This window comes from Chitinophaga fulva (assembly GCF_012927205.1).
In the GTDB taxonomy this organism is placed as follows: domain Bacteria; phylum Bacteroidota; class Bacteroidia; order Chitinophagales; family Chitinophagaceae; genus Chitinophaga; species Chitinophaga fulva.
Window position 1 is genome coordinate 1,845,484 of the sequence record NZ_JABBGC010000001.1, and the last position, 230,686, is coordinate 2,076,169.

General features: G+C 48.0%; 181 protein-coding genes and 1 pseudogene (2 of these 182 running past the window's edge). 112 read left to right on the forward strand and 70 right to left on the reverse strand.

What is annotated here, in order from left to right:
• The 4 genes from sov to HHL17_RS07765 form a co-directional block, all read left to right on the forward strand.
• Nucleotides 1-2,595, forward strand: the 3' portion of a protein-coding gene (sov, locus tag HHL17_RS07750) for a T9SS outer membrane translocon Sov/SprA (protein WP_240975106.1). It extends 4,581 nt beyond the left edge of the window; 2,595 of the gene's 7,176 nt are visible here — the last part of the coding sequence; the start codon falls outside the window, past its left edge; it ends in the stop codon at nt 2,593-2,595.
• Nucleotides 2,596-2,754: 159 nt separating this feature from the next.
• Nucleotides 2,755-3,123 (forward strand): hypothetical protein, encoded by a 369-nt coding sequence (locus HHL17_RS07755; protein ID WP_169224171.1) that lies wholly within the window; start codon nt 2,755-2,757, stop codon nt 3,121-3,123.
• Nucleotides 3,124-3,335: 212 nt separating this feature from the next.
• Nucleotides 3,336-5,621, forward strand: coding sequence for a TonB-dependent receptor (locus tag HHL17_RS07760; protein ID WP_169224172.1), 2,286 nt, complete (start codon nt 3,336-3,338; stop codon nt 5,619-5,621).
• Nucleotides 5,622-5,632: 11 nt separating this feature from the next.
• The gene (locus tag HHL17_RS07765) at nt 5,633-6,841 is read left to right on the forward strand and encodes a sialidase family protein (RefSeq protein WP_169224173.1); all 1,209 of its coding nucleotides are present in this window, start codon (nt 5,633-5,635) and stop codon (nt 6,839-6,841) included.
• A 77-nt stretch (nt 6,842-6,918) separates the two neighbouring features.
• Here the strand turns inward: HHL17_RS07765 and HHL17_RS07770 are convergent, their stop codons facing one another.
• From HHL17_RS07770 to lnt, 6 genes are all read right to left on the reverse strand, one after another.
• Entirely contained in the window at nt 6,919-7,074 is a 156-nt protein-coding gene (locus HHL17_RS07770) for a hypothetical protein (protein WP_169224174.1), read from the reverse strand.
• Between the two features lie 159 nt (nt 7,075-7,233).
• Nucleotides 7,234-7,989 (reverse strand): SDR family NAD(P)-dependent oxidoreductase, encoded by a 756-nt coding sequence (locus tag HHL17_RS07775; RefSeq protein WP_169224175.1) that lies wholly within the window; start codon nt 7,987-7,989, stop codon nt 7,234-7,236.
• A 98-nt stretch (nt 7,990-8,087) separates the two neighbouring features.
• Entirely contained in the window at nt 8,088-10,016 is a 1,929-nt protein-coding gene (locus HHL17_RS07780) for a PKD domain-containing protein (protein WP_169224176.1), read from the reverse strand.
• 154 nt (nt 10,017-10,170) lie between these two features.
• Nucleotides 10,171-12,822, reverse strand: a complete 2,652-nt coding sequence (locus HHL17_RS07785; protein ID WP_169224177.1) for a PKD domain-containing protein — start codon at nt 12,820-12,822, stop codon at nt 10,171-10,173.
• 36 nt (nt 12,823-12,858) lie between these two features.
• Nucleotides 12,859-13,650 carry an alpha/beta fold hydrolase gene (locus tag HHL17_RS07790; RefSeq protein WP_169224178.1) on the reverse strand — a complete coding sequence of 264 codons (792 nt, stop codon included), beginning with the start codon at nt 13,648-13,650 and terminating at the stop codon, nt 12,859-12,861.
• Nucleotides 13,631-15,244 (reverse strand): apolipoprotein N-acyltransferase, encoded by a 1,614-nt coding sequence (gene lnt / locus HHL17_RS07795; RefSeq protein ID WP_169224179.1) that lies wholly within the window; start codon nt 15,242-15,244, stop codon nt 13,631-13,633. The genes HHL17_RS07790 and lnt overlap by 20 nt, the downstream gene beginning before the upstream one ends.
• Nucleotides 15,245-15,992: 748 nt before the next feature.
• Here lnt and HHL17_RS07800 point away from each other — a divergent pair.
• Both HHL17_RS07800 and HHL17_RS07805 read left to right on the forward strand, forming a co-directional pair.
• Nucleotides 15,993-19,046, forward strand: a complete 3,054-nt coding sequence (locus HHL17_RS07800; RefSeq protein ID WP_169224180.1) for a SusC/RagA family TonB-linked outer membrane protein — start codon at nt 15,993-15,995, stop codon at nt 19,044-19,046.
• A 23-nt stretch (nt 19,047-19,069) separates the two neighbouring features.
• Complete coding sequence (locus tag HHL17_RS07805; protein WP_169224181.1) at nt 19,070-20,470, forward strand: SusD/RagB family nutrient-binding outer membrane lipoprotein; 1,401 nt, start codon at nt 19,070-19,072, stop codon at nt 20,468-20,470.
• Between the two features lie 69 nt (nt 20,471-20,539).
• On the opposite strand, the gene guaB is transcribed toward HHL17_RS07805, so the two are convergent.
• Both guaB and dprA read right to left on the reverse strand, forming a co-directional pair.
• Entirely contained in the window at nt 20,540-22,012 is a 1,473-nt protein-coding gene (guaB, locus tag HHL17_RS07810) for an IMP dehydrogenase (RefSeq protein ID WP_169224182.1), read from the reverse strand.
• A gap of 131 nt (nt 22,013-22,143) precedes the next feature.
• The gene (gene dprA, locus HHL17_RS07815; RefSeq protein ID WP_169224183.1) at nt 22,144-23,244 is read right to left on the reverse strand and encodes a DNA-processing protein DprA; all 1,101 of its coding nucleotides are present in this window, start codon (nt 23,242-23,244) and stop codon (nt 22,144-22,146) included.
• A gap of 90 nt (nt 23,245-23,334) precedes the next feature.
• Between dprA and HHL17_RS07820 the strand changes: the two genes are divergently transcribed.
• Nucleotides 23,335-24,147: a 5'-nucleotidase, lipoprotein e(P4) family gene (locus HHL17_RS07820; RefSeq protein ID WP_169224184.1), complete on the forward strand. Its 813-nt coding sequence runs from the start codon at nt 23,335-23,337 to the stop codon at nt 24,145-24,147.
• Nucleotides 24,148-24,302: 155 nt separating this feature from the next.
• Here the strand turns inward: HHL17_RS07820 and HHL17_RS07825 are convergent, their stop codons facing one another.
• The 4 genes from HHL17_RS07825 to pckA form a co-directional block, all read right to left on the reverse strand.
• On the reverse strand, nt 24,303-26,192 hold the full coding sequence (locus HHL17_RS07825; RefSeq protein ID WP_169224185.1) for an OmpA family protein: 1,890 nt from the start codon (nt 26,190-26,192) through the stop codon (nt 24,303-24,305).
• Nucleotides 26,193-26,291: 99 nt separating this feature from the next.
• A complete protein-coding gene (locus tag HHL17_RS07830) occupies nt 26,292-26,918 on the reverse strand; it encodes a 7-carboxy-7-deazaguanine synthase QueE (RefSeq protein WP_169224186.1) in 627 nt (208 codons plus the stop codon).
• Nucleotides 26,919-26,954: 36 nt separating this feature from the next.
• On the reverse strand, nt 26,955-27,842 hold the full coding sequence (gene folD / locus HHL17_RS07835; RefSeq protein WP_169224187.1) for a bifunctional methylenetetrahydrofolate dehydrogenase/methenyltetrahydrofolate cyclohydrolase FolD: 888 nt from the start codon (nt 27,840-27,842) through the stop codon (nt 26,955-26,957).
• Between the two features lie 289 nt (nt 27,843-28,131).
• Nucleotides 28,132-29,733 (reverse strand): phosphoenolpyruvate carboxykinase (ATP), encoded by a 1,602-nt coding sequence (gene pckA, locus HHL17_RS07840; RefSeq protein WP_169224188.1) that lies wholly within the window; start codon nt 29,731-29,733, stop codon nt 28,132-28,134.
• A 330-nt stretch (nt 29,734-30,063) separates the two neighbouring features.
• On the opposite strand from pckA, the gene HHL17_RS07845 reads away from it, so the two are divergent.
• The 5 genes from HHL17_RS07845 (at nt 30,064) to HHL17_RS07865 (ending at nt 35,446) form a co-directional block, all read left to right on the forward strand.
• On the forward strand, nt 30,064-31,353 hold the full coding sequence (locus HHL17_RS07845) for an aminopeptidase P N-terminal domain-containing protein (RefSeq protein WP_169224189.1): 1,290 nt from the start codon (nt 30,064-30,066) through the stop codon (nt 31,351-31,353).
• Nucleotides 31,354-31,479: 126 nt separating this feature from the next.
• Nucleotides 31,480-32,247, forward strand: a complete 768-nt coding sequence (pssA, locus tag HHL17_RS07850; RefSeq protein WP_169224190.1) for a CDP-diacylglycerol--serine O-phosphatidyltransferase — start codon at nt 31,480-31,482, stop codon at nt 32,245-32,247.
• 143 nt (nt 32,248-32,390) lie between these two features.
• Nucleotides 32,391-32,636 carry a phosphoribosylformylglycinamidine synthase subunit PurS gene (gene purS / locus HHL17_RS07855; protein WP_078668804.1) on the forward strand — a complete coding sequence of 82 codons (246 nt, stop codon included), beginning with the start codon at nt 32,391-32,393 and terminating at the stop codon, nt 32,634-32,636.
• Nucleotides 32,637-32,731: 95 nt separating this feature from the next.
• Nucleotides 32,732-33,400, forward strand: a complete 669-nt coding sequence (gene rsmI, locus HHL17_RS07860) for a 16S rRNA (cytidine(1402)-2'-O)-methyltransferase (RefSeq protein ID WP_169224191.1) — start codon at nt 32,732-32,734, stop codon at nt 33,398-33,400.
• Nucleotides 33,401-33,559: 159 nt separating this feature from the next.
• Nucleotides 33,560-35,446, forward strand: a complete 1,887-nt coding sequence (locus HHL17_RS07865) for a M1 family metallopeptidase (protein ID WP_169224192.1) — start codon at nt 33,560-33,562, stop codon at nt 35,444-35,446.
• A 55-nt stretch (nt 35,447-35,501) separates the two neighbouring features.
• Here HHL17_RS07865 and HHL17_RS07870 read toward each other — a convergent pair whose 3' ends face one another.
• The 7 genes from HHL17_RS07870 to HHL17_RS07900 form a co-directional block, all read right to left on the reverse strand.
• Nucleotides 35,502-36,521 (reverse strand): patatin-like phospholipase family protein, encoded by a 1,020-nt coding sequence (locus tag HHL17_RS07870; protein ID WP_169224193.1) that lies wholly within the window; start codon nt 36,519-36,521, stop codon nt 35,502-35,504.
• A gap of 166 nt (nt 36,522-36,687) precedes the next feature.
• Nucleotides 36,688-37,254, reverse strand: coding sequence for a DinB family protein (locus HHL17_RS07875; RefSeq protein WP_169224194.1), 567 nt, complete (start codon nt 37,252-37,254; stop codon nt 36,688-36,690).
• A 195-nt stretch (nt 37,255-37,449) separates the two neighbouring features.
• Nucleotides 37,450-37,659, reverse strand: coding sequence for a hypothetical protein (locus HHL17_RS07880; RefSeq protein ID WP_169224195.1), 210 nt, complete (start codon nt 37,657-37,659; stop codon nt 37,450-37,452).
• Between the two features lie 21 nt (nt 37,660-37,680).
• Nucleotides 37,681-38,073, reverse strand: coding sequence for a hypothetical protein (locus HHL17_RS07885; RefSeq protein WP_206155935.1), 393 nt, complete (start codon nt 38,071-38,073; stop codon nt 37,681-37,683).
• 16 nt (nt 38,074-38,089) lie between these two features.
• Nucleotides 38,090-38,647, reverse strand: a complete 558-nt coding sequence (locus tag HHL17_RS07890; RefSeq protein ID WP_169224196.1) for an RNA polymerase sigma factor — start codon at nt 38,645-38,647, stop codon at nt 38,090-38,092.
• 124 nt (nt 38,648-38,771) lie between these two features.
• Complete coding sequence (rsmG, locus tag HHL17_RS07895) at nt 38,772-39,401, reverse strand: 16S rRNA (guanine(527)-N(7))-methyltransferase RsmG (RefSeq protein WP_169224197.1); 630 nt, start codon at nt 39,399-39,401, stop codon at nt 38,772-38,774.
• An 84-nt stretch (nt 39,402-39,485) separates the two neighbouring features.
• Nucleotides 39,486-40,622: a glycosyltransferase gene (locus tag HHL17_RS07900; protein ID WP_169224198.1), complete on the reverse strand. Its 1,137-nt coding sequence runs from the start codon at nt 40,620-40,622 to the stop codon at nt 39,486-39,488.
• 276 nt (nt 40,623-40,898) lie between these two features.
• On the opposite strand from HHL17_RS07900, the gene tgt reads away from it, so the two are divergent.
• From tgt to HHL17_RS07970, 14 genes are all read left to right on the forward strand, one after another.
• Nucleotides 40,899-42,029, forward strand: a complete 1,131-nt coding sequence (tgt, locus tag HHL17_RS07905; protein ID WP_169224199.1) for a tRNA guanosine(34) transglycosylase Tgt — start codon at nt 40,899-40,901, stop codon at nt 42,027-42,029.
• A gap of 38 nt (nt 42,030-42,067) precedes the next feature.
• Nucleotides 42,068-43,147: an LptF/LptG family permease gene (locus tag HHL17_RS07910; RefSeq protein ID WP_169224200.1), complete on the forward strand. Its 1,080-nt coding sequence runs from the start codon at nt 42,068-42,070 to the stop codon at nt 43,145-43,147.
• 576 nt (nt 43,148-43,723) lie between these two features.
• The gene (locus tag HHL17_RS07915; protein ID WP_169224201.1) at nt 43,724-45,049 is read left to right on the forward strand and encodes a citrate (Si)-synthase, eukaryotic; all 1,326 of its coding nucleotides are present in this window, start codon (nt 43,724-43,726) and stop codon (nt 45,047-45,049) included.
• A gap of 142 nt (nt 45,050-45,191) precedes the next feature.
• Nucleotides 45,192-47,270: an ATP-dependent DNA helicase RecG gene (recG, locus tag HHL17_RS07920; protein ID WP_317166567.1), complete on the forward strand. Its 2,079-nt coding sequence runs from the start codon at nt 45,192-45,194 to the stop codon at nt 47,268-47,270.
• Between the two features lie 164 nt (nt 47,271-47,434).
• Complete coding sequence (locus tag HHL17_RS07925; RefSeq protein ID WP_169224202.1) at nt 47,435-51,097, forward strand: gliding motility-associated C-terminal domain-containing protein; 3,663 nt, start codon at nt 47,435-47,437, stop codon at nt 51,095-51,097.
• Nucleotides 51,098-51,103: 6 nt separating this feature from the next.
• Nucleotides 51,104-52,129 carry a PorP/SprF family type IX secretion system membrane protein gene (locus HHL17_RS07930; protein ID WP_169224203.1) on the forward strand — a complete coding sequence of 342 codons (1,026 nt, stop codon included), beginning with the start codon at nt 51,104-51,106 and terminating at the stop codon, nt 52,127-52,129.
• Nucleotides 52,130-52,206: 77 nt separating this feature from the next.
• Nucleotides 52,207-52,788 carry a hypothetical protein gene (locus HHL17_RS07935; protein WP_169224204.1) on the forward strand — a complete coding sequence of 194 codons (582 nt, stop codon included), beginning with the start codon at nt 52,207-52,209 and terminating at the stop codon, nt 52,786-52,788.
• Nucleotides 52,789-52,936: 148 nt separating this feature from the next.
• Nucleotides 52,937-53,614 (forward strand): phosphonatase-like hydrolase, encoded by a 678-nt coding sequence (locus HHL17_RS07940; RefSeq protein ID WP_169224205.1) that lies wholly within the window; start codon nt 52,937-52,939, stop codon nt 53,612-53,614.
• A gap of 20 nt (nt 53,615-53,634) precedes the next feature.
• Entirely contained in the window at nt 53,635-54,765 is a 1,131-nt protein-coding gene (locus HHL17_RS07945; protein ID WP_206155936.1) for a TIGR03364 family FAD-dependent oxidoreductase, read from the forward strand.
• A 447-nt stretch (nt 54,766-55,212) separates the two neighbouring features.
• A complete protein-coding gene (locus HHL17_RS07950) occupies nt 55,213-55,911 on the forward strand; it encodes an LOG family protein (protein WP_169224206.1) in 699 nt (232 codons plus the stop codon).
• Between the two features lie 128 nt (nt 55,912-56,039).
• Complete coding sequence (locus tag HHL17_RS07955) at nt 56,040-56,678, forward strand: O-methyltransferase (RefSeq protein ID WP_169224207.1); 639 nt, start codon at nt 56,040-56,042, stop codon at nt 56,676-56,678.
• 38 nt (nt 56,679-56,716) lie between these two features.
• Nucleotides 56,717-58,210 (forward strand): glucosaminidase domain-containing protein, encoded by a 1,494-nt coding sequence (locus HHL17_RS07960; protein ID WP_169224208.1) that lies wholly within the window; start codon nt 56,717-56,719, stop codon nt 58,208-58,210.
• A 52-nt stretch (nt 58,211-58,262) separates the two neighbouring features.
• A complete protein-coding gene (hpt, locus tag HHL17_RS07965) occupies nt 58,263-58,808 on the forward strand; it encodes a hypoxanthine phosphoribosyltransferase (RefSeq protein ID WP_169224209.1) in 546 nt (181 codons plus the stop codon).
• Between the two features lie 119 nt (nt 58,809-58,927).
• Nucleotides 58,928-60,673, forward strand: coding sequence for a YfbK domain-containing protein (locus HHL17_RS07970; protein WP_169224210.1), 1,746 nt, complete (start codon nt 58,928-58,930; stop codon nt 60,671-60,673).
• Nucleotides 60,674-60,676: 3 nt separating this feature from the next.
• Here the strand turns inward: HHL17_RS07970 and HHL17_RS07975 are convergent, their stop codons facing one another.
• The 3 genes from HHL17_RS07975 to HHL17_RS07985 form a co-directional block, all read right to left on the reverse strand.
• The gene (locus HHL17_RS07975; protein ID WP_240975107.1) at nt 60,677-61,618 is read right to left on the reverse strand and encodes a class I SAM-dependent methyltransferase; all 942 of its coding nucleotides are present in this window, start codon (nt 61,616-61,618) and stop codon (nt 60,677-60,679) included.
• Nucleotides 61,619-61,739: 121 nt separating this feature from the next.
• Nucleotides 61,740-62,906, reverse strand: coding sequence for a molecular chaperone DnaJ (dnaJ, locus tag HHL17_RS07980; RefSeq protein WP_169224211.1), 1,167 nt, complete (start codon nt 62,904-62,906; stop codon nt 61,740-61,742).
• 108 nt (nt 62,907-63,014) lie between these two features.
• Complete coding sequence (locus tag HHL17_RS07985) at nt 63,015-63,608, reverse strand: nucleotide exchange factor GrpE (RefSeq protein ID WP_240975108.1); 594 nt, start codon at nt 63,606-63,608, stop codon at nt 63,015-63,017.
• A gap of 109 nt (nt 63,609-63,717) precedes the next feature.
• On the opposite strand from HHL17_RS07985, the gene HHL17_RS07990 reads away from it, so the two are divergent.
• Nucleotides 63,718-64,890: a class I SAM-dependent rRNA methyltransferase gene (locus HHL17_RS07990; RefSeq protein ID WP_169224212.1), complete on the forward strand. Its 1,173-nt coding sequence runs from the start codon at nt 63,718-63,720 to the stop codon at nt 64,888-64,890.
• An 87-nt stretch (nt 64,891-64,977) separates the two neighbouring features.
• On the opposite strand, the gene HHL17_RS07995 is transcribed toward HHL17_RS07990, so the two are convergent.
• The 4 genes from HHL17_RS07995 to HHL17_RS08010 form a co-directional block, all read right to left on the reverse strand.
• Nucleotides 64,978-65,220 (reverse strand): T9SS type A sorting domain-containing protein, encoded by a 243-nt coding sequence (locus HHL17_RS07995; RefSeq protein ID WP_169224213.1) that lies wholly within the window; start codon nt 65,218-65,220, stop codon nt 64,978-64,980.
• 295 nt (nt 65,221-65,515) lie between these two features.
• Nucleotides 65,516-66,547 (reverse strand): PorP/SprF family type IX secretion system membrane protein, encoded by a 1,032-nt coding sequence (locus HHL17_RS08000; protein ID WP_169224214.1) that lies wholly within the window; start codon nt 66,545-66,547, stop codon nt 65,516-65,518.
• 15 nt (nt 66,548-66,562) lie between these two features.
• Nucleotides 66,563-69,406, reverse strand: a complete 2,844-nt coding sequence (locus tag HHL17_RS08005) for a PKD domain-containing protein (RefSeq protein WP_169224215.1) — start codon at nt 69,404-69,406, stop codon at nt 66,563-66,565.
• A gap of 126 nt (nt 69,407-69,532) precedes the next feature.
• The gene (locus tag HHL17_RS08010) at nt 69,533-74,368 is read right to left on the reverse strand and encodes a PKD domain-containing protein (RefSeq protein ID WP_169224216.1); all 4,836 of its coding nucleotides are present in this window, start codon (nt 74,366-74,368) and stop codon (nt 69,533-69,535) included.
• A gap of 47 nt (nt 74,369-74,415) precedes the next feature.
• On the opposite strand from HHL17_RS08010, the gene HHL17_RS08015 reads away from it, so the two are divergent.
• Together HHL17_RS08015 and HHL17_RS08020 are read left to right on the forward strand one after the other, a co-directional pair.
• Complete coding sequence (locus HHL17_RS08015; protein WP_240975110.1) at nt 74,416-75,033, forward strand: methyltransferase domain-containing protein; 618 nt, start codon at nt 74,416-74,418, stop codon at nt 75,031-75,033.
• 6 nt (nt 75,034-75,039) lie between these two features.
• Complete coding sequence (locus HHL17_RS08020; RefSeq protein ID WP_169224217.1) at nt 75,040-75,726, forward strand: rhodanese-like domain-containing protein; 687 nt, start codon at nt 75,040-75,042, stop codon at nt 75,724-75,726.
• A gap of 136 nt (nt 75,727-75,862) precedes the next feature.
• Here the strand turns inward: HHL17_RS08020 and HHL17_RS08025 are convergent, their stop codons facing one another.
• Nucleotides 75,863-77,374, reverse strand: a complete 1,512-nt coding sequence (locus HHL17_RS08025; protein ID WP_169224218.1) for a carboxypeptidase M32 — start codon at nt 77,372-77,374, stop codon at nt 75,863-75,865.
• Nucleotides 77,375-77,417: 43 nt separating this feature from the next.
• On the opposite strand from HHL17_RS08025, the gene HHL17_RS08030 reads away from it, so the two are divergent.
• From HHL17_RS08030 to HHL17_RS08050, 5 genes are all read left to right on the forward strand, one after another.
• On the forward strand, nt 77,418-78,512 hold the full coding sequence (locus HHL17_RS08030) for a Nif3-like dinuclear metal center hexameric protein (RefSeq protein WP_169224219.1): 1,095 nt from the start codon (nt 77,418-77,420) through the stop codon (nt 78,510-78,512).
• 3 nt (nt 78,513-78,515) lie between these two features.
• Nucleotides 78,516-79,268, forward strand: coding sequence for a zinc ribbon domain-containing protein (locus HHL17_RS08035; RefSeq protein ID WP_169224220.1), 753 nt, complete (start codon nt 78,516-78,518; stop codon nt 79,266-79,268).
• 283 nt (nt 79,269-79,551) lie between these two features.
• Nucleotides 79,552-81,039, forward strand: coding sequence for a tetratricopeptide repeat protein (locus tag HHL17_RS08040; protein ID WP_169224221.1), 1,488 nt, complete (start codon nt 79,552-79,554; stop codon nt 81,037-81,039).
• A 39-nt stretch (nt 81,040-81,078) separates the two neighbouring features.
• Complete coding sequence (gene recN, locus HHL17_RS08045) at nt 81,079-82,725, forward strand: DNA repair protein RecN (RefSeq protein WP_169224222.1); 1,647 nt, start codon at nt 81,079-81,081, stop codon at nt 82,723-82,725.
• Nucleotides 82,726-82,840: 115 nt separating this feature from the next.
• Entirely contained in the window at nt 82,841-83,653 is an 813-nt protein-coding gene (locus tag HHL17_RS08050) for an enoyl-ACP reductase FabI (protein WP_169224223.1), read from the forward strand.
• 168 nt (nt 83,654-83,821) lie between these two features.
• Here the strand turns inward: HHL17_RS08050 and HHL17_RS08055 are convergent, their stop codons facing one another.
• Entirely contained in the window at nt 83,822-84,043 is a 222-nt protein-coding gene (locus HHL17_RS08055; protein WP_012794455.1) for a DUF2795 domain-containing protein, read from the reverse strand.
• 100 nt (nt 84,044-84,143) lie between these two features.
• Here HHL17_RS08055 and HHL17_RS08060 point away from each other — a divergent pair, with 100 nt between their 5' ends.
• The gene (locus tag HHL17_RS08060; RefSeq protein ID WP_169224224.1) at nt 84,144-84,794 is read left to right on the forward strand and encodes an ABC transporter ATP-binding protein; all 651 of its coding nucleotides are present in this window, start codon (nt 84,144-84,146) and stop codon (nt 84,792-84,794) included.
• 111 nt (nt 84,795-84,905) lie between these two features.
• Here the strand turns inward: HHL17_RS08060 and HHL17_RS08065 are convergent, their stop codons facing one another.
• The 3 genes from HHL17_RS08065 to HHL17_RS08075 are packed head-to-tail and all read right to left on the reverse strand — an operon-like array spanning nt 84,906 to nt 88,959.
• Complete coding sequence (locus HHL17_RS08065; protein WP_169224225.1) at nt 84,906-85,808, reverse strand: histone deacetylase family protein; 903 nt, start codon at nt 85,806-85,808, stop codon at nt 84,906-84,908.
• 14 nt (nt 85,809-85,822) lie between these two features.
• Nucleotides 85,823-86,488 (reverse strand): ligase-associated DNA damage response endonuclease PdeM, encoded by a 666-nt coding sequence (gene pdeM, locus HHL17_RS08070; RefSeq protein ID WP_169224226.1) that lies wholly within the window; start codon nt 86,486-86,488, stop codon nt 85,823-85,825.
• A gap of 20 nt (nt 86,489-86,508) precedes the next feature.
• The gene (locus HHL17_RS08075; RefSeq protein ID WP_169224227.1) at nt 86,509-88,959 is read right to left on the reverse strand and encodes a ligase-associated DNA damage response DEXH box helicase; all 2,451 of its coding nucleotides are present in this window, start codon (nt 88,957-88,959) and stop codon (nt 86,509-86,511) included.
• Nucleotides 88,960-89,010: 51 nt separating this feature from the next.
• On the opposite strand from HHL17_RS08075, the gene HHL17_RS08080 reads away from it, so the two are divergent.
• Nucleotides 89,011-90,333, forward strand: coding sequence for an NCS2 family permease (locus HHL17_RS08080; protein ID WP_169224228.1), 1,323 nt, complete (start codon nt 89,011-89,013; stop codon nt 90,331-90,333).
• Here HHL17_RS08080 and HHL17_RS08085 read toward each other — a convergent pair whose 3' ends face one another.
• A complete protein-coding gene (locus tag HHL17_RS08085) occupies nt 90,334-91,365 on the reverse strand; it encodes a S66 peptidase family protein (protein WP_169224229.1) in 1,032 nt (343 codons plus the stop codon).
• A gap of 85 nt (nt 91,366-91,450) precedes the next feature.
• Nucleotides 91,451-92,041: a porin family protein gene (locus HHL17_RS08090; RefSeq protein WP_169224230.1), complete on the reverse strand. Its 591-nt coding sequence runs from the start codon at nt 92,039-92,041 to the stop codon at nt 91,451-91,453.
• Nucleotides 92,042-92,238: 197 nt separating this feature from the next.
• Between HHL17_RS08090 and HHL17_RS08095 the strand changes: the two genes are divergently transcribed.
• Complete coding sequence (locus tag HHL17_RS08095) at nt 92,239-92,823, forward strand: hypothetical protein (RefSeq protein WP_169224231.1); 585 nt, start codon at nt 92,239-92,241, stop codon at nt 92,821-92,823.
• Here HHL17_RS08095 and HHL17_RS08100 read toward each other — a convergent pair.
• A complete protein-coding gene (locus HHL17_RS08100) occupies nt 92,820-93,425 on the reverse strand; it encodes a hypothetical protein (protein WP_169224232.1) in 606 nt (201 codons plus the stop codon). The genes HHL17_RS08095 and HHL17_RS08100 overlap by 4 nt on opposite strands.
• A gap of 42 nt (nt 93,426-93,467) precedes the next feature.
• Nucleotides 93,468-93,959 (reverse strand): Lrp/AsnC family transcriptional regulator, encoded by a 492-nt coding sequence (locus HHL17_RS08105; protein WP_169224233.1) that lies wholly within the window; start codon nt 93,957-93,959, stop codon nt 93,468-93,470.
• 120 nt (nt 93,960-94,079) lie between these two features.
• On the opposite strand from HHL17_RS08105, the gene HHL17_RS08110 reads away from it, so the two are divergent.
• On the forward strand, nt 94,080-95,471 hold the full coding sequence (locus tag HHL17_RS08110; protein ID WP_169224234.1) for an MFS transporter: 1,392 nt from the start codon (nt 94,080-94,082) through the stop codon (nt 95,469-95,471).
• A 6-nt stretch (nt 95,472-95,477) separates the two neighbouring features.
• Here HHL17_RS08110 and HHL17_RS08115 read toward each other — a convergent pair whose 3' ends face one another.
• The 4 genes from HHL17_RS08115 to guaA all read right to left on the reverse strand — a co-directional run bounded on the left by HHL17_RS08115 (nt 95,478) and on the right by guaA (nt 101,151).
• A complete protein-coding gene (locus HHL17_RS08115; RefSeq protein ID WP_169224235.1) occupies nt 95,478-97,079 on the reverse strand; it encodes an ATP-dependent DNA ligase in 1,602 nt (533 codons plus the stop codon).
• A gap of 4 nt (nt 97,080-97,083) precedes the next feature.
• Nucleotides 97,084-98,091 carry a ligase-associated DNA damage response exonuclease gene (locus HHL17_RS08120; protein WP_169224236.1) on the reverse strand — a complete coding sequence of 336 codons (1,008 nt, stop codon included), beginning with the start codon at nt 98,089-98,091 and terminating at the stop codon, nt 97,084-97,086.
• A gap of 87 nt (nt 98,092-98,178) precedes the next feature.
• Nucleotides 98,179-99,489, reverse strand: coding sequence for an ABC transporter substrate-binding protein (locus HHL17_RS08125; RefSeq protein WP_169224237.1), 1,311 nt, complete (start codon nt 99,487-99,489; stop codon nt 98,179-98,181).
• A 123-nt stretch (nt 99,490-99,612) separates the two neighbouring features.
• The gene (guaA, locus tag HHL17_RS08130) at nt 99,613-101,151 is read right to left on the reverse strand and encodes a glutamine-hydrolyzing GMP synthase (RefSeq protein ID WP_169224238.1); all 1,539 of its coding nucleotides are present in this window, start codon (nt 101,149-101,151) and stop codon (nt 99,613-99,615) included.
• 94 nt (nt 101,152-101,245) lie between these two features.
• Here guaA and HHL17_RS08135 point away from each other — a divergent pair, with 94 nt between their 5' ends.
• From HHL17_RS08135 to HHL17_RS08180, 10 genes are all read left to right on the forward strand, one after another.
• On the forward strand, nt 101,246-101,974 hold the full coding sequence (locus tag HHL17_RS08135; protein WP_169224239.1) for a head GIN domain-containing protein: 729 nt from the start codon (nt 101,246-101,248) through the stop codon (nt 101,972-101,974).
• Nucleotides 101,975-102,257: 283 nt separating this feature from the next.
• On the forward strand, nt 102,258-103,178 hold the full coding sequence (locus tag HHL17_RS08140; protein WP_169224240.1) for a dialkylrecorsinol condensing enzyme: 921 nt from the start codon (nt 102,258-102,260) through the stop codon (nt 103,176-103,178).
• Between the two features lie 182 nt (nt 103,179-103,360).
• Nucleotides 103,361-104,497 (forward strand): beta-ketoacyl-ACP synthase III, encoded by a 1,137-nt coding sequence (locus tag HHL17_RS08145; protein ID WP_169224241.1) that lies wholly within the window; start codon nt 103,361-103,363, stop codon nt 104,495-104,497.
• A 24-nt stretch (nt 104,498-104,521) separates the two neighbouring features.
• On the forward strand, nt 104,522-104,920 hold the full coding sequence (locus HHL17_RS08150) for a hypothetical protein (RefSeq protein ID WP_169224242.1): 399 nt from the start codon (nt 104,522-104,524) through the stop codon (nt 104,918-104,920).
• 102 nt (nt 104,921-105,022) lie between these two features.
• Complete coding sequence (locus HHL17_RS08155; RefSeq protein WP_169224243.1) at nt 105,023-106,021, forward strand: BtrH N-terminal domain-containing protein; 999 nt, start codon at nt 105,023-105,025, stop codon at nt 106,019-106,021.
• 187 nt (nt 106,022-106,208) lie between these two features.
• A complete protein-coding gene (locus HHL17_RS08160; protein ID WP_169224244.1) occupies nt 106,209-106,955 on the forward strand; it encodes an ABC transporter ATP-binding protein in 747 nt (248 codons plus the stop codon).
• Between the two features lie 17 nt (nt 106,956-106,972).
• Nucleotides 106,973-108,265 (forward strand): ABC transporter permease, encoded by a 1,293-nt coding sequence (locus HHL17_RS08165; protein ID WP_169224245.1) that lies wholly within the window; start codon nt 106,973-106,975, stop codon nt 108,263-108,265.
• A 92-nt stretch (nt 108,266-108,357) separates the two neighbouring features.
• Nucleotides 108,358-108,615: a phosphopantetheine-binding protein gene (locus HHL17_RS08170; protein WP_168810432.1), complete on the forward strand. Its 258-nt coding sequence runs from the start codon at nt 108,358-108,360 to the stop codon at nt 108,613-108,615.
• A gap of 13 nt (nt 108,616-108,628) precedes the next feature.
• Entirely contained in the window at nt 108,629-109,843 is a 1,215-nt protein-coding gene (locus tag HHL17_RS08175; RefSeq protein WP_169224246.1) for a beta-ketoacyl-[acyl-carrier-protein] synthase family protein, read from the forward strand.
• Nucleotides 109,844-109,859: 16 nt separating this feature from the next.
• Nucleotides 109,860-110,876, forward strand: coding sequence for a beta-ketoacyl synthase chain length factor (locus HHL17_RS08180; RefSeq protein ID WP_169224247.1), 1,017 nt, complete (start codon nt 109,860-109,862; stop codon nt 110,874-110,876).
• On the opposite strand, the gene HHL17_RS08185 is transcribed toward HHL17_RS08180, so the two are convergent.
• The 3 genes from HHL17_RS08185 to rpsT form a co-directional block, all read right to left on the reverse strand.
• Complete coding sequence (locus HHL17_RS08185) at nt 110,873-112,018, reverse strand: PDDEXK nuclease domain-containing protein (RefSeq protein ID WP_169224248.1); 1,146 nt, start codon at nt 112,016-112,018, stop codon at nt 110,873-110,875. The genes HHL17_RS08180 and HHL17_RS08185 overlap by 4 nt on opposite strands.
• 372 nt (nt 112,019-112,390) lie before the next feature.
• Nucleotides 112,391-114,121 carry a M14 family metallopeptidase gene (locus HHL17_RS08190; RefSeq protein WP_169224249.1) on the reverse strand — a complete coding sequence of 577 codons (1,731 nt, stop codon included), beginning with the start codon at nt 114,119-114,121 and terminating at the stop codon, nt 112,391-112,393.
• Between the two features lie 88 nt (nt 114,122-114,209).
• Entirely contained in the window at nt 114,210-114,464 is a 255-nt protein-coding gene (rpsT, locus tag HHL17_RS08195; protein ID WP_169224250.1) for a 30S ribosomal protein S20, read from the reverse strand.
• Between the two features lie 253 nt (nt 114,465-114,717).
• On the opposite strand from rpsT, the gene HHL17_RS08200 reads away from it, so the two are divergent.
• The 5 genes from HHL17_RS08200 to HHL17_RS08220 all read left to right on the forward strand — a co-directional run bounded on the left by HHL17_RS08200 (nt 114,718) and on the right by HHL17_RS08220 (nt 123,637).
• Entirely contained in the window at nt 114,718-117,474 is a 2,757-nt protein-coding gene (locus HHL17_RS08200; protein WP_169224251.1) for a 2-oxoglutarate dehydrogenase E1 component, read from the forward strand.
• A 102-nt stretch (nt 117,475-117,576) separates the two neighbouring features.
• Nucleotides 117,577-119,139, forward strand: a complete 1,563-nt coding sequence (odhB, locus tag HHL17_RS08205; RefSeq protein ID WP_169224252.1) for a 2-oxoglutarate dehydrogenase complex dihydrolipoyllysine-residue succinyltransferase — start codon at nt 117,577-117,579, stop codon at nt 119,137-119,139.
• 70 nt (nt 119,140-119,209) lie between these two features.
• Nucleotides 119,210-120,367 carry an RsmB/NOP family class I SAM-dependent RNA methyltransferase gene (locus HHL17_RS08210; RefSeq protein ID WP_169224253.1) on the forward strand — a complete coding sequence of 386 codons (1,158 nt, stop codon included), beginning with the start codon at nt 119,210-119,212 and terminating at the stop codon, nt 120,365-120,367.
• Nucleotides 120,368-120,457: 90 nt separating this feature from the next.
• A complete protein-coding gene (locus HHL17_RS08215; protein ID WP_169224254.1) occupies nt 120,458-121,633 on the forward strand; it encodes an ATP-binding protein in 1,176 nt (391 codons plus the stop codon).
• Between the two features lie 3 nt (nt 121,634-121,636).
• Nucleotides 121,637-123,637: an ATP-binding protein gene (locus HHL17_RS08220; protein ID WP_169224255.1), complete on the forward strand. Its 2,001-nt coding sequence runs from the start codon at nt 121,637-121,639 to the stop codon at nt 123,635-123,637.
• Here the strand turns inward: HHL17_RS08220 and HHL17_RS08225 are convergent.
• The gene (locus HHL17_RS08225; protein ID WP_169224256.1) at nt 123,623-124,165 is read right to left on the reverse strand and encodes a GNAT family N-acetyltransferase; all 543 of its coding nucleotides are present in this window, start codon (nt 124,163-124,165) and stop codon (nt 123,623-123,625) included. The two genes, HHL17_RS08220 and HHL17_RS08225, sit on opposite strands and share 15 nt — an antisense overlap.
• Nucleotides 124,166-124,244: 79 nt before the next feature.
• The gene (gene mnmA / locus HHL17_RS08230) at nt 124,245-125,357 is read right to left on the reverse strand and encodes a tRNA 2-thiouridine(34) synthase MnmA (protein ID WP_169224257.1); all 1,113 of its coding nucleotides are present in this window, start codon (nt 125,355-125,357) and stop codon (nt 124,245-124,247) included.
• Nucleotides 125,358-125,557: 200 nt separating this feature from the next.
• On the opposite strand from mnmA, the gene HHL17_RS08235 reads away from it, so the two are divergent.
• From HHL17_RS08235 to HHL17_RS08255, 5 genes are read left to right on the forward strand one after another with little or no spacing between them, the layout of a single operon-like run.
• Complete coding sequence (locus HHL17_RS08235) at nt 125,558-127,048, forward strand: tagaturonate reductase (RefSeq protein WP_169224258.1); 1,491 nt, start codon at nt 125,558-125,560, stop codon at nt 127,046-127,048.
• 10 nt (nt 127,049-127,058) lie between these two features.
• On the forward strand, nt 127,059-128,453 hold the full coding sequence (gene uxaC / locus HHL17_RS08240; protein ID WP_169224259.1) for a glucuronate isomerase: 1,395 nt from the start codon (nt 127,059-127,061) through the stop codon (nt 128,451-128,453).
• Nucleotides 128,454-129,452, forward strand: coding sequence for a sugar kinase (locus HHL17_RS08245; RefSeq protein ID WP_169224260.1), 999 nt, complete (start codon nt 128,454-128,456; stop codon nt 129,450-129,452).
• A gap of 2 nt (nt 129,453-129,454) precedes the next feature.
• On the forward strand, nt 129,455-130,117 hold the full coding sequence (locus tag HHL17_RS08250) for a beta/alpha barrel domain-containing protein (RefSeq protein WP_169224261.1): 663 nt from the start codon (nt 129,455-129,457) through the stop codon (nt 130,115-130,117).
• A gap of 36 nt (nt 130,118-130,153) precedes the next feature.
• Complete coding sequence (locus tag HHL17_RS08255; protein ID WP_169224262.1) at nt 130,154-131,440, forward strand: MFS transporter; 1,287 nt, start codon at nt 130,154-130,156, stop codon at nt 131,438-131,440.
• Nucleotides 131,441-131,654: 214 nt separating this feature from the next.
• Here HHL17_RS08255 and HHL17_RS08260 read toward each other — a convergent pair whose 3' ends face one another.
• Nucleotides 131,655-133,301, reverse strand: a complete 1,647-nt coding sequence (locus HHL17_RS08260) for a UxaA family hydrolase (RefSeq protein WP_169224263.1) — start codon at nt 133,299-133,301, stop codon at nt 131,655-131,657.
• Between the two features lie 294 nt (nt 133,302-133,595).
• Here HHL17_RS08260 and HHL17_RS08265 point away from each other — a divergent pair, with 294 nt between their 5' ends.
• The 8 genes from HHL17_RS08265 to HHL17_RS08300 all read left to right on the forward strand — a co-directional run bounded on the left by HHL17_RS08265 (nt 133,596) and on the right by HHL17_RS08300 (nt 143,506).
• Nucleotides 133,596-135,548, forward strand: coding sequence for a heparinase II/III domain-containing protein (locus tag HHL17_RS08265; protein ID WP_169224264.1), 1,953 nt, complete (start codon nt 133,596-133,598; stop codon nt 135,546-135,548).
• Nucleotides 135,549-135,784: 236 nt separating this feature from the next.
• The gene (locus tag HHL17_RS08270) at nt 135,785-136,033 is read left to right on the forward strand and encodes a hypothetical protein (RefSeq protein ID WP_169224265.1); all 249 of its coding nucleotides are present in this window, start codon (nt 135,785-135,787) and stop codon (nt 136,031-136,033) included.
• 57 nt (nt 136,034-136,090) lie between these two features.
• Complete coding sequence (kduI, locus tag HHL17_RS08275; protein ID WP_169224266.1) at nt 136,091-136,933, forward strand: 5-dehydro-4-deoxy-D-glucuronate isomerase; 843 nt, start codon at nt 136,091-136,093, stop codon at nt 136,931-136,933.
• A gap of 21 nt (nt 136,934-136,954) precedes the next feature.
• Nucleotides 136,955-139,174 carry a DUF4861 family protein gene (locus tag HHL17_RS08280; protein ID WP_169224267.1) on the forward strand — a complete coding sequence of 740 codons (2,220 nt, stop codon included), beginning with the start codon at nt 136,955-136,957 and terminating at the stop codon, nt 139,172-139,174.
• A gap of 9 nt (nt 139,175-139,183) precedes the next feature.
• Nucleotides 139,184-139,945, forward strand: a complete 762-nt coding sequence (locus HHL17_RS08285) for an SDR family oxidoreductase (RefSeq protein WP_169224268.1) — start codon at nt 139,184-139,186, stop codon at nt 139,943-139,945.
• Between the two features lie 27 nt (nt 139,946-139,972).
• Nucleotides 139,973-141,025: a LacI family DNA-binding transcriptional regulator gene (locus HHL17_RS08290; RefSeq protein ID WP_169224269.1), complete on the forward strand. Its 1,053-nt coding sequence runs from the start codon at nt 139,973-139,975 to the stop codon at nt 141,023-141,025.
• A 22-nt stretch (nt 141,026-141,047) separates the two neighbouring features.
• Nucleotides 141,048-142,241, forward strand: a complete 1,194-nt coding sequence (locus HHL17_RS08295; protein WP_169224270.1) for a glycoside hydrolase family 88 protein — start codon at nt 141,048-141,050, stop codon at nt 142,239-142,241.
• An 8-nt stretch (nt 142,242-142,249) separates the two neighbouring features.
• Entirely contained in the window at nt 142,250-143,506 is a 1,257-nt protein-coding gene (locus tag HHL17_RS08300) for a DUF2264 domain-containing protein (protein WP_169224271.1), read from the forward strand.
• 92 nt (nt 143,507-143,598) lie between these two features.
• Here the strand turns inward: HHL17_RS08300 and HHL17_RS08305 are convergent, their stop codons facing one another.
• Nucleotides 143,599-144,114 carry a GNAT family N-acetyltransferase gene (locus HHL17_RS08305; protein ID WP_169224272.1) on the reverse strand — a complete coding sequence of 172 codons (516 nt, stop codon included), beginning with the start codon at nt 144,112-144,114 and terminating at the stop codon, nt 143,599-143,601.
• A gap of 9 nt (nt 144,115-144,123) precedes the next feature.
• Nucleotides 144,124-148,080: a Pls/PosA family non-ribosomal peptide synthetase gene (locus HHL17_RS08310; RefSeq protein WP_206155939.1), complete on the reverse strand. Its 3,957-nt coding sequence runs from the start codon at nt 148,078-148,080 to the stop codon at nt 144,124-144,126.
• 975 nt (nt 148,081-149,055) lie between these two features.
• Here HHL17_RS08310 and HHL17_RS08315 point away from each other — a divergent pair.
• A complete protein-coding gene (locus HHL17_RS08315; RefSeq protein WP_169224273.1) occupies nt 149,056-152,184 on the forward strand; it encodes a SusC/RagA family TonB-linked outer membrane protein in 3,129 nt (1,042 codons plus the stop codon).
• An 8-nt stretch (nt 152,185-152,192) separates the two neighbouring features.
• The gene (locus tag HHL17_RS08320; protein WP_169224274.1) at nt 152,193-153,659 is read left to right on the forward strand and encodes a RagB/SusD family nutrient uptake outer membrane protein; all 1,467 of its coding nucleotides are present in this window, start codon (nt 152,193-152,195) and stop codon (nt 153,657-153,659) included.
• A 150-nt stretch (nt 153,660-153,809) separates the two neighbouring features.
• Here the strand turns inward: HHL17_RS08320 and HHL17_RS08325 are convergent, their stop codons facing one another.
• Nucleotides 153,810-154,649 carry a methylated-DNA--[protein]-cysteine S-methyltransferase gene (locus HHL17_RS08325; RefSeq protein ID WP_169224275.1) on the reverse strand — a complete coding sequence of 280 codons (840 nt, stop codon included), beginning with the start codon at nt 154,647-154,649 and terminating at the stop codon, nt 153,810-153,812.
• Between the two features lie 242 nt (nt 154,650-154,891).
• Between HHL17_RS08325 and HHL17_RS08330 the strand changes: the two genes are divergently transcribed.
• Together HHL17_RS08330 and HHL17_RS08335 are read left to right on the forward strand one after the other, a co-directional pair.
• Nucleotides 154,892-155,293: a c-type cytochrome gene (locus HHL17_RS08330; RefSeq protein WP_169224276.1), complete on the forward strand. Its 402-nt coding sequence runs from the start codon at nt 154,892-154,894 to the stop codon at nt 155,291-155,293.
• 284 nt (nt 155,294-155,577) lie between these two features.
• Complete coding sequence (locus HHL17_RS08335) at nt 155,578-156,846, forward strand: DEAD/DEAH box helicase (protein WP_169224277.1); 1,269 nt, start codon at nt 155,578-155,580, stop codon at nt 156,844-156,846.
• Between the two features lie 170 nt (nt 156,847-157,016).
• On the opposite strand, the gene HHL17_RS08340 is transcribed toward HHL17_RS08335, so the two are convergent.
• Together HHL17_RS08340 and HHL17_RS08345 are read right to left on the reverse strand one after the other, a co-directional pair.
• Complete coding sequence (locus HHL17_RS08340) at nt 157,017-158,351, reverse strand: DUF2252 domain-containing protein (RefSeq protein WP_169224278.1); 1,335 nt, start codon at nt 158,349-158,351, stop codon at nt 157,017-157,019.
• Nucleotides 158,352-158,441: 90 nt separating this feature from the next.
• Nucleotides 158,442-158,651 carry a KTSC domain-containing protein gene (locus tag HHL17_RS08345; RefSeq protein ID WP_169224279.1) on the reverse strand — a complete coding sequence of 70 codons (210 nt, stop codon included), beginning with the start codon at nt 158,649-158,651 and terminating at the stop codon, nt 158,442-158,444.
• 154 nt (nt 158,652-158,805) lie between these two features.
• On the opposite strand from HHL17_RS08345, the gene HHL17_RS08350 reads away from it, so the two are divergent.
• From HHL17_RS08350 to HHL17_RS08380, 7 genes are all read left to right on the forward strand, one after another.
• Entirely contained in the window at nt 158,806-159,813 is a 1,008-nt protein-coding gene (locus HHL17_RS08350) for a GlxA family transcriptional regulator (RefSeq protein WP_169224280.1), read from the forward strand.
• Nucleotides 159,814-159,986: 173 nt separating this feature from the next.
• A complete protein-coding gene (locus tag HHL17_RS08355) occupies nt 159,987-161,855 on the forward strand; it encodes a tetratricopeptide repeat-containing sensor histidine kinase (RefSeq protein ID WP_169224281.1) in 1,869 nt (622 codons plus the stop codon).
• Between the two features lie 12 nt (nt 161,856-161,867).
• Nucleotides 161,868-162,605 (forward strand): LytR/AlgR family response regulator transcription factor, encoded by a 738-nt coding sequence (locus HHL17_RS08360; RefSeq protein ID WP_169224282.1) that lies wholly within the window; start codon nt 161,868-161,870, stop codon nt 162,603-162,605.
• Nucleotides 162,606-162,737: 132 nt separating this feature from the next.
• Nucleotides 162,738-163,319 carry a hypothetical protein gene (locus tag HHL17_RS08365; protein WP_169224283.1) on the forward strand — a complete coding sequence of 194 codons (582 nt, stop codon included), beginning with the start codon at nt 162,738-162,740 and terminating at the stop codon, nt 163,317-163,319.
• A complete protein-coding gene (locus HHL17_RS08370; RefSeq protein ID WP_169224284.1) occupies nt 163,316-164,338 on the forward strand; it encodes a hypothetical protein in 1,023 nt (340 codons plus the stop codon). Before HHL17_RS08365 ends, HHL17_RS08370 begins: the two co-directional genes overlap by 4 nt.
• Nucleotides 164,338-165,045 (forward strand): hypothetical protein, encoded by a 708-nt coding sequence (locus HHL17_RS08375; protein ID WP_169224285.1) that lies wholly within the window; start codon nt 164,338-164,340, stop codon nt 165,043-165,045. Before HHL17_RS08370 ends, HHL17_RS08375 begins: the two co-directional genes overlap by 1 nt.
• Nucleotides 165,045-165,578: a hypothetical protein gene (locus tag HHL17_RS08380; RefSeq protein WP_169224286.1), complete on the forward strand. Its 534-nt coding sequence runs from the start codon at nt 165,045-165,047 to the stop codon at nt 165,576-165,578. Before HHL17_RS08375 ends, HHL17_RS08380 begins: the two co-directional genes overlap by 1 nt.
• A 680-nt stretch (nt 165,579-166,258) precedes the next feature.
• On the opposite strand, the pseudogene HHL17_RS08385 reads toward HHL17_RS08380, so the two are convergent.
• Both HHL17_RS08385 and HHL17_RS08390 read right to left on the reverse strand, forming a co-directional pair.
• Nucleotides 166,259-166,450 (reverse strand): annotated as a pseudogene (locus HHL17_RS08385).
• 60 nt (nt 166,451-166,510) lie between these two features.
• Entirely contained in the window at nt 166,511-168,034 is a 1,524-nt protein-coding gene (locus HHL17_RS08390; protein ID WP_169224287.1) for a TROVE domain-containing protein, read from the reverse strand.
• 107 nt (nt 168,035-168,141) lie between these two features.
• Here HHL17_RS08390 and HHL17_RS08395 point away from each other — a divergent pair, with 107 nt between their 5' ends.
• Nucleotides 168,142-169,164 (forward strand): helix-turn-helix transcriptional regulator, encoded by a 1,023-nt coding sequence (locus HHL17_RS08395; RefSeq protein WP_169224288.1) that lies wholly within the window; start codon nt 168,142-168,144, stop codon nt 169,162-169,164.
• A 58-nt stretch (nt 169,165-169,222) separates the two neighbouring features.
• Here the strand turns inward: HHL17_RS08395 and HHL17_RS08400 are convergent, their stop codons facing one another.
• Genes HHL17_RS08400 through HHL17_RS08420 form a run of 5 tightly spaced genes read right to left on the reverse strand, consistent with a single transcriptional unit; the run spans nt 169,223 to nt 176,995 of the window.
• Nucleotides 169,223-170,263: a family 16 glycosylhydrolase gene (locus HHL17_RS08400; RefSeq protein ID WP_169224289.1), complete on the reverse strand. Its 1,041-nt coding sequence runs from the start codon at nt 170,261-170,263 to the stop codon at nt 169,223-169,225.
• A 3-nt stretch (nt 170,264-170,266) separates the two neighbouring features.
• Nucleotides 170,267-171,148, reverse strand: coding sequence for a PKD domain-containing protein (locus tag HHL17_RS08405; RefSeq protein WP_169224290.1), 882 nt, complete (start codon nt 171,146-171,148; stop codon nt 170,267-170,269).
• Between the two features lie 13 nt (nt 171,149-171,161).
• The gene (locus tag HHL17_RS08410; RefSeq protein WP_169224291.1) at nt 171,162-172,250 is read right to left on the reverse strand and encodes a PKD domain-containing protein; all 1,089 of its coding nucleotides are present in this window, start codon (nt 172,248-172,250) and stop codon (nt 171,162-171,164) included.
• A gap of 18 nt (nt 172,251-172,268) precedes the next feature.
• Complete coding sequence (locus tag HHL17_RS08415; protein ID WP_169224292.1) at nt 172,269-173,768, reverse strand: RagB/SusD family nutrient uptake outer membrane protein; 1,500 nt, start codon at nt 173,766-173,768, stop codon at nt 172,269-172,271.
• An 11-nt stretch (nt 173,769-173,779) separates the two neighbouring features.
• Nucleotides 173,780-176,995: a SusC/RagA family TonB-linked outer membrane protein gene (locus HHL17_RS08420; RefSeq protein WP_169224293.1), complete on the reverse strand. Its 3,216-nt coding sequence runs from the start codon at nt 176,993-176,995 to the stop codon at nt 173,780-173,782.
• 284 nt (nt 176,996-177,279) lie between these two features.
• Here HHL17_RS08420 and HHL17_RS08425 point away from each other — a divergent pair, with 284 nt between their 5' ends.
• The 4 genes from HHL17_RS08425 (at nt 177,280) to HHL17_RS08440 (ending at nt 186,863) form a co-directional block, all read left to right on the forward strand.
• Entirely contained in the window at nt 177,280-180,147 is a 2,868-nt protein-coding gene (locus HHL17_RS08425) for a triple tyrosine motif-containing protein (RefSeq protein WP_169224294.1), read from the forward strand.
• Nucleotides 180,148-180,495: 348 nt separating this feature from the next.
• On the forward strand, nt 180,496-181,686 hold the full coding sequence (locus tag HHL17_RS08430) for an ROK family transcriptional regulator (protein ID WP_169224295.1): 1,191 nt from the start codon (nt 180,496-180,498) through the stop codon (nt 181,684-181,686).
• 122 nt (nt 181,687-181,808) lie between these two features.
• Nucleotides 181,809-184,925 (forward strand): SusC/RagA family TonB-linked outer membrane protein, encoded by a 3,117-nt coding sequence (locus HHL17_RS08435; RefSeq protein WP_169224296.1) that lies wholly within the window; start codon nt 181,809-181,811, stop codon nt 184,923-184,925.
• An 18-nt stretch (nt 184,926-184,943) separates the two neighbouring features.
• A complete protein-coding gene (locus HHL17_RS08440) occupies nt 184,944-186,863 on the forward strand; it encodes a SusD/RagB family nutrient-binding outer membrane lipoprotein (protein WP_169224297.1) in 1,920 nt (639 codons plus the stop codon).
• Between the two features lie 62 nt (nt 186,864-186,925).
• Here the strand turns inward: HHL17_RS08440 and HHL17_RS08445 are convergent, their stop codons facing one another.
• A complete protein-coding gene (locus HHL17_RS08445) occupies nt 186,926-187,861 on the reverse strand; it encodes a LysR family transcriptional regulator (protein WP_169224298.1) in 936 nt (311 codons plus the stop codon).
• Between the two features lie 297 nt (nt 187,862-188,158).
• Between HHL17_RS08445 and HHL17_RS08455 the strand changes: the two genes are divergently transcribed.
• Both HHL17_RS08455 and HHL17_RS08460 read left to right on the forward strand, forming a co-directional pair.
• Nucleotides 188,159-188,560 carry a hypothetical protein gene (locus HHL17_RS08455; protein WP_169224299.1) on the forward strand — a complete coding sequence of 134 codons (402 nt, stop codon included), beginning with the start codon at nt 188,159-188,161 and terminating at the stop codon, nt 188,558-188,560.
• Nucleotides 188,561-188,651: 91 nt separating this feature from the next.
• Entirely contained in the window at nt 188,652-190,160 is a 1,509-nt protein-coding gene (locus HHL17_RS08460) for a rhomboid family intramembrane serine protease (protein WP_169224300.1), read from the forward strand.
• Nucleotides 190,161-190,196: 36 nt separating this feature from the next.
• On the opposite strand, the gene HHL17_RS08465 is transcribed toward HHL17_RS08460, so the two are convergent.
• Entirely contained in the window at nt 190,197-190,961 is a 765-nt protein-coding gene (locus HHL17_RS08465; protein WP_169224301.1) for a hypothetical protein, read from the reverse strand.
• A gap of 235 nt (nt 190,962-191,196) precedes the next feature.
• On the opposite strand from HHL17_RS08465, the gene HHL17_RS08470 reads away from it, so the two are divergent.
• The 3 genes from HHL17_RS08470 to HHL17_RS08480 all read left to right on the forward strand — a co-directional run bounded on the left by HHL17_RS08470 (nt 191,197) and on the right by HHL17_RS08480 (nt 194,891).
• Nucleotides 191,197-193,650, forward strand: a complete 2,454-nt coding sequence (locus HHL17_RS08470; protein WP_169224302.1) for a DUF5686 and carboxypeptidase-like regulatory domain-containing protein — start codon at nt 191,197-191,199, stop codon at nt 193,648-193,650.
• Between the two features lie 353 nt (nt 193,651-194,003).
• Nucleotides 194,004-194,201 (forward strand): hypothetical protein, encoded by a 198-nt coding sequence (locus HHL17_RS08475; RefSeq protein WP_169224303.1) that lies wholly within the window; start codon nt 194,004-194,006, stop codon nt 194,199-194,201.
• Between the two features lie 9 nt (nt 194,202-194,210).
• Complete coding sequence (locus tag HHL17_RS08480) at nt 194,211-194,891, forward strand: hypothetical protein (RefSeq protein WP_169224304.1); 681 nt, start codon at nt 194,211-194,213, stop codon at nt 194,889-194,891.
• Between the two features lie 5 nt (nt 194,892-194,896).
• Here the strand turns inward: HHL17_RS08480 and HHL17_RS08485 are convergent, their stop codons facing one another.
• From HHL17_RS08485 to HHL17_RS08495, 3 genes are read right to left on the reverse strand one after another with little or no spacing between them, the layout of a single operon-like run.
• Nucleotides 194,897-195,343: a DUF1569 domain-containing protein gene (locus HHL17_RS08485; RefSeq protein ID WP_169224305.1), complete on the reverse strand. Its 447-nt coding sequence runs from the start codon at nt 195,341-195,343 to the stop codon at nt 194,897-194,899.
• Nucleotides 195,344-195,345: 2 nt separating this feature from the next.
• Complete coding sequence (locus HHL17_RS08490) at nt 195,346-195,753, reverse strand: VOC family protein (protein WP_169224306.1); 408 nt, start codon at nt 195,751-195,753, stop codon at nt 195,346-195,348.
• 56 nt (nt 195,754-195,809) lie between these two features.
• A complete protein-coding gene (locus HHL17_RS08495) occupies nt 195,810-196,247 on the reverse strand; it encodes a helix-turn-helix domain-containing protein (RefSeq protein WP_169224307.1) in 438 nt (145 codons plus the stop codon).
• Between the two features lie 174 nt (nt 196,248-196,421).
• Between HHL17_RS08495 and HHL17_RS08500 the strand changes: the two genes are divergently transcribed.
• Nucleotides 196,422-196,658, forward strand: a complete 237-nt coding sequence (locus HHL17_RS08500; protein ID WP_169224308.1) for a GlsB/YeaQ/YmgE family stress response membrane protein — start codon at nt 196,422-196,424, stop codon at nt 196,656-196,658.
• A gap of 73 nt (nt 196,659-196,731) precedes the next feature.
• On the opposite strand, the gene HHL17_RS08505 is transcribed toward HHL17_RS08500, so the two are convergent.
• From HHL17_RS08505 to HHL17_RS08525, 5 genes are all read right to left on the reverse strand, one after another.
• Complete coding sequence (locus HHL17_RS08505) at nt 196,732-197,145, reverse strand: DsrE family protein (protein ID WP_169224309.1); 414 nt, start codon at nt 197,143-197,145, stop codon at nt 196,732-196,734.
• 27 nt (nt 197,146-197,172) lie between these two features.
• The gene (locus tag HHL17_RS08510) at nt 197,173-198,108 is read right to left on the reverse strand and encodes a c-type cytochrome (RefSeq protein ID WP_206155941.1); all 936 of its coding nucleotides are present in this window, start codon (nt 198,106-198,108) and stop codon (nt 197,173-197,175) included.
• On the reverse strand, nt 198,105-198,788 hold the full coding sequence (locus tag HHL17_RS08515; protein WP_169224310.1) for a hypothetical protein: 684 nt from the start codon (nt 198,786-198,788) through the stop codon (nt 198,105-198,107). The genes HHL17_RS08510 and HHL17_RS08515 overlap by 4 nt, the downstream gene beginning before the upstream one ends.
• Before the next feature lie 100 nt (nt 198,789-198,888).
• Entirely contained in the window at nt 198,889-199,707 is an 819-nt protein-coding gene (locus HHL17_RS08520) for a helix-turn-helix domain-containing protein (RefSeq protein WP_169224311.1), read from the reverse strand.
• Nucleotides 199,708-199,893: 186 nt separating this feature from the next.
• Entirely contained in the window at nt 199,894-200,760 is an 867-nt protein-coding gene (locus HHL17_RS08525; protein WP_169224312.1) for an archaemetzincin, read from the reverse strand.
• Nucleotides 200,761-200,965: 205 nt separating this feature from the next.
• On the opposite strand from HHL17_RS08525, the gene HHL17_RS08530 reads away from it, so the two are divergent.
• Nucleotides 200,966-201,946 (forward strand): gliding motility protein GldB-related protein, encoded by a 981-nt coding sequence (locus HHL17_RS08530; RefSeq protein WP_169224313.1) that lies wholly within the window; start codon nt 200,966-200,968, stop codon nt 201,944-201,946.
• 116 nt (nt 201,947-202,062) lie between these two features.
• The gene (locus HHL17_RS08535) at nt 202,063-203,007 is read left to right on the forward strand and encodes an FkbM family methyltransferase (protein WP_169224314.1); all 945 of its coding nucleotides are present in this window, start codon (nt 202,063-202,065) and stop codon (nt 203,005-203,007) included.
• Between the two features lie 181 nt (nt 203,008-203,188).
• Here the strand turns inward: HHL17_RS08535 and HHL17_RS08540 are convergent, their stop codons facing one another.
• Entirely contained in the window at nt 203,189-203,881 is a 693-nt protein-coding gene (locus tag HHL17_RS08540; protein ID WP_169224315.1) for a hypothetical protein, read from the reverse strand.
• Between the two features lie 68 nt (nt 203,882-203,949).
• Nucleotides 203,950-204,561 (reverse strand): Crp/Fnr family transcriptional regulator, encoded by a 612-nt coding sequence (locus HHL17_RS08545; protein WP_169224316.1) that lies wholly within the window; start codon nt 204,559-204,561, stop codon nt 203,950-203,952.
• A 208-nt stretch (nt 204,562-204,769) separates the two neighbouring features.
• Here HHL17_RS08545 and HHL17_RS08550 point away from each other — a divergent pair, with 208 nt between their 5' ends.
• From HHL17_RS08550 to HHL17_RS08585, 8 genes are all read left to right on the forward strand, one after another.
• Entirely contained in the window at nt 204,770-205,639 is an 870-nt protein-coding gene (locus HHL17_RS08550) for an MBL fold metallo-hydrolase (RefSeq protein WP_169224317.1), read from the forward strand.
• A 175-nt stretch (nt 205,640-205,814) separates the two neighbouring features.
• Nucleotides 205,815-207,029 (forward strand): erythromycin esterase family protein, encoded by a 1,215-nt coding sequence (locus HHL17_RS08555; protein WP_169224318.1) that lies wholly within the window; start codon nt 205,815-205,817, stop codon nt 207,027-207,029.
• 80 nt (nt 207,030-207,109) lie between these two features.
• On the forward strand, nt 207,110-207,715 hold the full coding sequence (locus HHL17_RS08560) for a Crp/Fnr family transcriptional regulator (protein WP_169224319.1): 606 nt from the start codon (nt 207,110-207,112) through the stop codon (nt 207,713-207,715).
• A 172-nt stretch (nt 207,716-207,887) separates the two neighbouring features.
• Nucleotides 207,888-208,283, forward strand: a complete 396-nt coding sequence (locus HHL17_RS08565) for a YybH family protein (protein ID WP_169224320.1) — start codon at nt 207,888-207,890, stop codon at nt 208,281-208,283.
• Between the two features lie 267 nt (nt 208,284-208,550).
• Nucleotides 208,551-210,926 carry a mechanosensitive ion channel family protein gene (locus HHL17_RS08570; RefSeq protein WP_169224321.1) on the forward strand — a complete coding sequence of 792 codons (2,376 nt, stop codon included), beginning with the start codon at nt 208,551-208,553 and terminating at the stop codon, nt 210,924-210,926.
• 303 nt (nt 210,927-211,229) lie between these two features.
• Nucleotides 211,230-212,333: a DUF2911 domain-containing protein gene (locus HHL17_RS08575; protein WP_169224322.1), complete on the forward strand. Its 1,104-nt coding sequence runs from the start codon at nt 211,230-211,232 to the stop codon at nt 212,331-212,333.
• 315 nt (nt 212,334-212,648) lie between these two features.
• Complete coding sequence (locus HHL17_RS08580) at nt 212,649-213,416, forward strand: gliding motility protein GldB-related protein (protein WP_169224323.1); 768 nt, start codon at nt 212,649-212,651, stop codon at nt 213,414-213,416.
• A gap of 137 nt (nt 213,417-213,553) precedes the next feature.
• Nucleotides 213,554-214,033, forward strand: coding sequence for a hypothetical protein (locus HHL17_RS08585; RefSeq protein WP_169224324.1), 480 nt, complete (start codon nt 213,554-213,556; stop codon nt 214,031-214,033).
• Nucleotides 214,034-214,406: 373 nt separating this feature from the next.
• Here the strand turns inward: HHL17_RS08585 and HHL17_RS08590 are convergent, their stop codons facing one another.
• The gene (locus HHL17_RS08590) at nt 214,407-215,174 is read right to left on the reverse strand and encodes a hypothetical protein (protein WP_169224325.1); all 768 of its coding nucleotides are present in this window, start codon (nt 215,172-215,174) and stop codon (nt 214,407-214,409) included.
• A gap of 660 nt (nt 215,175-215,834) precedes the next feature.
• Between HHL17_RS08590 and HHL17_RS08595 the strand changes: the two genes are divergently transcribed.
• The 14 genes from HHL17_RS08595 to HHL17_RS08660 all read left to right on the forward strand — a co-directional run.
• A complete protein-coding gene (locus HHL17_RS08595; protein ID WP_169224326.1) occupies nt 215,835-216,566 on the forward strand; it encodes a WecB/TagA/CpsF family glycosyltransferase in 732 nt (243 codons plus the stop codon).
• Between the two features lie 35 nt (nt 216,567-216,601).
• Nucleotides 216,602-217,357, forward strand: coding sequence for a polysaccharide biosynthesis/export family protein (locus HHL17_RS08600; RefSeq protein WP_169224327.1), 756 nt, complete (start codon nt 216,602-216,604; stop codon nt 217,355-217,357).
• A gap of 4 nt (nt 217,358-217,361) precedes the next feature.
• Complete coding sequence (locus HHL17_RS08605; protein ID WP_169224328.1) at nt 217,362-219,689, forward strand: GumC family protein; 2,328 nt, start codon at nt 217,362-217,364, stop codon at nt 219,687-219,689.
• 10 nt (nt 219,690-219,699) lie between these two features.
• Nucleotides 219,700-220,512, forward strand: a complete 813-nt coding sequence (locus HHL17_RS08610) for a hypothetical protein (RefSeq protein WP_169224329.1) — start codon at nt 219,700-219,702, stop codon at nt 220,510-220,512.
• 135 nt (nt 220,513-220,647) lie between these two features.
• Nucleotides 220,648-222,201 (forward strand): lipopolysaccharide biosynthesis protein, encoded by a 1,554-nt coding sequence (locus HHL17_RS08615; RefSeq protein ID WP_169224330.1) that lies wholly within the window; start codon nt 220,648-220,650, stop codon nt 222,199-222,201.
• Nucleotides 222,189-223,055, forward strand: coding sequence for a polysaccharide pyruvyl transferase family protein (locus tag HHL17_RS08620; RefSeq protein WP_169224331.1), 867 nt, complete (start codon nt 222,189-222,191; stop codon nt 223,053-223,055). Before HHL17_RS08615 ends, HHL17_RS08620 begins: the two co-directional genes overlap by 13 nt.
• Nucleotides 223,052-223,960: an FkbM family methyltransferase gene (locus tag HHL17_RS08625; protein WP_169224332.1), complete on the forward strand. Its 909-nt coding sequence runs from the start codon at nt 223,052-223,054 to the stop codon at nt 223,958-223,960. Before HHL17_RS08620 ends, HHL17_RS08625 begins: the two co-directional genes overlap by 4 nt.
• Nucleotides 223,961-223,974: 14 nt before the next feature.
• The gene (locus HHL17_RS08630; protein WP_169224333.1) at nt 223,975-225,249 is read left to right on the forward strand and encodes a glycosyltransferase family 4 protein; all 1,275 of its coding nucleotides are present in this window, start codon (nt 223,975-223,977) and stop codon (nt 225,247-225,249) included.
• Nucleotides 225,246-226,202, forward strand: a complete 957-nt coding sequence (locus tag HHL17_RS08635) for an acyltransferase family protein (protein ID WP_169224334.1) — start codon at nt 225,246-225,248, stop codon at nt 226,200-226,202. The genes HHL17_RS08630 and HHL17_RS08635 overlap by 4 nt, the downstream gene beginning before the upstream one ends.
• A 23-nt stretch (nt 226,203-226,225) precedes the next feature.
• Nucleotides 226,226-227,350 carry a glycosyltransferase family 4 protein gene (locus tag HHL17_RS08640; RefSeq protein WP_169224335.1) on the forward strand — a complete coding sequence of 375 codons (1,125 nt, stop codon included), beginning with the start codon at nt 226,226-226,228 and terminating at the stop codon, nt 227,348-227,350.
• Complete coding sequence (locus tag HHL17_RS08645) at nt 227,350-228,438, forward strand: glycosyltransferase family 4 protein (protein WP_169224336.1); 1,089 nt, start codon at nt 227,350-227,352, stop codon at nt 228,436-228,438. Before HHL17_RS08640 ends, HHL17_RS08645 begins: the two co-directional genes overlap by 1 nt.
• Nucleotides 228,431-229,615 carry an O-antigen ligase family protein gene (locus HHL17_RS08650; protein WP_169224337.1) on the forward strand — a complete coding sequence of 395 codons (1,185 nt, stop codon included), beginning with the start codon at nt 228,431-228,433 and terminating at the stop codon, nt 229,613-229,615. The genes HHL17_RS08645 and HHL17_RS08650 overlap by 8 nt, the downstream gene beginning before the upstream one ends.
• Complete coding sequence (locus HHL17_RS08655; RefSeq protein ID WP_169224338.1) at nt 229,612-230,535, forward strand: glycosyltransferase family A protein; 924 nt, start codon at nt 229,612-229,614, stop codon at nt 230,533-230,535. The genes HHL17_RS08650 and HHL17_RS08655 overlap by 4 nt, the downstream gene beginning before the upstream one ends.
• Nucleotides 230,532-230,686, forward strand: the 5' portion of a protein-coding gene (locus tag HHL17_RS08660; RefSeq protein ID WP_169224339.1) for a glycosyltransferase family 4 protein. It continues 1,027 nt past the right edge of the window; the window shows 155 of its 1,182 coding nt (coding positions 1-155); the start codon lies at nt 230,532-230,534; the stop codon falls past the right edge of the window. Before HHL17_RS08655 ends, HHL17_RS08660 begins: the two co-directional genes overlap by 4 nt.

Genomic DNA, 230,686 nt, shown 5'->3' on the forward strand with positions numbered 1-230,686 from the left:
ATCGACCAGCGGGTGAATGAACGTTTCCGTGATAACTTCCTGCAATACGATGCCGCGGCCAACCTCGATCTGGGTAAACTGCTGCCGAAGAGAGCAGGCATGTCTATCCCGGTATATGCCGGTTATTCACAATCGGTCAGCAATCCTGAGTATGACCCTTATGACCTTGATATTAAGCTGAAAGATAAACTCTCGCTGGCGAGGTCCAGATGGGAGCGGGACTCCATCCGTAAGAATGCGCAGGACTTCACCTCTATCACCAGCCTGAACTTTACCAACGTCCGGAAACTCAATATGCGACAAGGCAAGCGTCACCTGTGGGATATTGAGAACTTTGATGTCAGTTACTCGTTCTCGCAGATCAATCGCCATAACCCGCTTATTCAGAGTGACCTGCTGACCAAACACCGTGGTGGTATCGGGTACAATTTCGCTGGTCAGCCGAGATACCTGGAGCCGTTTAAGAAGCTGATCAAGACTAAAACGCACTGGCTGGACCTCATACGGGACTTCAATGTTAACTATGTGCCGTCTATCATCAGTTTCCGTGCAGACATTATCCGTCAGTTCGGGGCTTCCCGTATCCGCAACGTAGGCGGTGATGTGAAATACCAGTTGCCCGAGACGTATGATAAGTACTTCACTTTTGACCGTTATTATACCCTGAAATGGGACCTGACCCGCAGCCTCAATATAGAATTCAATGCGGTGAGCAATTCCCGTGTAGATGAACCTGCAGGCAGAATCAATACCGGGGCGAAGAAAGACACCATATGGCGTAACTTCTTCAAAGGTGGCCGTTCCGTGAACTATATGCATAATGCTAACTTCACGTATACGCTGCCTACTGCCAAGTTCCCGGCCCTTAGCTGGACCAACGTGGCCATCGGTTACAGTACGGAATACCGCTGGACAGGCGCTTCCCGACTGGCGCTTTACCTGGGTAACGCCATCGAGAATAGCATGCAGAAAACGATGACTGCTGAGTTTAAGTTTGTGGAACTGTACAATAAGTCCAAATTCCTCCGGCAGGTCAATGCACGCAAGCCTGTTTCCAACAATAACAATCAACAGAACAAAAACAACAATCAACAGAAAGATCAGCAGAACAATAACCAGTCGTCCTCCGACGAAATTAATCCGTGGGTGAAGGGTGTACTGAAAGCGCTGATGGCACTGAAAAGAGTTGGTTTCAATTATAACGAGAACGCTGGTACGCGTTTGCCTGGTTACCTGGACAGCACCAAAGTGCTGGGCATGAACTGGCAGTCGATGGCGCCGGGTATCGGTTTTGTACTGGGTAAACAGCCTGATAAAAAATGGCTGGATGATTTTGCGAAGAAAGGACTGATCACACGTGATCCGTCGTTGAACATACAGTTCCAGCAACAGTATACCCAACGCTGGGATTTACAGGCGCAATTGGAGCCGTTCAACGACCTGCGTATTGATCTGAGCATGACCAAGTCGTTTACCAAAACACATACAGAGCTGTATAAAAACCTGGTGGACACTAACGGCGTTGATCAGGGCTTCCAGCACCTGAGCCCGTATGACGCCGGTGGTTTTGAGATTTCCTACATCGCTATTCAAACGATGTTTGGTAAAATCAATACAGCAAATGGTGTGTCAGAAACGTTCCGCAACTTTGAAGCTTACCGGAATATTATTTCCAAGCGACTGGGTGCGGCCAACCCGTACAACAAAGATCCGGGTGTTCCGTCTGGTGATCCTAAAGATCCTGCTTACGCTTACGGTTATACCAGGTATGCACAGGACGTGCTGATTCCTGCGTTCCTCGCGGCATATACCGGTAAGTCACCGGACAAGATAGGGTTGCTGGAAGGACCGGGTAATACCGTGAAGAGCAATCCGTTCAGAAACTATGTACCAAGGCCTAACTGGCGTATTACGTATAATGGTCTGTCTAAGCTGGAACCTTTCCGCAGCTTCCTGACCAACTTTACGCTGACACACGGGTATATCGGCACGCTGTCGATGAACTCCTATAATACCTCCATGTATTATGAAGACCCGAGATTGGCAGGTTACCCGGCGTTCAGGGATACAATATCCGGCAACTACTATCCGTATTTCCTGGTACCTAACCTGACGCTGACAGAGCAGTTCTCTCCATTGCTGGGCGTGGACCTTACTTTCACCAACAGCCTCAATGCGCGGGTGGAATTCCGGAAGAGCCGTTCACTCAGCCTCAGCCTCATCGATTACCAGTTGACCGAATTGCGTTCCAGCGAAATAGTGATCGGCGCTGGGTATCGTATAAGAGGATTACAACTGCCTTTTGCAGTGGGTAAAAATGGTGGCAAGCGTCTTCAGAACGATCTTAACTTCCGGCTGGACCTGAGCTTCCGGGATGATAAGACAGCCAATAACCGTCTGGATGCCGACCTGGTGATTCCTACCAGCGGTCAGAAGGTGGTAGGCATTGCCCCGTCTATCGATTATGTGGTGAATAACCGCCTGAACCTGCGTTTCTTCTATGACCGCAGACAAACGATCCCTGTTATTTCCACCGCCTATCCGATTACGAATACCAGGGGGGGTATTACCTTCCGGTTCGTATTATCGCAATAGTTAATTAACAGATACGGCTATTATAGTATATCCCCGGGGTTTAGTCCCGGGGATTTTTTTTGCCCTTCGGGCGATACTTAACAAAAAGACTGATGATGCTTAACAATCGCCCTGATAAAAATCATGATCTCTTTAACATTTCTTTTATAAGTTTGTGTCGTGAAATATTTCCTCATCATATGCATTTCTTTGGGCCTCTTGCTGCAGACTTTCAGCAAAAGCCTCATTGTGCTGCAGTTCAGGGCGCAACAATCCTTTATTGCACAGGTGCTTTGCGAAAACCGCAATAAGCCCGAAATGCATTGTAACGGTAAATGTTATTTGAAAAAGAAACTGGATCGCGATGCCAGTCAGGACAAAAACAGCAACAGTAACAAAGAACGTTACGAAGTGATGTTTGTCAATGCCCTGCCTGAGCGGCTCACAGCGCCGTCTGCAGCACCTGTGGCGCACATCGTATTCTACGCCGATCCTTTCGTTGAAACCCCCATCCACACTATTTTCCATCCGCCGCAATCCCTGAGCTGATATTTGTTCGGAATGCCTTTTTTAGTTAGATAACCTAACAGCTGGATACCTATACTGGGCTGTCTACAGGCATGTTCCATCCTTCCCAGGGCTAAAGCCCCGGGTCAAGATATCAGCAGGCTTTTTAGCCGCCGATCCGTCTATATACATGATTATATTCCTGACAAACCAAGGTGTGCGCCTGCAAGGGCATACATCCAACTGACGACATAATGAAACAAATTTATTTACTGCTCATTGCCTGTTTGGCGATGCGGGCAGGCCATGCCCAGGAGCTGGCCGGACGCGTAGCAGATGCAAGGACACGGGAAGCCTTGCCTGGCGTAAGTGTGAACCTGATAGCAGCCGGAAAAGGCTGCACGAGTAATGCACAGGGACGATACACATTGCCTGTAACAGCGGGCCCTGATTCTCTGAAGATATCTTATGTGGGGTACATCACCCGGAAAATAGCCGCGTCAGCGGCAGCTCAAATGCCGGTCATCTACCTGGAAGCCAGTTCTACCAACCTGAATGAGGTGATCGTTTCCTCTTCCAGGGAAAAACAACGGCGAACAGAAGCGCCCATAGCCATCAGCACCATTTCCCCGCAAACACTACAGGAAACCAAAGCCACTACGCTCGATAAAGTGCTCAATAAAGTAAGCGGCGTATATATGGTAGACCTGGGAAATGAACAACATACCATGGCCATCCGGCAGCCTATTGGTTATAAAAGCCTTTTTCTATATCTCGAAGACGGCATTCCCATCCGCACCGTGGGCGATTTTAACCACAACGCCCTGATAGAAGTGAATATGGCGGCCCTGCGCAATATTGAAGTGATCCGCGGTCCTGCTTCTTCCCTGTATGGTAGCGAAGCGGTAGGCGGCGCGGTGAATTTTATCACGGCAGCGCCTACACTGGTACCTACTGCTAAAGTTCAGCTGGAAGCCAGCAACTGGGGGTATAAACGAACAGATTTCAGCGTGTCCGATACCAAAGGCAAAGCAGGTTTTTATGTAGGTGGTTATTACGCCGATCAGCGGAACGGCTATATGGACCACAGCGATTTTCATAAACTCGCCGTAACCGCCCGTACAGACGTACAGTTGAACGAACACAATAAATGGACCACCACTGCCACGCTGGTCAATTATAAAACAGATCAGACCGGCGGCCTTGACAGCGCCCATTTCTACGTCAAAGACTATACGAATTTCCAGACATTCAGCTACCGTGAAGTAAAAGCATTGCGTATCCGCAGCACGCTGGAACATGAATGGAATACCAGCAATCATACCAGTGTTACCGCCTTCTTCCGGCATAGCACCATCGGGCAAAATCCTTTTTATGCGATAAAAGATATCCGAAATACCCTCAAGGCAAGAGGAGAAATCAACAGTGATGCTTTCTACAGCTATGGCGTGATAGCACAGCATAAAAAAGATTTCAACTGGAAACAGGCGTCTCTGATAGCCGGTGTCAGCGCGGACTACAGTCCCGCTACCTATCATGCTAATTACATTGATATTACCAAAAATGCCGCTGGTTACTATACGGGTTATCAGGCTTCAGACTCCCTGCTGACCAATTACCGGGTGGGATTGCTGAATACCGCCGTGTACACCCAGTTCGCCTTTGCACCTGTGGAAAACATGCGGGTAGTGGCCGCGTTGCGTTATGACAGGATGGATTATGATTTTAATAACTACCTGCCACCATCTGCATTCACCGGGGCTCCCAGCGAAAGAAATAATTTTAATGCGCTCACTCCCAAGTTGGGGCTGACTTATAATCTGCAACACAATCGTGGTTTGTATGCGAACTATAGCAGAGGTTTTGCACCGCCCAATATTTCAGAACTATACAGAGGGGTGAAGGTGCCGGTCCTGAAATCAGCTACCTATGATAACTATGAGGCAGGTGGGTGGTTTGCTTTCGCTCATCAGAAAGGTTATGTGGATGTAAGTATCTACCAGATGAAAGGTACGAATGAAATTATCAGTGTACGCGATGCGGATGGCTCCTACGCCAACCAGAACGCCGGCGCCACCACACACCGGGGCATAGAGTGGAATGCGCGATATACGCCGGTGAAGTCTTTGTTCTTACGTACCAGCGGTACCTATGCGCGGCATATTTTCGATGCCTATACGGAGAATGGAAAAACATACGATCATAATGACATGAATGGCGCGCCTAAATGGATCACCAACACCGAGATCACCTGGAAACCTGTTTTCTTAAAAGGTTTCCGTATTGGTGGTGAATGGCAGCATATCAGCGGGTATTATATGGATGCCGCCAATACAGCGTGGTACAATGGGTACGATTTGTTTAACATCCGTACCGGATACCAGTGGAAAGGATTTGAATGCTGGTTGAATTGTATGAATGTTGGTGACCAGTTATATGCTACTACGGCGGAGAAATCTGCCTATGGGAAGAGTTATCGTATAGGGCCAAGGCAAACATTCAATGTTGGCGTGGCTTACACATTTGTTGGTAAGAAATAAAAAAACAGTTCGTGAAAAGAAGCATACTATATATAGCCATAGTGATGATGGGACTGGCTTCGTGCCGGCCAAAAGAGACAGCGCCGGTGGGTGCGGTGGTATTGTCGCAGGCAGGTAAAGATGCATCCTGTCCATACATTACCAAAGATGCAAAAGGGCGTACCGTGATCAGCTGGGTGGAAAAAGACAGTACGGCCGATACAGGTGTGATGTGTTATGCCGTTTCTAACGATAATGGATATACGTTTTCATCACCGGTGAAGATAACATCCACGGCCGGTGTATATCCGCATGCGGAAAACCTGCCGAAGCTGTTGTTTCAGCCTGATGGCGGTATCATCGCGTTGTTTGGCGTAGAACAGCATGATCCGCGGAATAAGTACGCCGGTAAAGTGATGTATGCGGCATCGGTTGACAGTGGCCGTACCTGGGGAGCGCCGGTGCCACTGGTGACAGATACGGCTGGTTATGATCAGCGTTATTTTGACATGGCCTTGTTGCCGGACGGAGAGGCTGCCGCTATCTGGCTGGACAACCGTAAGGATACCAAAGCGGAGGGCTCCACCCTGTACTGGGCGGTAACCAAAGGGAAGAACGGTTTCCAGGCAGCGAAGCCTATCGCGAATACGGTGTGCCAGTGTTGCCGTACCCGTTTGTATGTAGCCGGCAATGGCGATATCCATGTGGCCTACCGGGATATTATCAACGATTCTATCCGGGATATGGTGCACCAGGTGTCTGTAGACGGTGGCCGGTCTTTCAGTGAGCCGGTACGTATCAGCGCGGACAACTGGGTGGTGAACGGATGCCCGCATACAGGGCCTGCCCTCACCGCCAATAAAAACGGGCTGCATTTTGCCTGGTTTACCATGGGCAGTGGGCAGGGCGTTTTTTATGCTGCATCGAAAGATAACGGTAAAACCTATACGCAGAAGGAATCACTCAGCAAAGCGCCAATGGCCAAACACCCGCAGATAGTGACCATTCCGGACGACCGGGTGGTGATTGTTTGGGACGAGCCGGTGAAGTGGCAGGGTGATTTCCGTAGCAGGGTAGGGATAGCGATAAAATCGCCCGAAGGGCAAACCATTACCAGTCGCACATTGACAGCGGACAGTGTGTATGCCACCTATCCGGTGGCTGGTGCGGTAGACAGCAAAACCGTACTGGTGGCTTATACCCGTAAGGGCGAAGTCGTATATGAGAGAGTATCCATCTAAATATCAAAATACCAAAATACCCAAATGAAACAGGGCCAGACATTTGTCCGGCCCTGTTTCATTTGATAATTTCTTACTCAGCTATAGCTCCAGCTATAACCCTCACTCCAGTCTTTGCGGGATGCCCAGCGGCCATAAGAGCCTCTACGGGTCTTTCCGAAATAAAGGCGCCACTGTTCTTTCCATCTAGGATAATACAGGCGCAATACGTACATAGTTAAGAACGTAAGCATAGGGATATGGTTTTCAGTAAGAGGATAGTCTTATCGTCTCGGATTTAGTCTGATGATGATGGCATTGGTATAAATTTTTTACACATAGGGTATGTAAAAAATATATAAATGATTTCAAATATAGAAAAACGGACTTAACTATGTACTCACATAAACGTGTTAATTTTTATCAATATAATAGGCGTTAGCCTGTTGCAACGGTGTTAGTACCAGGTCATTGATACACACATGCGGAGGCAGGGACGTGCAGTAATACACTACATCAGCCACATCTTTGGCGCTCAACGGAATAAAGCCTTTATAGAATTCTTTGGCCTTGTTTTCATCACCTTTGAAACGAACAATGGAAAACTCTGTTTCCGCAGCACCCGGGTGGACGGCCGTCACTTTGATCCGGTAAGGCAGCAGGTCTATCCGCATGCCCTGTGTGATAGCGTCTACGGCAGCTTTGGAGGCGCAATACACATTGCCTTTGGCGTATACATTTTTAGCGGCGGTAGAACCGATATTGATGATGTGGCCGTGAGTACGGGCGCGCATCCATGGAATCACCACACGTGACACGTACAGCAAACCTTTTATATTAGTGTCTATCATCGCGTTCCAGTCATCCAGGTCTCCTTCATCGATGGTACTGAGACCGGCAGCCAGTCCGGCATTGTTGACCAGTATGTCCACCGCTTTCCATTCTTCAGGAATACCATGCAGCGTTTCCTGTACGGCCTTTTCATCACGTACATCGAAATTCAACGCCAGTACATTGGCGCCATATTCCTGTGATAACTGTATCTGTAAAGCGTCGAGCCTTTCTTTGCGCCGGCCGGTGATGATCACATCATATCCTTTTGAGGCAAATGTTTCTGCGCATGCCTGGCCAAAACCAGCGGTAGCACCTGTGATAAGAACGATTCCCATAATAACTGATTAATGGCGATCACCATGGGTGAATGCCTGTTGAAACAATACTGTAAAATTAGCGTGATATTGCCTAAAAACGATACTTTTTCCGGTGGTCAACGGATGAGCGTGACAGTGCCCTTTTTAAATATTTCCCGGCCATTAAAATCAGTGCCTTGTAATATCCAGAGGTAGGTGTCCACCGGGGCGGGCATTCCTTTGTAGGTACCGTCCCATCCGCTTCTGAAGTCGGTAGACGAATAGATTTCCTGTCCCCAGCGGTTAAATATCCGGAAGAATTTATAATTGACAATGCCCACGGGAATAAAGCGGAAGCGGTCGTTGATACCGTCGCCATTGGGGGTGAAGGCGTTGGGGATGTACATCTCCGGGCCGGTATAATATTTTACGCTGATGGTATCATATCCGGTACAGCCCTGCTGATTGGACACCCGCAGTACATAAGTGATGTCTTTGTTATAGTTCAGCAACGGGTGTGCAATACCGGGATCGCTCAGGCCATCGGAAGGCTGCCAGGAATAAATATTGCCGCCGCTGCCCTGCATGACCATGGTCTGCCCTTTGGCCAAAATGGTATCATTGCCGGCAAAAGGAAATACTTCGTATATGCGTATGCTTTGGGTAACCGTTTTATCGCATTGTTTATCGGTATGCAACGTGAGGGAAACGGTGTAGAGGTTGCCTTTATCGAACCGGTGCGCTATGTCACGCGTGTTGCCCATGACCAGCACACTGTCTGCTACGCCGAATTCCCACGTGCGGCTGATAATGTTGCCCCAGCGATAAGAGGAAGTGTCGGTGAAGCTGATAGGGTCTCCTTTGCAAACCCCGCTGCTGGTAAAGCCTGCCTGTAACCCGGGATAATTGCGCACGATTCCGGTAATACTGTCACTACAGGAAAGGTGAGGGTTGACTACCAGTTTTACTTTATAAACACCGGTATCCGGATACTGGTGAAAGAAAATGGTTTTGTCTGCTGTAGTAGTATCAGTACCATCCCCGAAGGTCCAGTAATAGGAAGATGTATAACCCGCTATACTGTAATTGGGGAACGCTACCTGTAGTTCAGGTGATTCCGTACAGTTGTTGAGTACCGATGGGAAACCGGCCACAATCTTGGTGGTACAGTCAAACACAGTGAGCAGGATATCTTTGCTATGGGTGCCCAATAGTCTTTTAGTCACCCTGTCAAACTCGTTCACACATACCGTGACCACGAATTTACCTGCCCTGTCGGGCGTGCAGGTGATCATGCCCTGATTATCGATCGAGATGGCCGGATTACCGCCCATCGGGTTGGAGCCGGAATACGGTGGGATATACCGTACCGTGGAATTGTAGGGCGGAGGGGTGGTGGAATTGGTTTCATTGTTGACTGTGCCATCTGTCAACGCGCTGCAAAGATGATAGGTCAGACTGTCGCCATCTTCATCAAAAGCAGCATAGTTTATTTTGAACGGCATCTTATTACAAATCACAATGGCGGAGTCTTTGTTGAAATAAGCGCTGTTGTTGTAGGGCCTGGATTCTGTGCCGGGTATGATGGTATAGTAGGTAGAGCCTTCATGCTCGGAATCATATATGTTGGTCAGCTTTTCACCCCGGCAGCAACGTTGTGATGCTACATAGTATCCTCCGGGTATAGGCGCCAGGTCTATAGTGGCAGTATAAAAGGCTACTTCAAGATGCTGTGCCTGCGGAGCGAGACAGGGATTTTTGAGGGTATCTATCAGGGGGACTACCTTGCTGATATAGAGGTATACGGAAGACAGCACCCGGGTGCCGCTGGCGGTGTATACATTGGCCGCCACCGGATTTTCGAACCGGTCAATACAACCCTGCCGGTCGCCGCAGGTAAAGTCTGCGTCACGGTATAGTTTAAGGGTGATGAGATAATGGTAGCGGGAATTATCTCCATTCATACCTATCGTCTTGTAATAAATTTCGCCACCAATGATGTGGTAGGCGGCTGTGTGGAGATGAAACAAACAGCAGCCAAGTACCAATAACAGGGTGCTCTTCATGTTTGGGGGTTACTACTATCTGAATTTAACAAAAAAAAAGCAGACCCGGTTCAATCGGATAGGGGTTTATTTCCCGGTACCACAGAGGGTTTGAGGTGAGTTGATTACATGCAATTAAATATCGGAATACCTAATGACTTACCTGTCAGCAGATTTATCTGACAAGGGTGACGGTGCCTTTCCGGAGTACGGTTTTATTGTTGACGTCCTTGCCTTGTACCACCCATACATAGGTGCCGATAGGTGCAGGCTGGCCATTTACCCTGCCATCCCATCCCTTCATGTAAGCGGTGTTGTCGTACATCAGTTTTCCCCAGCGGTCAAACACGCGGAAGAAGTCCATTTGTACCATGCCCACCGGTATCGGCCGGAATACATCGTTCAGCCCATCTCCATTGGGCGAAAAGGCGTTAGGGATATAGATTTCCGGACCTGCAATGAAACGAATGAAGATATCGTCAGTGCCGGAGCAACCTTCTTTGCTGTAGGCTGTAACGGTATAGGTAACATCACGGTTGATCAGCGTCACCGGATTGGGGATGTTAGGATTGTTCAAACCGGTGACCGGCGTCCAGGTATACCGCAAACCACCAGTGGCCAGCAGCTGGAACGGCACATTGAGCATAACGATGGTGTCGTTGCCTGCAAAGGCATGTACCTGGGGTACGACCTGTACCAGTACACTGGCAGTCACTTTTTTAGGGCATCCCAGTGTATCCGTGACAGTTACCGTAAAACGGGTGGTGTCTACAGGGTAGGCAAAGGTATTAGGAAGGGTGGGATCTTTCACATAAAAGGAAGGGGTCCATCTGTAGGAGGAGCCACCTTCGGCCCGCAGGAGAACAGGCATGCCGAAACAGATCGTTGTGTCCGGGTAGGCAACTGCCTTGGGCGGGTCTACTACCTTCAGGCTAACGGTATCGGCTGTATAACATTTTCCGAGACTGGCCAGGACGCTGTAAGTCTGCCGGGGAGGGGCCGGTGTAACAAATGCATCGATCAGGTTACTGACCACCTGGTTGTTGCCCAGGTTGGTCCACTGATAGGCATAGGCGCCGTCTGTTTCTACGGAGAGATGGACTTCATCGCCGGTGCAAACGGTACTGTCGCCTGGTACTGTCTGAATCAGTAGTGAGTCCCTTACATCAATCGCGATCCTTTTTTCGTTGGTGCATCCCTGTTGGTCGGTGAACTTAACGGTGTAGGCTGTGTCTATCCTGGGAAACACGATCGGATTGGGCGTATTGGGATTCAATATTTTATAGTTGTCCGGTGTCCATTGGTAGGTGCCCGGCATATCGGAGGCGGCCCACATATGGAGGCTGTCCCTGTAGCACAGCAGGGTGTCTGCAGTAGCGCTGAAGGGCGGACGGTCATATACGGTAAACGGATGGAGGATGTTTTTTTCACAGCCCACAGTAGAGCGTACAAACAGTTGCACATTATAGGTGCCTGGTTGTTTATACTGGAAGCGGGGAGCGGGAGTATTGGTCGTATCATCGGCATTGCCGGTGCCGAAATCCCATTTGTAGTAGGACACTATGCCGCGGTCTACCCGCGTTACATCCGGTGTAAATACAGAAGGTTTTTCGGTACACAGTCCGGCCACCCTGAAATCAGGATCGAATTTCGGATAGGCGTATACGGTAGCCATGGCGCTGTCGCCGCAGTTACTGTCTTTGTCCACCCATAGCTTTACGGAATAAGTTCCTTCTTTGGCGTAGGTATGGGGAAGGGGATCGGGGGAGGTGACCGTCAGCAGGGGCGTACCGTCGCCGAAGTCCCAGGTGTAGGGTTTGCCTAAGGTACTGTTGTTGATGAAGGTGATCGTAAGGCTGCTGCAGTCGGCATATTTTTCCGGCATGGCGGCAGTCACCTGCTTGATACAGGTGGTCACAGTGATATGAAAATCTTTGCGGAGGGTACCTATTTTTTTTCCGTTACGGTATTCATTCACACAGACAGTCACCACATATTTTCCGGCGGCGGGTGCGGTACCGGAGATGATGCCGGTTTTGCGGTTAATAACAACCTTAGGTCCGAGGGGAGACCCTCCACTGAAAGGAGAAATGTACTGCACAAAATCATAGGGAGGATTCTTTGCCATGGGAGGGATTCCGTTTTGTGGTGTCAGGTCACCGCCCTTGTAGGCGTCACAGAATTCATATTCCAGCTGGTCACCGTCGATGTCGGATGCAGAAAAATCGTATTCAAACTTTTTGTCGGCGCACACCAGGATCGCTTCTTCTTTGTTAAAAGCCGGGCTGGAGTTTTTCACCGTGTTGCTCACCGGGTCCACAGCGCCGGTTTTGGTGCCCGGGATTTCTGCAAAATAGGTGGCGCCGGTGCCGCGGTCGTTAGATCCCTGAATGGGTTCAGCCACGATATTCATCATAAAGGGATCGCGGCAACAGCTCTGAAAGGCTATCGTGTATCCGTCTTCGTTACTGGGCAGGGTGATAGTTGTCTCATAGGTACCTACCTGGAAGCAGATTCTGGGCGGGTTGACAATACAAGGATCTATCTGGGTGGCGGTTTTAACTTCGAAGTTGGTGCGGTCAATCGGGTATTGGGCAACGTAGCCGTTATTTTTTTTATCGAAAGAAGCCAGGATAACGCTTCTGGGCATTTCTGCAATCCGCTCCCCGGTTTCACAGATGCGGTATAGCTTCAGTGTTACCTGGTAGGTGTTCATTCCGCTTTCGGACCGTAGTAATTTGTAGAAAATCTGGCCGCCGATAATATGGCTGGCATACACGGGGAGAGTGCATACAAAGCATATCAGGAGAAGAGTTATTTTCTTCAAAGCAGGGCGATTTTGGTTGTGGTGATAAAAGTCTTGTCAAAGTTGACAGAACTCCACAAACTGCTGCAGGATCAGGTTGGCAGTTTCATATATTTCCCACATTCCCATATGTCCCACTTCATCGAAAATATGAATGCTGCTTACCCTGGGGAGGGTTATCTGCGGCAATATGATGTCTGTCGGTATGGCTGCATCATCTTTTCCGATGATGAACAGCACAGGTATCGTTGTGTTTTTGAGTATGCCGGTGCGGTCCGGGCGCTGCATCATAGCTTCATAATAGGCTATCATAGCTGCGTCGGTGCACTGCATGCCCATTTGTACATAGGCGTCTGTACGGTCAGGCTGCGCAGTTTTGAATACGGGACTGAACATGTTTGGCAGGGTTTGTCTGACAAAAGTTTCAGCGCCATATTGTTGTATCATCCGGATGGATTTCCGGCGGGCTTCTTTTTTCTCCTCGGTGTCCGCGGTGGCTGTAGAGTGGAATAGTCCCAGTCCCTGCACCAGCTGCGGGTATTTTTCAGTGAGCGCGAGGGCTACATAGCCGCCCATAGAATGACCGATGATCGTTGCTTTATCCACATTTTCGGCTAACAGGATGGTATACACGTAATCTGCCATGGACTCGATGGTCAGTGGTGTTGTCAAAGGGACGTTTCCTGCACCCGGAAGGTCCGGGGTGATAACGCGGAAGCGGTCTTTGAGATAAGCCTGCTGGATGTCCCACAGACCGGCATTTTCTGCAAAACCGTGAATGAGTACTACCACCGGGCCGGTGCCCTGATCATCGTATTGGCTGTTTCCGTTATCCGTTGTTTTCCGCATGTCTTAAGCCGGGAATAAATCGTGAAATAAAAGCATGTACCAGCAACAAGATACAAAATATTACTGCTCCTTTGGACAGAAGATCGCCATTTCTGACGTAGAACGTTTGTTCCCGCCTGGGAGTTACAGCTGCCTTAAAAACGGCTTCCTCCCAGTAGGGTTGCGGTTGATACAGGTTGCCCGCAGGGTCTATCACGGCAGAGATGCCGGTATTGGCGCTTCTCACTACCCATTTGCGGGTTTCGATCGCACGTATACGGGCATACTGCAGATGTTGCCGGTGCCCTTCGGTGCGGCCCCACCAGCCGTCGTTGGTGATGACCATCAGCAGGTCGGCACCGGATTTCGTACCGTCTGCCACGTAGTCGCTGAAAACAGACTCGTAACAAATGGTGGGAAATATATTGATGCTGTCTGCTGGGTTGGTCAGCAGGGTAGCGCCAGGCGTACGGCCATAGCCACCGGTAATGCCGCCAAAATCGAGGGCCAGCGTTTGCATGAAGGAGAGGTACCGTACATAGGGAATCAGCTCTACGCCGGGCACCAGTTCATATTTATGGTAAACCTGGATGTTTTGTGAGGTGTCAATTTGCAGGGCAGTATTGAACGGCTCCCATGCAGTGCCGTCTTCCATCCGGCGGGCGGTGGCGGGTACTTCCTCCGTCCCACTGTACTGTTTCATGGTAACAGCGCCGGTGATCACTTTGGCTTTAGGATACCGCAACAGCATGCGGCGGATGGCCTGTACCTCCGGTTGGTAGTTCAACTGGTGCTCCCAGGCGCCCTGGGGAAACAGGGCTGTTTCCGGCCATACAATATATCGGGTAGTGCTGTCTGCTTTGGATTCTGAAAGACGGATGAACTTTTCCAGTTGCTGCATCACAGAGCTGGGCGTAAACTTTTCATCATAGGGATCGATGTTGGGCTGCACCACGACCACACTGATTTTCCGCGCCGGATCGTCCGGCGTGGGGTGGATGAATGTGGAGCAGAGCAGGGGCAGCAGGATGACAGCTGCCGGTTTCCATATTTCCTGGCGGAGCAGTTGGCCCCAGCTGAGGTCGTATATCCGTGCCCGTTTCCACACCTGGTAAAGCGTGATGTTGGCCAGCAGTACCCAGAGGGTGCCGCCGCTGGCGCCGGTGAACTGGTACCATTGTATCCATCCCGGCCTCATGGCGAATGCGTTGCCCAGCACGAGCCAGGGCCAGCTCAGTTCCCATGTCTGATGTATCAGTTCAAACGTGAGCCAATATACGATCAGGGCAAAATAAGACACTGTTTCCGGGAGGCGCCGGCGGCTGTTCTTGTAAGCCAGCCAGGGAATGCTCATCAGCAGCGCGTTAAAGCTGTTGGCGAATACACCGCTGGCGGGTACAGTGGTGTTGCCTACCCACCAGGTAGTCGCCACATTCCATATCAAAAAAGAGAAAAATATCCATCCAAAATATTTCCCCCTGTGCTGTACTTTTTCTGTCAGGTACAATAATGGTGTGAAACCGATGAAAACCAGTGGGGTCAGGGACATAGTGGGCCAGGCCAGCCATAATAACAGGCCGCTGAAAATGCTGCAGAGGAAAACGGATAATTTCATGATTGGATATAAATCAAACAGGGGCGAAGATAAGGAAAGCACCCGCGCTATTTTAAGTAGATTTTAATGATTTAATTCAATATTAAAACGGACATTTATTATAGTCACATGATAAAAAAACAGGAAATCTCTTGATAAGTAGAGAATATGAATTATGAAAAATCATATATGTCTGCTCTTGAAAAGTTTAACAATTTTTTCATAATTTAGACCATTCGATGATACATATCGGACTGATCGCATAAAAAGTATGTAACTGTCCACAACGCGTTATAAAGTCAACTGGAGAGCCGTAGAAAGGAACGATGAAAATGCTGGGCTGCTGGACGCAGCCGTCAACCGAAGCATAGGAACTTGTTAGAAATTAATTAAAGGAAGACGTGGGCTGGGCGTCAGTATTATCCAGCCAGGTTACGTTACCTTACTCGTGAAGCGATGATATGGGCCCGGTCCTCCCGGACAAGGCAACACATATTGTGCTTAAAAGGTTTTTGCATCATCTAAATCAAAAAAACAACATCTAAATCTAAAACAGCGACCAATTATCTGAACACTTAAGCCAAGCGCTTAACTAGTCACCATTTCCCGGATCATCACTGTCACACAACTGGCACTACGTCCCGGATCAGGATTTTATTGTCTACTAAAACCTTTTAGTGCGTATAACTATAATGGCTATACGAACTAAGAGATGGCTATGCCATTGCTATCAGGTATCAGAAATCATCTTTCAAAATCTAAATTGCTCATGAAGAAAGGGTTATTCCTTTGGTTGTTCGTGACCATCTGTATGCTGCAGGCATACGCGCAAACACGGACCATTACCGGTAAAGTAACCGACTCAAAGGACGGTTCTCCCTTGCCTGGTGTAAACGTACTCATTAAAGGCACCTCTAAAGGCACCATTTCCGGACCGGACGGAAACTTCAAACTGGAAGCACCTGCGGGAGCATCCCTCATTTTCTCATTTGTGGGATATGCCAACCAGACAGTGGCAACAGACGCCAGCGGCAACCCGCTCGTCGTTACCCTGAAAGGCAGCAACCAGGCACTCAATGAATTAGTGGTAACGGCACTGGGCATCAAACGCGACAAACGTACTCTCACCTACGCTACACAGGAAGTAAAAGGCGCCTCCATCGTGGAAGCTAAACAAAACAACCTGGTGAATGCATTGTCCGGTAAAGTGGCTGGTGTTCAAATCACCAACTCCAGCGGCATGCCCGGCAGCTCCGCCAGGATCGTGATCCGCGGTAACAGCTCCCTCACCGGTGAAAACCAGGCCCTCGTGGTAATCGACGGTATCCCCATGGATAACGGCGAAGCTGGTAACCCGGACGGAGCCCTCAGCGGCGGCGGTACTTCTAACCGTGCTGCTGATATCGATCCTAACATCATCGAAAGCATCAACGTGCTGAAAGGCTCTGCGGCTACTGCCCTCTATGGCTCCGCAGCGGCTAAAGGCGCTATCATCATCACCACCAAAAACGGCATGGGCGCTGGCGCCGGCAAACCTACGGTTTCCGTAAGCTCCAGCTATTCTTTCGAGAATCCCATCCTGCCCAGCTTCCAGGACAAATACGCACAGGGCTCCGGTGGTAAATATGTAAATGGTAATGCGGGTCAACTCGGCTCTGCTTCCTGGGGTCCACTCATCGATACCCTGAAAGTAGGCGGCGTGCCTGTTCAAAAAAGAGATAACATCAAGGACTTCTTCCGTACCGGTCATACTACAGATAACAACGTGTCTGTAAGCGGTTTCTCTGATAAGTCCAACTACCTGGTGTCCTACTCTTTCGTGAAAACAGATGGTACCATGCCTAACACCGATTATTCAAGGCATGCACTGTTTGCCAAATACGGTATAGAGCTGGCTAAAAACCTGCGCCTCACTACCCAGTTCAACTACATTCACTCTGATAACGACCGTCTCCTGGAAGGTAACGGCCTGGCGAATCCGCTGTGGACTGTTTATGCTGCACCGATCTCCTGGAATCCGTTCCCTACCACTAAAGCTGACGGTTCCCAACAGGTTTACCGCGCTGCCCGTAACAACCCTTACTGGCTCGTGGATAATACCGGTTTGACTGATAAAGTAAACCGTATCATCCCGGTGATCAACCTGTCTTACTCTCCACTCCCCTGGTTGACCATCACCGAAAGATTCGGCGCCGATATGTATGTTAACAATACCGACTATCATGAAAATGTTGGTATCATCGGTTCCAAATCTGTTGACGGCAGATTATACAAACGCGATATCCAATACCAACAGTTCAACCATGACCTGATTGTTCAGGCACATAAGACCTTCGGTACGGACTGGACCACAGATGTGATCATAGGTAATAACATCCTCTCCAACTATAACAACAACAACTATGTGGAAGGTGTAGCACTGTCTGTTCCTGGCCTGTATACTGTTGCCAATACCAGCAATGTAAGCTCTACCTACAACCTGTATAAAAGCAGAAAAGTGGGCTTCTACGCACAGGCAAACGTAGAATGGAGAAAGATGCTGACCCTGGCACTGACTGGTCGTTATGACGGTTCATCAGTACTGTCTCAGAACAAACAGTTCTATCCTTATGGATCTGTGAGCGGTGGCTTTATCTTCACCGAAGCACTGGGGATGTCTAACAACAAAATTATGAACTTCGGTAAACTGAGAGTGTCCTATTCTGCCGTAGGTAACGACAACGTAGGCCCTTACTACTTAACCACTCCTTACATAAAAGCTTCCGTAGGCAACATCAACTTCCCGTTCCAGGGACAGAACGGTTACCTGCAAAGCACCACTTATGCTTATCCGCTTAAAAACGAAAGCGTAAAAGAATTTGAAGTAGGTCTCGAAACCAAATTCTTCCATAACAGAGCCGGACTGGAAGTAAGCTACTTCGACAGAAAAAGCGCTGACCTGTTGACTACCAGCACCCCGATTTCCGGTGCTACCGGTTATCCTTCTGCCAGCATGAACTCCGGCGATATGCGTAACAAAGGTGTGGAAGTAGTACTGAATGTGACACCGGTGAAAACTAAAAACCTGACATGGGAAATCGGTGTTAACTATACCAAAATTGATAACAAGGTTACCAGACTGGCACCCGGTCTCAACAGCATTTTCCTCGCAGGTTTCACTACTCCTGGTATCTATGCCTTTGCCGACCAGGCTTATGGCGTGATCATGGGTACACACTTCAAGCGTAATGATGCCGGCCAGATGCTGCTGAGCGATGATGGTTACCCACAGGTAGCTGACGATATCGCTGCTATCGGCCACGTAACACCGAAATGGCTGGGCGGTCTTACCAGCACCCTCACCTGGAAAGCGTTTACTTTCTCCTTTGTGCTTGATCACAAACATGGTGGCGACATCCTCAACCTGGACAACCACTACCTGCTGTTCTACGGAACGCCTAAGGTTACCGAAAACCGCGGTACCAATGTTGTATTCCCTGGTCTGATTGAAAGCACCCAAAAACAGAATACACTGTCCGTTCCTTTAACACAGGCTTATTATGCCAATATCTATTCCGCTGCGGATGAAAGCTCCATCGAAGATGGTTCTTTCCTGAAATTAAGACAGGTATCACTGGGTTACAACTTTGGCCATATGCTGAAAGGAACACCTTTTAAATCACTGGCAGTGAATGTTACCGGTACCAACTTTATCCTGCATAAAAACTATACCGGTTCAGATCCTGAAGTGAGCCTCAACGGAAGCGGCAACGGACAAGGTTTTGCCAACTTCATGGCACCTTCCAACCGTACCGTGATCATCGGTTTAAAAGCAACCTTTTAGTAGTATTTAAAAGCATAACAATCATGAGAAGATTACATATAGCCACCATATTTTTAAGCACCGTGCTGTTGGGTAGCGGCTGTAAAAAGTTCCTGGATGTCAACAAGGACCCTAATAACCCGATGGAAGTATCAGAAAAACTGATCCTTCCACCAGTGGAAGTGACAGTGTCCACACAGGTAGTAGGCGGTTTCAATGGCGTAAACGGCGCTTATTGGATGCAGCAGTTGTCCCAAAACCAGCCATCACCTGGTCAGGAAACCTACCGTATTTTTCCGGTAGATGTGGACAATACCTGGACCTTCTACATTTATCCCAACATTCTCAACAACCTCCGGTTGATGATGGACCAGGCCAGAGCTGCCGGTCATAACGAATACATGGCGATCGGTAAAACGCTGTTTGCCTTCAACCTGGCTATTGCCACAGACATATGGGGCAATGTGCCTTATACCGATGCGATGAAGCTGCCGGCTATTTCCCGCCCGAAATATGACAGCCAGGAATCGATCTACCAGGTGTTGCAATCTACGCTTGACAGCGCCATCTATTATGCCAGCCAGCCGAAAAGCGCTATTGCTCCCGGTGGAGATGACTATATCTATCAGGGTAATATGGCCAAATGGAAAAAACTGGCTTACATGCTGAAAGCACGTTTTTATCTGCGCCTGACCAAAGCGCCGGGCCATACCGCTGCTGCACAGGCAGACCTCGCCCTCGCAGCGCTGGCCAATGCTTTTGCTGATAACAGTGACAACGCTATGGTGACTTACACCGGTGCTGCACAGGCAGAAAGCCCCTGGTTTAAGAACACAGAACCAGGCGCCGGCGGTGTTGTGATGAACAAAACCTTCATCGATTTCCTGAAAAGCAATAATGACCCTCGTCTGCCGATCATCGCTACCACAGATGCGGACGGCGGTTATACCGGCCGTACCCCTGGTGCGACTACCGTTCCTGATCCCACTGTGCTGTCACAGGTGAACAGCTTCTATGCATCCGCAGATGCGCCGCTGTACCTCGCTACTTACACTGAAGCGATGTTCATCAAGGCGGAAGCCACTTTCCTCAAATCAGGCGCCGCTGCTGCCACACCGGTATACCAGGCAGCTATCAAAGCGCATATGGATATGCTGAAAGTAGGTGCAGCAGATGCACAGACTTATATCAACAGCCGCCCTGCGCTCACAGCTGCCAATGCTATACAGCAGATCATCTATGAAAAATATGTGGCGGGCTTCCTCTCCATCGAAACTTTCAACGACTGGAGACGTACTGGTTATCCGCAGTTGTCGCTGCCGGAAAATCCATTCGTGAACTACATCCCGAGAAGATGGCCTTATCCTTCCAATGAGATCCTGGCTAACCCGCAGCCAGACCAGAAGGTGACTACCGCTGACCGTGTATGGTGGGACGCGAAATAACGTTATCGCATAAACGAAAAAGACCGAAGCGATTTGCTTCGGTCTTTTTCGTTTATATACGATAATGAATTATCGGCTGTAGTTCGGAGCTTCCTTGGTGATCACCACATCGTGCGGGTGGTTTTCTTTTACGGTAGCAGCAGTGATTTTCACGAACTGTGCACCTTGCAGGGTTTTCACATCTTTGGAACCAGTGAGGCCCATACCTGCACGCAGACCGCCAACGAATTGCTGGATTACTTCAGACAGGTAGCCTTTGTAAGGTACACGGCCAACGATGCCTTCCGGAACCAGTTTCTTGATATCGTCTTCATCCTGGAAGTAACGGTCTTTGCTACCTTCCTGCATGGCTTCGATAGAACCCATACCACGGTAGGATTTGAATTTACGGCCTTCGTAGATGATCGTTTCTCCGGGGCTTTCTTCCACACCGGCGAAGATAGAACCAGCCATGATACAAGATGCACCGGCGGTGAGTGCTTTTACCATGTCACCGGTATAACGGATACCGCCATCGGCAATTACCGGGATACCCAGCTTTTTCAATGCTTCAGATGCTTCCAGGATAGCGGACAGCTGAGGAAAACCAGCGCCGGTTACGATACGGGTGGTACAGATAGAACCGGGTCCCACACCTACCTTCACTGCGTCAGCGCCTGCCTGTGCCAGTGCCAGCGCACCTTCTGCGGTAGCAACGTTACCGGCAATCACCTGCAGTTTAGGGAAAGCTTTCTTTAATTTTTTGAGTGTGTTGATCACAGCGATAGAGTGACCATGGGAGCTGTCCAGACAAACGACGTCAACACCTACGTTGATGAGGGCCTGAGCGCGGTCCAGTACATCGGGGGTAATACCCAGTGCAGCACCTACCAGCAGACGGCCAAATTCATCTTTTACGGCATTGGGATAGCTGGTCAGCTGCAGAATGTCGCGATAAGTGATCAGGCCAACCAGTTTACCTTGTTTGTTAACAACCGGCAGTTTTTCAATTTTATATTGCTGAAGGATTTTTTCCGCCTTTTTCAGATCGGTGCCTTCTGGTGCTGTGATGAGTTTCTCACTGGTCATCACTTCTGCAACAAGGCGCTTTTTGTTTCTTTCGAAACGCAGGTCCCTGTTGGTCAGAATACCAACCAGTTTGTTATTGTCATCGATAATGGGAATACCACCAATGCCGTTTTCCTTCATGAGTTTCAGCGCCTGGCCAATAGTGGCATCGGCTTTCAGGGTAACGGGGTCCATAATCAGACCGCTTTCGCTACGTTTTACCCTTCTTACCATCTCCGCTTGTCTTTCTATGCTCATGTTTTTGTGGAGAATACCTATACCCCCTTCTCTCGCCAGTGCGATAGCCAGATTGGCTTCTGTCACAGTGTCCATAGCCGCTGATACCATCGGAATGTTCAGACGTAGGTTCTTGGTGAGTTGCGTAGAGATGTTTACTTCTTTAGGCAGAACTTCGCTGTAGGCCGGCACGAGGAGCACGTCGTCAAAAGTAAGGCCGTCAGCTACAAATTTGGGTTTAGATTTTCCCGCAGGCATGATGCAACTATTAATCAGTTAAAAAATAATTGCACGCAAATGTAGCTCTATTTTGCCAATAAATAAAATATTCACCTCCAACGGCACTCCGATTGACTGTTAATATTACGTTATTAACACTTGCCGGATACTTATGCAATGAGCTCGTAACGCTGTCCCGGTAAGCTTTTGAGCACACTTTGCATTTCAAGTTTGAACAACGCCTCCGCCACCTGGCTACCGGTGAGGCCGGTCAACAGGTACAACTCCTCTACGTGCCGTGGCGACTTCTCCCGGAATAATAACATCAGTTTTTGTTCATTGTCTGATAATTGTAAAAACAATTCCCGCTGCACCACCGGCGGTTTCGACTGCTCTTCCCATCCCATCATCTGTAATACATCTGCCGCCCCGGTGATTAACATGGCTTTATTATTTTTTATAAGATGATTGCAGCCTGCTGCCTGTGGATCATCTGCCCGTCCCGGGATACAGAACACATCCCGGTGGTAACCGCTTGCCAGATCTGCCGTGATCAGCGATCCACCCTGCAGGCCGCTCTCTATCACAATAGTGGCATCACAGATGCCGGCCACGATACGGTTGCGCTTAGGGAAGTTCTGCCTGTCGGGCAGATGACCACTCATAAAATCAGTCAACAGCCCGCCCTGCGTCATCATCGCCACGGCCGTGCCCTTATGGGCCGCAGGATAAATACGGTCCAGTCCATGCGCCAGCACGCCAATGGTGGGCGTGCCCGCCTGCAAAGCGGTTTCGTGGGCCAGTATATCAATACCATAAGCCAGTCCGCTGACAACCGTCACCTGCGCGGCAGCCAGCTCTTCCGTGAGCTGCCGGCAAATACGCCTGCCATAGGCCGATGGCCTTCTGGTGCCTACTACACTCACCATACGGGCTGTATTCAGCGAAGCAGCGCCTTTAAAATACAATAGAACGGGACTGTCGTAACAGTGATGCAGCCGTTGGGGATATTCCGGGTCTGTACAGAACAAAGCCCGGATACTATATCGCTCCATAAAAAGTATTTCTTTCTCTGCTTCGCTGAAATCACGGAAACTGCGGATGGCATTGGCCCTGATACTGCCTACTGTTTCGATGCATTCCAGTTCGCGCCGCCGCGCACGGAAAATATCACTGGCACTGCCAAACGTTTCCAGCAGTTTACGGACAATCACATCGCCAATTAAAGGAATACGGGTTAAGGCTATCTGGTATAGCAACTCCTGGGGCATAACAAACAATTTCCTTTTAAATTACGATTTTCCTGTCAGCGCACATGTTGCCGGAACCATTTATTTTTGCAGTCAACAACAGTAATTTTTATGATGAAAAGGTTATGGACAGGTGCACTGCTGCTGGGAATGCTGGCCTGTAAGACAACAACGCCGGTAGCCGTGCAAACACCCGCCGCCCCGGCTACGCAACTCACGCCTTACGGCCCCGCATGGGCTGCCTTATGGCAACAACAGTCCGGCGAATACAAAGCCCTCTGCCTGCAAGCCTATCAGCTGGCGGCCTTACGGCTCGATCAGTACCTGGCACAACCCCATCATCTGCCACTGGCGGTAGTTACAGACATCGATGAAACCGTGCTCGATAACAGCCCCTATTCGGTACATCAGGCGCTTAACGGCAAAAGTTATGATGAGAAAAGCTGGGTGGAATGGACTGCCAAAGCAATAGCTGATACGGTACCCGGCGCTCCTGCTTTCTTTAAATACGCTGCCTCCAAAGGTGTGAAAGTGTTTTACATCACCAACAGGATAGAAGCGGAAAGAGCAGCTACGCTGAAAAACCTGCAACGCTACGGGTTTCCTGATGCAGATGATCAGCACCTGCTGCTGAAAACAGCCGGCTCCGGTAAAGAACCTCGCCGCCAGCAAGTGTTGCAGCAATATGAAATAGTACTGCTCTTCGGTGATAACCTCAGCGACTTTGCGGCCACTTTCGATAAAAAACCTGCTGCGGAAAGAAATGCTACCGCCCTGCAATCCGCTGCCAGCTTCGGTAACCGGTATATCGTGCTGCCTAACCCCATGTATGGCGATTGGGAAGGGGCGCTGTACAATTATCAATATAAACTCACGCCACAACAGAAAGACAGTGCGATGAAAGCACAACTGCGGAATTATTAAATATTTAGGGATTTTTTGATTTACGATTTTTTGATTTCGTGAATCAAAACAGCGGACGAAAAGGTGAAGACCGAAGCGAATCATTAACTCGCTTCGGTCTTCGTCTTTTATTAATCTGTGAAATCAAAAAATCGTAAATCAAAAAATCCCTAAATCTATTCTACGCTTACGATGCGGAATACCGTTCTCCGGTTGGTGGCGCGCCCTTCCTCTGTATCATTCGTGGCAATCGGCTGCGTTTCCCCGTATCCTTTGGAGGTAAGCCGGTTCACGGTGATACCTTTGTCTGTCAGGTATTTCACGACTGCCTTAGCACGATTGGTAGACAGTACCAGGTTGTCTTTATCGGAACCTACATTGTCGGTATGACCGGCAATTTCGATTTTAATCGCCGGGTTGTCCTGCATCAGTCTCACGAGCTTATCCAGTTCTGTGACCGACGCTGGTTCAAGGCTGTACTGGTTGCTCTGGAAGAAGATATTATGCAGGATAATGCTGGCGTTGACGGCCAGTGGCTGTAACGGAATGTTTTTCTCAAATGGTACGCCTGGGTGATGATCTTTCAGGGAGAAGTTATCGGAATAGAACAAATACCCTTTCTTATTCACATGGAAAGCATAGTCCTTTCCTACCGGCAACGGCGCCAGGAAGTCGCCGTTATCGTTTGTTTTAACAGCGGCGATCGGGTAACCTCCCTGCAGGTCTATCACGTCAATATTGGCGGTAAGCCTTTTATGGGTGGTGGTGTCGTATACATAGCCTTTTACGTAGAGGGTTTGCAGGGGGCGGGCTTCGGGATAAAGTTCGAAGCGGTAGATATCCAGTGCGCCGCGCGTGTCGGAACGGTCAGAGGCAAAATAGGCGGTTTTGCCATTGGCTTCTACCACCAGCGATGCATCTTCATCGATGGTATTGATAGGATAGCCCAGGTTGGTGGCAGGGCCCCAGCTGCCATCGGGCTGGCGGCGGGAGTAGAAAATATCCAGGCCACCATAGCCGGGATGCCCGTTGGAAGCGAAGTACAGCGTTTGTCCATCAGCGTGGATGAAAGGAGTCGTTTCTCTGCCACGGGTGTTGATATTAGGGCCGAGCCTCTCCGGAACGCTCCAGCGGCCGTTTTCCTGCCGGTGGCTCATAAAGATGTCCGCGCCGGCATCGGTTGTTTCACGGGCAAAATAAAGCGTTTGTTTATCAGCAGACAGGCAGGGCTGCGATTCCCAGTCCCGTGTATTGATCGGTGCTCCGATGTTCTGTGGAGGTGTCCAGCCGTTGAGCGTTTTCTCTGAATAGTAGATGTCGCAGCTGCCTTTGCCTTCAGGGAATTCGCAGCCGGTAAATACGAGTAACGTACCGTCCTGCGAGATGTTTTGGGCGCCTTCATTGAAGGAGGTGTTTACCGGTTCGCCCATATTTTGCGCAGGCTGCCAGCCGCTGCTATCGCGGCGGGAGATGAAGAAGTCTTCATTACGGCCATTTACGCGGCGTGTATAAATAAGTGTCTGCGCGTCGATGGTGAGTGACGGAAAGTATTCCGGGTCTTTACTGTTGATATGATCTCCCAGGTTTTCAGGATGGAAAGGCACCTGTTGATGTTGGCTGACAGCAAACTCATAATTGTCTCTGAGTCTTTCAGCGTTTTTATTCAATATTTTGCTGGTGGCAAGATATTGACTGATGACATTTAAAGCCCCCTGGAAGTCACCGGTGCCGGCGAGTGAGCGGGAGTAAGCTACCGTAACGGGTTTTAGCCCGCTGCTGTCCAGTTGTTTAAGTTTGATGAAACTTTCTTTGGCGGCAGGGTAGTTTTTCAGGTCCATGTAGCAGAGGCCCATCTGGCCATAGGCATCGGTAAAGCCGGGCGCCACTTTGATAGCGTTTTGCAGCAGGTCGATGGCTTCTTTGCTTTTGTACATGCGGACAGCATCTACTGCCTCATCAAAAAAGGCTTTGGCTTTCTTAGGGGCTGTTTCGTAAGTGACTGTCTGGGCTTGTATCTGCAGGCAACAGCACCACAAACAGGCGGATAATAACAGCGTACGTTTCATAAGTGTATCTGGGTTGTGTGACGAAGATAGAAGATTAAACGAAGAAGCCACTGCTTTCATTGCAGTGGCTTCTTCGTTTTTATTTTATCCTTGTCCTGTTTAGGGTACGTTGATGTATTTATGTACCTGTAAAGACAGGCCCCATTCGGGATGGTCTTTGATGTAGTCAATGATCAGCGGCGTCATTTCTGCGCTACGGTCCCATTCCGGCGCGAGGTACAGCTTACATTGCTTGCTGACCAGCGCGGCATATTTTTCTGCCCAGGCGAAGTCGGATTTGTTGAAGATGACCACTTTCAGTTCACTGGCCACTTTACAAACTTCTGGCAGCGGCGCCTTGAATTTTTTGGGTGACAGGGTAATCCAGTCCCAGTTACCGCTGAGCGGTGAGGAGCCGGATGTTTCCATATGGGTACGGAACCCTTTTTTATGCAGGGCTTTGGTGAGGGCGTCCAGGTTGTGCATCAGTGGTTCGCCACCTGTGATAACGGCGAGGCGGCCCGGGTGGGCAGCAGCCTCTTCCACGATGTCTGTGATCTCGCGTTGTGGGTGTTTTAAGGCATCCCAGCTCTCTTTTACGTCGCACCAATGGCAACCTACGTCACAACCGCCCAGCCTGATAAAATAGGCTGCCTTGCCCTGATAGTAGCCTTCTCCCTGGAGGGTGTAGAAGCTCTCCATCACCGGCAGGGTGCTGGTCTTGATATTTGTTGTTATTACTGACATGATTTACGGCACAAAGTTCGGGTTTTACCGCAACTTTTAGTTCATACTTCCTTTCAGGCCGATGTTGGCGTGATAGGTATTTTTCAGCAGTGCTGCGATGGTCATCGGACCTACCCCGCCCGGTACTGGCGTAATGAAGCTGCATTTAGGCGCTACTTCATCAAATTTAACGTCTCCTTTGAGGCGGAAACCGCTCTTTTTGGAGGCGTCAGCCACCCGGTTGATCCCTACGTCCACTATGACAGCGCCTTCTTTCACCATGTCGGCAGTCACAAAGTCCGGTTTACCGATGGCAGCGATGATGATATCGGCCTGACGGCATATTTCTGCCAGGTTTTGTGTGCGGGAGTGAGTAAGGGTAACGGTGCAGTTGCCCGGGTTGGTGTTACGGCTCAGCAGGATGCTGATGGGTGTGCCGACGATATGGCTGCGGCCTATTACCACAGCGTGTTTGCCGGCAGTAGGAATATTATAATGTTCCAGCATCAGCATGATGCCATAAGGAGTAGCAGGTATAAAGGCTGGTAAACCGCTAACCATTTTACCCACGTTCATGGGGTGGAAGCCGTCTACGTCTTTGCTGGGATCGATGGTGTTGATCACCAGTTCTTCGTTGATGTGTTTGGGTAAAGGCAGCTGCACCAGGATACCGTCCACATCTGCGTTTTCATTGAGCAAAATGATCTGGTCAAGCAGGTGTTTTTCGGAGATCTGTTCGTCGAAACGGAGCAGGGTGGAGTTGTAGCCACATTCTGCACATGATTTTACCTTGGATGCTACGTAAGTTTCGCTGGCGGGATTGTTGCCAACCAGTATAGCTGCGAGATGCGGTACTTTTTTACCAGCAGCCTTTAATTCAGCCACCTGAGCGGCTAATTGGGCTTTAATAGCCTCAGAAACGAGTTTACCGTCTAAAATTTGCATGTGCAAAGGTAATGAAAATGAGGAATTACGAAGATTGAATTCTCCATTAACAACAAACGGGGAAGGAAGGGGTTTGGGAAATACAGGTTAAAAGAAAACGGAAGTACAGGTTGAACGAATATTTCGCAGGCATCCGGCAAAACAAGCGGTGAGGGATAGCCACTTGTTTTGCCCGGGCATTGCGCCCGTCAGAATGCGCGATAGTGGAAATTATAAGGCAAAACTTGCATATAAATCTCCCTGCCACCCGTGGGTAGCAGGGGAAGATTTTTGATCACATAAGGGAGCATCAGATTTTTGGTGCAGCAGCGAGGATTTCTGCGTCTGCAACGGCAGCATATTTTTCAAAATTGCGGATGAACTGGGCGGCCAGGTCTTTCGCTTTTTCGTCATAAGCTGCTTTATCATTCCAGGTATTGCGCGGGTCCAGGATTTCAGCCGGAACACCAGGGCAGTTATCAGGCATGGCCACGCCGAATACCGGATGAGGGTGGAAGGTAGCGTTGTCCAGCTCGCCTTTCAGGGCGGCAGAGATCATCGCACGGGTATAAGACAGCTTGATACGGCTGCCGATGCCATAAGCACCGCCGGTCCAGCCGGTATTGATCAGCCATACGTTCACCTGGTGACGGCGCATTTTCTCACCGAGCATCTGGGCGTACTGCGCCGGGTGCAACGGAATGAAAGGTGCACCAAAGCAGGCGCTGAAGGTAGATTTAGGCTCTGTGATACCTGCTTCTGTGCCAGCTACTTTAGCGGTATAGCCGGAAATGAACTGGTACATTGCCTGACCAGGCGTCAGCCGGGAAACAGGCGGTAATACGCCGTATGCATCGCAGGTCAGGAAGAAGATGTTTTTAGGAATACCTCCGATGGAAGGTTCCAGGGCATTGTCGATATAAGACAGTGGGTAAGATACCCGTGTGTTTTCCGTAATGGTACAATCAGTGTAGTTAACAGTACTGGTGCCAGGGAAGAAATGAATGTTCTCCAGCAGGGCACCTGGGCGTACGGCCCGGAATATCTGTGGCTCTTTTTCTTCGGTGAGGTCGATGCACTTGGCATAACAACCACCTTCAAAATTAAACACGCCAGTGGATGTCCAGCCATGTTCGTCGTCACCGATCAGCTTACGGGAAGGGTCTGCACTGAGGGTGGTTTTACCGGTACCGCTCAAACCGAAGAAAATGGCGGTATCGCCTTCGTCTCCCTGGTTGGCGGAGCAGTGCATGCTCAATACCTGCTTGTCATGCGGCAGCACGTAATTGAGGATCGTGAAGATACCCTTTTTGATTTCGCCGGTATAAGCGCTGCCACCGATGATGATGGTTTTACGGGAGAAGCTCACCATGCTGAAGTTACCCTGACGGGTGCCGTCGATGGCAGGATCTGCCAGGAAACCCGGCGCCTGGATAACTGTCCAGTCGGTGTGCATGTAATCCAGTTCTTCTTCTGTGGGCCGCAGGAACATATTGTAGGCAAACAGGCTGGACCAGGGCAGTTCAGTCACTACCTTGATGTTAACCCGGTAATCCTGGTCTGCGCAGGCATAGCAGTCACGTACCCATACGTCTTTGCCGGTAAAATAGGCCGTGATTTTTTGGTACAGGCGGTCAAACACGTCTGCGGAAACGGGGATGTTAAAGTCGTTCCAGTTAACAGTGTCTGCTGTCAGTTCGTCTTTTACAATAAATTTGTCTTTGGGTGATCTGCCGGTAAATTGGCCAGTGTTGACGGCCAGCGCTCCTGTGTCGGCCAGTACTCCTTGTTTTCTGGCTAATGTCTGTTCAACCAGTTTTTCTGGAGACAGTTGGTAATATACATTCGACACATTCTCTATGCCCAGTTCCCGTAAGTCAGCAACAGGGTTCCTTACGCTACTCATTTGCATAAAAAGCAAGATTGTTTTGGTGTAACAGCAAAGCTAGGCATTTTTTGATATCGTCAAATTTTACCGGTGTTACACCACTAAAATTTAGATAAAGTACGTGGTACTTGGGGTTATTGTTGATAGATTTTTAATTTGGCTGCATTTCCTTGCAGTATTTCAAACGCTGGATGTGTGAATATAACATTAAGTATTTGCAAGGGAGTATCAGTATTTAACCGGCTCTCTCCGCTTTTTAACCAGTTTACATGAATTTAAATTTATCACACAGCGGATTCATGAAATCACAAAATTTTGGCCTAGGTTTGGAGCCTCATTTGAAATACAGACGATATGAAGAATCTGCCCTTGGACTCGCAGCTGTTTGTGAAAAACCGCGCGCGTTTTGTGGCCAAAATGCAGCCACAGTCAATAGCTATTATCAACTCCAATGATGAATTGCCGACCAACGGTGATGCGTTGCATAAGTTTAAACAAAATTCTGATCTGTACTGGCTTACCGGTATTGATCAGGAGGATACCATGGTGGTGTTGTTCCCGGACAACCCCGATCCGAAATACCGCGAAGTGCTGGTACTGGTGCGTCCTAATGAACTGAAGGAAAAATGGGACGGCCACCGCCTGCGCAAAGAAGAAGCTTTTGCTATCTCCGGTATCGCTACGGTAGTTTGGCTCGACAGCCTCGATGCCTTGCTGCAGCAGTGGATCAACGATGCTTCCAACATCTATCTGAATTCCAACGAAAATAATCGCAAAGCCAGCCTGGTGCCGGTAAGGGATTACCGCTACGCCCAGGAAATGAAGCTCCGTTACCCGCTGCACAACTACCTGCGGGCGGCTGTTATCTTCAAGGAACTGCGTGCGGTGAAAACAGCGGAAGAAGTAAAAGTGATGCAGGAAGCAGTAGACATTACGGAAAAAGCATTCCGCCGCATACTGAAATTTATCAAGCCCGGTGTATGGGAACACGAAATTCATGCTGAAATTGTACATGAATTCCTGCGCAACCGCTCCGCTGGCGAAGCTTACGGCTCTATCATCGCTTCTGGCGACCGTGCCCGCACCCTGCACTACGTGTCCAACAACCAGGAATGTAAAGACGGTGAACTGATCCTCATGGACTTCGGCGCGGAATACGGCGGCTACAATGCCGACCTTACCCGTACGGTACCGGTAAATGGCAAATTCACGGACCGTCAGCGTCAGGTGTACAATGCCTGTCTGCATCTGCATAACTACGCTAAAAGCATTCTCCGCCCGGGTATCACCATCGCTAAATACCACGAAATGGTAGGAGAGGAAGCTGGTAAGGAGTTTGTAAAACTGGGCCTGCTCACAGAAGCAGATATCAAAAACCAGGACCCCGAATCTCCGGCTTACCGCAAATACCTGTATCATGGCATCTCCCACCACCTGGGGGTAGACGTGCATGATCTGGGCCCGTCTATGCACAATCCTATTCCGGAAGGCGCGGTGATGACCGTTGAACCGGGTATCTACATCGAAGAAGAGAAAATGGGCATCCGCATTGAAAACAACATATGGCTTACTGCCAGCGGCAATGTGGACCTTTTCAAAAATATTCCTATCACTGCTGAGGAGATCGAAGCACTGATGAAATAAAAAAAAGCAGGCAATTACGAATTACAAATTAAGAATTACCGGTTCAGAAGATACTCCATGCGGGAAATACTTCTAAATTCGTATCTCTTAATTTGTAATTCGTAATTGTATTTTAAAGCCATTTGAATGCGACAACTTCCTAACATTATTACCCTATGCAACCTTTTTTGCGGTGCACTGGCCATTATTTGTGTGCTGCATGCACCGGAGTTCCGGGTGGAATTTAACGGCAATGATTATACGGTGACCAACCCGGAGCCGGTATATTGGGCTTCTGCGTTGGTGGTATTGGCGGCAGTCTTCGATTTCTTTGATGGTCTGGTGGCCCGTTTGCTGAAGGTACAGTCGCCCATGGGCAAAGAACTGGATTCGCTGGCAGATGTGGTGACTTTTGGGGTAGTGCCCGGCATGATGTTATACCGGCTGCTGCGAAGCGCCTATTACCAGATGCCCGATGCTTTTGAAGTATCCATGGTCAACCTTGCACCGGCCTTGCTGGTACCGTGTTTTGCGGCATACCGCCTGGCCAAGTTCAATCTCGATACCCGTCAGTCTGAAAACTTCATAGGCGTGCCTACACCGGCTGTAGGCCTGCTGGTAGCCTCTTTCCCGATGATCGTGCTGTACAATCCCTATAATCTGGCTCACTGGTTTCAGAATATCTGGGTACTGTATGGTATCATCGTAGCGCTCAGCTACCTGATGGTGGCGGAGATTCCTATGTTAAGCCTGAAAATAAAGGAGAAATCCCTGAAAGCCAACTGGACAAGGCTGTTGCTGGTGGTGCTGGTACTTGTCAGCATCCCCTTCCTGAACTACGCCACGGTTCCGTTTATATTCATTTGTTATGTGTTGCTCTCGCTGGCGGTGCCACCGAAAGTAACGCCTGTATAGAATTACGAATTACAAATTACGAATGCAGGGCTTGCTGGTAAAGCGTTTACTAAGTAATCTTTCATTGAGCGGACCCTCCATTCGTAATACGTAATTCGTAATTCGTAAATTTTTTTAGTAGGTTTGCGCCAAATTTTAGCACAATGACTTTTACTGCACATATCAATGTGATGCCACTGAAAGAATTATTGGACCCGCAAGGTAAAGCGGTGATGAGTGGTCTCAAAAACCTTGGCATGGGCCAGGTACAAGATGTACGGATTGGCAAACACATTACCCTGCAAATTGAAGCCGCCAGCAAGGAAGAAGCACATCAGATCGCTGAAAGTGCCTGCCAGAAACTGTTGGCTAACCAGGTAATGGAATACTTCGAAGTACAGATACAATAAAATAATTACGACATGCGAATTACGAATTACGAATTACCCGAAGCTAAGTCGGTAGTCCCTAATTCGTAATTCGTAGTCCGTAATTCGTAATTGACATGAAATTATACCTCATTCCATCTCCTATCGGCAACCTCGCCGATATTACCTACCGGGCTGTTAAAGTACTGGAAGAGGCAGAACTGGTGCTGGCCGAGGATACCCGTACCTCCGGCGTGCTCCTCAAACATTACCAGATCAACAAACCGGTAACTCCTTACCATCAACATAACGAACACAAAATTGTGCAGCACCTGCTGCAACAGCTGCAATCCGGCAAAACCATGGCCCTGCTCACCGATGCAGGCACGCCTGGTGTTTCTGACCCCGGATTCCTGCTGGTCCGCGAATGCATCCGTGCTGGCGTGCCCGTAGAATGCCTGCCCGGCGCTACGGCATTTGTTCCTGCACTGGTCAACAGCGGCATTCCTATGAACCGCTTTACTTTTGAAGGCTTCCTGCCACTCAAAAAAGGCCGCCATACCCTGTTTACCCAACTGGCCACGGAAGAACGTACCTTCGTTTTTTACGAATCGCCTATGCGACTGGTGAAAACACTGGCCGACCTGATCCAGTACCTCGGTCCCGACCGCCCCTGCTGCGTTAGCCGCGAACTCACCAAAATGTTCGAGGAAAACAAACGTGGCACCCTGCAGGAAGTCCATGACTACTTCCTCGAAAAAGGGGTAAAAGGCGAAATCGTAGTAGTTGTGCAGGGCGCTGACTGATCCCATTTTCCCATTTTTTTATTTTTTCATTTCCCCGAAATCCCCAAATCAGGAAATCCCCAAATTCAATCCCCCAATATCTAAATGATCAAATAATCAAATAATCGGGGGATAGCTATCATGAATTGTTTATTTTAGCCCGGAATAAAAATAAACTGAATGAAGCACGGGGTATTAGGAAGCTGTCTGGCCCTTACCATGATGACGGGCAGCTGGTTACAACTAAATGCACAGTCAGACCGCTGGCAACAAAGGGTAAAGTATACGATGGACGTGGCGATGGACGCACCCGCCAACAAACTGACCGGTACACAACATCTGGAGTATTTCAACAACTCCCCTGACACACTGAAGAAAGTCTTCTATCACCTGTACTGGAACGCTTTTCAGCCAGGAAGCATGATGGACGTGCGCAGCCGCGACCTGGGAAAAATCGTGCTCGGTAAAGACAAAAACGGCAATCCCCGCCAGGACTGGGATGCACGCGTACGGGACCGCATTTCCAAATTGAAACCGGATGAAATCGGCTACCAGAAAATCATCTCCCTGAAAAGAGACGGTAAAACACAAGCATTCAAAGTAGTGGAAACTATCCTGGAAGTGCCGCTGGACAAGCCTATCCTGCCACATTCAAAAGCCGTGTTCGACATGGAGTTTGAAGCACAGGTGCCTGTGCAGATCCGCAGAAGTGGCCGCCATAACGCAGAAGGCGTGGACTTCTCCATGGCCCAATGGTATCCTAAAATGTGTGAGTACGACTACGAAGGATGGCACCCCACTCCCTACATTGCCCGTGAATTCTACGGCATATGGGGCGATTATGATGTGAAAATATCCATCGATAAAAAATATGTGCTGGCTGGTACCGGTTATCTTCAGAATCCTAACCAGATCGGCTATGGCTATGAAACACCAGGCACCAAAGTAAACCGTCCTGCTGGTAATACACTGACCTGGCATTTTGTAGCGCCTAACGTACACGATTTCGTATGGGCCGCAGATCCGGACTACAAGCACATTACACAGAAAGTAGACGGTTTTACGGCGCATTTCTTCTACATCGAAAATGAAAGCACCCGCGAATCATGGCCGGAGCTGGCTAAAATGATCCCGGGAGCTTACAAGTATATCAAAGCACATTACGGGGCCTATCCTTATCAGCAGTACTCCTTTATACAGGGCGGCGATGGCGGTATGGAATACCCGATGGCTACGTTGATAATGGGCAACCGGAATATCTCTGCGCTCTATAATCTGGCGCTGCATGAATGGATGCACACCTGGTACCAGGGAATGCTGGCGACCAATGAAAGCCTCTATCCATGGATGGACGAAGGGTTTACCACTTTCGGTGAAGATGCTACCTACCATAATACGGTTGATTCTTTGAAAGAGAAAAACCCGCATGAAGGTTCTTACAATGGTTATTTCGCCCTGGTAAAAAGTCCTTTTGAAGAACCGGCTTCTACCCACGCTGATCACTTTAATACCAACTATGGCTACAGCCTTACCGCCTATTCAAAAGGCGCTGTATTCCTGGAACAGCTGGGCTATGTGATCGGTAAAGACAACCGCGACGCCGGCCTGTTGCGCTATTACAACGAATGGCGTTTCAAACATCCGAATGCTAATGACTTTATCCGTGTGATGGAGAAGCAGAGCGGTATTCAGCTGGACTGGTACAAACAATACTTTATCAATTCCACCAAACATATTGATTATGGTATTGACAGCGTATACAGCAAAGGCAGCAAAACCGTTGTGCGCCTGCGTCGCATCGGTCTGTTCCCCATGCCGGTAGATTTTATGGTGACCGATAAAAAGGGCAACCAGGTGATGCACTATATTCCGATGTCGCTCATGTTTGGAGAGAAACCAAATGAACAACCAGCGATAAAACGTATAGTCGATCCCGTTTGGTACTGGACCAACACTACCTATGAGGTGGAACTGGACCTGCCATTGTCTGAAATCAAAGAGCTGGAAATTGATCCCAGCCAGCGTTTGGCGGATATCGACAGAAGTAATAACAAAGCAGTATCCTAAAATAACTGTAGGTTATAAAAAGAGAAGACCGAAGCATTGCTTCGGTCTTCTCTTTTTATAAGGGCTGAATTTTTAGCTGTTTAAATGTTTCAGCGGTTTTTGTTTCTCCATCGGCTATCATGGTTTTAATAGCGCGGTTGATAAATTCCAGTCCGCCCATGCCGGCAGCCAGCGGCGTGTCGGGCCTTATCACATGCAGGTTTAATATCTTTTTCCCTTTGAACGGCGCTGCTTCCGGCAGGTCAAAGCACTGGTTGATCGTATCCGGCGATACGCCGGCAGCCTGTAACTGGCGCTGTATCGCTTCCAGGTACCGGAGCGATTGATTATATACCATCGGTACGGCGATATCTTTTTCAGACATATTGATAGTGGCCCAGTCCATGGTGCGTTCCAATACATCGACCAGGTTTTTAAACTGAATATTATATTCTTCCTGTGTTACCGGCGTATGCAGTACAAGGTATATGTCTGTTGCGCCCCTGTCTATGGCAAGTTTTACCGGAGCGTACAAGGGGCCGCCACCATCTGTGAGTTGTTGCAGGGGCTGGTCAGGCTCCGTAATATCTACGGGCGGCATAAACGCTGGTTGCGTAAAAGAAGCCACCATAGCGTCGCGCAGCGTATACATATCGTTGAGCTTTTTTACCGTGTAACCGTTACTGTTGGATTCGCGGTTGGAGAAATAGATGTTGCCGCCGGTTTGGAGGCTTCTGGTGGCAATAAATAGTTCACGCGGGGAGGCCATCAGTTGCTGGTAGCGGTCTTCCGTAACGATGGCATTGATCTTATGCAGTAACGGAATAATGTTATACAGCGAAAGGTGGTTATTGGCCAGTCGCTGGATAGCGTGGTTGGTAGACAGGAAGTCCGGTGTGACATTGGCGGTAAAGATCTTTTCTGCCAGTTCATTATCTCCGATGGCTGTTAGCAAAGCGATCAGCGAGCCGGTACTGGTACCACAAACGATATCGAATTGAATGTCCGGATGATGTTGCTGGATATATCTGACCACTCCTATGGCGAAGGCGCAACGGGCACCGCCTCCTCCTAATACTAATGCTGTTTTCGTCATGATAGATTTTTCAAAGAATGATGTACAGTATATACTGCTAAACTGGCATGGGGTTATGCGTATGACAATCGGTGGTCATCTCCCAAATTACAAAATCCGGGCAAGAAAAAATCAGGACAGCGGCGCGGTCCTGATCAGGCGTAAAAATAAGTTGGGTATATACTGATTAAAAGATGAGTTGTTGTAGTTGATTTTCCCAGTTATGACGTTCTAACTCATGGAATTTCAACTGTTCAAGGTGGTGTTCTGTATGATAAGCCGTGAAGTACAACATTTCCCGCATAGTGATTTTACCAAGCAGGGGATGAGGGAGGCGATACTTATCTAGCTCCTTTTCGGACCATCTGCCGAGGTTTTCCAGCAGTCTGTTCTTTTGTTTAAGGAAGGCTTCTATGAGTACGGGGCGTTGGGCGCCGTAAACAATACCGGGTTGGTAGGTGATGGTGGATTTGCCGCCATTGGCCAGCAGTTGACGATAATCTTCCACCAGTTCCTGGTAGGAGCGTGAGGGCTGGCGGCTGGTGCCGAAGTAGTGCAGCAGTATTTTCGGATATCCCATGGCGGTAGCTACCGGCCTGGACGATTTAATGAGATGTTGGAGTTGTTGTCCTGCAGACCATTTGCCATAAGGCGTAGCGGTGAAACGATGATCCGGCAATGTTTGCACGAAATCAACGAAATTATCGAAGCTGCTATTTATCTGAGAATGGATCTCATGCTGGTTCAGGTACATAGGAAATGATTTAGAGGGTGCATAAAACACAAAACCGGACGCTTCCAAACTGATACCCGGGCCACTTTGCATTCTTCCTGAAGTTACACCGGTTTTGTGACCTGTCCAATAAAATGATAGATATAAAATGTGCTAATATTTACTTTTCAGGTGCCAAACTCGATAAATTGATCATTTCTCCCTGTAAAAGTTTATTTATTCCAGTACTTCGCACAGAAAACCCTGTTGCTGTACAAAATCAATGATGATATTTTCAGCTACCCGGAGGTCACCAATTCTGAGTACCCGGTCGCAGTCATCAAGGTCCACGTGGCAGCTGGCTACCTCAAAGCTGGAGGTAATAGCTTGTATCATGGCTTGTTTTTCCTGCATACTCCTGATATTGGTTTTGAAGATGCCTATCATAGCGGAATAGATTTAGTTGGGTTATACTTGTTTGTCCTCTTTTTCTCCGCGGTCTTTCTGCTGGTCAAATTCTTCCTCGCGCCAGTCAAACCGGCGGGGATCACAGTACTGGCGGAAGCGTTGCTTCATTTTTTCCCGTTGTTCGGGTGTCATGTTGGCCAGTTTTTCCTTCCATTCTTTGCGTTGGCGCCATCCGCCCCATCTGCCGCCGCCGCCCCAGCCGCCTTTGTGGCCATGCCAGCCAAAGAGCAGTTTGCCGAGTACGAGCAGGCCGAGGGCTTGCCAGTAGGAAATAACCGGACCATGGAAAAGCTCTGGTATCAGGTTGTTCCATAATACTTGTGTGAGTAGGATGACAAGGGCAAAAAAGATGATGCCTAAGAAAATCAATCCTATTTTTTTGATGGGTCGCATATCTTGAATAATTTGTTTAGTTATTAAATAGTTCCTGATAAAGTTCTGCCAGCCGTTCCCGCAGATACAGTACTGCGTAGCGTTTCCTGGACAACAGCGTATTGACGCCGATGCCTGTTTCTTCGCTCATTTCTTTAAATGATTTGCCTTCCAGTTCGTGTTGCAGGAAGACCTGTTTTTGTTCGGCAGGTAATTCATCGATCGCCTGTGTAATAGCTTCCGATATGATCTTCCGTGTTAGCGGGGTGTCGGCCTGTAAGTTTTCATCAGCAAGGATTTCCGGTAGAAAAAGGACTTCTTCCCCTTCTATTTCGCGCGTAAAGTCGGTGAAAGGTGTTTCTTTTTTCTTGCGGAACCAGTCGGTGATACGGTTGCGCGTTACAGCAAAGAGCCAGCCCGTGATGGAGTCTATCTGGCTGCCGAGGCGCAGGTATTCGGTGAACTGGTACAGTACGTCCTGCAATATGTCCTCTGCATCCGACGCGTTATTAACACGCTGACGGATGAAGTGCAGTAAACGCTTGCGTTCCTGCTTTACCGTAGCCTGTATGCGTTCGTTTTGCTCTTGGGCCATTATGCTGTTTGTGAGGAGCAACTGTTTCATCGTAATAAGGAAGACGAAACAGTAAAAACGATATTTTATTTTTCGTAAAAAAAATATCAGGGGCAACAAAAACGGCATTCATGGCGGTTATTCCTCAGCTTTTAACCATCACAATGTATTTCTCCTTAAAGCTTTCTTCCGGAAAAATATCATAAATATCTATTAACCGCGGTTTTACGCCGCTTTCAGAGATTTCCTGTGCCAGATCGCCGCCTTTTAGGCATATCAGTCCTTTTTCAAACTGCTTGCCGGGCACAGTTGATTTTTTCAGCAGGGGCTTGCTCCACCGCCAGAGGTCGGCCAGCGGGGCTACTGCCCTGGATACAACGATATCGAATTTACGGTTTTTAATTTCTTCCACGCGGCTATGTGCGCTGGTCACGTTTTTCAGGCCGAGGGCTTCCGCAACGCCCTGTACTACCTTGATTTTTTTACCGATGGAATCTACCAGGTGAAACTGTACTTCCGGGAAAAAGATGGCCAGCGGAATGCCAGGGAAACCACCGCCGGTGCCCAGGTCCAGTATCTGGGTGCCCGGCTGGAAATCTGCGATGGCCGCTATGCTCAGGGAATGCAGCACATGCCGCTCATACAGGGAATCAATGTCCTTCCGGGAAATCACATTGATCTTCTCGTTCCATTCCTCATACAATCCTTTCAGAGCTTCCAACTGTTGTGTCTGAGCAGGCGTAAAATCGCTGAAATACTTTAAAATAATCTCCATGGCGCAAAAGTAAAGAATTGACCCTTATAAAACGACGAATGGCGGAGTATCTCCGCCATTCTGTTATCATTTCAGGTAGATGACCTACCATTTGTTCTTCGAGCGAAACATCAGCGCCGGTGTGAAGATGATATAATATAATACCATGAAGATGTCCATCAGCCAGCTGAACTTGAAAAGATCGCTTTCATCAAGCCTGCGCATGGCGGAGTAGGTAATAACAGACTGAACCAGCACTTTGGTGGCGAAGATGCCCAGCACGTACCACAAGATTGGCGGCGGGAAAAACAACGCGAAAATAAGGGCCGGATAAAACAGGAAATGGGTCAGGGAAAACAGGCCCAGCACAAACTTATGCCCAAAGCGGTAGTGTTTGCCGGTGGACATATGCCTTGTTTTTTGCCTGAACCAGCTTTTCCAGCTCAGTTTCGGCTCTGAATAGGTAAATGCCTGCTTGTCGATGACCACTCCTACATTTTTGCGGTTGGCGGCGGAATTGACAAACAGATCGTCATCACCGCTGGCCAGGTGCTGGTGGCTGGTGAATCCCTTATGCCGGAAGAACAGCTCCCTTTTATAAGCCAGGTTACGGCCCACGCCCATATAAGGCATGCCGCTCATGGCAAAAGACAGGTGCTGCAGGGCGCTGAAAAAGGTTTCGTAACGGATCACTTTATTCAGGAAGCCCGGTTTTTTATGATAAGCGCCGTAGCCCAGCACTATTTCCTTTTCATCGTCAAACCCCTGGCTCATTAAAGTCAGCCAGTAGGTGCTGCCCGGCTTACAGTCGGCGTCCGTCAGCAGTACATTATCGTACTGGGCGCCTTTCAGGCCTATCGACAGCGGATATTTTTTCCCGGGAATGAATTTGGCGGCTTGTTTGATTTCAATATGCCGGTAGTGTGGATAACCCGGCTCTATGGAGCGGAGATAATATTTGGTATCATCTTCAGAGTTATCATTGACCACAATCACCTCATATTCCGGTTTATGGTGCACATGATAACGCTGCTGTAATACGCCCGGCAGATTTTTCTGCAGGTTAAGTTCTTCATCCTTGGCGCAGATGATCACTGAAAAAGGGCCGCCAGGCGCTTGGTCCAGGTCAAACTTACGACGATAAAAAGCTACCCGGGAAAAGACAAACAGATAATATATCGTTTGAATTCCTGCTATGGCAGCGAAAAAGTATAAGGCAATTTCACCCAGATTGTCAAGCATAATGCTGGCAAAAATATAATATTTTTATTATCTGTAAAATAATAAAAAACCCCTGGAATTTTAAAATTTTAAAATTTGGTTATTTAATTATTGGATTTACGGATTTTGGAATTTTTTGATTTTTGAATTTGAATACCCCGGAGATCATGGTATATCGTTGTACGCGGGTTTAAATTTCTACATCAAAAAATTCCAAAATCCGTAAATCCAATAACAAAATAACCCAATAACAAAATGCCCAAATAATCCGATCTTTGCACGCTGAAATTAAGAGCCGTGAATTTTGAACTGATAACTACAGATAAAGGCAGTAATGCCAGGGCAGGTAAGATTACCACGGCCCACGGTACCATAGAAACGCCGATTTTTATGCCGGTAGGCACGGTGGGCAGCGTGAAAGCCGTCACCCAGGACCAGGTGCGTGACGATGTACAGGCACAGATCATCCTGGGCAATACTTACCATCTTTACCTGCGCCCGGGCCTGGAAGTGTTGTCACTGGCCGGTGGCCTGCACAAATTCAACGGCTGGGACCGCCCCATCCTGACCGACAGTGGCGGATATCAGGTATTTTCCCTTGCTGCCAACCGCAAAATCAAGGAAGAAGGGGTCGTGTTTCAATCCCATATCGATGGTTCCAAACACCTGTTTACCCCCGAAAACGTGATGGATATCCAGCGGACGATCGGCGCCGATATTATCATGGCGTTCGATGAATGCCCGCCATATCCGTCTGAATACCGCTATGCGCGCAAATCCATGGAGCTGACGCACCGTTGGCTGGACCGCTGCATACAACGGCTGAAAGACACACAGCCCGCCTATGGCCATGAACAGACCCTGTTCCCCATTGTGCAGGGCAGCACCTATAAAGATCTCCGTAAGGCATCCGCGGAGTATATCGCCTCCCGTGGCGCCGCAGGCAATGCCATCGGCGGTTTGAGCGTAGGCGAACCGGAAAATGAGATGTACGAAATGTGCGGACTGGTAACCGAAATCCTGCCGGAAGACAAGCCCCGTTACCTGATGGGCGTAGGTACCCCCTGGAATATCCTGGAGAATATCGCCCTCGGCGTGGATATGTTCGACTGCGTAATGCCTACCCGTAACGGTCGTAATGGCATGCTCTTTACCTGGAACGGTGTCATGAACATCCGCAATAAGAAATGGGCGACCGATTTTAATCCCATAGACGCCAACAGCGAATGTTTCGCCACCCGTGACTACTCCCGTGCCTACCTGCGCCACCTGTTCGTGGCAGGCGAAATCTTAGGCATGACATTGGCGAGTATCCACAACCTCGCTTTTTATCTGGAGCTGGTAAAAGAAGCCCGTCGCCAGATACTGGCCGGTACTTTCGCTACGTGGAAAACAGGAATGGTACAGCAACTGAAAACGCGACTGTAAAAGTTCAGACTATAAAATAAACTAATATCTTTGGGCTCATGACTAAAATAGACTGGTACATTTTACGCAAGCTCATTGGAACTTTTATTTATTCCCTGATGATATTGCTGGTCATTTCCGTAGTGATCGATATCACAGAGAAGATAGATGATTTCATTAAGTATCATATATCCCTGCACGATGTGATCGTGGACTATTACTTTGGTTTTATCCCGCATATCGCTGCATTGCTGTTTCCCCTGTTTATATTCATTTCGGTTATTTTCTTTACCTCCAAAATGGCCTACCGGTCGGAGATCATTGCCATCCTGAGCGCCGGCGTGAGTTTCCGCCGCTTCCTGCGCCCTTACTGGGTAGGTGCGTTCCTGTTTGGCGGTATCCTCTGGCTGGCCAATTACTGGGTGGTGCCCAATGCCAACCGTATCCGTACCACCTTTGAAAATACCCGGATACATACGCCGGACAATGAGCAGTCGCAATACGACCGTACCAGCCGTATCGACAGCTTTACCTACGTGACTTTCGGTACTTACGACCCCAACTATAAAAGCGGCAGCAACTTTACCATGGAAAAAGTGGATAAACAGCTGATGACTGTTAAGCTGCGTGCCGACCGTATCACCTGGGATTCCACCAAAAAAGTATGGAGACTGGATTATGTGTCTGTGCGGCATATGGATGGATTGAAGGAAAAATGGTACAGTCGCCAGGATTCGATGCTAAAAATAGCCCTGAACCCGAAAGACCTGCTGGAGGTGAAGAACCTGCAGGAGGCCATGACCACGCCTGATCTGCGTAAATATATCAAGCGGGAAGCCATCCGTGGTTCCGAAGGGCTGAATACCTATTGGGTAGAGTATTACCGGAGAACGGCCGCAGCTGCTGCGGTGGTGATCCTGACTCTCATCGGGGGCATTATTGCGGCTAAAAAGGTAAGGGGCGGCAGTGGGTTGCACCTGGCGGTAGGTATTGTGATCAGCGCCAGCTATATCATCCTCATGCAGTTCACAACCGTATTCAGTACCAAAGCTGATTTAAACCCGCTGGTGGCCGTGTGGATACCCAATGTGCTCTTCGGTGGATTGGCACTTTACCTGTACCGTCGCGCACCGAAATGATGCAATTCCTGATTCCAATCCCCATTCCCAGGGCTGAAGCCCTGGGCTACGATATGTGTCAGGCTATTTATTTTTCATAGATCATAAGTATTGGCCTGTTACTTTATGCTCTATAGCGGGGTTTCTCTCAGGAGGGACCCTTTTTAATTGGCGCATACCCGGCTTCTGCCGTGATGAGTGAAAACTGCTTCATTTTATCATGAGCGCAAAAAAAACCGGCTTTATTTCCTCGCTGCTTTATAACCGCTTCCAATTCTGTTTCTATAAACAAAAATTGTCCAATCTGATATACAAAAATGAAATTTTGAGGCCCATGCTTTCAATATTTTCAATTCGTTCTGAAAAAATTTACATTTCTTTAACGTCGATGCTGTGTGGTTTATTTTTTATTTGTAAGTGATTGATTTTTATATGTGTTGTGTTGTCGGGTGCCTGCCTGTCATTCCTGTCCTGTAGGTGTGATTTGCTTATTAAATTGACATTAAATACTGCTAAATGGTGGTAACTTCGTTAACAAATCATTACTTTTGACAATTGATCGATTTTGTTTCATTTTATATAAACAATAGCAGTAAAATGGGGTACATAAAAGAAAAGTTCAAGGTTAAAGCAGATGATCTTAACGTTGAAGTAAAGGACCTGGTAAAGAACCACGGCACAAAGAAAATTGAAGACGTAACATTGGCGCAGGTTTACCAGGGTATGCGCGGTATTACCGGCATTGTAACGGAGACTTCCCTGCTGGATGCGAATGAAGGTATCCGTTTTCGCGGATATTCCATTCCAGAGTTGAGGGAACATTTACCCAAAGCGCCAGGTGGTGCTGAACCGTTGCCGGAAGGGCTGTTTTACCTGATGTTGATTGGTGAGCTGCCGAGTGAAGCAGACGTTCAGTATTTATCCAGCATGTGGGGACGTCGTTCTCATGTACCCAACCACGTATTTGATGCTATTGAGGCATTGCCTATCACTACTCACCCGATGACGATGTTTACTGTAGGTATCATGGCGCTGCAAACAGAATCTGCGTTTGCAAAAGCCTATGCTGAAGGTATCAATAAAAAAGACTACTGGAGCTACATGTATGAAGACACGATGAACCTCATCGCCCGTCTTCCCCGTATCGCTGCTTACATTTACCGCCGCAAATACAAAGGTGGCCAGCATATCCAGCCTAACGGCATGCTGGACTGGGCAGGTAACTTCGCACACATGCTGGGTTACTCCGACGAAGGCTTCAAAGAACTGATGCGCCTTTACATGGTGATCCACGCTGACCACGAAGGTGGTAACGTGAGCGCACACACGACACACCTGGTAGGTTCCGCCCTCAGCGACGCTTACCTGTCTTTCGCTGCCGGTATGAACGGTCTGGCTGGTCCGCTGCACGGTCTGGCTAACCAGGAAGTGATCAAATGGATCCTCGCTATGCGTGAAGAACTGGGTGGTGGCATGCCTACCAAAGAACAGATCGAAGCGTATGTACGCAAAACCCTGTCTGAAGGTAAAGTAGTGCCAGGCTACGGTCACGCTGTACTGCGTAAAACCGATCCCCGCTTCACCGCTCAGATGGAATTTGCTAAAAAACACCTGCCTAACGATGAACTGGTGAAAATTGTGTGGACCGTATACGAAACCGTACCGCCGATTTTACAGGACCTGGGCAAAGTGAAAAACCCATGGCCTAACGTAGATGCACACTCCGGCGCATTGCTGGTACATTACGGCATGGTAGAATACGAATTCTACACCGTACTGTTTGGCGTGTCCCGCGCACTGGGCGTACTGGCTTCCCTCTGCTGGGACAGAGGTCTGGGCCTCTCCCTCGAAAGACCTAAATCCGTTACTACTGAATGGATGAAACAGTTCGTAGAAGGGAAAGTAACTGCTGACGCGGAATAATTCACGATCTGACTAAAAATAGAAGATTAGCGAAGATGAAAGCTGTAGCAGCTTTTATCTTCGCTAATCTTTTTAAATTATCTTCGTGGCTCATTAAAACCGGTTTATTATTTCAACTTTCACACCCATATTATCCAATCCAATAGAATATCTCAAAGGCGTAGGTCCGCAGAAAGGAGAGCTGCTGCGCAAAGAGGTCGGCGTACATACTTTCGGCGATCTGTTGCAGTATTTCCCTTTCCGGTACGTGGACCGTACCAAGATAGATAAGATCGCTTCCCTGAGCGGCTATGAGGATTTTGTGCAGATACGCGGACGTATCCTGCGCATGGAAGTGGTGGGAGAGAACAGAGGCAAACGACTGGTGGCCACCTTCAAAGATGAAACCGGTGTCATTGACCTGGTGTGGTTCCAGGGATGGCAGTGGATGCAGAAATCCCTGCGCGAAAATGTGGCTTACCTGGTATATGGCCGTATCTCCGTATTCAACGGCGTATCACAGCTGGCGCACCCGGAAATGGACTTGCTGACGGAAGAGATCGCGTCAGGAAAACAATACCTGGAACCGGTGTATTCCACCACTGAAAAACTAAAAGCCCGCGGACTAACGGCAAAGGCTATTGGAAAACTGACAAAGGCTCTGCTCGAACAGATGTCTCCCGCAGAAGTGAGAGAAAATATTCCGGTGGAAGTGTTACAGCAATACCGGCTGATGCCCCGCTCCAGAGCGTATTTCAAGATACACCTGCCGGGTAACGAAGATGAAGCGCATCAGGCCCAGCGCCGCCTGAAATTTGAAGAGCTGTTCATCGCGCAGATCAGAATATGCCGCCTCAAAATTAAACGGCAAAAGTTGTCGCATGGCTACGTGTTTGGCGCCGTTGGAGAATCTTTCAATGAATTTTACAACAATCATCTGCCTTTTGATCTTACCGGCGCACAGAAACGTGTACTGAAGGAAATCCGCATGGACACGGTGCATGGCCGTCAGATGAACCGCCTGTTGCAGGGAGATGTAGGCAGCGGCAAAACCATGGTGGCATTGCTGACCATGCTACTGGCGAAAGACAACGGTTTTCAGTCCTGCCTTATGGCGCCTACGGAAATCCTGGCGCAGCAACACTATAAAGGGCTGGCAGAACTGCTGCAACATATGCCCGTGAAAATTGCACTGCTGACAGGCAGCATCAAAGGCAAAGCCCGCAAACAAATACTGGCCGGTGTGGCCGATGGCAGCATCCACTTCCTGGTGGGCACCCATGCTCTGCTGGAAAAAGAAGTGGTGTTCCAAAATCTCGGCATGGCCATCGTAGACGAACAGCACCGCTTTGGTGTGGCCCAACGGGCACGGCTATGGGAAAAAAATACCATTCCGCCGCATATCCTCGTTATGACGGCAACGCCTATACCGCGTACGCTGGCAATGACCATCTACGGCGATCTTGATGTGTCCGTGATCGATGAAATGCCGCCCGGCAGAAAGCCCATTACCACCGTTCATCGCACGGAATTCCAGCGCCCGCAGGTGATGAACTTCATCAAAGATGAACTTAAAAAAGGCCGGCAGGCTTATATCGTATACCCGCTTATTGAAGACAGCGAGAAACTGGATTACGAAAATCTCATGAAAGGTTATGAGGAAGTGAAAGCATTCTTCCCTGAACCGCAGTTTTACATCAGTATGGTGCATGGCCGCCAGCCGGCGGAAATGCGGGAAACCAATATGCAACGTTTCGTTTCCGGCGACACCCACATCATGGTGGCCACCACGGTGATCGAAGTAGGCGTTAACGTGCCCAATGCATCTGTAATGGTGATTGAAAGCACAGAACGTTTCGGCCTTTCACAGCTGCACCAGCTCCGGGGCCGCGTGGGACGCGGCGCGGAACAGTCTTTCTGCATTCTGATGACAGGCAGTAAGCTGGGACAGGTATCCAAAGAACGCATCAATGTGATGGTACAAACCAACAATGGTTTTATCATCTCTGAAAAAGACATGGAACTGCGTGGGCCGGGTGATATAGAAGGTACCCGCCAAAGTGGGATACTGGATTTCAAACTGGCGGATATCGTGCAGGACAGGGCTGTGCTGGAAGCTGCCCGCGCCAGCGCCGAAAAAATATTATCCGAAGATCCTGATCTCGTCCTCCCTGAAAATCAAGGCTTAAAAGAATATTTAGCGCTTCAGCGCGGGAAATCTCAATGGAGTAAAATTTCCTGACGTTTTTAACGTTTATTAATTTATACCGTCTGAATATATGATATAATCCCTAAAACATATCGTCAGGACAGCGGTATTATATCTCGTGCCCGTAACAATTTAATGGGCTTCTGCGTTTATAGATGTATATTGGTTTTTTTAGCATTAAAATAAATCTTATCCCGTTGAAATTTACCCTCCCGAGCGGCCTTATTGGAATGATGATCCTCCTGTTGTTTACTGGTTTTATCGCCCGGGGACAACAGTCAACCAATTTCACCCCATTGAACTTTATCGAGAATAAAGGCCAGTGGGACCCTCAGGTCCTGTATAAATCAGACGTGGGCACCGCCGATATATGGCTGAGAAAAACAGGCTTCACTTTCATGTTGTACAACAAGGATGACATGCATGACCTGTATGAATATATGCACGGACATGGTGAAGCGGCTGATTCCGGTGCCGTGGTAGTGCCGAAAAATAGTGCTGTTGGCAAATCTGCGGCCGATGCCAGAAGCGGAGAACCATCACCGGGAAGACCGCGCCGGTTGCCGGACGTAAGAGGACATGCTTATCAGGTTAACTTCATTGGCGCCAACGAAAATCCCGAAATCATCCCGGAAAAGGCACAGGAATCACTTAGCAATTATTTCATCGGCAATGACAGATCTAAATGGGCTTCCAATGTGAAATCCTATCAGGGACTGTTGTATAAATCATTGTACCCGGGTATCGATGCACATGTGTACTCCGATGCCTCCCAACTGAAATATGATATCATCGTGGCAGCGGGCGCCAATCCTGATAAAGTACAGTTATCATACGAAGGCGCCAGCGGTATGGAAATCAAAAAAGGACAACTGCTGGTGCATACCACAGTGGGCGATGTTATTGAGCAACTGCCATATGCTTACCAGTATATCAATAACCAACGTGTACCGGTAAAAGTATCCTACCGCCTGAATGGCAATAAGGTGGGATTTAAGATTTCCGGTGAATATGATCCTGCTTATCCGCTGGTGATAGATCCGGTATATGTATTCTCCACTGTTTCCGGTTCCCGTGCAGATAACTGGGGTTTTACCGCTACTTATGATGATGCAGGCAACTTCTACGGCGGCGGTATCGTATTTGGTGCTGGCTACCCTACTACCAACGGTGCCTATAAGACTGCATTCAATGGTGGAACTTTTGATATTGGTATCTCCAAATTCAACCCCAATGGTACGAGGCTGATTTATGCCACTTATATTGGCGGTGACGGGCAGGAACAGCCACACAGCTTATTTGTGGACAAACAGGGCAACCTGGTGATTTCCGGCAGAACGACTTCTGCCAACTATCCCTATGATAAAGTGGAAGGAACCAATCGTGGCGGATGGGATATTGTGGTCACCAAACTCAATGCCACTGGTAGCGGTCTGATCGGATCGTTGATCATTGCAGGTAGTTCAGATGATGGCGTTAATATGCGGGAAAACCGCGCTGGCGGTGATTGGGTACTGCTGCGTAACTACGGTGATGATGCACGCAGTGAAGTGGTGATCGATGATGCTGGTTACATCTATGTGGCCGGTTGTACCCGTTCCAATGATTTCCCCGTGACAGCAGGCGTTTTCCAGGGCACCTTCGGTGGATCACAGGATGGAGTGGTCATGAAGATCAATCCACTGTGCCAGGCATTGGTATGGTGCAGCTATCTCGGTGGCTCAGCAGAAGATGCAGCGTACGTGATCGCGCTCAATAAACTCAATACCTTGTATGTGGCGGGCGGTACGGCCAGCAGTAATTTTACGGTCACTCCCGGCGCTATTTATCCAGCTTATCGCGGTGGGGTATGCGATGGCTTTATTACCCATATCACCAACGACGGTACAAAAATATTACAGAGCACTTACCTCGGCTCCGATGATCCTTCGGCTGACCAGGTGTACGGTATACAACTGGACAAGAACGGGTTTGTATATGCGATGGGCACTACAGAAGGGACATGGCCCATCAAACTGCTTAATCCCGGTGACTACAATGATAACTCGCTGCAGTATATCGTGAAGTTGCAGTCAGATCTGAGTGGGTTTGTCTATTCCACCACCTTCGGCAAGCGGCGTCAGCTGGCCTCTACACCGTCTATTTCTCCTACCGCTTTTCTGGTGGACCGTTGCGAAAACGTGTATGTGTCCGGCTGGGGCGGAGGTATCAATAACTCATTGCATTACCCGAACTCCGGTACTTTTGGTCTGCCGGCGAAAAATGCTATTCAGAGCTCTACAGATGGTATGGACTTCTACTTCTTTGTACTGCAGCGTGATGCTGCCGCTCAGCTCTTTGGCAGCTGGTTTGGTGGCAACGGTCTGTATGAACATGTGGATGGTGGTACCAGCCGTTTTGATCGCAACGGTGTGATCTATCAGGGTATCTGTGCCTGGTGCAATGTAAGCCAGAACGGCAGCAAGCCCCGTTATCCCACTACTCCGGGCGCATATTCCAGCACACCTCCGCCGGCATGTAACTACGGCGCCTTAAAAATTGCCTTTAACCTCGATGGGGTGAAAGCAGGTATCAAAACGCTGAACCGCAGATCAAATTTCTGTGTGCCCAGTGAGATCACCTTTGTAGACACTACCCGCCTGTCGGCTGAAAGATGGGAATGGCATTTCCCTGATGGAAGCGTGGTAAACGGAAAAGATACGATTAAACATACGTTCAACCAGGCAGGTACTTTTACCATTATGCTGGTAAAAGTTGACCGCGCCAGCTGCAACGGTTCAGATACCGCCTATATCGATGTGAAACTGGGTAATAATGAAGCCAAGTTTGATTTTGATGCACAAAGGCAACCGCCCTGTGCAGACCTGGCTTATGTCTTCACCAGCAATGCTACGCCTGCAGGCGCATTCCGCGATAGTTCTTTCATCTTCGATCTGGGCGATGGCTCTAAACCGGAGTATGTGGGGCCGTCCAAGTTCCCCTATACGCATAAATTCGCTGCACCGGGTGTTTACAATGTAAGCCTCACACTGGTAGACAGTAACTTCTGTAACGCGCCCGAAACCATTACGAAGCCATTGCGTGTGGCCGTTAACGTTACTGCGCAGTTTAATATGCCGGATACGATTTGTGTGGGCACAGAACTACAGCTGGATAATACCTCACTGGGCGGTGACAGCTTTGTGTGGACATTTGAAGATAATGGTGACAAATCCACTGAACCTTACCCGCTACACAAATTCAATGTGCCGGGATTGTGGAAGGTGAAGCTACTGGCGCTGGATGAAAATACCTGTAACAAGAAGGACAGTGTTACCAAGCAGGTACTGGTGGCAGCACCACCGATTGCTGATTTCGATTTTAATCCTACCAAGGCTACCGAGAATACACCCGTTACATTCACTAACCAAACACAGGGACAGGAGCCGCTGCATTTCCTGTGGAACTTCGGCGACGGCGATACGACTTCTGTTCGTAACCCGCAGCACCAGTACCTTAAAACCGGTACCTACAACGTGTGCCTCACCGCGGCTAACCAGGAAGGATGTACGCATACTGTCTGCAAACAGGTGAGTGCTATTGTGGTGCCGTTGTTTGATGTGCCGTCGGCATTTTCTCCCAACAACGATGGCATGAACGACGTATTCTATGTGAAGTCTTTTGGAGCAACTAAGTTTAACCTCAAGATATTTAATCGCTGGGGACAATTGATTTTTGAAAGTTCTGACCCCAGAATAGGCTGGGATGGCAGGTTTAAGGGAGCAGTGCAACCAGTGGACGCATATGCTTACGTGGTAAGCCTCGAGTTTACTGACGGTACCAAGGCCAATAAGACAGGAAATGTAACCTTGTTAAGATGATGAGTCATGAAGAAGCTGATTGTTAACATCACCGCAGGGTGGGTGATTGTAATGTTGCTCACAGTAAGCGTGTCCGCACAGGACCTGCACTTTTCGCAGTATTACAATTCACCGTTAACCACCAACCCTGCCAATACCGGTTTTATCCCCGACGGAAATTTCCGCGTGGGGGCCAATTACCGCGACCAATGGAGCAGTATCCCGGTGCCTTACCGGACCATGTCGGTATATGGTGATTTCCAGCTGTTGAGCGACCGGCTCATTTATGGATGGTTGGGCGTAGGCGGTGTTATTCTTCGTGATGTGGCGGGTAGCGGAAACTTGTCTTCCACCAAAGGCTATGCCTCCATAGCCTATCATCAGTTGCTGGGCGAAAGCAGCCTGCTGTCAATGGGCTTCCAGGCCGGATCTGCCGGTAAACGTGTGGATATTACCAAACTGACTTTCGGTGATCAGTGGAATGGAAAATTCTTCGATTCCCAGATACCCACGGCAGAACCTTTTACCCAGTCCAGTGTGAATTATTTCGATATGAACGTAGGGATGAATTATGCCTATTTCCCGACAGAGAACCTGTACATCAATACAGGTTTCGCTGTGCAACATATCAACACGCCGCGGGAAACCTTTTATGACGGCGATAATAAAGTGCCCCGCCGTTATACCGGTTTTCTGAATGCGAGCATTAAAACAAGTGATGTGCTGATCATTAATCCCAGCGCTTATTACTCCCGGCAGGCCAGCACCAGCGAGTTTGTGATAGGGCTGAGTGCTGCCTACAATCTTTCCGGCGATGGCACCAAGCAGGTGTCCGGTGGTATTTACTATCGCGCCAAAGATGCCGCTATGTTTATGGTAGGTTATCAGTTAAGTAATATTAAACTCCAGTTCAGTTATGATGTCACCACTTCTAACCTGGCTGTGTCCAACAGCAGGAGAGGAGCTTATGAAATCGGCCTGGTTTACAGTGGATTATATTCTAACCGTAGTTTTACAAATGCAAAAAGGTCTACGATCTGTCCATCTTTCTAAAGAGAAACAGTAAATGGTTATTTTTGCCGGGAAACAAGCTTTTACCCCTTACATTAGTTAAACATAACAAACCAGGTATGAAACGTTTATTGATAGGTATCTGTCTTCTTATCTCCGCCCAGCTGGCGCATGCACAGTATTATAAAACAGACACCAGTGCGCCGCGCGGTTTCGACCGTTCCCGGTTGATACTGGGAGGTTCGCTGGGCATGGTTTTCGGCGATTATACCAATGTGGAGGTTTCCCCGCTGGTGGGCTACCGCTTCAATGATTACATTGCTGCCGGTATCAACGTAAATGCGCAGTACGGACAGTTCAAAAGCTATAATGGTTACGGCGATGTTGCCCAGCGTGATAAGTATACCATCTTTGGCGGTGGTATCTGGGGCCGCGTATATCCTATCCCGATGCTGTTTGTGCATATCCAGCCGGAGTATAACTATATTTCCCAGAAATCAACCGTGTATTATACAAATCCTAAAAGTGATTTCAGCACGAGCTACAGTGTGCCCAGCCTGTTGGTAGGCGCAGGGTATACCCAAAGCGTAGGTGGCCGGGTAGGTATCGGTATCTCTATCATGTATGATGTGATCCAGGATAACCGTTCGCCTTACCGCAATAACCTGATCTACCGCGTAGGCGCTGGTTTAGGCTTCTGATCCCCGGAAAATATTTATATGACCCGTCTGGCCTTAGCCGGACGGGTTTTTTTATTCCTTCTCATGTTACCTCCTTGTTAAGTTTGTTTATAAATGCTAAACTTATTTTTACAAATTTTATACCTTTGTTCCATAAATTTTTAAAGAGATGGATATTAAATTAGCTGTTTTTGATATTGCGGGCACCACGCTGCACGACGAGGCCAATGTGGCTAAAGTATTGCAACAGGCCATACAACTGGTTGGCGTGCATGTATCCCTGGAAGAGGTCAACGAAGTGATGGGGTACGCCAAACCTTACGCGATCCGTTACTTGCTGCAACAGAAGAATGATGCGCGGTATGCAGACAAGAATTTTGTTGACGAGCTGCACACGCAGTTTGTGGAAAACATGAAAGCGCACTACGCCACAGATACTTCTGTAAGGGAGAAGCAGGGCGTATCCGCAGTATTCGCGGCATTGCGGCAGAAAGGAATTAAAATAGCGCTGGACACAGGTTTTGACCGCGACATCACCAACGTGATCCTGCAAAGGACCGGCTGGCAGGAGCAGGGATTGATAGACGCAGTCGCCACCAGTGATGAGGTGCCTCATGGACGTCCTTATCCTTATATGATCTATCGTATCATGGAAACACTGGAGGTACGCAGCATTGAAGAGGTGATGAAAGTGGGCGACACTATTTCCGATCTGGAAGAAGGTACCAATGCCGGCTGCCGTTATGTGGTAGGGGTTACCACCGGCGCCTATAGCAAAGAAGAGCTGGAGAAAGGCCCGCATACCCACCTGGTAGCTTCTCTCGATGAACTGTTATCTATATTATAAACTCTTGCTCAATAGCGATCATGCAACAACAACAAGCGGATGTAGCGGTAGTAGGCGCCGGCATCGTAGGACTGGCCATGGCGTATAAACTGGCGTCCAAAGGGAAAAAAGTAGTTTTATTTGAAAGAAACAGCAGGGCTATCAGTGCCTCCATCCGCAATTTCGGACTGGTATGGCCTGTCGGTCAGCGTGCAGGTAAAATGTACCAGCGTGCCATGCATAGCCGCAGCGTATGGAAAGAGCTGGCAGCAGCTACCGGGCTGCAATGTCAGGAAACAGGCTCTCTGCACCTGGTATATGAAAAAGATGAACTGGCCGTACTGGAAGAATTTGCAGCGGCAGCACCTGCCAATGGATTTGACTGTCAGCTGATAGCACCGGAAAATATCGGTCAATATACCCGGGCCATCAAAACGAAAGGCTTGCAAGGTGCACTTTGGAGCCCCACAGAAATGACAGTGAACCCGCGGCAGGCCAGTGCCACAATTGCACGACACCTCGAAGCGAAAATGAATGTGACCGTTCGGTTTAATACAGCCGTTAACGGTATCAGCATGCCATATATCGAAACCAAAGATGAAAAGTGGAAAGTAGACCAGGTATATGTGTGCAGCGGAGCAGATTTTGAAACACTGTATCCTGCAGCGTATGCCACGGCGCCTCTTACCAAATGCAAACTGCAGATGATGCGTACCATCCCGCAGCCGGGCAATTGGCAGCTGGGCCCCGCATTGTGTGCCGGTCTTACCCTGGCCCATTACGCCTCTTTCAACGATTGTGCTGCACTGGTACCGCTGAAACAACGATTTGCGCAGGAAATGCCGGAATATGTAAAATGGGGCATCCACCTGCTGATTTCCCAGAACGGCGCCGGTGAACTGACCATCGGTGACTCGCATGAATATGGTCCGGACTTCGAACCATTTGATAAAGCATTTATCAATGACCTCATTCTGAAATACATGCACACTTTCCTGGAGGCACCTACCTACACTATCCAGGAACAATGGCATGGCATTTACCCGAAACTGACCAACGGCGCCACTGAGCTGGTTCTGTCTCCGGAAAAGGACGTCACTATCGTGAATGCCCTCAGCGGCGCCGGTATGACGCTGTCATTCGGCCTGGCAGAAGAGCTGACGACCATTTAGATATTTGGTTATTTTGGTATTTAGATATTTAAAAAGGGAAAACCATTTCGTATAGGCGGAATGTTTTCCCTTTTTAAATATCTAACACAACCTAAACCAAATATCTAAATATCAAAATAACAAAATCATAAAATGATTAGGATTTTGTACGAATTATTAATAAATTAAATGCAGATCAAACGTTATGAAAACAATGGCCGCTACGATGGCCTTATATTGTGCTGAAACATATTCACCATATTGTATCACCCAACTTTAGCAACGTTTCTGCAGCCAGGTTTTAACAACATGGCTGCATGTTCATAACGTGTTAAATGTAAAGCGGGTTTCTTTTAAGTTACCTGCTTTTATACTTTATATGCCAAAAAGCCAATAATTCTATAAATTACAGGGTGTCCCTGCCCGTAAGTAAGGGTCAGCATTTCTTTACAAAAAAACAGATTCGGCATGAATGGTACTTTAAAAAACCTTAAGGAAAGAGACTGGACAGAAACAAGAGCGCATTCCAGCTGGCAGATATTCAAGATCATGGCGGAATTCGTGGAAGGCTTTGAATCACTTGCCAAAATAGGCCCCTGTATATCTATATTCGGATCAGCCCGTACCAAACCGGGTAACCGTTATTATGAACTGGCGCAGGAAATCTCCCGCAGGCTGGCGGAGGAAGGGTTTGGTATCATTACCGGCGGTGGTCCCGGTGTGATGGAAGCTGCCAATAAGGGCGCGCAGGCTGCACATGGTAAATCCGTAGGCGCCAATATCACCCTGCCACATGAGCAGAACCCCAACGACTTTATTGACCCCGACAAAAGACTCAACTTCGACTATTTCTTTGTCCGCAAAGTAATGTTCACCAAATATTCCCAGGGATTTGTGATGATGCCTGGCGGATTTGGCACCATGGATGAATTTTTTGAAGTGGCTACCCTTATCCAGACCAAGAAGATGGAGGAAACCCCGATGGTACTCGTAGGCCGTGAATACTGGAGCGGTCTGCTGGAATGGATACGTACCGTGATGATGGAAAAGGAAAGCAATATTAATCCGCAGGACCTGGGCCTGTTGAAGCTTTTCGATACCGCCGACGAAGTGGTGGAGTATTTCCGTGTGTTTTACACCACCAATAAACTCAGACCTAACTTTTAAGACGGCCGCGCCCGTCAGGCGCGGATATACCTGCCCGTTAGCCGGAAGAATAAATTCCGGCCGGGCAACGTTATGTTGATGGGTGTCGCCGCAACTGCTTTTTTCATAGCTTTGCAGAAATTTTATATATGGAGCTCCTACCGGCAGTTGAGGCATATGCTGAGAAATACACCAGCCCGGAAAATCCGCTGTTGTACAAGTTGAACCGTGAAACGCATCTGAAAGTGGAATTGCCGCATATGTTAAGTGGCCATGTACAGGGGAAATTCCTCGAGATGGTCAGCCGTATGTTGCGGCCCCGCCGGATACTGGAACTGGGCACGTATACAGGATACTCCGCCATCTGCCTGGCCGCAGGCCTGCCTGATGACGGCATATTACATACCATCGATATCAACGAAGAACTGGAAACCCTTTGCCATCAATATTTTGAGGCATCCGGGTATGCTGATAAAATAAAAATGCATATCGGAAAAGCAGCCGAAGTGATGACATCACTGGATGAGGTGTTTGACTTAGTGTTTATTGATGCTGATAAAGCCGGTTATGTACATTATTATGACCTGGTTTGGGAAAAACTGCGCCCCGGCGGATTTATTCTGGCTGATAATGTATTGTACCACGGACAGGTATTACAGCCGGAAAATGAGCAGGGAAGCCAGGCTAAAGCCATGGTCAGATTTTGTGAGAAAGTGCTGGCAGATGACCGCGCAGAACAGGTGTTGCTCACCATCCGCGACGGTATCCTCCTGATCAGGAAGAAATAAACCGGCACCTACACCATGCCCATTAAATTCGATTATACATGCAAGTAAGAAAATTTTTGTTGGTAGTCAGTTTTCTTATTGGCTGCATGCCTCTGCTGAAGGCACAAAAGATGACCACCCAGCAATACATTGCTACTTACAAGAGTATTGCCGTGGAGGAAATGCGCCGCACAGGCGTGCCCGCAGCCATCAAACTGGCGCAGGGCATCGTGGAAACCCAATCCGGCAACGGGACCCTCTGTCTGCAATCCAATAACCACTTCGGTATCAAATGTAAAAACACCTGGACCGGCAAAACCATCCGCTATGATGACGACGCCGCCCAGGAATGTTTCCGCGTATATGATAATGCCCGGGACTCTTACCGGGACCACTCCGATTTCCTGCGCAGCAATCCCCGGTACGCTTTCCTGTTCCAGTTTGACGGAGATGACTATAAATCCTGGGCATTCGGACTGAAACAGGCCGGATACGCCACCAATAAAACCTATCCACAGCAGCTGATCAAGGTGATCGAAGATTACAACCTGCAGCAATACACGCTGATAGCGATGGGCAAAGCCGCTCCTGAACAGGATTACACCGAAGAGAAACCTCCTGTGTATGCGGGCAATAACAACCGTCCCGACAACCGCCCGGCTCCTTCCAGGCCTCAGCAGGGTGGCGGCAAACCAATGGCCGGCAACTATCCGAAAGGCGTATTTGAAATCAACGGTCGCCGCGTGGTCTTTGTAAAAGCCGGTACTTCCCTGATTCAACTGGCCAGCAAACATGATATCCGCCTGAGCAAGCTGGTTCGCTTTAATGACCTGGATAATGACAATCCTCTCCGGAAAGACATGTTTATCTTCCTGCAGAAGAAAGGTAAAAGAGGTAGTAAGGAATTCCATAACGTCAGCAATGGTGAAACCATGCATGACATTGCACAGGCAGAAGGAATCCGTTTGAGATGGTTGCGCCGCCGCAATAAAATGCATGAAGGTGAAGAACCTGCTGCCGGCCAGCGCCTGGCCCTCGAAGGTTTTGCGTCCGGTACGCCTGCACTGGCAAAAAATACCCGCATCGTGAGAGAGGAAGACCAGGAGCCGCCGGAAGATTTTTCTCCCCGTAAAGAAATTGAAAAAGTAAAGGAAGAAGTAGCCAAAACCACTGGTGGTACTACTTCCGCACCGGAATCACAGCCGGCGCGCCCGCAACAGGGCGGCGTTCCTGCCGGTATGGTGGATGATCTGAAGAAAGTAGGGGATGTAGGCAACAACAATGGTACTGCCAAAAACACGACACCGCCGCCGGCTACTCAACCTCCGGTGTATAAGCCCGCTCCCGCTCCGGTACCAGCTACACAGCCTCCGGTATACAAACCAGCCCCGGCATCAGCCGGTACGGGCGCCAGGTACCACGAAGTACAGCCCAAAGAAACACTGTATGGTATCTCTAAAATGTACAACAAATCTGTAACCCAGTTGCAGGAATGGAATAATTTGCAGGGCTTCGATATCAAAATTGGACAGCGCCTGTTAGTGAATAAATAAGCAGTAATCCTTTTCGGCTTATTATTGTTAAATATGGAAATGAAGTAGTATTATGTCGGTTATTCAGGTGCATGACAAGAAATTCCAACCCTACATCGGTGCAACAGAGCTGCAGCAGCGTATTAAGGAAATAGCTGCAGACATGAGCAGGGACCTTAAGGATGAACGCCCGTTGTTTATCGCTATCCTCAATGGTTCTTTTATGTTTGCCGGTGATGTGTTCAAATATCTCAACATTCCGGCTGAGATATCCTTTATCAAACTGGCTTCCTACAAGGGTACCAAATCTACCGGTAATGTGGTGCAGGCCATCGGTCTGGACGAAGACCTCTTCGGCCGTACGGTGGTGATCCTCGAAGATATTGTGGATACCGGTAAAACACTGAGCCAGTTCCTGCCGCAACTGGAACATCAGCAACCTAAGAAACTGCTGGTAGCTTCCTTGCTGACCAAGCCGGAAGCAATGGTACATCCTATTAAAATCGACTATCTGGGCTTTTCCGTGCCTAATAAATTCCTGCTGGGTTATGGCCTCGATTATGATGGTTTGGGCCGCAATCTGCCGGAAATCTATCAGCTGGTAGAAGGTGAGGAATAGCATTTCAGCAAAACAAAAGATGCTATGAAGAGTGTGAAAGCGAAGATCAGCGTGGTCTTCGCTTTTTTTACACACCTTCAGAAGCTTGGTTCCTTTACCGGAAATGATTATCTTAACATATGCGAAAATTCCTATTACTCCTGTTGTTATGGGCTGGCAGTGTACACGCACAAACAATCTGGGTATCGGGAGCAGTAGAGGACAGTATCACTCATCGTCCTGTAGCCGGAGTAACCGTTAGCATTGTTGATGATACCACCAGGGTACTCACGAATGCTTTCGGGCTTTTTAGAATAACGATTCCCTCAACTGTTGCTCAACTGCTGTTTACCCGGGAAGGTTATCGCCCGTTACAGATGAAGGTGAATGCCACCGATCGTCTGTTGATAACACTGGCGCCTATACGTAAAGCCCTTGATGCTATTGCCCTGGCGAAAGCCAGTGCCCGCACAAGGCAGAACAGCAACCCCAACTACGGCAATGTAGGCATGGGCATACATGCTTTTTACAATGAAACATACGGCACTACTTATGAAAACAAGTTCACCCGCGCACAGACGCAGCCGGTATCGGTGTTTGCGGTGGATGTGGACAGGGCTGCCTATAGCAATATCCGGCGTTTCCTGCGACTGAAAGAACCGGTGCCGGTAGATGCTGTCCGGATAGAAGAAATGGTGAACTATTTCCACTACAATTATCCACTGCCGCCGGAAGGTAAGACCATGGCGGTATACAGTCATTATACCACCTGTCCGTGGGAACCCGGGCACCGGCTGTTGCAGATAGCGTTGAGGGCGAAAGCCTTGCAGACAGACAGTCTGCCGCCCAGTAATCTCGTTTTCCTCATCGATGTTTCCGGCTCGATGGGCGTGCCTAACAAACTGCCCCTGTTGCAGGCAGCCTTCCGTATTCTGGTCAATAACCTACGGCCGGTAGACAAGGTGGCGATTGTGGCCTATGCCGGTACTCCCGGTATCAAACTGCCTGCCACGGCCGGCGACCAGAAAGAGAAAATCCTCAATGCTATCGACAATCTCAGCGCCGGCGGGGCTACCGCGGGGGAAGCTGCCATTAAAATGGCGTATCAGATAGCGGTTGAACAGTTTATCCCGGATGGGAATAACCGCGTGATCCTGGCTACTGATGGGGATTTCAACGTAGGGCTTACCAGTGATGCCGAAATGGAGGAGCTGATCATGGAGAAGAAGGAAAGCGGCGTGTTACTGACCTGCCTCGGGTTTGGCATGAAAAACTACAAGGACTCGAAGCTGCAGTCCCTTTCCAGCAAGGGAAACGGCAATTTCGCCTATATCGATGACCTGGAGGAGGCCAGTAAGGTCTTTGCACGGGAATTCGGCAGTACGCTTTTTACAGTGGCCCGGGATGTGCAAACGGAAGTGACCTTTAACCCTGCTATGGTAAAATCGTATAGGCTTATCGGTTATGAGAACAAAGTGTATGAAACAAATACGGACGCTTCATCGAAACACAATGGTGGCATCGTAGGAAGCGGGCATTGCGCCGTGGCGATGTATGAAATTGTGCCACGTGATAGTATGATGGCGGCCGATAGCCTGTTGGCCAATATCAGCATCTCTTACCGTCATCCGTTGGACACGGTGCTGTGTACACTGGAAACCGGCGTGAAGGCCAACGCAACAGCTTTTGACGCTGCCCCGGATGATTGTCGGTTTGCTGCTGCTGTGGCATTATTGGGCATGATACTCCGCAATTCCGCTTACCGTGGTTGCGGTGATACCGAAATGGTCTCAGAGATCGCCCGCAGGGCCCTGGGTAAAGACAAAGAAGGGTACCGGCAGGAATTCCTGAAGATGGTAAAGCAGGTCCGTAAGATGAAGCGTTAGGGCTTATTTGATAAGCCGGTAGCACTTACGCACCAGCTTCTGCTGGAAGTCGAAGGGGAGTGTTTGATTGGTGATGTCTTTGATGCTGCTGGCATTGATTTTATCTTCTTCCAATATAAAACGGCGGTAGTTATTACTGAAATACACTACGCCATCTTTTTTGGTAGCGAGCAACACTTTGTTGAGCAGCTCCGCATGGTCCCGCTGGATATCCAGGAAATCCTTCATCCGTTTGCTGTTGGAGAAGGTGGGCGGATCAATGATCACCAGGTCGAAGGTATTGAGTTTAAGGGTATCGAGATATTGTAGCACATCCGCATGTACAAAGGAATGTTTGGCGGTATCGAAGCCATTGAGCCGCATGTTGTCTTCTGCCCAGGCGAGGTAGGTCTTGGAAAGGTCTACAGATGTCACTTCGGTGGCGCCGCCGGCGGCGGCGTATACAGAGAAGGAGCCGGTATAACAGAAGAGGTTCAGTACTTTTTTATCTTTCGCCTCATTGCGTACCATGTTGCGGGTGGTGCGGTGGTCGAGGAACAGGCCGGTGTCGAGGTAATCGGAGAGGTTGATCTTAAATTTCAGTCCGCTTTCCTGTACCGTCATTTCGCGGCTTTCCGTGCTGAGTTTTTCGTATTGGCTTTGGCGGTTTTCCTTGCGTTGCCGTTGTTTTACCCAGATGTGGGAAGGTGGTACGTCCAGTACTTTGCTGATCAGTTCCAGACAGGTATCGAGCCAGGCCTCATGATCGGCTTCTTCCATGCCATGGCGGCGCTGATATTCGGCGATATACACGTGGTCTTCATACATCTCGATGCTGAAGGGAAATTCGGGAATATCGTCATCATACACCCGGTAGCAGGTGATGTTTTGTCGCTTGGCCAGTTTGGAAATATGCCGGAATACTTTGGTGAGCCGGTTCTCGAACATCTGTAGTTTGGAATCCATCTTATTTTGATATTTGGTTATTTGGCTATTTAATCATTTAAAAGCGAAGACCACAGCGAACGGAAATCCGCTATGGTCTTCGCTTTTATTAATTAAATAAAAAAATATTCAAATAGTAAAATCAACTAAATATGTCTCTGACTTTTTCAAAGAAACCTTTCTCCGATTTTTCGGGGTTGGGTTTGAAGTTGTCAGAAGACTGGAGTTTGTCGAGCATGGCCCGTTCTTCCGCGCTGACGTGTTGCGGTGTCCATACGTTTACATGTATGAGCTGATCGCCTTTTTCGTAGGAGTTGACAGAGGGGAATCCTTTGCCTTTGAGGCGGAAGATTTTACCGCTTTGTGTTCCTGCGGGTATTTTGATTTTCGCTTTACCGTCGATGGTAGGTACTTCCACCTGTGTGCCATAAACGGCATCAGGGAAGGAGATGTGCAGGTCGTAGGCTACGTTGAGGCCATCGCGCTGTAGTTCCGGATGTGGTTCTTCTTCGATGAGAATGAGCAGGTCACCGGGTGCGCCGCCTCTTTCGCCGGCATTGCCTTTACCGCTCATGCTCAGCTGCATGCCTTCCTGTACGCCTGCCGGGATGTCTATGCTCACCATTTCTTCGCCATACATACGGCCTTCACCTTTACAGTGGCCGCATTTGCTGGTGATGATCTGGCCTTCGCCATGACAGGTAGGGCAGGTAGTAACGGTCTGCATCTGGCCAAGGAAGGTTTGGGTCACCTTTCTTACCTGGCCGGAGCCGCCGCAGGTGTTACAGGTCTGGAACGCGTTTTTATCTTTCGCGCCCAGGCCTCCGCAGTGCTGACAGGGAACGTATTTCTTTACTTTGATTTTTTTGTTGGCGCCTTTGGCGATTTCCTCGTAGGTCAGACGGATTTTCACGCGCAGGTTGGAACCGCGGGTGCCACGACCACGCCGGCCGCCGCCGCCGCCAGCACGGCCACCTCCGAAGAAGGAACCGAAAATATCGTCATTACCGAAAATGTCACCGAAATTGGAGAAGATGTCTTCCATGTTCATGCCACCACCTCCAAAGCCGCCACGGCCACCGTTCATGCCGGCATGCCCGAAACGGTCATATTGTGCCCGTTTGTCAGCATCGCTTAATACCTCATAGGCTTCGGCTGCCTCTTTGAACTTTTCTTCCGCTTCCGTATTGTTGGGATTGCGGTCAGGGTGAAACTGCATGGCCACCTTGCGGTAAGCTTTCTTGATTTCATCCTGGGAGGCGGATTTGGAAACACCCAGTATTTCGTAATAATCTCTCTTGGTAGACATTATAAAATCACTTATAACCGGTGCCAGGCACCGGTTTTTTTCAGTAAAAAATATTGTTTTACATCTGCATAGGCGATCGCTGCGGTATATGCCACATCGTCACATCACTTATTTGCCCACTATCACCTTAGCATGACGGATTAGCTTGTCATTCAGGTAATAGCCTTCCTGTAACACATCTACTACTTTACCCTGAAGATCTGGCGTGGGAGCCGGAATTTCGGTGATGGCATCGTGCAGGTCGGTATCAAAGGTGGCGTGCAGGCTTTCCATAGGCTTTAATCCTTTGGCTTGCAGGGTGGTTTTCAACTTGTTGAATACCAGGTTTACTCCGTCTTTGATAGCAGTGATATCGTTGGCAGTGCTCAGCTGTTTGGCAGCCCGCTCTGAATCATCCAGTACGTCCAGCAAAGATATGATAACTTCTTTACCCGCCGTTTGCAACAGCTCCAGTCTTTCCTTGGCTGTACGTTTACGGAAATTATCAAACTCAGCCTGCAGACGAAGGTATTTGTCCCGCATTTCATTCAGTTGCTGATCTTTCTTGATCAACTCCTCTTCAGGTTCTACTTCCAATGCATTAGTCATATGAGACGTTTCACTGATATTTTCTTCAGCATTGAAATCAGGCATGCCTTTTTCGTTTTCTCCAGCATTGTTTGCCTGTCCGTTTGTCTGCATGTCTTGGTCTTTTTCTGTCATAATTGTAATGATTATCTGCAATTGTGCTTAGTCAATTATTTTGCCAACCCCTGTTTGGCCGCCAAAAAGACAGATCTTCTCTGTACCTTTGCGGTTCGAAATAATGTAAATGACCAAGGTTTTTTTAAAGAAACAGATACAAAACAGGGTATTACTGGGCCATCCCTGGATTTTCGGCAATGAAGTGGCTGAAATCAAAGGGGAAGTAGTACCGGGTGATATCGTGGATGTTCATACCCATCAGGGCTCCTTCCTCGGTAGAGGGTATATCAACCCACAGTCCCAGATCCTGGTACGCCTGCTGACGCGCGATAAAAGCGAGGAGATCAATCCTGAATTTTTCTACCGCCGTCTCCTCAAATGCTGGGAATACCGGCAGAAACTGGGTTATGTGGAAAACTGCCGCCTCGTTTTCGGGGAAGCGGACGATCTGCCTGCCCTGGTAATCGATAAGTTCAACGATTATTTTGTGCTGCAAACATTGGCACTGGGCATGGAGAAATGGAAACCTGCCATCGTGGATGCGCTCAACCGTATCTTTTCACCCAAAGGTATCTATGAGCGGAATGATGTGCCGGTAAGGGAACTGGAAGGGATGGAGCAACAGAAAGGCTTCCTCAGCGCGCCTTTTGACACCAATGTCATCATCAATGAAAACGGCCTGAAGTTCCATGTGGATATCGTGAATGGTCAGAAAACAGGCTACTTCCTGGACCAGCAGGACAACCGCCGCGAAATACGCCAGATCGTGAAAGACGCCAATGTGCTGGAAGCTTTCTGCTATACCGGCACTTTCTCCTGCCATGCAGGGTATTACCGTGCTAAAAGTGTACTGGGACTGGATATTTCAGAACATGCTGTGGAAACTGCCCGCCGCAACGCGGAGCTCAATAACCTGCAGGAGGTGTGTAAGTTCCAGGCGGTAAATGCTTTCGATCAACTGAAACAATATACCCGGGAAGAACGCAAGTTTGATGTAGTGATACTGGATCCGCCGGCCTTCACCAAAAGTCGCGAGAATATCCGGAAAGCCGTTACCGGTTATAAGGAAATTAATCTCAGGGGCATGAAACTGCTGAATCAGGGCGGTTTCCTGGTGACAGCTTCCTGTACCAACCTGGTATCACCGGAACTCTTCCTGGAAACGATCGATGCTGCTGCCAAAGACGCCAAAAAACGCCTCCGCCAGGTCACTTTCCAGACACAGGCAAAAGATCACCCCATTTTGAGGAATATTGAGAACACAACGTACCTGAAATTTTTGATCGTAGAGATCGCGTAAAAAAGATAAGTAGAGTAGCTTTCGGTATAGGCTTTCTTTAGGATAATTTACTAATAGTCTGTTGGAGGGAAAGTCAATAGCTGAAAGCTATTTTACAACATTAAATTTGCCTGATTCCACCAGGTTGCCCCGCTGGTCGCGAAGCTGGAAGATATAGAGACCATTGTAGTAATTGTCCAGGTTGACAGTAGTACGACTGCTGATGCTCTTTATCTGATCAATTTTTTTTCCGAGAAAATTGTACACAATAAGATCGTATATGCGGTCGTTATTATGCTGTTGAATTTCAAAATTGATGAAGTTGGTGGCAGGGTTGGGATAAAGTTTCACAATTTGCCTACCCCCCTCCGGATTATTCGGTAGGGACCCGGTTTGAGCTTTACCCACAAGGGATAAAAGGCAGAAAACTGTAAGTAAAATGAGGGTAGAGGTTTTCCACATAGTATTATAAAAATAAAGTTTTTTTCAAATATTTCCCAATTTTTGTTTGTTAATAACAGCGCGTTAGCCCTTTGTCTCACTCATAAAAATAACAAACTATGCGCCATTTTGTTAGGTTTGCCAATTTTTTAGGTAAAATTTAACGGTTTTAATTTGGTGAAGTAAATTGTTGTTTATCAATGATTTAGAATCTTGGACAGTTTAAACGCTCCAAAGTACTGTTCCGGCTGTTGAGGAAACCCTTGAAAACCAATGACACTTCAAATCCGCCAAAGCTCTGGCTGGCTGTCCGCAACTGCGAAATATTGGCATCGTAGCTCATGGCCACTTCAAATTTTTCCATATCGATCTTCACTGTGGGGATAACTGCATCATTCCAGCGTAGAAATAACCCGCCATAGATGGCCCGGGTAGACTCCAGTCCTTCGTTCATCAGGCCATAACCAATCAGCGCACCACCGATATACTCTGAATAACCGCCCTGGTGCAGCTGGTTATAATGTGCTATCAGCTTCACCCGCTCTTCCAGCGGGATGGTGATACCCGCATTAAATGACAGCTTGGGCGCCAGCTCAATGTTTTTATCGTTGTAGAAAGAAATCTTCGCCCGGTTGAAGTGATACAAGGCGGCCCCGATGAAGTAGGCCACATCTTCCCCAATCACACTATTATAACTAAGGCCTACACCGGCGTCAAGATAAGTATATCCTTTCAGCGCCAGTTTGCCTTCTTCTCCTGTAGGGGCTGCCGGGTCAAAACGGCCGCCGGTATACTGGTTGTTGAATGTCATGTTAGTGGGGTCAAACTGCCGCTGTACCAGCCCACCCATAAAGCCGAGGGAGAGAAAACTTGTCTTGTCTTCATTCAGCGACTTGTGATAGTTGATCGCCGGAAAGATCTGGGTGGATTGCAGTTTGGAAGTACCTGCCCGGTCATAGGTCAGTTGCAGCCCGGTGGTGACATAGTCGTTGCCGTTACCAACCGGGAACTTGATCTCGCCGCTCATAGTACCGGTTTGATAAGGAATGGTGACGCTGTTCCACTGGTTGCGGTACACGGCCTGAAAGCGCACATCGCCATTGAAAATGCCGATCAGGGCCGGGTTACGGAGTATCGGGGTTTCATAAAACTGTGACAGGTGTATGTCCTGTGCCCGTAGCTGTAATCCACAGCTGAAGCAAATGACTGTCAATAAGGCTTTATATACAGTTTTCATATAGACCGCTTGTTATTATCTGAGTAATGTTACGTTGCCTTTAAGGCGGAAAAATTCGTTGGCGTCGCAATAAGCTTCCACGAAGTAGATGTATACGTCTGCTCCCTGTGGCTGTCCGTTGAAGGTACCGTTCCAGCCGGCATTGACATCTTCCACCTGAATGTTTTCCCGGTGGAAAACTTCCTGCCCGAGGCGGTTGAAGACGCGGAACGATTTCACCAGGCTGATGCCTTTGCCACGCAGGTAAAAGATATCGTTCACCCCGTCGCCATTAGGACTGAAAGTATTGGGAATAAATATCAGGTCGGTATTGCAGATGAGATCGATTTTTACTACATCGCTTTTCGTGCACCCGTATTGGTTAGTGCCTGTAATGGCATAGGAGATAGACTTCCTGACAGCCGCGTTGGTAAAGGGCGACGTCGGATTGTCAAGGTAGTCTGCGGGCGACCATTGCCATTTCACAATATCAGAGCTGCCGTTGGCCATCAGGCGGACAACATCTCCGGCCATCACCGTCTGGTCATTACCGGCGCTGATGGTAGGCACCTTTTTAACAGACACTTTTACAGACAGTGGCGCGCTCATCGGACAGATGGCATCGTTGGTGCCGGTTACCTGGTAGGTAATGTCTTCAATAGGCGTGGAAACCGGATTGGCGATGGTATTGTTGGTCAGGCCAGTTACCGGTGTCCAGTTGTAGATCGCGGCGCCGCTGGCTTTCAGTTGCACGGAGGAGCCATAGCAGGCGATCGTGTCTTTGCTGACGGTGAGGTTTACTTTGGGCACTACTGCGATATCCGTGGAGTCTCTTGTCGTGCAACCGTATACGTTAGCTGCTTCCACCAGGTAGCGGGTATTGATCACCGGAGAGGCTACCGGGTCCGGGCAGTACACGCAGCTAAGGCTGGCGCCGTTGAGCCACTGTACGGTGGCATCGGACTGGGCATGCAGGGTAACGGTACTGCCTTCGCAGATTTTAGGCTGCGCGGCAGAAGCGCGTACAAAAGGCGTCGGGTTGATGTTGATATCTTTCGTAACAGAGTCCTGACAGTTGCGGGCATCGGTGATAACAAGTTTCACCGGATATCCGCCGGAGGCGGAATAAGTGGTGGCAGGCGGTGTTTGCGCGGAAGACACTTTACCATTGCCAAAGTCCCACTGCCAGCTGGCAATCGGGATGTTAGGCGAAGGGGTGGCGTTATTGGCAAAGGAAACCGGTTGTCCTGCGCAGGTGGTGGAGGCGAGGGTGAAATCTGCCTGTGGCGCCAGAATGTTGATATTGTTTGGTTTGGTAACGATATCGTCGCAATAGGCAGGGTCTTTATAACGGATGGTCAGTTGGTCAGTGAAAATACCGGCAGTGGCCCATGTTTTCACAAAACGCTGATCGGTAGTGGTATAGGTGGAACCATCACCAAATTGCCAGGTGTAATCGGCCACCAGGTTGACCGGCACATTCAATACCTCATAAGTGGCTTTGCTGCCGCGGCAGATGCTGCTCACGCCTGCTGAAAAGTCTGCTTTGAAATAATACGCGGTCTGATAGCTGCTGTGGCTACAGTTGTTGCTGTTGTCGCTGATGGTCAGGCGTACGGTGTATTTGTCTGGTGAAGTATAGGAATGGGAGGCATTCAGACCGGTAGTTACTGGTGTGTTGTCACCAAAATCCCACTGGTAGGTGGTGGTGGGCGTTGTACCGGTGGAAGTATTGGTGAAGATAAATTTGCTCTTGTCGTTACAATCCCTGGTGACGGTGAACTGCGATACCGGACCGGTGATATTGACCATAATCGGAGCTGCCGGCGTATAACAACCGTTGCTACCGGCTTTCATATTGATGGTGATAATGCCATTGGTGGCAAAGCCGTGGCGGATATCGTTGGTGTATACTTCTTCTTTGGTACCGTCGCCATAGTCCCAGCTGTAGCTGTCGGCATATTTAGCGTTGGCCAGCAGCCTTACCGGCGCGCCTACGCAGGCGCTGGCGGGCGTAGCGGTGAAACTTACGTCCGACGGTGGATTGCCGGTGCGTACCTGTTTGTCGAACGTTTTGCTGATCTCGCAGCCGCCATTGGTACGGACAGCCAACACTACATTGTAGGTGCCTGTTTGCACATAGGCGTGAGAGGTAGTGCCGGTGGTAGTATTGGCGGTAGCGCCGTCGCCAAAAGTCCATTTCCATTCAGCCACCGGATCATTAAGATCGTTGGTAGATGTGGCATTGAAGGAGGCGGTATAAGGCACACAACCGCTGACAGGCGCGTCCAGGGATATTTGTGGCTGGGAAATAGTGATGTAGGACGCTTTTTTCAGCATTGACTGACAGCCGTTGCTATTGGTAACGGTCAGGGTTACGTCGTATTTGCCGGCCTTCGTATAGGCGTGTGAAATAAATGCGTTGCTGGTGGTAACAGGAGCGGTGCCATCGCCAAAGTCCCAGGTGCGGGCCATAGCGTTGGGCGTGGCGTCTGTAAAATTGGCGGTATAGAGCTTACAGCTGTTGGTGACATCAGCGCTGAAAGCTATCTGCGGGGTGGCCCCCACTTCAAAAGTACGGTAGTAGGTGCTGGTACCGTTTGCGAAGGTGGCTACCAGCGTCACTTTTTTAGGTCCGGGCGCCGTATAGGTGATCTGCGGATTGACGTCGTGAGATGTCCTGCCGTCGCCAAAATCCCAGCTGTAGGCCGTGGGATTACCGGTACTGTTGTTCTTAAAAGTGAGTGTTACCGGGTTACACATGGTGGCAGGTACCGCAGTATAGGAGAAATCGGCCTGCTGGGCCCACACAGGGCTGCCCTGCACCAGGAATATCAGGAGCACTAACGCGCTTAGACACTTAGCCTGTAGGTATTTCATAGGATACATACCACAAATTAACGAAAAATATTATATATATTATTTTTTGATTTTCGATTTTTTGATTTCGGGAGATGACCAACCGCCGTTATTCATCTCCCAAAATCAAAAGTTTCAAAATTATTGTTACCTGATCAACGTCACATTACCCTTCATAATGATCGATTCCCCGCTGTCACAGATAACTTCCGCGTAATACACGTATACGTCCGGATTGAGCGCGGTGCCTTTATAACGGCCATCCCAACCGAAAGAAGGATCATCGCCGTTGATACCGAAGCGCTCAAACATGACCTGGCCCCAGCGGTTATATATGCGGAATGTACGGACGGTCTGCATACCACGGCCACGGATATAGAAAACATCGTTCATGCCGTCGCCATTGGGCGAGAATGTATTGGGAATGAAGATGTTACCGCCGTTGCAGATCGTTTTGATATGGATATCGTCCCCGGCGATACAGCCGTAGCGGTTCATCACGGTCACATGATAGATGGTGCTGCCTTTGGGTGTAACCACCGGCGCAAGGCAGTTGTAGCAGCTCAGGTTATTGATGGGTGTCCATTCCACCTGCGTGATATCGTTGCTGCCTACAGCGGGTATGGGTATGACGCTGCCGGCAGCCACTTCCATGTCCGGTCCGAGGTTGATCTGCGGCGACGGCTGTACCGTTACTTTAGCCAGCACGGTGTCGGTAAAACAACCTATGTCATCATATCCTACTACCTGGTAATTGGTGGTAGTGGCGGGATTGGCAACAGGGTCCGGAATGGTGGCGTTGTTCAGGCCTGTGGCAGGTATCCATTTATAGCGATAGGCGCCACCGGATTGCATTTGCACACTTTTTCCGGAACAGATGGTGGCATCCAGCGCAAACATCCGGAATGGCTGTATCACGGTAACGCGCACACTGCTATTGCTTTTACAGCCAAACTCGCTGACAGCCTGTATTTTATAAACCGTATCCTTGTCGGGTTTTACAGTGGGTGTTTTGCTGTTGGCACTGGAAATATTGTAAGGCGTCCAGCTTACCGTAGCATTGGCATCAGTATTGGCAAACAACTGCAGCGATGCGCCTTTGCAGATGCTGGATTCAGGCGGTGTTGGTTGCAGGTCGGGGGCAGGGTGCACAACGATATTGGTGGCGGCTGTTGCCGGGCAGGAGCCGTCTGCATTGGTGATCGTCAGTTTAACCGGCGTTACGCCAATGGTGTTGAAATCCATATCCGGAGGCGATGGGATGTCGAATTCCTGTCCATTACCTAACTGCCATTTCCATTTGGTGGCCGGCAGGTTTTTGGTGTCGCTGCCACGCAGCTGTATTTTTCCTGTTACACATAACTCAGGGATAGCGGCAATGACTGGTTGCGGCTGCGGGGGTATCACTACCGGCAGTGTTTTCTGGTCTTTACAGCCGTAGTTGCTGATGATCTCCAGTGTAACGTTATAATTGCCGGGCTGTGGATAATTAAACGAGCCGTCTTTACCGTTACCGGTGTTAGTCGGCGTATACGTCCATTTGCTGGCGAAAGGCAGTCCCAGCAGATCGTTGGTCACCGCAGTGCTGGTGTTTTTGAACAACACGTTGCCACCACCGCAGGCGGCGCTGTTATCTATCGTGAAATCGGCCATGGCATTGTCTGCCACGACCTTGTCGTCTCCTTCGGCTTTTACGGCGCAACCTTTGTCGTCTATCAATGACACCCGCGGCGTATAAATACCCGGCTTGGTGTAGGTGTGGGCGGGGGCAACAGGTACTTGTGTTTTTAATACGGTACCATCGTCGAAGTCCCACTGGAAATTAGTGGTTTTATTGGCAACGGCTGTAATGTTTACTGCCAGCGGCACACAGCCGGTTGCAGGCGTAACGGCAAATGATCCGTCAGGGCCTTCTATCGTGACCGGGATTGTTTTGCTGGCAGGGCAGTCTCCTTCTGAATATACAGTCAGCTTAACGTTGTATGTTTTGGCCCGTACATAGATGTGATTACCGGGATCGTTTTTGGAAGATGTGCTGTTATCGCCGAATTCCCAGAGAGACTTCACATAGTCACTGGATTTGTTGGTGAACGGCACCGTTACCGGCGGACAAAGTTCCAGGTTAGGCGGGAAAGAAAAGTCGGCTACGGGATCGGGTACACGCAGTGTCTGTTTTTTTGTGATCTGGTCGGTACATCCTTCCCGGGTGGTGATTTTCAGCGTTACATCATAAGTGCCGGAAGCGGCATATGCCTTGGCCGGATTAACGCCGGTGCCGGTGGTGTTATCACCGAAATCCCAGGCATAGTCCACTACAGTGCCGGCAGACCTGTCGTTGAAATAAAACCGGCTGCCCTTGCACACTACGTTTGCCGGCTGGGCGAAGTCGGCTTTTACGGTTTCGAGGTACACCTGTTGCTGTGCCGGAATGATACAACCAAATTGATCGGTGGTGGTCAGCGTTACCGTATAGTCTTTAAAGTTAGTATAGGTGTGTTTGCTGTTGAGCGGCTGTGTGCCGTTGCTCTCCACGGGGCTGCCATCGCCGAAATCCCATGTCCAGTTGACGATTTTATTGCCCGCATCGATGGTGGATTTGTCGGTAAATGTCAGTTCATCTTTTATACATTTTCTGCCGGTGACGGTGAAATCTGCCACGGCACCGTGTACGTCCACGGTAACGGGGACGGCTGTACGCAAACATCCGTTTTTATCCACGATAGTGAGCTTGACGGTATAGGTACCTGATTTGCGGTAAATATGGGACAGTCCTTTAGATGGATCTACCTCATAGCCCATGAAGTAAAGCTGTGTGCCATCGCCCCAGTCCCATGCATAAGAGTTGATATTACCGGCAGTCAGCGGGCCAAGGCTCACATGCAACGCTTTGCCGATGCATACCCATGGCTCATCAGGCATCAGTACTGGCTTTTCGTCGATGATGTTGATATTGATGATTGTATCGGATTTACAAACGCCGTTATCCACCTGCAGCTTTACCGTTTTACTGCCGGTAGTGGTATAGCGGAATTCCGGGTTTTGCAGGGTGGAAGTGGCGCCGCCTTCTCCAAAATCCCAGAACCATTTTTTCTGTGGCGCCGGTTCAGGGCCGAAGTCGGAGGCGTCTTTGAACTGCCGGTGATAGGGGTCCACACAGTCCGGATCGACGGAGAACCGGGCCTGTGGCGGTAATATCTGAATGTATTTGGGTTTGAGCAGTTCGCGGATACACCCGTTGTTATTCACCACCAGGCGTACATCGTGTTGGCCTATATGATTAAAGCTGTAGGTAGGATCTTTGCCGGTGATGGTACCATTATCCTGCGGAAAAATCCACATATAGGTGACATAAGGGCCTACCGGTGTGGACAAGTTGGTAAACTTGACAGGGTCGATAGCACAGGATATGAGAGGTGTTGCCGTAAAGTCTACTACGGGCGGCGCCCCGGTATGGAAAACAGTTTTAGCGGCTGCAGTGCAGCCGCTGGCGGTCGTTATTTTCAGCGTGACTGAAAAAATTCCCTCTTTGTCGAAAATGTGCGTAGGATTCTGTTCATTGGAGGTTGTACCATCTCCGAAGTCCCATTCGTAGCTGACCACATTCTCTACGCTGGTGACCTGTGCCTGAAACGGGATGATCATCGGGATACAGCCTTCCGTGCCGGCGGGAAAAATCGTGGCAGATGGCGGGGTGATGAGAATATAGCCGTCTTTGCTTGCTGTCGTTGTGCAATTGCTGCCATTGGAAGCCTGGAGCGTAACGCTGTATGTACCGTAGCGGTTATAAGTATGCGTTGGGTTTTCTTCTGTAGAGGTAGTGCCGTCACCGAAATCCCATAACCACGAGGTGGCGTTCTGCGACTGTGCTTTAAAGCTGGTTGTCAGTGGGGCTGCGCAAGACCGGGTGGGTGTACCTATAGGGTCGATCGTTGGGCGCTCATTGATATGTACAGTTTGTTCAATATCCTGGGAGCAGGTACCAATGATAGCGCTCATCTTCACCTTGTAATCACCGGCGGTGGCAGCAAAAAACGAAGCGTTGGGACCTGTGGAAGTGCTACCATCCGGCATAACCCAGGTGACCTTGTCCGGTGTAGGCACGGTAGTGCTGGAAAGTGTGGCCATTGTGCCGGCACATCCTTGTTTCAGGACAAAGCCGGGCGTTAGTTTTTTGATGACAACATAGTTCTTTTTCACCAGTGGTGCGGCGCAACTGTTGGTGCTGGTGGGGATAAGCGTAACGGTATAACTGCCTTCAGCTGTATAGGTGTGTGTGGCGTCAGTGCCGGTAGTACCGTCGCCGTAGTCCCACACATACGAAATCGGATCGCCGGTGGTGTTGGTGCTGGTATTCTGAAAGGTGACCGTCAATGGCGCCACGCAGCTCTGCGTTTTATCTGCTGTGAAAGACAGTACGGGCGCTTCTTTGGCGGTGATGGTCACCGGATCGCTGCTGGTACGGCATCCTTTGCTGTTGGTTACCAGGCTGATAACATTGTACGAGCCGGTTTCCGTGAATTCGTGGGAAACCGCCGGACCGCCATCTGCGGCGCCATCTCCGAAGTTCCAGATGATGCTTTCGATGGTGCCGTCGCCAGGAGTGGAGTGGTCCGTAAAGTTAACTGTCAGTGGCTTACAGCCGCTGGTTTTATCTGCCGTAAAGGAAACTACGGGTCTGTTGTAAACGGTGATGTCTACCGTTTTGATGATTTTTTTGCCGGAATAATCCACCGTGAGGGTGACGTGATACACGCCCGGATCGGGAAATATCCTGGAAGGAGTGGGATTGCCGGTCACCTTGGCGCCAATGCCGAAATCCCATTCCAGGCTGGTATAGCCAGGATCGAGCCGGGAATTGAAAGCAACCGTGAAAGGTGGACAGTCGGCGGTTTTATCTGGTAAAATCTCTACGTTTTGCGCGAACAGGTCACAGGAAAATACAAGCAGGAGTAGCAAAACGATGGCAATCCTAGTGTTTTTCATCAGGCATAGGGTGGTCAATCGGGAAATAAAGTATAAAAATAACAATTATGTTTGTAAATAGCGATTTTAAGAAGAATGATAATATGGAGACTACAGACCCTCAATACTGGAATAACCGTTATTTGACAGGGGATATTGGCTGGGACATGGGACGGGTGTCGCCGCCCCTGCAAGCGTATATTGATCAACTGGAAGACAGGGACCTGGAGATACTGATACCGGGCGCCGGGAACAGTTACGAAGCTGCTTATCTGCTGGAGAAAGGGTTTCGCCGGGTAACGGTGCTGGATATCGCACCGGCATTGATTGAACAGCTGCGGCAGGCTTTTGCCGGTACCGCTTTACAGATAGTGGAAGACGATTTTTTCCGGCATGAAGGTCGGTATGATATCGTACTGGAGCAAACCTTCTTTTGCGCGCTGGACCCATCTCTTCGCCGGGATTATGTAACGCATATGCATACACTGATCAAACCTGGTGGTCATCTGGCTGGCGTATTGTTTAACAGAAATTTTTCACATGATGGCCCGCCTTTTGGGGGTATGGAGGCCGAATACCGGGAATTGTTCGCACCCCTGTTTGAATTGAAGACATTGGAGCGGTGTTATAATTCCCACCCTGCCCGGCAGGGAAGCGAAGTGTTTATCAATTTTTTACCGAAATAATCCAATATGTACCGTTTTTTGATGGCCGCCCTGCTGTTATGCACGGGTGGCGCTTTACAAGCCCAACAGCCGCAACAGGAAGACGCAAAAACTTTTGCCCGGGACATTCAACAACCTGGTGTGCAAATATTTGATGTGCGTACGGCAGCAGAATATAACACCGGTCATCTGCCTAATGCTTTACAGGCCGATTATACCAACAAACCGGAATTTAATGAGCGGGTGAAATACCTGGACAAACAGAAGCCTGTGTATATCTATTGCCTTAGCGGAGGACGCAGTACCAAAGCGGCGCAGTGGATGCGGGAGAATGGTTTCAGCAAGGTAGTGGAGCTGGAAAATGGTGTGAGTGCCTGGAAACAGGCCGGTTTGCAACTGGAAGGCGTGAATGTAAAAAAAACACAGCTGACCATGGATGCTTACAACAAAGGAATTGCAAAAGGTGTAGTGCTGACGGATGTGGGTGCTGAATGGTGCCCGCCCTGCAAACAGCTGGAGCCAGTGTTGAAAACGTTTTTGCAAAGTCATCAGCAGGTGAAGCTGATGAAAGTAGACGGTGGCAATGATACCGATGTGATGAAAGCCATTGGCGCCAAAGGATTACCCACACTGATTGTGTACAAAAATGGCAAGGAAGTGTGGAGAAAACAGGGTGTGGCTACAGCAGAAGAGTTGGCCGCAGCCGTGAAGTAGGACAGAAAAAGATATTCAGTAAAAGCCCCGGGCCATGGCCCGGGGCTTTTTATGTTATAAGTGAAGTGTTATGGAATTGACGGTAGTTACCTGGCAGTGGGTCCTTTTTCCCGGGTATTTCCGTTCTGGCGTGGGTTTACCAGTTGTAAATACCGGCATATTTCTTTTCGGCATAGTCAAGGAAGTAGCTGAATTGCAGTTCCTGACCGGTGACTTTCTTACAGAGTTCATTGGAAGTATAGAACCGTCCGAAGGGATGGATATTGGTACGCAGCCATTCCAGTAGGGAATGGTAGTTGCCATGGCTGATGGCATCGTCCAGTCCGGGTACCTGCTTTTGAGCGGTGGTAAAGAACTGGGCAGCATAGAAACTTCCGAGGGAATACGTAGGGAAATAGCCGAAGCTGCCGTGTGACCAGTGGATATCCTGTAAAACGCCCTGTACATCATCGGGTACGGTTACGTGCAGGTATTTCCGGTAGTGTTCATTCCAGACATGTTGCAGATCGTTGACCGGAATACTGCCATCCATCAGTCCTTTTTCTATTTCATAGCGGATCATGATATGGAAATGGTAGGTCAGTTCATCCGCTTCCGTGCGGATCAGGGATGGCTGCACCTGGTTGATGGCCTGATAGAACCTTTCCAGGGACACATTGCCCAGATTTTCGGGGAACAGCTGTTGCAGGCGGGCGTAGTGGAATTTCCAAAAGTTAAGGCTACGGCCTACATTGTTTTCCCATAGGCGGGACTGTGATTCGTGAATACCCAGGCTGGTGGCTTCTCCGCAGGGGAGGCCGTATTGTTCCGCCGGGAGTCCCTGTTCGTAGAGTGCGTGGCCGCCTTCATGGATGCAGCTCCAGGTCATGTTACCAAAGTCATTTTCATCGATGCGGGTGGTGACCCTTACATCGTGGGGGTTGAAGCTGGTGGTGAAGGGGTGTTCGGAGATGTCCTGCCGGCCTGCCTGGAGGTCGTAGCCCATTTCTTTCAGCAGGTCGAGGCCCAGTTGCCATTGTTTATCGCGATCATAGCGTTTCAGCAGGAAATCCTTTTCCACCTGTGGCCTGGCTTCAATTTTAGCCAGCAGGGGTGACAGGGCGCTTTTTACGTCCTCGAAGATTTTGTCCAGCATGGTGGTGGTGGCGCCTTTCTCGTATTCGTTGAGCAGCGCGTTGTATGGATGGCCTTCATAGCCCAGGATAGTGGTTTCCTGTTTTTTGAGGGCGATCATTTTGGTGAGGGCCGGCGCAAAGATGCTGTAGTCGTTGGCTTTGCGGGCTTTGATCCAGGCATGGTAACTTTCGTTGGTGGCATTGGACATCTCTGCCACGAACGAAGCCGGGTATTTTTTGTTTTTATCGTAGTCTTCCAGGGAGAGGGCGATGTTTTTCTGCTGGAGGGCGTCGAGATCTTTGTGGTGGTGCAGTTGCCGGAGGAGGTCGCCGAGCGCGTCTTCCGTGAACAGTTCATGGGCGATGCCGCTGAGGGTGGTCAGTTGCTGGCCTCTGAAGGCGGCGCCTTTTTCAGGCAGGTATGTTTCCTGGTCCCAGCCCAATACAGCCATGGTATTTCTTACGTCTGCAATTTTTTGCATCTTTGATTGGTACCCGGTATATTGTTCTGCAGTAGATTTGCTTCCTGTCATAACTGGATTTTTTGCAAATGTACAGGATACCAATTGCTTTGCTATGAAGATAAAAGAGATCATACAGGTACTGGAGGCTTATGCGCCTTTGCCGTACCAGGAGAGTTACGATAATGCCGGCCTTATTTTCGGCGATCCGTCGTGGGAGGTGACCAATGTCCTGTTGACGCTGGATGCCACCGAGGCGGTGATCGATGAGGCGATTGCGCGGGGGTGCAACCTGGTGGTGGCGCATCATCCTATTGTTTTCGGCGGGCTGAAAAAGATCAACGGCCGGTCGTATGTGGAGCGGGTGGCTATTAAGGCTATCAAGCATGATGTTGCCGTATATGCAGCGCATACCAACCTGGATAATGTGCGTAACGGCGTATGTGCGCAGATGGCGGACAGGCTGGGGCTGGAGCGGTGCCGGGTGTTGCAGCCGAAGACCGGTCTGCTGAAGAAGCTGTATACTTTTGTGCCGGTGGCCGATGCAGAGAAGGTGAGGGCTGCTTTGTTTGCTGCCGGTGCCGGGCATATCGGCAATTACAGCGAATGCAGCTTTAATGCAGAAGGGCAGGGCACTTTCAAGGGTGGTGCCGGTACCGATCCGTATGTGGGTACGCCCGGAGAAAGACATTTTGAGACGGAAATAAAGTTGGAAGTGATTTTTCCGGTATATTTGGAATCCGGGATTGTACAGGCCCTGTTGACAAGTCATCCCTATGAAGAGGTGGCTTATGACGTGGTGACGCTGGACAATGCTTACCAGCAGGTAGGTTCCGGGTTGGTGGGTGAGCTGCCGGAGCCGATGGAGGAGCAGGCGTTCCTGGCATGGGTGAAGCAGCAGTTCGAGACCGGTTGTGTGCGGTATACCCCTTTGAGGGGCCGTCCGGTGAAGAAAGTGGCTTTGTGTGGGGGAGCGGGGAGCTTCCTGCTAAAGCGGGCCATTGCGGCAGGGGCGGATGCCTACATTTCCGCAGACTTTAAATATCATGAATTTTTTGACGCTGATAATCAAATAGTTATAGCAGACATCGGACATTTCGAGAGTGAGCAGTTCACAGTGGAATTATTTTATCATATATTGACTGAAAAATTCCGTAATTTTGCGCCTCTTAAATCTACGATTAAAACAAACCCGGTAAATTATTTATAATACATGGCTACCGTAAAAGAATACTCCGTTGAAGAAAAATTAGCATCTGTGCTCAAGCTGCAGAAGATTGATTCCAAGCTGGATGAAATCCAGGTGTTGAAAGGGGAGTTGCCGATTGAAGTAAAGGACCTGGAAGATGAGATCGAAGGGTTAAATACACGTCAGTCTCACATTGAGAATGAGATCAAAGGTATCCAGGACTTCGTTACCAGCAAGAAAACTGCTATTAAAGATGCAGAAGCGCTGATCAAGAAGTATGAGAAGCAGCAGGACAATGTGAAGAACAACCGTGAGTTTGAGGCGATCACCAAGGAAATGGAGATGCAGTCACTGGAGATCAAACTGGCTGAAAAGCATATCAAAGACGCGAACGAAGAGATAAAAGAAAAATCCCGCACCCTGGAAGTAGCTAAAAAGGCGATCGCCGATAAAGAGGCTAACCTGAAGCACAAGAAAGGGGAACTGGAGAAAATCGTAGCAGAAACTGAGAAAGAGGAAAAAGGTTTCCGTAAGGAAAGTGAAGATGCTAAAGCTAAAGTAGACCCCCGTTTACTGGCTGCCTACGAAAAAATCCGCAAAAACTACCGTAACGGCCTGGCCGTGGTAACGGTAGAGCGTGACTCCTGCGGCGGTTGCTACAACGCGATTCCTCCTCAACGTCAGGCAGAGATCCGTCAGCACAAAAAAATCATCGTTTGTGAGCACTGCGGCCGTATCCTGGTAGACAACGACCTCGAGGCGACTGTTACCATCTGATGCGATCAGGCATATCAAAAACATTGAAAAAGGGCATCCATGGATGCCCTTTTTTCGTATAAGTGTTACCGTTATAAAAATATACTAATTTATTTAGCTTTGTTTTACTAAATATGTTAGCTTTGCCCCTGTACACCATACGCAGGTAGTTTGCGTAGCAGTTCTTTTAATTTGTGGCAGGAAATTGGATGGGGCATGCAACATTTAAAAAATGTGAATTGTTAATTTGGGATTTGTGGAATTGTTGTGTGAGATTTGAGATTATTCCAGGAATTTTGCCCTTATGCGTATTATTTTTTCTTTGATTCTTTTGCTGGGATTAGGATTTACAGTTGATGCAAGACAGAAGACCTATGATTTCAACAGCCGTTGTGAACAGGCCTATGAAGCGATCATGGAATTGCGGTTAAACGCCGGAAAGGCGCTGTTGGAAGCAGAAAAGAAAGAAAACCCGGACAACCTGGTACCTTATTTTCTGGATAACTACGTGGACTTCTTCCCGTTGTTTTTCAATGAGGACCCGGCGGAATACGCCCGGAAGAGAGGCATGCGTTCCATCCGGCTGGACATGATGCTGGAAGGGTCACCGGATTCTCCCTACTATCTGTACACACAGGCGGCTATCAAGTTTCAATGGGCGATGATCAAAATCAAGTTCAATGAAAAATGGGACGCTACCTGGGAGATACGCAAGGCTTACATGACCCTGAAGGAAAACCAGCGCCGGTTCCCGGACTTCATGCCCAACCGCTTATTGCTGGGGGCCATGCAGACAGTTTTCGGCACTATCCCGGAAGGGTATAAGTGGATCACCAATATCCTGGGGATGAAGGGAAGTATCCACCAGGGCATGGAAAATGTGAATGCTTTTATTGAAAGCAATGCCCCGGAAGCGAAACTGTTCAGGGAAGAATCCTATTATTACTACTGTTACCTGATGCTCTTTATTGTGAATAAACCCGAAGATACCTGGGCTTTTCTCCAAAAGAAGCAGCTGGACACAAAGAATAACTACCTGTATGCCTTGATGGTGGCCAACCTGTCGTTGAACAACCAGAAGGCGGCCAATGGCATCCGGGTACTGGAAGAACGGCATGATTCCAATGAATACGCAGATATAGAATACTATAATTACGTATTCGGATTATTGAAACTGACCCGGCTGGACAGCGATGCGCATGTGTACCTGGAAAGGTTTGTCAATGATTTTAAAGGGAAGTTCTATGTGAAGGAGTGCCTGCAACGGTTAAGCTGGTTCTATTACCTCGAAGGCAATCAGGCCATGGCCAACAAATACAGGAACATGATCCTGAGCCGGGGCGGTACGGAAACAGATGCCGACAAACAGGCGTTGAAGGAAGCTGAAAGCGGCAGATGGCCCAATCCCTTCCTGCTGAAAGTACGATTGCAGAGCGACGGCGGGTTCTTTAATGAGGCACTGAAACTGCTGCTGACAAAAAAAGCGGCCGATTTCCCTGCCATGGAAGACAAACTGGAATACGCCTACCGCCTTGGCCGTATCTATGATGAAACCGGACAAGACGACAAAGCCATTACCATGTACGAAGTGACAATCAAGGTAGGGGCCAACAGGCCGGAGTATTATGCAGCCAGAGCTTCCCTGCAATTAGGGTATATTTACGAAAAAAGAAAAGATAAAACCAAAGCCATTCAATGTTATCAGCAATGTCTGGACATGAAAGGCCACGATTATAAAAACTCCCTCGACCAACGGGCAAAAGCAGGTATACAACGTGTAAATGGCAGTTGAGCGGGGAGAAAAATTGTGATTCAAGTTATTTCCTGACTTATGTTACAGCGACTAATCATTAAAAACTACGCCATTATTGATCACCTGGAAGTGGATTTTTCAGGTAATCTCAATGTCATTACCGGTGAAACCGGTGCCGGTAAATCTATTTTACTGGGCGCCCTGTCCATGATCCTGGGAGAACGTGCTGATCCCGGGGTATTGTTCGATAAAACCGGCAAATGTGTAATTGAAGGTATCTTCAAGGTGAAAAAATCACAGGTGGCCGCTTTTTTCCAGCAACATGAACTGGACCTGGAAGACCCGCTGATCATCCGCCGGGAAATCAGCGCCGCCGGCAAATCAAGGGCGTTTGTAAATGATACTCCTGTCAACATATCCCAGCTGTCTGAGCTGTCCGGCTACCTGGTAGACCTGCACCAGCAGTTTGATACCCTGGAACTGGGCAACGCCGATTTCCAGCGGGAAGTAATTGACGCACTGGCCAAACCGGCTGCATTACAAGTGTACCATAACCTGTTTCTGCAATACCTGCAAGTGCAGAAAAAATACAAACAGCTGCAGGATGACCGCGATCAGGCCAACAAAGAGCTGGATTATAATAAGTTCCTCCTGGATGAACTGCTGGAAGCGGATTTCAGTCCCAATGAAGTAGAAGAGCTGGACAATGAGCTGCAGCTGCTGACACATGCGGAAGAGATCAAAAACACCCTCAACCGGGTATTTTTCCAGCTGAAGGAAGATGAACAACCGATCCTGCAACAACTGAAACAACTTCAATCCTCCATTCAACATATTTCCTCCTTCCATAAAGACATGCCGGCCGTATCCGAAAGGATGCTGTCTGCCTACCTGGAGCTGCAGGATATTGCCGGTGAAGTGGATAGCATCAACGATCAGGTACACTACGATGCACAACGCATTGAGCAGGTAAATGAGCGGATGACGCTGGGATACCGGCTCTTCAAAAAACATGGGGTACAGACGACAGACGAGCTGCTGGTCATCAAAGACACACTGGCTGCAAGAGTAGACGGTGTGCTGAACCTCGATGAGCAGCTGGCGGCGCTTGAAAAAGAGCAGGCACAACTGCATGACGCCCTGATGAAGGATGCTGCGGCCATTACCGCTGAGAGACAAGAACAGGTGGCGCCTTTCGAGAAAAACGTGAATTCGCTGCTGGCACAGGTAGGCATGCCTAATGCCCGTCTCAAGGTAGATATTGTACAGGGTGAGTTGAATCCTTACGGACAGGATACGATCGAGTTCCTGTTTGATGCCAACCGCAGCAACCAGTTTGCACCGGTAGGCAAAGTGGCTTCCGGTGGTGAGTTGAGCCGTTTGATGCTCTGTATCAAATCACTGGTGGCGCAGTCGGTTGCGTTGCCTACCCTTATCTTCGACGAAATTGATACCGGTATTTCCGGTGAAGCCGCCAGACAGGTGGGCGTTATCCTGAAAGACCTGGCCAAGGCGCATCAGATCATCTGTATCACCCACCAGCCGCAGATAGCCGGTAAAGCTGACGCACATTATTTTGTATATAAAGATGCCCGTGCAGAGAAAGTGACTACCAGCGTAAGGCTGCTGTCTATGGAAGAGAGAATAGACAAGATCGCGCAAATGCTCAGTGGTGAACGGCCTACAGCTGCCGCCCTTGAAAATGCCCGCGAGATGGTAAGATAACACAGGCGTAACCGTTATTGCTTCCCTGCCCGAATGCTAAAAAGCCGTGGCAGGGAAGCAATAACTTTTTTTTTCAACTATAACGACTATTTTTGCCGAAATTAATTTTGACCAAATGGCTCATAACTTATTAAAAGGAAAGAAAGGTATCATCTTTGGTGCACTGGACGAAAAGTCACTGGCCTGGAGAACTGCGCTCCGTTGTGTGGAAGAAGGCGCTGAAATAGTGCTCACCAATGCACCTGTTGCGCTGCGTATGGGTGAGATCAACAAACTGGCTGAAATCTGCAAGGCCCCTGTTATTCCGGCAGATGTAACCATCACGGATGACCTGAAAAATCTTTTTACCAAATCCATGGAGCATTTTGGCGGTAAAATAGATTTTGTGCTCCATTCTGTTGGCATGAGCCTGAACGTTCGTAAAGGAAAGTCGTATACAGACCTGGACTATGACTTTTCGCTGAAGACCCTCAATATTTCCGCACTGTCCTTACATCGTGTGTTGCAGACCGCTTATCAGATGGATGCCATCAACGAATGGGGCTCTGTAGTGGCACTCACATACATCGCCGCACAACGTGCGTTCCCTGATTACAGCGAAATGGCTGACGCTAAAGCTATGCTGGAATCCGTAGCCCGCAGCTTCGGTTACCACTATGGCCTCAAAAATAAAGTACGTGTGAACACGGTATCTCAGTCCCCTACGCCGACTACTGCCGGCAGCGGTGTGAAAGGTTTCGGTGGTTTCATCGGTTACGCAGAAAAAATGAGCCCACTGGGTAACGCTTCTGCTGACAACTGCGCTGATTACCTGGTGACCCTGTTCTCTGACATGACCAAAATGGTTACTATGCAGAACCTCTACCATGATGGCGGATTCTCCTTCACCGGTGTTTCCAATGCTATTATGGAAGCATTAGACAAATAATTTTACTATTTGGCTGTTTGATTATTGAAGGATTTTCTCTACAGAGCATGTTTCAATAATCAAATGGCTAAATACCAAAAAATTAAAGCCGTTACAACAGTAACGGCTTTAATTTTTTTATCAGGCACAGGGTGCCGGGGAGTAGTACAATCTATAAACGCTCAGGATCTAGTACTCATCTTCATTGAAGAAGAAGTCGTCTTGCGACGGATAGTCAGACCAGATATCTTCAATCCCCTCATAAATTTCTCCCTCATCCTCCAGCTCCTGCAAATTCTCGATTACTTCGATCGGTGCACCGGAACGAATGGCGTAATCAATAAGTTCGTCTTTAGTAGCTGGCCATGGAGCGTCCTCCAGGTATGAAGCTAATTCTAATGTCCAGTACATCTTATTAAAATTTTTACTTTTTAATTTTCCGCAAAAGTATTATTTAATTTGAAATAAACAACTTTTACTATTTTATCGGTTATTTACTTTTCTTTGGGTTATGCTAACCGCTCGCAATGTCACCAAAAATTATTCCAACTTACCGATTCTCAGGGGAGTAGATATTACTGTCAGTAAAGGTGAGATCGTAACAATCGTTGGATCGTCCGGAGCAGGCAAAAGTACGCTGCTGCATATACTCGGAACACTGGATAAGCCCACCCAGGGCGAAATTTGGCTGAATAATGTCAATCTGACGGGTTTAAGCGGCAATGAACTGGCCGACTTCCGGAACCGACATATTGGCTTTATCTTCCAGTTCCATCACCTGCTACCTGAATTCAGTGCGCTGGAAAATGTCTGTATCCCCGGTTTTATTGCTGGCACCCGCAGAAGCGAGGTAAAGGAAAAAGCAGCGTTCCTGCTGAAAACCCTTGGCCTGGAGCATCGTTTGGAGCACAAACCAAATGCGCTCTCCGGTGGCGAACAACAGCGGGTAGCTGTGGCACGCGCACTGATCAACAACCCCGACGTGATCATGGCCGATGAGCCTACCGGTAACCTCGACTCCCACAATGCACGGGAGCTGCACAATATGTTCCTTCAACTGAGAGATCAGTTTCAGCAAACCTTTATTATCGTTACCCACAACGAAGAGTTGGCTCCGCTAAGCGACCGGCAGTTACTGATGAAAGACGGACGGATCATTTAGAAATTTTGATATTTAGGAATTTTGATATTTTATGGGTTCCTGAAAGGCTGTATCCTATCGTTTAGGCGTTGGACCAGGTGAGAACCTGTTAAATATCAAAATGACAAAATATCAAAATCCGTAAATGCTAAGCCCTGTTTTAAAGGTATTGCAGTGGGCGTTCACAATATCGCTGATACGGGTGGAATAACCGCCGCCCATGGCTACAGCGCAGGGGATGCCATGCCGGTGCAACAGGCTGAAAACGATTTCGTCCCGCTGCCGGCAGCCTTCAGCGCTTACTTTAAGCTTGCCAAACCGGTCTGTCTCCAGGACATCTACCCCCGACAGGTAACACACGATATCAGGCTTTACCTGGTCTATGAGCCGTGGCAGCGTATCTTCCAGCAGTTGCAGATAAGGGCTATCTGTCATACCGTCTGGCAAAGGGATGTCCAGATCGGAAGTTTCTTTATGGAAGGGATAGTTATGGGCGCCATGCATGCTGAACGTAAACACGTGGTCGTTGCCGGCAAACAGGGCTGCGGTGCCATTGCCCTGATGTACGTCCAGGTCTGTGATCAGCACTTTTTTCACTTTCTTTTGTTGCCGCAGGTAGTTGGCCGCAATGGCAAAGTCGTTGAGCAGGCAGAAGCCTTCTCCCCGGTCGGCGAAGGCGTGGTGAGTGCCGCCGGCCACGTTGAAGCCGATGCCATGGTCCAGTGCATGCAGGGCAATATCGATAGTGCCCTGTGCAATAACGATCTCCCGTTGGGTCAGCCGGGGCGACTGGCGGAAGCCGATATGCCGCTGTTCTTTGTCGGACAACGCCTGGTCACGAAGCTTTTTCCACCAGTCAGCGGTATGGGTGGCCAGTATTACTTCTTCGGTGGCCGCTTCCGGCATAAACAACTGCTCATGGCTGATAATGCCTTCCCGTAGCAACTGCGCCGGTATCAGCTCGTATTTCACCATCGGAAAACGGTGGTCGGCCGGTAACGGATGAGCATATATGTCGTGGTAAGCTATCTTCATGATGAACGGAAAACTTATTGCGTCCGGATAATCGATTTTCCGGCGATTACAAACACCGGTTCGTCCGGGTAAGGGTCCAGGGTCGCCAGCCCGGTAAAGTCGCCAAAAGCGGGTAAAATGCCGCAATGCCGGCCAAAATAGAAGCAGGGTAGACGGAGCCGTTGTTTGGCAGGACCGGCCATCACCACCGCAGGATGCAGGTGGCCGGAGAACGTGTACTGGTAACCGTTGCTGTCGCCACAAGGCTCATGGATAAAATGAATGTCCCGGACGGTAAGGGTATCATAGGTGTTTACCTCCAGCTGGCTGTATATTTCGTCGGCCATGATGTCATGATTGCCCAATACCAGGTCCACCTGGATATGGGGAAACTGGCCGCGCCATATTTTGAAATACTGTACCTCATTGTTGTGACGGCTGTGGAACATATCGCCGACAATAATAAGCCGTACCGGCAGATAGCGTGTAATCAGCTGCTGCAGCCGGAACAGGTCTTCCTGCATAATGCCTGCGGGCACGGCAATGCCGGCTTTACGGAAATGGGCCGATTTGCCCAGGTGCAGATCTGAAAGGACCAATGCTTTTTCTTCTTCCCAGTAAATCACCCTTTCCGGCAGCAGGTGCCAGTGTTGCTGTTTGAACCGGAATATTTCCCCCGCCGCGGTGTCCTTGTTTTGCATGGGCTGCAAATTATTAATTCTTATCCGTTGATGGCAATCAATTTTTTAATCCTGTCTTCCAGCTTCTCGCTGGTCATAGTGTCCCGCAGGCTGTCTACCTTGATAGGGAAGCAGAAAGGCGTCAGTTTATCGGGTTCGGTGATCACGATATGGCTTTGTGCAATACGTTCCAGCGTTTCCCGGAGACGGGCTTCTTCCATCTGGTAGAAAAAGGCTTCGTTGAAAGCCTGCTTCAGCAGCAGGTTCTGCGGGTCGTAGTCTTTAAACACGTTGAACAATAATGAAGCTGACGACTGAAGATGGCGGTTGGCCTTGTGTTTACCAGGATATCCCTGGAAGATGAGACCTGCAATGACAGCGATGTCGCGGAACTTGCGGCGTGCCATTTCTGTGGCATTCACGCTGGTTTGCAGTTCGGTCAGCAGGTTGTCGGTTGTAAACAGTGCTTTGGCATTTTCGGCCGTCAGTGGTATCGGTTGGTCTGACAGCAGTTCAAAGCCGTAATCGTTCATGGCGATGGAGAAGGTGATCGGCTGTATGCGGCTGATACGGTATGCCAGCAGCGCGGCCATTACCTCATGCACCAACCGGCCTTCGAAAGGATATACGAAAAGATGGTAACCATCTTTGGTGGTGATTTTTTCGATCAGCAGTTCATTGTCCTTCGGAATATGGGACAGTTCTTCCTGCCGGCTGAACAGCGGTTGCAGCGCGATCAGCTCCGGGTCTTTCGTGCGGCGGGAAAGCGCTTCGTTGAATTTCTGGCGCAGCATCCGGCCAAGGTTGGACGACAAGGGGATACGGCCGCCCTGATAACTGGGCACAATGGTCCGTTTAGCGTTGGACTTGCGCACCAGCACAGTCATATCTTTGATCAATACAAACTCTAGGTTGCGGCCGGCTAGCGTGAAGCTATCACCCGGCGAGAGCCGTGAGATAAAGCTTTCCTCGATCACGCCTACATAACCGCCGCTCATGAATTTCACTTTGAGCATGGCATCGCTGACGATGGTGCCGATATGCAGCCGGTGCCGCATGGCCAGCATACGGCTTTTGCAGTAGTAATGGTCGCCTTGCCGTTCCAGTTTGCGGAACTCATCATAGCTGCCCAGTGCATCGCCGCCGGTGGTGAGGAATGCGAGTATCCACTGCCATTCATCTTCTGTAAGATGCTGGTAACAGAAGGTTTTACGGACTTCGTCGTATATCTCCGGTGCATGGAAACCATCGGAAACGGCAAGTGTCATGAGGTATTGCAGCAATACATCATAAGCTAGCAGCACTGGCATGCGGCTTTCTATGAGATCTTCTTCCATGGCTGCTTTGAGAGCAGCGGCTTCCACCAGTTCCAGCGCGTGGGTGGGCAGGAAAAAGATACGGCTGATGGCTCCCGGCTGGTGGCCGCTACGGCCCGCACGTTGCAGGAAACGGGCCACTCCTTTCGGGCTGCCCACCTGTATGACCGTGTCTACCGGGCGGAAATCCACGCCGAGGTCAAGGCTGGCGGTACATACCACGGCTTTCAGGATGCCGTTGTGCAGCGCTTCTTCCACCCAGATGCGCAGTTCCATATCGATGGAGCCGTGGTGGAGCGCCAGCGCGCCGGCCAGCATGGGCTCATGTTTGAGCAGTGACTGGTACCATATTTCCGATTGTGAGCGGGTATTGGTGAAAAGCAGGGTAGTTTGACTGTTGTCGATGATAGGCAGCGCCTGCGGCAGCATGCGGATACCGAGGTGACCGGCCCACGGGTAGTTCTCTATCTCATGAGGGATCACACTTTGCAGGGCGATGTTCTTTTTCAGGTTGGCGCGGACAATGAGGCCGCCGTTGTGATAAGGGCCCAGTAATACTTCCAGGGCTTCATCGAGGTTGCCGATGGTAGCGGAGATGCCCCATACTTTCAGGGCAGGTTGTAATCCGCGCAGGCGGCTCAGTCCCAGCTCCACCATCACGCCTCTTTTGCTGCCCAGCAGTTCGTGCCACTCGTCTACCACGACTGTGTGCAGCTGCCTGAAAACAGCGGGATATTCCTTTTGGGCCAGCAACAGGTGCAGGCTTTCCGGGGTGATGATGAGTACTTCCGGCATTTGCAATTTCTGGCGGGCGCGGGTGGCTACCGGTGTATCGCCGCTACGGATGCCCACTTCCCAGGGGATGTCCAGTTCCCGCAATACCTCGTCCATAGCGCGCCCCAGGTCTTTTGCCAGCGCGCGGAGCGGCGTTACCCACAACAGTTGCAGGCCGTTCTTAGCTTTTTTATGATAGTCTTTCGGATGGGCATCAATCCAGGCGATCACGGCGCCGAGGAAGAGCGAGAAGGTTTTACCAAACCCGGTAGGTGCATTCACGATCCCCGACTGGCCCTGCAGGTATGCCTCCCAGGCATCTTCCTGGAACTTGAAGGGCTGAAGGCCCTTGTCTGCCAGCCATCCGGTAATCACTTTCCATCCACGCGAATGTTGTTGCATGAAATGAAATTAGGATAAAATGATAAATCGTGAATCGCTTATTTTTGCAGCATGCTCGCAAAATTTTTCAGGCTCTCCGAAAACAATACTACGGTAAAGAAAGAAGTACTCGCTGGTTTGACCACCTTTTCCACCATGGCGTATATCCTTGCCGTGAATCCCAGTATACTCTCCAGAACGGGGATGGATTTTAATGCACTGATCACTGCAACAGCCCTGGCGGCGGCCATTGGTACGCTGGTGATGGCGTTGTATGCCCGCCTGCCGATTGGTGTGGCGCCAGGTATGGGGCTGAATGCTTTCTTCGCCTACACCATTGTATCGGGCATGGGCTATAGCTGGCAGTTCGCGCTGACAGCGGTTTTCCTTGAAGGGGTTATTTTCATCATTTTATCGATGTTCCGGATAAGGGAGGCGATTATCAACAGTATCCCGGAAAACCTCAAGCATGCTATTTCTGTGGGTATCGGGCTATTGATAGCCCTGATCGGGATGGCCAATGCCGGCATCATTGAAACTGGTATGCGGCATGTAGGTGATGGCCGGTTGGAAGGCGTGATCCTGAAAATGGGGGATGTAACCAGTATAGGGCCATTGATTGCATTGATAGGCCTGATCGTTAGTGCTGTGCTGATGTACCGGAAGGTAAATGCCGCTTTGCTGATCGGCATTCTGGCGGCTACGGTGATCGGTATCCCGTTAGACATTACCCATCTGCCCGAAGGGCACCTGGTCAGCCTGCCGCCCTCTGTGGCGCCTATCGCTTTTAAACTGCAATTTGACAAGATATTCAGTCTGGATATGGTGATGATTTTATTCACCCTGTTGATGGTCAACCTGTTTGATACCGTTGGTACGTTGATCGGACTTTGCAACAAAGCCGGACTGCTGGATGAAAATGGCCGGCTGCCCCGGGCTAAACAGGCGTTGATGGCTGATGCTGTGGGCACTACCGCGGCGGGGCTGTTAGGTACCAGTGTGGTGACAGCCTACGTGGAAAGCGCCAGCGGCGTGGCCGCGGGCGGAAGAACAGGGCTGACGGCGCTGACCGTGGCCATGATGTTTTTATTGTCGCTGTTTTTTGCGCCGGTATTTGCCATGATACCGCAGGCGGCTACTGCTCCGGCGTTGATCATTGTAGGGATGCTGATGATGGGCGCGGTGGTGAAAATTGATTTTAATGATGTGACAGAAGCTATCCCGGCTTTTCTGGCTATTGTGATGATGCCTTATACCTACAGCATTGCCGAAGGTATTGTATTCGGTATGTTGTCTTATGTATTGTTAAAAGTATTGACAGGCCAATATAAACAGATCAGCCCTGTGATGTATGTACTGGCTATCCTGTTTATTGTTACTTTCCTGGTGAAGTAGTTATTCCTTTAACAGCACTTTATCGTCAGCAACAGTCAGGGTATGCATCATGCCGCATTTGAGGGCATAGTTGTTTTTCTGGTGGCCTGACGGGAAATTGAAGCACACCGGGTATTTGAAGTCCTTTACTTTTTCCTTCACCATATCGTACACCGTACGGCCAAATTCTTCGCCGGGGTCATCTGGTTTTAATCTGTTGAAGCCACCGATGATGAGTCCGGCGAGGTTGTCCAGTTTATGGGAACGCTGCAGGGTGTTCAACATACGGTCGATGTTATAAAGATATTCCCCCACTTCTTCGAGAAACAGGATTTTACCGTTGGTGTCAATTTCAGAATCAGTTCCTGAAATGCTTTGTATCACGGACAGGTTGCCGCCTATCAATATGCCGCGGGCAGTGCCTTTGCGGTTGTTGGCGTCTGTAGGCGCCGTGTACTGCATCTTTTTACCCGTAAGCGCCTGGTAGATAGACATGATGGTGTCCTGGACTATTGGTTCTGCTTTGTTAAAATCGTCCGGGAAACTGTTGCACATTTTGGAATGCAGGGTCGCGATACCAAAGTGGCGGTTAACATGGCAATGCAATGCCGTGATATCACTAAAACCAATGATCCATTTAGGATGGCGCTGAAAGCGGGAGAAGTCCAGCTGGTCCAGTATCCGCGCTGTTCCGTATCCGCCGCGGCCGCACATGATGGCTTTTACATTGGGATCGTTGAGCATGGCCTGCAGGTCCTTTGTTCTTTCTGCATCTGTGCCACCGAAAGAATAATCCCTCATACCAACGGTATTGCCTATACGAATATTGAATCCCCATCTTTCCATGATACGCAGAGAGGGTAGTATTTCTTCTTTGTCAATATAACCGGCGGGGCAGGTGATACCGATGATGTCACCGGGTTTGAGGTAGGGTGGGATTTGTGGTTCTTTGGAGGGGATGGTACCGGTAATACCCATTGCAGCCAGACTTTTGGTGGCAGGTATACCGATGCCTGCGGTCATCAGCGCAGATAAAAAATGTTTACGGTTCATGGAATTAAAGTAAACATATTTTGGGAGAATAACGAAGTGTTCCCGCAAAGTTGTTTTGCGGGAACTGTAATGGAGAAAAGGCCGGTTATTTACGCTTAAAAGTATAAGTGATACCAACTTTGCCGGTGTTGTTATAAGTTGTTGCACTTGGACCTACACCAGGTGATTGTACGCCGAGGGAATACCTGGCGTTAACACCAAAGCCGTGAGGAAGCTGGTAGCCAACACCTAAAGAGCCGCTCACGTTGAGCCGGTCATAGAGAAAGGTAATGTTTTGTGAGTGGCCAAGCCCCTCTTCTTTAGCAGCAAGAACGAAATTCACTTCAGGACCAGCTTCCACATAGAGTTTGGGTTTGATGTAATATTTTACCATCAGTGGTATGGCAATGAAATCTTCTTTCTTTTTGGCCCGTACTACATGATCGTCCGGAGTGAAGTAAGCTAAGCCTGGGCTCACATTGCGGTAATACACCAGTTCCGGCTGTAATGCCCAGTGTTTGTTCAGTTTAATTTCTGCAAAGCCTCCGGCAAAAATACCCGCCCGGATGTCATCAAATTGCGCATTGCTGTTAGAGAGATTCAGACCGGCTTTCAAGCCATAGTTCACTTTTTTCTGAGCGTAGGTTCCCGTTGCTACTGACGTTACTGCCAGCAGCGCAAATAGAAATTTTTTCATTTTACTGTGTTAGTTTGGTGATAATAAATACGACTTATAGGTTGTGACAGTAATGCATTACGGATGTAAAAGTAGCCGTGTAATTGTTAAGGAAATCTTTACAAAACAGTTTTTAATTTTTTTTAACGTAACTGATAAGTTTGGCTTCGAAAACCAGCATGGCAATGTTTTTGCGACGTTATTACTAAACTTCGTATATGCGCTGTCTGTTTGCTTTAATCGCATTGCTGTTCACCACCGTTGTTGTAAATGCTCAACAGGAAGCCTGGCAAATTGTGCCGGGAACATCTGTGGGACATGTAAAACTGGAGATGCCCGCCAATGAGCTGGCATCGCTGGGAAAGCCGGATGCCGGTGATGCGGCCATGATGAAAGCATGGCGGATATGGTATGGCCATAAAAAAGACGGCACTACGGATTCATCCTCCGTACTGGCTGTGTTTACTGCCATGCGTACACAGGATACACAGTATGTGAAAGAGATCAGGGTTACTTCTCCGCATTTCCGGACAGACAAAAACGTGGGCGCCGGCAGTACGATGAGCACTGTCAGAAAAGCCTACCCTGGCCTGCATCTGGTCAAAGTGTATGTATCCAAAAATAAATCCCGCCGCATAGAAGTGTATGACGACGAGCAACTGGGAATAGCCTTTGAAACCGCCAGTTCCCGCAGCGGCCGGGCATTGTGCAGCATGGTGGTAGTGCATACGCCGGGCGAAGCGCCAGGTAGTTACCTGGATTATCACATCGGTTTCGACAACCTGCTGCCGGCGAAACGTTAGAGTCCTCTGCGGGCGGAATGAATGTTATAGGAGAGCCCCGCGCTGCCGATACCGTATATATCGGGATTGTAGTGGTTGCTGTTGAACAGGTAACTGAAATGAACTCCCAGTGAAGTATGGCCGATCATAAAGCGGCACCCGGTGGTAAATACGGGGCCGGACACATGTACCTGGTCACTGGCGCCTTCTTCTTCGTCTGCGTCGTCAATAGTGCGACTACCATTGTGGAATCCGTAACCCGCACCGGTAAAGATACCTAGCCGGGTATGTGCGCCGGATGTGGCAAAGTTACCATAGTTGTAAGTGAGGAGGATGGGAACATCTGCCATAAAAAAACTGGTAGAGTTACCCCCCGAATAACGGTTGTAACTGGCATGTAAACTGCTTCCCAGCGCCAGTTGTGTGCCTATGGCAAAGGCAGAACGGCTGGAGAGAACGCCGAAATTAAATCGTGGTGAATAAACGATGCCTCCGGCAAAATGATTGTTGCCGGTATACAGTCCGGCGCCCACGGAATGAGCGAAATAGCGTGATTGGCCGTTGGCCGGCAAAACCGTGAATAAAAGACATACTGTATACAACCATGTGTATAGCTTAAACATAGGCCCGCGGTGTAGGTTTAGGGTATAGATTACTGTCCGCCACTAATATACGACCTGATGTGTTTCTTTTATAACAGAGATCACAAAAATACTTTGGGTGTGACTCAGATTATCTAATTCTCCCAGTTTATTCACATAAAACTCCCGGTATTCGTCCATGTCTTTTACCTGTACCTTGATCATAAAATCGAATTCCCCGGAGATGTTAAGGCACTCTGTCACCTCCTGGAAGGAGACGATTTCCTGGATAAATTTTTTGCCGTTTTTTTTGTTGTGCTCTTTAAGGGTGATGTAAACCAGTACGGTCATCCCTTTATTGATTTTCCTGGGGTCCACGATGGCGGCGTACTGTCTGATAACCCCTGCCTGCTCCATTTTGCGGATACGCTCATACACAGGCGTAGTGCTCAGGTTCAGTTGCCGGGCGATATCGCGGATCGTCATTTTAGCATCCTGCTGCAATAAGCGAAGGATGCCCATATCTTTTTCATCCAGCGTTAGCGGTGGAGGCGCCTGTTCTTTTTTATGGTCCATTTTGCCAGGTTTTTGGAAAAATAATCTATGGATAGATGTGTTTATGTGTATTTGTTCCAAAATTATCAAAATTGATTGATTGGCGTTCTAAAATTTTAGGTTTGTGGCGAAAATGGGACTATGGAGAAACGAATTATTCTGACAGTGGCCTGCATGGCAATATTTTTTGAAGCGCTCGACGTGTCTGTGTTAAACATGGCTTTACCAGGCATGCAGCAGTATTTCCATTTTGGGCCCGACGCCATTCAGTGGGTACAAACAGTATACGTATTATTTTATGCGGGGTTTGTATTGTTGGGAGGCCGGCTGTCAGATACCATAGGAAGAAGGAAAATGTTTATTACCGGCGCTATCCTGTTTGTACTGGCGTCGCTGGGGGCGGGCTTTTCCATGTCCTTTGCGTGGTTGTTGGGCTTCCGTGCGCTACAAGGTTTGGGCGTTGCATTGGCCATACCTGCGGCTATGGCTATCATCAGTCACACCTTTACAGAACCGGTGGAGAAGAACAGGGCCTTTGGCATCTTTGGGGCTATGGCGGGCATCGGCTTCGCCACGGGATTGGCCATCGGCGGCCTGATCAGCGCCTGGATGGGATGGCAGTGGGTTTTCTTTATCAACGTGCCGGTTATCGGTGCTGCTATTGTGCTGGCGTTCCGGTTTATCCCGCGTGACCAGCAGCCGGAGCGGCAACGGGACAGCAACCTGCTGAGCGGCATATTGATTACTATACTGCTGATGCTATCGGCCTGGCTGATACATGACCTGGGCCATATTGCAGCGCATCCGGCAGGTTTCGGGTTATTACTGGTATCGTTGGTGGCGGCGGGTATTTATTTCGTCAGAAGAGAGCGCGTGCATGCGTCACCGTTAGTGGACTTTGATCTGTTCCGGTTAAAGGGAGTGGTGACTGGTAATATCGGCGCCACTTTGCTGGGCAGTACTTTCCTGCCGTACGTTTTTCTATTGACGTTGTATCTGCAGGAAGAGCTGGGCTTCAGTTCTTCGCAGGCGGGACTGTTACTGTTTCCCTTTAGTATCTTATCCGGATTGATATCCAAATATGTGCTTCCTCATTTATTTCACCGGCTGGGCGTAACGCGTACCGGCATTACGGGCAGCTGCTTCATGTTGGGCGGTATCCTGTTTTTTGCGCTGAGTTATTTCACCGCATGGCATCTGCCGTTTATGCTACTGGCGGTGTTATGCATCAACTCATTGGGGATGTCGATCACTTTTCCTGCCATCACGATCCTGGCCATACAGGTGGTCCCGGAAACGCAGCACGGGCTGGCTTCTGGCATCAACGGCACTTGCAATGCCATGGGAGGCGGACTGGGATTATCGTTGGTGGGACTGATGATGCAACTGGCTGTCGCCCATCAATGGAACAGTTATGCTGCAGGCCTGGTGGTACTGGCACTAATTGCCATCGGAGCTATATTGCAGCTGTGTCGTTTCTGGTGGCGGGAGTCATCTGTGGTAAAGGGACAACTGATAGAAGTACCTTCCTGATAGCGCTCACACTTCCTGCCCGCCGCTTTGCCGCAATAGCGTTTTCAGATCATCGAGCGTATTGATTTCAGCCACAGGTTTATCCTGCCTCCATCTGCTGATACGGGGGAAACGCAGGGCCACGCCTGATTTGTGACGGTTGGAGGCGGCAATGCCTTCAAAAGCAATTTCAAATACCAATTGCGGTTCCACCGTTCTTACCGGTCCGAATTTCTCCAGGGAATGCCGTTTGATCCAGTTGTCCACTTCCGCGATTTCCTTATCGGTGAGGCCGGAATAGGCCTTGGTAAAGGGTACCAGCTGATCGCCATCTTTCACGGCGAAGGTATAATCGGTGTAAAGGTTGGACCGGCGCCCATGTCCTTTCTGTGCATATATCATCACCGCATCGATAGTATACGGATCTATTTTCCATTTCCACCAGTCGCCCCGCTTGCGGCCTACCTGGTAGGGGGCGCTTCTTTTTTTCAGCATCAGTCCTTCGCTGATTTGTTCGCGTGACCGTTCGCGTATCTGTGTAAGTTCATCCCATGAGGCAGCGGTTACTTCCGGCGACAGTAACAGTGCCGGTTGTTGTTGCAGGTGGATGAGCTGTGTCAGCAACGATCTTCTTTCTATCAATGGTTTTTCCCGGATATCCGTGCCTTCCCATTCCAGTAGATCGTAGCTGAGAAAAGCCACAGGCGCTTCCTGCAGCTGTTTGCGGGTGACGTTCTTTCTGCCGATGCGTGTTTGTAATGTCTGAAACGGCAATGGTTTTCCATCGGCATAGGTGAGGATTTCGCCATCTATCACGGTGCCGTCGGGGAGGGTGTTTGTCAGTGGAGTGAATTCAGGGAATTTATCGGTGATGAGTTCTTCGCCGCGTGACCATACAAACAGTTGTCCTTCTCTTTTGATGATTTGTCCGCGGATGCCGTCCCATTTCCATTCCGCCTGCCAGGCTTCGATGGGGCCGAGGCTGGCGGGGGCTTCTTCCAGGGCATATGCGAGGTAGAAAGGATAGGGGCGTGAGGCATCGGCGCCGCTGGTGCTTTGGTGCAGGAGGGCTTCTATGGTCACGGCACCGGGGTCCCAGGTACCGCTGATCATGTGCGACAGTGTAGCGGGAGGGATATCGTAGGTTTTGGCGAGTGCGTTGACCATCATTTTCTGTGACACGCCGATGCGGAAACCGCCGGTGATCAGTTTATTGAAGACAAAACGTTCACCATCATCCAGCGCGTCCCAGGTTTGCAGGATGAAGGCCTGTTTCTCTGGTTCCGTGGCTTTCTCCAGCTGTTGCAGTTGCTGCAGCCAGTAATGTAGCGGATGACTGGCCGGGTGGGCACGTGGCGGAAGCAGGAGGGCGATGGTTTCGGCGAGGTCGCCTACGGTGAGGTAACATTCATTGAACAGCCATTCGGGCAGTCCGGTGGCCTGTATGCACCATGTTTTCAGCTGGGTGCTGTTGACCGTACGTTTAGGTCTGCGGCCGGAGAACAGTGCCAGCACCCAGGTTTTGTCTTTATCCGGGGCGGTGGCGAAATACTGGCTTAGTGCGTCCAGTTTTTCGTTGGTTTTGGTGCTGTTGCTCAGCACTTTGACGAGTTGGGCGAACTGTTGCACGGTATTATGTTTCCGGGTTAGTAATAGTTTCCTCGTCGCCATAGGCGGTGCTTACTTCCCTGGCGTCGAGGCCTTTTTCGCTGAGGTAGCGGGCAAATACGCTGCTGAAGCCATGGGTGGCATATACGCGGGTGGCGCCGGTGGCGGCCACCGCTTCCAACAGCCCATTCCAGTCAGCATGATCGGATAATGCAAAACCCGCGTCGGCATTACGTCTGCGCATATGTCCCCTTACCTGCATCCAGCCGCTGCACACGCCCAGTGAGTAAGGGTTGAAGCGGCGCATCCAGGCCGAATCATCCGCCGAAGGCGGAGCGATAATAACCGCATTTTTAAAGGCCGCTTTAGGTGTGTCAGGCGTTATTTTTTCGATATGGGGTAATGGATAACCTTGTGCTATCAACAGGTCGTTTACGTTGGTAATAGCGCCGTGGCCCATCATGCGGGTCACTTTATCCTGCAGGTGGAGGAGCAGCCGTTGGGCTTTACCGAGACTGTAAGCGGTGATCACTGACGCTTTGCCGGCCTGCTGATTTTCGTATATCCAGTTGGTGATACGGGAGAATAGCTGCTGTTGCGGTTCCCAGCGGTAAATAGGCAGGCCGAAAGTAGATTCCGTGATGAAGGTATGGCAGCGTACCGGTTCAAACGGCACAGCGATGCCATCGGATTCCAGCTTATAATCTCCGCTGGCCACCCACACTTCCCCGTTCAGTTCCACTCTTACCTGTGCTGAGCCGATCATGTGGCCGGCAGGATGCAACGAGAGCCTGACGCCGTTAAAATAGATGTTTTCCCCATAGGCGATGCCTTGTACCTTGATGTCAGGGCCCAGCCTTAGTTTGAGCAGCGGAACACTGGCCTGTTCGCAGAGGTAGAACTGGTTGCCCCAGCGTGCGTGATCGGAATGCGCATGTGTAATCACCGCGCGCTGTACGGGTTTCCAGGGATCGATATAAAAATCGCCTGCTGCGCACCAGATGCCTTTGTCTGTAAATTGAAGCAGCTCCATATTCATGAATATACAAAAAAAGGCCATGGCTGCTGCCATGGCCGTGTTCGACTCAACAAGCTATCTCATGGACAGCTGTAAAAGCGTTTATTGGTTCATTTTCACATCCGCGCTGTCGCCTTTCTGGATGATGAAGATGTTTTTGTTTTCGAAGTAGGAAGGTGTTTGTTCACCATCGCGGATATACACCGGCTGGAAATTAAAGCGGGTGATGACGGAGGGGGATGATTCCACCGCACCGTTGAAATACACGCCGTTGTTGTGCAGCAGTCGTACAAAATAGAAGGTGTTCTCAAAACCTTTATACGCCATATCGGAAGGTCGTGCTTTGTATGTTCTCCGGAAATAGTCGCTCAGGTAGCGGCTGTAGGAGTCTGATTTGTCGTTAAAGTAAGGAGAAGAGTAGAACACCTGCAGGCTTTTGAATTCAGGCTCTTTCAGCTTCAGTACGTCCCAGGTAGGCATACCGAATATCTGCATCGGGTAGGTAGCATTGGCTGTGGCGAGTTTGCGCAGGATGCTTTTAGCGCCGGCTTCATCGAGCGCAGTAACGATCACGATGTTGGGCCGGTCAGTAAGCAGGTATTTGGAAAGCTCTTCCGGGGTGGTGCCTTCGTTCCAGATGGCTTCGCGTATCCTGGTTTTTTTCGGGCTGTTCATTTTGTCGTAGGAGCCTTTAAAATCGGCCGCGAGGCGGTTTTCAAAAGGCGTGTTCCGACGGAGCAGTACAATATTTTTATTGGAGAAAGCCTCCTGTACGTAGTTATGGATGGCTTCGCAGTGTGTTTTCAGGGTGCTGTTGGAAATGAACAGGAAAGGATTGTCGCTGATGCCAGCATCATTGGGCAGGATGCCGGATACGAGGTTGATCTCTTTCTTTTTGGCAAAGTCGCTTGCTTCCTTCAGTTCCGGGTTGCTGAACGAACCGATGATGAGGTCGGTGGCGTCGAGGGCTTTGCTGTTGATGAGAGAGGCAATGCTTTGACGGCCTTTAGTGTCGTACACATTGACTTTCAGGTTATACCCCAGTTGTTGGAGGCTGTCCAGCGCCAGTTGGGCGCCTTCATAAAATTCAAGGCCGGCCATTACATAGCGGGGCATGGTACGGCCGGGAATATCGTTGGAGTTGGCAAATGCGGAATCGAGGAACAGTGGGGCAAAGAGCGCGATGTTATAAGTAGGTTTCTTCACTTCCCGGGCGAAGGCCGGTACGTTGAAGGGGGCTGCTTTGGCAGTTTCGTTTTTGTTTTCCGGTTTCTTTTCCGGCGTGGGCTTGCTCAGGGTGGGTGGGGGACCGTCAACACGGCTGGTGCTCTTTCTGGAGGAAGAGCAGGCTGTGAACAGTACCGACAGAGCCAATCCGGCCAGCAGGTTTTTAACAGATATCAATTGGTTCATAATGGGCGCTAATTTACAAAAATCATTCCGGGGATTGCATGCAATGTAAAATAAGAGAGCAAAGGTGCCAAGAGATTTAATATGTCTCCGGAACCTTTGCTCTTGGTATTTTTCAGGGAAGCATTATTCCCATTCGATCGTAGCAGGTGGTTTGGAGCTGATGTCGTATACCACGCGGTTGATGCCTTTTACCCGGTTGATGATGTCGTTGGACATTTTAGCCAGGAATTCGTAAGGCAGGTGTGCCCAATCGGCGGTCATACCATCGGTAGACGTCACTGCCCTGAGGGCTACGGTAAATTCGTAGGTACGTTCATCGCCCATTACGCCCACGCTTTGTACGGGGAGGAGGATGGCACCTGCCTGCCATACTTTATCATAGAGACCGGCTTCACGCAGTCCTTCCACATAGATAGCGTCAGCTTCCTGGAGCATCGCCACTTTATCCGGGGAGATAGCGCCGAGGATACGGATAGCGAGGCCTGGTCCCGGGAACGGATGACGTCCGAGGAATACTTCGCTGATACCGATTTCGCGGCCTACGCGGCGAACTTCGTCTTTAAACAGGAAACGCAGGGGCTCTACCAGCTGCATGTTCATTTTTTCCGGCAGCCCGCCCACGTTGTGGTGGGATTTGATGGTAACAGAAGGACCGTTTACAGATACGGATTCGATCACATCCGGGTAGATAGTACCTTGTCCGAGGAAGGAGATGTCTGTCAGTTGTGCTGACTCATGCTGGAATACCTCGATGAAGAGGCGGCCGATGATTTTACGTTTTTTCTCCGGGTCAGTAACACCGTCGAGCTGGCCGTAAAACATGTCTTTCGCGTTGACACCTTTTACATTGAGGCCCATATGTTTGTAAGACTCCAGAACTGTTTCGTATTCATTTTTACGTAACAGGCCGTTGTCTACAAAGATACAGAAGAGGTTTTTGCCGATAGCTTTGTGGATCAGTTCAGCGGCCACGGTAGAGTCTACACCGCCGCTGAGGGCCATTACCACTCTTTTATCGCCTACCTGGGCTTTGATTTTTTCGATGGTTTCGTGCACAAAGGCAGCCGGGGTCCAGTCCTGCTGGCAGTTACAGATGTGTACCAGGAAGTTGCGGAGGATCTGTTTACCTTCCAGGGAGTGGGTCACTTCCGGGTGGAACTGCAGGCCGAAGATCGGATTAGCAGCGAGGGTAGTGCTTTTGAAGGCGGCTACCGGGATATTTTCGGTGGTAGCGATGATCTGGAAGCTTTCCGGGATACGTTTGATGGTATCGGAGTGGCTCATCCAAACCTGGCTTTTGCCGGAGATGTCGTATAATAATTTTTCCTCTTTGTCATTGTGCTCCATAAAAGCGCGGCCATATTCGCGGATGTTGCTTTTGGCAACTTCACCGCCGAAGTTTTTGGCCATCAGCTGGGCGCCGTAGCAGATACCAAGTACCGGTACTTTGGCGGCAATGGCAGCGATGTCGAGGGTGGGCGCTTTCTCGTCGTTTACGGAGAAAGGACTGCCGGACAAAATAACGCCTTTGATGGAATCGTCCCAGGCAATTGGCTGGAGACAAGGTTTAATTTCGCAATAAACATTCAGTTCCCGGATGCTGCGCGCGATCAGCTGTGTGTACTGGGAACCGAAATCGAGGATAAGTATCTTTTCTGTCATGGTGGTGCAAAGATAAAGTCCTTCCTTCAATTTCGGATTCTGAAAATAGAAAATAGAAAATCTAGTTGTATCTTTCTTTTTATAATCTAAACTTATGCAAACCAAAATCACCCTGTGCTGCATGACTGTAGCCCTGTCTATAGCAGGCCTTTTCAGCGCCTGTATTGGTCAGAACCGCGTAAAAGGTAGCGGCAATGTTATTAAAGAAGAAAGAGACGCCCCTTCATTTCATAAAATCAAGGTAGAAGGCAGCATGAACGTATTCCTTTCCCAGGGGGAAGCTAAAAAGGCCGTGATAGAAGCGGAAGATAATATTGCGCCGCTGGTGGAGCTGGTGAATGAAGACGGCCGGCTGAAAGTGCGTTTCCGCCATGATGCCAATATTTCCACGCGCAAGGGCGTAAATGTGTACCTGACCACGCCGGATGTGGATGAAGTAGCGCTGGCCGGCTCCGGTGATATAAAGCTGGTAGACAAGTTTAACAGCAAAGAGGAGATGAAAATCAGCCTGTCTGGTTCCGGTAACCTGAATGGCACCATCAACGCGCCGGAAGTAAAAGCTTCCATTGCCGGTTCCGGTAATATGAACCTGCAGGGAGAAACAAAAGCGGTTCGGGTATCTATTGCCGGTAGCGGCGATTATGAGGGTGACAACCTGCTGTCTGAAGAGGCAGAAGTAAAAATTGCCGGCAGTGGTGATGCCTCGGTGCATGCGAGCGTAAAACTGGAAGCAAAAATTGCCGGGTCCGGTGATGTGAAGTATAAGGGAAATCCCAATGTATCCAGTTCTGTAGCGGGTTCTGGCTCTGTCAGGAAGATATAGCCAGATAATATTTACAAATTTTTAACATTTCAAAAATCATATCGAGAGCAGTTTTGCTGTTATTTACATTGATTTTCAAAAAAATCTAAAGTCCTTTTGCCCAGATACTGCCGCAGCAATAACAAGCCGGCTGAGGCAGTATCTGGCTGGGGCACAAGCCAACTGAGAATGCCACCCCACCCCAAAGCGCTGCCTTACATCTGTCAAATTATTATTAAATGACATAAATAATACTCCTTTTTTGTATGTTTACAGTTTGAATTGTTGAACTCCTATTCCTTTTATGAACGAAAGACCGAAGGTCCTGGTGGTATACTATACCCAGACAGGCCAATTAAAAAGGATTATTGATCATGTGTTGGCGCCACTGGCAAATAGTGTGGATATTACATACGAAGAGCTGGTTCCTGTACAGCCTTTTCCTTTTCCATGGGGGAAGCAGCAGTTTTACGATACAATGCCGGAAACAGTACAGGACACGCCCCGCGGTATACGGCCACTTGAGGTGGACTTGAACGCGCACTTTGACCTGGTACTGCTGGCTTATCAGCCGTGGTTCCTGTCTCCTTCACAGCCGACAGCCGCTTTCCTGCAAAGTGAAGCAGCCGCCCGCCTGTTGAAAGGCAAGCAGGTGATCACGCTGTTGGGCAGCCGCAACATGTGGCTCAATGCGCAGGAAAGAGTAAAAGGATACCTGCACAGGATGGGAGCCAACCTGGTGGGAAATATTGTGCTGGTAGATAAATCACCGAACCTGGTGTCACTGATCACTATTTTGCGCTGGGCTTTCAAAGGAAAAAAAGAAGCTACCCGTTTCTTGCCGCAGGCAGGTGTACAGGAAAATGAGATCATCACTTCCAACCGTTTTGCCGGCCCTATCGCTACGGCGCTGGAAACACGGAAATGGCAGGACCTGCATCCGCAACTGATGTCGCTGGACGCGGTAGAATTGCTGCCTAACCTCGTACTGCTGGAAAACAATGGTATCAGTGCTTTCCGTTTCTGGGCCAAATTCATCAGCGCCAAAGGAGGACCCGGTGCTGAAGCTCGTCAGGGCAGGGTAACGATGTACCGGTCATTGCTGCTGGTGGGTATTTTTGTGTTAACACCGATCACACTGATTTCTTCGTTCATCAAACTTAACCTGAAACGGAACGAGTTGAAACGGGAGGTAGATTATTACAAAGGAGTTACTTTGCGTTAACCTTTCGCCGGTACCGAAATATCAGCGGGTGGCTTGATAATTGTAATTCCGTTTAGAGTTATATATTTACGTCCGCTTAAAAAGTATACAAAACCAAACATGTTTATCACCGCAGAAAGGCTGGCCAATAACGGTTGTCACTATGGGATTGCATGCGGCCTTAAAAGACGAATTATTTTCAAATGAAGGAAGTTTATATTACCAGGCTATCTAAATTCTTACCCAACAAGCCTGTTGAAAATGAAGAGATGGAAAGCATCCTTGGCATGGTAGACGGAAGACCTTCCCGTGCCAGGTTGAAGATTTTGGGCAACAACAAAATCAAAAACCGGTATTATTCCCTGGATAAAGACGGCAATTCCACTCATTCCAACGCTGAGATGACCGCCAACGCTGTCAGCGCATTGTTTGATGAAAAATTCCCCATCAACAAATTACAATTACTGGCCTGCGGCACTACCTCGCCCGACCAGCTGCTGCCTAATCATGCCGCGATGGTACACGGCCTGCTGAAATGCCAGCCTGTGGAACTGATCGCTGCTACCGGCGCATGCGCAGCGGGTATGCAGGCTTTCAAATATGCCTGGATGTCTATCCGTTGCGGTAACACTGCCAACGCGGTAAGCACCGGCTCTGAAAAATTCTCTGCCTGGATGCTCGCACAGAAATTCCAGCCCGAAGCAGAGAACCTGAAAGCGCTGGATGAAAATCCGATCATCGCTTTCGAAAAAGACTTCCTCCGCTGGATGTTGTCTGACGGCGCCAGCGCCGCCCTTTTCCAGGACAAGCCTAACGAAGAAGGCCTGTCACTGCGCGTAGACTGGGTGGAAATCCTGTCTTATGCCAACGACCTGGAAACCTGCATGTATGCCGGTTCTATCAAAAATCCGGACGGCAGCACCAAAGGCTGGATTGATATGACCCCTGATGAGTGGGCACAACACAGTGTATTCTCTTTCAAACAAGATACCCGCCTGTTGGGTAAAAATATAGTGCCTTCCGGCGCGCAGATGTGGAAAGAACTGGTAGAAAGACACAACATCAACCTCGATGAAATTGACTTCTTCCTGCCACATTTATCTTCTGAATTTTTCCGTTTAAAGATCGACGAAGAAATTACCCGCCTCGGTGTTCCTATTCCACTGGAAAAATGGTTCACCAACCTGGCCTGGGTAGGCAACGTAGGTACCGCTTCCCCTTATCTGATGCTGGAAGAGCTGATGAACGCCGGCCGCTTCAAAAAAGGACAGAAGGTGGTGATGATGGTACCTGAAAGCGCACGTTTTTCCTATGCTTATGCACACATCACCGTTGTATAGGCATTCACTTCTAAAACTGCAGTCATGAAAAAAGACGAAGTGCCACAGGATAGTGATAACCTGCACGAAGGCACATTCAAACAGATTATGTATGCGGTAGATAACACCGGGAATTATGTACAGGTGCAGAGTTCAGGGTGGGAACCGGAGAACATAGCCCTCACACAGGCCTGGGATGAAGTAAACGAGAAAGTGGCAGCAGCCAAAGTACTGGTACAGTCCGGCGAAATCAGCCCTGTCGCCTACTACATGGAAAAGAACCTGATGGACCTGGCCCTGTTGGCCAATTACGTAGGGAAATTCCAGTGGCAGGTGAAGCGGCATATGAAACCGGCCGTATTCCGGGGTCTGAGCGATAAAATGCTGCAGCGCTATGCAGATGCATTTAAGATCAGTAAAGAAGATTTACTGCACATAAAATAATACTATCACATAAAGAAGCAAGGCAACAAGCAGCAAAGGAAATTATGTTGAATGATCTTTGCTGCTTGTTGCTTTGTGGCTTTGCGTGAACATGCAACAATTATGAACAACCATCAATTTCGTCATACGCAGACAGCCCACTGTGAAAGTGGCGTGATCTCCAATCTGCTGGGGCACCATGGCCTGAAGATCAGTGAGCCGATGGCATTTGGCATTGGTGCCGGTCTCTTTTTCGGGCACCTGCCGTTTGTGAAAGTCAACGGTGTGCCGGGCACGACCTACCGTATCTGGCCGGGCGCCATTTTTCAACGGGTCTGTAAGCGGCTAGGCGTAAAAATGGAGACTGCCAAGTTTTCCTCCCCCGAAAAAGGAATGGCGGCGCTGGACCAGGTAATTGCCGACGGTACGCCTGTAGGGCTGCTTTCCAGCGTTTATTACCTGCCTTATTTTCCACCTTCCTACCGTTTTCACTTCAATGCACATAACCTGGTGGTATATGGCAAACGGGAGGACCAGTACCTGGTGAGTGATCCGGTGATGGACACCGTTACCGAAATAGATCCCGACAGCCTGGTACAAGCCCGCTTTGCCAAAGGATTTCCAGCTCCCAAAGGAAAAATGTACTACCCGGTACACGTCCCCGGAAAAGCATCTTTCGAAAAACCAATTAAAGAAGGGATCGCACAAACCTGTCATTATATGCTGAAGATACCGATCCCGATGTTTGGGGTAAAGGGTATCCGTTTTCTGGCCAACCGCGTAAAGGACTATCCGCAGAAAGTAGGAGAGCGCAAATCTGCGCTGTATCTGGGCAATATCATCCGGATGCAGGAGGAGATCGGTACCGGTGGCGCTGGCTTCCGTTTTGTATATGCCGCGTTCCTGCAGGAATCTGCCGTACTGCTGAATAAGCCGGAGCTGAGCCGCCTGGCTACGGAACTGACGCAGGCCGGAGACCTCTGGCGTAATTTTGCGTTCGCTGCCGGCAGGGTGTGTAAAAGCAGATCAGCCGATAATGTGTCCTATAAGGAGCTGAGCGAGATGCTGATGCAATGTGCAGCAACAGAAGAAGCCTTTTTCAAAAAACTGTCGAAAATTTAGAAATTTAGATATTGGGCTATTTTTTTATTTGATTTACGGATTTGGGAATTTTTGGATTTAGAGATTTAAAACAATCCGGAGATATATGTTATGTCTTTCTTCGCGCATTAAATTCCAAAATCAAAAAATTCCCAAATCCGTAAATCAAATAAAAAAATAGCCAAATAATCCAATAGCCCAATAGGATATGGCAAGTATAGCAGTAAAGGAATTGCGCAAAACCTACAAAGGCGCGGCAGAAGCCACGCTTAAAGGATTGACGTTCGCCTTTCCTGAAGGGAAAATAGGTGGGCTGCTGGGCCCTAACGGCGCCGGTAAAACGACCACGATCTCCATTCTGTGCGGCCTTGTGCAGGCGGATGGCGGGGATGTGATGATACATAGCCTGCCGCAGAACGCTGCCCACCGCGAACAGATCAAAAAAATCATCGGTATTGTGCCGCAACAGATAGCCCTTTATCCGCAGCTGTCGGCAGTGGAAAACCTGACATATTTCGGTAATCTGTACGGGCTTAAGGGCAAAGCGCTGTATGAAAAGATCATGCATTATCTCGAAGTGTTTGGCCTGGAGAAGAGCGCACACAAAGAAATTCATAAATATTCAGGGGGCATGAAACGTCGTGCGAACATCATCGCCGCTATCCTGCATGAACCCGACTTGCTGATACTGGACGAGCCTACCGCAGGGGTGGACGTACAGTCACGTAGCATGATCCTGCAATTCCTGCGCAGTTACAACGAGCAGGGCGCCAGTATCCTGTATACCTCCCACCTGCTGGAAGAAGCGCAGTCACTTTGTGATGAAGTGGCCATCATGGACGAGGGCAGAATGATACTTCAGGGCCAACCCGAATCGTTGATCGATGAGCTGCCGGAGTGCCGCAACCTGGAAGATGTTTTTTTACACTATACCGGGCATGCGTTGCGGGATTAACAAAATGAAAGAAAGCTATGCTTAGATTACTGGCTACCATAAGAAAAGAATGGCAGCTGCTGGTGCGCGACAAAATGGGGCTTACGCTGCTGTTTGTGATGCCGGTGGTACTCATCACCGTGATGGCCCTGATACAGGACGCGCCTTTTAAGGACTACCAGGATGTGAAGTTTGATATATTGACGGTAGACAATGACCATGGGCGTTTGGGCAAATATATCCGGGAAGGGCTGGCATCCGGCGGGCAGTTCAATATTATCGATACGCTGGACGGGCATCCCGTCACTGAGCAACAGGCCCGTGAGCTGGTCAATAATGGACATTATAAAATCAGCATCATTGTGCCGGCAGGTTCCACAGCAGCGATTGTCAGCAATGCGAACCGGATCGTGAATGATATCACACAACGGATGGGCATGAGCGTGTCCCTGCCGGTGAAAAAAGGGGCAGACTCCCTGAATGTGGTCATCTATTTTGATCCGGCGGCCAAAAAGGCTTTTAAAGGTGCTATTCATCAGGCGTTGGACAATTTCCTGACGCAGGTGGAAACAGATATGCTGCTGGGTCGTATACAGCAACAGTTGCGCCGCAAAGATACAACGGCAACACCCAATGACACGCTGCCCATCCGTTTGCAGGCAGTGGGACTGAAGGAGCATGCCACCGGCACCAGCAAACAACTGGACGTGGTGTCTAACTCCGTGCAGCATAACGTGCCGGCCTGGAGCATTTTTGCGATGTTTTTTATCGTCATTCCTATTGCCGGTAATATGATCCGGGAGCGGGAAGACGGCAGCCTGTTGAGAATGAAGCTGATACCCGGTTCTTATCTGTTGATTCTGGCGGGAAAGATGTTGTTTTTCGTGGGTATCTGCCTGTTACAGTTTTACCTGATGATGCTGGTGGGTATCTATGCCATGCCTTTGCTGGACCTGCCAAAGCTGGTGATGGGGCACGACCAGGGCGCCACGCTGCTGGTAGCCGGCGCGATAGGACTGGCTGCCACGGCCTATGGTATACTGATCGGCACGCTTTTTAAAACACCCAACCAGGCCCTGAACTTTGGCGCTATTTCCATTGTGATCCTGTCCGCCATTGGAGGCATCTGGATACCGCTGGAAGTGATGCCTGCCAATATGCAGGTGATTGGCCATTTATCGCCGCTTAGCTGGGGATTGGACGCCATCAATGATATTTACCTGCGTAACGGCGATATCGGATATGTGTGGAAGAATGTATTGCGTCTTGTGTTGACTGGCGGGGTTATGCTGGCAGTGGCCGGATTTGTCGAAAAACGAAGAATGAACTGATAAACTATTTTCTAAACAACAGTAAAACTGTATTTTTACTCCCCACAAAGGGAATCTCCGTGTACAGCCGGGGATAAACCTACAACTTTATTATGGAAGATTTAAAAAGCAAACTCAAAGCGCAGATCATTGAAGCATTAAATCTGCAGGATACCAAACCGGAAGATATTGACGACAACGCCCCTTTATTTGGTGAAGGGCTGGGTCTGGACAGCATTGACTCCCTGGAGCTGATGGTGTTGCTGGAGAGACAATATCATATCAAAGTGGAAGATCCCCGCGAAGGACGTAAGATCCTGCAGTCAGTGCAATCCATGGCCGACTTTATCCAATCCAAACAGCCAGCATAAGTAAGAAGCTGACATGGCGGAAAGAGTGTTTATAACAGGGATGGGAATGATCACCGCCATAGGTGATAATGTGGCTGAGAACCTGGAACAATTGCGGCAACAACGCAGCGGTCTGGGTTATACCAGTTATATCGATACCATATACAAACAGGTGTTGCCGGTAGCGGAAGTGAAGCATAGTAACGATGCTTTGTTTTCCCTTGCCGGCATCACTTCCCACGAAGGATATACGCGTACGACCCTGCTGGGACTGACCGCTATGCGGGAAGCGTTGCAGCAGGCCGGTATTACAGACGTACAGACAGCCCCTACCGGCTTTATCAATGCCAGTACGGTAGGCGGCATGTGTGATACCGAAAAGGTTTATTTTGATATTGTTGATCCCGCCAAAAGCGGCACTTTCCTGCAATATATTGACACGCTTGACTGTGCAGACTGTACGCAACGTATAGCCGACACAGTAGGTTTCAGTGAGCATATCGCTACTATCAGCACTGCCTGTTCTTCATCGGCCAATGCACTGATGTTTGGCGCCCGTATGATCAGGCAGGGTTTTCTGCCCCGTATGGTTTGCGGAGGTACGGAAGCGCTGACCCGTTTTACCCTGAACGGTTTCAACTCCCTGAAGAACGTGGACAAACAATTCTGCCGGCCGTTTGATCAACAACGTACCGGTCTGAATCTGGGCGAAGGCGCCGCTTACCTCGTACTGGAAAGCGAGTCATTTGCCAGGGCCAACAACAGCCGTATACTGGCAGAATTCACCGGATACTGCAATGCCAACGAAGCATTCCACCCTACGTCCCCCTCACCGGATGGCGACGGCGCCTATGAGGCCATGAAAGCCGCATTGGCCATGAGTGGCAGAACGCTGGAGGACGTGGATTATATCAATGTGCATGGCACCGCCACGCTCAACAACGATGTGTCAGAAGGTAAGGCGCTGGAGCGGTTGTTCGGCAACAACGTACCGTTGTTCAGTTCCACCAAACCCTTTACCGGCCACACATTGGCCGCAGCAGGCGCCATAGAAGCCATCTACGCTGTATTGGCTATTCAACAGGGATTAATATTCCCTAATCTCAATTTCAAGGAAAAAATGGAAGAGCTGAACATCTCTCCGGTAACGGAATTGATGGAAGGCGTTTCCGTGAACAATGTCATTTCAAACTCATTCGGCTTCGGAGGTAACAACGCCTCCCTGGTGATCAGCAAATATGAAGGTTAAGTGTTACATACAAGGAATGGCGGCTATTTCCCCGCAAGCTACTTTTGAGGGGGATGTTTTCTCTGCGCCGCTGGTGCATACGGACAGTAACCTGCTTACCTGTATGGAACCTGATTACAAGCCGTTTATTCCCGCTAACAGCCTGCGCCGCATGACGCGACTGTTGAAAATGGGATTGACCACCGCGTTGCAAAGCATCCGGGACAGCGGCGTGGAAGCTATTGGTCCTATTGTGACCGGCACGGGTAAAGGCAGTCTCCAGGACACCGAAAAATTCATCCGGGAGATAGAGCAGTACAAGGAAACAGCTTTGAATCCCACACCTTTTATTCAATCAACTTATAATTCTGTCAACGGTCTCATTGCCCTCCAGGTAAAGGGTACCGCTTACAACAATACTTTTGTGCACCGCGGTTTTTCTTTTGAAAACGCTTTGCTGGACAGCATGATGCTGCTGGCAGAAGGGGCGCCTAACACGCTTACAGGCGCTTTGGAAGAAATGACCGCGGAACATTTCTACATCAAGAGCCGTATCGGTTTCTGGAAGCCGACGCCTACAGACAGCCGCCAGCTTTACGATCAGCTGTCACCCGGCAGTATCGCCGGAGAAGGCGCTACTTTTTTTGTATTAACAGGAACGCCTACCCCAAATAGCAAAGCCGTTATAACCGGTTTCAGAATGCTGTACAAACCCACAGCAGCCAAGTTGGCTGAAGGTTTGGCGGAGTTTAAAGAAGGTATTGACCTGGTGTTGACCGGTCGCAATGGTGACAGTCGTTATGAACATTTTTACCAGCAGGCAGATACACTGTTTCCCGGTATACCCCAACTGTCATTCAAACATCTTAGCGGTGAACATGACACTGCCGGCGCTTTTGGTATGTGGCTGGCTGCACAGGTTTTACATACACAGCAGATACCGGCACAGTGGTTTCCGATGCTGAAAGCGCTACCAGCTACCATTAACAGGGTATTACTTTACAATCACTTTTATGGAGAGCAGCATACGATGATCGTGTTGGAGCGGGTTTAACCTTCATATCTTCTCAACTCATCGACAATAAATTTCTCAAGGCTTTCCTGCGTAGGGAGGGCAATGCTGTATTTTGAAACGAAGAGGTCAATGTCAAGTCCGGCAGTGGCATATTTGACAAGGGCTGCGTCTTTGTCAGCAACCAACAGGATACCTATGGGCTGGTTGTCTCCGGGTTGCATCATTTCTGCTTTGTAATATTGCAAATAGGTGTTTAATTGACCTACGTCTGCGTGCCTGAAGGTATCCAGTTTTAGTTCTACCAGAATGTGACATTTTAATATGCGGTGATAGAAAAGCAGATCTATGAAAAAATATTCCCGTCCAATTAATATCTTTTTTTGCCGCCCTTCCAAACAGAAGCCATGGCCCATTTCCAACAGAAATTCCTGTAAATGATCAAGCAATTGTTGCTGAAGGGCTGTTTCTCCAACGGCCAGTCTATCGGCAATACCCAGGAATTCAAACGTATATTCATTTTTGATGAAATCTGCCGGAGTAACTGTTTGTGTGGTTGTTTGCTGAATGATACGTGATAGTTTTTCGGGGTCTTCGCTTAGTCCCATTCGTTCAAAATAGAAGGAGTTAATTTGTCTTTTTAATTCCCGTACGCCCCAATTGCCCTTAATACATTCATGTTCGTAGAATACACGTTTTAATGGGTTATCCAGAATTAATAATGTAACAATATGTGAAAAAGATAAATTATTAATAAGCCTTTCCGCGGGCAGTTGCAAATGTGTCGATAATATATAGATGTTTTTATTTGTATTTGAATTTATTTCATGTTGCTGTTTATCAATTAGTAGGAATTGGTCAGACACTGTCTGACCAATTCGCATGTTATTTTTTCTTAATTCTTCTTTTGCTATTTCCAGTATTTGAGGGTAATACAAATAAAACTGCCGGCATAACTTTAAACTAGTTATCGACAGTTTTAAATCAGGTAATTTTTGAGCGATTTCTGTAAGTAACCGCTCACCGTATTTAGCTCTGTCTTCTCCCTTTTGTTCATATTCAAAGATGTAATATCCCATTATCCAGTTACGGATAGTGAGGGAGCGGTTAATTGCCTTGGCTGCTACTTCCTGGAAATGGTTATGCGTCGTCTGAATAGAGGCTAACAATTGTTTGAATTTCATGTGGGTTGGGTTTAACAATATTGGTAATAATGGTTGGGAGTATCCTATACAAATTAATATTATATGAATTGGTCAGTCACTGACTGACCAATTCATATAATATTAATTTGTATAGAAAATAATGTGTAATTAAATAACTATCTATTTGAATTTCAATTTTTTATAATTGGTCAGACACTGTCTGACCAATTTGGATGATGTTTTTTATTAATACATTTTATGGTTAACAAATGTCTGGTTGGTTGTGGTTAACAATATCAAGCTTTAAACGGGATGTCCTGCAATAAGTACTACGTCACCAGCATTTTTTGAAAAATAAAAAGCGGAGATACAGCATGCTGTATCTCCGCCTTTGAATAAACTTTATGTTAATTACAACACCCTGTACACAGGATACCGCATGTATTCCGGCTCCGCATAGGGTGAGTTTTTATAGACAAAATTCAGTTGTGCGCTGGCGTTGTTGGCAAAAACGGTATCCGTTGCTTTTTTCTTGTCCAGCAATGTTTGCAGTTCGGGATGATTTTTCAGGTATTCAGCGCCGGTATCTTCAAAGACGTAGGGTGAATAACCTTCTTTCTGGCCGAGGACCGCATCAAAGAAATTCCAGGCGAAGAAAGAGTCGCCGCCGGTAGGCTCCAGTGTTTCCATGAGGAAGCGGTTGGCCGTTTGGTTCATGGGAATGTAGTAGTCGCCACTGCGGAAGTGAATGGAATCTTTGGTACTGGTGACTTTGATGTCTGTATGGAGATAGTGTTTCTCGTATGGCTTTGGATATGTTTTGAAATCGCCGATATGATACACTTCCACGTAGATGGTGGTGTCTTTTTGCAGCCGACGCATCTGTACGTGGTTGTTTTTCAGTTGATCGATAACGGCCCACCAGCCCTGGGGGATGATGTACGCCTGTGGTTTATCTACATAGTTTTCCGCGTTGGCGTAGTTATAGAATTTTATCTGCTTTTCATAAGGTTTGCTGCGATCGTAGTAGAGACGTGGCAGGCCGGAGATGGTACTGGGTTTATGGCCGGAAGCGAAACCTTTGAAAGTGATGAGGCTGTATTTGTTCATATCAAACTTCCACGAGAGGGGGAAGCTTTTTTGTGTAATGACACTTTGTTTGGTCTGGTCGCGCAGTTGTTTGATGGTGGCGCTGTTCTCACTGGTGAACTGTATAAAGGCTTCCATCAGGGCGTAGGTAGCTTTTACGCGCTGTGGATAAGGTTTGAGCATATGTGTTTCCGGTACAAACCCGAAAGTATGGAAGAGGGTCGTATAGCCGGAAGAGTAGCGGGGGAGGTCAGAGAATTCGACCCAGCCGCTGTCAGGAGTCTCGTCGAAGTGGTTTACGTAAGGTACCAGGTCGTATCCTTTCGTTTTCATCAGTTTATACAGGCCTGGCTCGAAAGAGTTGTGCATAAATTCACCCATGGGACCGCCCAGTTTGTTGTACTGGGTGGAGAGGAGGGTGATGATATGTTGATAATCGGCGCCATTGCTGACGTGGTTATCAATAAACACATCCGGGTCGGTGAGATGGTATATTTCCTGGAATGCTCGAGCGTTTTTTGAGTCAGTTTTAATGAAATCGCGGTTTAAGTCGAGATTTTGGCCATTTCCGCGGGAGCCGAAGGCGTCGGGACCGTTCTGATCGACCCGATAATTAGGAGAACGGTTGAGTGCGCCGCCGATATTATAAACCGGGATAACAGCCAGGACAATGTTGTCCGGCAGTTCGGTTTTACCCTGTGCGATATCGCGGAGCAGCATCATGGAGGCGTCTATTCCGTCAGGTTCGCCGGGGTGTATGCCATTATTGATCAGCAGGACCCGTTTATTTTTACGGTGGAGACTGCTAAAGTCAAAATCTTTCGTGGGGGAGCAGATGACCAGGTGCAGGGGGAATCCGGCGTCTGTGGTGCCAACCGTGATCATTTTCAATAGTTGTGGATAACGGGCGGTCAGTTGCTGGTAATATTGGATTACTTCAGGATAGGTAGCTGTTTCGCGGCCCTCTGTTTTTTCATAGCGGGTGATAAATTGTTGGGCCTGTGTAGTGGCCTCTGTCAGCATAAGGGCTATGATAGTGAATAGCTTTCTCATAAGAAGAATATATATGTGAAGGCGATAGGAAAAACAAAAAGCCCTTCCTTGGGTAAGGAAGAGCTGTAAATATTTGTTACTGAAAGGACTAAGCCAGGGTAGCTACTTTCTTAGCCAGCTTGCTTTTCAGATTTGCAGCTTTGTTTTTGTGGATAACGTTACGTTTAGCCAGCTTGTCAATCATAGATGCCACATCAGATAATTCTTTCTCAGCTTGCGCTTTGTCAGTTATCGCCTTCAGGTCACGGATGGCATTACGAGTAGTTTTACCGTAGTAACGGTTACGCTCATTACGCTTTCTGCTTTGACGTACGTCTTTTTTCGTTGCTTTATGATTTGCCATTTTTCAAATTTCAAGTTTCGGACGGCAAAGGTAAGGATATTCCAAATACCAAACAAACAAAAAACAAGTTTTCCGTCCGGGGACAAAAGTAAGGCATTGAATCATATTTACAATCAACCTAAATCATATGATATTTTCTCATTTTTTCCATCCTCTGTATTAAAAAACGTGCGATATTTGCAATCCCATATATTAATATATCGGGCACCAACAGAAAAGTATTTGAACTGAAGATCAGCAAAACTCGTTGTAAATGAAGGACTTCTCATTTGTCACTAACTCACATCCTGCTTACATTGAATCGTTATACCAGGATTTCCTCAAAGATCCCAATTCTGTAGACCCTGATTGGGTGAAATTTTTTGAAGGATTTGATTTTGCGGTTTCCAACGCAAATGGTAAAGCGGCAGGTGCGGCTCCGGCAGCAGGCGGCGGCTCGATGCCGGTGAGTGGTGATCAACAAGCCAAGGAACTGGGCGTATACCGCCTTATCCAGGCATACCGCAAAAAGGGCCATCTCATTGCTAAAACCAACCCTATCCGCGAAAGAAAAGACAGAAGGGCCAATCTCGATCTGGCCAGCTATGGACTGGGAGATGCTGATCTCAAAACCCGGTTCTATGCAGGCATCGTGGTAGGACTGAAAGACGCTACACTGGAAGAGATTGTGGCGCACATGAAAAAGATCTACGCTGGCTCCGTTGGTATTCAGTATACCTATATCAATGACCGCGACAGGTCCAAATGGCTGGAGAAAGAATTTGAGACCATCATGACCCAGCCGATGTCTCTGGAGCAACGCCGCAGGGTGTTACAGAAACTGAACCAGGGCGTTATTTTTGAAAAATTCCTGCATACCAAATATATCGGTCAGAAACGTTTTGGCCTGGAAGGGGGCGAATCCACTATCCCGGCGCTGGACGCGATGATCAATGTAGCAGCTGAATACGGCGTAAAAGAATCCGTGATCGGTATGGCACACCGCGGCCGTTTGAACGTACTGGCTAATATCCTGGGTAAAACCTACGAGCAGATCTTCAATGAATTTGAAGGCCTGGCCGTTCCGGATATGACCATGGGCAGCGGCGACGTGAAATATCACCTCGGTTTCCGTTCCCAGGTAAGTACCCCTTCCGGCAACACGGTGAACCTGCAGCTGATGCCAAACCCATCTCACCTGGAAGTGGTAGACCCGATCGTGATCGGTTTCTCCCGCAGCAAGGCAGATGTGATTTATGACAGTGACTATGATAAGATATTGCCTATCCTGATCCATGGCGATGCTGCCGTGGCAGGTCAGGGTATCGTATACGAAGTGGAGCAGATGAGTAAGCTGAAAGGTTACTCCACCGGTGGTACCATTCATTTTGTGATCAACAACCAGATCGGTTTCACCACCGATTTTGATGACGCCCGCTCTTCTGATTACTGTACCAGCGTTGCTTCCATCGTGCAGGCGCCGGTATTCCACGTGAATGGTGACGACACCGAAGCCGTGGTGAAAGTAGCCCAGCTGGCTGCCCGCTACCGTCAGGAGTTTAACGAGGACATCTACATCGACATGGTTTGCTACCGCAAACATGGCCACAACGAAGGGGATGAGCCTAAATTCACCCAACCCAGCCTGTATGCGCTGATCGATAAACATCCGAATCCGCGTGAAGTATATACCCAGTACCTGCTCAACAACGGTGAATCCGATGCACAGGCGCTGGCCAAAGAAATGGAGACAGCCTTCTGGGGTGACCTGCAGGCCCGTCTGGATGAAGTAAAACAACATCCGTTGCCTTATTCCAACCAGAAGCCGGAAGAATGGTGGCAAGCGCTGCGCAAAGCGACTCCGCAGGACTTTGAAAGCTCTCCGGTTACCGCCATCAAAGAAGAGGACTTCAAACGCCTGTTTGACGCCCTGATGAAATGGCCGGAAAACTTTGTGCCGCTGCGCAAAGTGAGCAAATTGTTGCAGGACAAAATCAAACTGTACCAGGAAGAAGGCAAGGTTGACTGGGCTACCGGTGAACTGTTGGCTTATGCCAGCCTGCTGATCGAAGGCAAAGATGTACGCATGAGCGGAGAAGACGTGAAACGCGGTACTTTCTCCCACCGTCATGCTGTACTGTTTGATGAAAATACCAACGAAACGTATAACCGTTTAAGTGAGCTGGCCGAAAAACAAGGCAAGTTCAGAATATACAACTCCCTGTTGAGCGAATACGGTGTGCTGGGCTTTGAATATGGCTATGCCATGGCAAACCCTAACGCCCTGGTACTTTGGGAAGCGCAGTATGGCGACTTCGTAAACGGCGCGCAGACTGTCATTGACCAGTATATCAGCAGCGCTGAACAGAAGTGGACAACCCAGAATGGCCTGGTGATGTTGCTGCCTCATGGTTATGAAGGTGGTGGCCCGGACCACTCCAACGCCCGTCCGGAGCGTTTCCTGCAGACCTGTGCGGAAGAGAACATGGTGATCACCAACATTACCACTGCTGCTAACTTCTTCCACGCGCTGCGTCGTCAGTTGACCTGGCAGTTCCGCAAACCATTGATCAACTTCTCACCGAAAGCCAACCTGCGTCATACCGGTGCTTATTCCACCATGGAAGAGTTCACCCAGGGCGGGTTTAAAGAAGTATTGGACGATCCGTTCATTACAGATGCTTCCGTGGTGAAGAAAGTGTTGCTCTGTACTGGTAAAATGTATTTTGACCTGAGCGACAAACAGGTGAAGGAAGACCGTAAAGATGTGGCCATTGTAAGGCTGGAACAGTTGTACCCGCTGCCTGTAAAACAGCTGGAAGCGATTGCGCAGAAATACAAAGGCGCTACTTTCTTCTGGGTACAGGAAGAGCCGCTGAACATGGGCGCTGCAGCTTATCTGCAAATGAACCTGAAGCAGATCAACTATGGTGTTATCAGCCGTAATCCAAGTGCGTCTACCGCTACCGGCTATGCGAAAGTGCATGCCCGTGAGCAGCAGCAGATCATCGATACAGCTTTTAACATCTAACTAAAACAGCAAACAATAAACAGAAACGAGTGTTCAGCTGTTAGCCTTTAGTGACAAAGATTGTCGGCAGCTAAACACTGGTTCACCATCAACTGATAAAATATGGTTATCGAAATCAAAGTCCCTACGGTAGGAGAATCTATTAGCGAGGTAACAATTGCAAAGTGGTTGAAAAAAGACGGAGATTATGTGCAGCAGGATGAAGTGTTGTGTGAAATGGAATCAGAGAAGGCCACCTTTGAACTGAATGCAGAAAAAGCAGGTATTCTGAAAATTGCAGCACAGGAAGGAGCCACGCTGAAGATTGGTGACGTGGCTTGTACTATTGATACCGCTGCAGCAGCACCTGCACAGGAGGCAGCACCAGCAACGGCAGCACCGGTTGCAGCCGCTCCGGCAGCAGCAGCTGAAGCTCCCGCAGCACCGGCAGTGAACAAAGGGGTCATTGAAATGAAAGTGCCTACAGTAGGTGAGTCTATCAGCGAAGTAACCCTGGTGAAGTGGACCAAAAAAGAAGGCGACTATGTGGAAAGAGATGAAGTGCTGTGTGAACTGGAATCAGAAAAGGCCACTTTTGAACTGAACGCAGAAGAAGCCGGTGTACTGACCCTCGTAGCCAAAGAAGGTGATACTTTAAAAATAGGCGATGTAGCCTGTAAAATAGATACCAGCGCACCGCGTCCGGCAGGTAAAGCCGCACCAGCCGCTGCGCCGGCTGCACAGCCAGCAAAAGCTGCGGCACCACAGGCTCAACAGGCCCCGGTGACCAGCATCCCGAATGATATCCGCACTACGCCGGTAGCGGCCGCAGTGATTGCCGATAAACAAGTAGATCCGGCTACCATCAAAGGTTCCGGCGCTCACGGCAAAATCATGAAAGATGATGTATATGCTGCACTGCAGAACCCGGGCGTAGCGATCGGCCAGGAAATGTTCTCCCGCAATGAACGTCGCGAGAAAATGAGCAACCTGCGTAAAACCGTTTCCCGCCGCCTGGTAGAAGCTAAAAACACCACCGCTATGCTCACTACCTTTAACGAGGTAGACATGACCAACATCATGGCGCTGCGTGCTAAATACAAAGACATTTTCAAAAAACAGCATGAGGTGAACCTGGGCTTTATGAGCTTCTTCACCAAAGCATGCTGCTTCGCATTACAGGAGTTCCCTTCTGTAAATGCCTATATCGATGGCGAAGAACTGGTATACCACGATTACTGTGATGTCTCCATCGCAGTATCTGCCCCTAAAGGCCTGGTGGTACCAGTGATCCGTAACGCAGAAAGCCTGGACATGGCCGGCATCGAAAAAGCCGTGCTGGAACTGGCTACCAAAGCGCGTGAGAACAAACTGACGATTCCTGAAATGACCGGCGGTACTTTCACCATCACCAACGGTGGCGTATTCGGCTCCCTGATGAGCACGCCGATCATCAACATTCCGCAATCCGCTATCCTGGGCATGCACAAAATCCAGGACCGCCCGATGGCTGTTAATGGTCAGGTAGTGATCCGTCCGATGATGTACATCGCGCTGAGCTACGACCACCGTATCATCGACGGTCGTGAGTCTGTAAGCTTCCTCGTACGAGTGAAAGAAATGCTGGAAAATCCTGAACAACTGCTGTTCGGTAAAGATCCGCTGAAAGCGCTGCTGAAACTCTAATAACAGCTTTAAAAAAATATAGCGGGGCGAAGAGCAATCTTCGCCCCGTTTTTTTAGGATACCTTTGTATATGACCCGTTGGGAGAATTATGTAGCATCTGCTACCAAGATTATCGGCGCCTATCAGGGCAGCCTGCCATTGCATCATTTCCTGAAAGCTTTTTTCAAGGAACACCCTTATATGGGAAGCCGCGACCGGCGCTGGATTTCACAGCTGGTATATCATTACTACCGTCTTGGTGATTGGGCCCGGGAATTATCCACAGCTGAGCGTTTGATCGCTGGTACTTTCCTGTGTGAACATACTTCCACCGATCTGCTGAAAGCACTCAAGCCCGAATGGGATGAACAGATCGCCCTGCCAGTGGAAGAGAAAGCGGCTTTATTGAAACTACCAGTAACGGCTACCCGTATTTTTCCGTTGCTGGATGAGTTGTCACCAGCTATTGACGCAGACGCTTTCGGGTTGTCCTTTTTGCAACAGCCACGGCTGTTTATCCGTGTACGGAATGGCCGGATGGACAAGGTGTTGAAGCTGCTGCAGGAAGCAGCCGTGCCCTATGAGGTGCTTGCGAACAGCGCTACCGTGGCCTTGCCCAACGGTACTAAAGTAGAAACACTGCTGACCGAAAAAAGCTGGTACGAAATACAGGACGCTTCCAGTCAGCAGACCGGCGCTTTATTCCACCCGGCGCCCAACCAGCGTTGGTGGGACTGCTGCGCCGCCAGCGGTGGTAAATCCATCCTGCTGAAAGACCAGCAACCTAATGTACAATTGCTGGTGAGTGATGTACGGCGTTCCATCCTCGAGAACCTTCAGCAGCGTTTTGCCGCTGCCGGCATCAAAAATTACGAAGCGCGTGTGGCTGATCTTACAGCCGACCGTTTCCCTGAAACGATGGGGCAGCAACGGTTTGACGGGATCATCCTCGATGCGCCATGCAGTGGTTCAGGTACCTGGGGACGTACCCCTGAAAGTGTCAGTTTCTTCAAACGGGAAGAGATCACCAAATATCAGCAGTTACAAAAGCGTATAGCCCATAACGTTATACCGTTCCTGAAAAAAGGCGGTTCACTGATTTACATCACCTGTTCCGTATTCCGGCAGGAGAATGAAGACCTGGTGAAATATATTGAGGAGAATAGCGAACTGCGGCAGCAGGAGGGAGGCGTGATTGCTGGGTATGGCAAAGGTGCGGACACGATGTTTGCGGTAAGGCTTTCGTAATCAATCATTTATATTTTTGACAATAGGAATTTTGTTAAAAATTTTGACAATAGATTTTTTGTCATTTAATTTGACAAAAAATCCATTGTCATGAAAAACCTCATTGGTATCCCCGCCCGACTTGATAATTTTTACCAGCGTCAACGCGAAGTAGACCTCGTTGACCGTACGTTATCGAATGGGAATAATATTCAGATTGCCGCACCCCGTAGGGTAGGCAAGACCTCGATTCTTTGTTATCTGCTGGATAACAATGTTTCTGGTAGACATTATGTGTACATCGATACGGAGAGTGTAACAGAAGCCTACCAATTTTATAAAAAGATGTTGGAGGCGATTGTCAGATCGCCGGTTATATCTAAAACTGTGAAACTCGCTGCTGGTTTAAAGGACAAAAGCGGCCGTTTTTTCAATAAAATCAAAAGTATCTCAATCCTGAATAATTCCCTGGAATTTAACAACGATATGGCTCCAAGGGATTATTATGCAGAGTTTTATCATTTTTTGTTAGCCTATGCCGAAACTGAAGAGACGCCATTGGTATTGCTGATAGATGAATTTCCTCAAACCATTCAGAATATTGGTAACACAGATCCTGCTACAGCTGTGGTTTTTCTGCAACAGAACCGGGAAATCCGGCTGGACCCGGTAGTTTCACAAAAAATCCGTTTCGTTTACACCGGCTCTATTGGCCTGAATCAGACGGTCGCTGCATTGAATGCTACTGCTACTATTAACGATCTGGCCTCACTGGAGGTAAAACCACTTACTGAAGAGGAAGCATTAGACTTATTTCACTTATTGCTGCGCCAGGAACAAAGAACCGTAGATATTAGTGGGGATGCTGCGTTTAAAGAAATGGTGCGTTGGTTTATTCCCTTTCATATTCAATTGGTGGTGCAGGAGGCGTTGATGATTAGCAGACCAGGAGCTGTCATTACCCGACAAAAAATTGCTTCCGCAATAAAAGAGGTATTAAGCCTGAAACATAAAAATCACTTTGCACATTATCATACCCGGTTGAAAATGCACTTCAAAAATGGCGCTTTCCTTTATGCGGACGAGTTTTTGAAACAACTGGCCACAAGAAAGCGGTTGGATAAAGCTGCCGCCGCAGCACTGGCTACCACTTGCGGAGTGACTGATTACCGGTTGGTCATCGAAAATTTGATATATGACGGTTATATTGAGTTTGATGATGATTCACGGAACTATCTTTTTAACTCTCCCATTCTCATGCGATGGTGGGAGCACCATATATGTTAGCTTATGAGCATCTTCTTATATAATCCTGACAAAAAGGACAAACCTGCATTTCTGGACGAATTTGTTATCCGTACCCGGATATTTGATGATATGTTTCGGGAGATCAGCACGGATAAAATGATTGTGCCCGAGCAACACTATATGATTGTTGGTCCGCGGGGAGCGGGGAAGACCAGTATGTTGCTGCGGCTGAAATATGCTGTGGAAGATGACCCCGTATTATCTAAACGGGTTATCCCTGTCATGTTTGGAGAAGAGCAGTACAATATTGGGGAGTTGGGGAACCTTTGGGAGCGTATTGCAGAATACCTGGAGGATTATCATGGTTTTGAGGGTATTACGGCGGAAATTGAGAAGTATATTCACCGGGATGATTATGAGGAGGCTACTTTTAGAATATTAATTAAACATCTGGACCAACGGGAGCAGAATAGAATCATGCTGTTGATTGATAACATTGGCCAGTTGTTCGATAAGTTTGAAATAAACGAAATCAGGCGTTTACGGGAGATATTGCAGACATGGCCACATATTCGGCTGGTAGCGGGATCTCCTGTAATACTGCATTATATCGTTGATTACGATCAGCCTCTGCATGAGTTTTTTAAAATCATACGGCTGAACAGCCTTACTGATGAAGAAGCGATGACACTATTGCGTAAGCTGGCTGTTGTTCATCACGAAGAGGAAAAGATAGAACGGATTCTTGCTAAAACACCAGAACGTGTTGCAACGTTAAATACTTTATCAGGTGGAATTCCCAGAACAGTTGTTTTGTTATTCAAGGTGTTTGTGGACAATGAACATGGTAATGCATTAAGTGATCTGGAAAAGATTCTGGATGCAGTGACACCATTGTATAAACATAGGATGGACGATCTCCCTCCGCAGCAACAAAAAATCATAGATGCGGTGGCGTTACATTGGGAGCCGATGGAGGTCAAGGATATTAGAAAGGCAGTGCGGTTGGAAAGTAAAGTAATTTCTGCCCAATTGCGACAGCTGGAGAAAAATCAGGTGATAGAAAAGTACCGGACTAAAACAAAAAACCACCAGTACCAGTTAAAGGAGCGTTTTTTTAATATCTGGTATTTGATGCGTTATGGAAGGAAAATGGACCGTAATAAAGTGATATGGTTGGTGAAGTTTCTAGAGGCATGGTGTGAAAAGGGAGAGATTGAAAAAAGAATCAGGGATTATGTGAAAAAGGTAAGAGAAGGGGCGTTAGATGGTAGCACAATGGAGATTTATGGCTTAACGTATTCCTTTTTTGACAAAATAAAAATTGAAACCAAATTAAGATTAAAGGAAAGTTTACCTGCTCATCTCTCTTCTAATATTAAGATCAATGATCGAGATTTATTGAACACTTTTGAGAAGGAAATGAAAAAAGGAAATCTCAATAAGGCGATAACAACAATTCTAAATGTTCATTTAATCAAAGAGGATAATAGGGACTGGGTTTTGAACTATCTGGAAAAAAATGAAAGTCTACTAGAACCCATAGCGAATCAGGTAGTAAAGTATCGAATGGATAATGTGGAACCTGAAAAGGAACTTAATTTTCTGTATTTCCGCAGAACTCTTGCATACGCACTCACGTATGAATCTGTAACGAATGCTGTGATATGGGATAAAAGGGAAGAGGTCGTTGCTTTGACAGATTATCTGATGTCATTAATAGAAAGTGATCAACAAGACATTGAGCTTTCCATACGAGAGCAAACTTTGCTTCTTATAATATTGATTTTTTTACTTTCAGGCGAGTATTATGGAATTGTAACGCATTTTTTAACGCGAACTCAATTTGCTGACAAGCGTTTAAGCTTTGTATCTAAACTTGCCAAGTATTATATGGCGCTTAAAACTAATGATGAAATAGAGGCATATACGATTTCTGCTCAATTACAATCGTTTATGAGTCAGGAAAGAATTGATAACTTTGCGGCGAGCGTAGCAAAAATCAAGTTAATCTTTGAAGAAAGACGATCACTCCCTCACTAACGCCCACATATTAATATCAAACAACCTCCCTTCCCACTCCATCCATTTTTTGAGCGTGCCTTCCTGATGGAAGCCGTTTTTTATCAGCACTCTTTCGGAGGAAATATTGGCGGGCATGACTTCCGCTTCGATGCGACTGAGCTCCAGTTCGCGGAAGCCGTAGCGTACCAGTTCGAGGATGGCTTCGGTCATGTATCCCTGGCCCCAGTAGGGGTGTGCGAGGGCGTAAACGATTACGCCGCGGTGCATTTGTGGAAAGCTGTTAAAGCCGATGGTGCCGATGAGTTTTGACTGTCCCTGGAGGGTGATGCCCCATCTGATGCCCAGGTGGTCTTTAAAGCGATGATAGAAATAGGAGATGACTCTTTCCGCGTCCAGTTCTGTTTTCAGGGGCATGACGTGGTAATATTGTGTCACCAGGGGATCACTGAAGAGTTCCAGCAGATCGGCGGCGTGCCAGGGCTGTAGCTCTACGAGGTCCAGGCGGGAAGTGCGTAATTGTGGAAATATGTTGGGTAATGGATGCATACAATAGGTGGTTGTCTCTCTAAAATACAAAAAAAGGGCGGGATGGTTCCCGCCCTGATATGTTTATTGTGTATAGGATTTATTGGTGCAATGAAATTGGTCCGCGTTGGATGATACCACCACCGATCACATCATCGCCTTCATAGAAAACGGCTGATTGTCCGGGCGCAATACCTTTCACGTGCTCAAAGAAGTTGACTTTCACTTTACCGTCTTCATTGTACAGGGTGCTCAGGGCGCCTGGATCTTTGTAGCGGATTTTAGTGATGGCTTCCATGCCTTCAGGGATGGTTTCATACTTACCCATGTTGAGGCCGCTCACGAACATTTCATTTTTCTGCAGTTCGTCTTCGTTGCCAAGTACGATGGTATTGGTTTCCGGGATGATTTCCGTTACAAATACCGGGCGTCCGAGGGCGATATCGAGGCCTTTGCGTTGTCCGATGGTGTAGAAGGGGTAACCTTTGTGTTTACCCACGATGGTACCGTCGGCCAGTACGAAGTTGCCGCCGTTGACTCTTTCTTCCAGTCCGTCTACCTTCCGTTTGAGGAATCCGCGGTAGTCGTTGTCGGGCACGAAGCAGATTTCATAGCTTTCTGCTTTTTTGGCCAGTTCGGGGTAACCGAAGTCGAAGGCCATCTGCCTGATTTCCGTTTTCCGGTACTTCCCGAGGGGAAGGATGGTACGGGCGAGGACGTCCTGCTGGATGCCCCACAGTACGTAGCTCTGATCTTTTGTTTCGTCGATTCCTTTGCTGATGACCATGCGGTCGTTGTCATGACGCCGGATCTGACCGTAGTGTCCGGTGGCAATAAAATCACAGTCCATGGCGTCGGCCCGTTTCATGAGGGCGCGCCATTTGATATGTGTATTGCACAGTACGCACGGATTGGGGGTGCGTCCGGCAATATATTCGTCTACGAAGTTATTGATGACAAAGTCCCCGAATTCATCGCGGATGTCCAGCACGAAGTGCGGAAATCCGTGATGCACCGCGGCAGCGCGGGCATCATTGAATGAGTCGAGGTTACAGCAGCCGGTTTCCTTCTTACTGGAACCGGCAGAAGCATAATCCCAGGTTTTCATGGTGATACCCACCACTTCATAGCCCTGCTCATGCAACATCAGCGCTGTAACGGTACTATCGATACCGCCGCTCATGGCCACCAGCACTTTACCATGCTTGCTCATTTTTAAAAGTTTAAGGATGCAAAATTACTGATTTTCCGGGCAACCGCCTATTGATAGTATTAATGCCTGCATTGAGGTTGCTTATGGGGTTAATATCATTTTACCTGGTTTTAGCTAATATTTGTCCACACACTATAATTTGTAATAGCAAGATTATATATTTATTGGATTAAGTATCTATTTAGCCTAATTTAGACGAGATGCTACATATATTAAACAAGGAGTATATATTAAATCAGACAAATTCCGGCGTTGATGAAAAAATCTTTCAATTCCCGGAAAAGATATTACAGTTTGGTACCGGCGTATTGTTGCGCGGGCTGGTAGATTACCTGGTAGACCAGGGCAACCGCAGGGGCTGCTACGAAGGCCGCATTGTGGTAGTGAAATCCACAGATGGCGATACCAGCGAGTTCGCCAGCCAGGATAACCTGTATACCACGCATATCAAAGGTATTGCACAGGGAGAACTGGTTGACCAGGTACTGATCAATTCTTCTATTAGCCGGGTTTTGCAATCGAATGCAGATTGGAGCGAAGTGTTGGCAGCGGTACAGCAGCCGGGCTTGCAAACCATCATCTCCAACACTACAGAGGTAGGTATACAATATGTACCGGAGAAAATCGGCGACAGCGCGCCGGCATCTTTTCCTGGCAAACTGCTGGCCGTCCTGAAAGCGCGGTACGAATATTTCCGCGGCAGCAGCAATACCGGCTTTGTCATAGTGCCCACTGAACTGGTAGTGGACAATGGACGTTTATTGAAAGAAATAGTATTAAAGCTGGCGGCTTATAACGATATGCCGGCTGCTTTTGTGCAATGGATTGAAACTGAAAATCACTTCTGTAATTCACTGGTAGACAGGATTGTACCGGGTAAGCCCGGTAATCTGGCGGAACAGGAAGAAAAAGCGGGTTATACCGATAAATTGTGGATTGAAGTGGAGCCTTTCCTGTTGTGGGCTATCGAAGGAGATGCACACGTACAGTCAGTACTGGGTTTCCATAAAGCGGATGAACGGATGCTGATCACCCCCAGCATCGTGCCTTTCCGGGAACAGAAACTGCGCCTGCTCAATGGCAGTCACACTGCAGCAGTGCCACTGGCCTATCTTTCCGGATTGAACACCGTATACGAGTGCATGCAGGACGATTATATGCGTCATTTCTTTCAGGAAGTAATCCTCCGGGAAATACTACCTACCATCGAAAAAACATGTCCGCAAGCGGCCAGTTTCGCACAGGATGTGCTGGACCGTTTCGCGAATCCGTTCATTGCGCATAAACTGATCAGCATCACCTTCCAGGAAAGCTCGAAGATGAATGCCCGCAACGTACGTACACTCACCCGGTACTTCGATCAGTTTAAGACGCCACCGGAATGCATGTGCTTCGGTTTTGCCGCGATGCTGCTGTTCCTGAAACCCACCCGCGTGGAAGACGGCAAGTACTTCGGCACGCGAGGTGAAGAAGAATACCAGATCACGGATGATAACATCGCCATTTTTGCCGCACACTGGGATACTTACTCCTCTCCTCAGCAACTGGTAGAAAGGGTATGTGCCGATGAAAGGCTCTGGGAGTCTGATCTGGCCACCATTCCGCAGTTTGCCGAAACAGTGGCAGGTTACCTGAAAACACTGATGACCAGTGTAAAAGACGCTACGCAACTCCAGCAACCAAAAAATTAATCATTAGTATATGAAGGGATTTCTGACGGAAGATTTTTTACTGCAAACAGAAACGGCTAAACGATTATATTTTGATTATGCGCAATCGATGCCGGTGATTGATTACCACAATCATCTGCCTCCCGATGAAATTGCACAGAACAAGGTATTTAAAAACATGACCGACATATGGCTGCGCGGCGATCACTATAAGTGGCGCGCCATGCGGGCCAACGGTGTGGCGGAAACGTACATCACCGGCAGCGCAGACGACTTCACTAAATTCCGTCACTGGGCAGCTACTACACCATATACCATGCGTAATCCGCTGTATCACTGGTCACACATGGAGCTGAAAAACCCTTTCGGCATCACCGATCTGCTGAGTGAGGCAACTGCCGAAAAAATATGGGAAGCCGGTAATGCCAGGCTGCCACAGCTTTCCACCCAACAGTTACTGCAACACTTTAAGGTGGAAGTAGTATGCACCACCGATGATCCCACAGATTCACTGGAGCATCATAAAGCCGTGGCCCATAAGCCTTTCGGCACCCGTGTGCTGCCCACCTTCCGGCCCGATAAAGCCATGGCGGTAGACACCCCGGAAGCATTCAATGCTTTTGTGGATAAACTGGCGGCCGTCACTAACCGTGATATCCGCTCCTATCAGGACCTGGTGGAGGCACTGCATGAGCGTCATACTTATTTCCATGAAGCTGGTGGCCGACTAAGTGATCATGGCATCACCACTTTCAGCTTTGCTCCCTATACACAGAAGGAGCTGGACACTATTTTCCTCAAGGCCCGTGTGCATCAGGCGGCTACTCCCTATGAGAGCGAGCAGTTTAAAACCGCTATGCTGCTGCAAATCTGCGAATGGAACCATGAGCGGGGCTGGGCCCAGCAATTCCATGCCGGGGCTATCCGTAATAACAATTCCCGGTTGTTGCAGCAATTAGGCGCAGACGCTGGTGTGGATTCCATCGGCGACTGGAGCATGGCTTCAGCCATGAGCGCCTTCTTCGACGCACTGGATAAGAAAAACAAACTGGCCAAGACCGTTATCTATAATCTCAATCCTGCCTGGAATGAAGTGTTTGCCACCATGGCCGGCAACTTCCAGGATGGTACCGTGCCTGGCAAAATCCAGTTCGGGTCCGGCTGGTGGTTCCTCGACCAGAAAGATGGGATGGAGAAACAAATCAATACCCTGAGCAACATGGGGTTGCTGAGCCGTTTTGTAGGCATGCTGACGGATTCCCGGAGTTTTCTATCTTTTCCCCGCCATGAATATTTTCGTCGTATTTTGTGCAATCTCATTGGTCGTGATGTGGAAAACGGTGAACTCCCCAACGACATTCCATGGTTAGGGAAAATGGTCCAGGATATTTGTTACTACAACGCAAAAGCATATTTTGATTTTTAGATGAAGTCTGTAAAAGTTATCACTTTCGGGGAACTATTGTTGCGCCTGTCACCCGACCTGGGCAACCATAGTTCCGCTATTTTTGTCGGTGGTGCAGAAGCCAATGTAGCCGCAGCATTGGGGCGCTGGGGTACGCCGGTGGCTTATATCAGCAAAGTGCCGGAAAACGGTTTCTCCCGGGAGGTACTGCGGCAGCTGAGCCACAGGGGCATTGCTACCGACCGTATGTTATGGGGAGGCGACCGTATCGGTATTTATTATCTCGCACAGGGCAGTGACCTGAAACATGCAGAGGTGGTGTATGACCGCAAATACTCTTCTTTCAGCCAGATAGTGCCGGGAACTGTTAACTGGGACGAGCTGCTGGGTGATGCCGAATGGTTTCACTGGAGCGCTATCAGTCCCGCGTTGAACCCTGATGCAGCAGTTATCTGTAAAGAAGTGCTGGAAGCCGCTACGCGCAAGGGAATGACTATCTCCACGGATCTCAACTACCGCAGCAAATTATGGCAATACGGAAAGCAGCCGCATGAAGTGATGCCTGAGCTGGTAGCGTATTGTGATGTGGTCATGGGAAATATCTGGGCTGCCCACACCATGCTGGACACCGCATTAGACACCGCCGCGCTGGAAGCAGATACAAAAGAAGTATACCTGGAGCAGGCGCTGAAGGTAGCAGAAGAGATAACGGCACGGCATAAACGTTGCAAACGGGTAGCTTTCACTTTCCGTTTCAGCAAAGATGCCACCCATGCGCAGTATTACACTTTCTATTACCATAACGGGGAGGTAAGTATTTCAAAAGAATACGAAACACGTGAAGTAGTGGACCGCGTAGGCAGCGGTGACTGTTTTATGGCGGGGCTTATCCACGCTCAGCTGGAAGGCAGGGACGATCAGGGTATCATTTCATATGCCGCCGCAGCTGCTTATTCCAAGTTTTTTGTGAAAGGAGATTTTAACACGACCTCTTACGAGGATATTATAAAATTGATGTAATTATGGCACCACACCCGGAAACCATTATTGCTGCATTTGAGCAGAGCGGTATTATTCCAGTATTTTATCATGACGATGCCGATGTTTGTTGCGAAGTACTGCAGGCTTGTTATGACGGAGGTCTCCGCGTATTTGAATTTACCAGCAGGGGAGCGCAGGCGCAGCCGAATTTCTCCCGGCTGCTGGAGCTGAAGCGGGCCAAGATGCCTGATCTGTACCTGGGTATCGGTACCATCAAAGATGCAGCAGCAGCTGCTGCGTATACGCAACTGGGCGCTGATTTTATTGTATGCCCGATCACAGACCCTGAAACCGGTGCTTACTGTCGTTCGCAGCAGATCTTGTGGATACCGGGTTGTATGACGCCTACCGAAATAGCGGTGGCAGAAAAAAATGAAGCCCGGCTGGTGAAACTGTTTCCCGGCAATGTGTTAGGCCCGGCTTATGTAAAAGCGATCAAGCCGCTGTTCCCGAACCTGAAATTTATGCCTACCGGCGGTGTGGAGCCTACCCGTGTGAGCATGGACACCTGGTTTGATGCCGGTGTTGTTTGCGTGGGCATGGGCAGTAACCTGCTCGCTAAATCCCTGATTGACAGCCGTGACTGGGCATCGCTGAAAGAGAAAATCATGCAAACGTTTGCATTTCTCGACGACAACGCGTAAATTAAAGCCAACTTATAAATTTCCAAATCAGCCATAATGAATTCCACAACTTTAGGTAACTATCGCTGGCGTGTGTGCGCTCTTCTCTTTGTAGCTACCACGATTAACTATATTGACAGGCAGGTGCTGGGGTTGCTGAAAAGTGACCTTTCCAGTGAGTTCAACTGGACAGAACAGGATTACAGCAACCTGGTCATGATTTTCTCTGCGGCCTATTCTATCGGTTTATTGTTTTTTGGACGATTGGTAGACAAAATGGGTTCCAAAAACGGGTACAGCATTTCTATCATCGTGTGGAGCCTTTCTGCTATGGCGCATTCACTGGTGCGCTCCACCCTGGGGTTTGGCGTAGTACGTTCTGTATTGGGCGTGAGTGAAGCGGGCAACTTCCCGGCAGCGATCAAAGCTACCGCAGAATGGTTTCCCAAGAAAGAGAGAGCCCTCGCTACGGGTATCTTTAACAGCGGCTCCAATATTGCGGCTGTGGTAGGTCCTGTGATGGTATACTGGCTTGCCCGCAACCATGGCTGGCGTCATGCTTTCTTGTGGACCGGCGCCATTGGTTTCATCTGGCTGGTATTATGGTGGATTTATTATGAAGTGCCTGCCCGTCAGAAAAGACTTGGCAAAGCAGAGTTCGATCATATTCATTCTGACCAGGAAGTAGAAGAAGTGGCGCCTCAACCGGTGAAATGGGGAAAACTGCTGGGCATCAGACAGACATGGGCTTTTGTGTTTGGTAAACTGCTTACCGATCCGGTATGGTGGTTTTTCCTTTTCTGGCTGCCCGGATACCTGGAATCCATTTTCCACGTTGACCTGAAAGCCAACCTGGGTCTACCTATTATCATTATATACTCCGTAACCAGCTTCGGCAGCATCGGTGGCGGATGGTTATCTTCCCACCTGATCAAAAGCGGATGGCCTATTTTCAAGGCCCGTAAAGTATCCATGCTGATATTTGCGCTGTGTGTGGCGCCAATTGTATTGATTCAGTATATCAATAACCTGTGGTTGGCGATAGCGCTGATCAGTCTTGCTACTGCGGCCCACCAAGCCTGGTCTGCCACCATCTTCACCACCGCTTCAGACATGTTCCCGAAACGTGCGGTGAGCTCTGTCGTAGGTATCGGCGGTATGGCCGGCTCTATCGGTGGTACGCTGTTCCCTATCGTGATTGGCTCTATGCTGGAGCATTATAAAAAACTGGACCATATTGGTGTTGGCTATAACATCCTTTTTGTGATGTGCGGGGTGGCCTACCTGCTGGCCTGGACCGCGATGCATTTCTTTGCGCCGAAAATGGAACAGGTAAAACTATGATGGTCATGATTATTGCTGATTGCCCTGATGGGCGGAGATGGAAACGAAGAGGGATAATACCTGTTCATAGCTTTTAACACAACTACAATCCAATAAAACGGGAAGGCCGTCTGAATCATTCAGACGGCCTTTTTATATGACATTCTCAGGAATAAGTGAAAATATTATGGTCTTCGCTAATCAGGGCAATCAGCAATAATCATGGTCATCACAGTTATAATGACACCCCTCTTTTCCACGGAATAAAGTCATCCTGGTTCAGTTGTTCAGCTTTGGTATATACCTCGCCGCTGGCTGCTTTGATGACGTAATCGAGGATCTGTTCGCCCATTTCAGCGATGCTGTATTCTCCGCTGATGATGGTACCGGTATTGATATCGATGATATCTTTCATCCGGGTGGCCAGTTTAGTATTGGTAGCCAGTTTCACCACGGGAGCGATCGGGTTGCCGGTAGGCGTGCCGAGGCCGGTGGTAAACAGTACGATGTTGGCACCGGAGCCTACTTCCGCAGAGGTGGACTCCACGTCGTTGCCTGGTGTGCATAACAGGTTCAGGCCCGGTTTAGTGACATACTCCGTATAGTCGAGCACGTCAGTCACCGGAGAGGTACCGCCTTTTTTAGCAGCGCCGGCAGACTTGATGGCATCGGTAATGAGGCCGTCTTTGATATTGCCCGGGGAAGGGTTCATATAAAAACCGGAACCTACTGACTGGGCCTGATTTTCATAAGCCCGCATGATGCGGATGAATTTATCTGAAATTTCTTCTGTAACGCAACGGTTGATCAGTTCCTGTTCCACGCCGCACAGTTCCGGGAATTCGGAGAGGATGGAAGTCCCACCCAGTGCAACCAGCAGGTCGGAGGTATGTCCTACAGCAGGGTTGGCAGAGATACCAGAGAAACCGTCGGAGCCGCCGCATTCCAGGCCTATGACCAGTTTGGACAGCGGGCTGGGCTGGCGCGGCTGTTTGTTCGCTTCAATCAGTGCCAGGAAAGTGTCCTTGATGGCGGCTGACAGCATGGCGAATTCAGAAGCGCTTTTTTGTTGTTCGTAAACCAATACTGGTTTGTTGAATTGCGGGTTCAGTTTTTTCAGGGCTTCCTGAAGAATGGATACCTGTGCATGCTGACAGCCCAGGCTGAGGATGGTAGCTCCGGCCACGTTGGAGTGGTGGATATAGCCGGCCAGCAGGGCGCATAGCGCATCTGAATCCTGACGGGTACCGCCGCAACCACCTTCGTGGGTGAGAAACTTGATACCGTCGATATTGGGGAATATAACATTACGTTTAGTCGTTTCCGTTACATTTCCTGCTTCGTATTGTTTTACCGCATCGATGTTACCGCTTTTGTAGAGGGCAACGAGGTCCTGCACTTGTTCATTGTAAACCTCTGCCGGCGCGAATCCCAGACCTTTTTCAAAAGCTGTTTTGATCACGCTCACATTCCTGTTCTCACAGAAAACAAGGGGAATAACGAGCCAGTAGTTACGGGTGCCTACTTGTCCGTCTTCACGTTGGTAGCCCATAAAAGTGGTGTTTTTCCATTTGCTGATATCGGGTGCCTGCCATTGGATGGCGCCGTCTTTTTCGTGGAAGGCATTGGCATCGTGTATGATGTTGTCGGTAGTAATGCTTTCCCCTTTTTTCAGCGGACGGGTAGACTTCCCTACCAGTACGCCGTACATAGTAATGGGTGCATTGCCGTCGATATCGTTGATCAGGAATTTATGTTTCGCAGAAATATTTTGCTGAAGCTGTATGTCTTGGCCGTTAAATGATATATTGGTACCGGCGGGAATATCTTGAAGGGCCACCAGCACATTATCATTCGGATGAATTTGTAAGTAAGTGTTCATAAAAGCTAAAGTAGTAAATAACGTCACCGGCTGGTAATACTATAATGTTAATCCTTGATAAGATTTTGACTATTTGCCTGACACGCTGTAACGTTTGATGGTAGCAAGTTACGAATGATTTATCATTTCCCGTGAGCATGTTGAACGTTAAAAAATTATACATTTTTTAACTGATGTTTTTTAATCATAACCTGATATATTCTTGATGGAATAACTGCCTGTCCTGCCTTCTCTGTGGTATGCCCAAAGGAAAACATGCGGCATATTTTATATCTTACCCGAAATAATTGTTGTATGCGCATTTCACTGTTGTTGATCTTAGTATGTTGTAGTTTTCATCTGGCTGCTCAGCAGGCGCCAAGGAACTACCTGTATACCGCCTGGAAAGAGGCGGATGGTAGCTCCGCCTTCAGCAATATGAGCTGGCGGGAGAAACAACGCAACCATATTTTGGAAGTGGTGCAACAATTACCGGCAGTGACCCGTGAGAGCATGCTGGCAGATGCTGACAAAGCGATGAGCTTCACCTGGCCTGCTTTGCCGGCTTCTTTATACCTGGAGTTCCGTGACAACGGGAACCGGGTCAATTTCGAGAATGCACAGTTCGAGCGGCGCAAGGTATTGTCGGTCCTGGTGGCCGGTGAACTGGCTGGCGGCAATGGAAAATATATTCCTCAGATCGCGAATGGTTTGTGGGCTATCCTGGAGGAAAGCACCTGGGTGTTGCCGGCACATATCGGCGCCCAGAAAGCGGGCAGTGGCCTGGCAGATCCTGCTGAACAGATCATTGATCTCTTTGCCGGAGAAACGGCGGCCACTATCAGCTGGACACAGTTTTTGATGGACAGAAAGCTGGATAAATATTCTCCAATGATCGGCAAACGGATCGATTATGAGTTGAACCGGCGTATTGTTGTCCCGTTCCTGGAGCGGACTGATTTCTGGTGGATGGGCTTTAATGGCAGACCAATGAACAACTGGAATATCTGGATCAATACCAATATCCTGCAAACGGCCCTGATGTCTGTAAATGAGAGGGATACACGTAACCGGATCATAGAAAAAGCCATTCGCAGTGCTGATTTTTTCCTGAATGGATACCCGGAAGATGGTGGCTGTGATGAAGGCCCCAGCTATTGGGGACATGCCGGAGGCAAACTGATAGAGTTTGTCAACTGGATGCGCTGGGCCTCCGGCGGCAAGGCAGATCTCAGTAAAAATGAACTGATACATCGTATCGGCACTTATATCTACAAGATGCATATCGACAGCAGCCGGTTTGTGAACTTCGCTGACGCCTCTGCCAGTACTATTCCACCGCCACATACGGTATTCCTTTACGGAGAAATTTTCAAGGACCAACAGATGAAGGAGTTTGCTGCCTACCTATACCGGCTGGCGAACCAGGATACTACCCGCATCAAAACCAGTTCCCTGTTGACATTTGTGTATGATCTCGAAGGCCGTAAGTCGTTTCTCCGTACCACGCCGGCAGCACCTTTTACCACCACAAACTGGTTGCCCGACCTACAGGTGCTGTCTCTCCGCTCCACGCAGGGCAGCTCCCGGGGACTGTTTTTCGCCGCCAAAGGCGGCCATAATGCCGAGAGCCACAACCATAACGATATCGGCAATTTTGTGCTGTATATGGATGGCAAACCTGCTATCATTGATGTAGGCGTGGGCACTTATACGAAACAAACTTTCAGCAAAGACCGTTACCAGTTGTGGTATATGCAATCACAATGGCATAACTGTCCTACGGTAAACGGTGTGCAACAGCAGGATGGCCGCAAGTTCCAGGCGAAGGACGTATCGTTTTCAGACAAAGGCGGCACCAAAATACTGCATATGGATATCGCTGCGGCCTATCCCGAAGCCGCCATGGTAAAGACCTTAAAGCGCACTTTCACATTTATGCCGGCGGATTCCCGGCTGAAACTGACCGAGGCCTATGAACTACAGTCCTGGAAAGCGCCGTACCAACTGCATTTCATGACCTGTTTGCCGCCGGATATCAATACACCCGGAAAGGTACTGTTGAAAGAAGACTTTGCCACGCTGCAGATCACGTATGATGTTTCCCGGTTTGAAGCAGCAGTGGAGCGGCAGGGTGTGAATGATGGCCGGTTATCGCCGGTGTGGGGAGATGCCGTGTATCGTATTACACTCAAAGCAAAAGGACAGGCGTTAAAGGACAAATACAACGTCGATTTTGTGATCAAACGCCGGCAGTATCCCTGGTAAAATACCAGCCCGAAATAGGTATTTATATTTTTATAATATAAATACTGCCCTGATGTCCTGAAATACGGCAGGACAAAGAAAGAGATAATATAAATGTCATTTTTACAATTAAATTATTACTATCTTTTCCATAAAAGCTTTGTATTTTGCAAACGTTTGCATTACTTTAGATGCAATTGATAAAGAAAAAGTGATCTGGATTGGGTTTGATGGAAGACATTCCTGGAAAATGACGTGTGCGTAAAGGGAGCAGCTTCGAAAGTACAGGAGAAAGGGAATTTGAAGAAGGAAGCATAAAAGAATGGGAAGGACACGATCACTTTGAAAGAAATATGACGCAGCTGTACCACGTGTCTGCGGAAAAAACAGTGAACAAAGAAGTCAGAAAGGCGTCCACGTTATCGTATGCCGTCATGCTACATGACAGGTTTAAGCCGGACTGTGTACGCCTTCTGAGGCAACCGGCGGATTATCCCAGCGGATAACAGTACCAACAATGAAACATCAAATCACCTGTAAATAAAAAAGATAATCATAACGATATGAGCACACAGTATGAATCAAGGTATGCCAGCAGTCCTGCAGAGGTGAAAAGCATGGATACCGAAGCGCTGAGAAAGGCATTCCTGATAGAAAAAATTTTTGAGGCAGACCGTATCTCCTGGGTACACACGCATTACGACCGGTACCTGACAGCTGGCGCTATGCCGGTAAAAGGCGGTCTTGAACTGCAAACGATTGATCTGCTGAAAGCGGCTTATTTCCTGGAGCGCAGAGAACTGGGAATGATCAATGTCGGCGGCCCGGGCATGGTGGAAGTTGACGGAGAACAATTTGAAATCGGCTTCAAGGAAGCTTTGTATGTGGGAAAAGGAAAACAAAAAGTGGTCTTCCACAGTAAAGACGCTGCACAGCCGGCAAAATTTTATCTCAATTCCACCCCGGCGCATCATAGCTATCCTACCCGCAAAGTATCAAGGAATGAAGCGGAAGTAGTGACGCTGGGCGCACTGGAAACATCTAACCATCGTACCATCAACAAGCTGTTGGTGAATTCCGTACTGGAAACCTGCCAGCTGCAAATGGGCATGACGGAGCTGAAACCCGGCAGCGTATGGAATACCATGCCAGCGCATACCCATGACAGGCGAATGGAGGTATATTTCTATTTTGAAGTACCGGAAGCACAATCCGTTTGCCACTTTATGGGGCAGCCACAGGAGACACGGCATATCTGGATGCAAAACGAACAGGCAGTGATTTCTCCGCCGTGGTCCGTGCATTCCGGCGCCGGTACCAGCAACTACACCTTTATCTGGGGCATGGCAGGAGAGAACCTGGATTATGGCGATATGGACCACTGTAAGATCACTGAATTACGCTAAAACCCGATCATCATATTTATCATGAAAATGAAAAACATCATTGCAGGAAGCCTGTTAGGTCTGTCGGCCCTGCACTTCGGGCCGGATGCGGGTGCTGCTCCGCAGAAAACGGCCATTGTGGCGCCTTCGCTCAATACGTTGTCGGCGCAGTTTGTCCGTAGTTACATGGAGAGAGTAGCCAGCTGGCAATGGCAGTCCATCGAACGGAAAGGTTGGGCCAATCCACAAACCAACTGGACCAACGGCGCTATGTATGCCGGCATGATGGCCCTGAGCCAGGTAACCGACAATCCGTTTTTTATACAGCGGTTGATACAGGTAGGCAGGGATAATAACTGGAATACAGGACCAGACCGCTTTTTCGCGGATGAATACTGTATCGGTCAACTCTATGCCCAGCTATACCCTTACTATAAAGACCCTGTGATGATTGATAAATTCCGGAAGCTGGCAGACAGTATTGTGGCTGCTCCACATACAGAGCCGCTGGAATGGAAAAACGGTATCCATCACCGGGAGTGGGCCTGGTGCGATGCCCTGTTCATGGGCCCGCCGGCATTAGGCTATCTCTCTACCGCAACCGGTGACCCGCGCTACCTGGAAACGGCTGACAAGCTGTGGTGGAAAACCACAGACTTCCTGTTCGATAAAAATGACAGCCTGTACTACCGCGATGCCCGCTACTTTGACCAGAAAGAAAAAAATGGCGCCAAAGTATTCTGGAGCCGTGGCAACGGCTGGGTAATGGGCGGCCTGGCCCGCCTGCTGAACAACATGCCGGCCAATTACGCCAACAGGGCGCGTTTTGTGGAGCTGTTCAAAAAAATGGCTTACCGTATTGCGGCACTGCAAACGGCCGATGGTACCTGGCATGCCAGCCTGCTGGACCCGGAGAGCTATCCTTCCAAAGAAACCAGCGGTACCGGCTTTTACGTGTATGCGCTCATGTGGGGCGTGAACAACGGTATTTTGCCAGAGAAAGATTTCCTTCCGGTTATCCACAAAGGATGGCAGGCACTGGTGGACTGTGTGCAGCCTGACGGCAAACTGGGCTTCGTGCAGGTGGTGGCCGCAGCACCCGGTAAAGCCACTGCCGATGATTCGGAAGTATATGGTGTAGGGGCCTTCCTGTTAGCCGGTTCTGAGTTGATCAAACATAATCTCCGGCAGAACAGTCCTGGCGATATTACCGTTACCAACCCTACAGGCCTGAACCGTGAAGGTGAGATCGTTGAGATTCCTTACGATCAGTTTACAGCGAAACTGAACAAAAAAACACGTAAGTCTTTCAAAGTGGTGGACCTGTTATCCGATCAGGAAATTCCTTACCAGTTGATATATGATGGTGGCAAAACACCGAAGGCGGTATTACTACAGGTGAGCGTAACGCCCGCCGGCAGCCGTCAACTGGCGGTGAAGGCAGGCACGCCTGCTCCGGTAGCGCCTAAAGCATACGGCCGTTTTGTACCGGAAAGAAAAGATGATTATGCATGGGAAAACGACCGGATGGCTTACCGCATGTATGGCCCTGCGCTGGAGAAAACACCCAAGGAAATGGCTTACGGCATCGATGTATGGGCCAAGCGTACCACCGACATGGTGATTGACACCTGGTACAAGCTGGATAACTATCACCATGACAATGGCCAGGGGCTTGATTATTACAGTGTAGGCCTCACGCTGGGCGCTGGCGATATCGCACCATATGGTAAGGATACCATCTATTTCCCGAAGAACTACCGTCAATGGAAGCGGCTGGACAACGGTCCGCTCCGCACCACTTTTGCACTCACCTACGATACCTGGCAGGCAGGCAGTATACCCGTTTCCGTTACCAAGACCATCTCCCTGGATGCTGGTTCACAGCTGAACAAAATGCAGGTGCAATACACCTTTAAAGGTGATCAGCTGCCGGTGGTGACAGGCATCGTAAAACGGAAAGAGCCTGGCGCTGTGTTGCTGGACGAGAAAAACGGCGTGATGGGATATTGGGAGCCACAGCATGGTGAAGATGGTACCCTCGGCGTAGGATGTGTTTTCCCTGCTTCCGTGCCCGGCATGAAAACAGATAACGTACATTTACTTAGTCCGGGTATAGCCCATAACCAGCAGCCGTATGTGTATTATTTCGGCGCCACCTGGAACAAAGGAGGACGGATGACGAATGCAGAAGAATGGTTTAAGTATTTGGAAGCATTTTCACAACGCATAAAAGAACCACTTAAAGTAACGATTCAATAAAATTGACATATGGACCTGTTTCAATTGAAAGGAAAAACCGCGCTCGTCACCGGTTGTAAGCGTGGTATCGGAAAAGCGATGGCGGTGGCGCTGGCTTCCGCCGGTGCGGATATCATCGGGGTATCCGCCTCCCTGGAGTTGCAGGGCAGCGATGTGGAAAAAGAAGTGACGGCGCTGGGCCGCAGTTTTAAAGCTTACCAGTCTGATTTCTCCAACCGTGAGTCATTGTATGCCTTTATCCGCCAGTTACAGCAGGACGTAAAGGCCGTCGACATCCTCGTCAACAATGCCGGTACTATTCTCCGGAAACCGGCAGCAGAGCATCCTGACGAGTATTGGGACGAGGTGATCAACATCAACCTGAATGCTCAGTTTATCCTTACCCGTGAAATCGGGAAAGGGATGATTGAAAGAGGCGCCGGAAAGATTATCTTTACTGCCTCATTGCTCACCTTCCAGGGAGGGATCAATGTGCCGGGATATGCCGCCAGCAAAGGGGCGGTAGGCTCACTGGTGAAAGCGTTCGCCAATGAATGGGCCGGCAAGGGAGTGAACGTCAATGCGATCGCTCCGGGCTATATCGCTACCGACAACACGGCTGCCCTGAGGGCGGATGAAAAGCGCAGTACCTCCATACTTGAGAGGATACCCGCAGGACGTTGGGGCGAACCGGAAGACTTTGCGGGACCCGTTATCTTCCTCGCTTCCAAAGCTGCGGATTATGTACATGGTACTGTACTCACAGTAGATGGTGGTTGGATGGGCAGATAATTTATATTTACCGTTAATGGCTAATACATGAGTAAACGTACAGAAAAAACAATCGTTGATATCGCAGAAGAACTGAAATTATCGGTATCTACTGTATCCCGCGCCCTGAACGACAATCCTAACATCAGCGCACGAACGAAAGACAAGGTTAAAAAAATGGCCCGTAAACTGGGCTACCGTCCTAATGCGCTGGCTGCCGGTTTGCGCAACAATAAAAGCAAAACCATTGGCCTGATCGTTCCGCGTATCTCCATGTTTTTTCCCGCTGCCATCAGTACCATTATCCAGAATAAATTACAAGAACACGGCTACAACCTGATCATTTGCCAGTCCAACGACTCCTACGAACAGGAAGTAGCCCTGGTTAATACCCTGTATTCCGCCCGGGTAGACGGCCTGGTAGTCAGCACTACGCTGTATACCACCGACTTCTCCCATTTTGATGTTTTTAAAGACAACAATATCCCGCTGGTATTTTTTGACCGCGTGCCCAAAGATTACAATGTGAAGGTGATCAAGGGAGATGATTACCTGGGAGGGTTTACCGCCACCAGTCACCTGATAGAAAGAGGATGTAAAGACATTGTGCATATCTCCGGACCGCTGACCTGTAATCTTTACCTGGAGCGGGTAGCGGGGTATAAAAGCGCATTGCAGCAACATAAACTGCCTTTCCGTAAAACCAGGGTTTTTTACCAGGAACTTACGCGCGACAATGCATGGCAGGCCTGCGAGAAAATTTTCGCACAGAAGCCTTACCCGGATGGTATTTTCGCGTCTAATGATACTACTGCCATTACGATCATGGAGTACTGCCGCAAGATCAACCTGCGTGTACCGGAAGACCTGAAAATAGTGGGTTATTCCAATGATCCGAGAACCGAAATCGTTACACCGCCTATCACCAGCGTGGACCAATACGCCGCCATGATGGGCGAACGGGTGGTAGCGGCGCTGATGGAACTGGTCACCAGCCGTCAGACCGGTACCCCGCGCTATTCACAGGAGATCATTCCTATTCAGCTGATAGCCAGAGAATCCAGTGCCGGCACCACGAAAGCCGCCACGAAAAAGAAATAAGTCAACCTATAACTAACTTATTATGAAAAAGAAGCTGTTCTTTACCCTGCTGCTATTGCCTGCGATGTTTATGCAATCGTATGCACAGTCTGGTAAAGCCAACCAGGCATTACTCCGCAAGGCCGATGAAACACTGCAATTTGCCGCCAGACAATATAAACTGATGATGAGCCATGTGCCGGACACCGTACTGCCCCGCAGCACCAATAAAGACGGCAGCCTGATGACTTCCAACGCTGTTTGGTGGACATCCGGATTTTATCCCGGCACTACCTGGTTCCTGTACGAATACACGAAAGACCCGGCTTTTAAAACAGAAGCCCTTAAACGGATGGCGCTTTGCCAAAAAAACGAGTTCAACACCCGCACACATGACCTCGGATTTATGATGTACTGCCCCTTTGGCAATGCATTGCGCATTACCGGCGATACAGCGTATAAACGTATCCTGCTCAACAGCGCCCGGTCGCTGTCTACCCGCTTTAATGCTACCATAGGCTGTATCAAATCATGGGACCACGGTACCTGGAAATTCCCGGTGATCATCGATAACATGATGAACCTGGAATTGCTGACATGGGCCACCCGCGAATCCGGCGATCCCAAGTTTGATAAGATAGCCCGCACGCATGCCAACACAACTATTAAAAATCATTTCCGTCCGGACTACAGCTCCTACCATGTCATAGATTATGATCCTGCCACCGGTGCTGTACTACAAAAGAAAACACATCAGGGGCTGGCGGACAGCTCCGCGTGGTCACGTGGTCAGGCCTGGGGCCTGTACGGTTATACCATGATGTACCGTGAAACCAAAGACAAAGCTTACCTGGACCAGGCCCGTCATATCGCTGCATACATCCTCAACAATCCGCATATGCCGGCTGACCTGATCCCTTACTGGGATTATGATGCACCGGATATTCCGAATGCATTGCGCGATGTTTCCGCCGGCGCCGTAGCTGCTTCCGCCCTGCTGGAGCTGAGCCGCTACACCAACAAAGCAGAAGGCAAACGTTACTGGAATGCCGCAGAGAAAATGCTTACCAGTCTTTGCAGCCCGGCATATCTGGCTAAAGAAGGAGAGAACAATGATTTTATTTTGATGCATAGCGTAGGTTCCCTGCCTCATAAATCTGAGGTAGATGTGCCGCTTACCTATGCAGACTATTATTTTGTGGAAGCCCTGCTGCGGTACAAACAGTGGGCTAAATAAAAGATACCTTGGACAGACGTTTTTTTCTCAAAGCTGTGCCGATGGCCGGTATCGCCGGTTCGCTGAAGACAGACAAAAGCATGTTGGCTGATCTGGCGGCGCCACCGCCGGTGAATGACCGTGCTTATAATCTTGCGTTGCTGTTACGTATATGCCGTCCCGTTATTACCCATCTCAGTAATGGAAAACTGGTGGCCAATATGCCCACCGAAGTAGCGCCGCACTACAGCAAACCGGTACACAAAGTGACCTACCTGGAAGCTTTTGGCAGAACGCTGGCCGGACTGGCGCCCTGGCTGGAACTGGGCCCGGACAATACCATGGAAGGCAGCAAACGTATTGAAATGCTGGAGCTCACGCGTAAAGCGATAGCGCAGGCCGTAGATCCTTCCTCCCCGGACTTTATGAACTTCACCGGGCAGTTTGATGCGCAGCCGCTCGTAGATGGCGCCTTTTTAGCACATGGCCTGATACGCGCGCCGGAGCAATTGTGGAAACAGTTATCCGACCGCACGCAACAACAGACAGTAGACGCGCTGAAAAGCCTGCGTAGCATCAAAGCCTTTAGCACCAATAACTGGGTGCTGTTTGCCGCGATGATCGAAATAGCATTGCTGCAGTTCGGTGGTGGGTGGGACCGTAAGCCGGTGGACTTTGCCATTGAGAAAATCATGGAATGGTACAAAGGTGACAGCATGTATGGAGATGGACCTCATTTTCATTACGACTACTACAATTCTTTTGTGATTCAGCCGATGCTGGTGGATGTTCTCAAAGTACTGGTTGATAAAGGAGAAGGCAGTAAAGAACAATATGAGCTGGCCCTGAAGCGTATGCAGCGCTACGGCGCTATCCTGGAAAGACAGATTTCCCCGGAGGGAACTTTCCCGGTAGTAGGCCGTTCGATGCCTTATCGCAACAGCGCTTTTCAGGCACTGACGCAGCTGGCCCTTGAAGGAAAGCTGCCAGCGGAGCTGCAACCGGCACAGGTTCGTTGCGCACTAACGGCGGTGAATAAACGACTTTTTGAAGCACCGGGTACTTTCGATAAAAACGGCTGGTTGCAGATCGGTTTCTGTGGGCATCAACCTGAAATAGCGGATGTGTATACCTCTACCGGCAGTCTTTATTTGTGCACTACCGGGTTCCTTGATCTGGGATTACCCGCGCATGATCCTTACTGGAGCGCGCCGGCCGCGGAATGGACCGCGCAGAAAGTATGGAAAGGGAAGTCGGTTGATAAAGATCACGCTATTAGTATTTAGTTTTTTTGATTTTAGGACCATACATAAAAAGACCGAAGCGATTAATCTTGCTTCGGTTTTTTTTATTCGGTTTTATCTTCTATTTAAAATGATCAGGGAAATAATTTGATGGCGTCTTTTCCATCCGGTGTGAGCCACTTTTCATAGACAAGCCTAACCGGTTCATATTGTTGTGATGCCAGGAACTGCTGCATCCGCAGATTATTGCTGAGCGTATAACGCACTATTCTCCTGACGCCTTTTTGAATGTAAATGTTTTCCAGCGCATCATTGAGCTGCCGATAGATACCCATGCGGCGGAAAGCCGGCGCCACATAACCATCGGAGACATAGAGGGTATCGCCGGTATAATCTTCGATGCGGCTTTCGTCGGGCTCTTCTACATAAGCGAAGATGAAGCCTGCCGGTTCGCCGTCTTTTGTGGCAAGCAGACAGGTGCCGTCATTTTCTTCCTGTGTGGAGATGACATGTTGCATATAGTCTGGCCGGATATCTTCCCAGGCGGCTGTTTTTGGGAAAAATTCCAGTTCAGATATATGGAGCTCCTTCAGCATGGCTGAAAGGAGCTCGTAATGATCTTTTATGCGTATGGGCGTAATCGTTATCATAGTATCGGATTATTCCGGTCTGATAGGGCTGCCGGTCCAGTCGGTGCCGGGTTGCAGCCTTTCTCCTTTCATTACCAGCGACAGTGGCGCGATATTTACATCGTCCCCGATTTCACTATCATAGAGGATAATGGTACGTGCGCCGATGCTGGCGCGGTCGCCGATTTTGATGGCGCCAATTTTCATGACGCGGTCTTCAAACAGGTGGGTCTGCGGTCCGCTGTCTTCATTGAGCGCGGAGTCGGTGCCTATTTCCACCATATCAAATTCAGTGATGTCGGTTGTGTTGAGCCATACGCGATACCCCGTTTTTACACCCAGCAGGCGCAGTAATACCGGCAGCCATGGTGTTCCCCGGAGGAAATCGAGCAGGAAGGGCACTGACAGCGCTTCGTAGGTGGAGGTGGTGCCTTCACTGCGCCACACTTTGGAAGTCCACATAGGGTTTTGTATCGCATGGTATTTACCCGTCAGTATCCATTTCATCATCACAGTGAAAAGGAATGCCGGCATACCGAGGAAAAAGAGATAGTAGAAAGGAAGTTTGAGTAATATCTGCCACCAGGACTGTTCGGTTACCAGGTCATGCCCGTAGGCGATGAAAAGGATGCTGCAACAGATGACCATTGTTTCCGGTATGAGGATGCGGACAAATTCCACGAAGCCTCTGGCCATCTTCCGTTGGGGAGATGGGTTGGTGGTCAGTTCCGGTGGAAAGAAGCGGCTTTCCTGGCGGCGTGGCAGTGCAATGGCGGGAGATCCGAACCAATCGCGCGCTGTGCTGTTGGCCAGCTGTTCTTTCGTAGGCGGCGTGGACAACACGCCGATCAGCATGTTGGGCGGCAGTACATATCCTTGTGGGATCAGCGCGCTGTTGCCCACAAAGCTGGTATCGTGAATGATTGTTTTTTCGAGGATCAGTTGTTGCCCGCGTACGTCAGACTCGCCGAGTGTAACGGCATCAGCGATGAAGGCGCCGTTGCCTATTTCGAGGAGTGGATGGGTAACGCTGCTGGCGGTAGAAACTTCCGTGTTTTTACCGATGCGGGCGCCCAGTGCGCGGAACAGGCTGGAGATATATACCGTTGCAAAAATAGGATGGATGACGATCAGCGTGAGTGACATCAGCTGGTCAGCAAACCATTTGCGTACATAAAACAGGCTGTAGATGGGGTAGGTGCCGGGTTTGATGCCCCATTGCAACAGCCGGCTCAGCACAACGGTCTGCGCAGTGAACAGGATAATATAACTCAATGCCAGTGATGGTGTGGTGACCATATAGTTGAAGTTATAATCCGGCGCGGCGTTGTCGAGCTGATTGAGCGTGATAATAGTGGGCAGTAGTGGCAGCAGGATGGTGAAAGGGAATACCAGCAGGAACAGTGAGAAGATAAGGCTGTACTTCCGGCGGGTAGCCACGGACACCGGCAGTGGCTGCGGCATTTCGCTCATTTCTTTTTTCACTTTCAGTTGAGCGGGGCTACCATACCATACTTCGCAGGTGCCTATACGGCTGTTGGCCGGCAGGTAACTGAGGTCCTGCAGTTCGCTCCAGGGTTCCATGACGGTGTCGCCGGCGATGACGGCGCTGCTGCCGATGTAGGCGTGATCGTCGAGATGTACGGCGCGCAGTTTGAGCCAGCCGTCTTCTACCCAGGCATTGTTGATAACGGCCTGGGAGCTGATACTGACATCGCTGCCGATGGTCACCAGGTCTTCCGCGCCGATGGTGACAGCTGCCAGCTGTGCATCAGATGCGATCTTCACGCCGAGTAGCCGCAGGTAGGTGGGGTACAGGGGCGTGCCGTTGAGGAACTGGGACGGCATGAGGCGTTGCATGGTTTTCACCAGCCACCAACGGAAATAATATTGCCCCCACAACGGATAGTCGCCGGCTTTCATTTTGCCAATGATCAACCATTTGGCGAGAATGATCAGGGCGGAGAAAACGGGCGGCAACAGGCAGAACATGCACAATGCCGTGATGATGGCGTATCCCAGGTGGCTGGTTTCCTGTTCTATGTAGTAGTATCCCAGGTAAGGCAGGAATATCTGCATGGCAAACAATCCGAAGATCACCAGCAGGCAAACGCTCTGTGCTGTCCAGCAGGCAAGGTGGCGCCACCAGGGCACTTCATTAAAGCTGCGTTCTTTTTTCTTACCGCTTTGTGGTTGTGCGTTCCAGGTATCCACGAGGGCCTGGAGCGGACGGTGTATATAAATATCTTTCAGCGATGCCTGTGGCACATTGGCTTCGCGGCGCAAGCGGGATACGAAAGCGGCGGCCAGCAGGGAGTGCCCACCGAGATCGGTGAAGAAATCCTGTTGGAGGGTAATGTTCCTGTCAGGGAACACTTTGGTGAGAATGGCCAGTACCCTGTCTTGCAGCGGTGCATTGGCATCAATTGCTTCATGGGTAACGGGCAGTGCGAAGGCCGGTGGCAACGGCAGTGCTTTGCGGTTGATTTTTCCGCTGGGGAGGCGTGGCATGTCCTCCAGTTCGAGGATAGTGCCGGGTACCATATAGGGCGGCAGTACTTTCGCCAGTTCCGCGCGGAAGAAACTTTCATCGAAGGGCTGATCGGCTTCCATCACCACATATCCCACCAGCTGGTCCTGCTCATTGTTATCCTTTTTTACCGCCACGGCAGCGGAGATAACGCCGATGATCGCATTGAGGCGGTTTTCGATTTCACCCAGTTCGATACGATAGCCACGCAGTTTTATCTGATCGTCGAGGCGGCCCTGGAAGTCGATGTTGCCATCGGGCAGGATGATGGCCGCATCGCCGGTGCGGTATACCATATCACCGGGGACCATGTCCATGGACGCCGGTTTGGGAACGAATTTTTCCCGGGTAAGTTCGGGACGGTCGATGTAGCCGTTACCTACGCCGGGGCCGGTGATCACCAGTTCACCTCTTTCTCCGAGGGGGAGAATATTGAGTTTATCGTCTACCACGGCCATGTTGTAGTTGGGCAGGGGATGACCGATAGTGATGGCGTCGCCGGGTTTGAGGGCGGCGAAGGTGGCGCTGACCGTTGTTTCCGTAGGGCCGTAACTGTTGTAGAAGGTCCTTGGAGGGGCGCCCCACCGGGCCAGTACCTGTGGCGTACAGGCTTCACCGCCGGCGTTGATCAGGCGGAGGGTGGGTATATCGTCTTCCATGACGGCCAGCAGGCTGGGTACGGCATGGAGGATGGTTATTTTTTCGTTGCGCAGCACACTGCCCAGTTCATCGATAGCTTTGGCAGTGGTGGTATCGGCTACCCAGAGGGTGGCGCCGGCAAAGTAGCTGATCCATGTCTCTTCGCACCACATGTCAAAAGAGACGGAGAAGCCCTGGTATACCTTGTCATGCGAAGTGATTTTCAGGACGGTCTGTTCCGCTCTTACCAGGTGGCATATCTGGCGGTGTGATATAGGGATGCCTTTGGGTTTGCCGGTGCTGCCGGAGGTGTATAATACGTAGGCGATATTATCGGGGGAGGGGCCGGCGGTGAGCGTGAATGTTTCCGTAACGTCCGGTACCGGCGGCACGGAGAGGATGGCCGCGTCCAGGTGCAGCGATTCTTCACTGAAGCAGGCGGCTGCCTTTACTTCGGTGAGTACGCCTTCCACTCTTTCGGCTGGCATTTCGCGGTCCAGCGGAACATAGGCTGCCCCGGCTTTCACGATGCCCAGGATGGCCGCATGCAGTTCCAGTCCGCGTGGCCACCATACGCCTACCACGCTGCCGGGGCCTATGCCGCGTGCCTGCAGCATGGCAGCCACCGCATCGCTCCAGTGGTCCATTTCAGCGTAGGTGAGGGATTGGTGTTGGAAGATCAGAGCAGTATGATGAGCATGCTCTTTAACTGATTGTCTGAAGATATCCGCCAGTGTCTCCTGATGCAACAATTCCTGAAGCTGGGGTCCTTGTACTATACTATAGCCGTTCATAATTTTGCTTCCCGTAGTATTCATTGGTCTTGGTATTAACAAAGTTACAGGGTACAGTGATAGGTATGCCTTATAATTAGCTTAAAAATAAGTTATTATAGGCGAATTTGGATTTACGGGGGCTCAAAATGCCATAACTGTCGGTGAACTCATCTTGCCGGCGCCATGAAGGCCGGTTTCTCTCCTGCTGGCTGCTCCCTTTTTAACATTTTAGCCGGTTCTGCCCATAACCTTGTTGTACAGGGGAAGCAGGAGGTTTTTGCCAATATTGTGGTGCATATTGTAAATGGTTTTCTATAAGGGGAATGGTATATAACGTTAATGACTATATGATTTTTGCTGCTGCTGTTAATTGTTTAGTGTCCTGCCGATTTCATCCAGCACATGTGTCCAGTAGGTTTTCATCGTTTCGCGTTCTTGGCCGTTTGACAACCATTCGTGGTGAAAGCTGGTTGTGAGGCGGTATGTCTGGTGGTATTTTCCTGCCTGCTCATTTTTTTGTTTAGATAAAGATATAAAAAAATATTTTGGCAGCTTTTTAATATGTAATAAATTAATTATCATTAATTTTAAAAGAAATCTTGTCTTGATAGAAAAGATCGTGAAAGAGAAAGTGTAGTGGGGTTCAAATTTTTTTTTACTTTTATTCCGACCTGTTTACCAGGTGATCGTAGAGGATAACGATAGTATTGCAACCAAAATCTAAATCAGTGATACATCTCGTGATGACTGTAGCATAAAAGACCAAAATCGAACCGTTTTTCTTAACCAGTTAAATCAAAAAAACTAAGCGAAGAAAAAATCTAAATCTAAGTAATCAACAGCAGTGCTGTGATCTATGGCCAGATATCATTCAAACTAAACTAAACAGCATTCTCAAACTCAAACGCCGAGAAATATATCATCATGAATGACACCATGATACTGGAGAAACTATGACCAAAATCTGATAAAAATCAGACTTCTTTTTAATTAATCTAAACCAAAATCTGCAATTACATGAGGAAGTTCTTACTCGTGGTAGCCAGCATGCTGTTCCTAGCATCGACCTTGTTGGCACAATCTCATCGTACGGTTACAGGGAAAATCACCGATGAGCAAGGCGCTGCTTTGCCCGGTGTATCTGTAAGCCTGCCCGGTGGCAAAACCGGTACTGTAACAGACGCCAAAGGTGCGTTTTCCTTATCTGTTCCTTCGGAAGCAAAGACATTGCGCATATCCTTCGTAGGTTATGAAGCTAAAACCTTACCTATTACCGGAGAGAACCTGGGGACCGTTAAGTTGGCATCAGACACCAAAGCTATATCTGAAGTAGTGGTGGTGGGTTATGGTACACAACGCAAAAGGGAAGTAACCGGTAACATCGCTTCGGTAAAAGGCACATCCCTGGCCAATTTGCCGGTACAGAGCTTTGAGTCCGGCTTGGGTGGCCGTGCGGCAGGTGTACAAATCACTGTGCCTAACGGTGTGGTAAACAACCCGCCTGTATTCAGGATCCGTGGCGTCAACTCCCTGTCCATGAGCGCTTATCCGTTGATCGTTATTGACGGGGTGCCTACTTTCAGTGGTGACGTGGGATCTACCAATGCTCCGCTGAACCCATTGTCCAGCATTAACCCTTCTGACATCGAATCTATAGATATCGCGAAAGACGCTGCTGCCACTGCTATCTATGGTAGCCGTGCTGCCAATGGCGTGGTACTGGTGACCACCAAAAAAGGTAAAGCCGGTCGTCCGCGTGTATCTTATGATGGCTGGGTGGGTATGACTACACCTACCCGTTTGCCTAAACTGTTGAACGCACAGCAGTACATCGACATTAAAAATGAAGGGTTGGCCAATGCCGGTGATGCCAGGCGTTATGAGTTCAATAAAGATGCCAACGGCAATAACATCGATACCAAATGGCTGGATGTTGTATACCGCGACAGAGCTGTTTCTCAAAGCCATAGCCTGAGTGTAGGCGGTGGCACTGAAAATACCAGCTACTATTTTTCTGCCGGTTACACCAAACAGGAAGGTATCCTGAAACAGAATGATTTTATCCGTAAAAACCTGATGGTGAATGTAGACCAGAAGGTAGGCAGAATCTTCTCAGTAGGCACTAAAGTGGCTTACTCCAATGAGTCCAGCCTGATCTCCGGTTCTTCCGGTTCACTGGAAGGAGAAGCTTTTAACTCCGGCGGCCTGGCCCGTCTGGCGTTCCTGACTTCTCCGATTGTAGCACCGTACAACAACGACGGCACCTACAATACGAATGGCGGCTCCGGTATCGGCGGCGCTAAAGGTGGCTTGAATGTGGGTATTTACAATCCCAAAATCCTGTTGGACCTTGATCATTCCAATACTGAAGCTAACCACATACAGGGAAGCGTGTATGGCCAGTTGAAACCCTGGGAATGGTTGACCTTACGTACACAGTACGGTATCGACTATATCCTGATGAACAACGACGTATACAGCAATAACAAAAATGGCGACGGTTACAGCAGCAATGGCGACGCTACCAGCACTTATACACAGTATAAAAGATGGATGTGGACCAACACTGCGCAGTTTGATAAAACCTTTAACCAGCATAGTCTGAGTGTACTGTTTGGTACGGAGCAACAGCGTGATCAGCGTGAGCGTTATGGTATCGGCCGTCAGAACCAGATGGACCCTTACTTCAACAACTCCGAAGGCGGCTGGCTGACAGATTTGAGCCGTAACATGTTACGCCGCAGCAACTACCTGCTGTCCTGGTTCTCCCGTGTGAACTACAACTACAAAGAAAAATACTTCGTGAGCGGAAGTGTGCGCCAGGACCAGTATTCTGCCTTCGGTGAAGACAAGAAGAAAGGTACTTTCTTCAGCGTGTCTGCCGGTTGGGAAATCACCAAAGAAGATTTCTGGGCCAACAGCAAACTGGCTAACGTGTTCTCTACCCTGAAACTGCGTGGTAGCTACGGTAAAGTAGGTAACTATGCCGGTCTGGGTGATTATGATGCATTGTCTCTCTACAGACCCGTACCTTATGGTGAAAGACCTTCCCTGTATTTCAGTCAGGCAGGTAACCCGAACCTGGGATGGGAAGTAAGTAAAAAAACAGATGTGGGTATCAGTTATGGTTTCCTGAACAACAGGATTACCGGTGAACTGAGCTACTACTATAACAATATCGACGGCCTGATCCTGTTTGTCCCTCAAATCCCCTCCGCCGGTATTCCTTCAACCACCGCTATTGCCACCATTCCTGCCAACGTAGGCAAAATGTACAATAAAGGTGTGGAATTCAGCATTAGTGCAGCAGCGGTTACCAAAAAGGACTTTACGTGGAACACCTCATTCAACATTGCCTACAACAAGAATGAAATCACGGACCTGGCAGGAGCCCTGGACAAAATTCCGTTTGTGACCAGCTCATTGGAACAAACCAGCGTAAACCAGGTAGGTTATCCTGCCAGTATGCTTTACGTTGTTCGTACCAATGGTGTAGATCCGCAAACCGGCAGAAGGATCTTCGTTAACAAAGCGGGAGAACAAGTATACTACAATCCGGTAGGTGCCGTATACTCCTATGCTGACGGCAAACCTGCTCCTGCTGTTGGTTCCAAAGACGCGGTAGCTTACAAAAACACCAACCCTAAACTGGTGGGTGGTTTTGAAAACACTTTCCGTTATAAAAACTTTGAGCTGAATGTGTTGCTGACTTATCAAACCGGTTTCTATGTTTACTATGGCAGCCTTGCCGGTATGAAAGACCAGCGTTACTGGAACAACGGTGTTGAAGTACTGGACAGATGGCAGAAAGCTGGTGATGTGAGCGAAACACCTAAACTGGTGAATGGTGATAACATCTCCAATGGTTCTTCCTTCGCTATTGCTGCTAATGTGTTCAAAGGAGATTTCCTTAAACTCCGTACTGTGGGCCTGACTTACATTTTGCCTGAAACAGCGCTTAAGTCCATCCACCTGAGCGGTGCCAAGGTATACGTAAGAGGTCAGAACCTGGCTGTTATGACCAAATACCCCGGTCCAGATCCGGAAGTATCATCCAATGGTAACAACGCTTCCGGCCAAGGTATTGACCGTAACACACTGGGTAATGGTCGCACTGTGACTGTGGGTTTAAATGTTAATTTCTAAAATGATCGATGATGAATAAAATTAGTGCATATATACTGGCGTTAGGTATTGCAGCTTTCGGCACTGCCTGTCAGAAAGATTTGCTTACGCCAAAGCCGACAACCGATATCCCCGACTGGGAAGCGTTTACGCTGAAAGAGCGGATTGGCAATGAAGCTACCGGTTTGTATACCGTGATGAAAAACGGTAAGTTCCTCGGTGGTAAAGTGCTGATCGCAAATGATGTGAGAGGTGAAGATTTTGTGAACCTGACCACCAACAACGTAACATTGAACGCCAGTTGGAAAATGACCGCCGTTGGGGAGTCCCAGGAGATCAAAGAGATCTGGTCCCAGGGATATATGGCCATCAATAACGTGAACGTTTTCCTCGCCGGTATGGCTGCCAAAGGCAACGCTGTGGCGGGTGACTCACTGGCAAAGTTATACGCCGGCGACGCTAAATTTGTAAGAGGTCTTTCCTATTTTTCCCTGCTGCAGTTGTTTGCCCGTCCTTATTGGGATGGTGCAGGCAGTAAACCGGGCCTGGTTCTTTTCTGGGAGCCGCATACCAAACTGGGAGATTATTCCCGTGCACGCAGCACCGTAAAAGAAACCTATGACCAGATCATCCGTGACCTGGACTCTGCAGAAACACTGCTGCCTAAGTTAACAGCGTCTACCAAGTTCGCTGCCAACAAGGGTAATTCTTACAGTGCTATTGCGCTGAAGATGAAAGTATACCTGCAAATGGCCCAGTATGATAAAGTGCTGGCAGAAGGCGCTAAGCTGATCGCTGGTACAGGCCCCTTCACTTCTCCTGCCGGTTACACACTGGAAACTGACCTGAAGAACCTGTACACACCAAAGTATGCCGGTAAAGAAGCGGTGATATACATGCCATTCGGTGCTTCCCCTGGCGACTTCCCGGGTACGCAGACCCAGCTGGGATATTATTACAGCCCTGCTTCCGTTGGTGGTAACGCTGAGTATGCCCTGAACACCTCCGCCACCAGTATCGTCGCAGATGCTTCCTGGAAATCTACCGATGCCAGAAGGCAGTTTATTATGCCGGTTGGTGCGCGTTCTTTCCTGGTGAAATATTCCGGTCCGAGCCCTTATCTCGACTTTGCGCCGGTGCTGCGTTGGGCAGAATTGCTGCTGATCGAAGCAGAAGCGAAAGTACGTGTGTCCGGTACCGTAGATCCTACCGCCATCGCTTTGCTGAATGCCGTACGTGGCCGTTCAGATGCAAGCACGGTGTTTACGGCAGCTGATTTTCCGACTGCTGACAAATTGATTGATGCTATCCTCAGAGAAAAACATATTGAGTTACTGGGAGAAGGTAACAGGGCCATGGAAATTATCCGCCTGGGTATTCCATTCCCTGGCAAGAGTGCTACGGTACTGACAGTACCGCCGACAGCTTCCAACTACATCTGGCCTATCTCTTCTGATGAGCTGGTGTACAACAGGCTGGCTGTGGACAACCAGTAATGCCACATTATCCTCTAATAAACAGACAGGCACTATCTAGTGCTGGTCCTCTTTCATAAGCAAATAAGGGCTGCCCTTCACGAGTGGGCGGCCCTTCTTTATTTTGTCATTGGGTCATTTGTTTATTTAAATATTAAAATGGCTAAATGATTAAATAACCCGATCATTAGATGATTGTGCAGATTCCCAGCCGATCATCGCTTGTTTGCGGATGTCTCCCCAGTGGTAGTGCCCGAATTCGCCGGTAGCTTTTATCACGCGGTGACAGGGGATCAGGAATGCCACCGGGTTCTGGCCTACGGCGGTGCCTACTGCCCGGGAGGCCTTTGGATTGTCTACCGCAGCCGCCAGTTGCTGATAGGTAGTGAGATTGCCCATCGGGATTTTCAGCAGCGCTTCCCATACTTTCAGCTGGAAAGCAGTGCCTTTCAGGTGCAGCTTGATCTCTGACAGGCGATGTTGTTCTTTCGTGAAGATGTAGAGCGTGTTTTGTTGAATGAGGTCTGTCATCTGGGTGAACTGCGCGTTTGGGAAATTGGCGATCAGCTCCTGTAGCGCCGCTTCACGGTTGTCGGCAAAAGCCATATGACAGATGCCTTTGCTGGTAGAAGCTACCAGGATATTGCCAAACGGGCTCTCAGCAAAGCTGTAATTGATGTGCAGCGATTTTCCGCCGTTTTTATATTCTCCCGGTGTCATGCTCTCTATATTGATGAACAGGTCGTGCAGCCTGCTGGTGCCGGACAGTCCCGTTTCAAAGGCAGCATCGAACAGGGTGGTTTTCTCCTGTTTCAGCAGCTGCTTGGCGTGATGCAGCGTAAGATATTGCAGGAATTTTTTAGGTGTAACGCCTGCCCATTCACTGAATACCCGTTGAAAATGAAACGGGCTCATGTGTACAGAAGCAGCCATGTCTTTCAGTTCCGGCTGTTCCTTGTAATTGTCATTGATGTATGCAATTGCCGTGGCAATTTTATCGTAATTGTTCATGGCTTTATCTTTTTAAGACAAAATTACCTCTGCGAAAGTCGGCAAAAAACCCGGAACTTGCGGAGATGTGAAAACGTCGTTCCCTCCCTGTTGCGTCCGTCCGTTAGTTTGCTGCTGACTAACGCTTTTGCCTCTACGAAGAGTCCAAAGGCTTATCCCGTCTATCAAAAAAATTCCATTACATATATATTTTTTTGTAGATTCAGTATCAGGAAGCTTTACATACTATTAAATCCATGGTCATGAAAATGAAAAAAACATTCATGGTAGCAGCGGCGTTATCAGCAGCGGTTACCCTGTGTTCACTGGCTTTGCCTCAGGAACCGGAGAAGCCTAAAAACCTCAAAGTATTACCCAAGAATATCAGCCATGATGAGCTGATAGCCACTATGCGCGGGTTTAACGCGGCCCTGGGCGTAAAATGTGGCTACTGTCACGCACCACAAAAGGATGATCCTAAAAAGCTGGATTTCGCCAGCGATGAAAATCAACACAAAGACATCGCACGGTCAATGATGAAAATGACACACCGCATCAACAAGAAGTTCTTCAAAGGAACAGAAGTGATGTCTGTGTCCTGCTACACCTGTCACCATGGTAACGAAGAGCCAAAAACCAAACCAGATGAAGCTCCGGCTAAATAAGCCGGGCCAATGACATTATATAAAGGGGCTTTCTCCCCCGGCGAAAGCTCCTTTATATGTATAAACAATTGATTAGTAGAGATTTTTACTAGCTTTATTTTCACATATAACCATTATCCGCACCCCGACCGTTTTGCTGACGGGAAAATCCGTATCTTTACGTTCGTTATGTTGAGTTCAAAGCATAAAGCTCTCTCCAGAATCTTTCTTTACTGCTCTCCTCAATGCTGAACGCTGGCTATTAAGAGGCGTTCAATTTTATTACCGAAGATTATAAACACAATATGCTATTTGAGCAATTAGGGTTGATTGAGCCCATTTTAAAAGCAATTAAAAAAGAAGGTTATACCCAACCTACCCCCATACAAGTACAATCCATTCCAATCGTTTTAACAGGGAAAGACCTGTTGGGATGCGCACAGACCGGCACTGGTAAAACAGCTGCTTTTGCTATTCCTATCCTTCAACAGTTGTACAATACCCGCTCCGGCGTGGAAGGCGGTTATAAACATATCCGTGCCCTGATCCTGACACCTACCCGTGAACTGGCCTCTCAGATCGATGAAAGTTTTGAAGCGTATGGAAAATTTACAGGGTTAAAACACGATGTGATATTTGGTGGGGTACCACAACACCGGCAAACCATCGCGCTGCGCAATGGTACTGATGTGCTCATTGCCACGCCGGGCCGCTTGCTGGACCTGATGAACCAGGGCTATATTTATCTCGACCACCTCGAGATATTTGTGCTGGATGAAGCAGATCGTATGCTGGACATGGGTTTCATCAATGACATCAAGAAAGTAGTACGTGAGTTGCCACAGCAACGTCAGACACTGTTCTTCTCCGCTACCATGCCGCCCAATATCGCCAAGCTGGCCAATTCTCTGCTGTACAATCCGGAGAAAGTGGAGATCACACCGGTATCTACGACTGCTGAAAGAGTGGAACAGTGCGTATTCTTTGTGAAGAAAAAAGATAAACAGCAACTGCTGGACCATATCCTGCAGGACAAGGCTATCAAACGTACTATTGTATTTACGCAGACCAAACATGGCGCCGACAGGATTGCCAAGAACCTGCGTAAACGGAATATCAATGCTGATGCGCTGCATGGCGACAAGTCACAGTCTTCCCGGCAAACCACGCTGACCAACTTCAAGAGCGGTCGTTTACGCGTGCTCGTTGCCACGGATATCGCCGCAAGGGGTATTGACGTGGAAGCACTGGAACATGTGATCAACTACGATCTGCCTAACGTGTCAGAAACATATGTACACCGTATTGGCCGTACCGGCAGGGCAGGTGCTGCCGGTTACGCGCTCTCTTTCTGCGCCACCGAAGAACGCCCTTTCCTGAACAGCATCAACAAACTGACTAAACAGAAGATCCCTTCTGTGCCTCACCCGTTTGAAGAAGCTGCATTGATTGAGGCAAACAATGCCGATCCAGATGCACCTAAAGCGGAGCCAAGAAGGCCGAAACCACACAACCGTAATCGTCATGGACGTCAGGGCAAGGTTGACAAACGTGATCGGAAGATAGATTTTTAATATAGTTCCCCGGGGTGAAGCCCGGGGCTACGATGTTTTTCAGGTTGCTCTAACGGCAGCTGACAAGGGGCTAAGATGGTCCCTTTTTTTATTTCCCAGGGTTGAAACCCTGGGCTAAGATGTTTTTCAGGCTGTTTCCACGAGCCGCTGACAAGAGGCTGAAAAACTTTTTATGCCTTTTCCACTGGCAGCTTTCCATCGCGGATCGCTTTGGTGAATACTTCGAAATCTTTTTCCGTTTGATCGGCATAGGCTACGGCGAACTTGCCGATGGCAGTGTCCATCAATTCACTCTTTCCCATATAGTCGCTGATCTGCTGGCCAGGTCCGGTTTTAGCGTGAGCGCGCGCCAGCATACGGCCACAGAGGCCGGCATATGCCAGCAGCACCTCTTTGTCGAAGGTTTCCACATCTGGGACTATTTTACGGTCTCTCAATTGCCGCAGGTAAAAATGACGGCCGTCACCGGCAGTGCTCCAGCCGAGGAAGATATCGCTGGCAGCCTGCACCAGGCGCTGGCCCTGCACTACCCTTTCCCCTGCATGTTTGTATTTGCTTTTGGCAGTAAAATTTTCCAGTACGCTGGTACGGGCTTCCTTGATCTGCAGGAAGAGCGGTTCATCTTTATCATTCATCAGCAGCGCGATCATGCAGCGGGTGCCTACACTGCCTACGCCGACTACTTTCAGGGCAACGTCCACCACATGATATTTACTGAAAAGAAAACGGCGGTCTTCCTGTAACGTACGCTGGTATCCGCTTAGGAAAGATTTGATATTGTCTTTCTCTTTTTCAAGGTCCAGCGGATGGTAAATCAACGGGTGCTGATCGGTAATTTCAAAGGTCCCCATGACGCTCTGTGTGATCTTGTAGAATACCTGTTGAGGCGTTGCTTTCTCTGCTTTTTCGATGGCGTTGCGCAGCAGTGCCCGTACTTCTTCGCTGGTGGCTTTGTTCAGCAACGCATGCATTTCAAACTTCTTATACCACAGGTCCAGCAGGGGTAGTTGCGAAAATTCGTACATGCTATGCCGGTAGGACGTGGCCATGTGGATGGCCATTTCATGAGCATCGGTTTCGCGGAGCTGGTTGTGCCGGGCTGCCAGTACGAAACTGGTGGCCAGCCGCTTCACGTCCCATTCCCAGGCGGCAGGCAGTGTTTCATCAAAATCGTTGGCATCGAAGATGAGGGTGCGTTCCGGGGTGGCGAAGCCGCCGAAATTACACAGGTGGCAGTCGCCGATGGCCTGCACTTTCAGCTGGGTATGTGGAAGCCCTGACAGGTCCTGCGCCATCAGTCCTGCCATGCCACGGTAGAAGGCAAACGGGGAAACGCTCATACGGTCATGACGGATCGGTATCAGGCTCTTTATTCGGTCCTGGTTGGATAGGCGGATGGATTCCACTACTCCGGGCCGTTGCGGCGAAAGTTTAAAATCGCCCTGTGAAGTGCGGGGAACGGCCGCCCTGATTTTTTTTCCGGGGGTATCTTTTTCAACAGCCATAAGACAGGCCGGTCAGTGATTAGGATAACGGCTGACCGGTGACTAAATATACGAATAAACGGCCGGAACCGCTAAGAGTGGGCGTATAGTCTATCCATGGGCATCGCGATGGCGGGAGAATTTGAATTTGTCTTTGATATACTGGTTGAAATAAGTGCCTTTGGAAGCAGCCGCTTTCATGGCCTGGTATATGGATTCCGGTACGGCTTCATAGTCGTATACAGCGCCCGAAACAAACACAATCCGTAGGACGGTATGCAGGGCGTCGTAATAATATGCACGGATGACAGACGACGGCATGACCTATTCCTGATTTTCCGTTTTTTCCGCCTCAATTATCATACCCGGTAGAAAATAATTTACCAGAAATGAGCAGAAATATTAACTTTATACTTTGGCAAAAATGACCTGTGAAGAGTTAATATTGCCATATTAGCTAATAATCTTAAAGTGTATGCGTATTGCGATCCTGGATTATGAATATGCCGTGCCATCAAGCGTAGCTGGGCCGGCGGATATACTGGCCTCTATCATGCGGACATCTCCGTTACTGACCGGCAGTCCTGTCAGTGTTCAGTTTGATATTGATTTTATTACGGAGAAAGATAACCAGCTGTGGCGGAAAACCAAAGGCACCGCTGTACCGGTCAAACTGCGGAAGCAGGAGGTGTATGACCTGGTGATTGTGCCCGCTATGGAGTCTGATAAGATACAACTGGTATTGCAGCGGGAGCGGCGGTTGATCGACTGGCTGCGACAGCAGCATCTGCAACGGGCAGAACTGGCCAGCATCTGCGTGGGGGCGTTTCTGTTAGGGGCCACCGGTCTGCTCAACGGTAAAGTGGCCACCACGCACTGGTTGTTTGTAGACCGTTTCCGGGCCATGTACCCGGAAGTGGAAGTACAGGACGATAAGATTATCGTTGACCAGGGCAGTATTTACACCTGCGGCGGTGCTTTCAGTTTCACGACGTTTATGATGTACCTCGTGGAGAAATTCTGTGGGCATGAAGCCGCCATCATCGCTTCCAAAATACTGATGATCAATTTGCATCAGCAGCCACAGGATGCCTTTTCCATCTTCCGGCTGCAGCATGACCATACCGATAGTATGATCAGCAAAGCCCAGCAGTTCATCGAAAAAAATTATGCGGAAGCCATCAGCATAGAAGCACTGGCGGTACAGTACAATATGAGCATCCGGCATTTTATCCGCCGGTTTGAACAGGCCACCGGGAATACCCCCCTGGCTTATCTGCAAAGGGTACGTATCGAAGCGGCCAAAAAAATGCTGGAAAGCAGCCAGGAGGGGGTTGAACAGATTGCCTTCCGTTGTGGTTATGAAGATATGAGCTTCTTCCGTAAGATATTCAAACGGTATGTGGCCATGACACCCAAGGCGTACAAGGAAAAATACGGGCGTAACGGCCTGCGGCTGGTGACGACCAGCGTGGTTTCCTGAGCGGATATTTATCGTGTTCCTGCGAATATTAACCAGGTAGCCGCGGATATTATACGGGCCACCGGCGAATAACATCACTTCTTAATTTTGTACCCGTTAGCAATTGCTTTCAAAGGGTACCCGGATATACAAATATGATCAATCTGTACAGAACACATAGATTATTACTTCCATTGTTTGTTGCCCTTTATTGGTGTGCCGGTTGCAGGATGCCGGACCAACAGGCGAAGGCTCCTGCTAATACCGGTGCATCCGATAAAACCTATATTACTTTCATCCTGTCCGACGATACGGCCAAAACAAAGCCGTATACGGACGGCCTCCGGGCTTTAGTGGCCCGCCTGGATACTACACCGGATAAATCCGCCAACCCCTGGTATTTTTACCTGCGTGGTAACCTGTATACGGTGGAGCGTAAATACGACAGCGCTTCGCTGTATTTCCGCCAGGTATCTCCGGCCCCGGAGCAGACAGACCTGCAAACCCTGAAAGATTATGCCACCCTGAACCGCGCGTTGTCCGGTTCAGATATTGCTAAAGCAGATTTGGTGACCCGCATCCTGGAGGCGGTGAAAAGAGGAGAACATCACCAAAGTGTGTTTACCTACCGCCTGTACGATCTGCTGGCCAAATCCTACTATGTTAATCAGAACGTAGCCAAAGCTGTGGAGTATACACAGCTGTATTATAACCATCATCCTTTCCATTCCCATCCGGCTGTCCGTCAACGTTACTTTGATATTTCGTTTTTGCTGGCAGCGCGGCAGCTCAACAATGTGGCGATGGAAAATTTCCTGGACAGTGCGCGGCAGCTGGCCTTGCAAATAGACGACAGTATGGCGCTGGCCCGTACCTACGATTACGAAGCACAACTCTATTCTTCCCGTCACGAGTATGGAAAAGCGATTGCCTCAGGCAAGCGTTATTTTAACTATTTGCAGGCACAACAGAAGTTACACCTGGAGGCGTTTAATAACCTGGCCACTACCTTTGTACGCAATCATCAGACTGATTCTGCTATCCGCTATTATAAAGCAGCTATTTTATGGGCAGCGCAACAGCCAGAGACCATGAACCTGGTATCCGAATATCAGGGACTGCATGAAGCGTACAAACAAAAAGGGGATTATAAAAATGCGCTGGACGCCTTACACGCCGCTTTCAATATCTATGGCCGTAACAAGAATGCTATTGAAGCCTCTAAAATAGAAGAACTGCACACCCAATATCAGACAGAGAAAAAAGATCAGGCCATCGCCACGCTGCAGATGAACAATGAACTGAATAAAAAGATCATTGCACAGCAACGCTGGATTTTTGTGGGTGTGTGTATTTTACTGGCCATCATTGCGTTTTACGTTTACAACGTGTACCGCCAGAAATTGCTCCGGGAGAAAAATGAAAAACTGGCCATTGAAAACAAACGGCTGCTGCTGGAACAGAAGACCCGCCAGATGCAGCTGAACCCGCATTTTATTTACAACGCCATCGCCAATATGCAGGGACTGATCAGCAGTAATAAAAAGACGGAAGCGAATGCTTACCTGGTGTCTTTCTCCAAGCTGATGCGTAATGTGCTGGAGCTGAACCGTCATGACCTGATCCCGTTGGAAGATGAGATAGGTTCACTGAAGAACTATATCGAATTGCAGCAGATGCGTTTTGAGCACGCATTTTCTTACAGCATTGATACGGACGGCACAGAAGTGGATGCTATCCTGATACCGCCCATGCTGGTGCAGCCATTTGTGGAAAACTCCATTGAGCACGGCTTTAAGTCCATCGATTATCCCGGTATGCTGACGATCTCCTTCCGCCAGGAGCAGCAGCAGCTGGTCATCTGCATTGATGATAACGGCGCCGGGGCGCAGGTTAAAACACATGGCCCGCGCGAGAAAACATCCCTGTCACGTATCATTGTACAGGAGCGTTTAGATCTCCTGTTCAATAAAACGGCCCGTGTAGCGTATTTTGAGGCACAGCCCAAAACACAGGAGCAAGGCTTCCAGGCAACCATCTATCTACCGTTATTAATTGATTAAAAACCATGTCCGATGACTGTTTATATACTTGAAGACGAAATCAATATCCTGAAACACCTCATGGCGCTGGTGAACGAGATTCCCTATCTCCAGGTAGTTGGCTACTCCGGGGAAGTTGCCAAAGCACAGGCTGAAATACCCACCCTTCAGCCCGAATTGATCCTGGCAGATATACAATTGAAAGACGGTAACAGTTTCACGTTGTTCAGCCGCATTGATGTTTCTTCCAGCCAGATCATCTTTATTACCGCTTATGATCAGTATGCGTTACAGGCATTGAACCTCGGTGCTTTTGCCTATCTGCTCAAACCTATAGAGACAGCTGTTTTTGAAGAAGCCGTAGATCGTTGTTTCAAAAAAAGCGAGCAACACAAGTTTAATCAGCATCAGCTGGAAATTGCAGCCAATCATTATAAAGGGGGAACACGGCCCAAACGTATTGCGCTCAGGAGTGCAGAGTATACGCAGATCATCGACATCGGGGATATCCTGTACTGCAAAAGTGACCGGGGATACACCACTTTTTACCTGAAGAATGGCAGTTCCATCCTCGTTTCCAAAGTGTTGAAAGAATACGAAGCGCTGTTGCCTGAGGAAACATTTATCCGTTGCCATCAGTCTTATCTTGTGAATGGTAGTTACGTCAGCAAATATTACAAGGAAGGGTATCTTGAAATGTTTAACGGGGAAACGGTGCCCGTGTCTGACCGTAAGAAAGAAGTCGTGCTCAGTTTTATCGATAAAATATAAGCGCGGATATTTTTCCACCACCTACAGATGTTAATCCGTCGTGAGCGGAAATTGATCGGCCCAACAGTGTACAACAGTCCTTTGTTAACTTTAATCACTGAAAACCGTATTTCGGGTAAAAACAGTGATTCCATGGCACAAATTGCAGGAAAAAGATTCATAGGACTGTTACTGGTATTGGTATTAATAGGATGTTACACCGGTTATGAGCTGTTGCTGAAGCCAACGCTCAACGGATCGACATTAATTGATAATCCGACGGGCAGGGACATAACTGTTACGATAGACCAGCAACCACATATGGTACCGGCCCAGTCATTTCTGAGGATTACGTTGGCAGAGGGCATGCACAGCATCAGTTGTGAGGCATTGGGCCTGCAACCGCAGGAGCTGAACCTGGAGCTGACTTCATATGGTGTGATTAATCCTTCGAAATCGAAATATGTCATCTACAACACCATCTATACTAAGAAAAACCTCAGTTCCCGGTACAAACCCTATGCAGTGGAAGGCCGTGAAGTGTATTCCCTGCTGGGGGAACCGGAGGTGACCAATGCGTTGTTTATTCCCGACCGTACCCTTGGCAGGGGCAATCTGGATGTAGCGGCGCCGTCTGTGAAGAGTTATCAGCAGGTGAACCAGGATTATGCTTATCTCACCCGTATTTTCCGCCTGCATGATTTTTTTGAGTATTGTAATCAGCATAATTTATGAGCAGATTTTTGTATATCATCTACATATTTGGGACCATGACCATGCTATCTTTAATGAGTGATGGCGCCTCGGCGCAGTCTATTGCCGGCCGTTACGGCGGAGTCCAGGACGGTATCTGTATTTTCGGCGACGGCCGGTATTTTCTTTATGGCTATGCTACGCTGGCCCCCGGTACCTATCACGTGGAAAAAGACAGGATACGGTTTGTACCTGACAAACCAGTCAATACTTTTATCGTATTTGCCCGGGAGAATAAAGACTTACATGACAGTGTGCGGATGTATTTCAATGGATTTGAGCGGGGACAAACCTTTTTGCAGCTGAACAACGGAAAGACACGCCGCGTGTTTAACGAACATGCGAACTGTTTTAATCAGCCCTACATTTATGAAGAGGCCGCTGTGCCCTCAGAGATCACGTTTTCCCACGTAACGGACGATTACGGTGTATTGAAGACAGATAAGAATACAGAGATCTATCGTCCGGATAAAAAGTTCAATGATTTTGTATTCCTTTATCAGAAACCGAACCGTTATCAGGAGCCTTTTGTAGGCGTTATCACTAAGGAAGAAGGAGTTGCTGTGCTGCAAACGAGCCTCACCAGCCGAAAATTCCCGATGGAACCAAATGACAAAGAGAGCGAAGAAATGAAGGCCTATGTTGGTAAAGAGAAGGTGGGAGAGGATGTGTTGTATGCCAATCGTTTTTATAAGCTACTTACTGAAATTGATACATCGGAGTATGTATACGACCCCAGGACCCACCAGTACACGGCACATGGCACAAAGCCGGAGGAGCTGATAGCAGAATACAGTGATGTGCGCATCTTGTATAAGTATGAACCACTGATGCCGGTATTGAAAGAAAACCGGACGCCGGGGAAAATAGACCAGCCGCCTGTATTTTATACCACCTGCGAAGAACCGGAAAAATCATACCGGTATAAGCCATTCGATAAACCGTCTGCATCGCCGGACGGGCCATTACCTACTACTACGGCGCCGGTAGAAATAAAATAATGATGGGACCAGTTATCAAACAGAAGGAATTCCGCTTTCAGGGACTGGATTACAGGACGGAGATATGGCTGGGGCTGTCGATTATCCCGGTGTTGGCGGCAGTGCTCGTAGGGACCTTTTATCTTGTCCGGATGATTTTCCCGCTGGACCTTTTAAGGATACCGAGAGGAATAATCATTGGTATCATTTTGGGTATCAGCTTCTTGTCCCTGAAATGGATGGTGAAGCTGGTTCACAACAGAACATGGATAGTTAATGTAGATGACGATCGCTTGCTGCTTCAATTCGGGAAGCGGCGTTTTGACATCCCGTTGGGGAGCATCCGGCGCATAGAGAATATGGGCAATGTGGGCTTCCGTTATCTGTCATTTGTTACCCAAGAAGGACTGACCGTCCGGATACGCGTAGGTGCAACCGCCATGACACCCTTTTCTACAGCGGAAGACGTACAGACAGTGGACGATTTTATACGATACCTCAAACCTTATATCGATAAACATTTCAACAAAAAAGTCCTCCGGAATAAAATTAATCAGAACCCTTTTCCGCATTATGGCGTATATGTAGTCAAGAGTGACCCCCTTAGGTATAATCTGTTCGAGAAAATGACGCCGGGGCAGGTAATCCTGGTAATTTTCACATCGGGAGTGGTGTTCCTGATCCTCCTGCTTCAGGTGTTGTTTTATTTTATAGACAAAAAGCACTAATGGAGAAAATTTTTCGTGTTGAATATTGGCTGGTGGCAAGGCCGAGACTAAAACTGATACTGGCCCTTGCTGTCTTCCTTGTATTATCATTGTTGTATATACTGATATTACAGCCTTATGAAGCCGGGCTGTCTTCCCTGGGCATTCCCCGAACGCTCCGGATGGTGTTGTTGTTTGCGCCTTTTTTCGCTGTTATGCTGGCGTTAGGTCAATATTGTGCTGGTATGTTGTATCAATGTGAACAACTGATATTTACTACAGACAGTCTTGTATTTTTCCGGCGGGGAAGGGCGATTGTTTTTAAACGGGAAGATATTATCCGGTTTAAGATCAATGAGCAGATGGACAAGGGCATGATCACGAATTATTTTATTACGGTAAAAGGGATGACCTATAGTGTTTATACCAATGGAACCGCGGTGATGCATGATTTTATCCATCAGGCTTTTGTACATTTTTTTGAGTTGGACACTTGTCAGCCTGTGGTAGAAACGATAAATGGGATAGAGAAGCGGGAGTATGCATTTAGATAACAATGCCAGGGCAAAAAGCGTAACAGGTATATATTGTGTCTTAACCATTAGACGATTCCGGATTTCTCCGGAAGCAGGACTCGAACCTGCAATCCCAATCCCCTATGGAAGTAACCCATTACTACGGCACCTGGCATTGTTAACACAGGGTGACAAATTGAATAGGAGGGTCTACAATGAAAATGAAGTATCCCATTCAAACGACACCTGTATATTTTTGAGCATCGCCTTTCGCGATATTTTTTGTTTTAAGAAGATATAACAACAGCAGGGCAACAAGGCGCAACAGGATAACAGGTCTGCCCCCGGATTTCTCCGCTGCAAACTGCCTGCGTCCTGCCATTAGACGATCCGTGATTGCTCACGGAGCAGGAATCGAACCTGCATATCAAACCTGAAACGAAGTAGCCCGTCGCTACGGCACCTGCTGTTGTTATATCAGGGTAACAAGCTGAATAGGAGGAAGTTTCATTTGGAGTGAAGTATCCCATTCAAACGACACCTGATAATTTTTGAATAACATAACAACAGGGCGATAAAATTAACAGGACTTTTTTTCTGCTGTTTACCACTTACTACCCCGGGATGTGCTCACCGGGGGCAGGATTCGAACCTGCGGTTTCAGACTTGGATCGAAGTAACCCGTTGTGACGGCACCTGTTGTTATGTTATGATTGATGTAGCCCGGACAGGAATCGAACCTGCATTTTCATTGCTGAACAGTATGGCTGTAAATACGCTTCCCTACTAACGTTTAAGTGTTCGGTGCACTGTAAATTCTGATCATGACAGGGCGTGCTTGTCACGATATGGTCCATACACTCCGCGGTTTCGGATTTTACCGCAGCTTTGTCCTCTTAAGCTACCGGGCCGGTTAGGCAGCGCGCCCTTTCAGCGCGCTGCGGTTTTATGTAGTTAACAAAAACGGATGATTAAAGGGTTATACTATGGATGTGTTCCAGTGCGGTCTGTCCATTTTCAATGGCTTCTACCACATCGAATACTTTATCGCTCCAGCCGCTGATGAGGTATACATCGTTCTGACGTACGTCCACCGGCGTTGTACCCAGTCCTTTCAGGTCAAAGAGGTACAGTTTGGCTTGGGGCGCCACATGTTGTTTATAGTGGGTCCATTTTTCGGAAAATGCATCCTGTTGTCCGCCGTTGCTGTTCCACAGCTGGCAGTCGGTGAAAAGCATGATCTTATCGGCCACGTAGGAACGTTTGATCAGGTCTTCTATGACCAGGTAACCGTTGGTGGAGTAGCCTACTGCCCCTTCTTTTTTGTAGAACGCGTCCACATTGGCGAGGATGTTGTTACCCGGCAGCGCTATGGTTTTCCAGGTGTCTCCAAACATACCGCTTACCACGTTTTTGCATTTATGCTGCAGTAGCATACCGAGCATCAGGCCGATGTCATAACCTTTTATTTTGCTGCGGGCAGACAACGGGAACTGCATAGAGCCGGACACGTCGCAGGCAATTACCACCCGGGTATTGACATCGAAACCTTTCAGGTGTTCCACGCTGGTTTTGACAGCGGTTTCAAGGGCCTGCATCAGCTGACCGGTGAGGCCATGCGGGACTTCCTGCAGTTCGCGGTAAGCCGCGAGGTAGCGGAACGGCAACTGTTTGGATTTCAATACAGCTGTCGGATTGGTCAGGTGCTCACACACCATGGTCATGTATACCGGGCTGATATCGGCCTGCAGCATATTGCGCAGGTTACGCATGGTAGCCATGTATCCCAGTTGTTTGCTGGTGATCAGTTCTGACCAGGCTTCCTGCATCGCCGCTTTTTTAGCTATTTCGGAAGTGAAAGAACGCTGACCAACGGCTGACAGGGTGGTTTCCCATGTATACGGTACAGACAGGGTATCGTTAACGATTTTGTTGAACACTTCCTGCTGCATTTCATTCTTTGCTTTCGGGTGTACCAGGAACAGGGCGTCTTTCAGCGAGATAGCTGTTTTACGGTTGTATTTTGCAAACTGGTATTCATCGAAGTGGTTGAATGCCAAGGCCAGACCCTTCTGTACCTGTTTGCTCAGCCTGTTCAGCTTTTTTACTTCCGTACGCTTGTTGGCCATAGTATAATAGGCCAGCATTTCCGTGATTTCATCCGCACGCTGTATTACACGCGCCACTGTTTTGCCCACCAGCGCATTGCCGTTGAAGCGTTTGGCCATTTCCACGGCCAATACCATCGGGATGCTGCGCAGATACATTTTTTCGCGGGCATAAACGGCCAGTCTGGCTACGAAGGCCGGATCGTTCTGGTCCATCAGGGTGCAGATACGAGTCAGCCTGTCACTGGCTCCTTCGTAGAACTGGTCATTCAGGGAAGCTGTCACAACGCTGGTGTACAGTTCCATTTCCGGAGTCATCTTGTACGCCGGTGCGCCTGCATGATTGGTTACCTTCTGGGTGCCTTTTGTGAAAAGATTGAATTTCATATCATTTTGTATTACTGTGTGATTGATGATACAAAGATGTCCCCCTATATGCGCAGTCTTTTTGCGCAGGTCTATTTTTTATTTATTTTTATTAAAATTTTTTCCTGATGCCTGTTAACCGTAACGCCTTAATAAGATACAAAACCATCGATACCTGCCTTCGAAACCGCCGCCGGCGCTGGACTTTACAGAACCTGATCGATAAAGTTTCGGACGCTCTGTATGACTATGAAGGCATGGAGAAAGGCATCAGCCGCCGCACTATCCAGGCGGATATCCAGATGATGCGCAGTGATAAGCTGGGCTACAACGCACCTATTATTATTGTAGAGAAGAAATATTACACCTACGAAGACGCCGATTATAGTATTACCAATATCCCGCTGAGCGAACATGACCTCTCCCGCATGACGGAGGCCGTGGAAGTGCTGAAGCAGTTCAAGGGCTTCTCGCATTTCCAGCATCTGAATGATGTGGTGCAGAAACTGGAGGGGCATGTATACTCATCTTCCCATAATCAGCGGACGATCATCGACTTCGAAAAAAATGAGCACCTGCGTGGGCTGTCGCATCTCGGCATGATCTACGACGCTATCACCCGGGAACAAACGATGTTGATAAAGTACCAGTCGTTTCGTGCTAAATCCGCTACTGATATGCATCTTCATGCGTGGTGGCTGAAAGAATTCAAGAACCGGTGGTTCGTAATAGGGACAAAAAATGCCTCCCCCGGCATTATTACCCTGGCGTTGGACAGGATCATGTCACTGAAAATTGATGACACCGAAGCATACCGTCCTAACCTGGACGGGCACACGCCGGAGGACTACTATCAGCATGCTATAGGGCCTACTGTGGCCCGGGTAAGACCGCAGAAGGTGACTATTCTGGTGACACCGGAGCATGCCCCTTATGTACTCACCAAACCGCTGCATCACAGCCAGCAGGTGGTGTCTGAAGGCCAGGAAGGAACGGTTATCACCATCATGGTGGAACATAACTTTGAACTGGAACGGGAGATTCTTGGGTTTGCGGACGGCATGAAGGTGTTGGGGCCGGAAAAGTTGCGTAAGAGTATCCAATGGAAACTGCGGCGTGCGGCAGATACCTATGACATCCATGATAAATAAAGAAACAGCCGGCTTAACAAGATAAGCCGGCTGTAATCTTTTGTTGAATTCCAATCCCTTAGTTTTTATACACTCTCACATAATCCACTTCCATCGTTCCTTTGGTGAAAGCCGGGTCAATAGCGCCACCAAAAGTTCCGCCTATGGCGAAATTGAGCAGGACAAAGAAATTATGGTTGAAAGGCAGGCCGGCAGCGTTATTAAAAGTGAAATAGAGTTTGTCGTCCACATACCAACGGAGTTGTTTGGGCGACCAGTCCAGCGTATACTTATGGAATGCGCCGGTTTCATTGGCTACCATGGTGGTGCCGCCGTCGGCATTACCACCCGCATGGTCCGGGTGATGTACCGTACCATATATTTTCTGTGGCTCATTGCCTTTGTGCTCCATGATATCTATTTCACCGCAGGCAGGCCATCCGGCAGTGGCGATATTGCTGCCCAGCATCCAGATGGCGGGCCAGGTACCGCTGCCTACGGGCAATTTGGCGCTTACTTCCACGCGGCCGTAGGTAAAGTCAAATTTGCCTTTGGTCAGCAGGCGGGCAGACGTGTAGTCTTTGCCGTTATAATTTTCCTTCTGTGCGGTGATTTTCAACGTGCCGTTGGATATCTGCGCATTCTGCGGGCGATCGGTATAGTACTGTGCTTCTGCATTCCCCCAGCCGTTATCGCCGTTGCCGATATCGTATCCCCATTTTTTCGGGTCTGGTACTCCGTCCTGGTTAAACTCGTCGGACCACAGCAGGGCGGTAGACACAGGGACGGCTACAGACACTGATTTGGCAATAGTAAGTCCATCTGCGCTTTTGGCGGTGACCTGTACCGTGTAGTTGTTGGTACCGGGCGTGTTATAGGTATAACTCGTACTGCCGTTGGCGGTAGTTCTGATATAGCCGTTGCCGAAGTCATAGTCATAACTCACCGCATGCTCGGCTGTTGCAGTGAAGATAACCGTTCCGCTGCTGTCGGTGCTCACGGTAGTATTCACTACCAGGTTCAGCGGCGCCACTTTTTCCGCCGGCTTGTTGTCGTTTGATTTGCCACAGCTGCTCAGGGCCACGAGCAGCGCCATCATCATTCCTGTTACATGTTTCATAAGCTATTGTATTGCGATTAGTTTAACATACCATGCTCCGGGGTCCTGGACGCAACGTAACGTCATGTGGGTGTCTGTTCTTTCCAGTACCTGGTATTTGTGTACTCCCAGGTATAAACCGAGGTGACCTTTTACCGGGAAGGTGATAAATTCTTCGGTGGCGTTGCCATCGTATCCGAATGTTTCCGTATAGTCGGCAGCTTTAGGGCCGGCAAGGGTATAGTCCCCGCTGCCTGTCAGTGTTGGGTCGAAGTCTTTGAGATATTCTTTTTTGCCAAACAGGTCGTTGTGGGTGGTGTGGGTGAACACGTTGCCGTTGACGTTAAAAGTGTAGATGTCATCATAGATGCCAAGGCCATCTTTTTCATTGGGAGCAGCAGCCCACCAAGCCGGTGTGAATACATCTGCGGAAGACACGCCGAGATGGCCGGAGACGTCTTTGTCTACCCGCCATTTTTTGGTGCCGTTGTTGGTCAACATGCTGACCAGTTCCGGATTAGGCGTAAAGGCGCGATATATCTCCACTTCCACCGTATTGGTGCTGGTGATGCCAGCTTTGCCGGAGGCATACACGGTGATGGTGAATTTTTTAATGCCGGTGTGTTTGTACGTGTACGTGTATGCGTTCACGGTACTGGTCTTAGGTGTTTGCCCGTCGCCGAAATCCACTTTGTAGTTATAGGCGTGCCCGGAGTTGATGCTCAGCTGTATGGTGCCGGAGCCGTCGCCATTGGGATGGGTAGCGTCTTTCCCGTTAATGGTGAGCGTGAGCACAGGTGTGCCCGGGGTGGTGAGGTCGCCGAATTTATAGTCGTCTTTGTTGCAGCTGCCGGCGAGCAGCAGCACGGCAACGAAGAGGAACGTTTGTTTTATATACTGGATCATACGTGGTGCGCAATTAGTTGGTTAATACGATGTCATCGAAGAGGATGGTGTAGTTCTGGCTGCCATCGCCCTGTGTGCCATTATCCAGGAAGAACAGGATGTTTTGTAGTTTCTTGCTGTTATCCATGATTTTACCGCTGAAGTCGAAGGTGAGTTCTTCCCAGGTATTGGCTTGTGTGGTAACGGCTTCTGTGTTTTCCATGAAGGAGTTGTCGCCGGTCCTTTCCAGTTGCAGCAAAATGCGCAGGCCGGGCCGCCAGGAGTATACTTTCACTTTGAACTTTTTGGTGGTGGTGAAGTCCATCGGGCTGCTCATCACGATATAATTGCCGGCCCAGGTCTGGTCTTTTGTTTTGATGATTTTGCCTACTGTGGCGCTGGTGTTGATACCGCCTGCATAGGGGTTGGGGATGACTGAGGTGACACTGCCACCGAAATCGCCCCATGCGTAGCTGACATCCGGTTGTTCAAATGTCATGGGCAGGGTGAGCGCATTGTAGATCGTCACTTCTTTGGTAGCAGCGGTGACGGCGGCGCCTCCGCTAAGGGCTTCCACCTTCACCTGGTACTTACCGGCTTTGGCATAGGTATGTGTAACACTGGCACCTTCAGCGATCAATACGGGTACTTCATTGGCCGCATCGCCGAAGTACACTTTGTATCCTCCGGTCGCGTACAACGCTTTAGCCGACACTGTAAGATCATGCAAGCTGGCGTTGGCCGTGATGGTCAGGCTTTCAGGTGCCCGGAATGTTACAACAAGTTGTTTGGTGGCCTCTGCTTTCTGGCCAGTGATGCCGCTGGCGACCACTTTCACCGGATAGGTACCTTCCTTATAGATGTGGGTGGTATTTTGTCCGGGAAGCACGCGTACCGGGTCGGTGGTGGCATCTCCAAAATAAATATCGTAGGCGGTAGCCCCGGCGCTGTTGGGCGTTATGGTGACAAGGCCGGAGTTATCATCTGTTATTTTAAAATTGATGGCTTCGCCGGTAGGGGCGGTACCTGTTTTCAGGAAGTCCGTATCGTCGAAGGTGTCTTTGTTGCAACTACTGCCCAGGGCTATGAGCAGCAGGAGCGGTATATATGAAAGTTTGTTCATGCTGTTGGATTTTGGTGGTTAATAACCCGGATTTTGTTGGAGCTGGGAGATTTCTATTTCCCGCTGTGGAATAGGGAATAATTCATTTTTACCTGCTTTGAAACCGGTAATAACGGTGGCGGCGCGGCCGGTGCGTACCAGGTCAAAGAAACGATCGCCTTCCATGGCCAGTTCCAGCCGGCGTTCATCCCAGATAGCCTGCCTGAGCGCTGTTCCGGAAGCGGTAACATCATGCAGGTTATCGCGGAAAGCACGGCGGCGTACTTTGTTGAGGTAATCGCGGGCTTTGGCATCGTTGGGCGTAGCGGCGCGGTTGTTAGCCTCTGCGGCCAGCAACAGCACTTCTGCAAAACGGATGGTGCGGTAGTTATTAAGATAATTGAGCTCTGTCTGACCGGAAGTTTCTCCTTTACGCGGCAGGTATTTCTGGTTATACAGACCGGTGTTTTTGTAAGGGGCAGCCTGATAGGTGATGGTGAATTCCGGATGTGCTGTTTTGTAAGCTTCTATGTCCAGCACCGTCGTTTCTTTCCGTTGATCACCTGCGGCATAGGCTTTGGCGAGTTCCTGCGTGGGCAGGTTGGTGCTCCATCCTGGTGCATAAGGGCTGCTGCCGGTAAGCCCGCGGATGCCGCATTGTTGCACGGCATAGTTGCCCTGGCCGCGGGTAGCAGCGCCCCAGTTCCAGTAAGGAAAGAGATTGGAATACTGGATTTCAAATACAGACTCAGAACCGTTTTCGCCCGATTGTACGAAGATGTCGGCAAAATTAGGCGCCAGTATAAAGGGGCCGTTGGCGACATTTTCCAGTATCGCAGCAGCCGCATCGAATTTGTTTTCGTAGATCAGCACTTTGCCCAGCAGCGCCTGTGCGGCGTATTTGGTAACGCGCCCTGCTTGCGGATTGGAATTGGGCAGTACGGCGATGGCAGCATTCAGGTCCTTCTCTATCTGTGCGTACACATCTGCTTTGGGCGATCTTTGCAGCTTCCTGGAATCGGAGAGATTTAACCGTCTTTCAAAAAACAGGGGCACATCCCCAAAAAATTTCACCAGTGTGAAATAGTAATACGCACGAAGGAAATATACTTCTCCATAGAGCGCTTCCTTACCAGTGAAATTAACACTGTTGCCGGAAATGTTTTTGTCTTTGTACTGGGTGAGATAATTGGCGCGGTTGATACCTTCATAGGCCGACTTCCAAATCTCTGTGAGGTAGTCGTTGGCCGGTGTATAGGTGTAGTCGTCGATCTGTTGCAGGCCCAGTACGTCGGAGGCGTTTTCACCACCGGTAACGGCGTTGTCGGATGCGATGTCCCCAATGGGAACGGCCTGGTTGAGCCATTGCAATGGGGAATACACACTTATCACCATCGTACTATAGTCATTGGATGACTGGAGGTAGTCTTTCTCTGTGACGAGAAAATCTTCATGCGCGTCATAGTCCACCCACTTCTTGCAGGAAGGGAGCAGTGCCAATGTAACGAGCAGTCCGGTTATATGCAGTAAGTTCTTCATGTTGTTAGTTTTTACAGTTTGAAATCAACGCCTACAGACCATGTTCTGGCTTGTGGGTATGCACCGCGGTCCACACCGGTGTTCATGATGAAACCGGATATTTCAGGATCGTAACCGGAGTATTTCGTGAAAGTGAAAGCATTTTTCACCTGTACGTATACATGTACCTGTGAGAAGCCTGCTCTCTGGAAGAAAGTGGTGGGCAGCGTATAGCCGAGCAGGATATTTTTGATTTTCACGAAAGAGCCGTCTTCCACATAGCGGTCGGATGCCCGGATATTGCTGTTGGCATCCGTGAAAGAGTAGCGCGGATGACGCGCGTCGTTGGTGCTGTTGGGGCCGGTCCACCTGTCCAGCACATCACGGAATTTGTTGGTATAGGTGGAGTTTCTTTCATAGGCACGATATACATCGTTGCCCACGGAAGCGTAGGTGAACACGTTGAGGTCAAACTTTTTATAGGAGAGGGACAGGTTCCATCCGAGTGTGAATTTCGGGAAGGGGTTGCCGATCTCGGTTTTGTCTTTATCGTTGATAACGCCGTCGCCGTTCACATCTACAAAGCGGATATCACCAGGCTGGGCGCCGTCCTGCCTGGGGGCTTTGGCGATTTCGTCGGTGGTCTGGAACAGGCCGGCAGTTTTGTAGCCGTAGAAGTAGCCAGGGGCTTTCCCTTTTTCAAAACGGGTCACATTCTGAGATACGCCATTGAAATAGTTGCCGCCCTGGATGAAGGCGGTGCCGTCTTCGTTGGTGGCTGTTACGATATTGCGGGCAGTCGTGAAAGCAACATTAGTATTCAGTTTCAGGTCACGAGTGATATTTTCATTATAACCTGCCGTCAGTTCCACACCGCTGCTGCGGGTAGAGCCGATATTGGATTCCGGTACCTGCGCGGTGCCGAGGTACAGTGATGGTTCGGATACGAACAACAGCCCTTTTACTTCTTTCCTGAAATAATCTGCTGACACAGAGAATTTGCTTTTATAGAAGGTGACGTCGAAGCCGGCGTTGAACTGTGCCTGTTTTTCCCAGGACATGCTGGGGTTGGCATAGGAGGCCACGGTGGAACCGGGGAGGAAGGTGTTGCCAAACGTATAGCCGTTGTTGTTACCATCGGAATAGTTGGGGCCACCGGTGACTATTTTAACGGGAGACGGTTTTACGTTCTCGTTACCAACCGTACCATAGCTGCCTCTGATTTTCAGGAAACTGATAAAATCTGACCGGAAGAAATCCTCCTGGGAGGCCACCCATCCGGCGGAGCCGGAGAAAAAGTTAGCATACGGGTTATTTAAACCGAAGGCGTAGGAACCATCCCTTCTGGCGGTAAAGGAAGCCAGGTATTTATCTTTATAGTCGTAGTTGATCCTGCCAAAGTAAGACAGGTTACGACGAAAGGAATAGTAATTGCTGTTCGTGCGTGCGTTGAGGTTAGGCGCCACATCGCCGCGCGGGTCACGTACTTGTGTGGCCACGCCGTTGATCACCGTATCGCGGAAATAGGTCACGCCGGCGGTATTGTTACCGGTAGCGGCGCTGAGATCTGCGAAGGCCCAGGAGTTGAAAGGTACGTCCTGTGCGGTGGCAGTGATGCCGTTGGCAGTGGTCTTATAGATGGCGCCACCGGCTACCACATCAAAGTGGTGATGTTGCTTCACATTAAAGGTATAGTTGGCGAAAGCCTCGGCAGTGAAACTGAAATTACCTTCTTTCGTTTGGGAAACGTTGTTATGTGAACTGGAGGAGATGCCGCCGAGGCCATTTTTAATGACAACGGGCGTACCATCGGCCATCATGGTGTTTTCCACATTGAGCGGGCCGTAGAATACCAGTGGCGTGAAGGTCTTGCTGGTATTATCCCAGTTGGTGTACCCGAAGCGGCCGGTCAGTTTCAGGTCTTTGATCACTTCGTATTGCAGTTCCGCTTTACCATACAGTTTATTGCCATTGTTTTGGTTGAAGGTATTTTCCAGTTTGGTGAGCGGGTTGAATATTTCTGAGAACAACAGGTTGCTGAAGCTGTATTTGCCCGCGGTATTAGGCACATCATTATATACAGGCACGGTAGGGTCGAAGTTAAGTGCGCTACCGATAATGGAGTTGAAAGAGTTTTCCTGTATGCCTTTGCTTTTGATGTTGACGAAGCTGGTATTCAGGATGAATTTCAGCTTGCGGGTGATATCTACGGAGACGTTAGCGGTAACGTTGATCCTTTTGAAATTGGATTTGCTGCCGCCGCCGGTGATACCGTCCTGTGCAAGGTAACCGGCAGACAGGAAATAGGTCATCCTGTCGCTGCCGCCACGGGAGCTGGCGTTGTAGCTCATGATGGGGGCGGAGTGGAAGATTTCTTTCTGCCAGTTGGTACCTGCGCCTAATTTGGTAAGGTCGGGGAAGATGATATTGCCGCCGGAGGCCACGCTGCCTTCATTAATAATAGCGCCATATTCAGCAGCGTTCAGTACCGGGATGGTTTTCAACACTTCCTGTACGCCGTAGTTGGCGTTGATGGTCAGGTCGGGCTTCTGGTTCTTTTTGCCGCCGCGGGTGGTGACCACGATTACGCCGTTGCCGCCTTTAACGCCATAGATAGCAGTGGTGGCAGCGTCTTTCAGTACGTTGATCGATTCGATGTCGGCGGCGTTGAGCGCGTTGAGGTCATCGAGGGATTGCATGGCGCCATCGATGATCACGAGGGGATCGGTGCCGGTATAGGAGGGGATGCCTCTTATCAGTACGGTGGGCTTGGCGCCGGGGGAGCCGCTCTGGATGACATTCACACCGGAGGCGCGGCCTTGGAGGGCTTCTTCCGGTCTTACCGGACGAAGCGCTGCAATGTCATTACCTTTTACAGTCGATACCGCGCCAGACACTTTAGTCACTTTCTGGGTGCCATAACCTACGACCAGCACTTCGTTCAGGTCACTGGGAGATGTCTGTAACCTGATGTGCAGCGGTGCAGCGGTGATAGTGACGTCCTGCTGTACAAATCCTACCGCTGATACGTGCAGGATTTTTTCGCCCTGCAGCACATTGATACGGAATGTGCCATCGGCATTGGCGGCTACCACCGTCTTGCTGTTGCGGGACACCACCGATGCCCCGGGGATGGCTTCCCCTTTTTCGTCTGTTACTTTGCCGGTAACGGGAATGTTTTGTGCCCATGACATATTGGCAAAAAACAACAGTACAGGCATCAGCATGCATGGAAGAAATTTTTTCATACGTGAGTCAGTTTTTACAGTTTCATACGGGAGGGTGTCCGGTGATGATGCTGATCTTTTCGTTCAATTTTTTTTGAAGATTCCGTTTTGATTTTAGTTGACAGGGATGTTGTTCCGGATGCAGTAAAATTACAGGATGCCCTTTTCAGCCCAAACAAAACTGGTACATCTCTACTACATCATAAATCATCAAAGAATTGATTATCAATAAATATTGACTACATCATTACTACATCATCTGAATTTTATATCTTCATTTTATGAGAATATGGTGTTTGCTTATCTTGATATACCTATGCTCGTTGACCTGTGCCGGACAAAACACTATAGGGTTACCACAGATCATCAATTACAGCAAGAGCGATTTCAAAGCAGGGACACAAACCTGGGATATCCGGCAAGACAGCAGAGGCATGATGTACTTCGCCAATAATGAAGGCATGCTGACCTATGACGGCAGTCACTGGAACGTATATCCGTTGCCCAACAAGACGATTGTGCGGGCATTGGCCATGGATAGCAACGACCGGGTATATGCCGGTGGCCAGGATGAGATAGGATATTTTGAAAGAGGGACTAACGGGGTGTTGACGTATACCTCTTTAAAAAAACTACTGCCAAAATCGCAGAACAGGTTCGCGGATATCTGGCGGATAGAGCTTTTTGGCGAGTCGGTTTTTTTCCAGGCATCGGACCGGCTCATGGAATTTCGTAACAACAGTATTAAAGTATATCCTACCACCAGCGAGTGGATGTATCTCCGGAAGGTGGGTAATAAACTATATGCACAGGACAAGGCTAATGGACTGCTGCAACTGGAGCGCCATGAATGGGTACCGCTCAATATCCGGCAGCCGTTGAACAATGTGCTGATATCCGGCATCATGGAGATGGGGCATGACAGCCTGTTGATCGCCACACAAACAGACGGGCTGTTTCTCATGGGGCCGGATGGTCATCTGCAAAAGCAGGACAGCCGTTTGCCAACAGGCGTTAATCTCTTTGTATGTACCCGTATCAATGCCAGCGAACTGGTAGCTGCTACCACGGCGGAAGGCTGCCTGGTAATGGACTTCGCCGGACGTATCGTGCAGAAAATTTCCCGGACAGAAGGGTTACAGAACAATAATGTGCTCAGCGTCTTCCTGGATAAAGACAATAACCTGTGGGCTGGATTAAATAACGGGATCAGTTTTATCGCTTACAATGCGGCCATTAAATATATCAGTCCCAGTAAGACCAACGAAGTATCCGGGTATTCCGCCCGGATTTTTAAAGGACAATTATATCTCGCCACTTCTGATGGAGCGTATTATGTACCGGTGCCGGGCAGTGGTGACCTGAGTTTTTCCAAAGGTGATTTTGCGCGCATGCCCGGTAGCCAGCATGAAGTATGGCGGTTCGATGAAGTGAATGGTCATTTGCTGATGGGGCAGCATATTGGTTGTTTTGAAGTAACGGACCATGTCAGTCAGCCATTGGCCTATGGCCCGGGTACCTGGCTGTTTAAGCCGATGACAGCGGTGTATCCATCCGCTGAAGTATTGGCCGGCACTTATGCAGGCGTACGGATGCTGGGTTATGAACATGGCCGTTTTGTGGACAGGGGCATGGTGCAGGGACTGCAGGAGTCCATCCGGTTTCTGGAGATAGACAACAATAATGTGATATGGGCGTCGCACCCGTACCGGGGCGTATACCAGCTGCAGTTGGCGGCTGACCGTAAAACGCTGACCGCTCATCTGTTTACCGATAGTGCGGGCCTGCCGTCCGCGTTGAACAATTTTGTGTTTAAGGTGAAGAACCGGGTGGTGTTTGGTACCGCGAAGGGGGTATACGAATTTGATGCCGCCGCGGGACGGTTTGTTCCTTCTGCTTTCCTGCAGCCTGTTTTCGGCACCATAGATATCCGTTATCTGAATGAAGATGCGGAGGGTAACCTTTGGTTCTGTAGCGGTAAAAAGATCGGAGTGGTGGATTTCCACCGGTCATCCGGCGGGCAACCTTTTACCATCACCTATATTCCTGAGTTGGATGGGAAGATATTGTTGGGGTTTGAGAACATCTATCCTTATAATAAAGAGAATATTTTCATCGGATCAGAGAAAGGCATGATCCACCTGAACTATGAGAAGTACGCCGGAAACCAGCAACAGGTGCGTATTATGATGGGGCAGGTGAGGGCATTGGGTAAATCGGACAGCCTGATTTTCGGGGGTTATTTTAACCGTACGGCAGCTGGTTATGTGCAGGAAGAGAAAGAGGCGCCGGCATTGCCCAAAAGTTATAACTCTTTTCATTTTGAGTACAGTTCCCCGGCTTATGGGTTGCAGAACAATATAGAATACAGCTATCAGCTGGAAGGGTATGATGGGCGCTGGTCTGCCTGGTCATCGAGGCCGGAAAAGGATTATACCAATCTGCCTGACGGGAAGTATGTTTTTAAAGTCAAGGCCAGGGATAACCTGGGACATGAGTCTGTAGAGTTACGCTATCAGTTTAGCGTGAAGCCGGCGTGGTATAAAACCGTGTGGGCGTACCTGTTATACAGCCTGTTGCTGGCGGGGTTGTTGTACCTGTTATACCGTTGGCAGGAGCGGAACCTGGCAGCGCAGCAGCGTAAGTTTGACGAAGAGCAGGCGAGGTTGAAATACATTCATCAGCTGGAGTTGGAGAAGAATGAAAAGGAGATCGTTGAATTGCAGAATGAGAAACTGGCCAATGAGATCCGTTTTAAGAACAATGCGCTGGCCGATGCGTCGTTGCATTTGGTGGAAAAAGGGGATGCGATGGTGAAGGTAAAGGATATACTGGCGAGTGTGTATAAGAAGAATGATAATAATCCGGAGATACGCAATGCTTTGCTGTTGTTGAATGATGTGGAAAAGAACAATGCCAACTGGGAGCAGTTTGCTTCTCACTTCGATGAGATCAACAATAATTTCCTGAAGAAGCTGAAGGACCGTTATCCGGTGCTGACCAATACCGATCTGAAGTTGTGTGCTTATTTGCAGTTGAAGCTGTCCAGCAAGGAGATAGCGCAGTTGATGGCGATATCTGTGCGTGGTGTGGAGATCAAGCGGTACCGGTTGCGTAAGAAGCTGAACCTGCCCACCGAGCAGCAAATGACTGATTTTTTTCATACCATTTAACCCATAAATGATATAAAGCAGGAGAGCGGGGCCAGTATGGCTTCCGCTCTTTGTTTTTTCGGGAAATGGCCCTTTTTTATCTTCCGTACCCTTTTTAATAAAACGTTTTACTTGCTTTTACGTTTTAGCTGACTTTTACGGACAGATTTTTGCTTTTTTCTGATACAGAATTAACATTTTCATAATAACTTTACGCATTTTTTTGATAATTATATCGAACTAATTAAAATTTTCATGGAAGTTCTTGTTTGGTTTTAGAAAGTTTGGCTATCTTGAACCGGAATTAAGTGATTAGCTGATTCGCTTGTTATAAAATCGAGACCAGACCAAATAATAGTATCAATCAAAATGGTGTCTGACCGCCAAGAGTTATTCAAGAAGACAATACTGAAACACCTTTACTTCAACAAGGAGTTGTCCTGTACCGATCTGACGCAATTGACCGGCAGGAGCCTTCCGCATACGACGAAAGCGCTGAACGAACTGGTGAAGGAAGGGTTAGTGATAGAGTCGGGGTATGCGATATCTACAGGGGGCCGTCGGCCGCAGGTATATTCTGTACGGCCGGACTATCTGTATATATTAACTGTGGCGATGGACCAGTTCATGACCAGTATTTGTATCCTGGATATGGGCAACCGGGTGATTGGTGAAGAACAGGTATTGGAGCTGTCACTATCAGCGCATCCTGACGGGATCTCCATCCTTGGGCAGGAGTTAAAAAGAGTAATAGAACAATCCGGTATACCGAAAGAAAAGTTTGCAGGCATTGGCATAGGCATGCCTGGTTTTGTGGACGTGACGAAGGGAGTTAACTATTCTTTCTTTGACATACCAGCGAAGAGTATTAATGAATATTTGGAGATGGTGACCGGAGTACCGGTAATCATTGACAATGATTCGAGCCTGATAGCGTTGGCTGAATGGAAACTGGGCGAAGCCCGTCAACGGCAGCACGCGCTGGTGATCAATATTGGCTGGGGCATTGGATTAGGGATGGTGTTGAACGGCAGTCTTTTCCGTGGTGAAAACGGATTTGCCGGTGAGTTCAGTCACATTCCTTTGTTCACCAACAATAAGATATGCAGTTGTGGGAAAATGGGTTGCCTGGAAACGGAGACCTCACTTTCCGTGATAGCAGAGAAAGCGATCGCCGGAATTCAGGCCGGAAGGACCACGGTGATGAAAGGATTGTCTATGGACAACAGGATTGCCACGTATCATCAAATTATGGACGCCGCTATCAAGGGCGACAAGTACGCAGTAGAATTATTATCAGAAGCAGGATATCATATCGGCAGGGGAATCGCTATACTGATTCACTTATTTAACCCCAAGCTGGTGATTTTGAGTGGGAGAGGCACAAAAGCCGGAAAGCTTTGGTTGGCGCCGGTGCAACACGCATTAAACGAGCATTGTATTCCGAAAATCGCTGAAAATGTAGAAATAAAAATTTCATCCCTGGGGTATGCTGCAGAAAGGTTGGGAGCAGCAGCACTCGTTATGGAAAATTTGGATAAGGGCCAACAAAGAGTATAATACAAAAAATTTGTAGCATCAATCAAGATAAACAGCACCGCCATGGCTGTACAGGGCTTCGTGTGCTGTAACTGTAACAGTAACGTGTCATCAATTATTATTTAAATTCAAAATTTACCGCAATGAAAAGGTGGTTAGGCTTTGCGCTGCTGGCTTGTCTGGTAGCCCTTTGCTGTCAAAGCGCTTATGCGCAGGAGAAAAAATGGGTATCCGGTACCCTGAAGGATGGCTCCGGCGCCCCTATTATCTATGCAACCATTGTTGAAAAAGGTACTACCAATGGTGCTACCTCCAACGAAAAAGGTGCTTTCCGCGTACAGGTAGCACCTAACGCTACCCTGGTCATCACCAGTGTAGGCTTCACCAAACTGGAAGTGCCTGCCAACGGTAATCTCGACCTGGTTATGCAGGACGCTTCCAAAGGATTAAACGAAGTGGTGGTAACCGCTTTAGGCATCAGCCGCGAGAAAAAATCACTCGGTTATTCCATGCAGGAAGTAAAAGCCAATACACTGGTAGAAGCGCACGAAACCAATATCACCAATGCGCTGACAGGCGTGGTGGCTGGTTTGCAGATCACCCGCGCCAGCGGTGGCCCTGCGGCATCTTCCAAAATCAACCTGCGTGGTAATACTTCCCTGAATGGTAAGAACCAACCGTTGATCGTAGTGGACGGTGTACCTATTGACAACTCTACCGGTGTGGGTACTGACGGTACCAACGACTACTGGAACCCGTCCCTGGACATGGGTAACGGCCTGTCTGACCTGAATGCCAATGACATCGCCAGCATATCAGTGCTGAAAGGCCCTGCCGCTGCTGCATTGTATGGTAGCCGTGCAGGTGATGGTGTTATCCTCGTTACTACTAAAACGGGCAGGAAAAACCCGGGTGTTGGTATCACCGTTTCTTCCACCGTTGGCCTGGAAACTTTCTTCACCCGTCCGCAAATGCAGAAATCTTTCGGACAAGGTACTAATGGTGTCTTTAACGAGACTTCCGGTAGCAGCTGGGGATCAAAAATTGAAGGACAGGAAGTGACCAACTGGGCAGGCAAGAAAGAGAACATGCGTTATTATGACAATGTCAAAAATTTCTATAATACTGGCCTGAACCACAACCAAAATATCTCTTTCCAGCAACAGTTCGATAAGACGTCTGTATATACGTCTCTGAACTACCTGAATGATAAAAGCATGATCCCGGGAACTAAATTGTCCCGCGTGAATATTACCAGCAGGATCTCCAGTAAGTACGGTGCAAAAGACCGTCTTTCTACAGACTTCAAGGTGCAGTATTCCAATACCAATGCAGTAAACAGACCAGCAACCGGTACCAACTCCCGCAACTATGCTACGTTGCTGTATTCCATGCCTATTTCCATGGACCTCGCCCAGTTCAAAAACCCGGTGAATGAATTTGGTAAAATGACGTGGTACAGCGTTGGTAACGACGTGAACCCTTACTGGGCTACTAAATATCTGCAGAACCAGGATATCCGTAACCGTTTTATCATGAACGGAGCCTTGAAATACCAGTTCACCAGCTGGTTGGATGCTGAAGTGAAAGCCGGTGCAGACATGTATAACACCACTACAGAAAGCAAAACTTATGTTGGTAGCCCTGCCGCTGTTGATGGTGGTTATGGTACCGGTAGACTTGGTTTCACTGAACTGAACTACAGCGCATTGATCACTGCCAAAAAGGAGAACCTGATCAGTAAACTGAGCGGTAATGTTAGTGTAGGTGGAAACCTGATGAAACAGAAAACTTCCAATGTGGGTTATAGCACCGGCGCATTGGTGGTGCCTAACCTGTTTGCGATCAAAAACGCGAAAGGCGCTATTACTACCACTGATGCGGTAACAGAGCAACGGATCAACTCCCTGTATGGAACTGCTGGCCTGAACTGGGATGGTTACCTGTTCCTGGACGTTACTGCACGTAATGACTGGTCATCTACCCTGAGCCCGGAAAACCGCTCATTCTTCTATCCATCTGTGAGCATGTCTTACCTGTTTACAGAACATATCAAGTCCCTGCCGTCCTGGCTGAGCTACGGTAAACTGAGAGCTTCCTATGCAGCCGTAGGTAACAGCTTACCTCCTTACCAGCTGTATAATAACTTTGTAATTGGTCAGGACCCGAACGGTCAGATTACCGCTTCCCGTGATAAGACCTACTACAACAAAAACGTGAAAAATGAGCTGATCAAATCTCATGAATTTGGTGCGGAATTCCGTTTCGTAGACAGCCGTTTCGGACTTGATTTTACCTATTATAAATCCAATGCCACCAATCAGTTGATCGATTTGCCGATGGACCCTGCCAGTGGTTATGGAAAACGTAAAATCAATGCTGGTAACATTCAGAACAGTGGTTTTGAAATCATGGCAGACGCGAGAATCCTGACCAACCCGAAAGGATTGATGTGGAACATCTCTGGTAACCTCTCCATGAACCGCAACAAGATTATTGATATTGGAGAAGCAGAAGGCGTAAGCATTTATCCGCTGGGTGGTTTCGATGCCGTGTCAATTGTTGCGAAAACAGGTTCATTGTATGGTGATATTTATACAAACAAAGTGTTAAGACGTGTAACTGATGAGAGCAGTCAATACTATGGACAACTGATACTGGAGTCCACTGGTCTGCCAAAAATCGAAGACGGCAGCAAATACCTGGGTAATCAGGCAGCCAAAGCGCTCGTTGGTATCACGAACTCCTTCTCTTACAAGAACTTTTCACTGGGCTTCCTGGTAGATGCCCGTATCGGCGGTGAAATCTACTCTGTGACCCAGCAGATGATGCAGAAATCCGGTACAGCAGCAATTACCGCACCAGGTGGTCAAAGGAACGATCTCGTAGTGCCGGGTGTTGTCGACCAGGGTGGCGGTAAATATGTACCCAATACTAAGTCCATTACACAGCAACAATACTGGAATGCGCTTAACAACGGTAACCTGGGCGCTCCTGAAATAAACACATACGATGCTACCAGCATCCGCCTCAGAAACGTACAGCTGAACTATAATGTGCCTAAGAGCATCCTGGGCCGCATGCCGGTACAGGCAGTGAAAGTTGGCCTGTCCTGCAATAATGTATGGATGATTTCCAGCCATGTGCGTGGCCTCGATCCGGAATCTGTTTTTGCGATTGGTTCCAACGCTACCGGTTTTGAAAACGGTGCGCCTCCAACTACCCGTACATTCCTGGTGAACCTTAGCCTTAGTTTCTAACCATTAATTGCAATTGACATGAAGAAAATATTTATAAAATCAGGCGTGGCTCTGGCAGCGTTTTCCATGTTGCTGTCTGCCTGTAGTAAATTTGAAGAGATTAACCAGAATCCTAAACAGGCCAGCGAAAGCCAGGTACAGGAAGAGTTTCTCATCAATAGCTCTATTATCGCCGCCCAGATGGACCCCGAGGTTGCGGAACGTTCATTTGTGCTGATCTGGAAAGCTGCTGCTCACCAACAACTGGATGATGGGATTACTTCCGGTAACAACAACGATAGTTGGTCCGGCGTCTATTATTCACAGATATCCAGCTGGTTGACCAGCATTACTGCTGCCGTTGATTTGGGTGAAAAAAAGATAAAGGCTGGTAACATCAATGAATATACGGCGAACCTGTTGCAGGTAGCGCGTATCTGGCGTGCGTATTTGTTGAGCGAAATGTCTGACAACTATGGCCCGATAGCTATACAGGGATATTCCAGTGGTGTGAACCCTGACTTCGCCAGCGTAAAAGACGTGTATTACTTTATCCTGTCTGAGCTGAAAGATGCCAGCACTAAGCTGAATACCAACCAGACACCTGGTGATGCACTTGCGAAGCTGGACCCAGCCTACGGTTACGATTTTAAAAAATGGCAACGTTATGCCAACTCTATGCGCCTGCGTTTGGCCATGCGTTTGTCTGAAGTAGATGCTGCTAAAGCAAAAGCAGAATTTGAAGATGCAGCTGCCGGTAATCTGATTACCGACATGAGCCAGACTTTCCAGGTACAGGAAAAACCAGGATGGGATGCGCTTACCGGTGTGATGAGCCGTGAGTGGGATGAACAATTGATGACCACCACGCTGGAGAATATCTACAATGGTCTCGGTGGTGTGAAAACCGCCGATCAGCTTACCGATCCGGTTTACACGCCATATATCAGGGCTGCTGACTGGGCAGGCTTACAGCTGACAGATCACTTCCCGACCACTTCCAGTGATCCGCTGGCAGGTTTCTGGTTTGATGGTTTGCCACAAACCATCGATCCACGCGCTTATAAAGCGTTTATCCCTGCAGGTGATTTCTCTAATCCGAACTTCTCCCGTTATCCTTCCTATAACGAGAACGCATGGAAGAGAACAGCCCGTGCCCTGATGAAAAATGACAAGGACACCGCTGTGCTGCTGGATGGCAAAATGGCTTGGAACGGTCAAACAGATGGTGACTGGGGTGCGAAAGGCACGCTTAACCGTTGGTATTACTGGCCTGGTGGCGCTCCGCGTATGACGCAGCAGTTCCGTACCAGCACCAGCAAACGTATCTTCTTTGCTCCATGGGAAACTCATTTCCTGATCGCAGAAGCTGCGGTGAGAGGATGGAACGTGCCGATGTCCGGTAAAGCGGCTTACGAAAAAGGTATCACGCAGAACTTTGAATACTGGGGCGTTTCCCAGTTTGTGGGCACCTACCTGACTTCTACCGACTTCAATAATGTGGGTACTTCCGTAAGTTGGGACCATACTGCTGAGCCGCCGGCTGCGCATACGATGAACTTCAAAAACGGTTACACCAATGCTCCTGGTACTGCTGCCATTAAATATCCGGTTAACAACCTGTATAAAAATGGTACGGTGAAAAATGACCTGCTGACCAAGGTCATTACACAGAAATACATCGCTAATATGCCATGGCTGCCACTGGAAGCCTGGAGCGATCAGCGCAGGCTGGGGCTGCCGTTCTTTGAAACACCGAACGTAGAACAACCAATACCTGGTTTACCTGGATTGAACAACGGTAACTACATGACCAGCAACGTTAAATTCTACCCACAGCGTATCAAGTATCCGTCTGTCATGAGAAATGCCAATGGCAAGGGTTATGATCAGGCCGTACAGGCACTGGGTGGTGCAGAAGATGTCACCACGCCGCTGTGGTGGGCTAAACAGAAGTAATTTTTGCTTCACCATAACTGTCACGTCAGCTGTTAATTGGAAACAATTAACGGCTGATTTTTTTACAGCGCCCCCATTTCTTTGCGGAAGATATCTTCCACCATTTTGATTTCCTTGCTGTAGATCGTTTTTTTGCGAGACCCAAAATACAGCGTGTTCTCCACTTTGATGTCACCAGCCCATACAGCTTTTACCAGCCCGGATTTGATCTCGTCCCGGCAAAGGAAATCAGGTATGATGGCAAAACCTTCATTACCACTCAGGCAACGGACAATGGAACTGATATTAGGCACAATGTAGTTGGGCTTGAAGTCGATGTTCTGCCGGAGGTTCATTTTCCAGAACCGTTTCAGGTGGTCCATATCCGCTGCAGTACTGTACCATATCTGTTGTTTCAGCCAGCTTTCCAGTGCTCCTGTTTTCGCCGCTTTTACTTTCTCATCTTTTACTTCCATCTCTTTCAACAGTGTTTTAAGCGGTTTGATATTCGTGCGTTCACCACATACCAGGAGGATTTTCTCGCGGGAGAAAGGTTTGAATTCCAGGTTGGTCTGCTCCCCTTTTTCCGGTGTCACGATCAGGTCGAGCACTCCTTTATCGAGGTCATGTATCATTTCCTGGTACAGGCCGAATTTTACGATCACATTGAAGGGCAAGGTGGAGATATACCTTTCCAGTGTAAACTGGAATGTTTCAAAGCACATGCCGATGCTGATCGTAGAGCGGCCTTCGCGGCTGCTGCGGTGAAATACCTGTTCCGCCATTTCCAGTCTGCCCATAGGCTCCTGAATGAAGTTGTAGAGTACTTTGGCCCTTTCCGTAGGCACCATTTTCTTCGCGGAACGGTCAAACAGTTTGTAGCCGGTAGCCACCTCCAGTGAGTTGAGATGCAGGCTCACGCCCGGCTGGGAGATATATAACGCCTGCGCTGCCGCAGTAAGGGTACCTTTCTCGTAAATGGTTTTAAAGGTACGTAACCATTCCATATTCAGATTCATAACCTATCATTTTTCTGATACAAAATTACGACTTAACTTATTTGTGTGATGATTTATTTCGTTGGCTCACCAACCAATCATCATACAGATATATATGGTGGTAACCTTGAAAACCGTTTACGTTTCCTGAAGTAAGTAACAATAGCTGTTGTTACCGCTATCGGGAACCGGCGGATGTTGCCGTTTAGTATTTAAAGGCTGGATATCCTTATCCAGCCTTTTTTGCTCTTCTTTGATGCTGCTATTTGAGTTATATTTGGATACAACCAATTTTCGTTAATCCAAAATAGCAACTCCATGAAAAAATCCCTCATTGCCTGCGCCGCTATCGTATTGTCCCTCAGCGCCGCAACGTCCAAGGCCAACAATTATGGACTGTCACCATTACCGGTAGCCGCCGGAAAAGCTTTTATCAACATGACCGGCCCTCATACCATTAGTCTCTCTTCCGGTGTGTATGATTATGCCGTTAATTTGTTGGGGCAGCCGCTGGCTCCGGATGCCAAATGGGTGATTACGCACAATGGTACCGTCGTGGCACGGTATGATGTCAGCTTGATCGTGGATGGTAAAGCGCTTATATCATTAACGGGGTCTGATTTTGGCAGCACAGGCTCCTTTACGCTTTTGCTGGCAGGTACCACCGAAGATGGTTTTGGAATGATTTACGGTTCCAAAGGCATTACAGTAACGCCGTAAAAAGTAATTGTCAGGTCGTTGGCTTTCAGCCGGTGGCCTGACTGTTTTCAGCGCGGGGATGTTTTATCTTTACTGAAAGTACTGATGCCTTATGCATGACAATGTTATTGCGCGGATAAAGACTTTCTTTCTCCCTTTTATTGTTGCCTTGTTGCTGTTTACAGCAATATATAGTCTGTTGAACTGGTGGCTGTTTACCCATCTTGCCATTTTCCCGGTAGAAGAGAGCGTACTAGACACCATGCTGCCCCTGGTGCTGGCCTTCGTGCCCGCCTGGTACTGGATATGGCCACGTATAGCCTTGCTGGAATTACGGCACGACAGATCTGACATGTTGTACTATCTGGTGGTGTATATAGGACTTGCGCTGCCGGTCATACTAACGCAACACTATATACGAAATGAAAAACAGACGTTGCTGCAGCTGCAAACGATGGCAGAGATCAGTCAGCGCCCTGCCGAAGCCTACCAGGTGAAGCAGTGGTATGTGGCAAAACAGGATGCTTCCGTATGGACGAATGTTTCCATTGAAGGTAAGCATGGAAGCCTTTTTGTTTTTAGTATGTATGTGACTGTGCCGGTATTTACGGCTCCTGGTGATACTATTACCGGCAAGTGTTTGGCATGGTACGGTATTAAATACCATACATCTATGTCCAACCGGTTATCTGATGAAGAAAAGGGGGCTCGTTGTGACGACTTCTTACAGCGCAGCTGGCAACGGTTTCAGGAGAAAAACGTGTATAGCTGTACGTATTTGGAGCGGCCGGGATATACCAGTGAGCGTGCCAATTTTCGGAACGCAGCTAACCTGAATAAAAGATACAGTTATGCCGAAGATATATTGTTGTTGCCGATGAGGCAGCCCTTTGCAGCACGGACGGGCGGTTTGTTATGGTGGTTATTATCAGCGCTGTTAATTTTTTCCGGCATATGGCTGATGGTATGTCTGAAAACACCATTGAAACAACCGGAAAGTAAGCCGGTAATTTCGTTGGCGCAGCGGTGGCATCCTGCAACGGCGATACTTTGTTGGTTTATCGGGTCTTCTTTGTTTATTGCAGGACAGCACAGTCCCGGACCGAATGAGCTCATCTTCTGGGGGGCGAGCTCACGTCCGTTGTTGGCTCATGGGCAGTGGTGGCGCCTGTTGACCAATTTGTTCCTGAACATCACCGCCTTACAGGGATTTTACATAGTGACTTTGTATCTGGCGGGCTATATACTGGAGCCGGTGATTCGGGGAAAACGTTTCCTGTTCGCATGGCTGTTGAGCGGGATGGCGGGTAGCCTGCTGAGTGTAATGGTGTATCCTGACCGTCTGAGCTTTGGTGCTTCCGGAGCTATTCTGGGCATATGGGGTGTAATCCTGATGTTTATCTTCCGGAAAAAATTCTCGCAGGATATCGGTGTGATTTTACTGTATGCGATGGCAGTAGCCGGCCTGGTTGTCTTATTCCTGATATTGGGTTTCAAAGGGTCTTCTGATTCTGTTGCAGATATGGGTGGGCTGCTGGCTGGTTTGATGATAGGCTGGATATATGCCCGGAAGCTTCCTGATAAGCAGCAGGAAGTACTTCCGGAACATAAAAATGCATAAACAGTGCTGGCGCATGATGTCCATGCGTCAGGAAATTTATAATGGCAGATATGGCATTGCATTGAGCAGGATGTATTGTCGTTGTTGCCCGCTGAAATGTTGTTCATCGGAAGTCAATAATACCGGCCGGGTCACCAGCAGGGCGTCGCTGATCACGATTCCCTGGCGGAAGGTGGTGTAGCCTGTCCAGTGGGAGGTGCCCGGTTTGACTGTTACGCGCAATTTTTTTCCGTCATTGGTGGCGATGTCCATTTGTTTGGCGTCATTGTCATAAAATCCTTCGCTATAGCCTTCTCTTTTTAACGTTACAGTCTGATGTTCGTTATCCAGTGCCATCACCGTGATGGTTTGTGTGCCGGGGCCGCCCAGTTCCCAGGGTACGCTGATGGTGTGTTTCCAGGTGTCGCCTTCATGCAGTTGCGCCGGGGCCTGTCCCCAGATCAGTGAGTTGTACATCAGTCCGCTGGCGCTGGTATTGGCGTAGGGTTTGTCCTGCCAGATATTATTACCATCCAGGCCGATGACGGTAGCAGAGCGGTTTTCCGGGCGGCCGTCATACAGGTCTGTTTCCATAAAGGCTGGCCGGGCGGGATGGCCGTCTGTCACCTTGTACGCACTGCTGCCGCTGATGCGAAATACGAGTGGGGCAAAACCTTCGCCGGTCATAGCGATGGTGCGGGAGTAGATATTAGCCAGTGTGTCGCCTTTGGATAGATGAGGGGAGAGACAGGAGCTTGTTTGACTATTGGCCTGGTAAGGGATCAAACCTATTATCATCATTAAAAATAGAAGCGGTTTCATATTTGTTTTTTTGTGTACTAAAGATGGTTATAAAGGGGTTGTGAGAAAAATCAATTAAACAGTTACAGGAAGATTTTCAATGACCGGTACTTCCTTTTCAATAATTCTGTCATAGCAATGGAGGGAGGCACGAAATTTACCGTCTTATTGGTACATTGGTACTACAACTGTTAAATTGATGCTGCAAACCTTAGTCTGTACTTTGAAGGGATGGGTAGTGTTATTTTGTTTGCTATTGTCTGCAAACCAGGTTTGGGCACAGCATCCCGCCACAACGAGCGGGAAAGTAGTGAACAAATTTACCGAAGAACCTTTACCATTCGCTACTGTTTACTGGAAAGCCGCCGGTTACGGCGTGATGACGGACAGTGCCGGTTACTTTAAACTGGCCAGGAGTTCCCGCCGGGAAGATACGTTGGTGGTGCGTTATGTGGGGTATGATCAGAAGATGATTCCACTGGTGGCTACAGATGTTTCGCCGTTGCTGGTACAGATGGAAGCCACCATGAAACTTGGCGTGGAGGTGAAAGCCAAAATGGACAAGGGGCTGGTATGGTGGCGGCAGATAGTGGCCAATAAAGCAACCAATGCACCAGGGCATTATGATAGTTATTATGCCGAACTATATAATAAACTGGAGATAGATGTCTCCAATATCAACAAACAGCGCTGGGAGAAATCACGTTTGATGAAACCTTATGCGTTTGTCACGCAACGGATAGACTCCACTTCCGAGCAAACTCCCTTTCTACCTGTTTTTCTTAGCGAATCGGTATCAGATTATTATGTGTCTGGCAGCCCGTCCCGGGTACGGGAAGAGATGCGTGCGATGAACAGCAGCGGTGTCAAAAATGAATCCGTCCTGGAATACATGGGAGGCATCAATCAAAAAATTAACACTTATCAAAACTCCATGCTTGTTTTCGGACGTGAGTTTATCAGTCCGCTTAGTAATGTGGGTGACCGCTACTACAACTACAAAGGGCTGGATACCGTTACACAACATGGAGAACAATTCTATCATCTCGCTTTTACGCCCAAGCGGGAGGGTGAAAACCTGTTTGCCGGTGATTGCTGGATACAGGCTTCCACATGGGCTATACAGAAAATCAGTTTGTCGGTGGTAGGTGCTGTGAATATCAATTTCGTGAAGCGGCTGGATATCATTCAGGAGTTCGCGCAGCAACGTGAAAAAGAATGGGTAGTTACGAAAGACCGCTTTGTGGTGGAACTGGCGCCCTTGGGGAAATCGAGGACCACCTTCATTGGCCGCAAGACAACTTTGTATAGCCATATTACTACCAACCAGGATTTTATTACTGCTAAACTCAACAGCAATCGTAGAAATGAAGAAGTCGTGATTCCGGACAGCGCACTGGCAGGCGGTAAGGCTTATATGGAACAACACCGGCCCGAGACATTGACCCGCAATGAAAAACATGCTATAACGTTGGTGGATACACTAAAATCGCTGCCCTCCTTCAGACGGTTGAGTAATACCATTACATTTTTGGTAGATGGACATATCAAGCTGGGCAAAGTGGAGATAGGGCCGTGGTTCAAGTGGGTGAGCCGCAACAGGGTGGAAGGTGCGCGTGTGCGGTTTGATCTGGGTACCACCGCCCAATTCAGCCGCAACTGGCGGTTGAATGGCTACCTCGCGTACGGTATGAAAGATGAGTCATTGAAAGGCAAGATGGCGGTGTCTTATACCTGGCCCAAGGACAATGGATGGCAGGTTTTTGCGTCCTATAAAGACGACCTGGATAATAACCAGCGAGGATTTAATGGTGATGAAGTGTCGCTGGACAATATCTTTGGTCAGCTGGTGCGGCGTCATGGTATCCCGCAGAAGTTTATCCGTGAGGGGGATATGCGGGTGTCTGCTATCAAACAGTTTCCGCAGGAGTTTTCGTTGCAGGGTACTGTTTCCCGTACCTGCTACACGACCTTTGAACCGTTGCCGTCACATAAGATTTTTCTGTCGGGAGAGCATGAAAAGGTTGTCAATACCGAATTTCAACTCAAATTCCGCTATGCGCCCGGTGAGAAGGAAGTGCGTACCTTCCGTAAAACGAGGCGGGTACGCAGTAACCTGCCGGTCACTGAAATAGCTTATTCCCTGGCACCTTCAGGCGTGCTGGACAGCAAATACCAATATCATAAAGTAAGCATGAGCGTACGGCAGCAGTTCAACTTAACAGGCTGGGGACGTATCAACTATATGGTATATGCCGGGCAGATCTTTGCAGACAAGCTGCCTTTTATGTTGCTGCAGGTACATCCGGGCAATGAAACCTACTACTACAACAAAGAAGCCTTCAGCCTGATGAACAAGTACGAGTTCTTCAGCGATCGTTATGCAGGTGTCAATATAGAACACAATTTTAATGGTAAACTGCTGAACCTGTTGCCTTTCATGCGCAGGACAGGGGTACGTCAGTTCTGGAATGTGAAGTCAGTGATCGGTGATTTATCACACAAGAATCGTGTATATAATCAGATGGAGTATAGCCGTTATGGTATGCGATCTCTTAACGGTAACATCTATACGGAGGTGGGTACCGGCTTTGATAATATTTTCCGGTTCTTTCGTGTAGATGCCGTGTGGCGGTTTTACCCGCAACAGTCCGCGATGAAGCATAACGGGGACTTTGGTGTGTTTGGAAGTTTCAGATTGCAGTTTTAGTAAGGAGTAACCCCAGTAATCATTTATAATGCAGGATGTTAAACCCAACCTTACCATCGATTTCTCCGGGTGAGAAATCGGTTGTGGACTTTTGAGGGTCTACGTGGATTTTTTAGATTATTCTGTCGTTATCATGCTGATTTGCAATGAATCGGAATTTTGCGGATACTGTCCGCAAAATCTTCTGTGCAGATGACGTGTGGCTGTTTTTCTCGCAGTAGTCTGCGATGACGCATGGCGCATGGCTTTGGCGTGTTTGAAAGGTTTAGATTATAGTTTTAGTAAGGTATGCTGATTAAATTTTGGAAGGAAAAAGGTAAAAAGATATATTTGCTTATACCAACCATTTTTGTATGACCGAAGCAGAATTTAACGACCTGATGGAACTTGCAGAACGGCAACGTTATGAGGTGACGACACCTGAGGAGGCGCTGCGCTCATTCGTGGCAGCAGGTATTCTCGATTGGAATGGTAATTTCAGGGAGCCATATACGGAGTTGGAAGGAGTTTTTGCCGAGTTGTTTCTAAAGAAAAAAGTTGACCCCCAATAATCAATAATTATGTATGATGTTAAACCCAACCTTATCATCGGCTTCCACGGATGTGAAGCCGAGGTGAGAGACATGCTTTTGCATAACCCCGATGAGTTTAAAATGAGCCAGAAACCATTTGACTGGCTGGGTAACGGATTTTATTTCTGGGAGAATAATTATTACAGAGCGTTAGAGTGGGCACGTGACAAACAAAAGCGCGGTATTATCCGGGAGCCGGCTGTTATAGGCGCTGTATTACATCTCGGTTACTGCTGTGATTTTATGGAAACGCAACATCTCCGGTTGCTGTCCATTTATTTTAGGAACATGTCAGAAAGGTATAGCATGTTGGGAAAGCCATTACCGGAGAATAAAGATTTACCCGGACAGGGATCAGGAGACAAGGTTTTGCGATATTTGGACTGTGCAGTGATTGAATTTATGCACGAGGAAATATGGAAAAGCATACAGGCAGATGACATAGATAAGCAATCTGTTCGTCGCAGGGTCTTCGACTCCACTCGTGGCGTTTTTACAGAGGGAGTACCTGTATTTGAAGGTGCCGGCCTCTTTGAAAAGACCCATGTACAGATATGCATCCGCAACCCCAATTGTATCCTGGGCTTTTTCAAGCCCAGGAAAGAAATAGATTTTGCAAGCTGGATGGAGGGGCATCAGGCGGCACAGATGACTACTGATGCCGCCTGATCAAATCAGCCCCTGAACTGCCTCAAATGATGATCAATATGTTTGTACCCCAGCAGCCCCATCTGGTCACGGGTCATTTTGCCGAAGAAAGGATGGTTTACTGACTGAACAGATGAATGTGCATAAGACTCCAGCAGTGTTATCCATTTTGTTTTTTCTTCAGAGATGTCTCCGTCCGGTTCCGTGATTTTCATGGCTGCCACGGTAGAGGCGCCGCGCATCATGGGCTTTTCGTCTTTGAGGATTTGTTTCAGTATCAGTTTACCGAATAGGAAACTTATCAGCTTACGTTTGTATGTTTTGTGGCCGAGTGCCATCTCTTCCCATAGGCGGCAGTGTTTCAGCATCTGGTAGAGGGTCATTTGGCCCCATTCCGCACTGGCATTGGGTGGAAGGGCGTTGATGCGCCGGATGATTTCTTCCCGTACAACGGGATCAGTGAGTGTTTTCATGTTCAGGTGAGTTGAGCCAGGGAGAACCAGTTACCGGAATCATCTTTGAAAATAGCCTCGGTGCCATAGAATTCTTTTTTAGGTGCTTTGGTGAATTCCACGCCTTTGGCGGTCATTTCCTCATAGGTAGCGTAAATGTCGTCGCAGGTGAGAACGGCAACGCCGAAGGTGCCTTTACGGACCAGGTCTGTCATGACGTCGACGGTTTCCTGTTTGAACATCGCTGTGGAAACGGGGGACAGTACGATTTCGAGGCCAGGTTGCTGTGGCGGGGAAACGGTGAGCCAGCGGACATCTTTGCCCATCGGTACATCGGTGACCACGCGGAAGCCCAGTTTATTCGTATAAAAATCCAGTGCACGGTTTTGGTCCAGCACGTAAACGGTCATGTGTGTTACTTGGGAGATCATTGGAGATATCTTTGTTTCTATTGCAAAGAACGATGATGCGCTGGTATTTCATTTGTTCAAAATTGCTGTTTTGGGAACCAGCCGTATTTTTCGGCGAAACAGCCAGGTATATATGCCAGCGGAGTAGCGGCTATCTGTGCTTTGAGGGACTGATGTTGCTGAAGATAGGCGGAAGGCGTAACGCCGTTGGCGCGTTTGAACAGGTTGCTGAAAGAACTGATGCTTTCAAAGCCGACAGCATAGCAGGTATCTGAAACAGTGGCGCCTCCCTGCAGTAGCAGCTTCGCTTTTTCCATCCTCACGTTTTTGAGGTATTGATGAGGCGTCTGCTGATAAATGGCTTTAAACTGCTTGATGAAATGGAATTTCGAGAAATAGGCTTCGTCAGCGATACAGTCGAGATCTATTGGCTCAGCATAGTGCTGGTCAATGAATAGTTTGGCCTGGACCAGCCGCCGGTACAAATACATTCTCGGATATTGCAGGCCTGTCATAGTCTACCGATTTTTTGCGAACTCCCTGAAAATTAATGATTTCGCAGGATAAACTGTTATAAAGTAATTATTTAATATCTGTAAATATCTATTTAATAGAATGTATTAACAAAAAATAACAGGTAAACATGGAAATTTTACAGTAAATTGATGAGTACATTAAAACTCATCATTATGATCTGGACTATTATTATCGGAGGCATCGCTGGCTGGCTGGCCGGTAAAATTATGCGTGGTGACGGGTTTGGGATTATTGTAGATATTATTGTGGGAATCATTGGCGGCTGGCTGGGCGGCTGGCTTTTCGGCAAACTGGGGTTGCATATGGGCAACGGTCTGATCGGTTCGTTGATCGTAGCACTGATAGGCTCCATTATATTGATTTGGCTGATACGCCTTATCAAGCGGTGATCATCCATGATATTGACAAAAACGCCGGTATTTTGTACCGGCGTTTTTTTATAACATACAAGTATATACGAAATCAGTGTGCCACTTTAATATAGCCCCATCCTTCCCGTTGTTTGGTAATGATCTCATAGATAGCATCAGGTACTACCTGCACACCGGGCAGCAGTTCACTGGCGTTTTTGTTGTTCCTTTTCATGGTAGCGCCGCATACTTTAAAGCTCACATTTTTATGATTGTTGATTAGCTCGGTCAGGGCGGGCGCTACAGTGGATTTGTCTTTCAGTACCATATCCAGTGCATCGCCGTATACCGCTACTTCCAGTTGCGCATCGGGAGCGCCTTTCAGTATACCGTTCAGCTGCCGGAGCAGGGTTTGTTGAGCTTCCGGCGTTTTACTGGTAATGTCGAAGATGACCTTATAATCGGCCTGCGCGAAGCAGGTCATGCTGCCCAGTAAAAACGCGAGAACTATAAACAGCTTTTTCATAGCAGATTGTTTTAAGTAAAACGGATATTACTTTTTATGCTGTCGCGCAATAGGAGCGAAGGGTCCGTATTTATGCTGCACGGCAGGGAAGGTGTCGCTGAAAGGGCCGAAAGGATGATCTGGTGGTTTGGTACGGATATCGGGCCAGTCGCCAGGAAAAGCTTTCACCGGCCGCGGTTGCGAATTCACAAATGCGGCCACATTCCACGCATCTTCATCGCTGAGTGCCGGATGCTGATAATCGATGCCGAGCGGCATGTTATACTTTACATATCCTGCAAATCTGGACAGCCGGTATAGTCCGGCCCCGGTGTTATAACTATCCGGCCCCCATAGCGGTGGATACTGGTATTCCGATGCGCCTGCCAGCTGCTGTCCGCCACCATTGGCGCCGTGGCATCGCTGGCATTGCTGCAGAAAAACAGCCTGGCCTTTGACAGTATCTGCGGCCACCGGCAGGTAAGGCAGCTCACGGATGCCGCTGCCAGGTGTTTTATAACCCTTGGGCTGGTCTTTTCCCAACCATTGTATATAGGCGATGATGGCCTGCAATTCCCGGCTGTTACTATCAAGGGCGGCGCCATTGAGGCTTCGCACAAAACAATCGTTTACTTTTTTGGCGATGGATTCCACACTGCCGCTCCGCGCCCTGAATTTAGGGTAGGTGGAGGCGGTGCTGCCGTAGTTATTGCCCCACGGTTTGGTACCGGCATCCAGATGGCAGTTCTGGCAGTTCATGCCATTGCTAAGTTTAGCAACACTGCCTTGTGGCCCGAGATATTGCGCGGTATGGGCTATCAGCGACCGGCCATACCGTATCATATCGCCTGTTGACGTATGCGGGATCGTAGCAGTGTCCGGCGCCTGCCATAATTTTTCCTCCAACGTGCCCGCTCTGCGGCAGCCATACAGGGCGGTGAACAACCCCATTAAAAAAGTAAGATGCCATTGTCTGTTTGTCATCCTGCAAAACAGTAACCGCAGTTTTTTTCCTGTGCCCGTCCGATGGCCCACATGCCGGAAGGTACCACATCAACGCCCGGTAAAACACCTGCCAGCCATTCATTCTTCACAGCCACGGGGTCCAGCGCCATTTCCTTGGCCACGATAGCACTGTATACTGTTATCGCCATATTGCATACGGCAAACAATACACCACTCGCCTGCAACTGGTTAATACCGATGTCTACATTGCCAATACCCGGTACATTAAAATCCCCCGGCTGAGGCATCCAAAAAGGATTACGGACAGCCGGCGCTTTGGTTTTTGGATCATCTACTTTAAACAACTGGCCGAACTTGTATTTTTCCCACAGCTCATTTTTCATGGCGTAAGGGATGCCTTCGTGGCGTAGCACCATGACGGCACAGCAGTCTTTCTCCGGTGTACCGGTGGCCTGGTTGGTCAGCAGAAAAACTTTTGCCCAGGCAAAAGGATAGATTTCATGCGGTCGCGGAATATCTATTACTATCCGGTGCTTGCCTTTGATTTTGCTGCTCCAGGCATCGGTGGTGCTGGTACTCATATGCTTGCTTTCCTGCGCCAGCCCGGCGAAAGAAGGAATGCTCAGCATCGTGGCACCTGCCAGCATTTTTCCGAGGAAGTCGCGGCGGTTGTTACCACCGTTTGGTGTATGACTCATAGCTTTAAATTTTGAGGTTATAGTATGGCTCCAACCAGTATATGGTTAAAATACCCTGAAGAGAGGGACTATAAATGTAAGGAAACACACCAGGCACTTATCAGATAAAAGTGACAAAATCGGATGACTGCTGAGGAAGAAAATCAGAGAACTGATGCGGTAGCCGATGCGTGAAATAACGAAACTCGTTGATGAAATGTGTCTGATCGCAATACCCTGCTTTATGCGCTAACAACTTCCATTGCGGATATCGCATCCGCGCCATGTAGTCGATCGTTTTTCTGAAGCGGACCAACCGGCAGAACAACTTCAGGCGTAACCCTGTCTGTTCCAGGAATGCCCTTTCCAGTGTACGTTTGGTGAGGAATACCTGCGCTTCCAGTTGCCGGATGGTAATGTTGCCATTGGCAGCAAGGATGAGTTGCATGGCATTTTCAAGGTTACAAATATTTTTCGGAGAAGCTGTCAACTGCTCCAGCAGCCAGTATTCCAGCAGTTGTACCTGTTGCCTGGGATGATCACAGGTATTGATGTCTGTCAGCAGAGAAGCAATGGAATGACCGAATAGCGCCGACAGGTCAATACAACGGTCACAAAAAAATTGTGCAGGGATATTGAAGAGCCTGAACCAGCTGCCCGGTCTGAAATGCGCTGCCAGCAACTGCATATTGCCACTAATACGCCATTCGCTGATACGGCTGCGCGGACCGGTGAGCAGTGCTGAAGATAGATATTCCTGCCCGATAACATCATACAGGGTATGATCAGGGCCGGGATTGAACCACATGCTTTGAATAAAATGAGGGAGAATGGTCAGATACCTGACTTCTTCCCCTGGGAAATCACCCGTGATCAGCTGCCATGAAAGCAGATAGTCACCAAGCCGCTGATGAGGCCGGAATGTTTGCACCTTGAACATAGGCATCGGTTTCTTTGGGGCACAGTGAGATCTGGTGCAAAGATCCGACTTTTTTCCAACGCGTCAGATGACGGCAGCCACGATTGGCTGACTCCTGTTTCTATGGCTTTGTTCGCCACGTTTCCCGCCGTCCTGCCAATAATCGATACCATCCATTACGTCCGAAACCGGTTAGTATTTTATGCGTTATCTGGTGGCATCGAGGTCCTTTTGCAGTAATCCCAGATCCCGCTGCAGTTGATGCTGCCGGCAGTAATCAACCAGTTCCTGCAGCCTTTTTTGATTATCATATCGAAGATTCCAATACAGCTTTTTCTGGCATTCCGAACAGATGCGATTGGGCGCTCTGTCAGTTTCCTCCAGGTTGTTGGTGCCGTTCATGGCGCACCTGGCGTGAAGGCAGTGATGCAGGGAAAACATGTGGCCGATTTCGTGTGAAGCGATGCTGTTGAGCCGTTTTAAACAAAGGAGATAGTTGGTGGCGTCTAACGTTGTTTCATTCTGTAACCGGTAAATAGAGGACACGCCTACACGTTCTGCGTAAGATGCCAGGCCGAATACATAATTCCAGTCGCTTTGCGGATACAGGTCCCGCGCACTGATGGCCATCAGGGCGATGCCATTGTCGGGTGTTTTACCTTTCAACAGGTTATGCAATATATAAGACGCCAATAGCTGGATATGACCGTCATCCCGCTGGCGGAAAGTATTCGACGGAAAAGAATCATCTGAATGAGCCGGCAGGAGCACGGTTTTCAATTGGAAGAAGATGGCAGTATACTCCCGGGTGGCTTCCAGTACTTTTTCCTGAAGTGGGGTGAATTCACCCACCGGCAGCAAATAAATCACCGATCGGGTAGCGGTGGTTTTTACCGGCCGTGCGGCCTTATACGCTTCAAAAGTTTGTGCTGTTTCTTTGTGTGTAAAACGCCAGTCTCCTTCCTGTGGCGGGCCTAGTGGAATGTCATTGCTGGCAATGGCGTTGAAATAGGTTTTCTGGGAGGTTATTACAGGGTCAGCATGCCTGTAGTGACAGGCAAAAAGCATCGACATAAAAAATAGCGAAAAAACAGGTGCTAGCTTCATATTCCTGAACATTGTAGCCCAGGACTTTAGTCCTGGAACATTTTGGTTGTTTTACATAGGATGAAATAACCATAGGATTCCATAACACAAAATACTATTTCCCATAATTGGGGGGATGACCGTTTTTCTTTATTTTACCTGATAATTCCTTAGCCAACAAATCAAACCTTACATGAAAAGAAAAACCGGTTTTCTATACAATATCCCCGTATACTGTATTGTACTCATCCTGATATTTACCTGTTCCACCCGGGTCCAGGGGCAGGATAATTCCCGTGTATTCACTTCCGATGTCGATAATTTCTGGACTGCTTTCGACAGTGTGAAGACGGTCAATGATACCACGCGGCAGATTGCTTTTATGCAATCGCTATACATCGACAAGGGCACGGAAGGGCTAAAGTTGTTTATGAAGCTTAGAAGGTTCGATGCCGCCAGACTGGTAACGGCTATCAACAAGTATCCTAAATTCTGGGCTTCTATCCGGGAGAACACGTTGAAAATAAAACCTAAGATCCCCGCTATCGAAGCACATATCCGGGAGTTTAAAGTACTGTATCCCGATCTTCGTCCGGCTAAACTCTTTTTCACTATTACGGCTGTACGCGCGGCGGGCACAGTGCATGATTCGCTGGCGTTGATAGGAACAGAAATAGCTACCGGGAATAAAAACACCGATGTGTCTGAGTTTCCGGATAAAAGGCTGGCAAACTTCTTCCAGGCGCAGAGCACAGACAATATCATCCCGGTGGTGGTACATGAGTATGTGCATACCCAACAACGGTCGGAGGCCAAAATACTGCTGGGACAGGCACTGAACGAAGGCGCCTGTGATTTTATCACGGAGTTGATTCTGAAAGAACCTTTAATGAATTCTTACCTTCAATACGGGAGGAAGAACGAACAGGAGCTGAAAGAAGCCTTCAAAAAAGAGATGCTGGGGGCAGATTTTTCCAACTGGTTGTACAACGGCTCCACCACCAAAACCATGGGTGATCTGGGTTATTTCATGGGATATACCATCTGTAAATCATACTACCAGCACGCCAAGAATAAAAGCCAGGCAATAAAAGACATTATTACGCTGAATTATGGCGATCAGGCAGCCGTGACGGCTTTCCTGGAGAAATCCAGGTATTACCACCAGATGTAGGGCCCGCCTGTGGCCGGTAAGAGATGGCCATTGTTATTTTTATATATTGCGAATGGTGCTTATATTTACCAGTATTTCAGCGGGTTATCCACATCCAATTAAACAGCGGAACACAGATGTCATTAATAGATAAAGTACTCAATACACCGGAATTAACTAATCAGCCACCAGTACTGGTGGATATCGGAGCATCGGGCGCCATCCATTTCAGGTGGAAGAAGATCGCGAAATATGCTGTCTGCATTGCGTTTGATCCGGATGACCGGAAGTACGGTTACATTGTTAAAGAGAACGATAATTACCGGAAACTGTATGTTTTTAACTGCGTGGTGGCAGATGCTTCCAGCGATGGGCAACCGTTCTATCTTACGCAATCACCTTACTGCTCCAGCTTTCTGGTACCCCGCACAGAGGATTTAAAGCCTTATGCTTTTGCGGATAAATTTGAAGTAGAAAGGGAAACCAAACTGATGACCCGTACCATCCCGGAGGTGTTGCAAGAGCTGAATATCGGGTACATCGACTGGTTCAAGACCGACTCACAGGGACTGGACCTGCGTATTTTCCAGTCGCTGGATGATAAGATGGCCCGCGACATTAAAATAGCGGAATTTGAGCCGGGCATTATGCACGCTTATCATGGAGAAGATAAGCTGCATGCGGTGCTGCGGCATATGGACAACCTGCCTTTCTTCCTCAGTGAAATCACCGTGAAAGGGCCTAACCGCATATCACAGGAACAGCTGAAAAGCATTAGCGCCAGTCCCTTCCTGCAAAAGCTGTTGGCTGCTTCCCATAAGGAAACAGCCGGATGGGGAGAAATGGTGTACCTCAATAACTTCGATGCCCGCGCTAACCACTCGCAACGAGACCTGCTCCTGGGCTGGGTAATAGCCACGCTCAACGAAGAATTTGGTCTGGCTTTGCAGATAGCGTCACAGGGTGCGGAGCAATATAAGACGCCTATTTTTGAGGAAATACGCCGCGGCAGCGTGAAGAATATCCGCCGTAGCTTGTGGAAGCTTCGTTTTATGAGCCATGTGTGGCGTAAACTGTTTTAATGTATTGTTTTGTATAAAACCGGACAGCCCGCTCATTTGAGCGGGCTGTCCGGTTTTTGGGTGATGAACATGCTCAAACGTTTTCGTTATACGGAGTGTTTGCTCAGTTTTATAGTACGGTTGGAAATGTAAGGCACCGCGGGTATGTTCTACGGCATTGTCGGTCCACGTATTCACCAACTCATCGTGCCAAAGAACGGGTGGGTAATTCTTTTAACAATTGCCTGATGGCAGCCAGATGAGAAAACAAAACCAATGGCACCAGGCAGGCCGGAAGTAGCAGGAAAGGGAAATAGACGAGCGCTATGGTGGGCCGTTCAGGCACGGATGGGGGTAGTTTTGCTGTTACCGTTATCATAGCGATAGTGACGATATTCAGTAACAGACCGAGACTGATCAGGTTCCAGATCAGGAGGACGGCTTTGTTCAGTGTGCCTTTTACAAACCCGAAATACCATACCAGCGGAGCAGATAACCCGGCTAGTATATCAAAGTTCCTGCCCTCAAAAGTCATCACCTTCGGTACAACGCTATGTAAGAACAACCAGTATAGGACGATCTCTACTGGTATCCTTATGGTATGTAAAATGGTCAAGGTTTTGATGTTGAGGCTGTCAATAAAGCGCTTGCCGGCAGGGACCATCAGGCTGGTCAGTATATACAGCACCGGCGGTAATACGAGCAATAAGAACCTGGGCGGCGTTGTATTGACCTTATAAAAATCATTCATTCCCAATATGGATTGAAAAACAACCCAAAGGGAAATAATGATCAGAAAAGGCTTAGCGTAATTGGCGGCTTTATAAAACAACCCAATGGCCGCGATAACGGTGAGATCAAAAATAGCGTAAACGTAGAACGGTAAAGTTTGCATGGATCTGCTGTTTGGTCTTCCGTACAAAGATCGGCTATCATCACAACAATCCACTTGTCAAATGGCAACTAATGGCTGTCCGCTCTTTTTTTCGAGAACTCTTTGCGGATACGGCTTAAGGAAGAATCAGTTATGCCCAGATAGGAAGCAATGTATTTGAGTTGTACATGCTGGAATATTTCTTTGTTGGAATGGACCAGGTCACTATACCGTGCTTCAGCGGTTTGATTAATCAGTGACAGCGTCCGCTTTTTATAGGCGGTAAATTCTTTCACCAGCATTGCCCGTCCAAACTCACGGAACTCCGGTACGGAATGGAATAACGTGTTTAACTTTTCGAAGGAAAGGAAAAGGCCATGACAGGCTGTAACGGCCTGAATGTTTTCCATAGACCTGGTCCTGGTGAAAAGGGAGGTGATTTCAGAAACGTGGCTGTTTTTATTATAAAAATAAGTGGTTACCTCTTCTCCTTCAGTATTGCGTGTGAATGCCCGCATAAATCCTTCCGTCATAAAGAAGCTGCCGGTGCTTACCTGTCCTTCCTTTACAAACAATTCGTCTTTGTCAAAACTTTTCGGTTCGAAATAACCGGCTATGTCTTCAAGTACCTGCCTTGAAGGAGAGAGATGGGAAGTTGAAAGTGTATCCCGGACGAATGTGATGAGGGGTTCCTTATCCATTTGACACTAAATATAACGAGATTATTAACTGTATCTTTTTGTTGTTGTAATATATTGTTAATCAATTTGTTGTGTTTTTATGATTCGGGTCTGCTCCCGGTATGCATGGAATTGTCCATGCAATTGTCAGGATTGTCTATGTTTTCTATGTCTTCGGCGCAGTAGCTTTGACAAATCAAAATCAACAGCACAATAAAAGAATAACACAATGAAATCCTTTAAAATCTATCTGTTTATCCTTGGCGTCTTACTCGCAGGAACAGCAACAGCCCAGCACAAAAAAACATTTCAATGGATAGGTGGACCTACTTACGTATTACAGCTGGGAAGTTTCAAAATATTGACAGACCCCATGTTTAGTCCGAAGAGTGATTCGGCGTTTATGATCAAAAAACATCCATCCACCGGAGCGGCCAACGCCTATATTCAGCGTTATTTTGCTCCTGCGGCATTCGATACATCGAATATAGACATCCTGCTGGTAAGCCACCCGCATGCCGACCATTTTGACCGTGAAGCCAGGACTGCCCTGAATAAACAATTGGGCGTGGTTGCTCCGGCTGCCAATATAGCCACCATACGGGAGTGGGGCTTTGTCCATACTACCGGGCTTAAATGGGGCGATACCACCGAGTTTAAGAAAGGTAATGAAACCCTGCGCATCATAGCTGTAGAAGCGATGCATGCTAAAGATGACCCATTAAAAACCGAACTGGGAAAAGGCAACGGCTACATCATCGAGTATACCGTAAATCACAAGGTATACCGGGCATACTGGACGGGAGATACGGTTTGGTTTGATGACATGCAGCAGTATACCCGTTATGGAAAGATCAACCTGTTTATCCCCGATATGGGCGCTGTAGGCTCTGATGGCAGCATCGGCCGCCGTGGATTAAATTCGCAGGATTGTTTAAAGATCATAGAAACCCTGCATCCGGATGTAATTGCACCGGTGCATCATTCTACTTTTTCCATGTATATAGAACCGATTGCCACACTGCAGAAAACACTGGACACTACAGCGTATGCGAAGAGATTAAAGATTGTTCCGGCTGGAAAAGTGGTGGTGTTGTAGTCTTATATCAACGATAAAAGCAGCCAGCCTTCAGGTGTATAGCCTGAAGGCTTTTTTGTGGACCAACTTATCAAAATCGAAATGGTTAAAATATGGGTAACCTTTTTCGGGGAAAGGAATGACCTTTTACTTCGCATTATAATTCATCTTTAATCCACAAAAAATCCCAAGACCAATGAAACAATTATTTTACCTGTGCTGTATGTTGTTATTACCTGTGATGTTGTCTGCACAGGGGGATTTATCGGTCATTACAACAAACAATCCTGATAGTGTGAACTTTTCTGATCTTTCATTCCTGAAACATGTATTAAAAGATGTGCAGGTAGTGAGTTTAGGAGAACAAAGCCATGGTGATGGCGCCACCTTTGACGCAAAAGTGAGATTGATAAAATACCTCCATGAAGAGCTCGGCTATAATGTCATCGCATTTGAAAGCGGTTTGTATGATTGCACCAAAGCGAATGAGCTTATTCAGGCCGGTGGCAGTGCGGAAGAATACCTGTTTAAAGCCATTTTTGGTATATGGGATTGTAAGGAGGTGGGGAAACTGGCAACTTACATCAATGAAACAAAGAAAAGCAGTTCTCCTTTACTGCTCAGCGGGTTTGATTGCCAGGTGGGCGGCAGAATAGCCAAGAAAGATTTTATCGCAGACGTTAACCAGTTTGTCAAGGAACTGGAAAGGAAAACGGGAAAACAGCTGTTTACAGATACCGTGTCTGTCAATGAAGCATTAAGAAAAGCAGTTAAATTTTCTAACTTCTTTACCAAACTTTCCTCTGCCGATACCGCTATACTTTCAGCGACTTTTGCCCATATTTTTGAAGCGGCTGATAATGCAGGCTTGAGCGACGCCACAACACAATATTGGACCAGGGTGTTGAACTCCCTAATGGTGGATTACAGAAGGAAATTCGAAAAAAATAGTATCAGAGATATTACGATGTCCGAAAATGTGCTATGGTTGCTGAAGGAGAAGTATAAAGGCCAGAAAATAATACTGTGGGCGGCATCAGCTCATCTTGCTTACAATGTAAGTCTGGTAGATGATAAATATCTTTCTAATCATACTACAATGGGTGACAAACTAAAGCACAAACTGGGAAATGAATATTATAGCATGCTATTTACTTCTTATCATGGTAAGTCCAAAGCCGGAATTATTAACCTAAAGGTAGACAGGCCAGCAGTAAACGGAATAGAACAGTTTTTCTATGCTGCGCGCAAGCCTTTTCTTTTCGGGGACCTTCGGGAAAAGTCTGCCGGAGGATTGTGTGATCATGATGGGAATACAAAGGTATTCGGCCATAAACCACTAAAAATGAAATTGTGTGAAATGGCTGATGGAATATTTTATATAGAAAATATGTATCCGGCAACTTATTAGCTATTTCTGTTTATATTACCCTGTATTTCCTGCTTCTGGTCTATTGGGTGAAGGTTTATTGAAGCAGACTTACTGTAAGTATGAAAAAGACTGACATGTTGAAGTCCTCGGCTTCAGAAAAAAATGATGCATTACTGCTGCAATGTTTTAAAGATCATCTCAATTTCACGATTGATGATTTGCCCGCGATCAGGAAGCACTTCAATTTTTATCACAAGCAGAAAAAGGATTTCCTTGTCAGGGAGGGGTGTACGTCTGCCAACTATTTTCTCATCCTGGAGGGGTATGTTCGAGTATTCTACCGAACGGAAAAAGGAGAGGAGGTTACGATCGATATTCTGAGTAAAGGGGAGTTTGCCTCATCTATGTATAGTATACTGAAAAAAGCTCCTTCTTTTGAAGATATTCAATGTTTAACCGATTGCCTCGTTTGCCAGATATCAGAGGCTTCCTTTGAAGAATTGGCTGTTGAAAATCCGGCGTGGATTCAATTGGGTATGCGGTGTCTGAAGTCTGCCCTACTGAAAAAGGAGGAACGAATATTGACTTTTGGGAAACTTAAAGGGAAAGAACGTTATATGAAGCTCATGGCAGAAAGACCCGATATTATTAAAAATGTGCCGGTCCGCTACATTGCCTCCTATATTGGCGTTAAGCCCGAATCACTGAGCCGTATAAGGGGATAACCTATAATAAAATAACAATTATCATTTTTATTGCCTCCGATTGCCGTGATTTTTGTGTTGCGATAAAATGTAATACAGCAATGACGGGAACATCCCTAATAACCGGCGTTGCCATAGAAAATGCCTTAAGATATCTGTATCAGCACAAAGGATAATTATTAAAATAAGTATAATGGAGAGATTCGATAGAAACACCCCTGTTGGTATGGTTTCCTATTTCCGTCATTGTATCAAAACGGGAGATGTTAAAGGTGCCATGAGTTGTTTTGATGCTCAGGGAGTGTACATAGACAGGACTGGTATTGCCATCCGGGGTTTACAACAAATAGAAGCAGCAATCGGGCACCTGTGCGCGTGGCGGCCGGATATCAAAGGGGCCACGCCACATGTGACCATGCTCGATAATTTAGCGGTTTGGCTGGACAAATGGAAAATGACTGGTACTACGCCTGATGGTCATCCCATTAGCATGGATGGGCATACGACTTGTCTGATGAAAAAAGATGAAAGGGGCATTTGGCTGTGGTTAGTGGATAATCCTTTTGGTGCGGCAGTGCTGGATGTTTGATAGCTTTAAATAGGCGGAAGATCATTTTCGGTTAACTTATCAGCTAAAAGGGAAAAGCCCGCTCAGTGAGCGGGCTTTTAAATTCCTGTAGTCTCCCATCCTTAACTATTGATGTGAACCGGAAAGAAAATATACAATTGAAAAAATATCTTTATATTTGTCGTGCTTTTTAATTGATCCCCATAACCCGTCACTTCTTTTAATGCTTGTTTAACTTTCCCGTCAGGGCGTATGCTTTTCGGATGGGGCATTATTTCCTATTTACACATGACAAAATCACTGCATGGTACATGCACTATGAGGGTAGCGGTATTATTTGTTTTCCTGTGCTGTTTTAATTTTTGGGGAAACACGGCTAAAGCACAATCCGGAAAAGACTCCGTCGCAGCCGCCGCGCCCGGCCCTGCAAAGCTGAGCGCCGACAGCCTCCTGATACGCATGGAGGAGCTCCACAACACCCTGAACCGCATCAATGACATCACCTCGCGGGGGTTTGATACACGCGGTATGGAGGGAGAGCTCCCCGAAATAAAGTCCAACCTGCAAACCATCGAAGATAACCTGAGGTTGTACAACAAAGTGCTGAATATCCGCAATCTGCAGATGTTCCACGTATTGCTGGCCGACATGCGGGAGCATCTGGATAACTGGCGCTCCCGGTTGTTCGACTATAACAAGGAACTCGTGCGAATGAATGCAGAGATGATGGCCTTTACCAAAGATTCCTTTGTAAAACAAATCAAGGCAGACACTACTTTCCGGAAATTTTACCTGCCTGAACTAAAAGAATTAAAAGGAAAATGGGAAGAAGCAAAGAAAGCCACCACACAGCATTTAGATAAAATTACGGTGTTACAGGCGGGTATTTCCGGCAGTTATTTTAAAGCGATAGAACTGGAGAATAAGGTCAATGAACAGTTGCGGGTTTTTAGTATTAAATCTTTGGGCAAGGAGTATAATTACCTATGGGAAGATAAGAAGCGTACTGATTCCTCCGCTGCTACGCTAACGCAGCAGTCCTCCAAATCATTTGAAGGACTGGGGAAAATACTGAATTATTATTCCCGCACCCATTCGGGTAACTGGTTCTGGATGTTCCTGATAGGACTGGTATTTTTCTTCCGGGTGAATAAACAATTCAGAAGAATAAAAAAGGCTGACAAAGGCGAATTGCTGCAACCGCCCTACATAAAGTATCTGCGGGCGCTTCCTTTTTTCGGAACGCTGGTGATCATTCTTAATGTCGCCTCTTTCTTTGACCTGCATGCACCAGCGGCTTATTTGGATTTATTGCAGTCGTTTTTACTGTTTTTACTGACCGTTTTGTTCTGGCGCAGATGGGAACGCCGGATGTTTGTGTACTGGATCGCCATTTGTGTGTTATACCTGTTTACCACGGCGACTGCGGCGGTTGTTGTGCCTGATGTGCGTGTCCGGATATGGATGCTGGTGCTGAATGGTTTGTCTGTAGTAACCGGCTTGTTTATTTATTACCGTATTTACAAAAATTTATCTGCCGGAAGGCTGGTCAGAATTGTGGCTATGGTCTTTGTTGTTTTGAATGTACTGGCGGCACTGTTCAACCTGTACGGCCGTTTAAGTATAGCGCAGGTGTATAGCACTGCTGCGATCGCCGGCTTACTGCAAATCATTGGTCTTACTGTGTTTATACAGATTATGGAAGAAGCCTTTTACCTTCAGATGCAGGCCAGCCGCATAGCAGGTGGCATTACCGCCCGGTTTGATTTTGAAAAGGTACGGGCGGGGCTGCACAAAATGTTGGTGGCACTGGTGGTGGTATTATGGCTGATGGTGTTTACCACCAATCTGAATATCTATAATGATTTATATGGTGGTATCAGCAGCCTGGTCACCGCGCCCAGAATGATTGGCAATACCTCGTTTACGCTGGGCAATATTCTGTTGTTCTTTGTGATCCTGTTAATTTCCAATCTCTTCCAGAAATATATCGGTTATTTTTTTGGAGAGACAGATGATGAGATGATAGGTGAAGTAAAAGAAAAAAGTTCCAGATTGCTGCTGCTGCGCCTGTTGGTATTGGTAGCCGGTTTCCTGATTGCCATCGCGGCTTCCGGTTTACCGATGGATAAGATCACCGTAGTACTCGGTGCCCTGGGCGTAGGTATCGGTTTGGGTTTACAGAATATTGTGAACAACCTCGTTTCCGGCGTGATCCTCATCTTTGAGCGCCCGCTGAAGATTGGTGACTATGTGGAAGTCGCCGGACAGAAAGGCCGGATGAAAGATATCGGTATCCGGTCCAGCAGAATGGTGACCACCGAGGGCGCAGAAGTCACCGTGCCTAACGGCGATCTGCTATCTTCCAAACTGATTAACTGGACACTTAGCAATAATCATATACGGGCAGAACTGTTATTCACCATTGCACCTTCCGCAGCGTTGCCGCTGGCGAAAAAAATTATCCTGGAAGAGGTGTCCGCTTCGGATGCCATTATCGGCAAAGTAGCGCCTGAATTACTGGTGAAGAGTATTAATGATAGCAGTGTGGCACTGAAGCTACAGGTATGGATTCAGAATGTACACCAGGAGGAAGCATTTAAGAGCCGTATGTTGCAACAGATCTATCAACGGTTAAAAGATAATGAGATTACGATGTCGTAATTGATAATACCGATACTGTCATAACAAGGAAAACCCACCATCATGGTGGGTTTTCCTTGTTTAAGGAGTGAGGCGTGCCCTGTTCGAACTTCTTTGCCGCTGATGGGCAAAAATCCATCAGTGGATGAGCTATGGGATGCTGATGCAGCATATCCGGCTGTTCCCCGGATGCAGTGGCTATTATGATGAATGGTCAAAAAAGGGCGATGTCTGAGGCCGCGGTGTGCAGGAATAGTGTTAACTTTTATAAGCGTTTATATCAACCCCATAGAGCACGTTATTTCTCACTCAAAATTTCATGTAATGAAAAACACAGTCATTACCCTTATGGCTCTTTTGATGGCCGTTACAGTCCAGGCCCAGTTCAATACGGTACCTAGCGGCGGTAACAAAACGGCTTCTGTCAGCGAAGGTATTGGCATTACGCAGGTGACCATCCATTACAGCCGTCCTGGTGTTAAGAGCAGGGAAGGCCATATCTGGGGAGAGGTGGTCCATAAAGGGTTTGCCAATCTCGGCTTTGGCACCTCCCAGGCAGCACCCTGGCGGGCCGGCGCCAACGAAAACACCACCATCTCTTTCTCTACGGATGTTAAAGTGGATGGGCAGCCGCTGCCCGCCGGCACCTACGGCTTCTTTGTGGCCTATGGTCCGGATGAAAGCACGCTGATTTTCTCGAAAAATGCCAGTTCCTGGGGCAGCTTCTATTATGACCCTAAGGAAGATGCGCTGCGCATAAAAGTAAAACCTGTTGCCACAGATAAAAGCGTGGAATGGCTTAAATATGAATTTACTGATCAAACACCTACCAGTGCTACTGTTGCCCTGGAATGGGAAAAGCTGGTCATCCCCTTTAAAATAGATGTAGACCTGGTAACAACCCAGATAGCCTCTTACCGCAAGGAGTTGCGTGGCACCAGTGGATTCATCTGGCAAACATGGAATGCTGCGGCCAGCTTCTGTGTGCAAAACAATACTAACCTCGAAGAGGCCCTGCTATGGGCTGATACCGCCACCAGTGTAAGCACGGGAGGGACCAAAAGTTTCCAGGCCTGGAGCACCAAAGCCGCTATCCTGGATAGCCTCGGCAGGGGAGAGGAGGCGACGGTGGTCATGAAAAAAGCCTTGCCCTTCGGCGATGTCAATGAGTTGTATTTCTACGCCAGAAATCTTGCGCATCTCAAAAAAGGAAAAGAAGCATTTGACATTTTTAAAATGGACTACGATCAACATCCCAACGAATTTCTCACCAACGCTGGTATGGCCCGTGGATATTCTGCACTCGGTGATTATAAGAAAGCATTGGGTTATGCCCTGAAAGCCCGGGCACAGGCACCTGATCTACCGAACAAAGACCGGCTTGAGAAAATGGTAAAGACCCTCCAGGAAGGAAAAGATATTAACTGATGATCACTAAATACGCCTTCATTATAGTTTAAAGCGTCATAATGATCCCGTTTGCCGTCTGTTAATAGTACAACAAAAAGTAACGAAATTAAAGGAGTACCAGTTTCCTTTTTTAGGTACATTTATATCCCTTTAACCAATTATTATATGCACTTTATTAAAAGGTATCTTTTTTTATTGCTAACATCATTCGTTACTACCACGCTCTGCGCACAAACAAAGATTTACTGTTCAGACATAGACCTGTTTTGGAAAACATTCGATCGTGTACACGCTGTTAAAGATTCTGTACAGCAAATACAACTCATACAGAACATGTATCTTGATAAAGGGACCAAGGGATTAAAAGAACTGGCCCGCATCAGAAACTGGACACCCGAAAAATTTCAGAAAAGCATTTTTGCTCATCCTGATTTCTGGACATCTATCAGGCCTAATACACTGAAAGTAGAAGAAAGTAAAGCAGATATTGAAAAATTAATAACGGCATATAAAAAGCTATATCCCCGATTTAAGACACCGGCTATTTATTTTACTATCGGATATATTGGAACAGGGGGGACTACTACAGAAACGGAGGTGCTAATAGGGACAGAGATCGGGGCATCTGACAGCACCACTAACTCAGTGGGGCTTAATCCTTTTTTACAAAGCTATTTTAAAGACAATAAAGGTATTTTGCATATTGTGGCGCATGAGCTCTCTCATACGCAACACAAGGGAGGGGATATGGAGGATAAATCCCATACAAACCTGCTTGGATTTTGTATTGCAGAAGGCTTCTGCGATTTTATGGCGGAATTGTTGTTGCAGCACCCGTTAAAAACGCCGTATATGCATTACGGTAAGGAACATGAAAAGGAAATATGGCAAAAATTTAAACAGGACATGCATGGAACGGAGTTAAAAGACTGGTTGTATAATGGGGTTGATCTGGGATACTTTGTAGGATACGCTATCTGTAAGTCTTATTATGAGCATGCCACAGACAAGGCTAAAGCGATCGATTACATGCTAAATCTGGATAATGAACAGATGGCTGAATTAGATAAGTTTTTGGCTGCTTCCGGCTACATGCAGTAGCGCTTGCTGTCAAGGGAAAAGGAATATGTTAATATAAATACCGGAAAAAGGAGCCCCCTTTTTTATGCCAGATCATTTATTTTAACCGGACAAATTGCTCAAAAATTATATATTGAGCACCCAACTCATGCCAGCCTATGAAATATTTTTTTAGTTTTCTCTTTGTGCTCTGTGCAATGACTACTTTAGGACAAGTGTCCTTCCCTGCAGGTTTTAAATTAATAGAAAGTGATAATTTGACCGGAGAAGATGATAGATACTCTAATGGAAAATATGTTTTTCAAACGCATCTCCTTTTTAGACCTTATGACGACTACACCTGGAACGATGAAAAATTTAAACAATACGTTGCGGATGGCTTTGGATTTCCATTTTATTTGACCAGGGATAGTCTCTTGTGGGGGACGGGAAAAACTAATGGATTTTACTCCTATATAGTAGTAGACTGGGGTGGTGAAGCGTTTGAACTTTTTTCCAAATACAATGATGAAGACTTTGCTTACTATTCGAAATGGCTTATTTCTTCTATAAGAGAATATCGTAACAAAGGAAAGATGTTCAGATTTCCAAGGAGGTTTTACTGGATTTCAGGATCAAAGAATAAACGCCCCCTTTAGCATCGTTTAAATAATGCGTCATTAACAAGCTATGTTACCTGGCAAATAAGGCAACAAATTTTTCGAATTAAAAAGCCTTCAAGTCTTTGGATTTGAAGGCTTTACTTTTTGATGCGGACGGGGAGGGATGAAGTATAACTGCATTTTATCGACACTGTATTTTATACTGCATTCCAGGAGTAAAGGTGGACTTGATGCGGGAGTGTTCTTTGGATGTATCGTTTCAATGAAATATAGCAGGAAGGATGGAGAAGATACAGGACACGCATGTAAAGGCAGGTCACAGGTTAAGCCTGCGGGCAATAGGTTGGAGTATGTAGTTCAAAGGAGGGATGTTTGTTCACCAGTATACAGTTGCCAGGCAGGAAATGGCCTATTCCCGCTGAATGACAGGAAGCAGGAGTTGCACTGATGCGGCGGCCGGTATTTTTTCTGACAGCGGTTTTAACCGGGGGCGTTCCGGACAGATCTGTTTGTGCAGGGCCTCCGGCAGGGGTTGTGGCGGCTCTGCTGCAATAATATCAGCGGCGAAGTATTTCGTGTTGCAGGTAGGAACATGGTCCTGTATACCTCTTACCTGTAGAACAACTACCAATGTTCCTTTACCCGGTACATCTACGTTACATGCTGCTCCTTTAAAATCTTCCCCGGTTTTTACGATGAGTACAGCGCTTTCCGTACCTACTACCTGGTGTGTAGCGAAATGGATACGGGCGGCGATCACTTTTATTTCCAGGCTGTTGATGTCTTTGTATGCAGGTAATGCCTGTGGCGAAATGTAGAGGATACCATCATGGGAAAGCCTGGGTGCATGGATGAGAAACCTGTCTGTTCCCGTATGCCGGTTGAACCTGAAGCCGGTAATGCTCCTGATGTTATTGCCGGTGGCGGGAATGAGTGCGCTGGTCAGCCTGTTGATATGCCCGCTATCGCAACCAGCATCCAGCTTGCCGGAAAAAGCACTGCGGATGAGCGCCCCTTTTTTGCTGGCTATGCCAAATCGTTGAGCGGCCCTACGGGTAGCTGCCGTCTGCCGGACGCATGAAGGCATGCTTCGCAGGAAGTGTTTGCCATTACGCCTGTAACCAATCAGGTTGCCGAGCCTGCCGGTGAAGGTAATGATAGAAATCTGTTTTGCCATAACGAATGATACTGATGATAGCTAAAGATAGCATTATCAGCAAAAGCCATTTGATGGCTATACTGAAGATTATCCAATAGCAGGGCCCGGATGGAGGGGAAATATTCAGGCGGTGTGTATCAGGCATTAGATATCCGTTAAAGCCGGGTGAAACAGGTTTAGAAAATTTTGAAAATACTAAAAAAATATTTCAAATTTAATTTCAACAATTTATAATCGAAATTGTTATAAGGGAAACCATAGATGATTTATGCGATTAGACTTAATTTATTAAGTCTGGTTGACTATTGGGCTTATTATTTTTTTATAATTATTAAGAACTGTTATGATTTTAGATTTTCACCTACTTCAATTCACCGAATTGCTCCTATGAAGGCATTTTATTTCCTTAGCAAAACGAACTATTTCATGTTTAACTTAGAAGGCTTTTTTATTTGAAACTATAGCTGTCATGGACCTCAATAACCAGAAAGAATAATAACTTCTGTCACATAATATCAAATTGTAAATTATTTTTTAAGGATAATACCTGCTATTCCTCATTGTTGATCTCAAAATAGCCAGATATTTAATGTGAAATTGTAATTATAGTGATTATAGTAATTATAGTAATTAATGATAACCATTAAATGGCGACGCTATTTCCTATGACTCTCTGTTATGGAAACTTTTAACCTACGACATTACAAAATATCCCTTGAATATGAATTTAGGGATATTATCGAAACACCGATCGTTATTAATGCTATCAACCCCCATTCCTGGGTAGTTGCGGAAAAAGATCCGGAATTCAGGTATGCTTTGATGGAAAGTGATTATCTCATACCAGATGGTATTGGTATTGTGCTGGCCTCACGGCTGTTATGGAAAAAGAAAATTAAAAAGTTTGCAGGTAATGATTTGCATCTGATGATCCTGAAGGAATTGAATAGAAATGCTGGAAAATGCTTTTATTTGGGGGCCTCAGACAATGTTCTTAACAAGATACATGCAAAACTGGAACAGCTGTATCCAAATATTCGTTGTATGACGCTATCTCCACCTTACAAAGATAATTTTACAAGGGAAGAGAATGCAGTTATGATCAACCAAATTAACGACTATTCGCCGGATGTATTGTTCGTGGGTATGACAGCCCCTAAGCAGGAGAAGTGGATATTTAAGCATAAATCCGAACTGAATGTGAAAGTAATGTGTGCTATTGGAGGTGCGTTTGATTTTTTTGCCGGAACAAAAAGAAGAGCACCTTCCTGGATGATCAATTGTGGTCTGGAATGGTTATTCAGACTAATGCTCGAGCCTAAGAGAATGTGGAAAAGGAATTTTGTATCGACACCACTTTTCATCTATAATATGCTGCAGTTGAGATGGAAGCGAAATCCGGATAAGTAGATGGTAGTGGAATCCTCCCCATAAATTTTGACCTCATGACGGGATTTTATAAATATGCTTGTTTATTATTCCTGGGTGTTGCTTTATTTTCCTGTTCCGCACCCAGGCATGTGAGTTACTTTCAGAATGCGGCCTCCTTTGGGAAACAGCCGGTAGAGAAGTCGTATAAGGTGAATATTCAGAATGATGACTTGATTTCTATTATGGTGGCGAGTAAAGACACTGATCTGGCTGTACCTTTTAATAAGTTGAATCCTGATGGTACAGCTTATGGATACCTGGTGGATGCTAAAGGTGAAATTGATTTTCCTTTATTGGGTACTTTACAGGTAACTCGTCAGACCACTGATGGATTGGCCCTCTTGTTGAAAAAAAGACTGATATCTGAAGGATATATTAAAGATCCTACAGTGATAGTAAGACTACTGAACTTTAAAGTATCTGTTATAGGAGAGGTTACGAAACCGGGCGTTTTTCCTGTTAGTACGGAAAGAATTACAATACTGGAGGCGATTGGTATGGCAGGTGATTTATCAATATATGGAAAGAGAGATAAAATACTTGTTGTGAGAGAGAAAGATGGCGAAAGAGAAATGCACTACCTGGATATACAATCTACAGATCTTTTATCCTCTCCTTACTATTATCTGCAACAAAACGATGTGGTGTATGTAGAACCAAATAAAGCAAAGGCCATGCAGGGAGACTATAAAACCAGGGTATTGCCACTGGTATTATCGGGCGTATCTGTACTTGCTTCTATTGCATCTGTTCTTATCCTGGTTTTATAAATATATGGATACAAATTTCAATATAAAGAAAACAGGCGGTGAAGATTTTTTCTTCCGGAATATCCTGGAATCATTTATCCATCATTGGTATTGGTTTGTGATTTCCGTTGTGCTGGCGCTGGCTGCCGCTTATGTATGTATTTTGATTACACCGGCAGCATACCGCCTCAGTGCCATTATTCTGATAGATGACAATGCTTCAGCAGTAAATGCTCTTCCAATTGGACAAGCTGCCAATTTTGTTGGCAATAATAGTTTGATGAAAACTACCAGTGCAGAGAAGGAAATTTATATACTGAAGTCCAGGCGCCTGGCCCGGCAGGTGGTAGCGGATTTACACCTGAATATTTCCTACTTTAAAAAGGAAAAATTGAAACTGGTGGATATGTACCTGGCATCGCCGGTAAGGATTGAGTTTTTGAATGATCGTTATCATTCAGCTACATTCACTATTAAACCGGCCCAGGCGGGGAAATACACTATTTCAGGATTAAAAATGCAATCAGACCATAGTGATTTTTCCATCACCGCTGCTTTTGGGGATACTGTGATTACCCCTTTTGGAAAATGTAAACTCAACAGAAAAGCGACCAAATTTAGCGAACCAATAACTGTCGCTGTTACTACAATTGAGGAAGCCGCAAATTCTTATAATAGCAGGATTGAAGCAAAAATTGATGATGAGAAATCGGGAGCTATTAATTTATCACTGGTAGATAACAATTATCAGAAGGCCGCGGATGTCATCAACAAGGTGATCGCTGTATACAACGATTATATCATCAAAGACAAAAATCAACAGGCAGAAAGTACCGCTTTGTTTATCAAAGAACGGTTGAAGATTATTGCAGTGGAGTTGGGAGATGTGGATGGAGAAATTGAGCAATATAAAAAAACAAACCACCTTACGGATGTTGTCAGCGAAGCAGCTATGTATTTAGCTACCAGCAGCGATTATCAGTCCCAGTATATAGGTACTGCTACACAGCTTAACCTGGTGAATTTTATGGATGACTTTTTAACCAATCCCAAAAACAATGAACAATTATTACCGGTTAATACCGGGATTACAGACAGTGGTCTGGAAACGCTGATGGTCGCCTATAATGAAGTATTGTTGAAAAGGAACAGATTGCTGGATAATTCCAGTATTAAAAGTCCGGTAGTGCAGAGTCTTGATAGTGGACTGGCATCTATAAAAAAAACTATGCTGTTTTCCATCGATAATATACGGAATGCACTGCGCATAAAACTACGCGATATTAATGAGCAGCAGGGCAGTACAGCAAAACAAATAGGAGAAGTGCCAACACAGGAAAAGGAAGTTCAGTCCATTTCCCGGCAGAAAAAGGTGAAAGAGGAATTATATCTCTATCTTTTACAAAAGCGGGAGGAAAATGAGATGAACCTGGCTACAGCTATGCCGAATGCCAGAGTTGTTGATTATGCTGAGGGGACCTTGGCTCCGGTTTCTCCTGATAAGTTCCGTATTTTATTTATCGCATTGCTGTTGGGCCTGGTATTGCCAGCCATTGTGATTTACCTCCTGCAATTATTCGGTTCCAGTGTTCATAACAAAAAAGATATCGAATCTTATGTCACCATCCCGCTGTCCGGGGAAATTCCTCAGGGAAAGAAGACCCCTGGCTATCCTGTGGCCGTCAAAGAAGAGAGTAGAGATGCCGTTTCTGAGTCATTCCGGATTATCCGGACTAATCTGTTATTTATGCTCCCGTCTTCATCTGAAGGAAGGGTAATGATGATCACATCCACTCATAGTGGGGAAGGAAAAACATTCGTTTCTATTAATCTGGCCCTTTCTTTTGCCCTGACAAATAAGCGCGTCATACTTGTAAATGCAGATATCCGTAAGAGCAGTGCGGGAAACTCATTTTTTAATAATACTGGTAAAGGACTCACCGATTATCTGTCAGGACATGAAACGGACATACAGTCTATCATTAAAAAAGAAGTATTGCATCCGGCATTGGATGTTATCGATTCCGGCCGGATTCCGCCTAACCCGGCAGAACTGTTGCTCAGTGAAAGGCTTGAAGTGCTGATGGCGACCTTACGCAAAAGTTATGATTATATCATCCTCGACAATGTTCCAATGGGACTGGTGGCTGATGCTGTAATTGTGAACCGGGTGGCCGATCTTACCATATATATCATCCGGGCTGGTAAGTTGGACCGCCGGTTATTACCTCAAATAGAAAAAAGTTATCAGCATAAAAAGTTTAAGAATATGACAGTGATCCTCAATGGATATAATGCTGGAAAGGAATTCTATAGGTATGGTTACGGGTATGGCTACCTTACACAAAACTAAATACATGATTATGAAACATCTGCTAACACTACTTGCTTCAATCCTGATTTTTAATGTCGTTGCCGGGCAGCAAAATCCCGATTCATCAGGAGATTATGTGCTGCATCGGTTAGCTATTCCCACTACAGAGGAGGCTCAGCAACAGCACTATATGTTTAATGGTTTCTGGGATAACTGGTTCGCATCTCTTTCCGGAGGGGGACAGGTTTACTTTGGAGATGAAGATGGTTTGAGGCCATTAGGGGACAGGATTACACCCACCTTTGAATTCGCTGCAGGCAAATGGATTCACCCGGTGTTTGGCCTGCGTGCGCGTGTTGGAGGGGGGGATATTAAAGGCTATTCTACCGGTACCATTCCTCAAATTGGCCATGGCTATACTAAAGGTGGACCAAGTGAAAATCACATTTATCTCCAAAAGTGGAGCCAGATATTTGTGGATGGGGAAATCATGTTTGACTTATCAAATATTTTTAACGGGTATAAGCGGGAACGCGTCTATTCTGTAATCACCTATGTCGGTGTTGGTATGAATTCCGCGCTCTATCAGCCTAAAAAGATCGACCCTGACAGGGTTGCTTCTTGCGATCTCGGTATTATCAATCGCTTCAGGATTGCTAAATATTTTGATGTTAACCTCGAATTAAAAGGAACGCGGGTAGACCAAACCTTTGACAGGGAGCAAACCCTGAAATACTGGGAAGGCTACGTAGCTGTAATTGCCGGAATAACCTACCGCTTTGGAGAAGCCGGGGACCGGTTGTTCCGCAAATGTCACAATAGTGGTCCTACAAATTGTCATACAGTGGTTACCTCCTTATAACCAGCAACTGACTATGAGGCGTTGTTTGGCGGTCAGGAACGCTGAAGGAATATGATGTGAATCCGGATCAACTGATCACAAACCACCGTATGTGAACCGTGCAGTGATTATAAAACAAGAGGGAACGGAGTAATAATGGAAACATCCAGAATACATAAAAGTCTGTTGAATGCAAGGGTTAGCCTTGTATTCTACCTGCTTACACTGCTGCTTTCCTTTTTTTCGCGGAGCATCTTTCTGCACTACTTAGGTGCTGATTTCCTCGGATTAACTGGTACAGTAAGCAACTTGCTTGGCTTTTTGAACCTGGCGGAAATGGGCGTAGGTGCTGCCATCGGCTTTATGTTATATAAACCCTTATTTGAGCGGAATCATCAACAGATAGCAGAAATAGTATCGCTGATGGGGGGGCTTTGCCGCCGTATTGGCTATGTAGTATTGGCGGCTGGAATATTGCTGTCGGCCTTTCTGCCACTGTTCTTTTCAAAGGAAGCAATTCCATTGGGTGTCATCTTTACGGCCTATTATGCTTTTCTTATTTCTTCTTTAATAGGGTACTTTATTAATTACCGGGAAATACTGCTCATGGCAGATCAGAGGAATTATGTGGTGACAGCATATTTCCAGACTGCGGGAATTGCAAAAGTGCTGCTACAGATGGCTATTGCTTTTTACTTCGGAAGCCTGTATGCCTGGATAGTAGTTGAATTGCTCTTTAGTGTGCTACTGAGCTTGATTTTAAACTGGAAGATCAATAAGGTATACCCATGGTTGCATACTGATCCAAAAAAAGGAACGCAATTATTCAGACAATATCCACAGGCAGGAGAAAAGATAAGACAGTTGTTTATCCATAAAATATCAGACTTCACGCTTTATTCCACCAGGGACATGTTTATTTATGCCTTCACATCGCTCAGCATGGTGGCGTATTATGGTAACTATATGGTAATTATCTGGAAACTCAACCAGCTTATGTTAACTGCATTGGGAAGTATACAGGCAGGCATTGGAAATCTGGTAGCGGAAAATCATCTGCCTAAAACAATACGGGTTTTTTGGGAAATAGTTGCACTACGGTATTTCAGTTCAGCGGTTTTTGTATTCTCTGTTTATCATCTCATTGAACCTTTTATTGTTCTATGGATAGGCACGGGTTATTTACTGAAAAAAAGGGTTTTGTTTTTAATATTATGCAATATTTTTCTAATGCAGGTGAGGGGGCCGGCGATCAATTTTTTACAGGCGTATGGTTTGTTCGCAGATACTATGGCGCCGGTCACGGAGGCTCTGATGAACATCACCATTTCCATCGGACTGGGCTACCGCTATGGTATTGAAGGGGTATTGCTTGGTTCTATTGCCAGTATGTTGCTTATTGGGTGTATCTGGAAGCCCATCTATCTTTTTAGAAAGGGCTTCAGCCAACCGGTATGGAATTATTGGAAAGAAACGATAAAATACCTGGTGCTTATAGGGTTGTCATGGTGGCTTGGCAGCTATCTGTTGTATTTGCTCCAATTGCCGGACCCGGCCACCAGTTTAAGCCGCTGGATATTTTATGCAATGGCGTTGGTAACGGCGTATAGTTTACTGTTAGGGACCTTTTTTTATACCCTGAAGGGTAGCAGGGATCTCATACAGCGCGTAATTCTTTATTTCAACAAACGGGGTTTATGGAAAGAATAAAGGAAATAGCCTATTACTTCCTGGTTAAGTTGCCTGGTATCCTCCGGGGCAGGGTGCGGGGTAATTTGATCTTTGTGCATTGGGGTAGGGGACTTAATAACTTTGGTGATTGTTTAAGTCCGGATATATTAAAGCATTTTGGGCTGACACCAGTATATTGTCAGCAGGTAAAGTCGGATATGATATTGGCTGGTTCCTTATTGCAATGGGTGCCTGAGAATTATACCGGCATTATTCTGGGAACGGGTGCAGCAGATGTGCCTTTAAATTTCCCTGCTGCGCGGGTGCTGGGTGTAAGAGGGAAATTGACATGGAATAATTTCCGGTCAAAAAATACAGACCATGTTTTATATGGGGATACAGGTTTGATCATGTCCTATATTTTTCCGGAAACAGTCAGAAAGAAATACCGGATGGGTGTGGTACCGCATTTTATTGATTACGGTCACCGCTATATGAAGATGTGGAAGGAGCGCTTTGGAAAGGATGTGCTGTTTATCCATCCTTTAGGTAGTCCAAGGCAGATTATCTCCCGGATAAAAAGCTGTGAGTCGATTGTGGCATCTTCCCTCCATGGGCTGGTGATAGCAGATTCTTTTGATATTCCAAGCCTGCGGTTTGTTATCCGGGAAACTATGCCACTGGGCACCGTTGATCCTGATTATAAATACAAGGATTATTATTCAGCACTTGGTCTTGAACATGTATGTGTAGAGGTAAATGGAGGCGAAGATATAGAGGATCTTATCGGTAGAGCAACAACCAAAACTCATGCGGTAGTACCTATTAAAAGGGCATTGTATGACACTTTGAAAGAAACCTGCGAATATTTTAAGCTAAAATCCGTTGTATGAAAACACTGATTGAAAAAATTACCGGTCGCAAATCCAGAACGTTACCTTTGTTATGGTCCAGGCGAACTTCCCTGGTCAGCTTTGCGCTTGATTATTACAATGCCCGAACCTTTTATAACAAACTGGAGTTTGCACTAACGCATTTTAATGAACTGTATTTTAGAGGAGATCATTTTGATTTCAAAGGAGTTTTACTTGCAGCTGATAGCGAGGCAGACAAGCTATTATTGCAGCGTATCTTCCAGGATACGCTATTGATTCATTGTTTGTATTACGATAATCATAAAAAGAAGCTGGTTGATAAGCTGGACCTGCTTTTAGCGGAAGGCTCCTATTTGTATGAAGATGGTCCGTTTAATATTACTATTAAGGATGGAGATGTAGTAATAGATGCTGGTGCCTGGGTCGGTGATTTTTCATCCCTTGCGGCTTTTTATGGAGCTAAGGTATATGCTTTTGAGCCTGAGGTATCCAATTTCCGCCAGTTGAAGAAGACCAGCAGGCTAATGGGGCATGACCGGATTATTCCGGTTCAGCAGGGACTGTCAGATAAAGCTGGTACTGCCGGTATGACCTTATACGATATCGGTAACAGCGCGGCTTACAGGATTACAGGTAATGGGGAAAGAGAACAAAAGGACGAGGTTAGTTTAACCACACTGGATGATTTTGTCGGCACTCACGGATTAAGCAAAATAGATTTTATTAAAGCTGATATAGAGGGTTACGAAAGGAATTTATTAAAAGGCGCACGTGAAACACTCAGGACTTTTGCCCCTAAGCTGTCGCTATGTACGTATCACTATCCTGATGATCCACAGGTAATGGCGAAAATCATTCATGAAGCAAATCCTGCTTACACAATTGTCCAGATGAGGCACAAGTTATATGCAGCGGTGATTTAATAAATAAGCGCTTTATGAAAGTCTTACTAACAGCCAATGGCAATTTTAAGGATACCTATGGTGGTGGTCAGGTTTATTTGAACAACCTCGCAAATGAAATGATCCATCAGGAACGCGATATTGCCATTATTTCTTTTGTGGCGCATTGCACGGCAGATATAGCGCTTAATTACAAAGGAGTCCCATTTTATGAGGTCGAGGCCAGTGATCAGCAAAGGATAAAGACTATTATACAGGAAATAGCTCCGGATCTGATACATATTCATTTTGAAAAAGCAATGATGGTGGCTATTGCTGCAGAATTAAATATTCCTGCTGTAGTTACTGTCCACCATGGTGGTATTTTATGTCCGGTAGGTACGCTGTTGAACTACCGCGATGAAATATGTTCATGTAAAGTGGAATATCAAAACTGTTTACGCTGCGTGTTGCATGATATCCGGGGCGGGGACTATGTTTGGCCGATCTTAAAGAGGATACCTGTTCCCTTTCAGCTCCGGATTGGGAAATTGCTGCAGCACCGGCCATTTATACCTTTTATTACGTCTTACGGTCAGGCTGCTTTATCTATTTCGGATAAAATGAGTATGTGGGCTACTATTGCATCGAAATCGACATATGTTATGGCCTCTTCAGAGGCAATAGCTGAGGTTATGCTACGCAATGGACTACCACAGCAGCAATTAAAGATTCTTCCTTTAGGAATTGTAATGTCTTCGAAAAGCTTTCCGGCGCCAGCTCAAAGACCCCTGAAATTTTTTTACACCGGGAGAATCTGTTATAGTAAAGGAATACATGTCTTATTGGCTGCATTCTCATTAATAAAAAGTGATTGTGAATTGCACATGATAGGCAGTGAGCGAAGGAAAACAGCTGTTGGATATATGAACCGGCTTAAACGGAGATATCGGAAGGATAAGCGTATTTACTGGTATGGTCATATAAAACAGGAACAATTGCCAGTCTTAATGGCAGATTTTCATGTAATGGTGCATCCAGCCATCGGTCTGGAAGTGTATGGGCTGGCTATCGCCGAGGCGCTCAGTTTGGGAAAACCGGTACTGGCCAGTCGTTGCGGCGGTGCGGAGATGCAGATTACATCAGATATAAATGGTTGGTTGGTACCTCCTAATGATATAGCCGCATTAAAGAGCAAGATGGAGTTTCTATGCCATCATCCGGAGGTAATAAACAGGATAAGTAAACAAACAGCTCATAATGTGATTAACATTGAGAATCATGTTAATACCTTGTATAAAGAAGTATTTGAGGTCATAAGCGAACGATGATGAAAGCGTATGCTACATACAGAGACACATCCATGGATGTGGCCAGGGGAGTAGGCATCCTGCTGGTGGTACTGGGGCACGCAGGTGTACAAACCAGTATCATTTACTCCTTCCATATGCCTTTATTCTTTATGCTGTCAGGATACTTTTGGAATCCGGAACAACTGTTTAAAAAAATACTGCAACGAAAATTCCTGACATTAATAGTGCCTTACTTCTTTTTTTTCTACTATGGATATATTTTTTATGCAGTTTTGCTGAGTGTAACTGGCCGGGCAGGATTGTTTGAGGCCCACGCCGTTATTCCTTTGGTTTATCCTTCCATGGATACTCCTACCTGGTTTTTACTTGCTTTGTTTGAAGTGACGGTCCTGACATACGTGGTATCTAAGACGATACGGAAAGAAGTCTATCGTTTACTGTTAGTAATTCTTGCCACCATATTGGGTTACTATTTATCCCGGTATAAACTAAGGCTTCCCTTATTCCTGGATTCGGCTTTTTCAATGCTCATCTTTTATTACGCAGGTTACCAGCTTAAAATCTCCGGATTTCTTTTATCATATCAACGGCGGTACATTTTACCGACATCTATACTGTTTGTAGTTTTTTTAGTTGGCCAGTTTTTCAGAAATGGAGTTGATATAAGGTCAAATATTATTGCCGGATCTTTTTTTCCATACTTTATTACGGCGTTGAGTGGTTCCCTGCTGGTTATAGTCCTGGCATACAGTCTACCCACAACCTTTTTTTTATGGAAGCCATTGAGGTATCTTGGGATGCAATCCTTATTGATATTCGGATTACATTTTCCCTTGTTGGAATTCGCCAGGCCGGTTGCCTCGGTTCTTACCCACAACATTCCGACACTTTATAATATATGCCTGGCTTTTTGCTGTCTGATATTGACTTTACTTGTAGCCATGCCATGCAGGCATTTATTGGCAGTTTAGTTTTCAAATCAACGAGTATATAGATGCATAGAATCCTGATTGATATCAATTCGTGTACACTAAAGCGTGGACAAAACTATCTTCCGGGAATAGGGAGGTCTACTCTTGAGTTGATTAGAGCATTCGGGCGTATCACACCCATTGATCCTATTGAATTACAGTTGTATGCGCAATATGTACGGAGTAAGCTGAACGCAAGAGAAGACTATCGACATCTAAAGCTATGGCACATTCCTTTACCTGGAAACCAGCGCCTGCGCGACCTGGTATGCTACACTGGTATCCGGGAGTATTTATCACGATATGACCTGTTACATGTACCGCATAATTATGAAACAGTCCGTTTCCCGGAACGTACAATTGTTACTATACATGACACTTTTTGTTTTAAGGATACAGATAATGCAAATGGTTTAATGGAACAACGGGAGAAGCAAACCTGGCTGGCACATGCTTGCAAGGCTATTGTAACTTGTTCTGAGGCTTCAAAAACGGATATTATACATAACCTGAATGTGCCACCCGAAAAAATAGTGATGATACCATGGGGAATAAATACAGATACTTTTTTCCCTGAAGCCGGGCAAAATGCTGATTACAAATTATCGGCTATGGGTGTGAAGGGTCCTTATTTCTTAAGCGTTTCTTGTGGCGTTGGCAGAAAAAATACTCCAATGATCCTGCATGCCTACCGGTATTTGTATCAACAAACAGCGACGTGCGCCAAGCTGGTATTGGTATGGAAAGACGCACCGGTATGGTTGCTGGAGGAGTTTGCACCAGAGTTTTCTGCTGGCAGAATCCTTTTGTTACCTGCGGTGGATGATCAAATGTTAAGGAGTCTTTACTCAGCAGCCATTGCCACACTTTATCTTTCCCGGTATGAGGGGTTTGGGTTTGTACCCCTGGAATCGATGGCTTGTGGTACACCGGTGATTATAGGCAGCAATACGGCATTAAAGGAAGTGGCAAGGGAATACGGCACGTATGTAGACATAACCGATAAAAAGGATATTGCCGCGGCCATGGCAGCTATTATGAACGAGAAAGTTGTTTTTAACAGCAAAGTATTGCACAATCATGCTGCTGGCTTTAACTGGGATATAACAGCAAAGGCATATTTGAACTTTTATATGGAACATGTATAATGAAAATATTGTACTGCATTTTTGCACTTGATGTACCGGGAGGTATGCAACGTGTGCTCACTACAAAAGCAAATTACCTGGCTGAAAACGCCGGTTATCAGGTACATATTGCCATCTGTTCAGGAGAGCCGGGAGCGGCTTTTTATCCGCTGTCGCCGAAAATAACAGTGCACCAGGTGCATGAACCGTACCGGCAAAAACTCACCAGCCTGCTTTTTTCCTTGAAGCCTGCTATCACTGTTAGCATGTACGGCAAAGAGCATCGCTTTCTTTATAAGATAAATGATGGGAGCCGTAAAATTCTGGAGTTTCATTTTACAAGAAATTATCTTCTTCACCTGGTGCGTGGTATTAAGAACTTAAGGTTCCGTAAACTTCGGTTAGTATATGTTTGGCTCATTCAACAACAGGAACGAAGGTTTTCACGGCATTATGACCGGCTGGTATTGTTAACAAATGCAGATAAAAAACTTTGGCGTGATCAGTCCAATATTGCAGTTATTCCTAACCCGCTCCCTTTTACTTCACCGGAAAAATCAAATCTCACTGTTAAAAGGGTCATCGCTATTGGTCGACTTATGGCCGTAAAGGGTTTTGACCTCCTGATAGATGCCTGGCGTTTGGTGGTATTGGACTACCCTGACTGGGAGCTTGCTATTTTCGGTGAAGGTCAGGATGAGGCGCTGCTGGCAGGGAAAATAAAAGAGTATGGATTAACGGAAACAGTTGCATTACAGCCACCAACGCAGGATGTAAGACGCGAATTTCTGCAAAGCGCTATTTGCGCCTTTCCTTCCAGAAGTGATGGTTTTGGTCTTGTGCTGATAGAAGCGATGGAATGTGGTGTGCCTTGTGTGGCTTTTGATTGTGAATGTGGTCCGGGAGAAATTATAACCGATGAGGTAAACGGATTATTGGTGCCTCAACAGGATGTGGCCATGTTTGCAGCAGCATTGATGAGGCTGATGGCATCAAGGACGTTAAGAGAGGACCTGGGAGCGAAGGCCATTCAGATGGCATCCAAATATCGGGCAGACAAAATAATGCCTCATTGGGAAGAACTTTTTTATACAGTATTGCATGAATAACAATTCACCGCTGACATATTATAGATGGATATTTATTACCGCTGTGATACCATATGTGATCGGTATGCAGTCGTTTATTCCTGCGCAGATAATGGGCTTAAACTGGGGAGGATTTTCCTGGACAATAATACTACTGGTGGGTGTTATCCGTATCAGTTTGCACCCTGGTGCTGTTACCATGCCCGTTTGGGTTTGGCTGCCCTGGTTTATCTACATCACTGTCCAATGGTTTTTCGACAGAAGTTTTTATGGGCTTCAGGCAACTTTGCAGTACATGGTGTTTCCGGTTACCGGAGTGGCTGCCTCTACCTATATATATACAGATGAAGTTTTACTGAAACTGAAAAAATGGATGAGTGTGTTTATGCTCTTTATTTTCCTGATGATGGGATTATTTGTGGCTAAAATATCCGCATCCTCCATGGGATCGAGTACTATCATGACATTGGTCATATTTGGAGCGCTGCTATTGAGTGATTTCTGGGTATATCGAAACAGGAAGTCCGCATGGTTATTTTCTGTCATTTTATTATTTCCGTTATTGACAGTGAGTCGTATGGGCATTTTGATGATGTTAGTGATTGCTGCTTTTCACTTTGCAAACCGGACAGCAGCCAATCGGCTGCTAATTGGGATGGTGGCTTTATGCACTGGATTGATGGTATTCTTTTCCGCTTCTTTCCAGAAAAAGACCTTTTTTTCTGGAAAAGGTGATCTGGAACAATTATCTGCCGATAATGGAAATTTTAATACGAATGGACGTTCAAAAATCTGGAGTCTTGCTGAAAAGGGAATAAGTGATCATCCCTGGTGGGGCTCAGGGTCCAGAGCCGATCTTTGGATGCTGATGGATAATAATTACAAACTTAAAGAACTCCACAATGACTACATAGCAGTACTGTATAATAGTGGCAGGGTGGGATTGTGTTGCTTGCTATTTGGATTTTTAATGCAGTTCTGGTTATTATACCGGTGCAGGCAAGATGTGACAGATGCTTATACGGCGGTCATCTATTATGCAGCGTTAACTGTTTTTCTATCCTGGATTGGTTTTATGTTTACCGACAACGCACTGAAGTATGCTACCTATTTTGGCAATTTTCATTTTTGCCTGATCGGGATTGCTTTTGCACGACTTTCTTACCAGCGGGATCATCTTAAAACAGTTTTGGTATGACTTTTACGGTTGTTATTCCATTATATAATAAAGTGCATCAGATTGCAGCTACATTGCAAAGTGTGCAGCAGCAGGTATTTACAGATTATCGGGTAATAATTATAGACGATGGGTCAACAGATGGTAGCCTGGAAATAGTGCAGCATTATCTTGCGAGGAATACTGTCTTTGCCGAACGCGTCTTACTGGTCCGGCAAGACAACCAGGGGGTAGCCGCAGCCCGTAATAAAGGTATTCATTTATGTGAAACAGAGTGGGTGGCTTTTCTGGATGCTGATGATCTATGGAAACCGGAATATCTGGCCATACAGTATGGCTTAATTTTAAAGTATCCTGCTTGTAATATTTGTGGGACAGGTTATGAAATGAAATGGAGTGTAACCAAAATCAGGCCTGTTAAATTGAATAAATTACCATTTGATAGCCCCGATGGTCTTCTTGATAATTACTTTGAAGTAGCCGCTTGTTCAGATCCACCGCTATCGAGTATTTCTGTGGTTATCCGTAAAAGTGCGCTCCTGGGGATAGGAGGTTTTCCAATGGGAGTAAAGGTAGGCGAGGATTTGCTTACCTGGGCCAGACTAGCTTTGGCGAATTATATTGCCTATAGTACCAGTATTGCAGCAGTCTTTTTAAAAGATTCACATTCTTTTAATGCTGATCAACAGCATCGGATTCCGGAAACAGAAGATGTGGTAGGAAAAGAGTTGATAGCTTTGTATCAACTTCATAAAGACACTCCAGGTTTAAAGAAATATGCCGGGCTTTGGTATAAAATGCGGACCCATATTTACCTGGCTCGTGGTATGCGTACGCATGCTATAGCGGAATGGAGGAAATCAATCGCTCAGTATCCCTTCAATGGAAAAACCTGGTTTTTTTTGTTCCTGATACTTTTCCCCTTCAAAGTGATTAAATGAAGATTGTTATTACTCATACTTCTTTCAGGTTATACTGGCCTGCACGTATTAAAGCACTGCAACGAGCCTTGAAAGAGCGAGGTGATGAACTGATCGTTATTGAGCTTGCAGGTGGTGGAAATTATGATTTAATAGATAGTAGAATAGAATC

What these genes read in the sequence shown, in the direction of transcription:
- HHL17_RS08560 (WP_169224319.1), top strand. Translation starts at nt 207,110, where the DNA reads ATGAAAAAGACTGACATGTTGAAGTCCTCGGCTTCAGAAAAAAATGAT.
- HHL17_RS08220 (WP_169224255.1), top strand. Translation starts at nt 121,637, where the DNA reads ATGAGCATCTTCTTATATAATCCTGACAAAAAGGACAAACCTGCATTT.
- HHL17_RS08640 (WP_169224335.1), top strand. Translation starts at nt 226,226, where the DNA reads ATGCATAGAATCCTGATTGATATCAATTCGTGTACACTAAAGCGTGGA.
- HHL17_RS07975 (WP_240975107.1), bottom strand. Translation starts at nt 61,618, where the DNA reads ATGGATTCCAAACTACAGATGTTCGAGAACCGGCTCACCAAAGTATTC.
- HHL17_RS08530 (WP_169224313.1), top strand. Translation starts at nt 200,966, where the DNA reads ATGAAAAGAAAAACCGGTTTTCTATACAATATCCCCGTATACTGTATT.
- HHL17_RS08365 (WP_169224283.1), top strand. Translation starts at nt 162,738, where the DNA reads ATGGCACAAATTGCAGGAAAAAGATTCATAGGACTGTTACTGGTATTG.
- HHL17_RS08080 (WP_169224228.1), top strand. Translation starts at nt 89,011, where the DNA reads ATGCTCGCAAAATTTTTCAGGCTCTCCGAAAACAATACTACGGTAAAG.
- purS (WP_078668804.1), top strand. Translation starts at nt 32,391, where the DNA reads ATGACTTTTACTGCACATATCAATGTGATGCCACTGAAAGAATTATTG.
- HHL17_RS08400 (WP_169224289.1), bottom strand. Translation starts at nt 170,263, where the DNA reads ATGAAACATGTAACAGGAATGATGATGGCGCTGCTCGTGGCCCTGAGC.
- HHL17_RS08375 (WP_169224285.1), top strand. Translation starts at nt 164,338, where the DNA reads ATGATGGGACCAGTTATCAAACAGAAGGAATTCCGCTTTCAGGGACTG.
- HHL17_RS08285 (WP_169224268.1), top strand. Translation starts at nt 139,184, where the DNA reads ATGGACCTGTTTCAATTGAAAGGAAAAACCGCGCTCGTCACCGGTTGT.
- HHL17_RS08110 (WP_169224234.1), top strand. Translation starts at nt 94,080, where the DNA reads ATGGAGAAACGAATTATTCTGACAGTGGCCTGCATGGCAATATTTTTT.
- HHL17_RS08610 (WP_169224329.1), top strand. Translation starts at nt 219,700, where the DNA reads ATGAAACATCTGCTAACACTACTTGCTTCAATCCTGATTTTTAATGTC.
- HHL17_RS08570 (WP_169224321.1), top strand. Translation starts at nt 208,551, where the DNA reads ATGACAAAATCACTGCATGGTACATGCACTATGAGGGTAGCGGTATTA.
- HHL17_RS07845 (WP_169224189.1), top strand. Translation starts at nt 30,064, where the DNA reads ATGAAGAATCTGCCCTTGGACTCGCAGCTGTTTGTGAAAAACCGCGCG.
- odhB (WP_169224252.1), top strand. Translation starts at nt 117,577, where the DNA reads ATGGTTATCGAAATCAAAGTCCCTACGGTAGGAGAATCTATTAGCGAG.
- HHL17_RS08055 (WP_012794455.1), bottom strand. Translation starts at nt 84,043, where the DNA reads ATGTACTGGACATTAGAATTAGCTTCATACCTGGAGGACGCTCCATGG.
- HHL17_RS08180 (WP_169224247.1), top strand. Translation starts at nt 109,860, where the DNA reads ATGGCGGCTATTTCCCCGCAAGCTACTTTTGAGGGGGATGTTTTCTCT.
- HHL17_RS08085 (WP_169224229.1), bottom strand. Translation starts at nt 91,365, where the DNA reads ATGAACCGTAAACATTTTTTATCTGCGCTGATGACCGCAGGCATCGGT.
- HHL17_RS07890 (WP_169224196.1), bottom strand. Translation starts at nt 38,647, where the DNA reads ATGGCCCAAGAGCAAAACGAACGCATACAGGCTACGGTAAAGCAGGAA.
- HHL17_RS08190 (WP_169224249.1), bottom strand. Translation starts at nt 114,121, where the DNA reads ATGAGAAAGCTATTCACTATCATAGCCCTTATGCTGACAGAGGCCACT.
- HHL17_RS08250 (WP_169224261.1), top strand. Translation starts at nt 129,455, where the DNA reads ATGGCACCACACCCGGAAACCATTATTGCTGCATTTGAGCAGAGCGGT.
- HHL17_RS07955 (WP_169224207.1), top strand. Translation starts at nt 56,040, where the DNA reads ATGGAGCTCCTACCGGCAGTTGAGGCATATGCTGAGAAATACACCAGC.
- HHL17_RS08035 (WP_169224220.1), top strand. Translation starts at nt 78,516, where the DNA reads ATGGCTACCGTAAAAGAATACTCCGTTGAAGAAAAATTAGCATCTGTG.
- HHL17_RS07950 (WP_169224206.1), top strand. Translation starts at nt 55,213, where the DNA reads ATGAATGGTACTTTAAAAAACCTTAAGGAAAGAGACTGGACAGAAACA.
- HHL17_RS08550 (WP_169224317.1), top strand. Translation starts at nt 204,770, where the DNA reads ATGAAATCCTTTAAAATCTATCTGTTTATCCTTGGCGTCTTACTCGCA.
- pckA (WP_169224188.1), bottom strand. Translation starts at nt 29,733, where the DNA reads ATGCAAATGAGTAGCGTAAGGAACCCTGTTGCTGACTTACGGGAACTG.
- HHL17_RS08120 (WP_169224236.1), bottom strand. Translation starts at nt 98,091, where the DNA reads ATGGAGCTGCTTCAATTTACAGACAAAGGCATCTGGTGCGCAGCAGGC.
- HHL17_RS08535 (WP_169224314.1), top strand. Translation starts at nt 202,063, where the DNA reads ATGTCATTAATAGATAAAGTACTCAATACACCGGAATTAACTAATCAG.
- HHL17_RS07930 (WP_169224203.1), top strand. Translation starts at nt 51,104, where the DNA reads ATGAAGAAGCTGATTGTTAACATCACCGCAGGGTGGGTGATTGTAATG.
- HHL17_RS08545 (WP_169224316.1), bottom strand. Translation starts at nt 204,561, where the DNA reads ATGGATAAGGAACCCCTCATCACATTCGTCCGGGATACACTTTCAACT.
- HHL17_RS08350 (WP_169224280.1), top strand. Translation starts at nt 158,806, where the DNA reads ATGCGTATTGCGATCCTGGATTATGAATATGCCGTGCCATCAAGCGTA.
- HHL17_RS07875 (WP_169224194.1), bottom strand. Translation starts at nt 37,254, where the DNA reads ATGTACCTGAACCAGCATGAGATCCATTCTCAGATAAATAGCAGCTTC.
- HHL17_RS08585 (WP_169224324.1), top strand. Translation starts at nt 213,554, where the DNA reads ATGAAATATTTTTTTAGTTTTCTCTTTGTGCTCTGTGCAATGACTACT.
- recN (WP_169224222.1), top strand. Translation starts at nt 81,079, where the DNA reads ATGTTACAGCGACTAATCATTAAAAACTACGCCATTATTGATCACCTG.
- HHL17_RS08175 (WP_169224246.1), top strand. Translation starts at nt 108,629, where the DNA reads ATGGCGGAAAGAGTGTTTATAACAGGGATGGGAATGATCACCGCCATA.
- HHL17_RS08645 (WP_169224336.1), top strand. Translation starts at nt 227,350, where the DNA reads ATGAAAATATTGTACTGCATTTTTGCACTTGATGTACCGGGAGGTATG.
- HHL17_RS08490 (WP_169224306.1), bottom strand. Translation starts at nt 195,753, where the DNA reads ATGATCTCCCAAGTAACACACATGACCGTTTACGTGCTGGACCAAAAC.
- HHL17_RS08280 (WP_169224267.1), top strand. Translation starts at nt 136,955, where the DNA reads ATGAAAATGAAAAACATCATTGCAGGAAGCCTGTTAGGTCTGTCGGCC.
- kduI (WP_169224266.1), top strand. Translation starts at nt 136,091, where the DNA reads ATGAGCACACAGTATGAATCAAGGTATGCCAGCAGTCCTGCAGAGGTG.
- HHL17_RS08405 (WP_169224290.1), bottom strand. Translation starts at nt 171,148, where the DNA reads ATGATCCAGTATATAAAACAAACGTTCCTCTTCGTTGCCGTGCTGCTG.
- HHL17_RS08225 (WP_169224256.1), bottom strand. Translation starts at nt 124,165, where the DNA reads ATGCATCCATTACCCAACATATTTCCACAATTACGCACTTCCCGCCTG.
- HHL17_RS08520 (WP_169224311.1), bottom strand. Translation starts at nt 199,707, where the DNA reads ATGTTCAAGGTGCAAACATTCCGGCCTCATCAGCGGCTTGGTGACTAT.
- HHL17_RS07960 (WP_169224208.1), top strand. Translation starts at nt 56,717, where the DNA reads ATGCAAGTAAGAAAATTTTTGTTGGTAGTCAGTTTTCTTATTGGCTGC.
- HHL17_RS07990 (WP_169224212.1), top strand. Translation starts at nt 63,718, where the DNA reads ATGACCAAGGTTTTTTTAAAGAAACAGATACAAAACAGGGTATTACTG.
- folD (WP_169224187.1), bottom strand. Translation starts at nt 27,842, where the DNA reads ATGCAAATTTTAGACGGTAAACTCGTTTCTGAGGCTATTAAAGCCCAA.
- HHL17_RS08445 (WP_169224298.1), bottom strand. Translation starts at nt 187,861, where the DNA reads ATGAATCTGAATATGGAATGGTTACGTACCTTTAAAACCATTTACGAG.
- HHL17_RS07970 (WP_169224210.1), top strand. Translation starts at nt 58,928, where the DNA reads ATGCGAAAATTCCTATTACTCCTGTTGTTATGGGCTGGCAGTGTACAC.
- HHL17_RS08390 (WP_169224287.1), bottom strand. Translation starts at nt 168,034, where the DNA reads ATGAAATTCAATCTTTTCACAAAAGGCACCCAGAAGGTAACCAATCAT.
- HHL17_RS08595 (WP_169224326.1), top strand. Translation starts at nt 215,835, where the DNA reads ATGGAAACTTTTAACCTACGACATTACAAAATATCCCTTGAATATGAA.
- HHL17_RS08575 (WP_169224322.1), top strand. Translation starts at nt 211,230, where the DNA reads ATGAAAAACACAGTCATTACCCTTATGGCTCTTTTGATGGCCGTTACA.
- HHL17_RS08370 (WP_169224284.1), top strand. Translation starts at nt 163,316, where the DNA reads ATGAGCAGATTTTTGTATATCATCTACATATTTGGGACCATGACCATG.
- HHL17_RS07820 (WP_169224184.1), top strand. Translation starts at nt 23,335, where the DNA reads ATGATGAAAAGGTTATGGACAGGTGCACTGCTGCTGGGAATGCTGGCC.
- HHL17_RS08510 (WP_206155941.1), bottom strand. Translation starts at nt 198,108, where the DNA reads ATGACAAACAGACAATGGCATCTTACTTTTTTAATGGGGTTGTTCACC.
- rsmG (WP_169224197.1), bottom strand. Translation starts at nt 39,401, where the DNA reads ATGGAGATTATTTTAAAGTATTTCAGCGATTTTACGCCTGCTCAGACA.
- HHL17_RS07790 (WP_169224178.1), bottom strand. Translation starts at nt 13,650, where the DNA reads ATGCGGAAAACAACGGATAACGGAAACAGCCAATACGATGATCAGGGC.
- HHL17_RS08615 (WP_169224330.1), top strand. Translation starts at nt 220,648, where the DNA reads ATGGAAACATCCAGAATACATAAAAGTCTGTTGAATGCAAGGGTTAGC.
- HHL17_RS08305 (WP_169224272.1), bottom strand. Translation starts at nt 144,114, where the DNA reads ATGATAACGATTACGCCCATACGCATAAAAGATCATTACGAGCTCCTT.
- HHL17_RS08600 (WP_169224327.1), top strand. Translation starts at nt 216,602, where the DNA reads ATGACGGGATTTTATAAATATGCTTGTTTATTATTCCTGGGTGTTGCT.
- HHL17_RS08555 (WP_169224318.1), top strand. Translation starts at nt 205,815, where the DNA reads ATGAAACAATTATTTTACCTGTGCTGTATGTTGTTATTACCTGTGATG.
- HHL17_RS08475 (WP_169224303.1), top strand. Translation starts at nt 194,004, where the DNA reads ATGACCGAAGCAGAATTTAACGACCTGATGGAACTTGCAGAACGGCAA.
- HHL17_RS08155 (WP_169224243.1), top strand. Translation starts at nt 105,023, where the DNA reads ATGAACAACCATCAATTTCGTCATACGCAGACAGCCCACTGTGAAAGT.
- HHL17_RS07870 (WP_169224193.1), bottom strand. Translation starts at nt 36,521, where the DNA reads ATGACGAAAACAGCATTAGTATTAGGAGGAGGCGGTGCCCGTTGCGCC.
- HHL17_RS08260 (WP_169224263.1), bottom strand. Translation starts at nt 133,301, where the DNA reads ATGAACACTTACTTACAAATTCATCCGAATGATAATGTGCTGGTGGCC.
- HHL17_RS08495 (WP_169224307.1), bottom strand. Translation starts at nt 196,247, where the DNA reads ATGACAGGCCTGCAATATCCGAGAATGTATTTGTACCGGCGGCTGGTC.
- HHL17_RS08630 (WP_169224333.1), top strand. Translation starts at nt 223,975, where the DNA reads ATGAAAGTCTTACTAACAGCCAATGGCAATTTTAAGGATACCTATGGT.
- HHL17_RS08380 (WP_169224286.1), top strand. Translation starts at nt 165,045, where the DNA reads ATGGAGAAAATTTTTCGTGTTGAATATTGGCTGGTGGCAAGGCCGAGA.
- HHL17_RS08160 (WP_169224244.1), top strand. Translation starts at nt 106,209, where the DNA reads ATGGCAAGTATAGCAGTAAAGGAATTGCGCAAAACCTACAAAGGCGCG.
- HHL17_RS08620 (WP_169224331.1), top strand. Translation starts at nt 222,189, where the DNA reads ATGGAAAGAATAAAGGAAATAGCCTATTACTTCCTGGTTAAGTTGCCT.
- HHL17_RS08310 (WP_206155939.1), bottom strand. Translation starts at nt 148,080, where the DNA reads ATGAATACTACGGGAAGCAAAATTATGAACGGCTATAGTATAGTACAA.
- HHL17_RS08150 (WP_169224242.1), top strand. Translation starts at nt 104,522, where the DNA reads ATGAAAAAAGACGAAGTGCCACAGGATAGTGATAACCTGCACGAAGGC.
- HHL17_RS08210 (WP_169224253.1), top strand. Translation starts at nt 119,210, where the DNA reads ATGACCCGTTGGGAGAATTATGTAGCATCTGCTACCAAGATTATCGGC.
- HHL17_RS08430 (WP_169224295.1), top strand. Translation starts at nt 180,496, where the DNA reads ATGGTGTCTGACCGCCAAGAGTTATTCAAGAAGACAATACTGAAACAC.
- HHL17_RS08485 (WP_169224305.1), bottom strand. Translation starts at nt 195,343, where the DNA reads ATGAAAACACTCACTGATCCCGTTGTACGGGAAGAAATCATCCGGCGC.
- HHL17_RS08415 (WP_169224292.1), bottom strand. Translation starts at nt 173,768, where the DNA reads ATGAAGAACTTACTGCATATAACCGGACTGCTCGTTACATTGGCACTG.
- HHL17_RS08075 (WP_169224227.1), bottom strand. Translation starts at nt 88,959, where the DNA reads ATGCAACAACATTCGCGTGGATGGAAAGTGATTACCGGATGGCTGGCA.
- HHL17_RS08025 (WP_169224218.1), bottom strand. Translation starts at nt 77,374, where the DNA reads ATGACAGGAAGCAAATCTACTGCAGAACAATATACCGGGTACCAATCA.
- HHL17_RS08215 (WP_169224254.1), top strand. Translation starts at nt 120,458, where the DNA reads ATGAAAAACCTCATTGGTATCCCCGCCCGACTTGATAATTTTTACCAG.
- HHL17_RS08515 (WP_169224310.1), bottom strand. Translation starts at nt 198,788, where the DNA reads ATGAGTCATACACCAAACGGTGGTAACAACCGCCGCGACTTCCTCGGA.
- HHL17_RS08635 (WP_169224334.1), top strand. Translation starts at nt 225,246, where the DNA reads ATGATGAAAGCGTATGCTACATACAGAGACACATCCATGGATGTGGCC.
- rsmI (WP_169224191.1), top strand. Translation starts at nt 32,732, where the DNA reads ATGAAATTATACCTCATTCCATCTCCTATCGGCAACCTCGCCGATATT.
- HHL17_RS08460 (WP_169224300.1), top strand. Translation starts at nt 188,652, where the DNA reads ATGCATGACAATGTTATTGCGCGGATAAAGACTTTCTTTCTCCCTTTT.
- HHL17_RS08105 (WP_169224233.1), bottom strand. Translation starts at nt 93,959, where the DNA reads ATGGACCATAAAAAAGAACAGGCGCCTCCACCGCTAACGCTGGATGAA.
- lnt (WP_169224179.1), bottom strand. Translation starts at nt 15,244, where the DNA reads ATGAAATTATCCGTTTTCCTCTGCAGCATTTTCAGCGGCCTGTTATTA.
- HHL17_RS07760 (WP_169224172.1), top strand. Translation starts at nt 3,336, where the DNA reads ATGAAACAAATTTATTTACTGCTCATTGCCTGTTTGGCGATGCGGGCA.
- HHL17_RS08435 (WP_169224296.1), top strand. Translation starts at nt 181,809, where the DNA reads ATGAAAAGGTGGTTAGGCTTTGCGCTGCTGGCTTGTCTGGTAGCCCTT.
- HHL17_RS08010 (WP_169224216.1), bottom strand. Translation starts at nt 74,368, where the DNA reads ATGAAAAACACTAGGATTGCCATCGTTTTGCTACTCCTGCTTGTATTT.
- HHL17_RS08255 (WP_169224262.1), top strand. Translation starts at nt 130,154, where the DNA reads ATGAATTCCACAACTTTAGGTAACTATCGCTGGCGTGTGTGCGCTCTT.
- HHL17_RS08605 (WP_169224328.1), top strand. Translation starts at nt 217,362, where the DNA reads ATGGATACAAATTTCAATATAAAGAAAACAGGCGGTGAAGATTTTTTC.
- HHL17_RS07800 (WP_169224180.1), top strand. Translation starts at nt 15,993, where the DNA reads ATGAAGAAAGGGTTATTCCTTTGGTTGTTCGTGACCATCTGTATGCTG.
- HHL17_RS07780 (WP_169224176.1), bottom strand. Translation starts at nt 10,016, where the DNA reads ATGAAGAGCACCCTGTTATTGGTACTTGGCTGCTGTTTGTTTCATCTC.
- HHL17_RS08170 (WP_168810432.1), top strand. Translation starts at nt 108,358, where the DNA reads ATGGAAGATTTAAAAAGCAAACTCAAAGCGCAGATCATTGAAGCATTA.
- HHL17_RS08410 (WP_169224291.1), bottom strand. Translation starts at nt 172,250, where the DNA reads ATGAACAAACTTTCATATATACCGCTCCTGCTGCTCATAGCCCTGGGC.
- HHL17_RS08580 (WP_169224323.1), top strand. Translation starts at nt 212,649, where the DNA reads ATGTATCTTGATAAAGGGACCAAGGGATTAAAAGAACTGGCCCGCATC.
- guaB (WP_169224182.1), bottom strand. Translation starts at nt 22,012, where the DNA reads ATGCCTGCGGGAAAATCTAAACCCAAATTTGTAGCTGACGGCCTTACT.
- HHL17_RS08625 (WP_169224332.1), top strand. Translation starts at nt 223,052, where the DNA reads ATGAAAACACTGATTGAAAAAATTACCGGTCGCAAATCCAGAACGTTA.
- HHL17_RS08290 (WP_169224269.1), top strand. Translation starts at nt 139,973, where the DNA reads ATGAGTAAACGTACAGAAAAAACAATCGTTGATATCGCAGAAGAACTG.
- HHL17_RS07830 (WP_169224186.1), bottom strand. Translation starts at nt 26,918, where the DNA reads ATGTCAGTAATAACAACAAATATCAAGACCAGCACCCTGCCGGTGATG.
- rpsT (WP_169224250.1), bottom strand. Translation starts at nt 114,464, where the DNA reads ATGGCAAATCATAAAGCAACGAAAAAAGACGTACGTCAAAGCAGAAAG.
- HHL17_RS08065 (WP_169224225.1), bottom strand. Translation starts at nt 85,808, where the DNA reads ATGAAGATAGCTTACCACGACATATATGCTCATCCGTTACCGGCCGAC.
- HHL17_RS08140 (WP_169224240.1), top strand. Translation starts at nt 102,258, where the DNA reads ATGAACGAAAGACCGAAGGTCCTGGTGGTATACTATACCCAGACAGGC.
- HHL17_RS08440 (WP_169224297.1), top strand. Translation starts at nt 184,944, where the DNA reads ATGAAGAAAATATTTATAAAATCAGGCGTGGCTCTGGCAGCGTTTTCC.
- HHL17_RS08090 (WP_169224230.1), bottom strand. Translation starts at nt 92,041, where the DNA reads ATGAAAAAATTTCTATTTGCGCTGCTGGCAGTAACGTCAGTAGCAACG.
- HHL17_RS08015 (WP_240975110.1), top strand. Translation starts at nt 74,416, where the DNA reads ATGTTTGTAAATAGCGATTTTAAGAAGAATGATAATATGGAGACTACA.
- HHL17_RS08540 (WP_169224315.1), bottom strand. Translation starts at nt 203,881, where the DNA reads ATGCAAACTTTACCGTTCTACGTTTACGCTATTTTTGATCTCACCGTT.
- HHL17_RS08295 (WP_169224270.1), top strand. Translation starts at nt 141,048, where the DNA reads ATGAAAAAGAAGCTGTTCTTTACCCTGCTGCTATTGCCTGCGATGTTT.
- HHL17_RS08650 (WP_169224337.1), top strand. Translation starts at nt 228,431, where the DNA reads ATGAATAACAATTCACCGCTGACATATTATAGATGGATATTTATTACC.
- dnaJ (WP_169224211.1), bottom strand. Translation starts at nt 62,906, where the DNA reads ATGTCTACCAAGAGAGATTATTACGAAATACTGGGTGTTTCCAAATCC.
- HHL17_RS08395 (WP_169224288.1), top strand. Translation starts at nt 168,142, where the DNA reads ATGCCTGTTAACCGTAACGCCTTAATAAGATACAAAACCATCGATACC.
- HHL17_RS07885 (WP_206155935.1), bottom strand. Translation starts at nt 38,073, where the DNA reads ATGCGACCCATCAAAAAAATAGGATTGATTTTCTTAGGCATCATCTTT.
- HHL17_RS08165 (WP_169224245.1), top strand. Translation starts at nt 106,973, where the DNA reads ATGCTTAGATTACTGGCTACCATAAGAAAAGAATGGCAGCTGCTGGTG.
- HHL17_RS08420 (WP_169224293.1), bottom strand. Translation starts at nt 176,995, where the DNA reads ATGAAAAAATTTCTTCCATGCATGCTGATGCCTGTACTGTTGTTTTTT.
- HHL17_RS08030 (WP_169224219.1), top strand. Translation starts at nt 77,418, where the DNA reads ATGAAGATAAAAGAGATCATACAGGTACTGGAGGCTTATGCGCCTTTG.
- HHL17_RS07865 (WP_169224192.1), top strand. Translation starts at nt 33,560, where the DNA reads ATGAAGCACGGGGTATTAGGAAGCTGTCTGGCCCTTACCATGATGACG.
- HHL17_RS08145 (WP_169224241.1), top strand. Translation starts at nt 103,361, where the DNA reads ATGAAGGAAGTTTATATTACCAGGCTATCTAAATTCTTACCCAACAAG.
- HHL17_RS08500 (WP_169224308.1), top strand. Translation starts at nt 196,422, where the DNA reads ATGATCTGGACTATTATTATCGGAGGCATCGCTGGCTGGCTGGCCGGT.
- HHL17_RS08000 (WP_169224214.1), bottom strand. Translation starts at nt 66,547, where the DNA reads ATGAAAACTGTATATAAAGCCTTATTGACAGTCATTTGCTTCAGCTGT.
- HHL17_RS07770 (WP_169224174.1), bottom strand. Translation starts at nt 7,074, where the DNA reads ATGCTTACGTTCTTAACTATGTACGTATTGCGCCTGTATTATCCTAGA.
- guaA (WP_169224238.1), bottom strand. Translation starts at nt 101,151, where the DNA reads ATGACAGAAAAGATACTTATCCTCGATTTCGGTTCCCAGTACACACAG.
- HHL17_RS08345 (WP_169224279.1), bottom strand. Translation starts at nt 158,651, where the DNA reads ATGCCGTCGTCTGTCATCCGTGCATATTATTACGACGCCCTGCATACC.
- pssA (WP_169224190.1), top strand. Translation starts at nt 31,480, where the DNA reads ATGCGACAACTTCCTAACATTATTACCCTATGCAACCTTTTTTGCGGT.
- HHL17_RS07805 (WP_169224181.1), top strand. Translation starts at nt 19,070, where the DNA reads ATGAGAAGATTACATATAGCCACCATATTTTTAAGCACCGTGCTGTTG.
- HHL17_RS08320 (WP_169224274.1), top strand. Translation starts at nt 152,193, where the DNA reads ATGATGAATAAAATTAGTGCATATATACTGGCGTTAGGTATTGCAGCT.
- HHL17_RS08135 (WP_169224239.1), top strand. Translation starts at nt 101,246, where the DNA reads ATGCAAACCAAAATCACCCTGTGCTGCATGACTGTAGCCCTGTCTATA.
- uxaC (WP_169224259.1), top strand. Translation starts at nt 127,059, where the DNA reads ATGAAGGGATTTCTGACGGAAGATTTTTTACTGCAAACAGAAACGGCT.
- HHL17_RS08330 (WP_169224276.1), top strand. Translation starts at nt 154,892, where the DNA reads ATGAAAATGAAAAAAACATTCATGGTAGCAGCGGCGTTATCAGCAGCG.
- HHL17_RS08655 (WP_169224338.1), top strand. Translation starts at nt 229,612, where the DNA reads ATGACTTTTACGGTTGTTATTCCATTATATAATAAAGTGCATCAGATT.
- HHL17_RS08335 (WP_169224277.1), top strand. Translation starts at nt 155,578, where the DNA reads ATGCTATTTGAGCAATTAGGGTTGATTGAGCCCATTTTAAAAGCAATT.
- mnmA (WP_169224257.1), bottom strand. Translation starts at nt 125,357, where the DNA reads ATGAGCAAGCATGGTAAAGTGCTGGTGGCCATGAGCGGCGGTATCGAT.
- HHL17_RS08185 (WP_169224248.1), bottom strand. Translation starts at nt 112,018, where the DNA reads ATGAAATTCAAACAATTGTTAGCCTCTATTCAGACGACGCATAACCAT.
- HHL17_RS07945 (WP_206155936.1), top strand. Translation starts at nt 53,635, where the DNA reads ATGCAACAACAACAAGCGGATGTAGCGGTAGTAGGCGCCGGCATCGTA.
- HHL17_RS07910 (WP_169224200.1), top strand. Translation starts at nt 42,068, where the DNA reads ATGACTAAAATAGACTGGTACATTTTACGCAAGCTCATTGGAACTTTT.
- HHL17_RS07880 (WP_169224195.1), bottom strand. Translation starts at nt 37,659, where the DNA reads ATGATAGGCATCTTCAAAACCAATATCAGGAGTATGCAGGAAAAACAA.
- HHL17_RS07775 (WP_169224175.1), bottom strand. Translation starts at nt 7,989, where the DNA reads ATGGGAATCGTTCTTATCACAGGTGCTACCGCTGGTTTTGGCCAGGCA.
- HHL17_RS08060 (WP_169224224.1), top strand. Translation starts at nt 84,144, where the DNA reads ATGCTAACCGCTCGCAATGTCACCAAAAATTATTCCAACTTACCGATT.
- HHL17_RS08200 (WP_169224251.1), top strand. Translation starts at nt 114,718, where the DNA reads ATGAAGGACTTCTCATTTGTCACTAACTCACATCCTGCTTACATTGAA.
- HHL17_RS08455 (WP_169224299.1), top strand. Translation starts at nt 188,159, where the DNA reads ATGAAAAAATCCCTCATTGCCTGCGCCGCTATCGTATTGTCCCTCAGC.
- HHL17_RS08125 (WP_169224237.1), bottom strand. Translation starts at nt 99,489, where the DNA reads ATGAACCAATTGATATCTGTTAAAAACCTGCTGGCCGGATTGGCTCTG.
- HHL17_RS08050 (WP_169224223.1), top strand. Translation starts at nt 82,841, where the DNA reads ATGGCTCATAACTTATTAAAAGGAAAGAAAGGTATCATCTTTGGTGCA.
- HHL17_RS08590 (WP_169224325.1), bottom strand. Translation starts at nt 215,174, where the DNA reads ATGGCAAAACAGATTTCTATCATTACCTTCACCGGCAGGCTCGGCAAC.
- HHL17_RS08100 (WP_169224232.1), bottom strand. Translation starts at nt 93,425, where the DNA reads ATGTTTAAGCTATACACATGGTTGTATACAGTATGTCTTTTATTCACG.
- HHL17_RS08245 (WP_169224260.1), top strand. Translation starts at nt 128,454, where the DNA reads ATGAAGTCTGTAAAAGTTATCACTTTCGGGGAACTATTGTTGCGCCTG.
- HHL17_RS08020 (WP_169224217.1), top strand. Translation starts at nt 75,040, where the DNA reads ATGTACCGTTTTTTGATGGCCGCCCTGCTGTTATGCACGGGTGGCGCT.
- HHL17_RS08340 (WP_169224278.1), bottom strand. Translation starts at nt 158,351, where the DNA reads ATGGCTGTTGAAAAAGATACCCCCGGAAAAAAAATCAGGGCGGCCGTT.
- HHL17_RS07900 (WP_169224198.1), bottom strand. Translation starts at nt 40,622, where the DNA reads ATGCTTGACAATCTGGGTGAAATTGCCTTATACTTTTTCGCTGCCATA.
- pdeM (WP_169224226.1), bottom strand. Translation starts at nt 86,488, where the DNA reads ATGCAAAACAAGGACACCGCGGCGGGGGAAATATTCCGGTTCAAACAG.
- HHL17_RS08525 (WP_169224312.1), bottom strand. Translation starts at nt 200,760, where the DNA reads ATGTCGATGCTTTTTGCCTGTCACTACAGGCATGCTGACCCTGTAATA.
- HHL17_RS07940 (WP_169224205.1), top strand. Translation starts at nt 52,937, where the DNA reads ATGGATATTAAATTAGCTGTTTTTGATATTGCGGGCACCACGCTGCAC.
- dprA (WP_169224183.1), bottom strand. Translation starts at nt 23,244, where the DNA reads ATGCCCCAGGAGTTGCTATACCAGATAGCCTTAACCCGTATTCCTTTA.
- HHL17_RS07935 (WP_169224204.1), top strand. Translation starts at nt 52,207, where the DNA reads ATGAAACGTTTATTGATAGGTATCTGTCTTCTTATCTCCGCCCAGCTG.
- HHL17_RS08235 (WP_169224258.1), top strand. Translation starts at nt 125,558, where the DNA reads ATGCTACATATATTAAACAAGGAGTATATATTAAATCAGACAAATTCC.
- HHL17_RS08095 (WP_169224231.1), top strand. Translation starts at nt 92,239, where the DNA reads ATGCGCTGTCTGTTTGCTTTAATCGCATTGCTGTTCACCACCGTTGTT.
- HHL17_RS07915 (WP_169224201.1), top strand. Translation starts at nt 43,724, where the DNA reads ATGGGGTACATAAAAGAAAAGTTCAAGGTTAAAGCAGATGATCTTAAC.
- HHL17_RS08360 (WP_169224282.1), top strand. Translation starts at nt 161,868, where the DNA reads ATGACTGTTTATATACTTGAAGACGAAATCAATATCCTGAAACACCTC.
- HHL17_RS08265 (WP_169224264.1), top strand. Translation starts at nt 133,596, where the DNA reads ATGCGCATTTCACTGTTGTTGATCTTAGTATGTTGTAGTTTTCATCTG.
- HHL17_RS08505 (WP_169224309.1), bottom strand. Translation starts at nt 197,145, where the DNA reads ATGAAAAAGCTGTTTATAGTTCTCGCGTTTTTACTGGGCAGCATGACC.
- HHL17_RS08315 (WP_169224273.1), top strand. Translation starts at nt 149,056, where the DNA reads ATGAGGAAGTTCTTACTCGTGGTAGCCAGCATGCTGTTCCTAGCATCG.
- HHL17_RS07825 (WP_169224185.1), bottom strand. Translation starts at nt 26,192, where the DNA reads ATGAAACGTACGCTGTTATTATCCGCCTGTTTGTGGTGCTGTTGCCTG.
- HHL17_RS07985 (WP_240975108.1), bottom strand. Translation starts at nt 63,608, where the DNA reads ATGACAGAAAAAGACCAAGACATGCAGACAAACGGACAGGCAAACAAT.
- HHL17_RS08565 (WP_169224320.1), top strand. Translation starts at nt 207,888, where the DNA reads ATGGAGAGATTCGATAGAAACACCCCTGTTGGTATGGTTTCCTATTTC.
- HHL17_RS08465 (WP_169224301.1), bottom strand. Translation starts at nt 190,961, where the DNA reads ATGAAACCGCTTCTATTTTTAATGATGATAATAGGTTTGATCCCTTAC.
- HHL17_RS08325 (WP_169224275.1), bottom strand. Translation starts at nt 154,649, where the DNA reads ATGAACAATTACGATAAAATTGCCACGGCAATTGCATACATCAATGAC.
- HHL17_RS08040 (WP_169224221.1), top strand. Translation starts at nt 79,552, where the DNA reads ATGCGTATTATTTTTTCTTTGATTCTTTTGCTGGGATTAGGATTTACA.
- HHL17_RS08005 (WP_169224215.1), bottom strand. Translation starts at nt 69,406, where the DNA reads ATGAAATACCTACAGGCTAAGTGTCTAAGCGCGTTAGTGCTCCTGATA.
- HHL17_RS08480 (WP_169224304.1), top strand. Translation starts at nt 194,211, where the DNA reads ATGTATGATGTTAAACCCAACCTTATCATCGGCTTCCACGGATGTGAA.
- hpt (WP_169224209.1), top strand. Translation starts at nt 58,263, where the DNA reads ATGTCGGTTATTCAGGTGCATGACAAGAAATTCCAACCCTACATCGGT.